The sequence below is a fragment of the Georgenia daeguensis genome (genome assembly GCF_039537705.1).
Classification (GTDB): Bacteria; Actinomycetota; Actinomycetes; order Actinomycetales; family Actinomycetaceae; genus Georgenia; species Georgenia daeguensis.
Map to the genome: position 1 here is coordinate 56,307 of NZ_BAABBA010000006.1, position 174,752 is coordinate 231,058.

155 protein-coding genes, 4 tRNA genes and 3 pseudogenes (1 of these 162 only partly in view) are annotated in these 174,752 nt (G+C 73.3%); 54 read left to right on the forward strand and 108 right to left on the reverse strand.

Annotation, left to right across the window (positions count from 1 at the left end; translation table 11 throughout):
* The 3 genes from ABD774_RS07545 to ABD774_RS07555 form a co-directional block, all read right to left on the reverse strand.
* Positions 1-341: the 5' portion of a hypothetical protein gene (locus ABD774_RS07545; protein WP_345039430.1), read on the reverse strand. 58 nt of this gene lie to the left of the window's left edge; the window shows 341 of its 399 coding nt (coding positions 1-341); its start codon is at positions 339-341; its stop codon lies beyond the left edge, outside the window.
* A 115-nt stretch (positions 342-456) separates the two neighbouring features.
* Entirely contained in the window at positions 457-840 is a 384-nt protein-coding gene (locus tag ABD774_RS07550) for a hypothetical protein (RefSeq protein WP_345039432.1), read from the reverse strand.
* A gap of 109 nt (positions 841-949) precedes the next feature.
* Entirely contained in the window at positions 950-2,224 is a 1,275-nt protein-coding gene (locus tag ABD774_RS07555; RefSeq protein ID WP_345039435.1) for an aminoglycoside phosphotransferase family protein, read from the reverse strand.
* A gap of 173 nt (positions 2,225-2,397) precedes the next feature.
* Here ABD774_RS07555 and ABD774_RS07560 point away from each other — a divergent pair, with 173 nt between their 5' ends.
* From ABD774_RS07560 to ABD774_RS07580, 5 genes are all read left to right on the forward strand, one after another.
* A complete protein-coding gene (locus tag ABD774_RS07560) occupies positions 2,398-3,429 on the forward strand; it encodes an adenosine deaminase (protein WP_345039437.1) in 1,032 nt (343 codons plus the stop codon).
* Positions 3,426-4,268 (forward strand): alpha/beta fold hydrolase, encoded by an 843-nt coding sequence (locus ABD774_RS07565; protein WP_345039439.1) that lies wholly within the window; start codon positions 3,426-3,428, stop codon positions 4,266-4,268. Before ABD774_RS07560 ends, ABD774_RS07565 begins: the two co-directional genes overlap by 4 nt.
* Positions 4,265-4,993, forward strand: coding sequence for an esterase/lipase family protein (locus ABD774_RS07570; protein WP_345039442.1), 729 nt, complete (start codon positions 4,265-4,267; stop codon positions 4,991-4,993). Before ABD774_RS07565 ends, ABD774_RS07570 begins: the two co-directional genes overlap by 4 nt.
* 182 nt (positions 4,994-5,175) lie before the next feature.
* On the forward strand, positions 5,176-6,096 hold the full coding sequence (locus ABD774_RS07575; RefSeq protein ID WP_345039445.1) for a hypothetical protein: 921 nt from the start codon (positions 5,176-5,178) through the stop codon (positions 6,094-6,096).
* Entirely contained in the window at positions 6,093-6,467 is a 375-nt protein-coding gene (locus ABD774_RS07580; protein ID WP_345039447.1) for a GntR family transcriptional regulator, read from the forward strand. Before ABD774_RS07575 ends, ABD774_RS07580 begins: the two co-directional genes overlap by 4 nt.
* 17 nt (positions 6,468-6,484) lie before the next feature.
* On the opposite strand, the gene ABD774_RS07585 is transcribed toward ABD774_RS07580, so the two are convergent.
* From ABD774_RS07585 to ABD774_RS07615, 7 genes are all read right to left on the reverse strand, one after another.
* Complete coding sequence (locus ABD774_RS07585) at positions 6,485-7,675, reverse strand: UDP-N-acetylmuramate dehydrogenase (RefSeq protein WP_345039450.1); 1,191 nt, start codon at positions 7,673-7,675, stop codon at positions 6,485-6,487.
* Positions 7,676-7,752: 77 nt separating this feature from the next.
* Positions 7,753-8,208 (reverse strand): MaoC family dehydratase, encoded by a 456-nt coding sequence (locus ABD774_RS07590; RefSeq protein ID WP_345039452.1) that lies wholly within the window; start codon positions 8,206-8,208, stop codon positions 7,753-7,755.
* Positions 8,205-8,678 carry an FAS1-like dehydratase domain-containing protein gene (locus ABD774_RS07595; RefSeq protein ID WP_345039453.1) on the reverse strand — a complete coding sequence of 158 codons (474 nt, stop codon included), beginning with the start codon at positions 8,676-8,678 and terminating at the stop codon, positions 8,205-8,207. The genes ABD774_RS07590 and ABD774_RS07595 overlap by 4 nt, the downstream gene beginning before the upstream one ends.
* A gap of 32 nt (positions 8,679-8,710) precedes the next feature.
* Positions 8,711-8,881 carry a 50S ribosomal protein L33 gene (gene rpmG, locus ABD774_RS07600; RefSeq protein WP_248256539.1) on the reverse strand — a complete coding sequence of 57 codons (171 nt, stop codon included), beginning with the start codon at positions 8,879-8,881 and terminating at the stop codon, positions 8,711-8,713.
* A gap of 62 nt (positions 8,882-8,943) precedes the next feature.
* Positions 8,944-9,020, reverse strand: a tRNA-Met gene (locus ABD774_RS07605).
* A 50-nt stretch (positions 9,021-9,070) separates the two neighbouring features.
* A tRNA-Thr gene (locus ABD774_RS07610) sits at positions 9,071-9,143 on the reverse strand.
* A 179-nt stretch (positions 9,144-9,322) separates the two neighbouring features.
* Positions 9,323-9,404 (reverse strand) — tRNA-Tyr (locus ABD774_RS07615).
* A gap of 137 nt (positions 9,405-9,541) precedes the next feature.
* Between ABD774_RS07615 and ABD774_RS07620 the strand changes: the two genes are divergently transcribed.
* On the forward strand, positions 9,542-10,039 hold the full coding sequence (locus ABD774_RS07620; RefSeq protein ID WP_345039457.1) for a YajQ family cyclic di-GMP-binding protein: 498 nt from the start codon (positions 9,542-9,544) through the stop codon (positions 10,037-10,039).
* A gap of 343 nt (positions 10,040-10,382) precedes the next feature.
* Here ABD774_RS07620 and ABD774_RS07625 read toward each other — a convergent pair whose 3' ends face one another.
* Both ABD774_RS07625 and htpX read right to left on the reverse strand, forming a co-directional pair.
* Positions 10,383-11,297: an endonuclease domain-containing protein gene (locus ABD774_RS07625; RefSeq protein WP_345039459.1), complete on the reverse strand. Its 915-nt coding sequence runs from the start codon at positions 11,295-11,297 to the stop codon at positions 10,383-10,385.
* Between the two features lie 555 nt (positions 11,298-11,852).
* Positions 11,853-12,716, reverse strand: a complete 864-nt coding sequence (htpX, locus tag ABD774_RS07630) for a zinc metalloprotease HtpX (RefSeq protein ID WP_345039461.1) — start codon at positions 12,714-12,716, stop codon at positions 11,853-11,855.
* Between the two features lie 443 nt (positions 12,717-13,159).
* Between htpX and ABD774_RS07635 the strand changes: the two genes are divergently transcribed.
* Positions 13,160-13,807 carry a hypothetical protein gene (locus ABD774_RS07635; RefSeq protein ID WP_345039464.1) on the forward strand — a complete coding sequence of 216 codons (648 nt, stop codon included), beginning with the start codon at positions 13,160-13,162 and terminating at the stop codon, positions 13,805-13,807.
* A gap of 117 nt (positions 13,808-13,924) precedes the next feature.
* On the opposite strand, the gene ABD774_RS07640 is transcribed toward ABD774_RS07635, so the two are convergent.
* A complete protein-coding gene (locus ABD774_RS07640) occupies positions 13,925-15,331 on the reverse strand; it encodes an FAD-dependent oxidoreductase (protein WP_345039466.1) in 1,407 nt (468 codons plus the stop codon).
* Positions 15,332-15,546: 215 nt separating this feature from the next.
* Here ABD774_RS07640 and rarD point away from each other — a divergent pair, with 215 nt between their 5' ends.
* Positions 15,547-16,491, forward strand: coding sequence for an EamA family transporter RarD (rarD, locus tag ABD774_RS07645; protein WP_345039469.1), 945 nt, complete (start codon positions 15,547-15,549; stop codon positions 16,489-16,491).
* An 87-nt stretch (positions 16,492-16,578) separates the two neighbouring features.
* On the opposite strand, the gene ABD774_RS07650 is transcribed toward rarD, so the two are convergent.
* The 17 genes from ABD774_RS07650 to ABD774_RS07730 form a co-directional block, all read right to left on the reverse strand.
* Positions 16,579-17,586 (reverse strand): polyprenyl synthetase family protein, encoded by a 1,008-nt coding sequence (locus ABD774_RS07650; RefSeq protein WP_345039471.1) that lies wholly within the window; start codon positions 17,584-17,586, stop codon positions 16,579-16,581.
* A 14-nt stretch (positions 17,587-17,600) separates the two neighbouring features.
* Positions 17,601-19,166 (reverse strand): NADH-quinone oxidoreductase subunit NuoN, encoded by a 1,566-nt coding sequence (nuoN, locus tag ABD774_RS07655; RefSeq protein ID WP_345039473.1) that lies wholly within the window; start codon positions 19,164-19,166, stop codon positions 17,601-17,603.
* Entirely contained in the window at positions 19,163-20,749 is a 1,587-nt protein-coding gene (locus tag ABD774_RS07660; RefSeq protein ID WP_345039476.1) for an NADH-quinone oxidoreductase subunit M, read from the reverse strand. Before ABD774_RS07660 ends, nuoN begins: the two co-directional genes overlap by 4 nt.
* A 26-nt stretch (positions 20,750-20,775) precedes the next feature.
* Positions 20,776-22,779, reverse strand: coding sequence for an NADH-quinone oxidoreductase subunit L (nuoL, locus tag ABD774_RS07665; RefSeq protein WP_345039478.1), 2,004 nt, complete (start codon positions 22,777-22,779; stop codon positions 20,776-20,778).
* A 13-nt stretch (positions 22,780-22,792) separates the two neighbouring features.
* A complete protein-coding gene (gene nuoK / locus ABD774_RS07670; protein WP_248256531.1) occupies positions 22,793-23,092 on the reverse strand; it encodes an NADH-quinone oxidoreductase subunit NuoK in 300 nt (99 codons plus the stop codon).
* Positions 23,089-24,066, reverse strand: a complete 978-nt coding sequence (locus tag ABD774_RS07675; protein WP_345039760.1) for an NADH-quinone oxidoreductase subunit J — start codon at positions 24,064-24,066, stop codon at positions 23,089-23,091. The genes nuoK and ABD774_RS07675 overlap by 4 nt, the downstream gene beginning before the upstream one ends.
* A 2-nt stretch (positions 24,067-24,068) precedes the next feature.
* On the reverse strand, positions 24,069-24,839 hold the full coding sequence (gene nuoI / locus ABD774_RS07680; RefSeq protein WP_345039482.1) for an NADH-quinone oxidoreductase subunit NuoI: 771 nt from the start codon (positions 24,837-24,839) through the stop codon (positions 24,069-24,071).
* The gene (gene nuoH / locus ABD774_RS07685; RefSeq protein ID WP_345039484.1) at positions 24,832-26,211 is read right to left on the reverse strand and encodes an NADH-quinone oxidoreductase subunit NuoH; all 1,380 of its coding nucleotides are present in this window, start codon (positions 26,209-26,211) and stop codon (positions 24,832-24,834) included. Before nuoH ends, nuoI begins: the two co-directional genes overlap by 8 nt.
* A 2-nt stretch (positions 26,212-26,213) precedes the next feature.
* Complete coding sequence (locus tag ABD774_RS07690; protein WP_345039487.1) at positions 26,214-28,850, reverse strand: NADH-quinone oxidoreductase subunit G; 2,637 nt, start codon at positions 28,848-28,850, stop codon at positions 26,214-26,216.
* On the reverse strand, positions 28,847-30,172 hold the full coding sequence (gene nuoF / locus ABD774_RS07695; protein ID WP_425554505.1) for an NADH-quinone oxidoreductase subunit NuoF: 1,326 nt from the start codon (positions 30,170-30,172) through the stop codon (positions 28,847-28,849). The genes ABD774_RS07690 and nuoF overlap by 4 nt, the downstream gene beginning before the upstream one ends.
* Positions 30,169-31,032, reverse strand: coding sequence for an NADH-quinone oxidoreductase subunit NuoE (gene nuoE / locus ABD774_RS07700; protein WP_345039489.1), 864 nt, complete (start codon positions 31,030-31,032; stop codon positions 30,169-30,171). The genes nuoF and nuoE overlap by 4 nt, the downstream gene beginning before the upstream one ends.
* Positions 31,032-32,381, reverse strand: coding sequence for an NADH-quinone oxidoreductase subunit D (locus ABD774_RS07705; RefSeq protein WP_345039491.1), 1,350 nt, complete (start codon positions 32,379-32,381; stop codon positions 31,032-31,034). The genes nuoE and ABD774_RS07705 overlap by 1 nt, the downstream gene beginning before the upstream one ends.
* Positions 32,381-33,190: an NADH-quinone oxidoreductase subunit C gene (locus ABD774_RS07710; RefSeq protein ID WP_345039493.1), complete on the reverse strand. Its 810-nt coding sequence runs from the start codon at positions 33,188-33,190 to the stop codon at positions 32,381-32,383. Before ABD774_RS07710 ends, ABD774_RS07705 begins: the two co-directional genes overlap by 1 nt.
* On the reverse strand, positions 33,187-33,741 hold the full coding sequence (locus tag ABD774_RS07715; RefSeq protein ID WP_248256525.1) for an NADH-quinone oxidoreductase subunit B: 555 nt from the start codon (positions 33,739-33,741) through the stop codon (positions 33,187-33,189). Before ABD774_RS07715 ends, ABD774_RS07710 begins: the two co-directional genes overlap by 4 nt.
* 13 nt (positions 33,742-33,754) lie before the next feature.
* Positions 33,755-34,117 (reverse strand): NADH-quinone oxidoreductase subunit A, encoded by a 363-nt coding sequence (locus ABD774_RS07720; RefSeq protein WP_248256524.1) that lies wholly within the window; start codon positions 34,115-34,117, stop codon positions 33,755-33,757.
* A gap of 118 nt (positions 34,118-34,235) precedes the next feature.
* Entirely contained in the window at positions 34,236-35,543 is a 1,308-nt protein-coding gene (locus ABD774_RS07725; RefSeq protein ID WP_345039497.1) for a geranylgeranyl reductase family protein, read from the reverse strand.
* Positions 35,544-35,699: 156 nt separating this feature from the next.
* Positions 35,700-36,395: a demethylmenaquinone methyltransferase gene (locus ABD774_RS07730; protein ID WP_345039498.1), complete on the reverse strand. Its 696-nt coding sequence runs from the start codon at positions 36,393-36,395 to the stop codon at positions 35,700-35,702.
* A gap of 58 nt (positions 36,396-36,453) precedes the next feature.
* Here ABD774_RS07730 and ABD774_RS07735 point away from each other — a divergent pair, with 58 nt between their 5' ends.
* Positions 36,454-37,809 (forward strand): isochorismate synthase, encoded by a 1,356-nt coding sequence (locus tag ABD774_RS07735; RefSeq protein ID WP_345039500.1) that lies wholly within the window; start codon positions 36,454-36,456, stop codon positions 37,807-37,809.
* A gap of 148 nt (positions 37,810-37,957) precedes the next feature.
* On the opposite strand, the gene ABD774_RS07740 is transcribed toward ABD774_RS07735, so the two are convergent.
* From ABD774_RS07740 to ABD774_RS07750, 3 genes are all read right to left on the reverse strand, one after another.
* A complete protein-coding gene (locus ABD774_RS07740) occupies positions 37,958-39,469 on the reverse strand; it encodes a S1C family serine protease (RefSeq protein ID WP_345039502.1) in 1,512 nt (503 codons plus the stop codon).
* A gap of 106 nt (positions 39,470-39,575) precedes the next feature.
* Positions 39,576-41,339, reverse strand: a complete 1,764-nt coding sequence (gene menD / locus ABD774_RS07745; protein WP_345039504.1) for a 2-succinyl-5-enolpyruvyl-6-hydroxy-3-cyclohexene-1-carboxylic-acid synthase — start codon at positions 41,337-41,339, stop codon at positions 39,576-39,578.
* Positions 41,336-42,322, reverse strand: coding sequence for an o-succinylbenzoate synthase (locus tag ABD774_RS07750; RefSeq protein ID WP_345039506.1), 987 nt, complete (start codon positions 42,320-42,322; stop codon positions 41,336-41,338). The genes menD and ABD774_RS07750 overlap by 4 nt, the downstream gene beginning before the upstream one ends.
* A 570-nt stretch (positions 42,323-42,892) precedes the next feature.
* On the opposite strand from ABD774_RS07750, the gene ABD774_RS07755 reads away from it, so the two are divergent.
* Positions 42,893-44,641, forward strand: coding sequence for an HNH endonuclease signature motif containing protein (locus ABD774_RS07755; RefSeq protein WP_345039509.1), 1,749 nt, complete (start codon positions 42,893-42,895; stop codon positions 44,639-44,641).
* Between the two features lie 73 nt (positions 44,642-44,714).
* Positions 44,715-45,689 (forward strand): 1,4-dihydroxy-2-naphthoyl-CoA synthase, encoded by a 975-nt coding sequence (locus tag ABD774_RS07760; protein WP_345039511.1) that lies wholly within the window; start codon positions 44,715-44,717, stop codon positions 45,687-45,689.
* A gap of 22 nt (positions 45,690-45,711) precedes the next feature.
* Here ABD774_RS07760 and ABD774_RS07765 read toward each other — a convergent pair whose 3' ends face one another.
* The gene (locus tag ABD774_RS07765) at positions 45,712-46,695 is read right to left on the reverse strand and encodes a DUF3048 domain-containing protein (RefSeq protein ID WP_345039514.1); all 984 of its coding nucleotides are present in this window, start codon (positions 46,693-46,695) and stop codon (positions 45,712-45,714) included.
* 252 nt (positions 46,696-46,947) lie between these two features.
* On the opposite strand from ABD774_RS07765, the gene ABD774_RS07770 reads away from it, so the two are divergent.
* Both ABD774_RS07770 and ABD774_RS07775 read left to right on the forward strand, forming a co-directional pair.
* Positions 46,948-48,546: an AMP-binding protein gene (locus ABD774_RS07770; RefSeq protein ID WP_345039516.1), complete on the forward strand. Its 1,599-nt coding sequence runs from the start codon at positions 46,948-46,950 to the stop codon at positions 48,544-48,546.
* 43 nt (positions 48,547-48,589) lie between these two features.
* Positions 48,590-49,459, forward strand: a complete 870-nt coding sequence (locus ABD774_RS07775; RefSeq protein ID WP_345039518.1) for a 1,4-dihydroxy-2-naphthoate polyprenyltransferase — start codon at positions 48,590-48,592, stop codon at positions 49,457-49,459.
* On the opposite strand, the gene ABD774_RS07780 is transcribed toward ABD774_RS07775, so the two are convergent.
* Positions 49,456-49,887 (reverse strand): DUF4229 domain-containing protein, encoded by a 432-nt coding sequence (locus tag ABD774_RS07780; protein WP_345039520.1) that lies wholly within the window; start codon positions 49,885-49,887, stop codon positions 49,456-49,458. The two genes, ABD774_RS07775 and ABD774_RS07780, sit on opposite strands and share 4 nt — an antisense overlap.
* Before the next feature lie 101 nt (positions 49,888-49,988).
* Here ABD774_RS07780 and ABD774_RS07785 point away from each other — a divergent pair, with 101 nt between their 5' ends.
* Entirely contained in the window at positions 49,989-50,576 is a 588-nt protein-coding gene (locus ABD774_RS07785; RefSeq protein WP_345039523.1) for a PLD nuclease N-terminal domain-containing protein, read from the forward strand.
* Between the two features lie 99 nt (positions 50,577-50,675).
* On the opposite strand, the gene ccsB is transcribed toward ABD774_RS07785, so the two are convergent.
* The 6 genes from ccsB to ABD774_RS07815 all read right to left on the reverse strand — a co-directional run bounded on the left by ccsB (position 50,676) and on the right by ABD774_RS07815 (position 56,217).
* Positions 50,676-51,656 (reverse strand): c-type cytochrome biogenesis protein CcsB, encoded by a 981-nt coding sequence (ccsB, locus tag ABD774_RS07790; protein WP_345039525.1) that lies wholly within the window; start codon positions 51,654-51,656, stop codon positions 50,676-50,678.
* Positions 51,653-53,338, reverse strand: coding sequence for a cytochrome c biogenesis protein ResB (resB, locus tag ABD774_RS07795; RefSeq protein ID WP_345039528.1), 1,686 nt, complete (start codon positions 53,336-53,338; stop codon positions 51,653-51,655). The genes ccsB and resB overlap by 4 nt, the downstream gene beginning before the upstream one ends.
* Before the next feature lie 2 nt (positions 53,339-53,340).
* Positions 53,341-54,201 carry a cytochrome c biogenesis CcdA family protein gene (locus ABD774_RS07800; protein ID WP_345039530.1) on the reverse strand — a complete coding sequence of 287 codons (861 nt, stop codon included), beginning with the start codon at positions 54,199-54,201 and terminating at the stop codon, positions 53,341-53,343.
* Between the two features lie 5 nt (positions 54,202-54,206).
* Complete coding sequence (locus ABD774_RS07805; RefSeq protein WP_345039533.1) at positions 54,207-54,809, reverse strand: TlpA family protein disulfide reductase; 603 nt, start codon at positions 54,807-54,809, stop codon at positions 54,207-54,209.
* Entirely contained in the window at positions 54,806-55,489 is a 684-nt protein-coding gene (locus ABD774_RS07810) for a histidine phosphatase family protein (protein WP_345039535.1), read from the reverse strand. The genes ABD774_RS07805 and ABD774_RS07810 overlap by 4 nt, the downstream gene beginning before the upstream one ends.
* A gap of 242 nt (positions 55,490-55,731) precedes the next feature.
* Positions 55,732-56,217 carry a MarR family winged helix-turn-helix transcriptional regulator gene (locus ABD774_RS07815; protein WP_345039537.1) on the reverse strand — a complete coding sequence of 162 codons (486 nt, stop codon included), beginning with the start codon at positions 56,215-56,217 and terminating at the stop codon, positions 55,732-55,734.
* Between the two features lie 266 nt (positions 56,218-56,483).
* Between ABD774_RS07815 and ABD774_RS07820 the strand changes: the two genes are divergently transcribed.
* Positions 56,484-57,023: a YceI family protein gene (locus ABD774_RS07820; RefSeq protein ID WP_345039540.1), complete on the forward strand. Its 540-nt coding sequence runs from the start codon at positions 56,484-56,486 to the stop codon at positions 57,021-57,023.
* A gap of 154 nt (positions 57,024-57,177) precedes the next feature.
* Here ABD774_RS07820 and ABD774_RS07825 read toward each other — a convergent pair whose 3' ends face one another.
* Complete coding sequence (locus ABD774_RS07825) at positions 57,178-57,432, reverse strand: glutaredoxin family protein (protein WP_345039542.1); 255 nt, start codon at positions 57,430-57,432, stop codon at positions 57,178-57,180.
* Between the two features lie 133 nt (positions 57,433-57,565).
* Between ABD774_RS07825 and ABD774_RS07830 the strand changes: the two genes are divergently transcribed.
* The gene (locus ABD774_RS07830) at positions 57,566-58,387 is read left to right on the forward strand and encodes an HAD family hydrolase (protein ID WP_345039544.1); all 822 of its coding nucleotides are present in this window, start codon (positions 57,566-57,568) and stop codon (positions 58,385-58,387) included.
* 71 nt (positions 58,388-58,458) lie between these two features.
* On the opposite strand, the gene ABD774_RS07835 is transcribed toward ABD774_RS07830, so the two are convergent.
* The 3 genes from ABD774_RS07835 to ABD774_RS07845 all read right to left on the reverse strand — a co-directional run bounded on the left by ABD774_RS07835 (position 58,459) and on the right by ABD774_RS07845 (position 60,238).
* The gene (locus ABD774_RS07835; protein WP_005504750.1) at positions 58,459-58,557 is read right to left on the reverse strand and encodes a 30S ribosomal protein bS22; all 99 of its coding nucleotides are present in this window, start codon (positions 58,555-58,557) and stop codon (positions 58,459-58,461) included.
* Positions 58,558-58,655: 98 nt separating this feature from the next.
* On the reverse strand, positions 58,656-58,871 hold the full coding sequence (locus ABD774_RS07840) for a helix-turn-helix domain-containing protein (RefSeq protein WP_248256502.1): 216 nt from the start codon (positions 58,869-58,871) through the stop codon (positions 58,656-58,658).
* A 188-nt stretch (positions 58,872-59,059) separates the two neighbouring features.
* Positions 59,060-60,238, reverse strand: a complete 1,179-nt coding sequence (locus ABD774_RS07845; protein WP_345039549.1) for an acetoin utilization protein AcuC — start codon at positions 60,236-60,238, stop codon at positions 59,060-59,062.
* Between ABD774_RS07845 and ABD774_RS07850 the strand changes: the two genes are divergently transcribed.
* Together ABD774_RS07850 and ABD774_RS07855 are read left to right on the forward strand one after the other, a co-directional pair.
* Complete coding sequence (locus tag ABD774_RS07850; protein WP_486327283.1) at positions 60,237-61,763, forward strand: TrkH family potassium uptake protein; 1,527 nt, start codon at positions 60,237-60,239, stop codon at positions 61,761-61,763. The two genes, ABD774_RS07845 and ABD774_RS07850, sit on opposite strands and share 2 nt — an antisense overlap.
* A gap of 22 nt (positions 61,764-61,785) precedes the next feature.
* Positions 61,786-62,454, forward strand: coding sequence for a potassium channel family protein (locus ABD774_RS07855; RefSeq protein ID WP_345039554.1), 669 nt, complete (start codon positions 61,786-61,788; stop codon positions 62,452-62,454).
* Between the two features lie 47 nt (positions 62,455-62,501).
* On the opposite strand, the gene xylB is transcribed toward ABD774_RS07855, so the two are convergent.
* Positions 62,502-63,959 carry a xylulokinase gene (gene xylB / locus ABD774_RS07860; protein ID WP_345039556.1) on the reverse strand — a complete coding sequence of 486 codons (1,458 nt, stop codon included), beginning with the start codon at positions 63,957-63,959 and terminating at the stop codon, positions 62,502-62,504.
* Positions 63,960-63,967: 8 nt separating this feature from the next.
* Positions 63,968-65,149, reverse strand: a complete 1,182-nt coding sequence (gene xylA, locus ABD774_RS07865) for a xylose isomerase (protein WP_345039558.1) — start codon at positions 65,147-65,149, stop codon at positions 63,968-63,970.
* Positions 65,150-65,216: 67 nt separating this feature from the next.
* On the opposite strand from xylA, the gene ABD774_RS07870 reads away from it, so the two are divergent.
* The 4 genes from ABD774_RS07870 (at position 65,217) to mmsB (ending at position 71,058) form a co-directional block, all read left to right on the forward strand.
* Positions 65,217-66,497: an ROK family protein gene (locus ABD774_RS07870; protein WP_345039561.1), complete on the forward strand. Its 1,281-nt coding sequence runs from the start codon at positions 65,217-65,219 to the stop codon at positions 66,495-66,497.
* Between the two features lie 572 nt (positions 66,498-67,069).
* Positions 67,070-68,200 (forward strand): multiple monosaccharide ABC transporter substrate-binding protein, encoded by a 1,131-nt coding sequence (chvE, locus tag ABD774_RS07875; protein WP_345039764.1) that lies wholly within the window; start codon positions 67,070-67,072, stop codon positions 68,198-68,200.
* Between the two features lie 168 nt (positions 68,201-68,368).
* Positions 68,369-69,892, forward strand: coding sequence for a multiple monosaccharide ABC transporter ATP-binding protein (gene mmsA / locus ABD774_RS07880; RefSeq protein WP_345039766.1), 1,524 nt, complete (start codon positions 68,369-68,371; stop codon positions 69,890-69,892).
* Positions 69,889-71,058: a multiple monosaccharide ABC transporter permease gene (mmsB, locus tag ABD774_RS07885; protein WP_345039563.1), complete on the forward strand. Its 1,170-nt coding sequence runs from the start codon at positions 69,889-69,891 to the stop codon at positions 71,056-71,058. Before mmsA ends, mmsB begins: the two co-directional genes overlap by 4 nt.
* Positions 71,059-71,110: 52 nt before the next feature.
* Here the strand turns inward: mmsB and ABD774_RS07890 are convergent, their stop codons facing one another.
* On the reverse strand, positions 71,111-72,298 hold the full coding sequence (locus ABD774_RS07890) for an acyl-CoA dehydrogenase family protein (RefSeq protein WP_345039565.1): 1,188 nt from the start codon (positions 72,296-72,298) through the stop codon (positions 71,111-71,113).
* A 134-nt stretch (positions 72,299-72,432) separates the two neighbouring features.
* On the opposite strand from ABD774_RS07890, the gene radA reads away from it, so the two are divergent.
* Positions 72,433-73,857: a DNA repair protein RadA gene (gene radA / locus ABD774_RS07895; RefSeq protein ID WP_345039568.1), complete on the forward strand. Its 1,425-nt coding sequence runs from the start codon at positions 72,433-72,435 to the stop codon at positions 73,855-73,857.
* Between the two features lie 125 nt (positions 73,858-73,982).
* Entirely contained in the window at positions 73,983-75,062 is a 1,080-nt protein-coding gene (gene disA / locus ABD774_RS07900; RefSeq protein WP_345039570.1) for a DNA integrity scanning diadenylate cyclase DisA, read from the forward strand.
* A gap of 6 nt (positions 75,063-75,068) precedes the next feature.
* On the opposite strand, the gene ABD774_RS07905 is transcribed toward disA, so the two are convergent.
* On the reverse strand, positions 75,069-75,686 hold the full coding sequence (locus ABD774_RS07905) for a hypothetical protein (RefSeq protein ID WP_345039573.1): 618 nt from the start codon (positions 75,684-75,686) through the stop codon (positions 75,069-75,071).
* A gap of 531 nt (positions 75,687-76,217) precedes the next feature.
* Between ABD774_RS07905 and ABD774_RS07910 the strand changes: the two genes are divergently transcribed.
* On the forward strand, positions 76,218-77,123 hold the full coding sequence (locus ABD774_RS07910) for an HhH-GPD family protein (RefSeq protein ID WP_345039768.1): 906 nt from the start codon (positions 76,218-76,220) through the stop codon (positions 77,121-77,123).
* 17 nt (positions 77,124-77,140) lie between these two features.
* Entirely contained in the window at positions 77,141-77,566 is a 426-nt protein-coding gene (locus ABD774_RS07915) for a hypothetical protein (protein WP_345039576.1), read from the forward strand.
* Positions 77,567-77,570: 4 nt separating this feature from the next.
* On the opposite strand, the gene ABD774_RS07920 is transcribed toward ABD774_RS07915, so the two are convergent.
* Together ABD774_RS07920 and ABD774_RS07925 are read right to left on the reverse strand one after the other, a co-directional pair.
* Positions 77,571-78,134, reverse strand: a complete 564-nt coding sequence (locus ABD774_RS07920; RefSeq protein ID WP_345039578.1) for an amino-acid N-acetyltransferase — start codon at positions 78,132-78,134, stop codon at positions 77,571-77,573.
* On the reverse strand, positions 78,131-79,111 hold the full coding sequence (locus ABD774_RS07925) for a sugar-binding transcriptional regulator (protein WP_345039580.1): 981 nt from the start codon (positions 79,109-79,111) through the stop codon (positions 78,131-78,133). The genes ABD774_RS07920 and ABD774_RS07925 overlap by 4 nt, the downstream gene beginning before the upstream one ends.
* 147 nt (positions 79,112-79,258) lie before the next feature.
* Here ABD774_RS07925 and ABD774_RS07930 point away from each other — a divergent pair, with 147 nt between their 5' ends.
* From ABD774_RS07930 to ABD774_RS07970, 9 genes are all read left to right on the forward strand, one after another.
* A complete protein-coding gene (locus tag ABD774_RS07930) occupies positions 79,259-80,959 on the forward strand; it encodes a glycerol-3-phosphate dehydrogenase/oxidase (RefSeq protein ID WP_345039770.1) in 1,701 nt (566 codons plus the stop codon).
* Between the two features lie 204 nt (positions 80,960-81,163).
* Complete coding sequence (locus tag ABD774_RS07935; RefSeq protein ID WP_345039582.1) at positions 81,164-81,907, forward strand: MIP/aquaporin family protein; 744 nt, start codon at positions 81,164-81,166, stop codon at positions 81,905-81,907.
* Positions 81,908-82,016: 109 nt separating this feature from the next.
* Positions 82,017-83,540, forward strand: a complete 1,524-nt coding sequence (gene glpK, locus ABD774_RS07940) for a glycerol kinase GlpK (protein ID WP_345039585.1) — start codon at positions 82,017-82,019, stop codon at positions 83,538-83,540.
* Between the two features lie 171 nt (positions 83,541-83,711).
* Positions 83,712-84,554, forward strand: a complete 843-nt coding sequence (locus tag ABD774_RS07945) for an SMP-30/gluconolactonase/LRE family protein (RefSeq protein ID WP_345039587.1) — start codon at positions 83,712-83,714, stop codon at positions 84,552-84,554.
* Positions 84,555-84,709: 155 nt separating this feature from the next.
* The gene (locus ABD774_RS07950; RefSeq protein ID WP_345039589.1) at positions 84,710-85,519 is read left to right on the forward strand and encodes a (Fe-S)-binding protein; all 810 of its coding nucleotides are present in this window, start codon (positions 84,710-84,712) and stop codon (positions 85,517-85,519) included.
* Positions 85,516-87,138, forward strand: a complete 1,623-nt coding sequence (locus ABD774_RS07955) for a LutB/LldF family L-lactate oxidation iron-sulfur protein (RefSeq protein ID WP_345039591.1) — start codon at positions 85,516-85,518, stop codon at positions 87,136-87,138. Before ABD774_RS07950 ends, ABD774_RS07955 begins: the two co-directional genes overlap by 4 nt.
* A complete protein-coding gene (locus ABD774_RS07960) occupies positions 87,138-87,785 on the forward strand; it encodes a LutC/YkgG family protein (RefSeq protein WP_345039594.1) in 648 nt (215 codons plus the stop codon). Before ABD774_RS07955 ends, ABD774_RS07960 begins: the two co-directional genes overlap by 1 nt.
* 95 nt (positions 87,786-87,880) lie before the next feature.
* Complete coding sequence (locus tag ABD774_RS07965; RefSeq protein WP_345039596.1) at positions 87,881-88,552, forward strand: uridine kinase family protein; 672 nt, start codon at positions 87,881-87,883, stop codon at positions 88,550-88,552.
* 126 nt (positions 88,553-88,678) lie between these two features.
* Positions 88,679-89,539, forward strand: coding sequence for a DUF4349 domain-containing protein (locus ABD774_RS07970; RefSeq protein WP_345039598.1), 861 nt, complete (start codon positions 88,679-88,681; stop codon positions 89,537-89,539).
* An 87-nt stretch (positions 89,540-89,626) separates the two neighbouring features.
* Here ABD774_RS07970 and ABD774_RS07975 read toward each other — a convergent pair whose 3' ends face one another.
* From ABD774_RS07975 to dacB, 16 genes are all read right to left on the reverse strand, one after another.
* Positions 89,627-91,132, reverse strand: a complete 1,506-nt coding sequence (locus ABD774_RS07975) for an MFS transporter (protein WP_345039601.1) — start codon at positions 91,130-91,132, stop codon at positions 89,627-89,629.
* The gene (locus ABD774_RS07980) at positions 91,129-92,352 is read right to left on the reverse strand and encodes an amidohydrolase (RefSeq protein WP_345039603.1); all 1,224 of its coding nucleotides are present in this window, start codon (positions 92,350-92,352) and stop codon (positions 91,129-91,131) included. Before ABD774_RS07980 ends, ABD774_RS07975 begins: the two co-directional genes overlap by 4 nt.
* 147 nt (positions 92,353-92,499) lie before the next feature.
* Positions 92,500-94,026 (reverse strand): lysine--tRNA ligase, encoded by a 1,527-nt coding sequence (gene lysS / locus ABD774_RS07985; RefSeq protein ID WP_425554513.1) that lies wholly within the window; start codon positions 94,024-94,026, stop codon positions 92,500-92,502.
* Between the two features lie 376 nt (positions 94,027-94,402).
* A complete protein-coding gene (gene panD, locus ABD774_RS07990) occupies positions 94,403-94,846 on the reverse strand; it encodes an aspartate 1-decarboxylase (RefSeq protein WP_345039774.1) in 444 nt (147 codons plus the stop codon).
* A gap of 26 nt (positions 94,847-94,872) precedes the next feature.
* Complete coding sequence (gene panC / locus ABD774_RS21675; protein ID WP_425554509.1) at positions 94,873-96,813, reverse strand: pantoate--beta-alanine ligase; 1,941 nt, start codon at positions 96,811-96,813, stop codon at positions 94,873-94,875.
* 7 nt (positions 96,814-96,820) lie between these two features.
* Complete coding sequence (locus ABD774_RS08005; RefSeq protein ID WP_345039606.1) at positions 96,821-98,401, reverse strand: PH domain-containing protein; 1,581 nt, start codon at positions 98,399-98,401, stop codon at positions 96,821-96,823.
* Positions 98,402-98,514: 113 nt separating this feature from the next.
* Positions 98,515-99,060: a PH domain-containing protein gene (locus ABD774_RS08010; protein ID WP_345039608.1), complete on the reverse strand. Its 546-nt coding sequence runs from the start codon at positions 99,058-99,060 to the stop codon at positions 98,515-98,517.
* 61 nt (positions 99,061-99,121) lie between these two features.
* The gene (locus ABD774_RS08015) at positions 99,122-99,607 is read right to left on the reverse strand and encodes a DUF3180 domain-containing protein (RefSeq protein ID WP_345039610.1); all 486 of its coding nucleotides are present in this window, start codon (positions 99,605-99,607) and stop codon (positions 99,122-99,124) included.
* On the reverse strand, positions 99,604-100,749 hold the full coding sequence (gene folK, locus ABD774_RS08020; protein ID WP_345039613.1) for a 2-amino-4-hydroxy-6-hydroxymethyldihydropteridine diphosphokinase: 1,146 nt from the start codon (positions 100,747-100,749) through the stop codon (positions 99,604-99,606). Before folK ends, ABD774_RS08015 begins: the two co-directional genes overlap by 4 nt.
* Positions 100,746-101,621, reverse strand: a complete 876-nt coding sequence (gene folP, locus ABD774_RS08025; protein WP_345039614.1) for a dihydropteroate synthase — start codon at positions 101,619-101,621, stop codon at positions 100,746-100,748. Before folP ends, folK begins: the two co-directional genes overlap by 4 nt.
* Positions 101,622-101,646: 25 nt before the next feature.
* On the reverse strand, positions 101,647-102,258 hold the full coding sequence (gene folE / locus ABD774_RS08030) for a GTP cyclohydrolase I FolE (RefSeq protein ID WP_345039778.1): 612 nt from the start codon (positions 102,256-102,258) through the stop codon (positions 101,647-101,649).
* Positions 102,259-102,356: 98 nt separating this feature from the next.
* Positions 102,357-104,420 (reverse strand): ATP-dependent zinc metalloprotease FtsH, encoded by a 2,064-nt coding sequence (gene ftsH, locus ABD774_RS08035; protein WP_345039616.1) that lies wholly within the window; start codon positions 104,418-104,420, stop codon positions 102,357-102,359.
* 151 nt (positions 104,421-104,571) lie between these two features.
* Positions 104,572-105,126, reverse strand: coding sequence for a hypoxanthine phosphoribosyltransferase (hpt, locus tag ABD774_RS08040; RefSeq protein ID WP_345039618.1), 555 nt, complete (start codon positions 105,124-105,126; stop codon positions 104,572-104,574).
* A gap of 17 nt (positions 105,127-105,143) precedes the next feature.
* Positions 105,144-106,199, reverse strand: a complete 1,056-nt coding sequence (tilS, locus tag ABD774_RS08045) for a tRNA lysidine(34) synthetase TilS (protein WP_345039621.1) — start codon at positions 106,197-106,199, stop codon at positions 105,144-105,146.
* 4 nt (positions 106,200-106,203) lie between these two features.
* Positions 106,204-107,268 (reverse strand): zinc-dependent metalloprotease, encoded by a 1,065-nt coding sequence (locus tag ABD774_RS08050; RefSeq protein WP_345039623.1) that lies wholly within the window; start codon positions 107,266-107,268, stop codon positions 106,204-106,206.
* A gap of 18 nt (positions 107,269-107,286) precedes the next feature.
* A complete protein-coding gene (gene dacB, locus ABD774_RS08055; protein WP_345039625.1) occupies positions 107,287-108,672 on the reverse strand; it encodes a D-alanyl-D-alanine carboxypeptidase/D-alanyl-D-alanine endopeptidase in 1,386 nt (461 codons plus the stop codon).
* A gap of 142 nt (positions 108,673-108,814) precedes the next feature.
* Here dacB and ABD774_RS08060 point away from each other — a divergent pair.
* Positions 108,815-109,309 (forward strand): annotated as a pseudogene (locus tag ABD774_RS08060) (inorganic diphosphatase); the annotation flags it as partial.
* Positions 109,310-109,571: 262 nt separating this feature from the next.
* Here the strand turns inward: ABD774_RS08060 and ABD774_RS08065 are convergent.
* Complete coding sequence (locus ABD774_RS08065) at positions 109,572-111,005, reverse strand: C40 family peptidase (RefSeq protein WP_345039630.1); 1,434 nt, start codon at positions 111,003-111,005, stop codon at positions 109,572-109,574.
* Positions 111,006-111,508: 503 nt separating this feature from the next.
* Between ABD774_RS08065 and ABD774_RS08070 the strand changes: the two genes are divergently transcribed.
* From ABD774_RS08070 to ABD774_RS08080, 3 genes are all read left to right on the forward strand, one after another.
* Complete coding sequence (locus ABD774_RS08070; protein WP_345039632.1) at positions 111,509-112,852, forward strand: bifunctional o-acetylhomoserine/o-acetylserine sulfhydrylase; 1,344 nt, start codon at positions 111,509-111,511, stop codon at positions 112,850-112,852.
* Positions 112,849-114,138: a homoserine O-acetyltransferase MetX gene (gene metX / locus ABD774_RS08075; protein ID WP_425554510.1), complete on the forward strand. Its 1,290-nt coding sequence runs from the start codon at positions 112,849-112,851 to the stop codon at positions 114,136-114,138. The genes ABD774_RS08070 and metX overlap by 4 nt, the downstream gene beginning before the upstream one ends.
* A gap of 119 nt (positions 114,139-114,257) precedes the next feature.
* Entirely contained in the window at positions 114,258-115,385 is a 1,128-nt protein-coding gene (locus ABD774_RS08080; RefSeq protein WP_345039635.1) for an alpha/beta hydrolase, read from the forward strand.
* 72 nt (positions 115,386-115,457) lie between these two features.
* On the opposite strand, the gene ABD774_RS08085 is transcribed toward ABD774_RS08080, so the two are convergent.
* The 14 genes from ABD774_RS08085 to ABD774_RS08150 form a co-directional block, all read right to left on the reverse strand.
* Positions 115,458-116,735, reverse strand: a complete 1,278-nt coding sequence (locus ABD774_RS08085; protein ID WP_345039637.1) for a restriction system modified-DNA reader domain-containing protein — start codon at positions 116,733-116,735, stop codon at positions 115,458-115,460.
* A 146-nt stretch (positions 116,736-116,881) separates the two neighbouring features.
* The gene (locus ABD774_RS08090) at positions 116,882-119,830 is read right to left on the reverse strand and encodes an FAD-binding and (Fe-S)-binding domain-containing protein (RefSeq protein WP_345039639.1); all 2,949 of its coding nucleotides are present in this window, start codon (positions 119,828-119,830) and stop codon (positions 116,882-116,884) included.
* A gap of 124 nt (positions 119,831-119,954) precedes the next feature.
* The gene (locus ABD774_RS08095) at positions 119,955-120,449 is read right to left on the reverse strand and encodes a MarR family winged helix-turn-helix transcriptional regulator (RefSeq protein ID WP_345039641.1); all 495 of its coding nucleotides are present in this window, start codon (positions 120,447-120,449) and stop codon (positions 119,955-119,957) included.
* A gap of 97 nt (positions 120,450-120,546) precedes the next feature.
* On the reverse strand, positions 120,547-121,548 hold the full coding sequence (locus tag ABD774_RS08100) for an FUSC family protein (protein ID WP_345039643.1): 1,002 nt from the start codon (positions 121,546-121,548) through the stop codon (positions 120,547-120,549).
* 9 nt (positions 121,549-121,557) lie between these two features.
* Positions 121,558-122,061: a (2Fe-2S)-binding protein gene (locus ABD774_RS08105; RefSeq protein WP_345039646.1), complete on the reverse strand. Its 504-nt coding sequence runs from the start codon at positions 122,059-122,061 to the stop codon at positions 121,558-121,560.
* The gene (locus tag ABD774_RS08110) at positions 122,058-122,918 is read right to left on the reverse strand and encodes an FAD binding domain-containing protein (protein ID WP_345039648.1); all 861 of its coding nucleotides are present in this window, start codon (positions 122,916-122,918) and stop codon (positions 122,058-122,060) included. Before ABD774_RS08110 ends, ABD774_RS08105 begins: the two co-directional genes overlap by 4 nt.
* Positions 122,915-125,239, reverse strand: coding sequence for a xanthine dehydrogenase family protein molybdopterin-binding subunit (locus ABD774_RS08115; RefSeq protein WP_345039650.1), 2,325 nt, complete (start codon positions 125,237-125,239; stop codon positions 122,915-122,917). The genes ABD774_RS08110 and ABD774_RS08115 overlap by 4 nt, the downstream gene beginning before the upstream one ends.
* Positions 125,236-126,018: an ABC transporter permease gene (locus tag ABD774_RS08120; RefSeq protein WP_486327284.1), complete on the reverse strand. Its 783-nt coding sequence runs from the start codon at positions 126,016-126,018 to the stop codon at positions 125,236-125,238. The genes ABD774_RS08115 and ABD774_RS08120 overlap by 4 nt, the downstream gene beginning before the upstream one ends.
* Positions 126,012-126,806 (reverse strand): ABC transporter permease, encoded by a 795-nt coding sequence (locus ABD774_RS08125; protein WP_345039655.1) that lies wholly within the window; start codon positions 126,804-126,806, stop codon positions 126,012-126,014. The genes ABD774_RS08120 and ABD774_RS08125 overlap by 7 nt, the downstream gene beginning before the upstream one ends.
* Complete coding sequence (locus ABD774_RS08130) at positions 126,803-127,600, reverse strand: ABC transporter ATP-binding protein (protein ID WP_345039657.1); 798 nt, start codon at positions 127,598-127,600, stop codon at positions 126,803-126,805. The genes ABD774_RS08125 and ABD774_RS08130 overlap by 4 nt, the downstream gene beginning before the upstream one ends.
* Positions 127,601-127,634: 34 nt before the next feature.
* Positions 127,635-128,630, reverse strand: coding sequence for an ABC transporter substrate-binding protein (locus ABD774_RS08135; protein ID WP_345039660.1), 996 nt, complete (start codon positions 128,628-128,630; stop codon positions 127,635-127,637).
* A gap of 281 nt (positions 128,631-128,911) precedes the next feature.
* A complete protein-coding gene (locus tag ABD774_RS08140) occupies positions 128,912-129,292 on the reverse strand; it encodes a RidA family protein (protein ID WP_345039662.1) in 381 nt (126 codons plus the stop codon).
* Positions 129,289-129,594, reverse strand: coding sequence for a hypothetical protein (locus ABD774_RS08145; RefSeq protein WP_345039664.1), 306 nt, complete (start codon positions 129,592-129,594; stop codon positions 129,289-129,291). The genes ABD774_RS08140 and ABD774_RS08145 overlap by 4 nt, the downstream gene beginning before the upstream one ends.
* Complete coding sequence (locus ABD774_RS08150; protein WP_345039666.1) at positions 129,591-130,583, reverse strand: LLM class flavin-dependent oxidoreductase; 993 nt, start codon at positions 130,581-130,583, stop codon at positions 129,591-129,593. The genes ABD774_RS08145 and ABD774_RS08150 overlap by 4 nt, the downstream gene beginning before the upstream one ends.
* Before the next feature lie 292 nt (positions 130,584-130,875).
* On the opposite strand from ABD774_RS08150, the gene ABD774_RS08155 reads away from it, so the two are divergent.
* The 4 genes from ABD774_RS08155 to hglS are packed head-to-tail and all read left to right on the forward strand — an operon-like array spanning position 130,876 to position 135,250.
* Positions 130,876-131,508, forward strand: a complete 633-nt coding sequence (locus ABD774_RS08155; RefSeq protein WP_345039669.1) for an SRPBCC family protein — start codon at positions 130,876-130,878, stop codon at positions 131,506-131,508.
* 58 nt (positions 131,509-131,566) lie between these two features.
* On the forward strand, positions 131,567-132,757 hold the full coding sequence (locus tag ABD774_RS08160; RefSeq protein ID WP_345039672.1) for an amidohydrolase family protein: 1,191 nt from the start codon (positions 131,567-131,569) through the stop codon (positions 132,755-132,757).
* Between the two features lie 11 nt (positions 132,758-132,768).
* On the forward strand, positions 132,769-133,836 hold the full coding sequence (gene fgd, locus ABD774_RS08165) for a glucose-6-phosphate dehydrogenase (coenzyme-F420) (RefSeq protein ID WP_345039676.1): 1,068 nt from the start codon (positions 132,769-132,771) through the stop codon (positions 133,834-133,836).
* A gap of 46 nt (positions 133,837-133,882) precedes the next feature.
* On the forward strand, positions 133,883-135,250 hold the full coding sequence (gene hglS, locus ABD774_RS08170) for a 2-oxoadipate dioxygenase/decarboxylase (RefSeq protein WP_345039678.1): 1,368 nt from the start codon (positions 133,883-133,885) through the stop codon (positions 135,248-135,250).
* A 101-nt stretch (positions 135,251-135,351) separates the two neighbouring features.
* On the opposite strand, the gene ppdK is transcribed toward hglS, so the two are convergent.
* From ppdK to ABD774_RS08190, 4 genes are all read right to left on the reverse strand, one after another.
* On the reverse strand, positions 135,352-138,060 hold the full coding sequence (gene ppdK / locus ABD774_RS08175) for a pyruvate, phosphate dikinase (protein ID WP_345039681.1): 2,709 nt from the start codon (positions 138,058-138,060) through the stop codon (positions 135,352-135,354).
* A 156-nt stretch (positions 138,061-138,216) separates the two neighbouring features.
* A complete protein-coding gene (locus ABD774_RS08180) occupies positions 138,217-139,281 on the reverse strand; it encodes a 1-acyl-sn-glycerol-3-phosphate acyltransferase (RefSeq protein WP_345039683.1) in 1,065 nt (354 codons plus the stop codon).
* Positions 139,281-140,117 (reverse strand): patatin-like phospholipase family protein, encoded by an 837-nt coding sequence (locus ABD774_RS08185; protein ID WP_345039685.1) that lies wholly within the window; start codon positions 140,115-140,117, stop codon positions 139,281-139,283. Before ABD774_RS08185 ends, ABD774_RS08180 begins: the two co-directional genes overlap by 1 nt.
* A gap of 71 nt (positions 140,118-140,188) precedes the next feature.
* Positions 140,189-140,359, reverse strand: coding sequence for a CsbD family protein (locus ABD774_RS08190; RefSeq protein WP_345039687.1), 171 nt, complete (start codon positions 140,357-140,359; stop codon positions 140,189-140,191).
* A 362-nt stretch (positions 140,360-140,721) separates the two neighbouring features.
* Here ABD774_RS08190 and ABD774_RS08195 point away from each other — a divergent pair, with 362 nt between their 5' ends.
* Positions 140,722-141,498, forward strand: a complete 777-nt coding sequence (locus ABD774_RS08195) for a glutamine amidotransferase (RefSeq protein WP_345039689.1) — start codon at positions 140,722-140,724, stop codon at positions 141,496-141,498.
* 743 nt (positions 141,499-142,241) lie between these two features.
* Here ABD774_RS08195 and ABD774_RS08200 read toward each other — a convergent pair.
* From ABD774_RS08200 to ABD774_RS08215, 4 genes are all read right to left on the reverse strand, one after another.
* Complete coding sequence (locus ABD774_RS08200) at positions 142,242-144,818, reverse strand: ATP-dependent Clp protease ATP-binding subunit (RefSeq protein WP_345039692.1); 2,577 nt, start codon at positions 144,816-144,818, stop codon at positions 142,242-142,244.
* 213 nt (positions 144,819-145,031) lie between these two features.
* Positions 145,032-145,601: an O-acetyl-ADP-ribose deacetylase gene (locus tag ABD774_RS08205; protein ID WP_345039694.1), complete on the reverse strand. Its 570-nt coding sequence runs from the start codon at positions 145,599-145,601 to the stop codon at positions 145,032-145,034.
* Between the two features lie 75 nt (positions 145,602-145,676).
* Positions 145,677-146,102, reverse strand: a complete 426-nt coding sequence (gene dtd, locus ABD774_RS08210) for a D-aminoacyl-tRNA deacylase (protein ID WP_345039696.1) — start codon at positions 146,100-146,102, stop codon at positions 145,677-145,679.
* Positions 146,099-146,434, reverse strand: coding sequence for a DUF2516 family protein (locus ABD774_RS08215; protein WP_345039699.1), 336 nt, complete (start codon positions 146,432-146,434; stop codon positions 146,099-146,101). The genes dtd and ABD774_RS08215 overlap by 4 nt, the downstream gene beginning before the upstream one ends.
* A gap of 33 nt (positions 146,435-146,467) precedes the next feature.
* Between ABD774_RS08215 and ABD774_RS08220 the strand changes: the two genes are divergently transcribed.
* Complete coding sequence (locus ABD774_RS08220) at positions 146,468-146,896, forward strand: Rieske (2Fe-2S) protein (RefSeq protein ID WP_345039701.1); 429 nt, start codon at positions 146,468-146,470, stop codon at positions 146,894-146,896.
* A 30-nt stretch (positions 146,897-146,926) separates the two neighbouring features.
* Here the strand turns inward: ABD774_RS08220 and ABD774_RS08225 are convergent, their stop codons facing one another.
* The 4 genes from ABD774_RS08225 to ABD774_RS08240 are packed head-to-tail and all read right to left on the reverse strand — an operon-like array spanning position 146,927 to position 150,749.
* A complete protein-coding gene (locus tag ABD774_RS08225; protein WP_345039704.1) occupies positions 146,927-148,225 on the reverse strand; it encodes an FUSC family protein in 1,299 nt (432 codons plus the stop codon).
* On the reverse strand, positions 148,222-149,373 hold the full coding sequence (gene ygfZ / locus ABD774_RS08230; protein WP_345039706.1) for a CAF17-like 4Fe-4S cluster assembly/insertion protein YgfZ: 1,152 nt from the start codon (positions 149,371-149,373) through the stop codon (positions 148,222-148,224). The genes ABD774_RS08225 and ygfZ overlap by 4 nt, the downstream gene beginning before the upstream one ends.
* Before the next feature lies 1 nt (position 149,374).
* Positions 149,375-149,992, reverse strand: a complete 618-nt coding sequence (locus tag ABD774_RS08235) for a heme-binding beta-barrel domain-containing protein (protein WP_345039708.1) — start codon at positions 149,990-149,992, stop codon at positions 149,375-149,377.
* A 34-nt stretch (positions 149,993-150,026) separates the two neighbouring features.
* Positions 150,027-150,749 (reverse strand): hypothetical protein, encoded by a 723-nt coding sequence (locus ABD774_RS08240; RefSeq protein ID WP_345039710.1) that lies wholly within the window; start codon positions 150,747-150,749, stop codon positions 150,027-150,029.
* A gap of 171 nt (positions 150,750-150,920) precedes the next feature.
* Here ABD774_RS08240 and ABD774_RS08245 point away from each other — a divergent pair, with 171 nt between their 5' ends.
* The 4 genes from ABD774_RS08245 to ABD774_RS08260 all read left to right on the forward strand — a co-directional run bounded on the left by ABD774_RS08245 (position 150,921) and on the right by ABD774_RS08260 (position 154,179).
* On the forward strand, positions 150,921-151,685 hold the full coding sequence (locus ABD774_RS08245; RefSeq protein WP_345039713.1) for a winged helix-turn-helix transcriptional regulator: 765 nt from the start codon (positions 150,921-150,923) through the stop codon (positions 151,683-151,685).
* 322 nt (positions 151,686-152,007) lie between these two features.
* On the forward strand, positions 152,008-152,628 hold the full coding sequence (locus ABD774_RS08250) for a DUF47 domain-containing protein (protein WP_345039715.1): 621 nt from the start codon (positions 152,008-152,010) through the stop codon (positions 152,626-152,628).
* 4 nt (positions 152,629-152,632) lie between these two features.
* Positions 152,633-153,634 (forward strand): inorganic phosphate transporter, encoded by a 1,002-nt coding sequence (locus tag ABD774_RS08255; RefSeq protein ID WP_345039718.1) that lies wholly within the window; start codon positions 152,633-152,635, stop codon positions 153,632-153,634.
* Between the two features lie 113 nt (positions 153,635-153,747).
* Complete coding sequence (locus tag ABD774_RS08260) at positions 153,748-154,179, forward strand: septum formation family protein (RefSeq protein ID WP_345039720.1); 432 nt, start codon at positions 153,748-153,750, stop codon at positions 154,177-154,179.
* Positions 154,180-154,301: 122 nt separating this feature from the next.
* Here the strand turns inward: ABD774_RS08260 and pstB are convergent, their stop codons facing one another.
* The 10 genes from pstB to ABD774_RS08310 form a co-directional block, all read right to left on the reverse strand.
* Positions 154,302-155,081 carry a phosphate ABC transporter ATP-binding protein PstB gene (gene pstB, locus ABD774_RS08265; protein ID WP_345039722.1) on the reverse strand — a complete coding sequence of 260 codons (780 nt, stop codon included), beginning with the start codon at positions 155,079-155,081 and terminating at the stop codon, positions 154,302-154,304.
* Positions 155,082-155,171: 90 nt separating this feature from the next.
* Positions 155,172-156,218: a phosphate ABC transporter permease PstA gene (gene pstA / locus ABD774_RS08270; protein ID WP_345039725.1), complete on the reverse strand. Its 1,047-nt coding sequence runs from the start codon at positions 156,216-156,218 to the stop codon at positions 155,172-155,174.
* Positions 156,218-157,201: a phosphate ABC transporter permease subunit PstC gene (pstC, locus tag ABD774_RS08275; RefSeq protein WP_425554511.1), complete on the reverse strand. Its 984-nt coding sequence runs from the start codon at positions 157,199-157,201 to the stop codon at positions 156,218-156,220. The genes pstA and pstC overlap by 1 nt, the downstream gene beginning before the upstream one ends.
* A 227-nt stretch (positions 157,202-157,428) precedes the next feature.
* A complete protein-coding gene (locus ABD774_RS08280) occupies positions 157,429-158,517 on the reverse strand; it encodes a phosphate ABC transporter substrate-binding protein PstS (RefSeq protein ID WP_345039728.1) in 1,089 nt (362 codons plus the stop codon).
* Between the two features lie 153 nt (positions 158,518-158,670).
* On the reverse strand, positions 158,671-159,807 hold the full coding sequence (pstS, locus tag ABD774_RS08285; RefSeq protein ID WP_345039730.1) for a phosphate ABC transporter substrate-binding protein PstS: 1,137 nt from the start codon (positions 159,805-159,807) through the stop codon (positions 158,671-158,673).
* A 186-nt stretch (positions 159,808-159,993) separates the two neighbouring features.
* A complete protein-coding gene (locus ABD774_RS08290; protein WP_345039733.1) occupies positions 159,994-160,962 on the reverse strand; it encodes an NUDIX hydrolase in 969 nt (322 codons plus the stop codon).
* A complete protein-coding gene (locus ABD774_RS08295) occupies positions 160,959-163,436 on the reverse strand; it encodes an RNA degradosome polyphosphate kinase (RefSeq protein ID WP_345039735.1) in 2,478 nt (825 codons plus the stop codon). The genes ABD774_RS08290 and ABD774_RS08295 overlap by 4 nt, the downstream gene beginning before the upstream one ends.
* A gap of 71 nt (positions 163,437-163,507) precedes the next feature.
* A complete protein-coding gene (gene mshD, locus ABD774_RS08300) occupies positions 163,508-164,455 on the reverse strand; it encodes a mycothiol synthase (protein WP_345039738.1) in 948 nt (315 codons plus the stop codon).
* Positions 164,456-164,645: 190 nt separating this feature from the next.
* Positions 164,646-166,637, reverse strand: a complete 1,992-nt coding sequence (locus ABD774_RS08305; RefSeq protein ID WP_345039740.1) for an acyl-CoA dehydrogenase family protein — start codon at positions 166,635-166,637, stop codon at positions 164,646-164,648.
* 78 nt (positions 166,638-166,715) lie between these two features.
* Positions 166,716-167,348, reverse strand: coding sequence for a hypothetical protein (locus ABD774_RS08310; RefSeq protein WP_345039742.1), 633 nt, complete (start codon positions 167,346-167,348; stop codon positions 166,716-166,718).
* A 192-nt stretch (positions 167,349-167,540) separates the two neighbouring features.
* Here ABD774_RS08310 and ABD774_RS08315 point away from each other — a divergent pair.
* Positions 167,541-167,613, forward strand: a tRNA-Lys gene (locus ABD774_RS08315).
* A 199-nt stretch (positions 167,614-167,812) separates the two neighbouring features.
* Here the strand turns inward: ABD774_RS08315 and ABD774_RS21680 are convergent.
* A pseudogene (locus ABD774_RS21680) lies at positions 167,813-168,877 on the reverse strand (tyrosine-type recombinase/integrase); the annotation flags it as partial.
* Positions 168,878-169,462: 585 nt separating this feature from the next.
* On the opposite strand from ABD774_RS21680, the gene ABD774_RS08320 reads away from it, so the two are divergent.
* Complete coding sequence (locus ABD774_RS08320; protein WP_345039744.1) at positions 169,463-170,080, forward strand: hypothetical protein; 618 nt, start codon at positions 169,463-169,465, stop codon at positions 170,078-170,080.
* A 262-nt stretch (positions 170,081-170,342) separates the two neighbouring features.
* On the opposite strand, the gene ABD774_RS08325 is transcribed toward ABD774_RS08320, so the two are convergent.
* Genes ABD774_RS08325 through ABD774_RS08335 form a run of 3 tightly spaced genes read right to left on the reverse strand, consistent with a single transcriptional unit; the run spans position 170,343 to position 173,160 of the window.
* The gene (locus tag ABD774_RS08325) at positions 170,343-171,518 is read right to left on the reverse strand and encodes a hypothetical protein (protein ID WP_345039747.1); all 1,176 of its coding nucleotides are present in this window, start codon (positions 171,516-171,518) and stop codon (positions 170,343-170,345) included.
* Positions 171,515-172,405, reverse strand: coding sequence for a cytochrome c biogenesis CcdA family protein (locus ABD774_RS08330; protein WP_345039748.1), 891 nt, complete (start codon positions 172,403-172,405; stop codon positions 171,515-171,517). The genes ABD774_RS08325 and ABD774_RS08330 overlap by 4 nt, the downstream gene beginning before the upstream one ends.
* Before the next feature lie 5 nt (positions 172,406-172,410).
* Positions 172,411-173,160, reverse strand: a complete 750-nt coding sequence (locus tag ABD774_RS08335; protein ID WP_345039750.1) for a DsbA family protein — start codon at positions 173,158-173,160, stop codon at positions 172,411-172,413.
* Positions 173,161-173,268: 108 nt separating this feature from the next.
* Here ABD774_RS08335 and ABD774_RS08340 point away from each other — a divergent pair, with 108 nt between their 5' ends.
* The 3 genes and pseudogenes from ABD774_RS08340 to ABD774_RS08350 form a co-directional block, all read left to right on the forward strand.
* Positions 173,269-173,817: a hypothetical protein gene (locus tag ABD774_RS08340; RefSeq protein ID WP_345039752.1), complete on the forward strand. Its 549-nt coding sequence runs from the start codon at positions 173,269-173,271 to the stop codon at positions 173,815-173,817.
* A complete protein-coding gene (locus tag ABD774_RS08345; RefSeq protein ID WP_345039754.1) occupies positions 173,810-174,205 on the forward strand; it encodes a BlaI/MecI/CopY family transcriptional regulator in 396 nt (131 codons plus the stop codon). The genes ABD774_RS08340 and ABD774_RS08345 overlap by 8 nt, the downstream gene beginning before the upstream one ends.
* Positions 174,202-174,752: pseudogene (locus ABD774_RS08350) on the forward strand (M56 family metallopeptidase); the annotation flags it as partial. The gene ABD774_RS08345 and the pseudogene ABD774_RS08350, both read left to right, overlap by 4 nt.

Sequence of the window (174,752 nt, forward strand, 5' to 3'; positions counted from 1 at the left end):
GAGTCGTCGTCGGCCGAGTCGTCGCCTGAGCCGCCAGACCCGGAGGAGTCGTCGGAGCCGCCAGACCCGGAGTCGTCGTCGGACCCGGAGTCGTCGTCCGACCCGGAGTCGTCGTCCGTCTCCGGCGACGGCGTCTCGGTCGCCGACGGCGTCGCGGACGGCGCCGGGGTCGCCCCGGCGTCGGTGTGTTCGGACGGCTCCGCCGGCGGCGTCGCGGAGATCTCGACAGCGTCGAGGGTCTCGGGGTCCCGAGCCTCGCCCGCGACCGCACCGAACGCGCCGGCGACACCCACCACCCCGAGCGTGCCGCCGATCACCGCCCACATGCTTCTGGCGACCATCTCAGCTCCTCACTGCTCCTGCCGGTACACCGTCCCACGGTAGCGGGGGCCGCGACCAGCGTCGGAACCGATCGAGCGCCCGCCCGGGAACTCTCCCCCGCGCCGGCGCGGGCGCTCACTCGCCGGACTGCGCCGAGGGGGCGGTGAGCGGCGAGGCCGGCGTGACGGGGCTGGCCGCCGACGCGGGGGTCACCGGGCTGGCCGCCGACGCGGGGGTGACCGGGCTGGCCGGGGTCACCGGGCTGGCCGCCGACGCCGGGGTCACCGGGGTGAGCGCCGTCGTCGCGCTGCCGGCGCTGACCGAGGCCGGGTCGGTGGCTCGGGAGTCAGGGGTGGCCACCTCGGCCGCGGGCGTGGTGGTCTCCGTCGCGGCGGGCGTCGTGACCTCCGCTCCCGAGAGGTCCTGGGTGTCTTCGGTGTCGGCGACGGCGACGCCCACCCCGCTCGCCGCGGCGAGGACGCTCAGGGTGCCGGTGGTGATCCAGTGCTTGTGGTTCATCGCGTGATGCCTCCTGCGGTCGTTGCCCGGAGGTGCCGGGCTGCTGATGACCACAACCCTGGCGTGCGCGGGTGAGACGACGAGGAGGAGGAGATGACAACGTTCTCATTCAGTGCGGCCCGCGCCGGGCGAGCAGCTCACGCCCGTGGGCCAGCCACGCCTCGGCGCAGGCCAGTCGCCCCTCCGCGTCGGCGAGCCAGTGCGCGCCGTCGGTCCGGCGGGCGCCCGCGACAAGTGAGAGCACCACCCCCGCGCACCGGGCGTGCAGCGCCACGGGGTCTACGACGGCAGAGCAGGCGCGCGTCCAGGCGTCGAGCACCTCGGGCACGTGCGGGTAGGTCTCCGGCGCGAGGTGCGGCAGCACGGAGACGTGGCCGAGGAGGCACGCGAGGTCGTCGACGCGGTACCCCGGGCCGACGGCGTCCACGTCCAGCAGCGCGGTGAGCGCGACGAGGTCGGGCCGGGGGGCCATGAGGACGTTCGCCTCGTAGAAGTCACCGTGCGTGGGCACCACCGGGCCGGGGTCCGAGTTCGCCATGAGGTGGTTGACCCCCTCGGCGAGCGCCTCGGTGCGCGCGGCGTGCTCCGGCAGCACGGTCGCCGCCGCGTGCGCGTAGTGGTCCGCCCGCTCCGACCACGCGGGCCGCCGCGGCAGGTCGAGCAGGGCCGGCGGCAGGGCGTCCAGGGTGCCCAGAAGTGCGTCGAGCACCGCGCCGGCCCGGTCGCCCAGGCCGCGCGAGAGCAGGTTCGCCAGCGGCGTGCCGCGGCCCGCGGCGAGCAGCACCAGCCCGTCCTCGTCCGCGCGCAGCACCTCGGGCGCGGGCACGCCCGCGGCGGTGAGGGTGCGGTGCCGCTCGACGAAGGCACCCGCGGCCGAGGGGCGGACCACCTTGAGGTACGCGACCGCCCCGGCCGGCTCCGCCCGGCGGACGCGCAGCACCGCCCGGCGGGTGGGCCGGTAGGCGAGCAGCTCCACCGTCACCCGCGAGCCCAGCCGGTCCGAGAGCCGGGCGGCGTCGCACGCCACCGCGAGCGCGGGCAGCTCGGGGTCGGCCGGGTGACGCCACAGGTGGACCACCGGTCCGCCGTCGGGCTGCTCGAGCCGGACCAGGCCGGGTCCCGCGCCGTGGGAGAGCCGGGCGGTGGTGGCGCAGAGGTACTCCTCGCTGCGCACGGGGGTGCCGGCGCTCCCGGCACGCTCGACCGTCGCGGTGTACCCGACGGTCACCCCCGCCCCGGGCCGGTGATGGATCGTGTGCACCTGCCAGTCCAGCAGCCGGCCACCCTCGGCCTCGAGCGCGCCCGCGAGCATGTCGCCGGCCTCGGTACCGGTCAGCAGCGCGACGTCGGCCGGCTCACGCCGGGCGGCAGCTGGGACGCTCATGGGGCAAGTTGACCATGACGGGACCGATCCCCGCGGCCGGACACGACGATTCCCCCGCGCCGGCGGCGTGCGGGCGCTGCCGACGGCACCGCCCCGGCGCTGCCGACGGCGCCGCCCGGGAGCTGCGGCGGGCCCGGCGGCCGCGTGGGCACCGGGGTGGCAGACTCGTCGAGGTGCGCGATCTGGTCACCCTGCCGAAGGCTCACCTGCACCTGCACTTCACGGGCTCGATGCGGGTCTCGACGCTCCGGGAGCTCGCTGCCGAGCAGGGCGTGCGCCTGCCCGCCTCCCTCACCGACGCCGACCCGCTGCGGGTCCCGGCCTCCCAGCGCGGCTGGTTCCGGTTCCAGCGCTCCTACGACGCCGCGCGCGCCGTCGTGCGCTCGGAGGCCGCGATGCGCCGGATCGTGCGCGAGGCCGCTGAGGACGACGCCGCCGAGGGCTCGCGCCGCCTCGAGATCCAGGTCGACCCGACGTCGTACGCGCCCTTCGTCGGCGGCCTCACGCCGGCCCTGGAGATCGTCCTGGACGAGGCCCGCTCCGCGAGCGCGGCCACGGGCGTCGAGGTCGGCGTGATCGTGGCGGCCTCCCGCACCCGGCACCCGCTGGACGCCCGGACGCTGGCGCGGCTCGCGGCCAAGCACGCCGGCGACGCCCCCGGGCAGGTGGTGGGGTTCGGGCTGAGCAACGACGAGCGGCGGGGCGAGACCTCCGAGTGGGCGCCCGCCTTCCGCATCGCCCGCCACGCCGGGCTGGCGGGCGTGCCGCACGGCGGCGAGCTGCTGGGCCCCGAGCACGTGCGCGACGTCGTCGCCCACCTCAAGCCCGCCCGCCTCGGCCACGGCGTGCGCTCCGCCGAGGACCCCGACCTCCTCGGCCGCATCGTCGACGCGGGGATCGCCCTGGAGGTGTGCCCGTCGTCGAACGTCTCCCTCGGCGTCTACCACGACTCCTCGCAGGTGCCCCTGCGTACCCTCGTCGACGCCGGTGCCCGGGTGGCGCTGGGTGCGGACGACCCGCTGCTGTTCCTCTCCCGGCTGGTCGACCAGTACCGCATCGCCCGGGAGGACCACGGCCTCGACGACGCCGCTCTCGCCGCGCTGGCCCGCAGCTCCATCGAGGTCTCGCTGGCGTCGGAGACCTCGAAGCGCGCGATGCTCGCCGACGTCGACGCCTGGCTGGCCGCGCCGGCCCTGGTCGGATGACGGCGCGCCCGGAGCCCCTCGCGCTCAGGCCGGAGGGGGCGAGGGCGATCGGCCCGGCCCACGCGCTGCGCAGCTCGGTCGTGCGGGTCCGGGGCACCTGGACGCGGGTCCACCGGGTCGCGGACGAGCCGGCACGTCCGGACGGCCCCGTCTTCGTGCTGCTGCACGGCATCGGCGTCTCGGCGCAGGAGTTCGCGACGCTCGTCCACCTGCTGTCGACGACCGGACGGGTGTACGCCCTCGACCTGCCGGGGCACGGCGGACTCCCCCGGCCGCGCCGCTGCGAGCCGGAGATCGCCGACCTCGCGGCCGTGGTGGCCGAGGTGCTGGACGCGGCGGACGTGCGATCCGCCGTCGTCGTCGCGCACTCGATGGGCGCCCAGGTGGCCGTCGAGCTGCTCGCCACCCGCCCGGACCTCGTAGCGGGCGCCGTGCTCATCAGCCCGGTCGTGGACGCCGCGGCGCGCCGGGCGCTCCCCCAGGGGCTCCGCCTTGCGGGCTCGAGCATGCATGAGACGCCGCGCACGATCGCCGTCACCGCGCGGGCCTACGCCGCCTGCGGCGTGCGCTGGTTCTCCGCGGTCGCCCGCGCGATGCTCCGCTACCCCGTCGAGCAGCGGATGGCCCAGGTCCTCGCGCCGGTCGTCCTGATGCGGGGCGAGCACGACGCCGTCGCGCCGGAGCGGTGGCTGGAGGCGCTGGCGGGCCGCCACGGCGACGGCGCCGCCGAGACGCGGACCGTCCCCGGCGCCGCCCACAACGTCGTCGCCGACCACGCCGGCGCGGTGGCCCGCGCGGCGCTCGACGTCCTGGCGCGCACCCGGGCCGGCACGGCGTGAACCCCGTGGCCCGGCTGCGGCTCCGGACGCGCGCCGCCGACTACGCGTACGCCCTGCGCCACGAGGCGCGGGCGTTCCTCGGCCCGCGGACGGACCCGGCGCGCTACCTGCCCGGGGGCGGGTGGCACCGCGTCGACGCGGCCGTCCCCCGAGCGCCTGTGCTGCTGCTCCCGGGCGTCTACGAGACCTGGCGCTTCCTCGAGCCCCTCGCCGCGCACCTCGCGGGTGCCGGGCATCCCGTGCACGTCCTGAGCACCCTCGGCGTGAACCGCCGGCCCGTCCTCGACGCCGCCGCGCGCGCCGGGGCGTACCTGACGGAGAACGATCTCTCCGGCGTGGTGCTCGTCGCCCACTCCAAGGGCGGGCTCATCGGGAAGACCCTCATGCTGGGCGACGGCGGCGCGCGGGTGGCGGGCATGGTCGCCGTCGCCACCCCCTGGGACGGCTCCGTCTACGCACGGCTCTTCCCGCCGGGCTCGGCCGTGCGGCACTTCTCGCCCCGCGACCGGCAGATCCTCGCGCTCGCCCGCGAGCGCGGCGTCAACGCGCGGATCGTCGCCGTGGCTCCCGCCTGGGACCCGCACATCCCGGGCACCGGCGAGCTCGCGGGCGCGCGCCGGAACGTCCGGCTCGGCGGGTCGGGCCACTTCCGCGTGCTGGACGACGCCGAGCTGCGCGAGGCAGTGCTGGCCGCGGTGAACGAGCTCGGGACGCACGCGCCCTGACGGGCACGCCGGCCCGGTCACCCGGCGTGCCGGGCCGGGGCGCGTCAGGGCGTGCACGGCCGCCCTGGGCGCCGGGAGCTGCCCGGGGTATGTCTCCCCGGTTTTCCTACCCCGACCCGTTGACGGCAGTGCCCCGACCCGACACACTCATTGTGTCAGGTCATTGGATCATTGGAGGCGTCGTGCGCGTGCTCATCCTGCTTCTCGTCACCGTGGTGCCGCTCGCGCTCGTCGGCGTGCTCGTCACCGTGCTGGCTCGCTCCGGCCGCGGCAGCCGCCCCGAGAACACGCCGGTCGCGACGCTCGTGGCCGCCCGACGGCACGAGAACGTCGCGACGGCGCTCGGCCTGGCGGGCGGGCTCGCCGCCGCGACGGCGCTGCTCGCTCTCGCCGGCAACGGAGCGCGGCTCGTGCCGGGGCCGCCCGGCCTGGCCGCCGCCCTCGGACCGACGGCCGGTGCGCTCGTCCACCTCCTCCTGCACGCCGTGGGCGAGCGGACGTGGCCCCGCCCGGTGGGCGCCGTCCGGACCGCCGTCCTGCGGCGCCGCACGGTGCGCGAGATCTCGGGCCGTCACCTCACGCTCGTCCTCGTCACCTCGGCCCTGCTCGCCGTGTCGCTCGCCCTCTTCATGCTGACGGCCGACGAGACCGGGCGCGCGGTGCCCCTGCTGATCACCTCCGAGACGGCGGCTGCGGGCGTCGTGGGCGGGGCGTCGGGGCCCTACCCGGGTGCGCCCTACGCGTTGCCGATGCTCCTCGGGCTCGCACTCGTCCTGGCGGCGACAGCATGGGTGCTCCACCTCGTCGCCCGCCGGCCCGCCGTCTCCGGCACCCTTCCCGAGGACGACCTGGAGCTCCGCAGGACCAGCGCGCGACGCATCCTGGGCGGGGTCCAGCTCTTCGTGGGCGGCGGTGCGGGCGCCGTGCTCCTCGTCGCGGGCCTCGCGCTCCACAACGCCGAGTGGTCGCTCGCCGCGTGGTTCGCCGTGCCGCTCGGTCTCGTGGTTGCCGTCGTCTCCCTGGTCGTCGCCGCGCAGGCCTTCGCCCCGGGTGACCCGCGACCGCGCCGGGAGGGCACCGCCGTCGGGACCGCGCGCCCGTGAGTGGGCGCATCACGGTCGACCTGTCCGCGGGCGTGCCGCCGTACGAGCAGATCCGCGCGCAGGTGGCCGCGCTGGTGGCGGCCGGGACCCTCGCCGCGGGCGACCGGTTACCGACCGTGCGGGACCTCGCCGCCGACCTCGGGGTGGCGGTCGGGACGGTGCAGCGCGCCTACCGAGAGCTCGAGGCCCAGGGCACGGTGCTGTCGCGGCGCCGCACCGGGACCGTCGTCGCGCCCGCCGCGCCGGCGTCCGGCCGGGCCGCCGAGATCCGGGCGGCCGCCCACGAGTTCGTCAGTCGGGCACGGGCGTCCGGGCTGGACGACCGGGAGATCCTCGACCTGGTGCGGGGCGCGCTCATGACGGACACCTGACCGCACGCGCTGCAGCCTCAGAGGCTGACGCCCACCAGCACCGGCTCGGGCACCAGCGTCACGCCGAAGGTGTCGCGCACCCCGTCTCGCACGGTCCGCGCGAGCGCGAGGAGGTCCGCGGCCGTGGCGGAGCCGCGGTTCGTCAGCGCGAGGGAGTGCTTGGTGGACAGCGTTGCCGGCCCCGGTGCGCCGAAGCCCTTGTCGAAGCCGGCGCGGGAGATCAGCCACGCGGCCGAGCTCTTCACCAGGCCCTCGACCGCCGGCGCGGCGGCGCCGATCTGCCCGATGCGCGTGTGGTCCGTGACGGGGAAGCGCGGCGCGTCCTCGGGCAGGCGCGCGTCGGCCTCCTCCGTGGTGAGCACCGGGTTGGTGAAGAACGAGCCCGCGGACCAGGTGTCGTGGTCGGCGTCGTCCAGCACCATGCCCTTGCTCCGGCGCAGCTCCAGCACGGCCTCGCGCACCTCGGCGGCCGGCACCCGAGCACCGACGGCGACGCCGAGCCGGCGGGCGAGCTCCGCGTACCGCACGGGCGCGGAGAGCGTCGCCAGGCGCAGCTGGAAGGTCACCTCGAGCACCACGTAGCGGCCCGTCGGGCCCCAGGTGCGGCCGCCCCCGGCGTCGGCGTCGCTCAGGGACCGCTTGAGGACGCTGGTGCGGTAGCCGAGGCCGAGCTCACCGACGGCGAGCATCCGGGTGCGCCGCTCGAGCCGGTCGTACACCCGCACGGAGGAGAGCGTCTCGGCCACCTCCTGGCCGTAGGCGCCGACGTTCTGCACCGGCGTCGCGCCGGTGGAGCCGGGGATGCCGGAGAGCGCCTCGACGCCCATCCAGCCCTCGGCGACGGCGGTGGCGACCACCTCGTCCCAGGGCTGCCCCGCCGGGACGACGAGGTTCGCCCCGGCGCAGGAGGAATCGGCCACGCCGTCGATCCCGCGCCGGGTGTCGCGCACGACGACGCCGTCGAACCCTTCGTCCGAGACGAGGAGGTTCGACCCGCCGCCGAGGACGAGGACCGGGGTGCCGGCGTCGTCGGCGGTGCGCACGACCTCGACCAGCTCGGTCTCGCTCGCGGCGTCGACCAGCTCGCGCACCGGCCCGCCCACCCTCAGGGTGGTGAGCGCGGCCAGCGTGGCGGGTCCGGCGGCGACGGCGGCGGCCGTGCCTGCGGTTCCGGGAGTGGGCGCGGGGTGTCCGGAGGTCTGGGTCACCGTCCCAGGCTACGTCGCCGCGCCGGACCGGTCAGTGTGCCGCCCGTCGCACCGGCCGGGGCGGTCGGACGAGCCCCTCAGCCCAGGCGCACGACCGCCTGCGCCTTGGCGAGCACCGTGGCGCCGCCGGACGTCACCGTCAGGTCGACGCGCACGGAGCCCTCCCCCAGGTCCACGGCGCCGACCTTGCCGACCACCTGGACCTCGACCGAGCCCGGGTCGGGCACCTGGATCGGGCGGGTGAAACGGACGCCGTACTCGGCCACCGCACCGGGGTCGCCGGCCCAGTCCACGACGGCGGAGCCCGCGAGCCCCATCGTCAGCATGCCGTGGGCGATGACCCCGGGCAGGCCGACCTCGGCGGCGAAGCGGTCGTTGTAGTGGATCGGGTTGAAGTCCCCGCTCGCGCCGGCGTAGCGGACCAGGCGGTCCCGGTCGACGGCGTAGGTGCGGCTGAACAGCTCGGTGCCGGTCTCCAGCTCGGTCAGGACGGGCCGCGTCCCGCGGTCCAGGACCTCGTTGTGCTCGCTCACTTCTCGGCCCCCCTCACGGCCAGGGTCGAGGTCACGGTCGCGACCGGGGCCTCGGCGTCGTCGGCGATCTCGGCGCGGGTGGTCACCAGGGTGATGCCGCCGCGCTCGAGGATCTTGTCCACGTGGACGGTGGTGCGCAGCCGGTCCCCGGCCACGATGGGCCGGTGGTGGACGAAGCGCTCCTCGGCGTGCACCACGCGGGAGAAGTCGATGCCCGACTCGGGCGCGGCGACGTACGCCTGCTCCGCCCGCTGGGCCAGGACGACGGCGAAGGTGGGCGGCGCCACGACGTCGGAGTAACCCAGCGCCCAGGCGGCGTCGGGGTCGGTGTGAGCGGGGTGGGTGGCGCCGGTGGCCGCGGCCATCTCGGCGATCTTCACGCGGGAGACCTCGTACGTCTCCGTGGGGGCATAGATGCGCCCCACAAGCGTCTTGTCGACGCCGGTGGGGCGGGTGCTGGACTCGGTCATCGCCCCAGACTAGAGGGGCGGGACCGGATCGGTCAGCGGGTCTCGCGGTGCGTGGTCTTGGCGTTGCAGCGCGGGCAGTACTTCGCCAGCTCGAGACGGTCGGGGTTGTTCCGACGGTTCTTCTTGGTGATGTAGTTGCGCTCCTTGCACACCTCGCAGGCGAGGGTGATCTTGGGGCGGACATCTCCGGACTTGCTGGCCACGGCGTTTCCTCACGTTCGACTGTCGTGCGAGCGGCCATTCGGCTGCTTCATCGTTCACTGCTTGGTAGCGGGGGCGGGGCTCGAACCCGCGACCTCACGATTATGAGTCGTGCGCTCTCACCAACTGAGCTACCCCGCCGCGTCCTGACGCACCGCCGTCGTCAATCATACGACGGTCCTACAGACCAGAGCCCCGAAAGGGAATCGAACCCTTGACCTTCTCCTTACCATGGAGACGCTCTGCCGACTGAGCTATCGGGGCAGCGCGGACGAGCCTACCTGCCCGAGCGGCCCAGAGTGAAATCCAGGCCGGGCGTCACGGGGGTGAGACCTCTCACACCCCCGCCACACCCGCGGCCGAGCGCCGCCGCTGGTGCGGCGCACGTCCGGCTCGGACATGACAGCGGCCCGTCGGTGGTGCTCCACCGATGGGCCGGTCCGTGGCGAGTGCAGGATTCGAACCTGCGAAGCATTCCGCGGCTGATTTACAGTCAGCTCCCTTTGGCCGCTCGGGCAACTCGCCTCGCACCTCGGAAGGTGCAGGTGGAACGATAGCAAGAACCCCGGGGTGCGCCGAACCGTGGAGCGGGCGACGAACGTCACAACCGCTGCCGGCCGGCCAGACCCGTGTCCCGACCGCACTACCCAAGGAGCCCGGACATGGCCGACTCGTCCTTCGACATCGTCAGCAAGGTGGACCGTCAGGAGGTGGACAACGCCGTGAACCAGGCGGCGAAGGAGATCTCGCAGCGTTACGACTTCAAGAACGTCGGCGCCTCGGTGACGCTCTCCGGCGACACCGTGACGATGACCGCCAACTCGGAGGAACGGGTCAAGGCGGTTCTCGACGTGCTCCAGACCAAGCTGATCCGCCGCGGCGTCTCCCTCAAGGCGCTCGACCTCGGCGACGGCGAGCCCAAGCCGTCCGGGAAGGAGTACCGGCTCGTGGGCTCCCTCAAGGAGGGGCTGAGCCAGGAGAACGCGAAGAAGATCACCAAGCTGGTGCGGGACCAGGGCCCCAAGGGGGTCAAGACGCAGATCACCGGGGACGAGGTGCGCGTCAGCTCGAAGAGCCGCGACGAGCTGCAGGAGGTCATCGCTCTGCTCAAGGGCGCCGAGGACATCGACGCCGCGCTGCAGTTCGTCAACTACCGCTGATCACCCGGCCACCGACGGTCCCGGCTACGTCAGCCCGGCCAGGCCAACACGGCCCGGCCAACACGGCCCAGCCACCCCCGGCCCGGCCCGGCCAACACGGCCCAGCCACCCCCGGCCCGGCCCGGCCAACACGGCCCAGCCACCCCCGGCCCGGCCAACACGGCCCCGCCGCCTGCAACGAGGTCGGGGTTCTGGTTCGAGATCAAGCTCCGGCTAACCAGAACCTCGATCTCGTTTGCGTGGCCGGCGCACGTTCGTCACAAATCTTCGGTGCCCAGCCCGTACCGCTGGCCACTGTCCGAGCCGTCGAAGATCCCCTGGTAGTCGTTCGCGCGCTCGCCGGTCAGCGGCCGGCCCGCCGTAGCGCCGTCTCGATCTGCTCCCGCACCAGCCAGGGCCTCTCCACAAGCTGCCGCCACGTGAAGCGGAGCACCGTGTACCCGGCCAGCATCAGGCTGTTGAGCCGTTCACGGTCGGCCTCGAAGTCGTTGTGCGCACGCCTGCCGTCAGCCTCGACGATCAACCGGGCTGCACGGAACAACACGTCAGCACGGGCGAGCAGGCTCCCACCCTCGACGATCCGCTGATCTGCTTCCCAGCCCGTGATTCCGGCGTCGTGAAGAATGCGGTGCAGCCGTCGCTCGGCCTCACTCAAGGCTCCCGACCGCGTAGCAGCCTCCAGCCGGCGAAGCTGCCTGACTCCGGGCGTGCCCCGCCGCTCCCGGACCGCGGTGACGAGGTCGGCGGCCGTGATGACCTCGCGCGTACGAACCCAGGCCATCAGCCTCTCGGCCTCCGGGTACGGCAGGAGAGCGAGACAGTCGAGCGCCGTCCGTCGTCGGCTCGTGAGGCGGAAGGAAAGCATGCGACGCACGTCTCGCCGGTGCAGGTCGAAATAGTGCGGCACCACGCCACGGCTGGCCTGCCGCCGAACCGGCAGAACCACGTGCACAGTCCCGTCGTCATGCAGGGGCATGCCGTGAAGCAGGCCCGCGGTGCGGTAGGCAAGGATTGCGTCAGGCCACGTCAGCGCGGCACCTGCGGCTCGTAACCTCACTTCGTCGGCGGCACCGCGCGAGCCGCCGGCACCAGCCACGTAGGCGCCTCCGACGAGGTGTCTCCAGCTTCCCCTCCTCAGCCGCCCGCGGATGACTCCCCGTGTCAGCCCCGCGTCCGACGCCATTCGAAGCGTGAAGACACCCAGAACCGCCGCGCGACGCAGCCTTTCGTCAGCCGCAGCAAGGGCCGCCCTGTCCATGGCAAGGAGCGTGCGCAGTCCACCGGCAAGGCGTCCTGCACCATCCACAACCCCAGGGGCTACTCGCCCGATCCACAGGTAGATATCGACGGCCCGAGGAACGGGGGGAGATCACCCGGGAACGCTGGATACGCGCCGCGCCACGCCATCGGACCCAGAAGGCCGCCGCCGGCGCACGGCCGCGACACCGCCAACGCAGGTGTCGCACCCGCCGCGACGCCGGCACCGCAGGCGGGACGCAGGCGCGTACCACGTCCTTCCGCCGCGGCGCGAACGAGATCGAGGAAATGGCGAGAGATGCGCACTCCGCGAACCAGAACCTCGATCTCGTGGCGTGAGGTGTCGAAGATCCACCCGGCGACGGGCGTCCGAATCCACTGCCGCGGCGGGCCTCCGAACGCGGACCGTGCCGCGGCGGGCCTCCGAACGCGGACCGTGCCGCGGCGGGCCTCCGAACGCGGACCGTGCCGCGGCGGGCCTCCGAACCCCACTGCCGCGGCGGGCCTCCGAACCCGGACCGCCGCGGCGTGCGGCCGGTGCCGCGGAGCGGCGCAGTCAGTAGCCCGCCATGCGCTCCAGCCGGGCGATGCGCTCGTTCATGGGCGGGTGCGTGGCGAACAGCTTCGTCATGCCGCCGCCGCGGAACGGGTTGGCGATCATCATGTGGCTGACGTTCTCCATCCGCTGCGTCGGCTGGAGCGGCCGCGAGGCCGCGCCCGACTCGATCTTGCGCAGCGCGGAGGCGAGCGCGAGCGGGTCCCCGGTGAGCTGCGCGCCGTCCTCGTCGGCGTCGAACTCCCGGGTGCGCGAGATCGCGAGCTGGATCATCGTCGCGGCCAGGGGCGCGAGCAGGGCGGTCGCGAGCAGTGCCAGCGGGTTGGCCCGCTCCCGGTCCCCGCCGCCGAAGAAGAGCAGGAACTGCGACACCGCGGTGATGAGGCCGGCGACCGCCGCGGCCACCGAGGAGGTCAGGATGTCCCGGTTGTAGACGTGCATGAGCTCGTGACCGAGCACGGCCCGCAGCTCACGCGGCTCGAGCAGCCGAAGGATTCCCTCCGTGCAGCACACCGCCGCGTTCTGCGGGTTACGACCGGTCGCGAAGGCGTTGGGCTGCGCCGTCGGGGAGATGTACAACCGGGGCATCGGCTGGCGTGCGGCCGTCGCCAGCTCGCGGACCATCGCGTAGAGGCCCGGCGCCTCGGCCTCGCTGACCGGGCGCGCCGCCATCGCCCTGATCGCGAGCTTGTCGGAGTTCCAGTAGCTGTAGAACGTCGAGAGCAGGCCGATCCCGGCGAACAGCCAGATGAACATCGAGCTGCCCGTGCCGTTGGCGATCAGGGCACCAACGGCCAGCAGCACGACCCACATGCCCGCGAAGAGCAGGGTTGTCTTCAGACCGTTGCTGAAACGGCGGTTCATCGGGCGGGGTCCTCCTCGTGAGGTGGGTCGGCGGTGCACGGCTCCGCAGCGCTGTCATCTGGTCCAACGCTTCTCCCACCGGCCTCGTTCCCTAGGGTTGCCTCATGCGCGCGTACCGGACGGGTGATTCCCGGCACCCCGATTCCGGCGCGAACCCGTACGCGGACCTCCTGGCCCAGGGACCGCCGAGCACCAGACCCAAGACCGACGGCGCTGCGCCGGGCGGAGCGCCGGCGGACGCAGCTTCGGGTGGAGCGCCGGCGGACGCAGCTTCGGGCGGAGCGCCGGCGGACGCAGCTTCGGGCGGAGCGCCGGCGGACGCAGCTTGGGGCGGAGCGCCGGCCGACGGCACTCCGGGCCGCACCACGGCGGCCGCCGCCGCCGACGTTGATGTGGTCACCGGGCGGCGCGGCTCGGCAGCCCGTTCCGGCGTCACCGTCACCGTGGTCCAGCCCGGAGGGCTCTCGGCGCGTCGACCACGGCGACGGCCGGTCCCGCGGGCGGCGCTGGCCCGAGATCGCCGGCGCCCACCCCGGCCGCGGAGGAACTTCCGCCGGTTCTACAAGCTCGCCGCGTGGCTCGTGCTCGGGCTCGGCATCGGGGGTGCGTTCCTCGTGGGTGTGGCCGTCGACCGCCTGGGGGCGTGGGACCACGAGGTGCATCTTCAGGAGGAGACGGAGCTGACCTTCCCCGCGGTGCAGGAGCGTTGGATCTGGCTGCCCGAGGAGCGCATGGGCGACATCGTCTGCACGGCCACCGACGGAACCGGCGCCGACCTGCCGATGCGGCCCGCCCTGGGCTACGACCACGATGACTACGCCTCGGCCTTCCGCTTCCCCACGGGCGACGGCGACGTCACGCTCCGCTGCGAGGGTGCCCCCTCGCCCGCGACGTCGGGCTGGGCACCGAGCGGCATCGAGACGGTGCGGGTGGCCGAACCGGTGGACCGGGCGGCGGACCTGCCGTTCCTGCAGGCGACCCTCGTGCTCACCATGGGCGGCTCGGCGCTCGGCGTCCTGGTCCTGGTCGGGACGCTCGTGACCCAGGTGGTCACGGCCGTGCGCGACGCCGTGGGGCGGCGGCAGCGCTGACAGAGGGCCGGAGGCGCTGACCTCTCTCGCCGGAGACGCCTGGTCCCCGGGCCCGGACATGACGCGACGCCGGACGGAAGGCTCCGTCCGGCGTCGCGGCGTCAGGGGTCGAGGGCGTCACACGAGGGTGCCGTCGTGCTCCTCGCCGCGGCTGATCGCGGTCATGGTCTCGCGGTGGACCACCTTCACCCGCTCGCGCGGCCCGTCGGCGAACTGCGCGCCGAGGGACTGCTCGTAGGCGTCGAGCAGCTCCCAGCCCTGCCAGGTCGTGTACCGCACGCCCGCCGCCTCGAGCGCGGCCAGCATCGCGTCGTGGCCGACCGCTGCCTCGTCCTCGGCACGCGCGCGCAGCAGCCCGGCCTCCGCGTCCTCGACCACGTGGCCGATCGTCTGGCGGGCGTCGGACTTCGTCGAGCCGATGAGGCCCACCGGGCCGCGCTTGACCCAGCCGGTGGCGTAGACGCCAGGCAGGTACTCCCCGTCCTCGCCCAGGACGCGGCCCTCGATGTTCGGGATGACGCCGCGGATCTCGTCGAAGGGCAGCCCCGGGACCGGGGAGGAGAAGTAGCCGACGGCCCGGTAGACGGCCTGGACGGGCGTGTCGACCATCTCGCCGGTGCCGCGCGCGTTGCCGTCGCCGGTGAGCTCGGTGCGCTCGGTGCGAATGGCCTCGACCTTGCCGTTGCCGAGGATCTCGACGGGCCGGTGCAGGAAGTGCAGGTGGATCCGGCGGGAGGCCGTCAGGTCCTCCTTCTCCTTCAGCGTCCAGTCGATGAGGGTCTTGACCACCTGCTTGGTCTGGTTGGAGGAGCGGATCGCCTCCTCGGAGCCCTCGTCGAACTGGAAGTCCTCGTCGTAGACGATGACGTCGACGTCGGGGACCTGGCCGAGCTCGCGCAGCTCCAGCGGCGTGAACTTCACCTGGGCGGGTCCGCGCCGGCCGAAGACGTGCACGTCCGTCACCGGGCTCTTGCGCAGCCCCTCCGCCACGTTCGCCGGGATCTCGGTGGGCATGAGGTCCTCGACATGCTTGGCGAGCATGCGGGCGACGTCGAGGGCGACGTTCCCGACGCCGACGACGGCGACCTCCTTGGCCTCCAGGGGCCAGGTGCGCGGGACGTCCGGGTGGCCGTCGTACCAGGAGACGAACTCCGAGGCGCCGTAGCTGCCGGGCAGGTCCACGCCGGGGATGTCCAGCGGGGCGTCCCGGTCGGACCCGGTGGAGAAGATGACGGCGTCGTAGTGCTGCTGGAGCTCCTCGAGCGAGACGTCCGTGCCGACCTCGACGTTGCCGATCAGCCGGATGTCCCCGCGCTGGAGGATCTTGTAGAGCGCGACGATGATCTGCTTGATCCGCGGGTGGTCCGGCGCGACGCCGTAGCGCACGAGGCCGAAAGGTGCGGGGAGACGCTCGAAGAGGTCGATGCTGACCTCCAGGCCGGACTTCGACAGGATGTCGGCCGCGTAGATGCCGGCCGGGCCGGCGCCCACGATTGCCACGCTCAACGGGCGGGAGCTGGTCACGGGTACCTCTCGTCGGGGATGTCGGGCCGCCCGAGCGCGCGGGCGCGCGCGTCCAGGGCGGAGTTGTCCGCCGTCCAGTGTATGGGCAGCGCGCCGCCCGGGACGGCGCCGGGACGTAGATCACACCGGCGCCCGACCGGAACGACGACGAGGGCTTGCCAGCGTCGACGACAAGAGTTTCCTGGCGGTGCGGGCGCCGTGCGAGAGTGCGCAGCGTGACCGCCGTCCCGTCCCCCATGCCCGGCGCCGGCGCCGGCGAGCCCCAGCTGGACCGGAAGGGGCTCGCGCTCGGCCTCGGCGCGTACCTGCTGTGGGGAGCGTTCCCGCTGTTCTTCCGCCTGCTCGAGCCAGCCGCGGCGGTCGAGATCGTCGCGCACCGGGCGGCCTGGTCCCTCGGCTTCTGCCTGCTGGCGATGGCACTGACCCGCTCGCTGCGCTCGGTCCTCCCGGCCCTGCGCGACCGGCGGACCCTGGCGACCATCGCCGTCGCCGCCGTCCTCGTCGCCGTCAACTGGCTCATCTACGTCTACGGCGTGAACTCCGGACGGACGGTCGACGCCGCGCTCGGCTACTTCATCAACCCGCTCACCACAGTGGTGCTGGCCGTGGTCGTGCTCGGCGAGCGGCTGCGCGCAGCGCAGTGGGCTGCGTGCGGCATCGGGGCGGCGGCCGTGGTGGTCATCGCCGTCGGGTACGGGCAGCTGCCGTGGATCGCGCTGTCCCTGGCCGCCTCGTTCGGTTTGTACGGCCTCGCGAAGAACAGGGTCGGGCGCACGGTCGGCGCCCTGCCGGGCCTCGCGGTCGAGACCGCCGTGCTGTTCCCCGTCGCCCTCGCGTACCTGGGGTGGCTCGCCGCCACCGGTGAGGGCACGTTCGGCGACGACGCCGCCCACAGCGCCCTCCTGGCCGCCTCCGGGCCGCTCACCGCGGTGCCGCTGCTGCTCTTCGGCGCCGCCGCGCGCCTCCTGCCGCTGAGCGTGGTGGGGATGCTGCAGTACGTCACGCCGGTGCTGCAGCTGGCCGTCGGCGTGCTGATCTTCCACGAGCCGATGCCGCCGGAGCGGTGGGCCGGGTTCGTGCTGGTGTGGGTGGCGATCACCGTCCTCACGGTGGACGGCTTCCGTCACCGGCCCCCGCGCGTCCGCCGGCGCCGGGCCTGACGACGGCCGAGCGCGGACAGCCGCCCGACGGGCCCGGCCGGGCCGGGCGGCGGGCCGTTGCCCGGTCGACGGCCAGCCCGTCAGGGCTCAGGCCAGGCGGTCGACGAGCAGCCCGGCGAAGGCGCCGAGCGCGTCCTTGACCGGGGAGGCCGGCAGCGGCTCGAGCTCCGCGACGGCGTCGTGCGCCCACTGCTCCGCGAGCTCACGGGCCTGGGCCACCACCTCGTGGTGACGCAGGTCGGCGACCACGGCGCGCAGGGCGTCGTCGGAGGCGAGCTGCTCGGCGCCGAGGCGCTCCAGCACCGCGGCGCCACGCTCGTCGAGGGTGCCGGCGGCGAGGCGCTCGCGCAGCAGCAGCACCGGCATCGTGTCGACGCCCTCGCGCAGGTCCGTGCCCGGGGTCTTGCCGGTGGTGGCGGCGTCGGCCGAGAGGTCGATGACGTCGTCGGCGAGCTGGAAGGCCACGCCGACCTTCTCGCCGTACCGGGTGAGCACCTCGGCCACCTCGGGGTCGGCACCGGAGAACACCGCGCCGTAGCGCGCCGCCGTCGCGATGAGGGAGCCCGTCTTGTCGGCGAGCACCTGGATGTAGTGCTCCACCGGGTCCTGGCCCTCGGCCGGCCCGAACGTCTCGTGCAGCTGGCCGAGGCACAGCCGCTCGTAGGTCTCGGCGTGCACTCGCACGGCCTCGGTGCCGAGCGAGGCGACCAGGAGCGACGCTCGTGCGAGGAGCAGGTCCCCGGTGAGGATCGCGACCGAGTTGCCCCAGACCTCGTGGGCCGCCGGCGCCCCGCGCCGCATGGGCGCCGAGTCCATGACGTCGTCGTGGTACAGCGTGGCGAGGTGGGTGAGCTCGACGGTGACGGCGGCGTCGCGCACGGCGTCGTTCGCGCCCTCCCCCAGCTCCGACGCCAGCAGGGTCAGCAGCGGCCGCAGCCGCTTGCCGCCCGCCGCGGCCAGGTGGGAGGCGGGCGGGTCGACGAGCCGGTCGCCGCCGACGACGGCGCGGGCCAGCCGCGCCTCGACGTCGGCCAGCTCGGGCAGGAGGCGTGCCTCGAGCTCGGGGTCGCCGAGCGGCAGCATGGAGGTGCTCACGGGAGGAACCGTACTCATGGGAGGAACGTGCTTGCCTGCTCGGCCAGATTCAGGACAGGACCGGGCAGGACGCCCAGGAGCACGGTGCCCAGCGCGCACACCGCCACGGCCACCGTCGTGAGGCCCTCGGAGGAGACGACGGCGACCGTCTCGCCGTCGGGCTCCGTGAAGAACATCAGCACGACGAGGCGCACGTAGAAGAACGCCGTCGCCGCCGAGGCCAGCACCGCGAGGACCACGAGCACCGTCTGGCCGCCGTCGACACCTGCCGTGAAGACGGCGAACTTGCCCATGAACCCGGCGGTGAGCGGGATGCCGGCGAAGGACAGCAGGAACAGGGTCATCGCGACGGCGGCGACCGGGTTGCGGCGCCCCAGCCCGGCCCACTGGGACAGGTGCGTGGCCTCGCCGGTGACGTTGCCCGCCGTGTCGCGCTCACGCACGAGCGTCACGAGGGCGAAGGCGCCGACCGTGGCCAGGCCGTAGGCCAGCAGGTAGAACAGCACCGCGCCGATGCCCATGCGCTCCAGCGCCACGACGCCGATGAGGACGAAGCCGGCGTGGGCGATCGAGGAGTAGGCGAGCATGCGCTTGACGTCCGTCTGCACGATGCCGACCACCGTGCCGACCAGCATGGTCAGGATGATGACGACCCAGAAGAACGGCGTGAGGTCCCACGACATGTCCGGCAGGACGACGTAGACGAACCGGAGCAGCGCGGCGAACGCGGCCAGCTTGGTGGCGGCCGCCATGAACCCCGTGATCGGCGTCGGCGCGCCGGTGTAGACGTCGGGGGTCCAGGCGTGGAACGGCGCCGCGCCGACCTTGAAGAGGAGGCCGACGACGACCATGATCGAGCCCGCCAGCAGCAGCCCGTCCATGCCGACGGTGACCGGGACGGCCTGCGCCAGCCCCGAGAAGCGCACCGTGCCGGAGTACCCGTACAGCAGCGCGATCCCGAAGATCACGAACGCCGAGGCGAAGGCGCCGAGCAGGAAGTACTTCAGGGACGCCTCCTGGGAGAGGAGGCGACGGCGCCGCGCCAGCCCCGAGAGCACGTACAGCGGGAGCGAGAGCACCTCGAGCGCGATGAACAGCGTCAGCAGGTCACCCGCCTGGGCGAAGACGAACATGCCCGACAGGGCGAAGATCGTCAGGGGGAAGACCTCGGTCTGCGCCAGCCCGGAGCGGGTGGCGTCGGCCTCGTCCACGGAGCCGGGGCGCGCGGCGGCCTGCGCCACGAACGCCCCCTCGCCGGACTCGGTGCGGTCGGCGATGACGAGCAGGCCGATCAGGCCGAGAAGGGCGAGCACCGCCTGCGCGGCGAGCGCGGGGCCGTCCTCGATCACGGAGCCGCCGAGGATCTCGCGCGGTCCGCTCTCGCCGACGACGGTCCAGCGCCAGACGACGGCCACGAGCGCCCCCGCGGTGGCGAGCAGGCCGAGCACCAGCTGGACGGCGCGCCGGCTGGCGCGGGGGGCGAAGGCCTCGACGAGCACGCCCAGGACGGCGGCACCCGCGAGGATCAGGGTCGGGGTGAGCGCGGCCCAGTCGATTTCCGGGGCGACGAACGTGTTCACTTGCTGCTCCCCTCCTCCACGGCGGCACCCGCCGGGAGGTTGCCGCCGTCGGCGGTGTCGATCGAGCTGGGCTGGGTGATGGCGAGGTCGGCCGCCACCGGGGTGACGGCGTCGATCACCGGGGCCGGGTAGAACCCGAGGAAGAGCATCGCGGCGACGAGCGGCGCGACCACCCACTTCTCGCGGGCGCCGAGGTCAGGCATGCGCAGCAGGACGTCGCGCGTCGGCCCGGTGAAGATGCGCTGGTAGGGCAGCAGCACGTACACGGCCGCGATGATCACGCCGAGCACCGCGACGACGCCGGCGACCACGGAGACACGGTAGGTGCCGAGCAGCACGAGGTACTCGGGCACGAACCCGCTCAGGCCGGGCAGCGCGATGGACGCCAGGCCGGAGACCAGCCACGCGCCGGCGATCAGGGGCACGACCCGCTGCATGCCGCCGTAGGCGGGGATCTCCTGCGTGCCGCCGCGCTGGGTGAGGAACCCGGAGACGAGGAAGAGCGCGGCCGTGGAGACGCCGTGGGCGACCATGTAGACCATCGCACCGGTCAGGGCGACCTGGTCGCGCACGAAGATGCCCAGCACGATGAAGCCGAAGTGGCTCACCGAGGTGAACGCGATCAGGCGCATGATGTCGCGCTGGCCCACGGCGAGCAGCCCGCCGTAGATGATCGAGATCAGCGCCAGGGCGATGATCACCGGGGCCGCCCACTGCGACGCCTCCGGGAAGAGGGGCAGGCACAGGGCGATCATCCCGAAGGTGCCGACCTTGTCCAGCACGCCGACCAGCAGCACCGAGGTGCCGGGCGGGGCCTGCTGGGTGGTGTCCGGCAGCCAGGTGTGCACCGGCCACATGGGGGCCTTGATCGCGAAGGCGATGAAGAAGGAGAGGAAGAGGAGCCGCTCGCCCCACGCGGTGGTCTCGACGTTGCCGATGAGGTTGTCGAGCAGGAAGCCCTGCTCCCCGCCGGGGCCGACCAGGTACAGCGCGACGACGCCGACGAGCATGATCAGCCCGCCCGCGAGGGAGTAGAGCAGGAACTTCAGCGCGGCGGTACGCCGGCGCGGGCCGCCGTAGTTGCCGACGAGGAAGTACACCGGGATGAGCATGGCCTCGAACAGGACGTAGAAGAGGAACACGTCCCGGGCGGCGAAGACCGCCACCATGAGCGCCTCGAGCGCGAGCACCAGGGCGACGAAGCCCATCTGCCGGCGCTCGAGGACGGCGCCCTCGGGCACGACCTCCTGCTCGCGCCAGGCGGCGGCGAGCACGAGCGGCACCAGGAAGACCGCCAGCAGCACCATCGCCAGGCCGAGGCCGTTGACGCCGACGGCGTAGGAGACGCCGAGCTGCGGGATCCAGGAGACGAGCTCGGTGAGCTGCACCTCCCCGGCCGAGGCGAAGTCGAACTGGGTGGTCATGGCGACCGCGCCCAGCAGCACCAGCAGGGAGACCGCGAGCCCGAAGGGGCGCGCGACCTTGTGCAGCGGCCGGACGAGCCACAGCAGCGCGGCGGCCACGAGCGGCACCACGATCAGCAGGGTCAGCCAGGGCAGGGCTGCCTCGTTCATCGCATTCATGTCTTTCCTCTACCTCTTCCCAGATCTCAGACGCGCGAGGCGAGGACGACGACCAGGGCGAGCACGACTCCGCCGAGCATCATCCCGGCGTAGGAACGGACGTAGCCGTTCTGGGCCCGGCGCACCACGCCGCCCAGACCGGAGGTGCCGCGGGCGATCCCCATGACCGCGCCGTCGACCGCCGTGGAGTCCGCGTAGACCAGGGACCTGGTCAGGTACTGGGACGGGCGCATGAAGACGCCCTCGTTCACGGAGTCCTGGTACAGGTCCTGCCGGGCGGCGCGGGTCAGCGCCGAGCCGGCGGGGGCGACCACGGGCACGGGCCGGGCGCCGTACATGCGCCAGGCGATGAGCGCCCCGGCCAGCACCAGGACGATGGTGGCGACCATGATCACCGGCACCGGCAGCACCGGCTCGTGGTGCTCGACGTGGCCGGTGACCGGCTCGAGCCAGGTGACGAAGCCGCCGCCGAGGTTCATCAGGAACCCCAGCGCCACAGAGCCGACGGCGAGCACGATCATGGGGACGGTCATCAGGGCCGGCGACTCGTGGGGGTGCTGCTCGGCACCCTCCTCCGCCGTCGTCCACCGCTTCTCCCCGTGGAAGACCATGAAGAACAGCCGCGACATGTAGAACGCGGTGATCCCCGCGCCCAGGAGCGCGACGGTGCCGAACACCCAGGGCTGCCAGCCCTCGCCCACGAACGCGGACTCGATGATCTTGTCCTTGCTCCAGAAGCCGGAGAGGCCGGGGAAGCCGATGATCGCGAGCCAACCCATCATCATCGTGATCCACGTGATCTTCATGTGCTTGCTCAGGCCGCCGAACCGACGCATGTCGACCTGGTCGCCCATGCCGTGCATGACGGAGCCGGCGCCGAGGAAGAGCCCGGCCTTGAAGAAGCCGTGGGTGACGAGGTGGAAGATGGCGAAGGCGTAGCCGACCGGGCCGAGACCCGCACCGAGCATCATGTAGCCGATCTGGGACATGGTGGAGGCGGCGAGCACCTTCTTCATGTCGTCCTTCGCGGAGCCGACGATGGCACCGAAGAGCAGCGTGACGGCGCCGACGATCGCGACGACGAGCAGCGCCGACGGGGCGCCGTTGAGGATCGGCCCGGAGCGCACCATGAGGTAGACGCCCGCGGTGACCATCGTGGCGGCGTGGATGAGCGCGGAGACCGGCGTCGGGCCCGCCATGGCGTCACCCAGCCAGGCCTGCAGCGGGAACTGCGCCGACTTGCCGCACGCGGCCAGCAGCAGCATGAGCCCGATAGCGGTGAGCACGCCCTCGTTGGCGCCCGCGGCGGCGGGGAGCACCGTGGCGAAGTCGACGGCGCCGAAGCCGGCGAACATCGTCATCATCGCCAGCAGCAGCCCGACGTCGCCGACGCGGTTCATGATGAACGCCTTCTTGGCGGCGACGGCGTAGTCGAGGTTGTGGTTCCAGAAGCCGATGAGCAGGTAGGACGCCAGGCCCACGCCCTCCCAGCCGACGAAGAGCAGCGCGTAGCTGTCGGCCAGGACGAGGAGCAGCATCGTCGCGACGAACAGGTTGAGGTAGGCGAAGAAGCGCCGCCGGTCCGTGTCGTGCTCCATGTAGGCCACGGAGTAGACGTGGATGAGCGAGCCGACGAACGTCACGAGCATCACGAAGGTCATCGACAGCGGGTCCAGGCGCAGCCCGGCCTCGACGCTCAGGTCGCCGGCGGGGAGCCAGGTGAACAGGCGCTGGTCGATCACCCGCTGCTCGGCGGGCAGCCCGAGCAGCTGCAGCAGGATCGCCAGGCCGACGGCGAAGGACGCCACCGGGGCGAGCACGCCGAGCCAGTGGCCCCAGCGGTCGGAGCGGCGGCCGAGCACGAGGAGGACGCCGGCGGAGACCAGCGGCAGGACGACCATGAGCCAGGCGAGGCTGGCAGCCCCGGTCGGGGCGGCGCCCGCCGCGCCGGTGGCCGCGGGCAGCGCGCCCGGGAGGGCCGCTGTCACCGCCGAGGGCAGGGAGGTGGACACGGTTGCAGAACCCAGCATGCGCCGGCCCCCGTCAGTGCTTCAGCAGGTTGACGTCGTCGACCGACGCTGACCTGCGAGTTCGGAAGATGGACACGATGATCGCGAGGCCGATGACGACCTCGGCGGCGGCCACGACCATCACGAAGAAGGCCAGGACCTGGCCGGTCAGGTCGCCGTGGATCCGGGCGAACGTCACCAGCGCCAGGTTGGAGGAGTTCAGCATGATCTCCACCCCCAGCAGCGCGATGATGGCGTTGCGTCGCACGAGCACCGCGGTGGCGCCGATCGCGAACAGGATCCCGGCCAGGACCAGGTAGTTGACCAGGCTCACTTGTCCGCCTCCACGTTCTCGATCTGCTTGCGGGCCTCGCCGTCGGCCTCCACGTACCCCGGGCTGCCGGGCAGCCGGGGCTGTGGCGCCGCCTCGCCGCGCATGCCGGGCATCCGGGCCTGCGCGACGGCGGGCGCCCCGCCCAGGGCGGCGGGTCCGCGCGCGCCGTCCTGCTCGCCGGCACGGGCGCGGGCGACGGCCTCGACCGTCTCCGGGCTGACGTCGGCGATCGAGCGGCCCTGCCCGCGGATGCGCAGCACGCGCGGGACGGAGTCCTTGATCGGCTCCCCCGTGGCGGCCAGCGCCGGCAGGTCGGCGGCGTTGGACCGGGCGTAGACGCCGGGCGCGGGCAGCTGGCCCACGCGGGTGCGGCCGCTGGCGAATGCGGCCATCTTGGCCTCGAGGGTCTCCTGCTGGCTGGCCTTGCGGCCGACCCGCTCGCGGTGCGTGAGCGTGACCGCGCCGACGGCGGCGATGATCAGCAGCAGGCCGGTGAGCTCCATGGCGAAGACGTGGTCGGAGAAGATCAGGCGCGCCACGCCGACCGGGTTCGTGTCGGCGTTCGCGGCGGCGAGCCCGGTCGGGGCGGGACCGTTCGCGCGGAGCACCACCGCGCCGAGCAGGATCGCGAGCCCCAGGCCCGCGAGGACGCCCAGCCAGCGCTGGCCCTTGATCGTCTCGTGCAGGGAGTCGGAGGCGTCGACGCCGACGAGCATGAGCACGAAGAGGAACAGCATCATGATCGCGCCGGTGTAGACGACCACCTGCGCGACGCCGAGGAAGGTCGCCTCCTGGGCGATGTACATCGCCGCGAGGCAGAGCATGAGGAGCACCACCGACATCGCGGCGTAGACCGCGCGCCGGGAGAACAGCAGGCTGAGGGCGGCCAGCACCATGATCGGTGCCAGCACCCAGAACAGGACCGTCTCGCCGGTGGAGACCGTGCCGGTCTCGGCGAGCGCGGCGGGCAGCATGATCACAGGTGGCTCCCCTCGGCGCCGGACGGGACGGCCGTGGCGCCAGTGCGGACGGCCCCCGGCCCGGCGGGAGCGACCGCTCGCGCCGTGGACAGGGTCGGGTCCTGCGGACGGTGCTCGCGCACCCACTCGACCTGCTCCGCGCTGGGGCCGGTGACGTCGCCGCGGTAGTAGTCGTCGTCGTCGGTGCCCTCGACCATCGGGTGCGGGGCCGCGAGCATGCCTTCGAGCATCGGGGCCAGGAGGTCCTGCTTCTCGTAGATCAGCCCCTCGCGGGTGGGGCCGGCGAGCTCGTACTCGTTGGTCATCGTCAGGGCGCGCGTGGGGCAGGCCTCGATGCACAGGCCGCAGAAGATGCAGCGCAGGTAGTTGATCTGGTAGACGCGGCCGTACCGCTCGCCCGGTGAGTACTGGGCGTCGGGGGTGTTGTTGCCGGCCTCGACGTAGATCGCGTCGGCCGGGCAGGCCCAGGCGCACAGCTCGCAGCCGATGCACTTCTCGAGCCCGTCGGCGTAGCGGTTGAGCTGGTGGCGCCCGTGGTAGCGCGGCTGCGTGGGCACCTTCTCGAACGGGTACTGCTCCGTGACGATGGGACGGAACATCGAGGAGATGGTCACGCCGTAGCCGGCCACCGGCGCGAAGAAGCGCCCGAGGGGCCCCTTCTGCGCGGGGCCGAGCTCCGGGGGAAGCGGACGGGCGACCTCGCCGCGCCGCGGCTCCGTGCGGCCGAGCGAGGTCCCCTCCTCGGGGCTGCGCTGGTCGTCAGACATCGTGACCCTCCTTCAGGGTGGGCTGAGCGCCCTGCGTGGTGCGCGCGCCGGCCGCGGCCGCCTCGCGGCGGGCGCGCCGGGGCGACGGCGGCAGGGTCTGGCCGGGCAGCGGCGGCACGGGGTAGCCGCCCGCGAAGGCGTCGAACTCGGTGCCGGGCGGGATGAGCTCGGGGTGCGGCGTCGCCGCCTCGGCCTCGGGCTCCTCCTCCTTCTTGGCGGGCCACAGGAGCAGCACCACCATGATCACGGCGAAGATCGCGGCGATCCACAGCAGCATCGACCGCAGGTCGGTGTCGGTGAACTGCCGCACGCCCTGGACGAGCGCGACCATGACCAGCCAGACGAGCGCGACCGGGATGAGGAGCTTCCAGCCCAGCTTCATGAACTGGTCGTAGCGGAAGCGCAGCAGCGTCCCGCGGGTCCAGATCATGAGGAACATGACGCACCACATCTTGGCGATGAACCACAGCATCGGCCACCAGCCGGTGTTGAGGACCCCGTCACCGATGGACGACAGCGGCCAGGGCGCGCGCCAGCCGCCCAGGAAGAGGGTGGTCGCCACGGCCGAGACGTTGAACATGTTGATGTACTCGGCGAGGAAGAACCACGCGAACTTCATCGACGTGTACTCGACCATGTGGCCGGCGACCAGCTCGCCCTCCGCCTCGGGCAGGTCGAAGGGCAGGCGGTTGACCTCGCCGACCATCGACACGAGGTAGACCAGGAACGCCGGCGCCAGGGCGATCGCCCACCAGAGCTGGGTCTGGGCGGCGACGATCTGCGACGTCGACAGCGAGCCGGAGACCAGGAAGACGCTGACGAGCGACAGGCCCATGCTCAGCTCGTAGGAGATGACCTGCGCGGAGGAGCGCACCGACCCGAGCAGCGGGTAGGTGGAGTTCGAGGCCCAGCCGCCCAGGATGATGCCGTACACGCCCAGCGCCGTGATGGCGAGGATGTAGAGCACGGCGACGGGCATGTCCGTCAGCTGCAGCGGCGTCACGACGCCGAAGATCGAGACCTCGGGCCCGAACGGGATGACCGCGAGCACCATGAAGGAGCAGAACGCCGCGATGAAGGGCGCGAGGACGTAGAGGATCTTGTCCGCGCCCTTGATCGAGAAGTCTTCCTTCAGGACCAGCTTGAGGGCGTCGCCCACCGCCTGGAGCAGGCCGAAGGGACCGTGGACGTTGGGGCCGGGGCGCGTCTGCATGCGGCCGAGCCCGCGCCGCTCGACCCACAGCGCCATGAGCACCGAGACGAGCAGGAACACGAGGATGAAGACGGCCTTGATGACCCAGATCCACCAGGTGTCGTTGCTGAAGTCGGCGACGGGCGCGGCGGGCGCACCCGTGGCGGTCGGCAGGATCATTCTCACTGGGCCACCTCCGCGGCGGACAGGGCGACGACGGCGCCGGCCCCCGCGCCGAGCATGTCGTGCACGCTCGAGCCCGGGGAGTTCTCCGGCAGCCAGACCACGTGCGCGGGCATCGTGGTCAACGACAGCGGCAGGGTGACCGCGCCCGCGGGGCCGGTCACGGTGACCCGGTCGCCGTCGACCACGCCGAGCGCGGCCGCGGTCTCGGGGCTGAGACGAACCACCGGGCGGTGGGCGGTGCCGGCGAGGTGCGGCTCGCCGTCCTGGCCGCGGCCGGAGTCCAGCTGCAGCTTCCACGTGGCCAGCACCGCCTGGCCCTCGCCCGGGGCGGGCAGGGGTCCGGCGGCCACGATCGGCGCGGCGGGACGCTCGCCGGTCCAGCCGGCGAGGTCCGCGAGCTCGTCGTGGACGACGGTCAGGTCCGCCAGGCGCAGGTCCACGCCCATCTCGGCGGCGAGCGAGTGCAGCACCTGGCGGTCCGAGAGCGCCCGGGAGACGAGCACCTGCCCGAAGGGGCGCACCCGTCCCTCCCAGTTCAGATAGGTGCCAGCCTTCTCCACCGGCGGGGCCACCGGCAGCACGACGTCGGCGTGCTCGGTGACCTCGGAGCGGCGCACCTCCAGCTGGAGGACGAAGCCGGCGGCGGCCAGCGCCGCCCGGGCCAGAGCGGGGTCGGGCAGGTCGCGCGGCTCGAGGCCGCCGACCACGAGGCCGCCCAGGGCGCCGTCGCGCGCGGCGGTCAGGATGCCGGTCAGGTCGCGCCCGGCGGCGGACGGCAGGGAGTCCACGCCCCACACCGCACCGGCGTCGACCCGCGCCTGGACGTCGGCGACGGAGCGCCCGCCGGGCAGCAGACCGGGCAGGAGCCCGGCGTCGACCGCGCCGACCTCGCCGGCGCGCCGCGGCACCCACGCCAGGCGGGCACCGGTGCGGGCCGCGAGGGCGGAGACGGCGGAGAGGGTGCCGCGCACGGCGGCGGCCCGCTCCCCCACGAGGATGACGGCGCCCGGCGCCGCGAGCCGCTCGGCGAGCGTCGCGAGGTCGGCCACCTGGCCGCCGGCGACGATCGCGTCGAGGACCTCCGGCTCCGTGCCGGGGGCCGCGGTGACGAGCTGGGCGCGCAGCTTGGTGGCGCCGCGCGTGGCCAGCGGGGCGACCGTGGCCACCTGGACCGTGCGGGCGAGGACGCCCTTGCGCAGCCGCAGGAAGATGGTGCCGGCCTCCTCCTCGGGCTCCAGCCCGACGAGCAGCACCTGCCCGGCCTTCTCGATGTCCGAGAACGTCACGCCGAGGCCGCGGGCGGCCACGTGGTGGGCCAGGAACTCAGCCTCCTCGTCCGTGTGGACGCGGGCGCGGTGGTCGACGTCGTTCGTGCCCAGGACGACCCGGGCGAACTTCGACCAGGCGTAGGAGTCCTCGAGGGTCAGGCGCCCGCCCGGCAGCAGGCCGACGCCGCCGGCCTCACGGGCCCGGCGCAGGCCCGTGGCGGCGAGGTCGAGCGCCTCGGACCAGCTGGTGGGCACGAGCTCCCCGGTCTGCTCGTCGCGCACCAGGGGCAGGGTCAGGCGGTCCGGGGCGGACTGCCAGGTGAAGGCGAAGCGGTCCTTGTCGGTGATCCACTCCTCGTTCACCTCCGGGTCGTCGCCCGCGAGACGGCGCAGGACCACGCCGCGGCGGTGGTCGACGCGGATGGCCGAGCCCGACGCGTCGTGCTCCGCGACGGAGGGGGTGGAGACGAGGTCGAACGGACGCGAGCGGAACCGGTACGAGGCCGAGGTCAGCGCGCCCACCGGGCAGATCTGGATGGTGTTGCCGGAGAAGTAGGACGCGAAGGGGCGCCCGGAGGTGTCCATCTCCGCCTCGCCGAGCGGCCCGACGGCCAGACCGTCGGTCAGGCCCGCCACGCCCTTGGGCCCGACCATGTCGGGGGCGAGCACGAGCGGCTCCTCCTCGCCGGAGGAGGTGAAGTGCAGGATGTGCTCGTCGAAGGCGCCGATCTGCGAGCCGTTGATCCCGTGGACCTCGTCGCGCGGCGAGCCGCCGCCGCGGCCCTGGAGGGCGATGAACGGGTCGCCGGCGATCTGGTCGGAGAACCGGGTGCAGCGCTGGCACAGGATGCAGCGGTCACGGTCGAGCAGGATCTGCGTGGAGATCTTGATCGGCTTGGGGAACGTGCGCTTGATGTCCACGAACCGCGTGGTGGCTCGGCCGTTGCTCATCGCCTGGTTCTGCAGCGGGCACTCGCCGCCCTTGTCGCAGACGGGGCAGTCCAGCGGGTGGTTGATCAGGAGGAACTCCATGATCCCGTGCTGGGCCTTCTCGGCGACGTCGGAGGTGTGCTGGGTGGCGACGACCATGCCCGGGGTGGCCTCGAGCGTGCAGGAGGCCTGCGGCTTCGGCATCGGGCGGAGGTTGCCCTCGCGGTCCGGGGTGGACACGTCGACCAGGCACTGGCGGCACGCCCCCGCGGGGGCGAGCAGCGGGTGGTCGCAGAAGCGCGGGATCTGGATCCCGGCCTGCTCGGCGGCGCGGATGACCAGGGTTCCCTTGGGGACCTGGACCTCGACGCCGTCGATGGTCACCGTGTGCAGCTCGACCGGGGCCTCGGACTGACGGTCGGTCGTGGCGGTCATCGAACACCTGCTTCGCTGAAGATGGCCGAGGCCTCGTACGGGAAGAGCTCCCAGGCCGGCGTGTGCGTGCCCGCCTCGAACTCGGAACGGAAGTGCTTGATGCCGCTCTGGATCGGGGTGGCGGAGGCGTCGCCGAGCGCGCAGAAGGAGCGGCCGGCGATGTTGGCGGAGACGTCGAGGAGGAGGTCGACGTCGCTGGGCAGGCCCTGGCCCGCCTCGAGGCGGTGCATGACCTGCTTCATCCAGTAGGTGCCCTCGCGGCAGGGCGTGCACTTGCCGCAGGACTCGTGCTGGTAGAAGTCCGTCCAGCGCGCGATGACCCGGACCACCGAGGTGGTCTCGTCGAAGACCATCAGGGCGCGCGTGGCGAGCATCGAGCCGGCCGCCCCCACGGACTCGTAGTCGAGCGGGACGTCCAGCTCGGCCTCGGTGAGGATCGGCGTCGAGGAACCGCCGGGCGTCCAGAACTTCAGCCGGTGCCCCTCGCGCATGCCGCCCGCGAGCTCGATGAGCTCGCGCATCGTGATGCCGAGCGGGGCCTCGAACTGGCCGGGGTTCTTCACGTGGCCGGACACCGAGAACAGGCCGTGGCCCGCGCTCTTCTCCGTGCCCATGGAGGTGAACCAGTCCTTGCCGTGCTTGATGATCGTGGGCACGGACGCGACGGACTCGACGTTGTTGACCACCGTGGGGCGCGCGTACAGGCCGGCGACGGCGGGGAACGGCGGCTTCAGGCGCGGCTGGCCGCGCAGGCCCTCGAGGGAGTCGAGCAGCGCCGTCTCCTCGCCGCAGATGTAGGCGCCCGCGCCGGCGTGGACCGTGATCTCCAGGTCGTAGTCGCCGTTCGGCCCCAGGCCCGTGCCGATGAGCCCGGCCTCGCGCGCCTCGCGCACCGCGGCGAGCAGCCGGCGGTAGACGTGCACGGTCTCCCCGCGCAGGTAGATGAACGCGTGGTGGCCGCCGATGGCGTAGGAGGTGATCGCGACGCCCTCGACCAGGGCGTGCGGGTTGGCGAGCATGAGCGGGATGTCCTTGCAGGTGCCCGGCTCGGACTCGTCGGCGTTGACCACGAGGTAGCGGGGGCCGCCGTCGGGCTTGGGCAGGAAGGACCACTTCAGCCCGGTCGGGAAGCCGGCGCCGCCGCGGCCGCGCAGGCCGGAGGCCTTGACCTCGGCGACAACGTCCTCGGGCGGCATCGTCAGGGCCTTGGCCAGGCCCTCGTAGCCGCCGCGGTCGCGGTAGGTGGCAAGCGTCCAGGACCGCTCGGCGTCCCAGATGTCGGAGAGGATCGGCGTGAGCCGACCCGGTGCCGTGATGCTCACTGCGCCTCCTTCTTGACGTCCTTGTCGACCGTCTCCGCCGAGACGTCCGCCTCGGTGGTCGGCTTGCGCTCCGCGCTGGACTGCACCTCGCCGACCGGCACGGTCCCCGAGGCCGTGGACCCCGCGAGGTCGACGCCGGGTGTGGTGGTGGCGGGCCCGCCGGCGGCGGCCTGGCCGTGGCCCTGGGAGTCGTCGCGCACCTGCGGCGCGCGCCAGTTGTTCTCGCGGGCGATCCGCAGCCCGAGCAGGGTGGACTCGCCGGCGCCGACGCCCTCGTTCGCGCGCCCGTCCTCGAAGCCGGCGAGGACGTGGGAGATCTCCTTGAAGGTGGCGACCGTGTCGGCGCCGCGGGTGGGCCGGACCGGCTCGCCCGCGGTGATCTGGTCGACCAGCTCGATCGCGGAGGTGGGGGTCTGGTTGTCGAAGAACTCCCAGTTCACCATCACCACGGGTGCGTAGTCGCAGGCCGCGTTGCACTCGACCTGCTCGAGGGTGATCTTCCCGTCCGCCGTCGTCTCGTCGTGGCCGATGCCGAGGTGCTCGGAGACCCGCTCGAAGATGATGTCGCCGCCCATGACGGCGCACAGCGCGTTGGTGCACACGCCGACGGTGTAGTCGCCGTTGGGGTGGCGCTTGTACTGGGTGTAGAACGTCGCCACCGCGGAGACCTCGGCGCGGGTGAGGCCGAGGATGTCGGCGCACAGCGCGATGCCGCGGGGGGAGACGAAGCCGTCCTCGGACTGCACGAGGTGCAGCATCGGCAGCAGGGCCGAGCGGGGCTCGGGGTAGCGCGAGATGATCTCGGCGGCCTCGGCGCGCAGGCGCGCGTCGGCCTCGGGGGCGAAGGTTTCGGACGACATCAGCGGTCCACCCCTCCCAGGACGGGGTCGAGCGAGGCGAGGGTGACGACGACGTCGGCCAGCTGGCCGCCCTCGGTCATCATCGCCGTGGACTGGAGGTTGGAGTACGACGGGTCGCGGAAGTGGGCCCGGTACGGGCGGGTGCCGCCGTCGGAGACGACATGGACGCCCATGACGCCCTTGGCGTGCTCGACGGTGACGAACGCCTGCCCGGCCGGCACGCGGAAGCCCTCGGTCACCAGCTTGAAGTGGTGGATGAGGGACTCCATGGAGGTCGACATGATCTCCTTGATGTGCTCCAGGGAGTTCCCCTGCCCGTCGGAGCCGATCGAGAGCTGCGCGGGCCAGGCGATCTTCTTGTCCGCCACCATGACCGGCCCCGGCGTCGCGTCGAGGCGGTCGAGGGCCTGCAGCACGATCTTGATGGACTCGTAGCACTCCTCGAACCGGACCATGGTGCGGTTGTAGGAGTCGGAGTAGTCCCGGGTGGGAACCTCGAAGTCGTACGTCTCGTAGCCGCAGTAGGGCTGCAGCTTGCGCAGGTCCAGCGGCAGGCCGGCGGCGCGCACGGACGGGCCGGTCAGGCCCAGTGCCATCGACGCGGCGAGGGAGACGTAGCCGACCTTCTGCTGGCGGCGCTTGAAGATCGGGTTCTCGACCGTGAGGTCCTGCAGCTCCTTGACCGACAGGCGGATGTTCGGCAGCAGCTCGCGCACGTAGTCCGTGGTGCCCGGGGGCAGGTCCTGCGCCACGCCACCGGGGCGGATGAACGCGTGGTTCATGCGCAGGCCGGTGATGCGCTCGAAGATCCGCAGGATGTCCTCGCGGCCGCGGAAGGCGACCGTCATCATCGTGGTCGCGCCGAGCTCGTTGCCGCCGGTGCCGATGGCGACGAGGTGGGACGCGATGCGGTTGAGCTCCATCAGGAGCACCCGGATGAGGGAGGCGCGCACGGGCACCTCGTCGGTGACCCCGAGGAGCTTCTCCACGCCGAGGCAGTAGGCGACCTCCTGGAAGAAGGGGGCGACGTAGTCCATGCGGGTGCAGAACGTCACGCCCTGGGTCCAGGTGCGGTACTCCATGTTCTTCTCGATGCCGGTGTGCAGGTAGCCGGTGCCGACCCGCAGCTCCCGCACCGTCTCGCCGTCGATCTCGAGGACGAGCCGGAGCACGCCGTGGGTCGAGGGGTGCACCGGGCCCATGTTGACGACGATGCGCTCCTCGCCGAGGCGCTCGGCCTCGGCGGCGATCTCCGCCCAGTCGCCGCCCTCGGCGACGAACTCCGGCGCCCCGGGCGCCTCACCGGCCGGGCGGGCTGCGGTGGGGCGGGCGTTGGTGGACGCGGACATCAGCGGTACGACCTCCGGTTGTCGGGCGGCGGCACGACGGCCCCCTTGTACTCGACGGGGATGCCGCCGAGCGGGTAGTCCTTGCGCTGGGGGTGGCCCACCCAGTCGTCCGGCATCAGGGTGCGGGCGAGGGACGGGTGGCCGTCGAAGACGATGCCGAACATGTCCCACGTCTCGCGCTCGTGCCAGTCGTTGCCCGGGTAGGTGTCGACGACCGTGGGGATGTGCGGGTCGGACTCCGGGCAGGCGACCTCCAGGCGGAGCTGGCGCACGTGCGTGACGGACATCAGGTGGTAGACGGCGTGCAGCTCGCGGCCGCGGTCCTGCGGGTAGTGGACGCCGGAGACGCCGAGGCACAGCTCGAAGCGCAGGTCCTGGTCGTCGCGCAGGGCGCGGCAGACCGTGTCGATGTGCTCGCGGGTGACGAAGATGGTCAGCTCGCCGCGGTCGACGACGACCTTCTCGAGGACGGCCTCCGGGTCCAGCCCCTGCTCGGTGAGGATCTCGACGAGGACGTCGACGACCTCGTCGAACCAGCCGCCGTAGGGCCGCTCGGACGCCGGCGGCAGGGCGATGGTGGAGACCAGGCCGCCGAAGCCGGACGTGTCGCCGGTGTCCTGGACGCCGAAGAGGCCGCGGTGGGTGGCGATCACCTCGAGCTGGGTGCGCGCGCCGCGGGGGCCGGCGGGGACGTTCTGCGAGCCGGCCTCCAGCGCGCTCGCCGTGGCGGGGTGCCCGACGCCGGGTGCCACCGCGCCCGGCTTGGCGGCGTCGGCGGCCGACTGCTTCTCGTCGTTTCGCTCGCTCACGCCAGCAGGCCCTTCATCTGGTGGGTCGGGGTGGCGGCCAGCGCGGCCTCCTCGGCCTTGCGCGCGGCCTCCTCGCGGTTGACGCCCAGCGGGGAGTTCCGGATCTGCTCGTGCAGCTCGAGGATGGCGTTGAGCAGCATCTCGGGCCGCGGCGGGCAGCCGGGCAGGTAGATGTCGACCGGGAGGATGTGGTCGACGCCCTGCACGATGGCGTAGTTGTTGAACATCCCGCCCGAGGACGCGCACACGCCCATGGAGATGACCCACTTGGGCTCGGGCATCTGGTCGTAGACGTTGCGGATGACCGGAGCCATCTTGTGGCTCACGCGGCCCGAGACGATCATCAGGTCCGCGTGACGCGGGGACGCGCGGAAGACCTCCATGCCGAAGCGCGAGATGTCGAAGCGCGGCGTGCCGGTGGCCATCATCTCGATGGCGCAGCACGCGAGCCCCATGGTGACGGGCCAGACGGACGACTTGCGGGCCAGGCCCACGACCTTCTCGACCGTGCCGAGCATGAACCCGGCCGGGACCTTCTCCTCGATACCCATGTTCTTCTCTACCTCAGTCCCACTCGAGCCCGCCGCGGCGCCACTCGTACACGTACGGCACCGTGATCAGGAAGATGAAGCCGAGCATGGCCACCAGCCCGAAGACGGCGAGCTCGGAGAACGCCACCGCCCAGGGGTAGAGGAAGACCACCTCGATGTCGAAGATGATGAACGTCATGGCGATCAGGTAGTACTTCACCGGGAAGCGCCCGGAACCGGTCGCGCGCGGCGTCGGCTCGATGCCGCACTCGTAGTTCGCCACCTTCACGCGGTTGTAGCGCTTCGGGCCGATGACGGCGCTGGCCGCCAGGCCGCCGATCGCCATCGCCGCGGCGACGCCCGCCATGATGAGCAGCGGGACGTAGGGGTTCGTCATCGTGCCTCCGTCAGTTCACCACGACGACCGTCAGCCCATGTGACAGCCGTCTCCTCGCCAGCGTACGTGTTCTGCACCACGACCCTCGCCACGCCCACCTCTCGGACCCCTCTGCGCGTCATGACGCCGGAGCCAGCTTGGTCAGGGCGGTGATGGTCCGGTCCATCCAGTCCCCGTCGCGACGGTCGAAGCCGTCGGAGAGCAGCTTCATCGTGAAGCGCATGAGGGTGGGGCGGGGCAGCCCGTACTTCACGCACAGGCGCATGATCTCCGGCCGCTCGATGAGCTTCGCGAAGGCCTGGCCGAGCGAGTAGTACCCGCCGAGCTCCTCGGCGAGGATCTTGGGGTAGGTGCGCAGCGTCTTCTCCAGCGCGTACCCGGAGCTGCGCGAGAGCGCCTGGGAGATGACGTCGGCGGCGATGCGGCCGGACTGCATGGCGTAGGCGATGCCCTCGCCGTTGAACGGCGAGACCATGCCGCCGGAGTCGCCGACCAGCAGCAGCCCCTGGCTGTAGTGGGGCTTGCGGTTGAACGCCATCGGCAGGGCGGCGGAGCGCAGCTCGCCGATCTGGTTCTCCTCGGTGAGCTCCCACTCCTCCGGCGCGTTGCGCATCCAGGTGCGGAACATGGCCTTGTAGTCCAGGCCGGTGGGCTTCGCCGTCGAGGAGAGCGAGCCGAGGCCCACGTTCACGGTGCCGTCGCCGAGGGCGAAGATCCACCCGTAGCCGGGCATGAGGTTCGACTCCCCCGGCCTGCCGTCCCACAGCTCCAGGTGCGACTCCATCATCGGGTCGTCGTGGCGGGGCGAGCGGAAGTAGGTACGGACGGCCACGCCCATGGGGCGGTTCATGTCCTTCTCGATGCCCATCGAGGTCGCCAGGCGCGCGGACACGCCGCCGGCGTCCACGACGACGGGGGCGCGGAAGGTGACCTCCTCGCCGGCACGACGCCCGTTCGCGTCGACGGGGCGTGCGGTGACGCCGAGGATGCGGCCGGAGCGCTCATGACGGAGGGGGCCCGTGACGGCCATGCCCTCACGCAGGTCGGCGCCGGAGGCCTGGGCGTGCCGGGCGAGCGTCTCGTCGAGGTTCATCCGCGAGCGCGCCAGGCCGTAGGCCGGCATCTCGGCGAGCTCGGGCCAGGGCAGCTCGATCGTGTGCCCGGCACCGTGGGTGCGCAGCCCCCAGTTGCGGATCCAGCCGTCGGACTCGGGGGTGGGAACGCCCATCCGGATGAGCTCGGCGACGGCGCGCGGGGTCAGGCCGTCGCCGCAGATCTTGTCGCGCGGGAAGGTGCCCTTCTCCAGGAGCAGGACCGACAGTCCGGTGGCGGCGAGGTAGTGGGCCGTGGCGGCACCGCCCGGCCCCGCGCCGACGACGATGACGTCGGCCTCGGCCTCTGCACGCACAGCGGTTCCCAACGTCATCGCTCCAGGAAGGTGAGGGGCGCATCGGCCCTGATGGCCAGGAGTTTATTAATCCCGGCCCCGGTCGTCTTGTTAGGCGAGCCTAAGTCTCGTCGGCGGCGGGGTTCGGGGACCAACGTCCCTGTCGGCGGCGCTCCGGACGTGCTCGACGCGGCGTCACGCGGGCCGGACCGCGCGGTGGAGCGCCACGATGCCGCCGGAGAGGTTCCGGTAGGCGACCTTGCGCCACCCGGCCCGCTGGATCGTGCGTGCCAGCTCGACCTGGCCGGGCCAGGTCACGATGGACTCCGCCAGGTAGGTGTAGGCGTCCGTGTTGGACGAGACCAGGGACGCCATCCGGGGAAGGGCCTGGCCGAGGTAGAACTCGTAGAGCGCGCGGAACGGGGCCCACGTGGGCCGGGAGAACTCGCACACCACGAGCCGCCCGCCGGGCCGGGTGACCCGGAGCATCTCGCGCAGGCCGCGGTCCGTGTCGGCGACGTTGCGCAGTCCGAAGGAGATGGTCACGACGTCGAAGGTCTCGTCGGCGAACGGCAGCGCCATGGCGTCGCCGGCGACGAACGGCAGATCGGGCCGGCGGCGCTTGCCCACGCCCATCATCCCCGTCGAGAAGTCGCAGGGGACGACGTCGATGCCGGCGTCCGCGTACTCCTCCGAGGAGGTCCCGGTGCCGGCGGCGAGGTCGAGCACGCGCTCGCCCGGGCGGGCCCCGACGGCCTTGCGCGTGGCGACCCGCCAGATGCGGTCCTGCCCGAGGGAGAGGACGTCGTTCGTCAGGTCGTAGCGGCGGGCGACGCCGTCGAACATCCCGGCGACCTCCCGCGGGTTCTTCTCGAGGCTGGCACGGCTCATGGGGTGATCATCCCAGGTCCGGGAGCCGCCCCGCGCCCGGGGGAATACAGTGACCGCGATGCCGACCGAAACTCCGCGCCGAACGGGCGCGTCCGCGATCCACGCCGTCGCGCCGTCGCCGCGCGAGACCCCGCTGGTGGCGCGCACCGTCGCGATCCCGGACCCGGGCGACCTCCTCGCGCTCCTCCCGGCGCCCGACGCCGCCGCGACCTTCTCGTGGGTCCGCCGCGGCGAGGGGCTGGTCGGCTGGGGCCGGGCGATCCGCATCGAGACGTCGGGCCCGGGCCGGATCCGCGACGCCGACGTCGCGTGGGCCAGGACGGTGGCCGAGCTGGAGATCGTCGACGAGGTCGGCGTGCCCGGCACCGGCCCCGTGGCCTTCGGTTCCTTCTCCTTCGCCCCCGGCTCCGCCGCCGGCGGTGTGCTGGTGGTGCCCGAGGTGGTGGTGGGCCGCCGCGACGGCGTGGCGTGGATGACGACCGTGTCGCCGTCGGCGGGCCGGCCGGGCCCGCTGCCCGCGCCCGAGCCGGTCACCGCGCCGGGCGTGGCGACCTTCGCCGACGGCGCGCTCGCCTCCGCCGACTGGGTGGCCGCGGTCGCGGACGTCGTGCGCCGGATCCGGGCGGGTGAGGTGTCCAAGGTGGTGATGGCGCGCGACGTCGTCGTCCGCACCGAGCGGCCGGTCGACGTGCGTCATCTCCTCGGCCGGCTCGCCACCAGCTACCCCGGCTGCTGGACCTTCAGCGTGGACCGCCTCGTCGGCGCGACGCCGGAGCTGCTCGTCCGCCGCGAGAAAGGTCTGGCCGCGAGCCGGGTGCTCGCGGGCACGATCCGGCGGACCGGCGACGACGCCGACGACCTCCGGCGCGCCGCCCAGCTCGCACGCTCGTCCAAGGACCTCGAGGAGCACGAGCTCGCGGTCGCCTCGCTCGTCCGGGGCCTGCGCCCCTACTGCGCGTCGATCAACGTGCCGGACGCGCCGTTCGTGCTCCACCTGCCCAACGTCATGCATCTGGCGACCGACGTGACCGGCGTCGTCGACGGCACCTTCGGCCACCCGAGCACGTTCCCCGCGCACTCCCCCGGCGGCCGCGGCCCGTCGAGCCTGGCGCTGGCCGCCGCGCTGCACCCCACCGCCGCGGTGGGCGGCACGCCCACGCCGGTGGCCACCGCGATCCTCGCCGAGGCCGAACGGATGGACCGCGGACGCTACGCCGGGCCCGTGGGCTGGATCGGGTCCGACGGCGACGGCGAGTGGGGCATCGGCCTGCGCTCCGGCGAGATCTCCCCCACCGACGCCCACGCCATGCGGCTCTTCGCCGGGTGCGGCGTCGTCGCGGCGTCCGACCCCGAGGCCGAGCTGGCGGAGTCCGAGGCGAAGCTGCGGCCCATGCGCGAGGCGCTGGGCGGCTGAGCGCGCCAGCCATGCAGGTCGCGCGCGCTCTCGCGTGGCGTTCGCGCCCCTGATCCCGCCCGCCTCCGTGGTCGCCTAGCCCTCCAGCCTGGGGCAGCGGCGCGCCGGCCCGCGCCCGGGGGAAGGGACGCGGACCGGCGCGCGGTCCTCAGAGCTGGTCCTGGCGGGTGGCCAGCGTGGCCTGGACCTCGGTCTCCTTGCCGTCGCGCACGATGGTCAGAGTGACCTTGTCGCCGCTCGCGTACTGGCGGACGTAGCCCGTCAGCGACTCGGCGCCGTTGACGGGATCGCCGTCGATGGCCACGATCACGTCGCCGGGCTGGACGCCGGCCTCGGCGGCCGGGGTGCCCTGGTCGAGACGCTCGACGACGGCGCCGGCGCGCGTCGCGCCGTCGACCTCCGCCGTGCCGTCGCTCATGTACACACCGAGGTAGGCGTGCTCGGCCACGCCGTTGTCGATGAGCTGCTGACCGACCTGCTTGGCGAGGTTGACCGGGATCGCGAAGCCCAGCCCGATGCTGCCCGAGCTTCCGCCCGCGGCGTTCGGCATGCTCGCGATCGAGCTCGTGATGCCGATGACGCGGCCGGTGGCGTCGAACAGCGGGCCGCCGGAGTTGCCCGGGTTGATGGCGGCGTCGACCTGGATGGCGTTGGTGGTCACGGTCGTGCCCTGCTGCCCGGGCGCCTGCGCCTCGGACGTGGTGACCGGCCGGTCCAGCGCGGAGACGATGCCCGTGGTGACCGTCGAGCTCAGGCCGAGCGGGTTGCCGACCGCGACCACCGGGTCGCCGACGACGACCTCCTCGGAGTTCCCGAGCGTCGCGGGCTTGAGGTCGTCGGGCGGGTCCGCCAGCGTGATGACGGCGAGGTCGGTGGCGGGGTCGGTGCCCGCGATCGTCGCCTTGTACATGCGTCCGTCGGAGAGGGTCACGACGAGCCCGCCGTCGACGGCGTCGCCCACCACGTGGTCGTTGGTGAGGATGTGCCCCTCCTTGTCGAGGATCACGCCGGACCCCGCACCGCTGCCGCCCGCCGTCCGGACGTCGATGGCGACGACAGAGGGACGCACCGCCGCGGCGACGTTCGCCCAGTCGGGGTCGTTCGTCGTCGAGGTGACCACGGGGGCCGCGTTCGAGGATGACGCCGACGGGGACTGGCTCGCGGTCGCCGTCGCCGCGGGCTCGTCGCCGTCGAGGGCTCCGGTGAGACCGGCCGTGCCGACGCTGGCGAGCAGGGCGGCCCCGGCCGCCACGCCCACGAGCGCGCCCCAGCCGGGACGACGGCGGCCGTCGCCCTTCCTCGGCCGGTCCGGCTCCGTGGGGCCGGACGGTCCGCCGAACGCGTCGCCGGGCTGTCCGGGGCGGCCCGGCTGGCCTGGCTGGCCGTGGCCGGGGTGTGCCTGGCCGAGCTGAGCGTGGCCGGGCTGGCCGTGGCCGAGCTGCGCGTGGCCGGGCTGAGTCTGGCCGGGCTGCGGCGAGACGTAGGACGATCCGGCCCAGTAGCCGCTCTGCTGCGCGCCGGCCGGGACGGCAGCGGGCGGCCGGGTGCCCTGCGGGGCACCCTCGTAGGGTGACGCCTGCTGGCCGGAGTCCTGCCAGGCACGCGGGCCCTGCGTCCCCGGCCTGGCCCAGGGGGTGGGTCGCTGGTCGTCGTTGCTCATGGGATCCTCCGTCTCGGTGATGAACCCATCAGACACCTCCCACCTGGGACGCCGCTTGCCGGAACCTGGGAGTTGCCTGAGCGCAGGCCGCAGACTCGAGCGCGCCTCAGCCGAGCGCCGACCGGACCGCGTGGCGCACGTCGGACGTCAGCGCCGCGCGTCGATCCCGCAGGCCACGACGGTCCACCGGCACCTCGACGACGGAGCGGCCCCGCACCGGGGCCCGCAGCGCCGCGTCGAGCTCGGCCGGCGTGCGGGCCAGGCCGTGCCGCGCCCCGTAGGCCGCCGCGAGCGCGGCGAGGTCGACGTCCTGCGGTGTGCCGAAGATCCGCTCGAACTCCCCCGCCCGGCCGGGCGCACCGTGCTCGAGCGTCGCGAAGATGCCGCCACCCGAGTCGTTGACCACCACGATCTGCAGGTCGACCTCACGTTCGAGCCGTCCGCGTGCCAGCGCTCCGGCGTCGTGGAGGAAGGTGAGGTCGCCCATGACTGCCCGGACCGGCCCGCCGGTGCCCAGCGCAAGGCCGGTCGCCGTCGCGACCGTGCCGTCGATGCCGGCCAGACCCCGGTTGGCGACCGTGCGCGGCGCCTCGCCCGGCTGCCAAGGCAGCGCAACGAGGTCGAGGTCGCGCACCGTGTTCGACGAGCCGACGACGAGCGTGCCGGCCCCGTCCGCCCCGGCCACCGCACGGGCCACGTGCAGGCCGTCGAACCCGTCGGCGAGCGCCCGGCCGATGACGTCCTCCGCCGCGTCGGCGGCACGGCGCCACCTCTCCAGCCAGGTGGCATCCGTCGCCTCCCCGGCGAACGCGACCGCCCCCGCCACGCGCGAGGCCACGCCCGCGACGTCCGTCCACGGGCCGCGCGGCGCGACCACCACCACCTCGACGTCCCTGCGCGCGAGCAGCGTGCTCACCGGCCGTGAGAGCGTCGGGTGGCCGAGCACCACCACCCGTTCGGCCGCACCCCCCAGCGCGGGGTCGGCGAGGAGCAGCCGGTAGGGACCGATCGCCGTCGGCCCGGAGCGCGAGCCTGACGTCGGCTCGGCCAGCAGCGGCCAGCCGGCCCGCTCGGCGAGCTCACGCGCGGCCGGGCCCGCGCCGTCGCCGGCAACGACGACCGTGCGCGGCCCGGGCAGCAACGTCTCGGCGCGGGGAGGACCGACCGGGGCGACGACGTCGCGCGCCGCGGGCACGGGCCCCGGCACCCACCTGCTCGAGGGTGCCAGCGGGTCGCGCAGGCCGACGTTGAGGTGGACGGGACCGGGGTCGTTGGTCCGGAGACCGCGCGCGGCGGCCAGCGCGCGCGTGACCACCTGGTCAAGCCCCGGCCCGGGAGGGGCACCGGCGGGCAGGTCGACGGCGAACCGCGGCGCAGAGCCGAAGATGCCGACCTGGTCGGTGGTCTGGTTGGCGCCGGTCCCCCGCATCTCGTGCGGCCGGTCCGCGCTGACGATCACCAGGGGCAGGCCTGAGTGGGCGGCCTCGAGCACGGCGGGGTGCAGATTGGCGACGGCGGTGCCTGAGGTGGTCACCACCGCGACGGGGGCAGGGGCGCCCAGCGCCTCACCCGCCCGCGACAGGCCCACGGCCACGAACCCCGCCGCCCGCTCGTCGACGCGGACGTGCAGCCGCAGCCATCCCGCCCGCTCGGCCTCCTGAAGCGCGTAGGCCAGCGGGGCGCTGCGTGACCCCGGGGCGAGCACCACGTGCCGGACGCCCTGCGCCACGAGCGCCGTGACGAGCGCCCGCGCCGTGGCGGTCGCAGGCTCGTCGGCGGTCGACGCGGCGGCCGGGCGGGCGGCCGGGCGGGCGGCCGGGCGGGCGTCCGGGCGGGCGTCCGGGCGGGCGTCCGGGCGACGGTCGCTCATCGCGCCACCTCCAGGTGGGCGGCCATGGCGGCGAGGCGGTCGGACCAGCGGGCGGCGACGTCGTCGTCCGCTCGCGTCGCGGCCAGGCTCTCCGAGGTGGGTTCGGGCCGGCGCACCGGGATCACGCCGCCCTCCGGCAGCAGCGGGTCGGGGACCGTGTCGCGCTCGAAGAGGTGCACCGTGGCGAGCCCGCAGGCGTACGGGAGCTCGGGCAGGGCGGCCGCGAGCGCCACCCCGGCGGCGATGCCCACCGAGCTCTCCAGCGCCGAGCTGACGACGACCGGCAGCCCCACCTCCTCGGCGAGACGCAGGCACGCCCGAACGCCCCCGAGCGGCTGGACCTTGAGGACGACGACGTCGGCCGCCTCGGCGCGCCGCACTGCGAGCGGGTCGGCGGCACGGCGGATCGACTCGTCGGCCGCGATCGGGACGTGGGTGCGGCGCCGGACCCTGGCCAGGTCGTCGACGGTGGCGCAGGGCTGTTCCGCGTACTCGAGGCCGCCGGCGGCCCGGTCCAGGAGCGCGAGCCGGTCGACGGCCGTCGCCACGTCCCATGCGGCGTTGGCGTCGACGCGGATGCGGCCCTCCGGCCCGAGCGCGTCGCGGACCGCCTCCAGGCGTGCCTCCTCCTGGGCCACGGACTGGCCCGGTTCGGCGACCTTGACCTTCGCCGTCGTGCAGCCGCCGGACTCGCGGACGATCCTGTGCGCCTCCTCCGGCCCGACCGCCGGGACCGTGACGTTGACGGGAATCGCGGACCGGACGGGATCCGGCCAGCCCTGCTCGGCCGCCTCGAGGCCAGCACGCAGCCAGGCGACAGACTCCGCGGCGTCGTAGTCCCAGAACGGTGACACCTCCCCCCACCCTGCGTCGCCGCGCAGGAGCAGGCCGTCGCGCACGGTGATCCCGCGGAACCGCGTCCGCAGCGGCACGGAGTAGGTGGCGCGGACAGCGGGAAGCCGGTCGACGGCGGAGGCGGGCATGGTGGTCAGGATAGGGAGTGGGCGGCTCACGGGCGCCCGACGCTGCCGACGTCGCTCACCCGCGTCGCAGTCTCCCCGTCCCCCGGCGCTCGGCCACGCCCGGCATTCCCAACACTCTCTCCCAGGTCAGCGGTGACATAGCTCGATGTCAGTGGCCGCCCTTACTCTGTACATATGTTCGATGAAGCAGGGTCCAGGGGGTTGCGACCACGGCCACGTGGGGCGACAGCGCACGCCGACCTCGTGTGGGCCCCCGCCCCGGAGCTTCCTCGCTGCGGGACTGCGTCCGCCCGTGTTTCGGGAAAGCCAGCGGCGTCGCCACCTCCGGGAGAGAAACCGCCGATGCCGATCGCCCTGGTGTCGCCACCACCCGGTGCGGAGCCGTGGCGGCGTTCGACCTCGGCCAGCAACCGCCGGAGACGTGGCCGCGACGCGCATGGCGCAGCTTCGCCGTCCGCGCCTGCGGACCGAGGGCGGCGCAGGACTCGCTCGCGACCGCGGCCCGCCACACGCCTGTCGCGACCGCGACCTCCCGAGGACCTCCGGCAGGAGGAGGGACTGCTCGAGTGGATGATCGAGGGCGCCGTGGACACCCTCATGGAACACCTCGACGAGGAACGCCGGGAGAATTACTCGGCTGGGTCGGCGGAAGGGCCGAGCCGTCACAGCCCAGACGCAGCGAGCGTCCCTGACTCCTCGCTCACCGCGGCCGAGGTTCGTGGGCTTCTCGACATCTCGGCCTCCCTGGAGGGACTGGAGCTCGCGCAGTCCTTGGCGCGGATCGACCTGGAGACCCTCGACCAGGGGGACGCCGTCGATGCCGTCGCGGCGTGGTCCCGGGTCGCGTCGTGGGCAGCCTCTCGGCGCGGTGCGGCCGCCGCTGTCCTCGAGCAGGGCCTGATCGCGTCGTACGGCGTCATCGGCAGGTCGCCCGCGTCGCGGACGGGATCGTCCCTGCCCCACGCGTCGACCGAGCTTGCGATGCGCCTGGGTACCACCCGGCACGCCGCAGGGACGATCGTGCGCACCGGCGTTCTCCTCTCCGGTCCGCTGGCGGCCACGAACGACGCTCTGGAGCGGGGCGCTATCGACCCGACCAAGGCGAACATCATCGCCAGCGCCCTCGAGAGCAAGCCGCTGCCTGTGACCCTGGCGGTCGAGGACCTCGTCCTGCCCCGCGCGCCCGGCCGTACGCCCAGCCAGCTCACGAAGGACGTCGAGCAGGCGCTGATCGAGGTGGACCCGCAGGGCGCGACGGAGCGCCATCAGTCCGCACGCAGCAAGCGACGCGTCACGCATACCAGGACGCTGCCGGACGGAATGGCCTCGTTCCTCGCCGTGCTTCCCGCCGCGGATGCGATCGCGGTCGATCTCGCCCTCGACGGCGCTGCCCGCACCGCACGAGCGGCCGGCGACGAACGGACCATCGACCAGCTGCGCGCCGACGTTCTCGCCGGCATCGGGATCGACGCACTACGGCTCGGCTGGATCGGCCCGCTGCCGCCGGAGCAGCTTCCCATCGATCGTCTCTCCGGAAACCGTTCCGAGGCCGACGGCGCACCGAAATTGCCGCCGAAACCTGGACCGGCGCCAGCTCCAGCACCGGCACCAGCACCAGCACCGGCACCGGCACCGGCACCGGAATCTGCGCCGGATCCGGCAGCACCTCCGACGGCCTCATCCGATCCGCCGCCGCGCAGCGGCTGGCGCATCGGATCCGTCGGCGGCGCGCCCGTCCAGATCAACGTCAGCGTCCCCCTCACCACGCTGCTCGGCGGCGGGGAACCGGGCACCCTGCAGGGGTACGGCCCGATAGATCCGGCGACGGCACGAGCTCTCGCCCTCGGAGGCACCTGGCGCCGGCTCGTGACCGAGCCCCTCAGCGGCACCGTCCTCGACGTCGGCCGCTCGAAGTACCGGCCACCGGCCGACCTCGCACGGATCATCCGTGAACGGGACCGCACCTGCGTCCGCCCCGGCTGCTCCACGCGATCCTCGGGCTGCGAGCTCGACCACATCATCCCGGCCAGCCAGGGCGGCCCCACCTCCGCGGCCAACAACGCCTCCATGTGCACCTTCGACCACAGGCACAAGACGCTCGGCGACTTCCGCGTCCTGCGGAACCCCGACGGGACGTTCGACTGGACCTCCCGCTCGGGCCACCAGTACCGGCGGGAGCTCGACGGCGGCATCACCTACCTGGGACGCGTCGACGTCGCCGCCGCGCACTTCGTGCCCGAGGCACTGCGGCCGCCGCGCACGCCAGACCCGTGGACCCCACGTGCCCCTCGGGACGACGACGAGCCGCCGCCATTCTGAGTCGCGAGTCCCTCGGTCCGAGTCTGTGAGCTGTGCTCGTCCGACGGGAGGTCCGGGCGCCGCCGTTAGGGTGATGCGGGTGAGCAAGCTGCCTTCCCAGGTCTCCGAGACGTTCGATCCCCAGGTGTGGCGAGAGGTCGAAGGCTTCGACTTCACCGACCTCACCTACCACCGCGGTGTCGACCGGAGCGGTGACGTCGAACGCGACCTTCCCGTCGTGCGCATCGCCTTCGACCGGCCCGAGGTCCGCAACGCCTTCCGCCCTCACACCGTCGACGAGCTGTACCGCGCGCTCGACCACGCCCGCATGACCTCCGACGTCGCGGCCATCATCCTCACCGGCAACGGGCCGAGCCCCAAGGACGGCGGCTGGGCCTTCTGCTCGGGCGGGGACCAGCGGATCCGTGGACGTGACGGCTACCGCTACGAGACCGAGGGCGCGGACGACCAGGCTCCGGTCGAGCAGCGCCGCGAGCAGATCGACCCGGCCCGCGCCGGGCGCCTCCACATCCTCGAGGTCCAGCGCCTCATCCGGACCATGCCGAAGGTGGTCATCGCCGCGATCCCGGGCTGGGCGGCGGGCGGGGGCCACAGCCTCAACGTCGTGTGCGACCTGTCGATCGCCTCGCGCCAGCACGCCCGCTTCATGCAGACCGACGCGAACGTCGGCTCGTTCGACGCCGGGTACGGTTCCGCACTCCTCGCCCGGCAGGTCGGTGACAAGCGGGCCCGGGAGATCTTCTTCCTCGCGCGCGAGTACGACGCGGAGACCGCCGAGCGCTGGGGCGTGGTCAACGAGGTCGCCGACCACGACCAGCTCGAACCGCTCGCGCTCAAGTACGCCCGGATCGTCGCCACCAAGTCGCCGCAGGCGATCCGCATGCTCAAGTTCGGGTTCAACCTCGCCGACGACGGCATGGCCGGGCAGCAGGTGTTCGCGGGCGAGGCGACGCGGCTGGCCTACATGACGGACGAGGCGGTCGAGGGCCGGGACGCGTTCATCGAACGTCGGGACCCCGACTGGTCCGGCTTCCCCTACTACTACTGACGGCCCGTCAGCAGGTGGTCACCTAGCCGACGGTGACCGAACCGCCGCTCGTCGGCACCAGCTCGATCCACGTCGAGCCCGGTGCCAGCTGGACCGGCTTCCCGTCCTTGCCCGTGAGCACGAGCGGCTTGAGGTCACCGGCCTTGGACCATGTCGCCTCGACGACGTGTCCGCCGGTGGCCACCTGGGCCGCCCCGGCGCCGGAGAGGATCGTCTCCGGCACCCGGTTGCCGGCGACGTCGCGAGCCTCCGTGATCACCACCTCCACCCGCAGGACGACGACATTGGTCGCGACGATCGGATCGCCGTCCGCAGCGTGCTGGGTGGCTCCCGCCTCGTCCCGCAGCCACACCCCGGGTCCCCAGCCGCGACCGGCGTCGCCGTCCGCCTGCCAGGTCCAGCCCGGGTTGGTGCTCGGGAACCGGATGTCGATCCCGGCCGCGGGCCGCCCGCCGACGACGGCGGAAGCGGAGGCGGAGTCGGCGGCGTAGGCGAACTGCTGCGCGGGCGGCTTCTTGTGGGAACCGTCGGCCTGGGCGAGGAGCTCCGCGCCGTCGCCGTAGAGGTTGTGCGGGGCACGGCGGGTGGAGACGCGGTAGAAGCCCGCGTGGCCGCCGTCCTCCGTCAGGATCTGAAGCCCCGCGTCACGTGCCTTCTGGATGTACGGCTGCACTCCGCCGGAGAACGCGAGCAGTCCGCCCAGCGGACCGGAGATCGCCGCATCCATCGGTCGGATGGATCGGACGGGCCCGAGCGCCTCGGGCACGGTCGAGTGGTACGCCGCGTTGAAACGCGTGATGCCTCCCTCGACCATCTCCTCCCACACGATGTCGGCGTCCTCCAGCCCGGACTGCGGGCGGGCGGGGGCGGAGTTCTCGATCTTGACGGACAGGGCCGGCCGGTCCGCGCCGTCACTCTCGACGACAACACCCGTGAGCGGCCAGAGCTCGGGCTCGGGAGTCGGGCTGGGGGCGGGGGTGGTGGGCGACGGCGTGGGCTTCGCCACGGGCGCACCGGGCGCGGAACCGACCGTCGGGGTGCTGCACGCCCCGAGCGCGAGGGCGAGGACGGCGAGGGCGGCCGCCGGGAGAGCACGCCGACGCGCGACGGTTGCGCCGCCGCGGACGTCTTCGCGTACGCAGGACACGCGGTCGTCGGCCGGGTCAGCAGGTCCGTTCCCGCGAGCTCTCGAGCGCATCTCGTCCCACCGCTCCGCCTGATGATCCGCACACTGTAATCCCCGATCTACGCTGGATCGGTGACCTACGACCCGGTGGCGCCATCGCCCTTCCCGACGCCGCCGGAAAACGCCCGTCAGTTCCTCCCCATCACCGGCGGAACCCGCCCCGGCCCGGTCCTCGCTCTCCTCGACGCCCTCCGGGCGCGCCTGGACACGGGCACGACGGCGGAGCCCGGCGGCAGCGAGAGGCACCCGCCGGGCAACCCCAGCGAGGAGGCCGACCGCCCCGTAGTCGTCCCGCACGCCGACGGGGACGGCGCCGACCGCCCCGTGCTCGTCCCGCACGCCGAGGGGGACGACGGCGCCGCGGTCGTCGAGGTGCTCCGCTCCAGGCTGCGCCGCGACGTTCCGCCCGGCACCGCTGTCGTCCTCCAGACGTCGGGCTCGACCACCGGGACGGGGCATCTGGTCGCCCTCACCGGCGAGTCGCTGGTCGCGTCGGCGCGTGCGACCGAGGAGCGGCTCGCGGGCCCGGGTCAATGGCTGCTCGCCGTGCCGGCGCACCACGTCGCCGGCCTGCAGGTCCTCGTCCGTTCCGTCGTCGCCGGGACGACGCCGGTGGTGCTCGACACGACGGACGGCTTCGACCCTCGGGAGCTCGCGTCCGCCGTCGCGGGCATGCGGCCGGACGTGCCTGGCTACCTCTCCCTCGTCCCGACGCAGCTGGTCCGGGTCCTCGAGGCGGGCGAGGATGCCGTCGCCCCGCTGCGGCGGCTCGCCGCGATCCTCGTGGGCGGGGCCGCGACGGCGCCGCGTGCGCTCGTCGAGGCGCGCACGGCGGGGCTGTGCGTGGTGACCACCTACGGGATGACCGAGACGGGGGGCGGCTGTGTCTACGACGGCCTGCCGCTGCCGGGCGTGCGGCTCCGCCTCGTCGGTGAGGACGACCGCGTCGAGATCGCCGGGCCGGTGCTGGCCTCGGGCTACCTCGACGACCCCGCCGCCGACGCCGACGCCTTCCACGACGACGACGGCGTGCGGTGGCTGCGCACCTTCGACCGGGGCGCGCTGGTCCCCCGCCCCGGCGGCGCACGAGGCACCGATCCTGGGGACGCCGTCGTTGCTGACCCCGGCCACGGCCCCGCGACCGAGCTCCTCGACGATGTCGCCGGGTCCTCGCGCCTGCGCGTGCTGGGGCGCGTCGACGATCTCATCAACACCGGCGGCATCAAGGTCTCCCCCGGCTCGGTCGAGCGCGTGCTGACCGAGCACCCGGCGGTCGCCGAGGTCGCGGTGGTCGCCGTGCCGGACCCGGAGTGGGGTGAGCTGGTGACCGCCGTCGTCGTCCCCGCACCCGGCCTCGACGTGCCGCAGCTGCACGAGCTCCGTGCGCTGGTGTCGGCCCGGCTCGGCGGCGCCCATGCCCCGCGCGCGCTCGTGCTGCTGACCTCGCTGCCGCTGCGGGGACCGGGAAAGGTCGACCGTCGGGGCACCGCGCTCCGTGCCGCGGAGGCGCTCGGCGTGCCCGGTCCGGCCGGCGAACCACGCCCGGCCGGCGAACCACGCCCGGCCGGCGAACTCGGCCCGGCCCGCCAACCAGGCCGGGTCGGCGAACCTGAGGCGAGCGGCGGCGTCCTCCGCACCGAGCGGTACGACCGCACCGCCCCGATATCCTGAACCGTCCTTCCGCCGCCGCGCGGTCCCTTCTTCACGGAGCACCATGGCCTCGTTGTCCGACTGGCTGGAAGGCGCGCGCGTGCGCACCCTGCCCGCCGCCGTCTCACCAGTCCTCATCGGCACCGGCGCCGCCGCCGGGCTGGGCCAGGCCTCCGTCCCTCGTGCGTTGCTTGCGGCGGGCGTCGCCCTCGCGCTCCAGGTAGGGGTCAACTACGCCAACGACTACTCCGACGGCGTCCGCGGCACCGACGACGTCCGCACCGGACCGCCCCGGCTCACGGGTGGCGGCAAGGCGAGCCCCGGCGCGGTCAAGCGCGCGGCCCTGCTCAGCCTCGCCGTCGGCGCGGCACTCGGGCTCGTGCTGGTCGCCGTGTCCGGCACGTGGTGGCTGCTCGCGCTCGGTGCCGTCGCGATGGTCGCGGCCTGGGGCTACACCGGCGGCAGCCACCCGTACGGCTACCTCGGCCTCGGCGAGGTCGGCGTCTTCCTGTTCTTCGGCCTCATGGCGACGCTCGGGACCACCTGGACGCAGGCGCTGGAGCTGTCCTGGCCGGCCTGGGCGGGTGCTGCGGGCGTCGGGCTGATCGCCTGCGCCCTGCTCATGGTCAACAACATTCGCGACATCCCCACCGACTCCCAGGTCGGCAAGACGACGCTCGCGGTCCGGCTCGGGGAGCGCCGGGCGCGCCTGACCTACGTGGCGATGATCGCCCTGCCGCTGGTCCTCGCGGTCGCGTGCGCGCCGGTCGCTCCGTGGTCGCTGCTCACGCTGGTGCTCCTGCCGTGGGTCGTCCGGCTGGCCCGGCCCGTGCTCAGGGGCGCGAGCGGTCGCGACCTCATCGCGGTGCTGCGGAACACCGGACTGCTGGAGCTTGGCTACGGCATCCTGCTCGGCGTCGGGCTGGCGCTCTAACGGTCCTCGCTCGGGCGCCGCTCGGAGCTGCCGGCGCCGTCGGCGGGGCGGTCTGGCCCGGCGCCCGCCGGCCCGGTCTCCGCGCTCTCCTCGCCGACCGCCTCCCCCGGGACGACGGCGGACCCGCCGGGCCGGACGTCGTCGCCGGCGGAGCCGGGCGCATGCGCGTCGACGACGGCGTCCTCGTAGGCGGCGTCCTCCTGGGCCTTCGGCGAGAACGTGGGGCGCTCCTCGCGCAGCGGGTCGTACTGGGCGAGGACGGAAGCGGCGTCCTCGCGCTGGCGGCCGAACAGGACGAAGGACAGAAGAGCGCCGACGACCACCGCGGCGATCCAGAGGATCCAGGACCGCAGGCCGAGCAGGTAGAGCACGCCCGCGGCGGCGACCACGAGGCCCAGCCGGAGCATGGTGTAGACAAGCAGGCGCATCCCCCCAGCGTAAGCGGCGGCCCCGGGAGCTCCGACCCGTGGTGTCCAGAGAGTGAGCGCTGGGCGCCACGCGCGTGCGCCGCTCCGCCTACCCTGGGAAGATGCCTCGCATCCTGCCCGTCGTGCTGCTCATCGCCCTGGTCGTCTACGCGCTCATCGACTGCGTGCGGACGCCGGACGACGAGATGCCCGTGGGGATCCCGAAGGTCCTGTGGGTCATCCTCATCATCCTCTTCCCCGGCATCGCGGCGCTGGCCTGGATCGTGGTCAGCCGGGTCGCACGTGCGAACGCCGCGAGGTCCGGTTCGGCCCGACCGGGCCTGTGGAGCTCCCCGACCCCGCCGCGTCCCGTCCGCAGGAGCGGCCCCGTGGCCCCCGACGACGACCCCGAGTTCCTGGCGCGCCTCGAGGCGGAGCGGCGCCGGGCCGAGCGGGAGCGGCGCCGGCGCTCAGGTCAGCCGAGCGCCGACGAGGACGCCGACGGCGACGCCTCCCCGCGCGACGACGGCCCCGGCACGACGTTGCCCTCCCCGCCGGGCCCGGGGACGACGGCGCCCGGCACCTCGCCCGAGGGCTCGACGGCCGCGCGGCCCGCCGACGGCGAGCCCGAGGGCGGGACGCCGCGCAGTCCGGACGAGGGCACGTCGGAGGACGGCACGTCGCCGTCACCGGGGGCGTCCCAGGGCTGAGGGGAATCAGCCCGGTCAGTCGATCCCGCTGCAGGCGTACGGCTCAGCCGATGCGGCTGCAGGCGTACGGCTCAGCCGATGCGGCTGCAGGCGTACGGCTCAGCCGATGCCGCTGTAGGCGTGCAGGCTGTTGAAGAGCAGGTTGACCAGGAAGTAGTTCGCGAGCACGCAGAGGAAGCCGAAGATCGACAGGTAGGCGGCCCGGCGCCCCTCCCAGCCGCGGGTGGCGCGGGCGTGCAGGTAGGCGGCGTAGACCACCCAGATCACGAAGGACCACGTCTCCTTGGGGTCCCAGCCCCAGGGGCGGCCCCACGCGTGCTCGGCCCAGATGGCGCCGGCGATGATGGTGAAGGTCCAGAGCATGAACCCGACGGCGTTGAGGCGGAAGGCCAGTCGCTCGAACTCCGCCGAGCTGGGCGCCGACTCCATCAGCCGCGACCAGCGACCGGGGCGCGTCGCCGCACCCGCCGCACCGGCGTCGGCAGCGTCCGCGGCCGGCCCGCCGCTCACGCCGGCCAGCGCCGGCTCGGGCACCTGCGCCGAGGCGTGCGCCGCCCGCCGGAGCTCCGAGCGCTCCTGGACGAGCTGGACCACGGAGAGCACCGCGCCGACGGCGAGGACGCCGGTGGCGATGGTCGCGATGGAGACGTGGATGACGAGCCAGTAGCTGTCGAGCGCGGGCGGGACGCCGTCGGCGCGCACGTACAGCACGGACACGGCGATGCCGAGCATGAGGAGGACGAGACCGATCACGAACGTGCCGAGGAACCGCAGGTCGCGGCCCCGCTGCAGCCCGAGGAAGACCAGCACCGCGACGAGGCTGAAGAGGATCGAGAACTCGTACATGTTCGCCCACGGGACCCGCCCGGCGGCGACGCCGCGGGTCACCACGCCCAGCAGGTGCAGGGCGGCACCCACCACGGTGGTGGACATGGCGATCCCGACGGCCTTGCGGCGCCGCTCGGCGGGCCCGCGGTCGCGCAGGCCGGAGAGGTCGACGGCGAAGGCCACGAGCGCCACCGTGTAGGCGGCCATCGCGCCGTAGATGAGCAGCGTGCTCAGCTGGCCGAGGTCAGTCATCGGGTCGTTCCTTCCTGGGCCGGCGCACCGGCGTCAGCGGGCGTCGGATCATTGTGCACAGTGGTGCCGGCGGCCTCGAGCACCCGCTCGAGGTCCCGGTCGAGGCCCGGGTCGTCCCCGCGGGCCAGCGCCGCCGCGCTGAGGGCCGTTCCGCCGTCGGCCGCCGGAGCCAGCCGGACCCAGAGCCGGCGGCGCGGGACGAACAGCGAGCCGAACAGCCCGAGCATCGCGGTGACGGCGAACGTCAGGAGGTACGGCAGCGACGGGTCGTACCGCAGGTCGAGCGCGGCGAAGCGGGGCAGGTCCTCGAACGTGACCGTGCCCAGCCCCTCGGGCAGCTCCACGGTGGCGCCGGGCTCGAGGAAGAGCGTGACGGGCTTCTGACCGCCCTCGGCGGAGCCGGGCGAACCGTCGGGCGCCTCCTCGTAGACCTGGCGCATGTCGTCGGAGTCCAGGACGTAGACGTTCTGCGGCACCCCCTCGTCCAGCCCGAGGTCGCCCGCCCAGAGCGTCAGCACGAGCAGCGGCGAGGTGGGCTGGGGGTGGACGGAGTAGGCGCCGGACCCGTCCGGCTCGACGACGGCGGTGGGCAGGAACGCGCCGGTGAGCCCGAGCTGCTCCTGGCTCGGGCTGACGTCGGGGACCTTCACCACCCCGCGGGAGGTGTAGACCACGTCCTCGGGCAGGAACGGCACCGGCCCGGAGAACGCGACCTCGCCCGCGCCGTCGCGGACCGTCAGGCGCGGCGCGTACCCGTTGCCCGAGAGGTAGACGTTCGCGCCCCCCGCGTTCATGGGGTGGTTGACCTTGATGGTCTCCTCGCGCACCGACCCGTCGGGCTCGGTGACGCTCACCTCGGCGGCGAAGTCGCGGGCCTGCGCGTCGAGGGTGAACGCGGAGGTGAACTTCTCGAGCGTGAATGTGAACGGCTCGAGCTCGTCCGGGTCGAACAGGGTGCCCGGGTCGAAGGAGTCGTAGTCGACCACCGAGTTGGCGAACGCCTCGCCCTCGACCACCAGCGCCTGGCCGCGGTAGCTGAACAGCTGCCCGGCCGCCATCGCGAGGAGGACCCCGACGAGGGAGAGGTGGAAGACGATGTTGCCGGTCTCGCGCAGGTACCCGCGCTCGGCGGTGATGCCGTCCGGGGTGACGGCGGTGCGGTAGCGACCCTTGAGGGAGCGCAGCACGGCGGCCTCGACCGCCTCCGGCTCCTCGGCGACCACCCGCTCGTCGCGCACCGGGAACCGCGCGAAGGAGCGGGGCACGCGTGGCGGCTGCGAGCGCAGCGCCCTCCAGTGCACGGCGACCCGCGGCACGATGCAGCCGATCAGCGACGTGAACAGGAGCAGGTAGATGGCCGCGAACCACGCCGAGCTGTACACGTCGAAGAACCCGAGGCGCTCCAGCCACGGGGCCAGCGCCGGATGGTCCGTGTGGTAGTCGGAGACGGCGGCGGGGTCCTGCGGCGTCTGGGGGAAGAACGAGCCGGGGAGGGCGGCGACGGCGAGGAGCAGGAGCAGCATGAGCGCCACCCGCATGCTCGTGAGCTGTCGCCACATCCACCGCAGCCACCCCCGCAGGCCGAGCGAGGGCTGCACGGGGGCGCCGTCCTCTTGCCCGAGGCCCGCCTTGGAGCTGAGGTTCGTCGGGTCCGCCGTCGCGGCGGAAGCCTTGCGCGCCATGGTCACACCACCGTCTGGAAGTTGGCGACGAGACCCTGCAGGTACGCCGAGAACGTGGCCCACAGCCCGCTCACCAGCGCGAGGCCGAGCAGCACGAGGAGGCCGCCGCCGAGGAGCTGGATGGCCCGGCGGTGCCGGCGCAGGAAGTCCAGCACGCGGGTGGACCGGGAGAAGGCCATCGCGATCGCCACGAAGGGGACCCCGAGCCCGAGGCAGTAGGCGACGGCGAGCGTGACGCCGCGCGCCGGGTCGGCGCCGTCGAGGGAGAGGGTGAGGACGGCCGCCAGGGTCGGGCCGATGCACGGGGCCCAGCCGAGCCCGAAGACGACGCCGAGGAGCGGCGCCCCCCAGAGGCCGGCCCGGGGCGCCACGTGTGGCCGCCGCTCGTTCTGCAGGAACGGGACGACGCCCATGAACGCCAGTCCCATGAGGATCACGAGCACACCCGCGACGCGCAGGATGACGTCCATCCACTGCTGCAGCGCGATCCCCGCGAACGAGAAGACGAGGCTGAGGAGGACGAAGACGGCGGAGAACCCCGCGACGAAGAGCAGCACCCCGGCGAGCAGACGCCCGCTGCCGCCCCGCCGGACGCCGCGGCCGCCTGACCTTGCCGGTCCGCGGGCACCGGCCCCCCGGCCGGCCGCGGCCCCCCGGCCGGCCGCGGCCGCCCCGACGGCGGCGGGCCGCCCGGCCTCGACGCCCGCCATCCCGCCCAGGTACCCGACGTAGCCGGGAAGCAGCGGCAGCACGCACGGGGACGCGAAGGAGACGGCGCCCGCGATGGCGGCGACCGGCAGCGCCGCCAGCATGGAGCCGTCCATGACGGTGCGCTGGAAGAGCTCGGCGATCTGCTCCCACACGCCGGTCAGGCCTCCTCGGCGAGGACGTCGTCGACCAGGCCACGAAGGATGGTCGGGTCTGCCTGGCCCAGGATCCGGGCGGCGACGCGCCCCTCGCGGTCCAGCACGACCGTGGAGGGCATGGCCTGCAGGGGCACGAGCCCCTCCAGGGCGGCGACGCCGCGCGCCTGCTCGTCGTGGAGCGAGGGGTAGGGCACGGAGAAGGTGCGCTCGAAGGCCTGCGCGGTCCCGGCGTCGTCGCGCGGGTTGATGCCCAGCATGCGCACGCCCTGGTCCGAGTAGTCGGCGTGGATCGCGGCGAGGTCGGGCGCCTCCGCCCGGCAGGGCGGGCAGGCGGCGTACCAGAAGTTGAGGACGACGACGTCGCCGCGCCAGTCGGCGAGGTCGATCTCGGTGCCGTCGTAGCTGGTGCCGGTGTGCTCGACCGGGTCGCCGCGCTCGGCCGCCTTCCATGTGGTGAAGGAGCCGTCACCGGCCTCGTAGCCGGCGTCGACGGCGGCCGCGTTCTCCGTGGTCCCGCCCGGGGCGCAGCCCGCGAGCAGGGCGGCCGCGAGACCGAGGCCGACGGCGGAGCGGAGGACCGCTGTCCGGTGGGTCCCGGGCCTCACTCGCCCTCCTCGCCCTCGTTCTCGGCGGCCGCGGACGTGCCGGGCACCATGTCGGTGGCACCGAGCAGCAGCTCGCCCGCCGGCTCCCAGTAGCTCAGGCCGACGAGCTTGCGGCCCTCGAACGTCAGCGAGGTGAGCGACGCCAGGGAGCACTGCCGGCGGCGGGGGTCGTGGACGAGGGGCCGGCGCTCGAGGTGCAGCCGGGTCACCCAGATCGGCAGCTGGTGGCTGACGAGCAGGGCCTCGCCGCCCGCCGCGTGGTCCAGGACGGCGGCGACGGCGTCGCGCATGCGGCGGATCAGGACCCGGTACGGCTCGCCCCAGCTGGGCCGGAACGGGTTGACGTAGGCGGGCCAGTTGCGCGGGTGCGCCAGGACCATGCGGTTGGCGTTGATGGCGACACCCTCGAAGTGGTTGGTCGCCTCGATCAGCCGTGGGTCGGTCCCGACCTCCAGCCCGTAGGAGGTGGCGGTCGGGAGCGCGGTCTCCTGCGCCCGCTGCAGGGGCGACGCCACGACGAGGCGGACGTCGTGCCCGCCGGCGTGCAGCACGTCGGCCACCCGGGCGGCCATCTCCTGGCCGCGGTCGGACAGCCGGTAGCCGGGCCGGCGCCCGTACAGGATGCCCTCGGGGTTGTGCACCTCGCCGTGCCGCATCAGATGGACGGTCGTTCGCTGCATGTCCCCAGTGTCGCAAACTCCGGCACGGACACAGCACGCCGGGGCGGCGGGGGTGGCCAGGCTCACGGTCCGACGTCGGGTCGGCGGGCCGGCGTCAGGGTCGCCCACGCGGCCGCCGTCGGATCGCCCCGCACACCGGCGTAGGGGTCACTCTCGCGGCCGCCGTCGGATCGCCCCCGCGGACCGGCGTCAGGGTCGCCCACGCGGCCGCCGTCGGATCGATCCCGCGGGCCGGGAGGCGGTCACGCCTCGGCGGGCTCGTCGTCCTCCACGAAGACCGACATGATCTCGCCGAGCACCCGCATCTGCTCGGGCGTGAGTCGGTCGACCATTCGCGCGCGGACCGACTCCACGTGCCCCGGCGCGGCGGCCTCCAGGCGCGCGAAGCCCTCGTCGGTCAGGGTGGCGTTGACGCCGCGGCGGTCCTCCGCGCAGGTCGTGCGCTCGACGAGCCCGGCCGCCTCCATGCGGCGGATCGTGTGGGTGAGCCGGGACCTGGAGTGCACGAGCTCGTCAGCCAGCACGGACATGCGGAGGGTCCGCCCCTCCGCCTCCGACAGCCGCACGAGCACCTCGTACTCGCTCAGCGACATGCCGGCCGACTGCTCGAGGTCGTGGTTGATCGCCTCCTGCAGGCTGGCGCTTCCGCGCAGGTAGTTGCGCCAGGCGCGCTGCTGGTCGGCGTCGAGCCACCGCGGGGCCACCACGGGGAACGTCGGTGCGGGCATGTTCACTTCCTCGTTCGGCATCGCCGGGGGCGACGCGTGGGCTGAGCTCCGGGCCGCAGCGCCGGCCCGTGCCCCGCGGAGGCGGAACACCTGGCCGTGCCAGAGATCGTAGGGCCGGGCGCGTGAGGCGCGTCACCGTTCGTTCACCAGACGTCCTGGCGATACCTCTTGCGCACCCTTGACCCCCCGAGTATATAGTTCAAACGTCAACTACTTCTCGCCCTCGACCGGGGGCCGGGAGCCCCGCACCCAGGAGGAGCGCTTACATGAGCACCATCCCCGCAGGCACCTACGTCATCGACCCGTCCCACACCGAGGTGGGCTTCACCGTCCGCCACGCCGGCATCTCTAAGGTGCGCGGCAAGTTCGAGAAGTTCGAGGGCCAGATCGTCGTGGCCGAGGACATCGCCCAGTCCTCCGCGATCGTCACCATCGACGCCTCCTCGATCAACACCGGCGACGCCAACCGCGACGGCCACCTGCGCTCCGCCGACTTCTGGGACGCCGAGAACAAGCCCACCTGGACCTTCGTCACCGGCGGCCTGGAGGGCGACGGCGAGGAGTTCAGCCTCAAGGGCGACCTCACCATCAACGGCGTGACCAAGCCGGTCGCCCTCGACGTGGAGTACAACGGCGCCGTGACCGACCCGTTCGGCTCGAAGCGCATCGGCTTCTCCGCGAACACCGAGATCTCCCGCAAGGAGTTCGGCCTGACCTGGAACGCGGCCCTCGAGGCCGGCGGCGTCCTGGTCGGCGACAAGGTCAAGATCCTCCTCGAGGTCGAGGCCACGCCGAAGGACGCCTGACCCACCCGCCGCTCCGGCGGCACCCGGGCGGGCACCCCGCCCCCACGACCGCGACGGCGGCACCTCCCCCCAGGTGCCGCCGTCGTTCTGTCAGGCGAGCGCCGCGCGCACCCGCCTCCGTCAGGCGAGCGCCGCGCGCACCCGAACGCCTCCGTCAGGCGAGCGCCGCGCGCACCCGGGCCGCGTCGATGCGCCAGTAGCCCTGCTGCACCCCGTCGACGGTGACCACCGGGACGAGCTCGCCGTACTGCTCGCGCAGGGCGTCGTCGGTGTCGATGTCGACCTCGACGAACCCCTCCCCCGTCTCCTCGCGCACCCGCTCGAGCATGGTGCGGGCCTGGTCGCACAGGTGGCAGCCGGCGCGGCCGTAGAGCACGACGCGCATCTCGGGTTCGACGGGAACGTTCATACCCCGAGGGTACGCAGGCGAGAACGGCCGCCTGGACGGGCCGCCCGGTCTGGCCGCCCGGTCTGGCCAACCGTCTGGCCGGCCGATCTGGCTGGCCGTCGGGGGCCCGGCGGGCCGCCGCTAGGCTGGCACGGTGGAGGGACCCGAGGACCCCGGCGGGACGGCACGCGCAGCCGCGTTCTTCGACGTCGACAACACCATCGTCCGCGGGGCCAGCGCCTACCACCTCGCCCGCGAGCTTCACCGCCGCCAGTTCTTCGGGATGCGCGACATCCTCTTCGCCGTCCGTCACTCGATCGCGTACGCCCTGTACGGGGAGAACCTGCGCCGGATCGCCGCCATCAAGGAGCGCGCCCTGCGCCTGATGATCGGCCGGTCCGTGGCCGAGATCATCTCCATAGGCGAGGACGTCTACGACGAGGTCCTCGACCTGCGGATCTTCCCGGGCACCCGCGCCCTGCTCAACGCGCACCTGCTCGCCGGGCACGAGGTGTGGCTGATCACCGCCACCCCCACGGAGATCTCCGACCTGCTCGCCCGCCGGCTCGGTGCCACCGGAGCGCTCGGCACCCGCGTCGAGGCGGTCGACGGGTACTACACCGGGCGACTGGAGGGCACCATGCTCCACGGCGCCGGCAAGGAGGTCGCGGTCCGGAAGCTCGCCGCCGACCGCGGGCTCGACCTGTCCCTCTCCTACGCCTACGGCGACTCGATCAACGACGTGCCGCTCCTGTCCGCCGTCGGCCACCCGTGCGCCATCAACCCCGAACCCCGCCTGCGGGCCCACGCGGGTACGGCCGGCTGGCCGGTCCGGGACTTCCGCAGCCGCCGCAGGTCGATGCGGGAGGACCTGCGCACCGGGGCGCGGTCGGCGCGCTGGGCGGGCGCGGCGTGGGCGACGACCGTCGTCGTGCGGGCCGTGGTCCGCCAGGTCCGCTCGCGCGCCGGGGTCTGAGAGCGGGAACGACTCAGGCCCGGCACGGGGCCGGGCCTGGGGTCAGCGCGCCCGACTGGCGGGCGCCGACGTCACTTCTTGTTACGACGCTGGTGACGCGTCTTCCGAAGCAGCTTGCGGTGCTTCTTCTTCGACATGCGCTTACGACGCTTCTTGATGACCGAGCCCATAGGGGACCTCACTGATGATCGGGGGCGGAACGTCAGCAGCACGCGGCGCCGGCCGCGTGCAGAACAGGGTGAGTCTACCCGCTCCGGCGCCGAGCGCCCTAACGGGCGTTACCGACGGCGCCCCACTCGTCGCCGAGGCCCTCGGAGATCATCTTCTCGACGGCGGCCTCAGGGACGCGGAAGGAGCGGCCCATCCGCACCGCGGGGATCTCCCCCGAGTGCACCATGCGGTAGACCGTCATCTTGGACACCCGCATGAGCTCGGCGACCTCGGCGACGGTGAGGAACCGCGGCGCTCCCAGCTGCTCGGCCATGTCCACCCGTTCTCGTCGGTACCACCCAGGCGAGGGCGGCCACTCCATGGACGAAATATAGGGGTAAGTGCGCCCCGGCGGAAATGCTTCGGCCGGCGTGCGGGCCGCCGGTTGCCGTCCACATGACACCCGCGCGAAATCGCCCGGCCTCCGCCCGCTCACGCGGCACCCGCCGCGGCTGTGCCACCTCAGTCGAGATAGGGATCCAGGCCGTGCCAGGGGAAGACGGCCTGCCGGGTCGCCATGATCGCCCGGTCCACCTCGTCGTCGGGGTTGTAGCCGTCCGTGAACCGCCGGATCTCGGGGTCGCCGCCGTCGGACATCGTCAGCGGCGCGGTCACATCGGCCAGGTCGCGCACCATCTGGCGCCAGGACTCCGGCACGGGCGTCGCGGGGTCGATCGGGCAGCCCGCGGCCACGGCGACGAGGTGGGACCACGCTCGCGGCACGACCCCGACCACCTCGTACCCGCCTCCCCCGGTGGCCAGCCAGCGGCCACCGGCGTAGGTGTCGGCCAGCTCGGCCATCAGCGTCATGGAACGCCGCTGGGCGTCGACGGACACGTCGAGCTCCGCGAGCGGGTCGTCGCGATGGCAGTCGCAGCCGTGCTGCGTGACCAGCACGTCGGGCGCGTGGGCACGCACGAGAGGCACCGCGAGCGCCTCGACGGCGCGCAGCCATCCGGCGTCGGCCGTGTGCGGCGGCAGCGCGACGTTCACGGCCGTGCCGCGCGCCGCGGCCGACCCCACGTCCTGGGGGTAGCCCGTCCCGGGGAAGAGGCTGCCGGGGTGCTGGTGCACCGAGACGGTCAGGACCCGGTCGTCGTCCCAGAACGCCCGCTCGACGCCGTCGCCGTGGTGGGCGTCGAGGTCGACGTAGGCCACCCGCCGCGCGCCCGCCTGCAGGAGCCAGGCGATCGCGACCGAGACGTCGTTGTAGACGCAGAACCCCGAGGCCCGCTGCGCCATGGCGTGGTGCATGCCGCCGGCCAGGCTCACCGCCCGGGGAGCGTCCCCGTCCCAGACCGCCCGCGCCGCGGCGAGGGTCGACCCGACGATGCGGGCGGACGCGGTGTGGACCCGGCCGAAGACCGGGGTGTCGCCGTCGCCGAGCCCACGCTCGGGCCGCGGCCGGCCGTCCTCCTCGGCCTCGCGGACGGCCGCCACGTAGTCGGCGGTGTGGACCAGCTCGAGCTCGGCGTCGGAGGCGACAGGTGCCGGCACGAGACTCAGGCCGGGGGTGTCGAGCACCCCGAGGTCGGAGAGCAGCTCGTAGGTGAGGACGAGCCGGACGGGCGCCATCGGGTGGCCGGCGCCGAAGTCGTAGCCGACCAGATCCTCCGACCAGACCATCACCGTCCGTGACATGGGTTTCACCGTAGACCCAGAGGGCGCCGATCCGTGCCGTGCCGCGGCGCCCGCCGCGCCGCCGTGTGCCAGAGTGTTCCCGACCTGCGGCGGACGCGGGCGGGAGCGAACGACCAGGAGGGGGCGCGTGCAGCCGACACGAACCTCCGCCGTGCTGGAGACGGGCCGGGACTGGCTCGACCACGTCGCCCGCAACTCCCCCGCCCGGCTCGCCCTGATGGTCTTCGCCTCCATCATCGCCGTCTTCACCGTCCTCCTCTCCCTCCCGGCCGCCACGGCCAGCGGCGAGCGCGCCCCGTTCGTCGACGCGTTGTTCACCGCCACGTCGGCGGTGTGCGTGACGGGCCTGGTGACCGTGGACACGGCGAGCTACTGGTCCACCTTCGGCCAGGCCGTCATCCTCGTCGGCATCAAGATCGGTGGCCTGGGCGTGATGACCCTCGCCTCGATCCTCGGCCTGGCCGTCTCGCGCCGCATCGGGCTCACGCAGCGGATGCTCGCGGCCTCCGAGACCAAGACCACGCGGCTCGGCGAGGTGGGCTCCCTGATCCGCGCGGTCGTCGTGGCCTCCCTCGTCATCGAGGGCGCCCTGACCGTGGTGCTCGTGCCCCGCTTCCTCGCGCTGGGGGAGCCGGTGGGGACGTCGCTGTGGCACGGGCTCTTCATGGCGCTGAGCATCTTCAACAACGCCGGCTTCGTCATCATCGACGGCGGGCTCCTCCCGCACGTCGGCGACTGGTGGCTGGGGCTGCCGATCGTCGTCGGCACCGCCGTCGGCGCGATCGGGTTCCCGGTCATCCTCGACGTCGCGCGCAGCCTGCGCGACCGCCGTCGCCGCCCGCCGTGGACGCGGTGGAACCTCCACACCAAGCTGACGCTGAGCACGTACGGCCTGCTGATGGTCGCCTCCGTCGTCGCCATCGGCGCGTTCGAGTGGACCAACCCGAACACCTTCGGGCCGCTAGACCTCGACGAGAAGGTGCTCGCCAGCCTCGTCCAGGGCACCAACCCGCGGTCCTCGGGCCTGGCCACCGTCGACACGGGCGAGATGCGCGAGGCCACCTGGTTCGTCACCGACGCCCTGATGTTCGTCGGCGGCGGGTCCGCGTCCACGGCGGGCGGCATCAAGGTCACCACGTTCGCGGTGCTGCTGCTGGCGATCGTCGCGGAGGCGAGGGGCGACCGGGACGTCGAGGCGTTCGGCCGGCGGATCGGCTCCTCCACGGTGCGCCTCGCGGTGTCCGTCGCCTTCCTCGGCGCGACCCTCGTGGGGGTCGCGACGCTCGCCCTGCTCACGCTCACGGAGTACAACCTCGACGTGGTGCTCTTCGAGGTGATCTCGGCGTTCGCCACGGTCGGCCTGAGCACCGGCATCACCCCGCACCTTCCCGACGCCGGCAAGTACGTGCTCAGCGCCCTCATGTTCGCCGGCCGCACGGGGACCATGACCCTGGCGGCCGCCCTGGCGATCCGGGAGCGGCGCCGCGTCATCCGCATGCCCAACGAACGCCCGGTCATCGGCTGACCGGGACGGACAAGGAGTTCTCATGAGTGACAGGCAGGTCTCCCGGGACACCGGGGTCCTGGTGATCGGGCTGGGGCGGTTCGGCGCGGCCCTGGCCGCGACGCTGGAGAAGCTCGGGCGCGAGGTGCTCGCCGTCGAGCGAGACCCGGACCTCGTCCAGCAGTGGTCCCACCGGCTGCCGCTGGTGGAGGCCGACGCCTCCAACCCCGACGCCCTCGAGCAGCTGGGTGCGGAGGAGTTCCAGGTCGCCGTCGTCGGCGTGGGCACCTCGCTGGAGGCGTCGGTGCTCATCACCGCGAACCTGGTCGACCTCGAGATCCCGCAGATCTGGGCCAAGGCGGTCAGCGCGGAGCACGGGCGCATCCTGCGGCGCATCGGCGCGCACCACGTGGTCTATCCCGAGTACGACGCCGGGGCGCGCGTCGCCCACATGGTCTCGGGACGCATGCTCGACTACATCGAGATGGAGGACGGCTTCACGATCGTCAAGATGCGGCCCCCGCGCGAGACGCAGGGCTTCACGCTCGCGGAGTCGCGGGTCCGGGAGAAGTACGGCGTCACGGTCATCGGGGTGAAGCCGCCGGGCGAGCCGTTCGAGTACGCCACCCCGACCACCCGCGTCGGCGCCGAGGACCTGCTGATCGTCAGCGGCGACTCGGGGCTGCTGGAGACCTTCGCGCACCGGCCCTGAGCCGCGCCGCCCGCGCCACGGCCCGGGCGGCGCGGCGCGCGGCCGCGTCAGGACTCGCGTTCCGCCACGAGGTGGCGGCGGGCCGCGTAGCGGTCGCGGACCGCCGTCGGCTCCGCCTCGTAGGTCTGCACCCGCGACGTCGACCACTCCGGCGGCCCCGCCGTGCCGGCGAGGACCCAGGCGGCCTGGCGGGCCGCGCCGTCGGCGACGTACTCCCCCGGTTCCGGGACCTGCACGGGACGGCCGAGGACGGCCGGGGCAATCCGGCGGACGGCCTCCGACCGCGCCCCGCCGCCGATGAGGCGGACACGCTCGACCGGCACACCCTGCGCCTCCATGGCGGACATCCCGTCCGCGAGGCCGCACAGCAGCCCCTCGACGGCCGCACGAGCCACGTTCTCAGGCGTCATGGACGCCAGCGACATACCGACCAGCGAGCCGGTCGCCGCCGGCAGGTTCGGCGTGCGCTCGCCCTCGAGGTAGGGCACGAAGGTGAGCCCCGCGGCACCCGGGCCGGCCGCGAGCGCGAGCGCGGAGAGCCCGGCGTGGTCGACGCCCAGCAGCCGGGCGGTGGCGTCGAGCACGCGTGAGCCGTTCAGCGTGACGGCCAGCGGCAGGAACGCGCCGGTGGCGTCGGCGAACCCGGCGACGAGGGCGGAGGGGTCCGCCACCGGCTCCGCCGAGACCGCCGAGACGACGCCGGAGGTGCCGACCGAGATGGCGACGTCGCCCCGGCTCATCCCCAGGCCGAGGGCGGCCGCGGCGTTGTCGCCGGCGCCCGGTCCGAGCACGAGGTGGCCGAGACCCGCCGCGTCGTCACCGGCCCCCGCCGCACGGGCCGGGGCCAGCACGCGGGGCAGCACGATGCCTTCCGCGTCGTCCCGGCGCAGCGCGAGGGAGAGCAGGTCGCGGCGGTAGGTGCCGGCCGCCGTGTCGAAGTACCCGGTGCCCGAGGCGTCCGAGCGGTCGGTGGTCAGCGTGTCCCAGCACCCCGCCCCGCCGAGCCGCCACGTGAGCCAGTCGTGGGGAAGGGCCACGGCCGCCACCCGGGCGGCGTTCTCGGGCTCGTGGTCGGCGAGCCACCGCAGCTTGGTGACGGTCAGGGACGCCACGGGCACCGTGCCCGTCGCCGTGGCCCAGGCGGCCGGGCCGGCGGCGGCGTCACCGCCGCCGGCCCGGCCGAGCTCGGCGATCAGGTCCTCGGCCGCGCGGGCGCTGCGGGTGTCGTTCCACAGCAGGGCGGGGCGGATCACCTCGCCGTTGGCGTCGAGGACCACCATGCCGTGCTGCTGCCCGGCGACCGAGACCGCGGCGACGTCGTCGAGCCCGCCCGCCGCCGCGACCGCGGCCTGGAGCGCGTCCCACCAGGCCTCGGGGTCGACCTCGGTGCCCTCGGGGTGCGGCGCCTGACCGAAGCGGCGCAGCGCCCCGGTCTCGGCGTCGCGCACGACCACCTTGCAGGACTGCGTCGAGGAGTCGACCCCGGCGACCAGCGTCTCGCCCATCGCCGACCTCAGCCGATGAGGTGGTTGATCGCCAGCTGGTTCAGCCGGACGAAACCGTACTCACGCCGGGCGGCCGCGTCCGGGTCGAAGTCCTCGAACGCGGACCGGTCGGCCAGCAGGTCGGCCAGCGTCTCCCCCTCGGCGAGCGTGGGCTGCGAGAGCTCCAGGACGCCGGACTGCTCGAAGGCCTCCTGGACCTCGGGGTCCGCACGGTAGGCGCGGGCCTTCTCCGCCAGTCCGAGGTACATCTCCATGTTGGCGCGTGCGGAGTCCCAGACCCCCTCCATGCCCTCGGTGCGCGAGGGCTTGTAGTCGAAGTGCCGCGGGCCGGTGTAGGTGGGCCCCCCGCCGGGGAAGCCGTTCTCCAGCAGGTCCACGGTGAAGAACGCCGAGAGCAGGTCACCGTGGCCGAAGGCCAGGTCCTGGTCGAACTTGATGGACCGCTGGCCGTTGAGGTCGATGTGGAACAGCTTCCCGGACCACAGCGCCTGGGCGAGGCCGTGGGTGTAGTTCAGGCCCGCCATCTGCTCGTGGCCGGTCTCGGGGTTCAGCCCGACGATGTCGCCGTTCTCCAGCTCGGCGATGAAGCCGAGCGCGTGGCCGACGGTGGGCAGCAGGATGTCCCCGCGGGGCTCGTTGGGCTTGGGCTCCAGCGCGATGCGCAGCCCGTAGCCCTTCTCCTTGATGTAGCCGGCGACGGCGTCGATGCCCTCGCGGTAGCGGTCGAGCGCGGCGTTGACGTCCTTGACGCCGTCGTACTCGCTGCCCTCGCGGCCGCCCCACATCACGAAGGTCTCTGCGCCGAGCTCGGCGGCCAGGTCGACGTTGCGCAGGATCTTGCGCAGCGCGAACCGGCGGACCGAGCGGTCGTTGGAGGTGAACGCCCCGTCCTTGAAGACGGGGTGGGAGAAGGTGTTGGTGGTGACCATCTCGACCACCAGGCCGGCGTCGTCGACCGCCTTCTTGAAGGTGGTGAGGATCTGCTCGCGGGCGGCGTCGTCGGAGCCGAAGGGCACGACGTCGTCGTCGTGGAACGTCACGCCCCACGCCCCGAGCTCGGCCAGCCGTGCGGCGTACTCCCAGGGGTCAAGGGCGGGGCGGGTGGCCTCGCCGAACTGGTCGCGGGCCGTCCAGCCGACGGTCCAGAGGCCGAAGGAGAAGCGGTCTTCGGGGGTGGGCTTGCGCACCATGTGAGTCTCCTCGTCGAGATTTGTTGTACCGCGAAACTTACCGGGAGGGATCCGGTAGGGTCAAGCCGTGAGCACAAGCCCCGAGCGCAGCGTTGCGCCCGAGCCGACGCAGGCCCCACGCACCCGGTCAAGGGGCGATGCCGGCGCGGCCCGGCAATCGTCCCTACGCGAGCACAATCTGGCCCTGGCGAGCGAGACCATCTTCGCGAGCTCCCCCGTCTCACGCGCACGTCTGGCGGCCGCGACGGGGATGACCCGCTCGACCGTCTCCCGCCTGGTCGACGAGCTCATCCGGGCGGGCATCGTCGCCGAGCACGACCCCCGGGGGGCGGGCGGCCCCGGCCGCCCCGCCGTCCCCCTCACCCCCGCCGGCGGCACCATCGTCGGCCTCGGGCTGCAGGTGAACGTCGACTACATGGCCGGCCGGGTGATGGACCTGACGGGCGCGATCGTGGCCGAGGAGCACGTCGCGGGCGACTTCGAGTCGTCCGACCCCGCCGCCGTGCTGAGCGCGGCCGGTGACCTCACCCGGGACCTCGTCGGCCGCGCCACCGCCTCGGGCGCCCGCGTGGCGCGCGCCTGCCTCGGCCTTCCCGGGCTGGTGGACACGGGCAACCGCAGGCTGCTCCTGGCACCGAACCTGGGCTGGCACGAGCTGACCCCGGCCGACCTCATGGGGCCTCGGCTCCTGCCGCCGGGCGTCGAGCTGCTCGTCGACAACGACGCCAACCTCGCCGCCTACGGCGTCGCCCACGAGGCGCCGGGGCGCGTGGCCGACTCCAGCACGTTCCTCTACGTCGCCGGCGACATCGGCGTCGGCGCCGGGATCGTCGTGGACGGCCGGGTGGTGCGGGGCCAGCACGGCTGGGCCGGCGAGATCGGGCACGTGTCGATCGAGCCCACGGGGCCCCAGTGCCACTGCGGGGCACGTGGCTGCCTCGAGCGCTACGCGGGCAAGCACGCCGTGCTCGAGGCCGCGGCGCTGCCGACGTCGGCGACGCCTGCCGACCTGGCGGCCGCGGCCGCCTCGGGCTACGGGGCGCCGAGGGTTGCCGTCGAGCGCGCGGCGTGGGCGCTGGGCATCGCCCTGGCGGGCACGGTGAACGTCATCGACGTCGGCGAGATCGTCCTCGGCGCGGCCTTCATCCCTCTCGTGGACCTGCTCCGACCCGGCATCGAGGAGCAGCTGCGCGTGCGGACCCTCGCCGGCCCGTGGTCCTCGACCACGCTCCGCGTGGCCCCCGCGGACGCCGCCCCCGCGGCGACGGGCGGCGCCATGCGCGCGCTCGAGTGGGTGGCGCGCGAGCCGGCGGCGTGGATCGACGCCGTCGCCCGCACCTCGGCGTAGCCCGGCCCGCAGGCCGTCCGGCCCGCACAGCCAGGTCCGCCGTGCGGCCCGGTCTCCGACGTCGCACGGCCGGCGGGCGGCAGCGCGCCCGGCGCACGCATGGGCCCGGGAGCCACCGCCGCGCAGGACGCCCACCGCCGCGCAGAACACCCACCGCGCCCGCCGGCGAGCCACCACCGTCGCGCAGCACCCCGCCGTCCTCCGTCCGGCGAGCCGCCGCCGTCCCACGTGAGCGACGCCGCGGCCCCCTCCGTTGCCCGACGCCGACGTCCCGGGGCGTCCGAGCAGCCGACGCGCCTCCCCGCTCCGGGACCAAGGTCCTCACGGCACCGCCGGACGCGCCCCTCCGGAACGTCGCCGGAGCGGCGAGACCGTTTCGTGATCCGGACGCCTTGCGATCGACGGATTCGTCGAATATGTTCCTCGGCACAACAAACCTCTGAGCCGGTGATGCGCAGGGCGATGCGGACGGACCCCGAGGGGTACCGCAGCGGCCACGGCGCGCGAAGCCTGGTGGTTCTCCGAGTGAGGCCGGCCGACGACGGCCGACCCGAAGAAGGGTTATGACGACGATGTCTCTTCGTGACAAGAAGCTGATGGCCGTGGTGGCCGGGGCCGCGCTGGCCGCCACCGCCCTCGCCGCCTGCAGCAGCGAGCGCACCGAAACCCCCGCCGCGGGCGGTGAGACGGGCGGCGAGAGCGGCGGACTCGTCGGCATCGCGATGCCCACGCGCTCCCTCGAGCGCTGGAACAACGACGGCGAGAACCTCGAGGCGCTGCTCCAGGACATGGGGTACGAGACCTCGCTGCAGTACGCCGACAACAAGGTCGACCAGCAGATCACCCAGCTGCAGAACATGATCAACCAGGACCCCGAGGTCCTGGTGGTCGCCTCCATCGACGGCACCGCTCTCGGCCCGGTGCTCGACTCCGCCAAGGCGAAGGACATCACCGTCATCGCCTACGACCGCCTGATCAACGGCACCGAGTCCGTGGACTACTACGCGACGTTCGACAACTACCAGGTCGGCCAGCTGCAGGGGAAGTTCATCGAGGAGCAGCTGGGCCTCGCCGACGGCGCCGGCCCGTTCAACCTCGAGCCCTTCGCGGGCTCGCCGGACGACAACAACGCGAAGTTCTTCTTCTCCGGCGCGTGGGACGTGCTGCTGCCCTACGTCGAGAAGGGCCAGCTGGTCGTCCCGTCCGGCAAGGCGCCGGCGTCCAACGACGAGTGGACCTCGATCGGCATCCAGGGCTGGGAGTCCGCCAAGGCGCAGTCCGAGATGGAGAACCGCCTGAACTCCTTCTACGCCGACAAGAAGGTCGACGTCGTCCTCTCCCCCAACGACTCCCTCGCGCTCGGGATCGAGCAGGCTCTCGACGCCGCGGGCTACGCGCCCGGCGACGAGTTCCCCATCGTCACCGGCCAGGACGCCGACCTCGCGAACGTGAAGAACATGCTCGCGGGCATGCAGTCGATGACGGTCTGGAAGGACACCCGCACCCTCGGCGAGCAGGTCGCCACCATGGTGGACCAGATCGTCACGGGCGAGGAGGTCGAGGTCAACGACACCGAGACCTACGACAACGAGGTCAAGGTCGTGCCGTCCTACCTCCTGCCCCCGCAGGTCGTCACGCCCGACACCGTCGAGTCCTCCCTCGTCGAGTCCGGCTTCTACGACGCCGCCGAGCTCGGTCTCTGACCCGCTCCGCCCGCCGGCCCTCACCGGGCCGGCGGGCGTGCCCGTCGAAGCGACCCACAGGAGCACGCCATGTCATCCGACCACCCTTCGCCCGCCGGCGCCGCGGCGCCGTCGCCCTCCGTGGCACCCGCCCGTCCGGCGGTGCCGTCCGACCACGCGATCCTGCAGATGCGGGACATCACGAAGACCTTCCCGGGCGTCAAGGCGCTCCAGGACGTCAACCTGACGGTCCGGCGCGGCGAGGTCCACGCCATCTGCGGCGAGAACGGCGCCGGCAAGTCCACGCTCATGAACGTTCTCTCCGGCGTCTACCCGCACGGGAGCTACGACGGCGAGATCACCTTCGAGGGCGAGCTCTGCGACTTCCGCACCATCCGCGACAGCGAGGCGCGCGGCATCGTCATCATCCACCAGGAGCTCGCCCTGAGCCCCTACCTCTCGGTGGCGGAGAACATCTTCCTCGGCAACGAGCAGGCGAGCGCCGGCGTCATCGACTGGAACCGCACCAACAGCGAGGCGGCGAAGCTGCTCGCCCGCGTCGGCCTGGACATCCACCCGGACACCAAGGTCAAGGACCTCGGCGTCGGCCGCCAGCAGCTGGTCGAGATCGCGAAGGCCCTCTCCAAGCGCGTGAAGCTGCTCATCCTGGACGAGCCGACCGCGGCGCTGAACGACGAGGACAGCGAGCACCTGCTCACGCTGATGCGCCAGCTGCGCGACCAGGGCATCTCGATGATCATGATCTCCCACAAGCTCAACGAGATCGCCGCCATCGCGGACTCCACCACGGTTATCCGTGACGGCCGCACCATCGAGACCCTCGACATGCACGGCCCCGAGCCCGTGAGCGAGGACCACATCATCCGGCTCATGGTCGGGCGCTCGCTCGAGAACCGGTTCCCCGACCACGAGCCCAGCGTCGGCGAAGAGGTGCTGCGGGTCGAGGACTGGACCGTGCACCACCCGATCGACGTTGAGCGCAAGGTGGTCGACGGCGCCAGCCTGACCGTCCGGCGCGGCGAGATCGTCGGCCTCGCGGGGCTGATGGGCGCGGGGCGCACGGAGCTGGCCATGAGCATCTTCGGTCGCAGCTACGGGCACAACATCTCCGGACGGCTCTACAAGAACGGCACGGAGATCCACGCCCGGACCGTGAGCGAGGCGATCGAGCACGGCATCGCGTACGCCACCGAGGACCGCAAGCGCTACGGCCTGAACCTCATCCAGGACATCAAGCGCAACATCGCCTCGGCGGCCCTCGGCAAGATCTCGAGGCTCGGCGTCGTCGACCGCAGCGCGGAGGCCCGCGTGGCGGAGGGGTACCGCAAGGACATGCGCATCAAGACCCCCAGCGTCGACGCCGTGGTGGGTCAGCTCTCCGGCGGCAACCAGCAGAAGGTCGTCCTGAGCAAGTGGATCTACACGGACCCGGACGTCCTCATCCTCGACGAGCCGACCCGAGGCATCGACGTCGGCGCCAAGTTCGAGATCTACCAGATCATCAACGCGCTGGCGGAGGCCGGCAAGGCGGTGCTGGTGATCTCCTCCGAGCTGCCCGAGCTGCTCGGCATCTGCGACCGCATCTACGCCATGAGCCAGGGCCGCCTCACCGGTGAGGTGCCCCGCGCCGAGGCGACCCAGGAACGACTCATGCACTTCATGACGATGGACAAGGAGGGTGCGTCACGATGAGCGCACTGACGCAGGACTTCGGACGGAACCTCCGTCAGTACGGGATCATGGCGGCCCTCGTCGCGATCGTGATTCTCTTCCAGATCCTCACCGGCGGCCTGCTGCTCGTGCCCAACAACGTGGCCAGCCTGGTGCAGCAGAACGCCTACGTGATGATCCTGGCGATCGGCATGGTGATGGTCATCGTCGCCGGCCACATCGACCTCTCCGTGGGGTCGGTCGTCGCGTTCGTCGGCGGCGTCACCGCCATCATGATGAACAGCTGGGACGTCCACTGGCTCCTCGCGCTCGTGGCCGCGCTCGTCCTCGGTGCGGTGATCGGCGCGTGGCAGGGCTTCTGGGTCGCCTACGTGGGCATCCCGGCGTTCATCGTCACCCTCGCGGGCATGCTGATCTTCCGCGGGCTCGCCATCGTGCTCGTCGGCACCACGGTGGCCGGCCTGCCGCGCCCGTTCAACGCGATCTCCAACGGCTCCGTGCCCAACTTCCTGGGATACGTGGCGAACCTCGACGTCGTCACCCTGCTCATCGGCGCCGTCGCCATCGCCGGTCTGGTGCTGACCCAGCTCCAGGCGCGCCGGAACATCCGCAAGCACGACCTGGCGCTCGAGCCGTTCCCGGCGTTCGTCGCCCGCCTCGCGCTGTTCAGCCTGCTCATCGCCTTCGTCAGCTACCTGCTGGCGCGCAGCGCGGGCGGCACGCCGATCGTGCTGATCATCGTCGGCGTGCTGATCGTCGCCTACACGTTCCTGATGAACCGCTCGGTGTTCGGCCGGCACATCTACGCCATCGGCGGCAACCTCCAGGCCGCTGTCCTGTCCGGGGTCAACACCCGCAAGGTCAACTTCTACATCTTCGTGAACATGGGTGTCCTCGCGGCCCTCGCCGGGGTCGTCACCACCTCCCGCGCGGGCGCCGCGGTCGCCGCGGCCGGCAACAGCTTCGAGCTGGACGCGATCGCCGCCGCCTTCATCGGCGGCACGGCCGTCACCGGCGGCATCGGCAAGGTCTCGGGCGCCATCATCGGCGCGCTCATCATGGGCGTGCTCAACATGGGCCTGTCCATCATGAACGTCGACCCGGCCTGGCAGCAGGCCATCAAGGGCCTCGTGCTCCTGTTCGCCGTCGCGTTCGACCTGCTCAACAAGCGTCGCAGCGGGCGCTGACCCCGCAGGCCCGGTGGCCCGGACGGCTCTGCCGTCCGGGCCACCGGCATGATCAGCCGGCGGCGTCCTCGACCGGCGGCCACGGCTGGACCGGCCCCAGGAGCGCGTTCGCCCAGGCACCGTGGACCGACTCGTCGTCGCTGGGGTGGAACAGGCCGGCGACGACGTCGCGGTAGAGCCGGGAGAGCTCCTTGTTGTTGGAGTACGACGAGCCGCCGGAGACGCGCACGGCCTTGGTGACGACGTCGAGCGCCACCTCGGTCGCCCGGGACTTCACGGCGGACAGCTGCGGCATCCACAGCGGCCCCCGGTCCACCTGCTCGTCGACGTCCCGCGCGATCAGCGCGATCTGCGGGTAGATCCCGTCGAGCTGCATCGCCGCGTCGGCGATGCGCCAGCGGATGTCCGGGTCGTTGGAGTAGGGGGCGTTCTGGTTCTTCAGCGACCTGCGGCTCCTCACCGTCTCGACGGCGAGCTCGATCGCCCGCCGGGCCAGGCCGGTGTAGACGGAGGCGAGCAGGATCTCGAAGTTGGCGAAGATGCCGAAGATGAACGGGTCGGCCGTCGGTCCCGGCGGGATGCGCCGGACGATCCGGTCGGCGGGCGCGTGCGCGCCGTCGAGCCGCGTCGCGAAGGACTGCGACGCGCGCATGCCCATCACGTCCCACTCCCCCACCGTCTCGACGCCGCCGCCGTCACGGGTGACGAAGCCCCAGACGTTGTGCGGAAGGTCCTCGCCCGTCGTGTCGCTGGCGAAGGTGCCCAGGCGGGTCCAGACCGGGGCCATGGAGGTGAAGATCTTCGTGCCGTGGAAGGAGTAGCCGCCCTCGCCGTCGGGCCTTGCCTCGCAGACGGACCCGAAGAGAACGAGGTCGTTGCCAGCCTCCGAGACGCCGAAGGCGAAGATCTCGCCCGCCGCCGCCTCGCGCAGGACGAAGTCGCAGGAGTCGTCGCCGCGGGCGTGGACGGAGCGGGCCACCCCGACCCACACCTGGTGCATGTTCACCGCGAGCGCCGTCGCCGGGGCGGCCGCGGCCAGGCGCATCTGCTCGCGGGTCATCTCCTCCAGGGACAGGCCGGCGCCGCCCATCGCCTCGGGGACCATCGCGGTGAGGTAGCCCGCCGCGACCAGGTCGTCCAGGTCCTCCTGGGGGAAGACGTTCTCGGCGTCGTAGCGCGCCGCACGTCCGTGGATCCGCTGGAGGAGGTCGTCGGTGAGAATCTGGCGCGAGGTGTCCATCGGTGCTTCCTTCCGCTCGGCGTTGCTCCCTCGACCCTATTCCCGGGGACCGACGGCGCCGGGGCGGGCGGCGGCGGCGGCGATGTCTGCGGCGCCGTCCCGGCGATGTCGGCGCCCCGCCGTACGGTGATCCCATGAGCCCGACCACCACGAAGCCCGCCCGCGCCCGGACCGCCTACCGGTGCGCCGAGTGCGGGTGGACCACGCCCAAGTGGGTGGGCCGGTGCGGGGAGTGCCAGGCGTGGGGCACCGTCGAGGAGACGACGGCGGGGCAGCCGGCTTCCCGGGCGCCCGCCTCGCTCGCCCCGTCCTCCCCCGCCCGCCCGATCCACGAGGTCGACGTCGACGCCGCCCGGGCGCGCAGCACCGGGGTGAGCGAGCTCGACCGGGTGCTCGGCGGCGGCATCGTGCCCGGCGCCGTCGTCCTCCTGGCCGGGGAGCCCGGCGTGGGCAAGTCCACGCTCCTGCTGGACGTCGCCGCCCGGGCCGCCGAGGTCTCCGCCGGCGCCCCGGCCGGGGGCGCGGGCGCGGGCCGGCCGGTCCTCTACGTCACAGGCGAGGAGTCGGCGAGCCAGGTGCGCCTGCGCGCAGAGCGGATCGGCGCCCTGACGCCCAACCTCCTGCTGGCCGCGGAGACCGACCTGGCCACGCTGCTCGGGCACGTCGACGCGGCGGAGCCCTCGCTGCTGGTCGTCGACTCGGTCCAGACGATCGCGGACGGCTCGATCGACGGCAGCGCCGGCGGCGTGAGCCAGGTCCGCGCGGTCGCCAGCGCCCTGATCAACGTGGCGAAGACCCGCGACATCCCGGTGCTGCTCGTCGGGCACGTCACGAAGGACGGCTCGATCGCCGGTCCCCGGGTGCTCGAGCACCTCGTGGACGTCGTGTGCCAGTTCGAGGGCGACCGTCACTCGCGCCTTCGCATGGTGCGGGCGGTGAAGAACCGCTACGGCCCCACCGACGAGGTGGGGTGCTTCGACCTGGGCGACGCCGGCATCACCGGCCTCGCCGATCCCTCCGGACTCTTCCTCTCCGGGGCCCGCCAGGCGGTGCCCGGTACCTGCGTGACCGTCTCGCTCGAGGGCAGGCGGCCGATGCCCACGGAGATCCAGGCGCTGGTGGCCCCGTCCACGCTGAGCTCCCCCCGGCGCACCACCTCGGGCGTGGACTCCTCCCGCGTGGCCATGACGCTCGCCGTCCTCCAGTCCCGGCTCGGCGCGAACATCGCCGCCTCCGACGTCTACGTCTCGACCGTGGGCGGGGCGCGCGCGGTGGAGCCGGCGGTCGATCTCGCCGTCGCCCTCGCGCTCATCTCCGCCGCCACGCAGCGACCGCTGGACCCCACGATGATCGCCGTCGGAGAGGTGGGCCTGACCGGTGACGTCCGCACCACCGTCGGGGTGCAACGCCGGCTGGCCGAGGCGGCACGGCTCGGCTTCTCCCGCGCGTTGGTCCCCGCGCAGGGCTCCGGCGACCTCCAGCGGGTGCCCGGGATGACGGTCCGCCCCGTCGAGAACCTGCACGAGGCGGTCGAGCTCTCCGGCGTCGCGGGGACCTGAGGGCGCCGTCGGGCGTCTCGACCCGCAGACGGCGTGACGGCACCGGCCCGGCGGCACGGGCGGTCCCCCTAGGATGTGGCCGGGGGCGGACACGCTGCCCCGCCACGCCCACCGTGTGAGGTCAAGTGCCCGAGGTCCCCGCCGACACCAAGCTCCGCGTGATGCTGCAGGCCATCGCGCCGGGCACCGAGCTGCGCGACGGGCTCGAGCGGATCCTGCGCGGGCGCACCGGCGCCATCGTCGTGCTCGGCTACGACGACGAGGTCGAGGCGATGTGCTCCGGCGGCTTCCACCTCGACGTGGAGTTCTCGGCCACGCGCCTGCGCGAGCTGGCGAAAATGGACGGCGCAGTGGTCGTGGACTACACGAACCGGCGGATCCGCCGCGCCAACGTCCAGCTCCTCCCCGACGCGCGCATCGAGACGTCCGAGTCCGGCATGCGCCACCGCACCGCGGAGCGCGCGGCGAAGCAGTCCGGCTACCCGGTGATCTCCGTGAGCCAGTCGATGCGCACCGTCGCGCTCTACGTCGACCACCACCGGCACGTGGTGGAGGACTCGGACGTGATCCTCTCCCGCGCGAACCAGGCGCTGGCGACGCTCGAGCGGTACAAGGCCCGCCTCGACGAGGTCTCCGGGACGCTCTCCGCCCTGGAGATCGAGGACCTCGTCACCGTCCGTGACGTCGTCACGGTCATCCAGCGCCTGGAGATGGTCTCGCGCATCTCCTCGGAGGTGGAGGGCTACGTCACCGAGCTCGGCACGGACGGGCGCCTGCTCTCGCTCCAGCTCGAGGAGCTGGTGATCGGCGTCGACCCGGACCGCGCGCTCGTGGTCCGCGACTATCTGGGCCCCGCCGCGATGCGGGGTCCGGACGAAGTGCTCGACTCGCTCTCGACGCTGACCTCCGCCCAGCTGGTCGACATGGCCACGATCGCGCGCGTGCTCGGCGTCGGCGGCCCGGACGGCGACGCGCTCGACTCCGCCCTCGCGCCGCGCGGGTACCGCGTGCTGTCGAAGATCCCGCGCCTGCCCACCCCGGTGGCGGAGGCGATCGTCGCGCACTGCGGAACCCTGCAGGTGATGCTCTCGGCCTCGGCCGAGGACCTCCAGTCCGTGGAGGGCGTGGGGCCGCACCGCGCCCGGGCCGTGCGTGAGGGGCTCTCCCGCCTCGCGGAGTCCTCGATCCTCGAGCGCTTCGCCTGAGCTGGCTCAGAGGGTGAAGCCCGTGTCCGCCGCGGGCAGGCTGGCCCCGCCCAGGGTGGCCGTGACCCGGTAGGAGCCGGGCTGCGCCGCACCCTGACCGCCCGGGCAGCCCTTCTCCGAGCGGGTGCCGTCCCACCGGATCGCCGTCTCGGTGCTGTCTCCGGAGTCGAGGAGCAGCTCACGCTCGGACGGCTCGGCGACGCAGTCGCCGGAGGACCAGACCCGGTCCTCCCCCGAGTGCACCGTCAGCACGAGAGAGGACGCCCCGGCGTCGAGCAGGCACGCCACCTCGGCACGGTTGGTCAGCGTCACCGCGAAGCTCGTCGGCTGCCCGGGGGTGGCGGACAGGCGCACGTCGAGGTCCCGCGGCGAGCACTTCCCCGGGTCGACGGGACCCGCTGGTTCCTCCTGCGCGGCGTCGCCGGCCGAGGCGGCCGAGGCGGCGGAGTCCTCCCCCGCCGATCCCTCGGCGGACCCCGCGGCCGCGGAGCCCTGGGCGGAGGCGGTCTGGGCCTCCGCGCCCTGCGCCGTGAGCGTGCGCACCAGCGAACTGACGCCCCACACCACCCCGGCGACCAGGGCGAGGAGCACGACCAGGGCGACGATGCGACGTCGCCAGATCACCGCCCGGCTGGGGCGAGGCCTGCGCGCCGGCGGCCGGCCGCCCGCCGGGCGGGAACCGGTCCGCGGCGGGAGGCCCTTCTCCCGTGCGCCGGGTGGGCGTCCCTGCGCCGCGCCGCTGGTCGGTCGCGTGTCGTCGGGGTTCGCGGCACCCGGCACGCGCGCTCCGGCCGGCGCGCGCCCTCCGGCCGGCGTCGCTGCACCGGCTCCAGGACCGCGGCGGGCCGGCCGCGACCGTTCCGTCGTCCGCCCCGTCGTGCCTCGCGTCGTCCCCACAGCGGGACCGTACGACGGCTCCCCCCGCCCCCGTCGTACCCACGCCCGGCGGGTCGGGTTTCGCCGGACGGGTCCGCCCGCGGGCACACTGCTGGGGTGAGAGCGCAGCCGACGACGCACAAGCGGGAGGTCCTGCCGACGGAGCGCCGGCCCGGGGCGGGGTCGAGGTGGCCCGGGCGGGAACAGCGGACGACGCCGGGGCGGACGGAGCCGGCGGCGCCCGGGCGGGCAGAGCCGACGACGGCGGACGCGACCGCCCTGCGGGACCTGCACCGGGCTGTGCTGGAGTGGTACGCCGCCAACGCGCGTGACCTCCCCTGGCGGCGCCCCGGCACCAGCCCCTGGGGCGTGCTGGTCACGGAGATCATGCTCCAGCAGACGCCCGTGGTCCGGGTCCGGCCCGCCTGGGAGGCGTGGATGGAACGCTGGCCCACCCCGGCCGACCTCGCGGCCGCCGCCCCGTCGGACGTGCTGCGCGCCTGGGACCGCCTCGGCTACCCCCGTCGGGCGCTGCGCCTGCAGGAGTGCGCGCGGGTGATCGCCACCGACCACGGCGGGCGGGTGCCGGACACCGAGGACGAGCTGCTCGCCCTGCCGGGCGTGGGCGCCTACACGGCTGCGGCGGTGGCGGCTTTCGCGCACGGGCGACGCGCCGTCGTGCTGGACACGAACGTGCGCCGGGTCCTCGGGCGGGTCATGGACGGACGCGCGCTGCCCGCCCCCTCGCTCGGCCGGCCCGAGCGGGCACGGGCGGCCGGCCACCTGCCGGCCGACGCGGAGAGGTCGGTGCGCTGGAACGTCGGCGTCATGGAGCTGGGCGCGCTGGTGTGCACGGCGCGAGCGCCGCGGTGCGAAGCCTGCCCGCTGGCCGAGCGGTGCGCCTGGGTGGCGGCGGGCCGCCCTGCCGACGAGCACGTGCACCGGCGCCGCGCCCAGGCGTGGCACGGCACCGACCGGCAGGTCCGGGGGCGGATCATGGCGCACCTGCGCGCGCTCCCGGACGAGGCGCCTGCGGGCCGGGACGAGCTGCTCGCCGCCGGTGCCGGCGGCGCCGACCCGGCCGCCCTGGCGGACCCCGGCCAGCCCGCCCGCGCGCTGGCCTCGCTGCTGGAGGACGGTCTGGTCGTCGCCGCCCCGGACGGCGCGGCCTACCGGCTGCCGTGACCCACTACCCTGCTCCGGTGAGCACCGCACCGCCCGAGGACGCCGTCGTGCGTGCCACGCGGGCGCTGCGCATCGCGCTGCTGGTCTGCGCCGGAGCCTGCGTCGTCCTCGGCCTGATGGGCGCCGCCCTCGCCCTCCTCACCGGCGACGACGCCTCGCTCTGGCCCGGGCTCACGCTGCTGGGCGCCGGCCAGCTCGCCGGGCTGGTGGGTGCCGCGGTCGCCGGCCTGGGACTGCGCCGGGTGCTCACCGGATCGGCCCCGCGCGACGTCACACCGCGGGTGCGCGCGACGCTCGGGCGGCTGGGCACCGCCCTGGGCGCGGTGCTGGCGGTCGGCGCCGCGGCGTGGATCCTCGCGCGCCCGTCGGCGTGGGTCGCCGTGCTCGCGTGCGCGCTGGTCAGCGCCCAGCTGGTCGCCGTACTGCGGTTCCTGCGGCGCTGAGCCCTCAGAGCTCGAGCAGCATCCGGGAGTTGCCGAGGGTGTTCGGCTTGACCCGGGCCAGGTCCAGGAACTCGGCGACGCCGTCGTCGTGCGAACGCAGCATCTGGGCGTAGACGTCCGTGCCCACCGGCGTCCCGGCGATCACCTCGAACCCGTGCCGGCGGAAGAAGTCGACCTCGAACGTCAGGCAGAAGACCCGGCGCAGCCCGAGGTCCCGCGCCCGGCCGACGAGGGTGTCCAGGAGCCGATGGCCGATGCCCCGCCCGGCCATCTCGGGCGCGACGGCGAGCGTGCGGACCTCGGCGATGTCGTCCCAGAGGACGTGCAGGGCGCCGCAGCCGACGATCGGCCGGTCCCCGGCCGCGTCGCCGACGTCCCCGGCCGCGTCGCCGGCGTCCCCGTCGGCGTCGTCCGCCAGCTCGGCGACGACGAACTCCTGCACGGCCTCGAAGTAGTCGATGAGCTCCTTGGCGATGAGGATGCGGTTCTCGGCGTAGGGCTGGACGAGATCGTAGATCGCCCGCACGTCCGCGGGCCGCGCCTGCCTCACCGCCACCGTCTCGCTCACCCGGCGATCCTAGGGCCGCGGTGGTTGCGCACCCGCTCGACCGCGGCCCGGGCCGTCGTCTCGTCGACCACGAGGTCGGTGACGACGCCGGCGCGCAGCGCCCCGATCAGGGGCGAGACCTTGGCCGTGCCGGCGACGACGCACATCCGCCGGCCGATCCGGCTGAGCTCCCGCGGCGTCGGCCCGGTGGCCCGCTGGTTGAGGGCGATGTCCGCGTACGAGCCGTCCTCGCGCAGCAGCACCGTGCAGACGTCGCCGACGACGCCCGTGGCGCGCAGCTGCTCGAGATCCTCCCGGTCGAGATAGCCGGCGGCGTAGACGTGGGAGGCCAGCGTGCCGGTCAGCGCGCCGACGCCGAAGAGCGCGATGTCGGCCCGCTCCTGGACGGCGAGCACGCGCCGGATCGAGCGTTCGCGCCACATCGCGGCCTTCGTCTCCGGGTAGTCGAAGAACGCCGGCACCGGGAAGTGGTGCACCCGGGCGTCGAACGCCTCCGCGGCCGCCGTCATGATCGACCCCACGTAGGGGATGCCCGAGGTGACCGGGTTCGCCGCCCCGTTGAGCTGGACCACCGCGCTGCCCGGCGCGCGCCGCGGGGTGAGGTGGCCGACGACGGCGGAGATGGTCGTCCCCCAGGCCACCCCGAGCACGGTGCCCGGCTCCACCCACGCGGAGACCATCCGGCCGGCCACCTGGGCCACCTGGTCGAGCCGCTGGACGTCCGTGGCGCCCTCGCGCACCGGCACCACGTGGGCGTTGACGCCGAACATCTCGCGGAGGGACCTGGAGACGACGTCGGAGCCGGCGGTGCGCGGCTGGATGGAGATGTGCACGAGACCGGAGTCCCGGGCCCTCTTGATCAGCCGGGACACCGTGGACCGGGAGACGCCGAGGCGCCGGGCGATCGCGTCCATCGTCTCGTCCTGGAGGTAGTACATCGCCGCCGCGACGTACACGTCGTCCTCACGCCCGTTCATCGGGACCTCCGATCACTGCACGTTCGTGCACTCGCATTGCGCGGTTGTGCGCCCAGCGCAAGCATAGGTCTCACCTGTCTGACCGAGGAGGAGCACGTGAGGACAACGACGTTGAACGAGCAGACCCGGTCGGCGGCACTGGACGCCATGAGCGACGACGAGGGCGTGGACGTCCTGGTCATCGGCGGCGGCGTGACGGGAGCGGGCATCGCGCTGGACGCGGCCACCCGAGGCCTGCGCACCGCCGTCGTCGAGATGCAGGACTGGGCCAGCGGCACCTCGTCCCGGTCGAGCAAGCTCGTCCACGGCGGTCTTCGCTACCTCTACCAGCTCGACTTCAAGCTGGTGCACGAGGCGCTGACCGAGCGCGGCCGCCTGCTGCGCACCATCGCCCCGCACCTGGTCACCGCCCAGCCGTTCCTCTGGCCGCTCAAGACGCCGGTCATCGAGCGTGCCTACAGCGCCGTGGGCGTGGGGATGTACGACGCGCTCTCGCTGCTGGGCGCGCGGGGCCGGTCGGTCCCGATCCAGAAGCACTACTCCAAGGCCGGGGCGCTCAAGCTCTTCCCGCAGATGAACCCCAAGAGCCTCGTGGGGGCGATCCGGTACTACGACGCCCGCGTCGACGACGCCCGCCTGGTGCTGGCACTGGTCCGCACCGCCGTCGGGTACGGCGCCCTGGCCGCCTCGCGCACCCAGGTGACCGAGATGACCAAGGACCCCACGGGGCGGGTGACCGGTGCGGTGGTGGTCGACCTCGAGACGGGCGAGTCGCGCACCGTCCGGGCCCGGCACATCATCAACGCCACGGGCGTGTGGACCGAGCAGACCGAGGCGCTCGGCGGCTCCGGCGCCGGCCTCGAGGTCCTCGCCTCCAAGGGCGTGCACATCGTGGTCCCCCGCGAGCGGATCAACGGCAGCACGGGCCTGTTCCTGCGCACGGAGAAGTCCGTGCTGTTCGTCATCCCCTGGGACCGCTACTGGATCATCGGGACCACGGACACGCCCTGGCACGAGGCGCGCCAGCACCCGGTGGCCACGCGCGAGGACATCGACTACATCCTCGACCACGCCAACGCCGTCCTCGACCCGCCCATCGGGCACGACGACGTCATCGGTGTCTGGGCGGGGCTGCGCCCGCTCCTCCAGCCGGGGACCAAGGGCGACGCCTCCGCCTCGACGAAGGTCTCCCGCGAGCACACCGTCACCGAGGCCGCCCCGGGGCTGACCGTCATCGCGGGCGGAAAGCTCACCACCTACCGGCAGATGGCGGAGGACGCCGTCGACTTCGCGCTCGGCCCCCGCGCGCAGACCCTGCCCTCCGTGACCGCCCGCACCCCCCTCGTGGGCGCGGACGGGTTCACCGCCACCAAGCGCCGCCGGAGCCAGATCGCCGCGCGTCACGGCTGGACCTCGGAGCGGGTCGAGCACCTGCTGCACCGGTACGGCTCGGAGACGGCCACGCTCCTCGAGATGATCGACGCCGACCCCGCGCTCGGCCGTCCGCTGCGGACCGCGCCGGACTACCTCGCCGCGGAGGTCGCCTTCGCCGCGACGCACGAGGGCGTCCTCCACCTCGAGGACATCCTGCTGCACCGGGTCCGGCTCAGCTACGAGACCCGCGACCGGGGCATCTCGGCGCTGGAGGAGATCGCCGGCATCGCCGGACCGATCCTGGGCTGGGACGCCGCCCGCACGGAGCGGGAGATCGCCGGCTACCGCCGTCAGGCCGAGGCGGAGATGGCCGCGGAGCACGAGCCCACCGACGCCGCCGCCGAGGAGGCCCGACTGAGAGTGGAGGACCTCGTACCGGTCCGTGACCTCGGACCGATCGACCCCGACGACTGACCCCCGGCGCCCGGACCCAAGAGTCCGGGCGCTCCGGTGTGCAGGAGAACCCCGATCCTCCGCGAAAACGCCCCTCCGGGGCGCGACAACGAGGATCATCCTGGACAACCGTCCCCCGGGACGGCCAGGACCGACACCGCGCCGCGCGGCGCCCGACTGGACACGTCGACGTGACCAGAAAGTGAGTTCGCAGTGGAACTTTCGATGATGGACATCTTCCTCTCGGAGGTGATGGGCACCGGGATGCTGACCCTGCTGGGTTGCGGCGTCGTGGCGAACGTCATCCTCCCGAAGACCAAGGGCTTCAACTCCGGCTGGGTCGTCATCACGTTCGGGTGGGGACTTGCAGTCTTCGCCGGCGTGTACGTGGCCTACAAGTCGGGCGCGCACCTCAACCCGGCCGTCACGTTCGGCCTCGCGGCCAGCGGCGGCGACCTCTTCGGAGGCAACGAGGAGCTCGGGATCGCCGCGGTGCCCAGCACGTTCGGCAACATCCTGACCTACCTCGCCGGCGAGATGGTCGGCGCCTTCCTCGGCGCCGTGCTGGCGTTCCTGACCTACAAGCGGCACTTCGACCAGGAGGCGCCGGGAGCCACCAAGCTCGCCGTGTTCTCCACCGGGCCGGAGCTGCGCAGCTACGGCTGGAACTTCGTCACTGAGGTCATCGGCACCTTTGTCCTCGTCTTCGTGATCCTGCTGTTCGGCCCGTCTCCGTCCGGGCTCGGCCCGCTCGCCGTCGCCCTGCTCGTCGTCGGCATCGGCATGAGCCTCGGTGGCCCCACCGGGTACGCCATCAACCCCGCCCGTGACCTCGGCCCCCGCATCGCGCACGCCGTGCTGCCCATCCGCGGCAAGGGCAAGAGCGACTGGGGCTACGCGTGGGTGCCCGTCGTCGGCCCGATCGTCGGCGGCGTGCTGGGCGGCCTGCTCGGCGGCGCCGTCTCCTGACCCCACCCGCGTCCCGGCCGCACCGCGGCCGGGCCACCCCGATTCGTACCCGCTCGACCCCACGGGCTCCGGACCTCGGCGCCCGCCACGATGATGTGAAAGGAACACCATGGCTGACGAGAAGAAGTACGTCCTCGCCATCGACCAGGGCACCACGAGCTCCCGCGCGATCGTCTTCGACCACTCCGGGCAGATCGTCGAGACCGGACAGCTCGAGCACGAGCAGATCTTCCCGCGGGCGGGCTGGGTCGAGCACGACCCCAAGGAGATCTGGACCAACGTCCGCGAGGTCGTCGGCCGGGCCCTGAGCCGGGCGAACCTGACCCACCGCGACATCGCGGCCGTCGGCATCACCAACCAGCGCGAGACCACGGTGGTGTGGGACAAGACCACCGGCGAGCCGGTCTACAACGCGATCGTCTGGCAGGACACCCGCACCGACAAGATCGTGAACGAGCTCGGCGGCTCGGAGGGGCAGGACAAGTACAAGGCGAAGGTCGGCCTTCCCCTGGCGACGTACTTCTCGGGCCCGAAGATCAAGTGGATCCTCGACAACGTCGACGGCGCGCGGGAGAAGGCCGAGGCGGGCGACCTGCTCTTCGGCAACACCGACAGCTGGGTCGTGTGGAACATGACGGGCGGCACCGACGGCGGCGTCCACGTCACCGACGTCACCAACGCCTCCCGCACGATGCTCATGGACCTGGCCACCCTGAGCTGGGACGAGGACATCGCCAAGGACATGGGCATCCCCCTGTCCATGCTCCCGGAGATCCGCTCCTCCTCCGAGGTCTACGGCGAGGGCCGCGAGGGCGGCTTCGTCCCGGGCGTGCCGATCGCCGGCATCCTCGGCGACCAGCAGGCGGCCACCTTCGGCCAGGCCTGCTTCGAGGTCGGCATGGCCAAGAACACCTACGGCACGGGCAACTTCATGCTGCTCAACACCGGCACGGAGCCGGTGGCGTCCAAGAGCGGCCTGCTCACCACCGTCTGCTACAAGATCGGCGACCAGCCCGCGGTGTACGCGCTCGAGGGCTCGATCGCCGTGACGGGCTCGCTGGTGCAGTGGCTGCGGGACAACCTCGGCCTGATCAGCTCCGCGCCGGAGATCGAGGACCTGGCCAAGACGGTCGAGGACAACGGCGGTGCGTACTTCGTGCCGGCGTTCTCCGGCCTGTTCGCCCCGTACTGGAAGTCCGACGCCCGCGGCGCGCTCGTCGGCCTGACGCGGTACGTCAACAAGGGGCACATCGCCCGCGCGGCGCTGGAGGCGACGGCGTTCCAGACCCGTGAGGTCAACGACGCCATGACGATCGACTCGGGCGTCGAGCTGACGGAGCTGAAGGTCGACGGCGGCATGATCGCGAACGAGACGCTCATGCAGTTCCAGGCCGACATCCTCGGCGTGCCCGTGGTCCGCCCCAAGGTCGCCGAGACGACGGCGCTCGGTGCCGCCTACGCGGCGGGTATCGCCGTCGGCTTCTGGCAGGGCGAGCAGGACGTCATCGACAACTGGGCCGAGGACAAGCGCTGGGAGCCGAGCATGGACGAGGGCGACCGCGAGCGCACCTACCGGCTGTGGAAGAAGGCCGTCACGCGGACCTTCAACTGGGTCGACGAGGACGTGAAGTAGCGGCGACGTAAGCCGTGACCGGCGCGCCCTGACCTCGACCGGCAGGGCCACAACGGGGAAGATCACTGTCCGTCACGGGCAGCGATCTTCCCCGTTGCCGGTTCTGCTCCGGGTGAGGGCCGCGCGGCGTTCGCTGGTGCCGCGGCGTGCCCCATCGGCCAGACTGGCCCCATGACCACTCCCGAACAGATCACCGACCCGCTGTGCTACCACGGAGAGGGCCCGGTGTGGTCCGAGAGCTGGGGCGGCCTGCGCTGGGTCGACATGCTCGCGGGGGACCTGATGACCCTGCGCGCCGACGGGACCGTGGACCGCCTGCACGTCGGCGAGGTCGCCGCGTTCGTCCGGCCGCGCGCTCGCGGCGGCTACGTCGTCGGGATCGAGCGGGGCCTCGCCCTGGCGGACGGGCCGGACGAGGTGCCGTCGCCGCAGCCGGAGCTGTGGACCGACCCGGGCATCCGCATGAACGAGGGCGGCTGCGACCCCGCCGGCAACCTCTACGCCGGCGGCATGCCCTACGACCGGACACCGGGCGCCGCGTCGCTGTACCGCGTCACGCCCGCCGGGGAGGTCTCCGTGGTCCTCGACAGCGTCACCACCTCCAACGGCATCGACTTCTCCCCCGACGGCTCCCGCGCCTACTACAACGACACCCACACCGGCGGGACCGACGTGTTCGACGTCGTCGACGGCGAGCTGACCAACCGCCGGCGCTTCCACTCCGCCGACGACGGCCGCGCGGACGGGCTGTGCGTGGACTCGGCGGGCAACGTCTGGGTGGCGCTGAACCGCGTGGGGCGCGTGCGCCTGTACTCCCCCGAGGCCGAGATCCTCACCGAGGTCTCCCTGCCCGTCCGCCTGACCACGGCGTGCACGCTCGGGGGCCCGGACGGGCGGGACCTGTACGTCACCACCTCGCGGGAGAAGCTCGAGGACCCCGAGCCCGAGGCCGGCGCGGTCTTCCGGATCCGTGCGGACGTGCCGGGCCGGCCGGTGCTGCCCTACGGCGGCTGACGGCGGCGCCGGACCGGGGCTCGGCCGCCACGGCGGTCGAGCCCCCGCACCGTCCTTGCGCCGGGGCTGACGCCCCGCGCCGGGACGACCGCCGTCGGCGGCCGTGGGTAGGGTGGGCACGCCGGCGGCGCCGCTGCTGCCGAGAGGGAGGTTCCGTGCGCGTCGCGCTGTTCGCCACCTGTATCAACGAGGCCATGTTCCCGCAGGCTCCGGCCGCGACGGCGCGGCTGCTCGAGCGGCTGGGGCACGAGGTCGTCTTCCCCGAGGCCCAGGCCTGCTGCGGGCAGATGCACGTCAACACCGGGTACTTCCGCGAGGCGGTGCCGGTGATCCGCAACCACGTGCGGGCCTTCGAGCCCGTGCTCGACGGCGAGTGGGACGCGATCGTCGGTCCGTCCGGCTCGTGCGTGGGATCGGTGCGTCACCAGCAGGCGATGGTCGCGCGGCGTGAGGGCGAGGAGCGGCTCGCGCGTGACGCCGAGCTGGTCGCCGCCCGGACGTACGAGCTCTCGGAGCTCCTGGTGGACGTCCTGGGCCTGAGCGACGTCGGGGCCTGGTTCCCGCACTCGGTGACGTACCACCCCACCTGCCACTCGCTGCGGATGATCAAGGTGGGCGACAAGCCGCTGCGGCTGCTGCGCGCCGTGGAGGGGATCGACCTGGTCGAGCTGCCCGAGGCGCAGGCGTGCTGCGGGTTCGGCGGCACGTTCTCGCTGAAGAACTCCGAGACGTCCGCCGCGATGGTCCAGGAGAAGGTGCGCCACGTGGTGAGCACCGGCGCCGAGGTCCTCGTGGCGGGGGACTACTCCTGCCTGATGAACATGGCCGGCAGTGCCTCCCGGCAGGGCACCGGCGTGCACGCCGCGCACCTGGCGGAGGTGCTCGCCAGCACCCGCGAGGAGCCCTGGTCCCCGGCGGTGCTGCCGGTGGACCGCGCCCCGACGACGGCGGAGGCCGGGCGATGACGACCTTCCTCGGCATGCCGCGCGTCGCGCCGCAGCCCGCGACCGCGCCCGAGGACCCGCTGCGGTGGGGGCCGGACTTCCCCACCGCAGCGCACGAGACGCTCGCCAACGGCCAGATGCGGACCAACCTGCGCCACGCCACGCACACCATCCGCGACAAGCGGCTCCGGGTGGTCTCCGAGCTGCCCGACTGGGAGCAGCTGCGCGAGGCCGGGGCGGCGGTCAAGCACTGGACGATGTCGCACCTGCCCGAGCTGCTCGTCCAGCTCGAGGAGCAGGTCACCGCACGGGGCGGGGTCGTGCACTGGGCCCGCGACGCGGCGGAGGCCAACCGGATCGTCACCGATCTCGTCCGGGCCACCGGCGAGACCGAGGTGGTCAAGGTCAAGTCGATGGCCACCCAGGAGATCGGCCTGAACGAGCACCTCGCCGCCGAGGGCATCACGGCCACCGAGACCGACCTGGCCGAGCTGATCGTCCAGCTGGCGGGGGACATGCCCTCGCACATCCTGGTCCCGGCGATCCACCGCAACCGGGACGAGATCCGTGCCATCTTCGCCGAGCGGATGGGCGACGCGCCCGCCGGCCTCACGAGCGAGCCCCGGGTGCTCGCGATGGCGGCCCGCGCGCACCTGCGGGCGAAGTTCCTCACCGCGAAGGTGGCGATCTCCGGGGCGAACCTGGCCGTCGCCGAGACCGGGACCGTGTCGGTCTTCGAGTCCGAGGGCAACGGGCGGATGTGCCTGACGCTGCCGGAGACGCTCATCACCGTCATGGGCATCGAGAAGCTCGTCCCGGCGTTCCGTGACCTGGAGATCTTCACCCAGCTCCTGCCGCGCTCGTCGACCGGCGAACGGATGAACCCCTACACCACGATGTGGACCGGGGTGACGCCCGGCGACGGCCCCCAGGCCTTCCACCTGGTGCTGCTCGACAACGGCCGCACGAAGGCGCTGGCGGACGAGGTCGGGCGGCAGGCGCTGCACTGCATCCGCTGCTCCGCGTGCATGAACGTCTGCCCGGTCTACGAGCACGCCGGCGGGCACGCGTACGGCTCCGTCTACCCCGGCCCGATCGGTGCGATCCTCACCCCGCAGCTGACCGGCATGGGTACCCACGGGGCCACCGACCCCCACGACCCGACGGCGTCCCTGCCCTTCGCCAGCTCGCTGTGCGGCGCGTGCTACGAGGCCTGCCCCGTCAAGATCGACATCCCCACGGCCCTGGTCCACCTGCGCAACCGCGCCGTGGAGTCCCAGCAGCGCAGGCTGCGGCCGACGGGCTGGGAGGCGGGCATGCGCGCCGCCTCGGCGGTGATGTCCTCCGGGTCGCGGTTCGCGGTCGCGGCGCGTGCCGCCGGCCTGGGCCGGATCGTCGCACGCGAGGGCCGCATCGCCTCCCTGCCCTTCCCCGGGTCGCTGTGGACCGGCGTCCGCGACCTGCCCGCACCTCCCGCGCGGTCGTTCCGGTCCTGGTGGCACCAGCACCAGGCCGACGGCGCGGCCCGGCCCGACGGCGCACCCCGGCCCGACGGCGCACCCCGGCCCGACGGCGCGGCCCGACCCGACGGCGCGGCCCGACCCGAGAGTGCCGTGCGGCCCGACGGAGGTGAGCGGTGATGGAGGCACGCGAGGCGATCCTCGCCCGGGTCCGTGACGCGCTCGGCCGGTCCCAGACCGCACCCGCCCCGGAGGTACCGCGCGACTACCGCGCCCACTCCGACGTCGCCCCCGGCTCGCCCGCGGCGATCGAGCTGCTCGTCGACCGCCTGGTCGACTACCGGGCGAACGTGCACCGGTGCGGACCTGGGGACCTGGCCACCACCCTCGGCCGGCTGCTCGGCGAGGCCGGCTCCGTCGTCGTCCCGGCGGGCCTGCCGCCCGAGTGGGCGGGCGCCGTCACCGGAGCCGGCGCCCGGGTGCTGCTGGACACCGCCACCGAGCCGCTGAGCCACGGGGAGCTCGACGCCGCCGGCGCGGTCCTCACCGCGGCGCGCGTGGCGATCGCGGAGTCGGGCACGATCGTGCTGGACGCCGAGCCGGACCAGGGGCGCCGCGCGATCAGTCTCGTGCCGGACCGCCACGTCTGCGTGCTGAGCGCACGCCAGGTCGTCGCCACGGTCCCCGAGGCCGTGGCGATCCTGGGCCAGCACCCGCACCGGCCCCTGACCTGGATCGCCGGGCCGAGCGCCACCAGCGACATCGAGCTGATCCGCGTCGAGGGCGTCCACGGCCCGCGCACCCTCGACGTCGTCATCGTCACGTGAGCGTGGCGGCGGGGCCCGGGCACGGCGACGGGCACGGCACCTAGACTTGCCGGTGCCCCGCTCCGGGGGCGCGGACCAGGTACGGAGGACGTGGCATGCCCCTGGGCGAACTTCGGGCGGACGAGCTCGACGACGGACCCCAGGAGGGCCTCTTCGACCTCCCGCCCGGGTCCCGGCACGCGCGGGCGCGGGTGGTGCTCCTGACCGGCCCCTCGGGGTCGGGCAAGACGTCGCTGACGCGCCGCGTCGGCCTCCCCGTGGTCTCGCTGGACGACTTCTACCTCGACGGCGACCACCCCGGGCTGCCGCGGCGCTACGGCGTCGTCGACTGGGACTCCCCGCGCACCTGGGACAAGGCCGGCGCCATGGCGGCGCTGGTCGAGCTCGCCACCACCGGCGAGACCGAGCTGCCGGTCTACGACATCCCCACCAACGCACGCACCGGCACCACCCGGCTCTCGCTCGACGGCTTCCCCGTCTTCATCGCCGAGGGCATCTTCGCCGCCGAGATCGTCGAGGCCTGCCTCGAGGAGGACATCCTCGCCGACGCGCTGTGCATCTTCCGCCCCCGGGCGCAGACGTTCTGGTTCCGCCTGATGCGGGACCTCGGCGAGGCCCGCAAGCCGCCGGTGACCCTGGTGCGGCGCGGCCTCAACCTGGCCAGGAACGAGCCGGCGATGATCGCCGACCTCGTCGCCAAGGGCTGCCGCAAGGTCCGCGTCGAGGAGGCCGAGCGGGACATCCGCACGCTGCTGACCACTCACTGAGGCCGGTGCCCGCAGGCCGGCGCCCGCAGGGCGGCGGGCGCCGCGCAGGTCACAGTACGACCTCGATCGGGTCACGATCCGGCCACCGCCGCCCGCGGCGGTGGGGGCCGGGCCTACGTTGCGGCCATGAGACGCCTGCGCTGGTTGCTCGCCCTGCTGTGCGGTGTGCTGCTGCTGGCCGGCTGCACCTCCGGGTCGGAGGAGGCCTCCGACGAATCCGGGGGCGGGGGTGTCGCGGCCCCCGGACAGGACGCCGGCGGAGAGGGCGTCGAGGGCGGAGGAGCCAGCGGCGAGGACGCGGAGGGCGGCGACGACCGCCAGGTCGTCACGACGGCGGACGCCGTCGTCGTCGTGGAGGATCCGTCCGCCGCGGCGGACGAGGTGGCGGCGGCGGCGGAGCGTGCGGGCGGCCGCGTCGACCAGCGCAACGAGCAGGCGGCCGGTGCGGACGGCACGGACTCGCGCCCCTCGGCGTGGCTGACCGTGCGCGTCCCGGCGGAGAAGCTCTCCGCGGTGCTCGAGGAGCTGGAGTCGATCGGCGAGGTCCGTCAGCTCTCCCAGGACTCCACGGACGTCACCGCCACCACCCGGGACCTCGACGCCCGGATCACGGCGCTGCGGACCTCGGTGGACCGCCTGCTGGGCATCATGGCCGACGCCGACGACAGCACGGCGCTCATCGCCGCGGAGTCGGCGATCAGCGAGCGGCAGGCGGAGCTGGAGTCTCTCCAGTCCGAGCGGGCGCACCTGGCCGACCAGGTGGCGATGTCGACGCTGAGGGTCGAGCTGGTGGCGCAGGACGACCCGGTCGTGGTGAACGCCGGCGGCTTCCTCGGCGGGCTGCGCACCGGCTGGGACGCCCTGGTCAGCGCGGTCGACGGACTGCTCGTGGGCCTCGGCGTGCTGCTGCCGTGGTTGGTCGTGGTCGGCCTGCCCGTCGCGGCCGTGCTGTGGTTCGCCCGCCGGCGCCGGCGCACCGCCGGCTGACCGGGCGGCCGGCCGGCCGGGCCGCCGGCCGCCCGACCCGACCCGACCCGTGCACCATCCCGCCCGGCGAGCCCGCGGGCGCCTCAATCAGTCGTGGTACTTCTTGCCCTTCGGGACGGTGACCGTGATGGAGATGATCGCGATCAGCGCCAGGACGACGTTGAACATGAAGGTGACCATGCCGGCCTGACGCACGGCCGCGTTCTCCTGGATGCCCTGGGTGTGGAGCAGCTCGCCGACGATCTTCACGCCACCGCCGAGGAAGGAGGTGAAGATGGTCAGCGACAGCGCCGCCCCGATCGCCCCGCCGAGCGAGGAGGCCATCTTGTAGATGCCGGCGCCCGCGCCGGCCTGCGCCGCCGGCAGGTTGGACAGCGCCGCGTCCGTGGACGGGGTGGCGTAGAACGCCAGACCAACGCCGAACAGCGTGTAGGCGATGACGGCGAGGACCGTGAACGGCCCCACGAGGATGTTCGTCGGCACGAGCAGGGCGCAGGAGACCGCGACGATCGTCGCACCCCAGACCATGGGCTTGCGGGGGCCGAACGCCCGCAGGAGACGCTCCCCCACCCGGATGAAGGCGATGATCGCGACGGCGTACCCGAGCGTCAGAAGCCCGGCCCTCCAGGGGTCGAAGAGCTCGGGCCGGGCGATCTGCAGCATCTGCTGGCTCACGATGAGCATGCCGATGGTGGCGTTGAGGACGAAGTTCGAGATCGTCGCACCGGTGAAGGTGATGTTCCGGAACAGTGCGAAGTCGATGAACGGGTTGTCCTGCCTGCGCTCGAAGAGCACGAAGGCGGTGAGCCCCACCACCGCCACGGCGGCGAGGGCCAGGGTAAGCGGCCTCGTCCACCCCAGCTGGCGGCCGAAGATCAGCAGGATCATCAGGGCGAGGATCGAGACCATGAAGATGAGCAGCCCGACGATGTCGAACCGCTTGTGCGTGTGCGCCTCGGCCTTGCTCTCCGGCGTCCCCCAGATGAGGGCGATGGCCAGGACCGAGATGACGATCGAGGCGTAGAAGATGATCCGCCAGTTGAGGTTCGAGGCCAGGAAGCCGCCGAAGATCGCGGCGACCCCGGCGCCGCCCCAGGATCCGATCGACCACATCGACACGGCCCGCTGCCGCGCCTCGCCGTCCCAGTAGGCCTTCACCAGCGCCATCGTGGCCGGCATGATGCACGCCGCCGAGAGGCCCTGGATCGCGCGGCCCGCCAGCAGCAGGGGCAGCGCGAGGCTGCCGTTGGCCAGGATGATCAGCGCCGAGCCGACGATGCCGAGGACGTTGCCGATGAGGGTGATCCGCACCCGCCCGACCCGGTCGGCGAGCCCGCCCATGAAGACGATGAACAGGCCGGAGAACAGCGCCGTGATGGAGACGGCGAGGTTCATCTGGTCGAGGCTGACGTTCGGGTTCGCGATCTCCTCGATCGGCCCGCCGTTGATGTCGGTGAGGACGGTGCGCGCGATGGTGCCCACCGTCCCCGCGAACATCCAGAAGGTGAGGACGCCGAGCACGATGCCCGTGAGCAGCTTGTCGTTCCCCCTGTAGTTCTGCGCCGTCCGGGGGGCGGCCTGGGCGCTGGTCATCTCTGGTCCTTCCCGAGGTACGCCATGGCCGCGACGACGATGGCTTCGGTGCCGGCGCTCAGCGTGGGCTGGATGAGCGGCGCGAAGGTCGGCGAGTGGTTCGGGGGCCCGGGGTGCCCGGGGGCGAACCCGCCGACCCCCCAGTAGGTGTACGGCGTGCCGAAGGCGTCCGGCACCCGGCTGAAGTCCTCGCTCGCGGTCACTCTTCCGAGTTCCATGACCCGGTCCTGCCCGAAGTGGGCGCGGAAGGCCTCGGTGACCGTGGCGGTGACCTCGGGGTGGTTGTCGGTGAGCGGGTACTGGTCGTAGTACTCGAAGGTCGGCGGCTGCGGCGAGCCGGCCGCCTCGCACTCCGCCCGGACGATCCGCTCGACGGCGTCCACGACGGTCTGGCGCACGCCCATGTCGTAGGTGCGCAGGTTGACGAGGAGGACGGCACGGTCGGGGATGATGTTGCTCTTCGAGCCCGCGACGCTGCTTCCGACCGTGACGACGGCGAACTCCCCGGGCCTGACCTCTCGCGAGACGATCGTCTGCAGGCGGAGCACGATCGACGCGGCGAGCACCACCGGGTCGACGCTCAGGTGCGGCATCGACCCGTGCGAGCCCTTCCCGAAGACGGTGATCCGCACGCTGTCGCCCGCGGACAGCACGGGGCCGGTCTGCGTCCCGAGCACTCCCGCCTCGTGGTTGAGGACGTGCTGACCGAAGGCGACGTCGGGCCGCGGGACCTTTGTGGTCAGGCCGTCCTCGACCATGGCCCGCGCCCCGACCGCCGTCTCCTCGGCGGGCTGGAACAGGGCGACGAACGTGCCGCCCCAGGCCTGCGTGCGCCCGGCGACGAGCTCGGCCGCGCCGAGGAGACAGGCGACGTGGACGTCGTGCCCGCACGCGTGCATGACCCCGACGGTGGCCCCGCTCTCGTCCACGGTGGTCACCGCCGACGCGTAGGGCAGGCCGGTCTGCTCCGTGACGGGAAGGGCGTCGATGTCGGCCCGCACCAGCACCGTGGGTCCGCCGCCGTTCGTCAGCACGCCGACGACGCCCCCGCCGATCCGCTCGACGGCGTAGCCGAAGCCCTCCAGCCGCGCCGCGATCTCGGCAGCTGTCTCGACCTCGTGCGAGCTCAGCTCCGGGTGCGCGTGCAGGTGCCTGTACAGCTCCTCCTGCCACACCGTCGTGGCGGCAAGACCCTCGAGCACTTCACGAGCACGACTCATGACCGATCATCTCCCGCGTGGCGGCCGGCCCCCAGGGACGAGGGTAGACCTCGGCGCCGACGGCGCGACCGGGAGACCGGGCTCCGCCGTCACGGGGCCGGCGCCACGCAAGGCGACGGGACCGACGACGGCCACTCCGCCGTCGGGTCAGCGCGGCTTGACCAGCGGGAAGGTGATGGTCTCCCGGATGCCCCGGCCGGTGAGGGCCATGAGGAGCCGGTCGATGCCCATCCCCATGCCGCCCGCGGGCGGCATGCCCTGCTCCATGGCCTCGAGGAAGTCCTCGTCGAGCACCATGGCCTCGGGGTCGCCGGCGGCGGCGGCGAGCGCCTGCGCGGCGAAGCGCTCACGCTGGACCACCGGGTCGACCAGCTCGGAGTAGGCGGTGGCCAGCTCGAAGCCGCGCACGTACAGGTCCCACTTCTCCACGACGCCCGGCTTGCTGCGGTGGGCACGGGTGAGCGGCGAGGTGTCCACGGGGAAGTCGCGCACGAAGGTCGGCGCGTACAGGTCGTCGCCCACGAGGTGCTCGAAGAGCTCCTCGACCACCTTGCCGTGCGTGTAGTGCGGAGCGAGCTCGAGGCCCAGGCGGTCGGCGTGGGCCTCCAGGGTGGAGTCCGGCGTCTCCGGGGTGATCTCCTCGCCGAGCTTCTCGGAGACGGACTCGAAGAGGCTGATCTGCGTCCACTCGCCGCCGAGGTCGTACTCGGTGCCGTCCTCGAGAGTCACCGTGGTCGAGCCGTAGGCGTCGATCGCCGCCTGCTGGACGAGGGTGCGGGTGAGCTCGGCCATCGTGTCGTAGGAGCCGTACGCCTCGTACGCCTCGAGCATCGAGAACTCCGGGGAGTGCGTGGAGTCCGCGCCCTCGTTGCGGAAGTTGCGGTTGATCTCGAAGACCCGGTCCACGCCGCCGACCACGGCGCGCTTGAGGAACAGCTCCGGCGCGATGCGCATGTACAGGTCGATGTCGTAGGCGTTCATGTGGGTCACGAAGGGCCGGGCGGCCGCGCCGCCGGGCTGGACCTGGAGCATCGGCGTCTCGATCTCGACGAAGTCCCGCGCGTCGAGGGTGCGCCGGAGGGACTTCACGACGGCGGCGCGCGTGCGGACCATCTCGCGCGCGGCCGGCCGCATGATGAGGTCGAGGTGACGACGGCGGACCCGCCCCTCCTCGGAGAGGGCGACCAGCTCGCCGGCCTCGTTCTCGTAGGTCTTGGGCAGCGGGCGCAGCGCCTTGGCCGCGAGCCGGAAGGAGTCGGCGAAGACGCTCAGCTCGCCACGACGGGACGCGATGACACGGCCGCGGACGAAGAGGTGGTCGCCGAGGTCGACGTCGGACTTGAAGGCGGCCAGCGCCTCCTCCCCCACCTCCGCCCGGGACAGCATGGCCTGCAGCTGGTTGCCGGAGCCGTCCTGGAGGGTGGCGAAGCACAGCTTGCCGGTGTTGCGCAGGTACATGACCCGGCCGGCGACGCCGACGACGTGGTCGGTCTCCTCACCGGGCTCGAGCCCGGCGAACTTGGCGCGCACGTCGGCGATCGTGGTGGTGATCGGCAGGACGACCGGGTACGGGTCGACGCCGGAGTCCAGGAGCCGCTGACGCTTCTCGGTCCGCACGCGCACCTGCTCGGGCGCGTCGTGGGCCTGCTCGTCGTGCTCGGCGCCGGTGGTCACGGCGCTCTTCTCCTCGGTCTGCTCGGTCACCGCTACAGGGTAGCCGGGGCCGGGCGCAGCACCGCCCGCGGGGCGAGTGAGGTGCGCCGCCCTGGCTCGGTGCGCCGTCGGTCGTCACCCGGGCCCCGTTGGCTCGCCGGGCGTGCCTCTTGCCGTCGAGTGCGACGACTTCCACCTTTCGGAGGCCCGAGAACGTGGATCGTGTCGCACTCAACGAGGCTCGGACGCCGCACCGGCGCCGGACGGGTACGCGGGAGACGGATGTGCGTCGGGCGACTCCTCCGCACCCTCGACGCGCGCTGTCGGGTCACGAACTCGCTCGGGGAGTCTGCTCGTGACATCTCACCGTCAGGGCGGCTGGCCACCCGCGGCCGGGCTAGGACGGGAGCGAGGCCCGGTACGCCGCCGTGGTGATGCCGCTGGCCTCGACGTACGGCGCCTCGCCGGCGTCGGTGTCCGGGACCTGCCCGGGCTCGTCCCCGACGTCGACGATCCGGTTCTGCGCGTCCACGAACACGACGTTCGGGGTGTAGGTGCGGGCGTCGGCGTCGTCGAGCTGGCCGTACGCGATGAGGATGACCAGGTCGCCGGCGTGCACGAGGTGGGCGGCGGCGCCGTTGATGCACAGCACCCCGGAGCCGCGCTCGCCCGGGATGACGTAGGTGGTCAGGCGGGCGCCGTTGGTGACGTCGACGACGTCGACCTGCTGGCCCGGCAGCAGGTCCGCGGCGTCGAGCAGGTCGGCGTCGACCGTGATGGAGCCGACGTAGTGCAGGTCCGCCGCGGTGATGGTGGCCCGGTGGATCTTGGAGATCATCATGGGGCGCAGCAGGGAGCGGGGCGTGGTCACGGTCGGGGTCCTCGCAGGTCGACGGTCATGTTGTCGATGAGCCGGGTGGTCCCCACCCGGGCGGCCACGGCCAGCAGGCCGGCGCCCACGGCGCCCTCGTCCAGCGGGAGGAAGGTGTCCGGATCGACAAGAGCAAGGTAGTCCACCTCCACGCCCTCCGCCGAGCCGAGCACCGCCTCGGCGGCCCGCAGCACGTCGGCCGCACCGCCGCCCGCCGCGCCGGCGTCCCGGCCCGCGGCGAGCGCGCGGGAGAGGGCGAGGGCGCGACGGCGCTCCTGGGCCGAGAGGTAGGCGTTGCGGCTGGACATGGCCAGGCCGTCCTCCTCCCGCCGGATCGGCACGCCGACGATCTCGACCCCGAGGTCCAGGTCGCGCACGAGGGTGCGCACGAGCGCGAGCTGCTGGGCGTCCTTCTCGCCGAAGACCGCGACGTCCGGGCGCACGAGGTTCAGGACCTTGGCGACGATCTGCAGCACGCCGGCGAAGTGCCCGGGACGGGTGCGGCCCTCAAGCACGCCTGCGACGGGTCCGGGGTCGATCCGCACCAGCGGCTCGGCGGGGTAGGCCTCCTCGTCGGAGGGCGCGAGAACGAGGTCGACGCCCTCGCGGGCGAGCAGCGCGACGTCGGCGTCCAGGTCGCGCGGGTACGCCTCGAAGTCCTCACCGGGTCCGAACTGCAGGGGGTTGACGTAGATCGAGACCACCACGTGCGAGGCCCGCGCGCGGGCCTCGCGAACCAGCGCCAGGTGCCCGTCGTGCAGGGCACCCATCGTCATCACCAGGGCCCGGGTGCCGGGCAGCGCCGCGAGCGCCGCGCGCAGCTCGGTCCGGCTGCGCACGACGACGGGCTCGAGGGGCGTTGCCGGTGCGCCGACGGCCGGTGCCCCGGCGGCCGGCGGCCGGGCCTCCGCCGTCGTCCCCGCACTCGCCGTCGTCCCGGGCTCCGCCGTCGTCCGCGGCCCCGCCCCGGCGCCCGCCGCCGACGCTGCCGCGGCAGGCCCGCCCGGGCCGGACTCCGAGTCACCGGCCGCGAGCACGTCGAGCAGCCGGGCGGCCGGGGCCTCGGCGAGGCGTCCGGTGGTCAGGGCCCGGCGCGTGGTGGCGCGGGCGAGGTGCCGGTAGGTGTCGACGACGTCGGTGAGCTCCTCCCCGAGCCCGCCGAGGGCGGCGAGGTGGGCCTCCACCGTGCCGGCGTCCCCCCGGACGACCGGCCCGGTCAGGCTCTGCTCGCCGCTGCGGACCGCCCCGTCGAGCGCGGCGGAGAGCAGCGGCGCCAGGTAGGCGCCGGGCTCGGTCAGGCCCGCCGCGGCGAGGGTGCGCTCGGCCTGCGCGACGAGGGTGACGAGGTGGTTGGCGCCGTGGGCGAGGGCCGCGTGGTAGACGGGGCGGTCCTCCTCGGCGAGGACCACGGGCTCGCCGCCGATCTCGACGACGAGCGCCTGCGCGATCGGCAGCACCGGCGCCGCGGCGGTCACGGCGAACGGGCAACCGGTCAGCCGGGAGATGTCCAGGCTGGTCCCGGTGAACGTCATGGCCGGGTGGATCGCCAGCGTGATGGCCCCGGCCGCCCGTGCAGGCGCGAGCACCTCGGTGCCGTAGCGCCCGGAGGTGTGGACCACGAGCTGGCCGGGCTGCCAGCGGCCCAGGTCGGCCAGGCCGCGGACGAGCTCGGCGAGGACGTCGTCGGGGACGGTGAGGAGGACGAGCTCGGCCCGCTCGACGACCTCCTCGATCCCGAGCACGGGCACGCCGGGCAGCAGGGCGTCCACGCGGTCGCGGCTCTCTGCGGAGACGGCGGTGGCGCCGACGACGGCGTGCCCCACGCCGCGCAGGGCGCTGGCCAGCACGGCGCCGACACGGCCGGCGCCGACGACGCCGACGCCGAGTCGTCCGGGGCGCGCGCCGGGGCCTGCGGGATCGGTGGGTGGGAAGCTCACCGGCCCATCATCCCAGGGGCCCGGGCGTCTCCGTGGCCGGAGCCTGCTCCGTGGGCACCTCCGTGGCCGGGGCCCGCTCCGTGGCCGGGGCCCGCCCCGTGGGCACCTCCACCCGCCGCATCCACTCCTCCGGCCCCTCGGCCGCCCGTGCCGTGCGGGCGCGCTCGGCCTGCTCCGTCAGCACCGCGAGGGCCAGGCCCTCGTCGAGGTGGAACGCGACCGGGATGACCGGCCCGGGCACGGAGTGGGCGTGCAGGTCGGCCAGGCCCAGCCGCCGCTCCAGCGGACCTTGCCGCACGGCGAGGGACTGCGTGCGCTCGTGCGGGACGACGGCGAGCGAGCGGGTGAGACGGCCGCTGCGCATGAGGAGCGCCGTGCGGGTGATGCGCAGACCGTTGCGCCGCCAGGTGATCGGGTCGAGCCAGCGGGCCCGGCGCGGACTCGTGCGGAAGCCCGCGTGCTCGCCGGAACCCTCCAGGGCGGCGTCGAGCAGCTCGCGCGGGTCGTCCACGCCGAGGTCCGGCAGCACCAGCCACAGGGCGGTCAGCGCGTCCCCGCGCGGGCCGACGGGCAGCAGGACGGTCTCCACCGCTCCCTGGCCCGAGGCGTCCGTGCCGTAGCCCGCGACGTTGACCTCGAGCCGCCACCAGTCGAAGCGCCGCCACAGCCAGGCCTGCGACAGCCGCACCGCCTGTACTCGGCCGGGCGGGAGGGTCTGGGTCCGGGTCTCGAGCAGCCCGTGACGCAGGCGGATGCCGTCGGGCGAGAGCGCCGCCCGGAAGCCGAACTCGCCGGCGAACCGGTTCCACAGGTACCCGCCCCAGCCGAGCAGCGCGGGCACCGCACCGAAGATCGGCGCGATGCTGCCGGTGATCACGGCCGCGACCACCAGGCCGGCCATCACCAGGACGAAGAGGGCGAGGCTCCCGGAGAGCGCCAGGGCCGCGACGAGCCGGCCGGGCGGTACCTGGAGCACCTCGCGCTCGGGTGCCGCGGCCACGGCCGGCGGGGCGGCGCCGTCGGCCGTCACGGGGCCGGCCACGGGGACGTCGACGCCGGCCGCCCGCGCCATGACCTCGTTGCGCAGGTCCTGCGCCTCGGACTCGCGCAGGTAGCCGATCACGACGTTGGACTCGCTGCCGCCGGCCGTCTCGACGCGCACCTGGGCGAGCCCGAAGAGGCGGCCCAGCAACGGCTGGACGACGTCGACGGCCTGCACCCGGACGAGACGGGCGTGGCGCTGCTGACGGAAGAGGATCCCGGTGTGCAGGTCGACCGACTCGCTCGAGACGGCGAACCGCATCCGGCGCCACGCGAGCATCGAGTACAGCCCGGCGAGGAGGGCGACGAGCACGAGGAACCCGACCACCGCGAGCACCACGGTGGTGCGGTACCGGTCCACGGACGCCCACACGTCGGGGACGTTGCCGAGCTGGTCCGAGATCTGCCAGACGAAGGCGGCGACGACGGCCGCGACAACCTTCCAGGCGTTCAGGATCGGGGTGACCTTGTGGACGCGACGCCAGACGACCGCGCCCTCCCGGCCCGCTGCACTCTCCGGGCCAGCTGCGCCGTCCGAACCGGTCATGCCGGTCGGGCCGACAGTGCCGGTCGGGCCGACAGTGCCGGTCGGGCCGGCAGCGCCGGCCGGGCCGGTCGAGCTGGTCGTGCCGGCCGGGTCCGAGGCATGAACGTCGTGGGTCACAGCCCCGCCAGCCGGGCCTCACCGCGCGCGGTCAGCCGGTCGCGCAGCCGGGCGGCCTCCTCAGGGGGCAGGCCGGGGATCGTGGCGTCGGTCTGCGCCGCCGCGGTGTGCAGCCTGACCTCGGCGACCCCGCACCGACGGTCGAGCGGGCCGGCGTTGACGTCGACGAACTGCATGCGCCCGTACGGCACCACCGTGAGGGACCGGAACAGGATCCCCTTGCGGACGAGCAGGTCGTCGGCGGCCTCCGCGTAGCCGAGCGCACGGACCTGCCTCGGGATCAGCCACAGCAGCCAGGCGAGCACCGCGAGCATCACGACCGGCGCCGCCCAGGCCCATCCCCCCACCAGGACACCCGCCACGACCGACCCCGCCAGGGGCAGCACCGCGAGAGCGATCAGCGTCACCACACGCGCGGTCACCAGCCCCTGCGACACGGGCGTGAACACGATCCCGGCGGGCTCGAACGGGCTCCGCGCACCGCCGCCACGGACGCCGTCGGCCCTGGTCACGCCGCTGTCCGCGGGCATCTCCTCGGTCACGGACCCAGCGTGGCAGAGATCGCGGAGACGTCCATCATCCTTCGGGGTGAAACCTTCGCCGTCAGGCGGCGGAGGCGCCGTGGTTCGCCCCGGTGGTGGGGTCCTCGTCGTCGTCGGGGGGCACCCGGCACCACCACTCGACCAACAGCGCCACCCCCACCAGGGCGAGGCAGGCGAGGAGTGCCAGACCCGCGGCGACCGCCTGCTCGCGCGGCAGCGGCGCGGAGAGGTTGTCCAGCGCCACGAGGACCTGCGCGCCGAAGTAGCCGACGAGCACCGAGCCGACCAGCGAGCTCGCCTTCGCCAGCAGCACGACGCGCGCGGCCCCCAGCGGCGTCATCGAGGTGCGTTCCTGGTTGACCAGGCGCCGGACGCCCCGCCCGAGGACGAGCAGGACGACGGCGAGCAGCGCCGGTCCGGCGGCGGTGACGGCGGGGACCGGGACGGGCAGGAGACCGCGCGCCTCGACACCCTCGAGCACGAGGAACGAGATGAGGCCGCCGCCGAGCGCGAGCAGCACGAGGCTCTGCCAGGAGGTCCGCCTCACCACGTCGCCCCCGGGGCGGCCGGGCGCGGTTCGTGCACGAGCCAGTCCTCGCCCGCCCAGCTCAGCGTGTCCCGGTCGCGGGCGCGGGCGGCCAGGTCGGCCACCGCACCACCGTGCGGGCCGGGCAGGACGGCGGTCGGGTCGGCGCGGGCCCACGGCGCGAGGACGAACGCGCGCTCGTGGGCGCGCGGGTGGGGCAGGGTCAGGTCCGCGTCGTCGCTGACGACGTCGCCGACAGTGACGACGTCCACGTCGAGGGTGCGCGCGCCCCAGCGCTCCGTCCGCTCGCGCCCGTGGGCGTCCTCGACCCGGTGTGCGAGCGCGAGGAGCTCGACCGGCGCGAGCGTGGTCGTGCCGAGCACGACGGCGTTGAGGTAGTCGGGCTGGGGCGCCTGACCGGGGGCGAGCACGGGGGCGGTGCGTGCGAGGGGCGAGACGGTCGTGACGGCGACCCCGTCCGCGTGGGCGAGATCGGCGACGGCGAGGCGGAGAGTGGCGACGGCGTCGCCGAGGTTGGCCCCGAGCGCGAGGACGACCGGAACCGGCGCCGCGGGCCGGCGACGAAGCACGTCGTCGGCCTGCGTGGCCTCGTCTGTCCCTGCCGAACCCGGCGCCACCTCACCGGACGGCGACGAGATCGAGGACATGGTCGTCCCGGCGACCATGTCCTCGATCTCGTTCGCGCGTGAGGGCTCGCCCGCGCCGTGCGCGCGTGAGGGCTCACCAGCGCGTGAGGGCTCGTTGGCACGGCGGCGGACCGAAACCTGGACGTCGTCGAAGGGCACGCTGAGCGGGGCCTGCGGCTTGTGGACGGTGACGTCGACCGCCCGTACCCCCTCCCGGGCGAGCACGGCGTCGGCGATCCGCCCGGCCAGGGTCTCGACGAGGTCGACCGGCTCGCCCGTCAGGACGGCGACCACGTCCTCGGCGACGTCCGCGTAGCTGACCGTGCGCGCCAGGTCGTCGGCGGACCCGGCGGCGCGGGTGTCGAGGTGCAGCACGACGTCGGCGGCGAAGTCCTGCCCGTCCCGGCGCTCGTGCTCGTAGACCCCGTGGTGCCCGCGCGCCCGCAGGCCGAGCAGGCGGATGCGGTCGAGCTCGCGCCCGGCGTCGTCGAGGACCGGGCCGGCGAGGTCGCTCACGAGTGCTCCCGCCACTCGGCGGCCACCCGGACCGCGTCCAGGCTGCCGGTCACCTCGTGGACCCGCACGGCCCAGGCGCCGGCCGCGGCGGACAGCGCGCTCACCGCCGCGGTGGCCGCGTCGCGGGCCAGCGGCTCCTGCGCCACGCGCGGCGCGACGACGCCGGAGAGGAACCGCTTGCGGGACGCCCCCACCAGGAGCGGGCGTCCCAGGTCGAGGAGGGCGTCGAGGTGGGACAGCAGGGTCCAGTTGTGCCCGGGGTCCTTGGCGAAACCGAGGCCCGGGTCGAGCACCACCTGCTCCTCGCGCACGCCGGCGGCGACCGCCTCCTCGAGGCGCTCCGCCAGCTCGGCCCGCACCTCGGCGACGACGTCGCCGTACACGGCGAGGTCGTTCATCGTCTCCGGGGTGCCGCGCCAGTGCTGGAGGACGTAGACCGCCCCGCTGCGGGCGACGGTCGCGGTCATCTCCGGGTCGAACAGGCCGCCCGAGACGTCGTTGACGATCAGGGCGCCGGCCTGGGTGACCGCCTCCGCGGTCGAGGCGTTGACGGTGTCCACGCTGACCACCGCCCCCTCGCGGGCGAGGGTCTCCACGACGGGCAGGACCCGGGCGAGCTCCTGCTCCGGGGAGACATGGGCGGCACCGGGCCGGGTGGACTCGCCCCCGACGTCGACGATGTCCGCCCCCTGGGCGAGCAGGTGCCGGGCGTGGGCGATGGCGACGTCCGTGTCGAACCACTGGCCGCCGTCGGAGAAGGAGTCGGGCGTGACGTTGACGACGCCCATCACCAGGGTCCGCCCGGGGTCGCGCAGTGCCTGGGGCAGGGGCTCCGGGCCGCGGGCCGCACGCCGGACCGATCGCTCGCTCATCGCACCAGGCTATCCGCCGGGCCGGTCAGTGCCGGTTCACCAGCAGGCTCATGGCCTCGGCGCGGGTGGCGGCGCGCCGCATCTGCCCGCGCACGGCGGAAGTGATCGTCCGGGAGCCGGGCTTGCGGACGCCGCGCATGGACATGCACAGGTGCTCGGCCTCGACCACGACGATCACCCCGCGGGGCGCGAGCCGCTCGACAAGGGCGTCGGCGACCTGGGAGGTGAGCCGCTCCTGGACCTGCGGGCGCCGGGCGTAGCCCTCGACGAGGCGGGCGAGCTTGCTCAGCCCGGTCACGCGCCCGTTCTCGGCGGGGATGTAGCCGACGTGGGCGACGCCGTGGAAGGGCAGCAGGTGGTGCTCGCACATCGAGTACAGCGGGATGTCGCGCACGAGGACCATCTCCTCGTGCCCGATGTCGAAGACCGCGTCGAGATGGTCGGCCGGGTCCTCGGCGAGGCCGGCGAAGATCTCGGCGAACGACCGCGCCAGCCGGTCGGGGGTGCCGACCAGCCCCTCCCGGTCGGGGTCCTCCCCGACGGCGGTGAGCAGGTCCCGCACGGCCCGGCGGACACCCTCGGCGTCGTAGGGCCGCGGGGTGTGCTCGTAGCGCAGCGGCGCGGAGTCGGAGGCCATCCCGTCGGCCTCGGCGGGCGAGCCCGCGATGGCACCCTCGGACGACCCCGCCTCGAACGACGCCGGCTCGGCGGCGACGGGTCCCTCGCCGGCCACGGTCAGAGCCCCTCGGCGGGACCGCCGACCGTTCCGCCGTCGGGAACCTGGCCGATGCCCGGGCCACCCTCGCCGAGGCGGGTCTCCCCCGCCGCCGCGATCTGGTCCTCGGGGAGCATGTGCTCGCCGCGGGCCCGCTCGGCCGCGGTGAGCACGGGAGGCCGGTCGCTGACGTAGCGGTCCTCGGAGGAGAGCCACACGGGCCGCGCGGGGCGCTTGGTCACCGGCGCGAACACCCGGGCGAGCTCGGCCTCGTTGAGGGTCTCGCGCTCGAGGAGCTCCAGGACGAGGTGGTCCAGGACGTCGCGGTAGGTGTTGAGGATCTCCCACGCCTCGTCGTGCGCGGCCTCGATGAGCCGGCGCACCTCCTCGTCGACGATCCGGGCGACGTCCTCGGAGTAGTCGCGCTGGTGGCCGAGGTCGCGGCCCAGGAACGGCTCACCCTGGGTCTGCCCGAGCTTGATGGCGCCGACGCGCGCGCTCATGCCGTACTCGACGACCATCTTGCGGGCGATGGCGGTGGCCTTCTCGATGTCGTTGGAGGCGCCGGTGGTCGGGTCGTGGAAGACGATCTCCTCGGCCACGCGCCCGCCCATCGCGTAGGCGAGCTGGTCGAGCAGCTCGTTGCGCGAGGTCGAGTACTTGTCCTCGGTGGGCATGACCATCGTGTAGCCGAGGGCGCGGCCGCGCGGCAGGATCGTCACCTTCGTCACCGGGTCGGTGTAGCGCAGCGCCGCCGCGGCGAGGGCGTGCCCGCCCTCGTGGTACGCGGTGACCTTGAGCTCCTTCTCGTTCATCACCCGCGTGCGCTTCTGCGGGCCGGCGATGACCCGGTCGATCGCCTCGTCGAGCGCGCGGTCGTCGATGAGCTGGGCGTTGGAGCGGGCGGTGAGCAGCGCCGCCTCGTTGAGGACGTTCGCCAGGTCGGCGCCGGTGAAGCCGGGGGTGCGCTTGGCGACCATGTCGAGGTCGACGCCGGGCGCCATCGGCTTGCCCTGGGCGTGCACCTTGAGGATCGCGGACCGACCGTGCAGGTCCGGGGCCTCGACGGCGACCTGCCGGTCGAAGCGGCCCGGGCGCAGCAGCGCGGGGTCGAGGACGTCGGGCCGGTTGGTCGCGGCGATGAGGATGACGTTGGTGTTGACGTCGAAGCCGTCCATCTCCACGAGGAGCTGGTTGAGCGTCTGCTCGCGCTCGTCGTGCCCGCCGCCCATGCCGGTGCCGCGGTGGCGCCCGACGGCGTCGATCTCGTCGACGAAGATGATGGCCGGCGCGTTGGACTTGGCCTGCTCGAACAGGTCGCGCACGCGGGAGGCGCCGACGCCGACGAACATCTCGACGAACTCGGAGCCCGAGATCGAGAAGAACGGCACGCCCGCCTCGCCGGCGACGGCGCGCGCGATCAGGGTCTTGCCGGTGCCGGGCGGGCCGTAGAGCAGGACGCCCTTGGGGATCTTCGCCCCGACGGCCTGGAACTTCTCCGGCTCGGCGAGGAACTCCTTGATCTCCTGGAGCTCCTCGACGGCCTCGTCCTCGCCGGCGACGTCGGCGAAGGTGACCTGTGGGTTCTCCTTGCTGACCATCCGGGCCTTGGACTTGCCGAACTTCATCATGCCGCCCGCGCCGCCCTGCGCCCGGGAGAGCAGCCACCAGAAGACGATGAAGATGATGACCATCGGCAGCATGAAGGTCAGCAGCGACGTCCAGATGGACGTCGTCGGGACGACCGAGTTGTACCCCTTCTCGGGGTCGGCGTCCTCGACGGCCTTCACGACCTGCTCGCCCTGGGGCTGGACGTAGAAGAACTCCACCGTCGTGCCCTTGTCCACGGTGCCGCCCTCGCCGTCGTCGGCCTCGAAGGGCTCGGACAGGGTCAGGCGCACCCGCTGGGTGCCCTCGGTGATCTCGGCCTGCTCGACCGTGTCCCCCTTGAGCAGCTCGAGACCCTGCGAGGTGTCGATGCGCTGGGTGCCGGACTGCCCCAGGAGTGACCAGCCCAGGGAGATGAGCACGAGCATGATCAGGATCCACACCAGTGGACCCCGCAGCAGATTCTTGGCGTTCATCGAGTGTGGGCTAGGCCCAGGTCCCTCCTGGTCGCGCGCGGTTTCCCCGACGGTATACGACAAACCTGACCGTCGGCTGAGAGCGGCCCCGATGTTCGCGCAGGGCTGTACGGCGGCCGGCGCCGCGGTTCAGCCGCCGTCGTGCGGCGGCTCAGCCGCCGTAGACGTGCGGGGCGAGGGTGCCGACGAACGGCAGGTGGCGGTAGCGCTCGGCGTAGTCCAGGCCGTAGCCGACGACGAACTCCGGCGCGATGTCGAAGCCGACGTAGCGCACGTCGACGGCGACCTTCGCGGCCTCCGGCTTGCGCAGGAGGGTGGCGATCTCCACAGAGGCCGGGCCCCGGGAGCGGAGGTTGGCCAGCAGCCAGGAGAGGGTCAGCCCGGAGTCGATGATGTCCTCGACGATCAGGACGTCGCGCCCGTGCAGGTCGGTGTCGAGGTCCTTGAGGATGCGCACCACGCCCGAGGACTTGGTGCCCGAGCCGTAGGAGGAGACGGCCATCCAGTCCATCTGGATCGGCAGGTGGATCTTGCGGGAGAGGTCGGCCATGACCATCACCGCGCCGCGCAGCACGCCGACGAGGAGGAGCTCGCGGCCCGCGTAGTCGGCGTCGATCTCGGCGGCCATCTCCGTCAGCCGCGTGTCGATCTGCTCCTTGCTCAGCAGCACCTTCTCCAGGTCCTGCCCCATGTCCTGCACGTCCACTCGGCTCTCCTCGCTGCTCACGTCTCTGGCCGGCCGGCCGGGCCCGCCGGCGCCAGCGTTAGCCTGCCACACCGGCGGCGGGCGACGACCGGCCCGGGCAGCGGGACCGGGCCCTGGCCGTGGTAGCGGGTGACGAGCGCGTCGAGCGCCTCGACGTGCACCGCGGCCAGGGCGCCCGGCGTGGCGCCGGCGCGGAGCGCGGCCGCGTGCAGCGCCCGGGTGCGCAGCGCGGCGTGCGCCTCGGCGAGGCCGGCGGCGTCGAGCGTGAGGCCGGGCTCGCCGGCGGCGGCGCTCGCACGGTCGAGCAGCTCCTGCGCGAGCGCCTCGAGGAGGTCGGCGTCCCGGGCGAGCTGGTGCGCCGTGCGGCCGAGCGCCTCGACCACGCCCGGGCCCAGCGCCTCGGCGAGGGCGGGCAGCGCGCGTTCGCGCACCGCGGCGCGGCGCAGCGGCGTGCCGTCGGCCGCCCGCCAGGGCCCGGCCACGGTGTTGGCGGGGTCGCGGACGAACTCCAGCCCGACGGCGCCGCAGACCTGCTCGGTCTGGGTGCGGCGCAGCCCGAGGAACGGCCGCCGCCACAGCCCCCGGGCCGCGGGCATCCCGGCCAGCGATCGCGCGCCGGACCCGCGTGCGAGCGCGAGGAGCACCGTCTCGGCCTGGTCGTCGAGGGTGTGCCCGAGCAGGACCGCGGACGCGCCAGCCTCCCGCGCGGCCTCGTCGAGCGCGGCGTACCGGGCGGCGCGGGCCGCCGCCTCGGGCCCGCCCGCCCCGGCGCCGCGGGCTCCGCCGTCGACGTCGACCTCCCGGACGGTGATCGGGTCCAGGCCGAGCGCGCGGCACTGGTCGGCCGCCCGCGCGGCGACCTCGCCGGACCCCGCCTGGAGGCGGTGGTCGACGACGACGGCGCCGGAGAGCAGGCGCTCGCGGGGCGCGACGAAGGCGGTGGCGGCGGCGAGCGCGAGGGAGTCGGCGCCGCCGGAGCAGGCGACCAGGACGCGGGCGCCGGGCGGCAGGTCGGCCAGCGCGGCGCGGACGGCGCGGCGGGCGGCGGCGACGTCGGGGTGCGGTCCGGCCACCGGGTCAGCCGTGGACGCGGCGCACCCAGGTCACCGGGTCGGCGACCTCGGCGGCCGTGGGCAGCAGCTCCGGCGCGGTCCACACCGCGTTGAGCCCCTCGTGCCCGACCTGCTCGACGACCGCCCGGACGAACCGGGCGCCGTTGCGGTACTGGGCGACCTTGGCGTCCATCCCGAGCAGGCGCCGCAGCAGCACGTCGAGGGTGGAGGTGCCGTCCCGGCGCTTCTCGAAGGCGGCGCGGATGCGGCGCACCGAGGGCAGCCGGGCCGGGCCGACGGCGTCCATGACGACGTCCGCGTGCCCCTCCAGCAGGCTCATGACCGCGACGATCTCGGCCATCGCGGCCCGCTCGTCCTCGTCGAGGAAGGCGTCGACCAGCGGCCCGCCGAGGTCGGAGGTCGGGCCGGGAGGGCCGCCCACGACGCCCGAGGCCAGGGCCTCGACGACGGCGCGGGCCGCCCGGGCGAGCCGCTCGGGCCCGTCCGTGGTGGAGGAGACGCCGCCCACGAGCCCGCGCATGCGGCCCGAGAGGTGGTCGACGAGCCACGGGGCGGCGGCGAACTGCACCGCGTGGGTCTGCTCGTGCAGGCACACCCAGAGGCGGAAGTCCATCGCGTCGAGGTTGAGCTCGCGCTCCACCTTGAGCACGTTCGGGGCGACGAGCAGGAGCCGGCCGGGTCCGCCGTCGGCGGGGGTGAAGGGGTCGAACTGGCCGAGGACCTTCGGGGAGAGCAGGGCCAGCATGACGCCCATCTCCTCCCCCGCCATGCGAGCGGAGCCGGGCAGCTTGGCGGCGGGGAGGAGCCCGTCGGTGAGGTGGGCGAACATCTCGACGTTCGCCTGCGCCCAGCGGGGGCGGTCCACCACGTACACGGGGGTGGTGGTGGCGACCTGGGCGGCGGGCCCGTGCAGCCCGGTGATCTCGGCGACGTGCTCGGGAGCCTCGGCGGCGGCGGCGCGCAGCACCTGGATGAGGGCGCGCAGCTCGGCGCGCGTGCCGCTCGGGCCGGGCCGGGAGAGGTTCCCGGCGCGGCGCACGGCCACCTGCCAGTCGACGGAGCTGCTCATGGGGCCCACGGTAATCGTTCAGCTGCAGCCGCACGCCGCGACCGCGGACGCCCAGGAGTCGACGGCGAGGCGGGCCTGGTGCGCGGTGCCGACCTCGAGGTCGGAGGTGAGCAGCGAGAAGAGCAACGGCCGGCCGTCCTCCGTGACCACGGAGCCGGTCAGTGACACGGCGCGCAGAAGGGTGCCGGTCTTGGCACGCACGCGCCCGGCGGCGTCGCCGGTCAGCCGGTCCGACAGCGTGCCGTCCAGGCCGCCGACCGGCAGGGCCGCCACCAGCCCGTGCAGGGTGGTGGACGACGGCTCGGACGCCAGCCGCAGGACGTCGACCAGGACCGACGGCGGCACGGTGCTGCCCGTGCTCAGGCCGGAGGAGTCGGCCATCGTCACGCGGCTCACGTCCACGCCGAGGTCCGCGAGCTGCTTGCGCACCGCCGAGGTGCCGCCGGGGAAGTCCGGCTCCTGCCCCCGCTCGAGCGCGACCAGGCGGGCGAGCGCCTCCGCGACGGAGTTGTCCGAGGCCTTGAGCATGTGTCGGACGACGGCGCTGACCGGCGCGGACTCCACCTGGGCGAGGGGCTCGGCGTCGGCGTTGGCCGCGGCCCGGCCGACCGACCCGGCGACCTGGACGCCGTGGTCCGCGAGCGCCGCGGCGAACGCCTGACCAGCGTCGAGAGCGGGGTCGGCCGCGTAGGCGCGGCCCTCCCGCCCCGCCTCGACGGCCAGCGGCTGGATCGGCATGACGAAGGTGCGGTCGACGTCGTCCCAGTCGGCGTGGTGCGCGGGCCCGGTGAAGAGCGTGTCGTCGACGGCGAGCTCGACGGTGGTGACGCCCTCCTCCGTCAGCGCCTCCGCCGTCGCCGCCGCGAGGTCGGCGAGGCCGGCGTGCCCGAGAACGGCGGACGGGTCGCCCTCGCCGGCCGCGAGGAGGATGTCCCCGCCGCCGACCAGCACGACGCGGTCCGGCGCCGCGCGCACGACCGAGGTGGTCAGCGTCCGGCCGGGCCCGAGGGCGTCGAGGGCGGCTGCCGCGGTGAGGACCTTCAGCGAGGAGGCGGGCAGCCGCGGGGTGCCGCCGTCGTGGTCGACCAGCACCTCACCGGTGATCCCGTCGGCCACGACGAGACCGAAGGAGCCCGTCCGGCGGTGGTCCTCCTCGAGGGCCGTCGTGAGCCTCTCGAGGGCGGCGGCGGTGGGCGCCGGGGCCGACTCGTCCGGGCCCGGGGGCACCGGGGCGGTGAGCTCGCCGCCGGGCACCTCGACGTCGGGGAAGGGCTGCGCCTCGGCGGGGACGGGGTCGGTGGTCAGGATCCCGGGCACGCGGTCGGCGGCGTCGGCGGTGCCGTAGGCGCCCAGGGCGACGGCGAGCACGGCGACCGTCACGCTCGTGCGGCGCGCTCGTCCCACGTCTCCCCCGTCGTCACCGGTGGCCCCTGTGCGCGACCACACCTTCCGGTACGCCACACTAGTGGCCAGGAGCGCCGGCAGCCCCGTGCCGGGCGCGCGGAGGAAGCCCCGCCGGGCACGCCGGGCGGGCGGAAGGGAAGCCGTGGAGTTCGACGTCACGATCGAGATCCCGAAGGGGAACCGCAACAAGTACGAGGTTGACCACGAGACGGGCCGGATCCGGCTGGACCGGATGCTGTTCACCTCCACGCGCTACCCCGACGACTACGGCTTCATCGAGGAGACCCTCGGCGAGGACGGGGACCCCCTGGACGCGCTCGTGCTGCTCGAGGAGCCGACGTTCCCGGGCTGCCTGATCCGCTGCCGCGCGCTGGGGATGTTCCGCATGCGCGACGAGGCCGGCGGCGACGACAAGGTGCTGTGCGTGCCGGTCGGCGACCAGCGCGCCTCGTGGCGCACCGAGATCGACGACGTCTCGGAGTTCCACCGCCTGGAGATCCAGCACTTCTTCGAGGTCTACAAGGACCTCGAGCCGGGCAAGTCCGTCGAGGGCGCGCACTGGACCGGCCGCGAGGAGGCGGAGGAGGAGATCCGCCGCTCCTACCAGCGAGCCAAGGACGCCGGCTACTACGACAACCACGGCGCCGCCCACCGTCCCGACGCGGCGATCTCGGCCGACGGCAACCGCGGCCAGGCCGACCCGACGGGCCCGGGGGACGCCGGCACCCGCGTCTGACCGGCGCGGGCGGCTCCGCTCGAGCCCCGTCAGCACGCAGAACGCCCCGCCGTCGTCGACGGCGGGGCGTTCTGGCTCTGGTCGTACGTTCGCGGCGGAGGTCTGCGGCTCGACCGTCAGACCTGGGCGGTGACCGTCAGCTCGCCCCCGTGCACCGCCAGGCTCAGATGCGACCGCCGTACGGCATGATGTTGACGTGCCACATCGGCACCTCTTCCACCGTCTTGCCCGGGGCCGGGGCGTGCAGTCGCATCCCGTTGCCGGTGTAGATCGCCACGTGGTAGATCCCGGAGCGCTGGCCGTTGTTGCTCCAGAAGACCAGGTCTCCCGGGCGCAGCTCGCTCAGCGGCACCCGTGCCGTGGCGTCCCACTGGGCGCGGGTCGTGCGCGGGAGGAAGACGCCGGCCTGCTGGAAGGCCCGCATCGTCAGGCCCGAGCAGTCGTACCCGTCCGGGCCCGCCGCTCCCCAGACGTAGGGGGTGCCGAGCTGGCTGCGCGCCCACGAGATCGCGGTCTGCGCGGCCGAGGTGTTCGGGGCCGGCGCGGGGGCGGGAGCCGGGGCGGGAGTCGGCGTCGGCCGGGGGGCGGGAGCCGGAGCGGGCGCCGGGGCCGGAGCGGGCGCCGGGGCCGGGGCGGGGGCCGGGGCCGGAGCGGGCGCAGGAGCGGGAGCCGGCTCGGGCCGCGGGCTCGCGGGCGCCGAGGGGCGCGGCGTCGAGGGGCGCGGCGCCGACGGCGCCGTGGTCGCCGGGGCAGAGGGAGCCGGAGCGGGCGCGGGGTCCGCCGTCGTGGGCCCCGAGGGCCGGGAGTCCGACGGCGCGGCCGCCGGGTCCTCGGACGCCGCGGCCGCGAGCGCCTCGTTCCGGGCGAGGTTCTCCTCGCGCTGCTCACGCTCCGCCTCGAGCGAGGCCTGCCGCTCACGCTCCAGCTCGACGGTGGTGCTGCGCTGCTCGGCGAGCTGGGCGATCAGCTGGTCGCGGCGCTCGTTGGACAGGCTCATCTGGGTCTGCGCGGCCGCGAAGCTGGACTCGGCCTCCTCGGCCGCGGCCGCGAGCGCGTCGGTCGCCTCCTGCTGGGCGGCGGCCGACTCGTCGGCGCGGCGCTGGAGGGTGGAGTGGACCTGCTCGAGCGCCTGGAAGCGCTGGACCTGGCTGTCCGTGCGGGTGCCGAGCCGGTCGAGGGTGGCGGTGCGCGCCATGGCGTCGGTGAAGCTCGTCGCCGAGAGGTACGGCGCGATCCCGGAGAGGCTCGCCGCGCCCTCGCGGTACAGCGCGGCGCCGATCTGGCCGAGCTCCCGGCGCCCGGCCTCGAGCTCCTCGGCGGCGGCGTCCGCCTCCTGCTGAGCCTGCTCGGCCGCCGCGACCGCGGCGTCCAGCTCGACCTGCGACTCCAGGTACTCCTCGTTGGCCAGCGCGGCGCGCACGTGCGCCTCGTCGGCCTGGGCCGCGACGCGGGCCAGCTCGATCTCGAGCGAGGCGATCTCCCCGGAGGTGGACCGCTCGGCGGAGCGTGCCGCCTCGACCTCGTCATCGCTCGGTGCGGCGCTCGCCCCGGACGCGAGCAGGGTGCTGCCGAGCATGAGCGCGGCGAGCGAGGACATCGCTCGTCCTGGGCGCCTGAGGGTGGTCGCCACCGGTTCCTCCGAGATCGCTGCTGCAGATCGACGCACCGCCGGGCCGGCCGCGCGGCGTGTCGAGTTGACGCCCAGGGGGAGGCGCCGCAGGAGACGCTATCGGACGTTCACCGATTTGTGAACACCAGCCTCTCTATTCACACCAGTCACATCAGTACCAGGTGGGTTCCCCCGGTGCCGCGCGGGCCTCCGGGAGTGACCTACGTCCCACCATGCAAGACACCTCTCGTGGGGCGTGGACGCCGCCCCTAGAGTCGGCCGCATGTTCCTTCGCCGAATGTGCCGCTGACGCGCACGTTCGGCATGCCCTTCGGCCCGTAGCTCGATCCGGCCGGACCGCCCCGACCGGGGCGGGCGCAGGGCGCCACCCCGACGTGCACGTCACTGCCAGCCCCCCGCGGGCTGACGGGACAGGCGGCACCGCCGCGGCTCGTTGGCCCGCTCCGAACCCCCGATCTGGAGCACACGCCATGAGCAACGAGACCGCCCCCGAGGCCACCTGGTCCTTCGAGACCCTGCAGGTCCACGCCGGCCAGACGCCGGACGCCGCCACCGGCGCCCGCGCCCTGCCGATCTACCAGACGACGTCCTTCGTCTTCGAGGACGCCGCCCAGGCCGCCGGCCGCTTCTCCCTCGCGGAGGCGGGCCCGATCTACACCCGCATCACCAACCCGACGCAGGAGACCGTCGAGAACCGCATCGCCGCGCTCGAGGGCGGTGTCGGCGGCCTGCTCGTCGCCTCCGGCCAGGCCGCCACGACGCTGGCGATCCTCAACGTCGCGGAGGTCGGCGACAACATCGTCGCCAGCCCGAACCTCTACGGCGGCACCGTGAACCTGCTCGTGCACACGCTGAGCAAGTACGGCGTCACGACGACGTTCGTCGAGGACCCGGACGACCCGGAGTCCTGGCGCGCCGCCGCGGACGAGCGGACCAAGCTCTTCTTCGGCGAGACGATCGCCAACCCCAAGAGCGCGATCCTCGACATCGAGGCCGTCGCCGCCGTCGCCCACGAGATCGGCGTGCCGCTCGCGGTGGACAACACCATCGCCACCCCGTACCTCATCCAGCCCCTCAAGCACGGCGCCGACATCGTGATCCACTCCGCCACCAAGTACCTGGGCGGCCACGGCACCTCCATCGCCGGCGTGATCGTCGACGGCGGGACCTTCGACTGGTCCGCCCAGCCGGAGCGGTTCCCGAACTACAACACCCCGGACCCGAGCTACAACGGCCTCGTCTACAAGGACCTCGGCGCCCCGGCGTTCATCCTCAAGGCCCGCGTGCAGCTGCTGCGGGACATCGGCCCGGCCGTCTCCCCGTTCAACGCCTTCCTGATCGGCCAGGGCGTCGAGACCCTGTCGCTGCGGGTCGAGCGGCACGTCGAGAACGCGAAGAAGGTCGCCGAGTTCCTCGAGGCGAGCGACCAGGTGACGCGGGTGGCCTACGCGGGGCTCCCGTCCTCGCCGTGGCACGAGCGGGCGCGGAAGTACGCCCCGAGGGGCGCCGGCGCGGTCCTCGCCTTCGAGCTCGCCGGCGGCTACGCCGCGGGCCTGGCGTTCGTCGACGCGCTCAAGCTGCACTCGCACGTCGCCAACATCGGCGACGTGCGCTCCCTGGTGATCCACCCGGCCTCGACCACGCACTCCCAGCTCAGCCCCGCCGAGCTGGAGGGCGCCGGCGTCAACCCCGGCCTGGTCCGTCTCGCGGTCGGCATCGAGAACATCGAGGACATCCTCGCCGACCTGCGGCTCGGCCTGGAGGCCGCCGCGTCCTTCACCGCCGCACCGGTCAGCGCCGAGGCGGGCGCGTGACCACCCCCGGCGACTGTCAGCCCGGCGCGGGTGCGCCGTCGGTGGGGAGCTTTCCCGCCGACGGCGCACCCGCCCGGGCGGGCGCCGCACGGACCGCCACCGCCCGTCACGACCGGCGCGACCGCCGGGTCATCGACCCGGCGACCCTGCCGGCCACCGGCGCCTGGCGCGAGGGCGACGACCCGCGCGCCCGCCGGTTCGCCGAGATCGGCGCCCTTCCCCTGGAGGCAGGGGGCCGGCTGCCGCACGTGCGGCTGGCCTACGAGACCTGGGGCACCCTGAACGAGGCCGGCGACAACGCCGTCCTCGTGCTCCACGCGCTCACCGGGGACTCTCACGTCACGGGCCATGGCCCCGACGACCCCGACGCCGGCTGGTGGCACCAGGTGGTCGGCCCCGGCCGCGCGATCGACACCGACCGCTACTTCGTAATCGCCCCGAACGTCCTGGGCGGGTGCCAGGGATCGACCGGGCCTGCCTCCTCCGCGCCCGACGGCACGCCGTGGGGCTCGCGCTTCCCCGTGCTGACCGTGCGCGACCAGGTGGCCGCCGAGCTCGAGCTGGCCGACCAGCTCGGGATCGAGCGGTGGGCGCTCGTCGTCGGCGCCTCGATGGGCGGCCACCGGGTGCTGGAGTGGGCCGTGACGGCCCCCGAGCGGGTGGGCGCCGTCGCCGTCGTCGCCTCCTGCGCGCAGAGCAGCGCCGAGCAGATCGCCTGGGCGCACACCCAGGTGGCGGCGATCGAGCTGGACCCGGGCTGGCGCGGCGGCGACTACTACGACGCCGCCCCCGGCCACGGCCCGCACACCGGCCTGGGCCTCGCCCGGCAGATCGCGCACACCACCTACCGCACCCCCGTGGAGCTGGACCAGCGGTTCGCGCGCCTGCCGCAGGGCGGGGAGGAGCCGCTCTCCGGCGGGCGGTTCGCGGTCCAGTCCTACCTCGACCATCACGCGGGCAAGCTCGCGGAGCGCTTCGACGCGAACAGCTACCTCGCGCTGACGCGAACGATGATGACCCACGACGTCGGCCGCGACCGGGGCGGGGTCGAGGCCGCGCTCGCGCAGGTCACCGCCGAGACCCTGGTGGTCGCGGTCGACTCGGACCGGCTGTTCTTCCCCGCCGAGTCCGAGCGCATCGCCGCCGCTGTTCCCACGGCGGGCCCGGTGGCGTACGTGCGCTCGCCGTTCGGGCACGACGGGTTCCTCATCGAGCACGACCAGGTGGCGGCGCTGCTGGGCCGGTTCCTCCGGGCGGTCGCCCCGGTGGCACGCCAGAGCCGCTGACGCCGCGCGCGCCCGCGCCGGTACCGCGGGCCGCGTGCTTCCGCGAGCGTGCGCCGCCCCCGGGACTGCGGCGATCCACGAGGCTGCGCCGGTCGTCGCCCCGACGGCATGATGGGGTCATGATCCGCAGGACCAGCCGCGTGGAGGAGCCACCTGTCGGCGGCACGGGCGAGGACACCGTCCTGCCCGAGGAGGTCGTCGAGCTGCCTCCCCCGCCGCCCGCCGACCGGTGGGCGCCGGACGTGCTCGGCGCCGGGTTCGAGGCCCGGACGCTCCCCCTCCTGGACGACGACGAGGGCGAGGTCGCGGCGACCCTCGTGCGCCACGTCCCGGCGGACGACCCGGACGCCCTGCCGGGGACGCCGTCGTCGCCCTCGTTCGCCGTGCTGTACCTGCACGGCTGGAACGACTACTTCTACCAGCGCGAGCTGGCCCGACGGTGGGCCGCCGAGGGCGGGGCGTTTTACGCGCTCGACCTGCGCAAGTACGGCCGCTCGCTGCGGGCGCACCAGACGCGCGGCTTCATGGAGTCCCTCACCGTCTACGACGAGGACATCCACGCCGCGCTGAAGGTGCTCAGGTCCGAGCTCGGGGTCGGCACCGACCTGGTGCTCATGGGCCACTCCACCGGCGGTCTGACTGCGGCGCTGTGGGCGCACCGCCACCCCGGCGCGCTGCGCGCGCTGGTGCTGAACTCCCCGTGGCTGGAGCTCCAGGGGTCGGCGATCCTGCGCGGCGTCGCGCAGCCGATCGTCGGCCGGCTGGCGAAGCTGCAGCCCAAGGCGGTCATCCCGACGTCGGACCTCGGGTTCTACCAGCGCACGCTGCTCGGCTGGACGGAGGCCGACGGGCCGCTGCCCGAGGACGCCGACGACGACCCGTTCCTCACCGGCTGGGGGCCCGACCCGAACTGGCGGATCGTCGGCTCGCCCATCCGTGCCGGGTGGCTGTCCGCCGTCCTCGCCGGGCACCAGCAGGTGGCGGGCGGCCTGGAGATCTCGTGCCCTGTCCTCGTGCTCACCTCCGGACGCACCCTGATCAACCCACGCTGGTCGCCGCAGATGCGTGAGACCGACACGGTGCTCGACGTCGAGCAGATCCGCCGCCGGGCGCTGCAGCTCGGGCCGCTGGTGACGGTGGCGCGGTTCGAGGGGGCCATCCACGACGTCACCCTCTCCGCCCGGCAGGTGCGCGAGCGCGTCTACGCCGAGCTCCGGCGGTGGTCCCGGGCGTACGTGCTCCGCTGAGCGCCGCCCGCCGCGTGGGTGAGCCGCGCTTCCGCCGACGGCCTCGCGGTGAGGCGCCGGCGCGCGACGTCGTCAGCGGTGGAGCGCCCGGCCGTGCCGGCGCCGCGCACCGGGGTGCCGGGGGGCGCGGCCGCGGGCCCTGACCAGCTCGGCCCGCGCGTCCGCGAGGGACGGCCCGTGCTCGCCGAAGCGCCACACCCGCCAGCCGTCCACGTCGTCGCGACCCGACACCTTGCGTGCTGCCACGTCGGGATCGGCCACCGTGTCCCCGCCGGGCAGCCGGATCGCGCCGTCGCCCGTGAGGACCGCGTCGTGCCGGATGCCGCGGCGCAGCTGCGACCAGACCAGCGGCGCCTCCCCGTCCAGCATGGCCGCGATGTCCCTCAGGCTCGTGCGGTCGGCGGCAGGCACGTCGCTCCGTGCGTCCTGCGAGGACACGTCGCTCGGTGCGTCCTGCGAGGACACGTCGCTCGGTGCGTCCTGCGAGGACACGTCGCTCGGTGCGTCCTGCGGGGACGCGTCGCTCCGAAGGTCCGCGGCGGCGACGTCGCCCCCCGGGTCGCGCGCGTCCCGGTCGCCGCCCGCCTGGGGGGTGGGAGGGGCGGCGGGTGCGTCGTCGGCATCCGTCGTCCCCGGTCGCTCCAACGCCGGTCGATCCCCAGCTGTGGCGGCGTCCGGCGCGGCCGCCGCGGCGGCCGGGCCCGGAGCGGCAGGTGCGGCGTCGGCGGTGAGCTCGTTGACGCGCGGTCCGCCGCCGATCACGTTCGAGAGCCCGAGCTGGTGGGGCCGCAGCTCGTTGACCTCGAGGAACCGTCGCCCGTTCGACATCTGCCGCAGCGCCATCTCGTGGACCACGACCCCCGAGTCGGCCAGGACGTCCAGGGCCGGCCGGACCTCGTCGCGCACCGTGCCGGCCACGACGACGAGGCGCGGACCCGGCGCGGGCTTGGGCGGCAGCATCTCGCGGAACGCGGTCCAGTCACGCCGGAACGCCGCGGCGCCCCGGGGGTACAGCTCGGCGAGCTGGGACCACCCGAGGTCGGCGGTGCGGGCGGAGCGGGAGAGCGCGGCGACCAGGGCGGCCGAGTCGAGCTCGTCGAGGACCTCCACGGTGACGACCTGGCCGGTGGCGTCGAGCGCGGTGAGCCGCGGCGCGGGAGCGCCCGCGGGCCGGTACGTGCCCGGCCGGCGACCGTCGCCGTGCCAGCTCACCGGGAACAGCGGACGCTGGACGACCTCGAGGACCTGGTCGCGGACGGCCTCGAGGATGTCGGGCTCGATGTCATCGGGAACGGGATGACCGAACTGGGCAGGCACGAGGCGCCCATCGTCGAACTCGAAGAACGGCATAACGACGTCGACCTGACTGACTCGTGGGGTTGTGAGGAGATCCGTCCCTATCTTCGCACGACCGGACGAGCGGGTCACCGGCCCCGCCGGCCGCCGTCGGGGCCAGCGCCTGCCGCCGTCGGGGCCAGCGCCGGCCGCCGTCGGGGCTAGCGCTGGCCGGTGAGGAGCTGGGCGAGGTGGACGCCGTGGCGCCCGGCGAGCTGGTCGGCCTGGGTGCGGCAGGAGAAGCCGTCGGCGAGGTACACGGTGTCCGGGCCGGCCTCGCGCAGGGCCGGCAGGAGGGCGTTCTCGGCCACGGCCACCGACGTCTCGTAGTGACCGGCCTCCATGCCGAAGTTCCCGGCCAGGCCGCAGCACCCGGCCAGGCGGGTGACGGTGGCTCCCGCCCGGGCTAGCAGCGCGGCGTCGGCCTCCCAGCCCATCACCGAGTGGTGGTGGCAGTGCGGCTGGGCCACGACCTCCACGCCCTCGAGCGAGGCGGGCACCCAGTCCGGCCCGGGCCCCACCGGCTCGGGGGCGGTGAGCAGCTCGGCGAGGGTGTAGGTGTCGTCGGCGAGCATCCGCGCGCGGGGGTCGTCGGGCAGCAGGTCGGGCAGGTCCGAGCGCAGGACCGCGGTGCAGGACGGCTCGACGCCGACCACCGGGATGCCGTTCGCCGCGTACGGCGCGAGCACGCCGAGCAGGTGGGTCAGGCGCTTCTTGGCGCCGTCGAGCTGGCCGGTGGAGATCCAGGTCAGGCCGCAGCAGGCGTTCTCGGCCGGGACGATCACGGTGTACCCGGCCTGCTCCAGCAGGGTGACGGCGGCGCGGGCGCCGTCGCCGTCGAGGGTCTCGGAGAACGAGTCCGCCCACAGCACCACGCGGCGCTGAGGATCGCCGGGCGCGCGAGTGCCGTCGCCCGCCGTGGCAGCCGCGCCCGGAGCACGCCCAGCGCGCGCGGTGCCGTGGCGCGCCGGCCGCCCCGCGCCCGCCTGCGCACCGTCCTCGCGCTTGCGCCACCAGGTGGAGAAGCGCTCCTCGGCGAAGGTGACCATCTCCCGGCGCGGGTCCATCCCGCCGGCGCGCAGCACGAGCCGGGCGAGCGGGCGGAACCCCAGGGCGGCGTTGGACAGCCTCGCCAGCGCCGGGACCTTCGTGACCAGACCCGTCCAGCGCGGCAGCTGGCCGAGGAGGTAGTGGTTGACCGGCCGGACCTTGCCGGCGTAGCCGCGGTGGAGCGCCTCGGACTTGTACCGGGCCATGTCCACCCCGGTGGGGCAGTCGGCCGAGCAGGCCTTGCAGGACAGGCACAGGTCCAGGGAGTCGCGCACCGCCGGGGAGTCCCAGGACGTGATGAGCGAACCGTTGGTCAGCTCCTGCAGCACGCGGGCGCGCCCGCGGGTGACGTCCTTCTCGTCCTTGGTGGCCTGGTAGCTGGGGCACATGAAGCCGCCGGCGGCGGAGTTGTCCGCCCGGCACTTGCCCACCCCGGTGCAGCGGTGGACGGCGGTGGCGAAGTCGCCGCCGTCCTCGAGGAAGGCGAACCCCTTGGCCGGCGGCGTGGGCTTCGCGTACGGCCGGCGCAGGTCCGCGTCCAGCGGGGCCGGGTCCACCAGCACCCCGGGGTTGAGGTGCCCGGAGGGGTCGAAGAGCGTCTTGACCTTCCCGAACAGGTCCAGCACCTCGGGGGTGTACATGCGGTCCAGCAGCTCCGAGCGGGCCCGGCCGTCGCCGTGCTCGCCCGAGAGCGACCCGCCGTAGCGGGCAACCAGGTCCGCGGACGCCTCGAGGAACTCCCGCGACGGGCCGATCCCGGCGGGGGTCTCCAGCGGCAGGTCCAGGCGCACGTGCACGCAGCCGTCGCCGAAGTGCCCGTAGAGCAGCCCGTCCACGCCGCGGTCGGCCATCAGCGCGGTGTAGTCGCGCAGGTAGTCGCCGAGCCGCTCGGGCGGGACGGCGGCGTCCTCCCAGCCCGGCCAGGCGGGGTCCCCGGCCGGGGTGCGTCCGCCCAGGCCCGCGCCGTCGGCCCGGATCCGCCACAGCGCGTCGGCCTGCTCCCCCGCCGGGACGACGGCGGCCTCGTCCGTCCCGCCCGCCGCCGCCAGGGCCCGGGCGCGGGCCAGCACGTCCTGAACGCTCTCGCCGGGCTGCGCGCCGACCTCGACGAGCAGCCAGCCGCCGCCCGGCGGCAGCTCCGGCACGGCGGCCGGGCCGCGGTGGCGGCGCACCACGTCGACGAGCCGGGCGTCGATGCCCTCCACCGCCAGCGGGTTGAACTCCAGCAGGGCCGGGACGGCGTCGGCCGCCGTCGCCATGTCCGGGTAGCCCAGCGCCACCACCACCGGCGCCGTCGGCATCGGGACCAGCTCCACCGTCGCGCCGAGCACCGTGACCAGCGTGCCCTCCGACCCCACCAGGAACCTGGCCAGGTCCGTGCCGTGCTCGGGCAGCAGGTGCTCCAGGGAGTAGCCGGAGACCTGCCGCTTGAACCGGCCCAGGGCGGTGCGGATGGTCGCGAGGTTCGCGCTCACCAGCTTCTCCAGGCCCGGCACGGCGTCCAGCGCGCCGGCGCCGTAGCCCGCGGTGAACCGGCGCCCGGAGGCGTCGACCACGTCGAGCGAGCGGACGTTGTCCGCGGTGCGCCCGTAGGCCACGGCGTGCGGGCCGCACGCGTTGTTGCCGATCATCCCGCCGAGCGTGGCGCGGTTCTGCGTCGACGGGTCCGGCCCGAAGCGCAGCCCGTGCGGGCGGGCCACGGCCTGCAGGTCGGACATGACGACGCCCGGCTGGACCACGGCGGTGCGCGCCTCGGGGTCGAGGGAGACGACCTTGTTCATGTGCCGCGAGAAGTCCAGCACCATCCCCGGGCCGACGGCGTTGCCGGCCACCGACGTCCCCGCACCGCGGGCGGTCACCGGGACCTCCAGCCGGCGCGCCACCTCCAGCGCCGCGAGCGCGTCGTCCGCGTCCCGGGGGGCGACCACCACGCGCGGGACCACCCGGTAGTTAGACGCGTCCGTGGAGTACTCCGCCCGCCGGCGCTCGGAGTCGTCGACCTCGCCGGCCACCGCCGTCCTGAGCGCCGCTGCGATGTCGCTGCTGGTCACCGTGCTCACCGGCGTGAGTCTGGCACGGTGCGGAACGTGCGGGAGGCCCGGACCATCGCCTGGACGCCGGCAGGGCCCGCAGCCTGCTCACCGGGCACCCGCGCCGGGGCATGGCGCCCCACGCTCGCCGCTGTCACTGCCCGTGCCCGAGGTGCCGCTCCTCGGTGGCGACGATCCGCTGGAGCATCTCGACGAGGATGGTGCGCTCGCCGGGACTGAACGGAGCGAGGATGACCTCGCTGGACTCGCGTGACGCCCGCACGCCACGGGCGTACACCGCCCTGCCCTCGTCGGTGATCTCGATGGTCTTCATCCGGCGGTCGGTGGGGTCGGCGTGGATGTCGACGAGGCCCCGCTTGTGCAGGCGCTGGACGATGCCCTTCGTCGTGGCAGCGTCCGACCCGACGCTCCGCCCCAGACTGTTCTGGGAGTCGGGACCGGAGCGCACCAGACTCGCGAGAGTGGCGAACTGGATCACCGAGAGCCCGGTGTCGTCGGCGTGCTGGAACGCCGCCGAGCCGCACTGGTGGGCCCGGCGCAGGAGGTAGCCGATGTTCGAGTGCAGGTCGTAGTCGTCCTCCGGCCCCGGCTCGGTCGGACGCTGTTCGCGGATCTGCGTGCTCGTCATGGGGTGCTCTCCTCTTCGGGGGTCAATTGTCGTTCATCGCGCGCCACCCGCGCACGACGACGCAGGGCGGCAGCGCCGGGCCACCGCCCGCCCGGGGCTATGCGGTCGCCGGGCTGCGCGGGGCCGGGACGTAGCAGACGAGCATGACGACGCCCACCCCGACCACGTTCAGCCCGACCCGGACCATGCCCTCGTACCAGCCGTGCGTCTGCGGAAAGTCCCCGGCGATGAGCAGCACGGGCGGCGCCGTCACCGCCCACCAGACGTAGTTCACCGGCCTGAGCGCGAACGCCAGGAACGCCAGGCCCCCCGCGACGAGTCCCATCGTGGCGACGCTCGGTCCGGCCCCCATGAGCACCGCCACCAGCAACGCGGCGACCGTGTTCCCGACGAGCCGCTGGGCCACCCGGGCCCGCGTCGCGGCGGGCGTGGGCCGGACCGAGAGGAGGACCGCCGTGACCAGCCAGTGGCCGCCGTAGAGTCCCAGCGGGGACAGCACCGCGAGCGCGACCGCCACACCGACAGCGGCGGTCCGCCGGACGGTCCAGGACGGCCGTGCCGCCGGGTCCGGAGACCCGGCCGCGACGCCACGCCCCCCGGCGGGCAGGAGCCTCACGGCGAGGGCCGCCAGGGCCACGACGACGGCGCCCGCCAGCTCCCAGACCGCCGGGACGTCGGCCGGGCCGGAGGTCATGTGGGAGCGAACGCCCAGCAGGAGCAGCGCCAGGGCTGCGGTGGTCCCGACGGCCGGCACGCGGAACCCGAGGCCGGCCGCCACCACCACAGAGGCGGCCACGGCGGTCGGGTCCCCACCGAGCGCAGCCACGACCACCGAGGCGAGAGCAACGGTCCCGGTCCTGACCAGGAGCGTGCGTGCGGCGGCGGGGGGCGCAACGGGGATGCTCGGCAGGGCCACGAGGATCATCGCCAGCACGGCTCGGGCCGCCGCATCCGTGCGCCCGGTGAGCGCGCCGGTCAGCAGTGTGCCGCCCACGCCCACGGCCAGCAGGGCGCTCAGGGCCCAGGTCGGCGCTCCGACGGAGCGGGTGAGCGGATGGCGCTCCAGCGTGCGGCGCAGCCTCGCCAGGACCTCGCGCACGGTGCGCCCTCACGAGGTTCGAGGACCGTCGCTGCCGGCGGCGTCGAGCACGGCGTCGACGATCCCGGTGTAACCGGTGCAGCGGCAGATGTTGCCGGAGAGAGCCTCGCGCACCTCGTCCTCGGCCGGCGGGACGGCGCACCGCGCGAGCAGCTCGCACCCGGTCACCATGATGCCGGGCGTGCAGAAGCCGCACTGCAGCCCGTGGTGCCGGCCGAGGGCGTCGCGCAGACGGGTCGCGTACTCGTCGTCCTCGAGGCCCTCCACCGTCGTGACCTCGCTGCCCTCCGCCTGGGCGGCGAGCATCAGGCACGCCCGGACGGACCTTCCGTCGACCAGGACGGTGCAGGCCCCGCACACCCCCTGCTCGCAGCCGAGGTGCGTGCCGGTCAGCCCCAGATGGTCCCGGAGGAAGTCAGCGAGGCTGAGCCGGACGGGCACCGCGCGGCTCACCTCGCGACCGTTCACCCGGGCGGTGAGGGTGATCTGGGTACTGCCTGCGGTCTCGTTCATGTCTGCTCCATCTGCGCGAGCGCGCGGGCACGGGCCTGGGCGGCCGCCTCGGCGAGCGCGGCGGACGCCACCGCTCGCACGTAGTCGACGTCGTCGGCCCCCGGCTCGAGGTCGGCCGTGACCTCACGGGCCCACGGCTCCCAGTCGTCGTCCGTCGGGAGGTCGGCGCCCACCGCCTCGACCAGGACCGGGGTCTCTCCCACGTTGAGCATGCTCGCGCGGAGGGTCAGCGCCCGTCCGTCCGCGTCCGTGCTGAGGTGGACCGCGGCTCCGGCGATGGCGTAGTCCCCGTGACGCGGGGCGTGCTCGACGAAGCCCCACCCGGTCCGGGGGCCGCGGTCGGGGACGGTCACCCAGGTGATCAGCTCGTCGGGCTCGAGAACCGTCTCGTAGTGCGCCTCGAAGAAGTCCTCCGCCGGGACGGTGCGCCGCCCCCGCTCGACGGAGTCGACATGGAGGAGCGCCCCGAGCAGCACCATCGCCGAGGGCAGCTCCCCGGCGGGGTCCGCGTGCGCGAGCGAGCCTCCGAGGGTTCCGCGGTTGCGGATCGCGGGGTGCCCGATGTGGGACACCATCTCGGTCAGCACCGGGTGCCGTTCACCGAGCGTGGTGTGCTCGAGGAGGTCCCGGTGGGTCATGAGCGCTCCCAGGATCACCTGGCCGTCGTCGTCGAAGGACCGGCGCAGCTCGTGCAGGTGACCGAGATCCACCACGAGGCCAGGCCTGGCGAGTCTCATGTTCATCAGGGTCAGCAGGTTCTGGCCGCCCGCGAGCGCCTTGGCGTCGGGATCGCGCAGCGCCTCGAGCGCCTCCTCCACGGTGCTCGGCCGCAGGTAGCGGAACGGGGCCGGCTTCATGCAAGACTCCGCTCTCTCATGGCCTCTCGGACGAGTGCCCGCGAGACGGGGGTCGAGCGGATGTGGAGGTCGTTCCCCACGGCGTCGTCGACGGCGGAGGCGATGACGGCGTAGGCGGCGATGGTGCCGCTCTCCCCCGCGCCCCGCACGCCGATCGGGTTCTCGGGGGTGCCGACGGCGAGGTGCCGCACGCGCACACGGGGGACGTCGTCGGTGGCCGGCACCTGGTAGGTGAGGAACGTGGTCGCGGTCGGCTGCCCGTCCGGGCCGTAGGTGAACTCCTCGGTCAGCGCACCGCCGATGCCCTGGGCCACGCCGCCCGTTACCTGGCCCGCGACGACCGTGGGGTTGATCTCCGCACCGCCCTCGTGAGCCACGGCGTAGTCGAGGACCCGGACCACGCCGCTCGAGGGATGCACGCCGACGACCGCGGCGTGGACGCCCATGGTCCACGTGACGGTCCGGGGCCGGTAGACGTGCGTGACGTCGAGCTGCGCGCCGAGAGCCTCCAGCGCTCCCCCGGGCGCGAGAGCGACCGCCAGCTCTGGCCACGTCACCGTCCGGCCCTCCGCCTGGAAGGTCCCGGACCGGTACCGGACCGCCTCGACCGGCACGTCCGCCAGCCGCGCGACGACCTCGGCGGCCCGGTCGATGAGCTCACGTCCCGCGAGGTGGACCGCCGACCCGGCGAGCACCGCGGACCGGCTCGCGAACGAGCCGACCCCGAACTCGAGCAGGTCGGTGTCCGCGCGGGCGTACCGCACCTCGTCGAACGGCACCTCCAGCGCGTCGGCCGCGACCTGCGCGAACGAGGTCTCGTGGGACATCCCGGCGGAGGCGGCGCCGGTGACGACGACGAATCCGCCGCCCGGGTCGAGCCGGACGCGGGCGGCCTCCCAGGGCCCACGACCGGTGGCCTCGATGTAGGAGGCGACGCCGTAGCCGATCATGAGGTCGGGGCGTGCGGCGGCGAGCTCCGCCGCCCGCGAGCGCGGGAGCATGTCGACGACCGCCTCGAGACAGGCGACGTAGTCACCGCCGTCGTAGGCGATCGGTACGCCGTCGCGGTAGGGCAACGGCCGTTCGTAGGGCATGTCCTCGGCGCGCAGCAGGTTGCGGCGGCGGATCTCCTCGGGGGAGATGCCGAGCGCTGCGGCGGCCGCGTCCAGGCTCCGCTCGAGGGCGAACGAGGCCTCCGGACGGCCGGCGCCCCGGTACTGGGCGACGATGCACTTGTTGGTGATGGCTGCGCGTCCCCGGATCCTGGCCGCCGGGACCCGGTAGGGCCCGAGCAGGTGGATCCCGGTGTTGGCCACGATGCCCCCCACCCACAGGCTGCCTGAGCCGATGTCGACGACGAAGTCGTCCTCCCAGAGCAGGATGCGACCCTGCGGGTCGACGCTGAGGCGGGCGTCGTGGACCTGGTCGCGCCCCTGGGCTGCCGCGGTCAGGTTCTCCTGCCGGTCCTCGACCCAGGCGACCTCGAGCCCGGTGCGCCGGGCGAGCGCGGCGAGCACGATCTCCTCGGCGTAGACGTTCGCCTTGGACCCGAACCCGCCTCCGACGTCGGGAACGGCCATGTGCACCGTCTCCACGCCGACACCGAGGGCGGCGCAGACGGCCTGCCGCACCATGTGCGGGATCTGGGTCGAGGTGCGCACCTCGAGCCGGTCACGCTGGGGGTCGTACCAGGCGTGGACGCCGCGCGTCTCCATCGGGACGGCTCCGTGCCTGCCCATGCGGTAGCGCCCCGCGACGGTGACGGCGTCCTCCGGCAGCTGGTCGGTGCCGAACTGGATGGCGATGCGGCCGGCCTCGTTGTCGCGCATGCCCGGGTGCACCTGGGGACTGCCGCTGCGCAGCGCCTCCTCGGCGTCGACGACGGCGGGCCGGCGCTCGTAGTGCACGTGCACGTGCTCGGCCCCGTCCTCGGCGCTGTACCGGTCCCGCGCGACGACCGCGGCGACCGGCTGGCCGACGTAGGTCACGCGCCCCTCGGCAAGGACCGGGATCTCCTGCGGGTGCATCTCGAAGCCGGCGGCCTCGGCGAACTCGGCCGAGGGGCGGGTGAGCACCTCGATCCGGTTCATGGCCAGGCCGAGGTCCGCCACCGTGTAGACGCCGACGACACCGGGCACGGCGAGCGCTTGCTCCACGTCGATGCCGACGATGTCCGCCGCGGCCTCCCGCGAACGCACGAACGCCACCTGGTAGGCGCGGGCCGTGCCGTCCGCGAGGTAGGCGCCCTCCCCGCGCAGGAAGCGCCCGTCCTCGCGGCGGGGCACGGAGCGGCCGACGAGCCGTCCTGCGGGCTCGCTCACCGGATCTTCTTCTCCAGGTTCCACAGGGCCACGGAGATGACGAAGGAGGTGACGATCAGCAGCAGCAGCGTGGCGACCATCGTCGCGTACTCCGCGTGGCTGAAGGCCTGCAGCACCACCCGGCCCAGCCCGCGGTCCGTGGCGAAGAACTCGGACAGGACGACGCCGGACATCGCCAGGCTGACGGAGAGCCGGACACCGGTGAGCAGAGGCTTGCGGATGCCGGGCAGGACGATGTGGACCAGCCGCTGCCAGCGCGACGCCTGCGTGGACAGGGCGAGCTTCCAGTACACCGGGGGCAGCTCCCGCACGCCCGTGGCGACGTTGACGAAGACGGGGAACAGCGCGAACAGGATGCCCATCGCGACCTTTCCGCCCCCGAGGCTGAACAGCTGCAGAAGGATGGGGTACAGCACGATCTTGGGCAGGCCGTTGAAGGCGACGAGCAACGGTTCGAGCAGGGCCTTGGCCCAGTCCGAGAACCCGACCAGCAGACCCAGGACGAAGCCGATGCCGGCCCCGACCACGAAGGCGCGCACCGTCGCGCCCGCGGTGACCGCGAGGTCCGTGCGGTACTGGGGGTCGGCGAGGTTGGCGAAGAGCTCCTGCACCGTCGCCGCGGGCGAGGGGATGACGAAGACCAGGCCGGAGGAGATCTGCCACAGGAGCACGACCGCACCGGCGAGCACCACCGGCCCGACGGTGTTCCGGGTCAGCGCGATCTTCGGCAGCGGCGCGATCCTCGAACGAGCGATCGTGACGTCAGGGGTGCTCACCATGAGATCCGTCCACGAAGGATCAGTCGCTCGACCAGGCCGAGCAGGACTGTCAGGGCCACCGAGATCAGGAGGACGACGACGATGTACGCGTACATCCCGGTGTCGTCGAAGATCTCGTACAGGTATCGGATGCGGTAGCCCAGGCCGGCCTGGGCGGTCACGAACTCCATGGCGACGCACCCGATGAGCGAGTAGACGAGCGCCATGCGGAGCCCGGCGACGAGGTAGGGGCCCGCGGCGGGCAGCGCGACGGCGAAGAGCATCTGGCGCGGGCTGAGGTTCAGCGACCGGCCGAGCTTGGTGTAGACCGGACGCATCGATGCCAGGCCGACGGCGGTGTTGAGGGCCATCGGGATCGCCGCCATCGCGGTGGCCAGCAGGATCACCGACCACACGTTGATCCCCACCAGGACGATCATGAACGGGTAGAAGAGAGCCAGCGGCACCGCGTAGAGCGCCACCAGGTACGGCTCGAAGGCGCGGCCGACCGCCGGCAGCTTCCAGAACGTGATGCCGGCCAGCAGCCCGAAGACCGAGCCGAACACGAGCGAGACGGCGACCTCGAGGCCGGTCCGGTAGGCGTCGCTCCAGAACTGGGCGTCATCGAGCAGGCCGGCCACCCCCTGGAACATCACGGAGACAGGCGGGATCACGTCCCACCAGTCGGCGCGGCCCCCGACCTCGAGCAGCAGGCCCAGAACCGCGACCACGAGGGTCGTCCCTGCCACACTGACCGCGGGCTGCCGCGGGTCGAGGCGCAGACGTGGCGCCGTGGTGCTGGCGCTCACGCTGACATCTCCTCCTGCTGGAAGCCACGCATCGACTCAGCCTGCAACGAGGTCCAGATCCTGTTGTGGAGCTCGTTGAACTCGTGCGTGGAGACGATGGAGGCGTCGCGCTGCTCCGGGAGGTCGACGTCGATGACGTCGATGATGGTCCCGGGGCGGTAGGACATCACCCAGACCTGCTGCGACAGCAGGATCGCCTCACCGATGTCGTGGGTGACGAAGACGACGGTCTGCTGGGTGCGTGACCAGATCTGGCGCACCTCGGCACCCAGGAAGATGCGGGTCTGCTGGTCGAGCGCGGCGAAGGGCTCGTCCATGAGCACCACGTTCGGCTCGAGCGCCAGCGTCCGGGCGAGAGCCACCCGCTGACGCATGCCGCCGGAGAGCATCGAGGGGTACGAGTGCTCGAAACCGCTCAGGCCGACGAGGTCGATCGCCTCCTGCGCCCGGCGCTGCTGCTCCGCCCGCGGCGTCCCGCCCATCTGCATCGCGAAGCGCACGTTCTCCTCGACGTTGCGCCAGGGGAGGGTGGAGTCCTCCTGGAACACGAACCCGATGTGCCGGTCGGGACCGGTCACCTCGCGGCCGTGGACCTGGACCGCTCCCGAGGTGGGTTTCTGGAGGCCGGCGATCACCGCCAGCAGGGTCGACTTCCCGCAGCCGCTCGGTCCCACGATGGAGACGAAGCTTCCACCGGGGATGTGCTGGGTGACGTTCTCGACGGCTGTGACGGTCCCCTTGGGCGACGGGAACCTCACCCCGACATCGGTGATCCGGATTCCGGTGTCGTTCATGTGTTGTCGGCCTTCCGCAGTGTTTCGGTGGTCGTTACAGGTCCGTCTGGTCGTCCTCGGGCAGGTACTGCTGGTCCAGCGCGGTGGACCAGTCGATCGGCTCGGCGATCTGGCCGGCCGTCACCATGAGCTTCGAGAGGTTCTCGAGCGTCTCCGGGTCGACGGTGAGCGAGTACGCCTTCTCGAGGTCCGGCGTCTGGGCCATGGCCTCGACCATGACCTCCTCCGAGACCTTCAGGAGCGGCGCCAGGTCCTTCGCGGCGGCGGCCGGGTCGCTGACGATCCACTCGTTCAGCCGGTCGACGGCGCGGAAGAACGCGCGGAGGTTCTCCGGGTTCGCCTCGGCGTAGTCGTCGTTCACGGCCACGAGGTCGGCAGGCATGTCGCCGATGACCTCCCGCGAGTTCAGCACGACCTCGGCTCCATCGTTCATGACCTTGTCGGCGATGAACGGCTGCATCGCCCAGCCGGCGGTGATCTGCCCGGCCTTGGCGGCCGTCCAGTTGTCGCCCGCGCCGCCGACCGCCTGCGTGGTGATGCCGTCGAGCTCCGCCTCGAGGTTCTTGGTGATCAGCTCGGTCGAGGACCCCGCGGAGCTGAAGCCGATCACCGACCCCTCGGTCAGCTCCGTGCCGGCGGGCGCGATCCAGGAGAAGTCGTTCACCTGGAACCACGGGGCGATGATCGTGAGGTTGGAGGACTCCTGCTGCGCGGCGAGCACGATGGAGGTGTTGCCGGCGATCGCCATGTCAGCGTCGCCGCTCGTCACCACGCGGAGCGTGTTGCCGCCGCCGCTGGCGGAGTAGAGGGAGACGTCGAGGCCCTCCTCCTCGAACCATCCCTTGTCGATGCCGGCCTGGAGCATGGCCATGAACGGCAGGCTGTCGACACCGGTGGCCGAGATCGTGAGCTCGTCGGTGGTCTCACCGCCGGCGGTGTCCGCCTCTCCGGCCGAGCAGGCCGCGAGTGCGAGCGCGAGGCCTCCGAGGACGGCCAGGGCGGGAACCGTGCGTCGCGTGGTGGTGGTCATGGCGAGTTCCTCCAGGGTGGATCGTCGAACCAGCAGGGTGTGCACGCTAGAGACTGTAGGTACAGAAATGACTCTGAAGGTTTCCTTCAAGTAACAGCCCTGTCAAGAGTTGGTTTCTGTATCTCTGAACGTCATTGTTCAGCACCATCGTTGGTGCAGGAACGGTGAACCAGGCCCTCAGCGTAGCGAGAGAAGTGGATCGGGGAAAGGGTGTCTACGAACGAATCTTCCGGCGGCTGGTCGACACCCCGTGACGCCGCCCGAGGCCGCGCACGGACCGGTCAGGACAGCATCGCCACTCCGTCGATCTCGACCTTGTTCCCGGGATTCAGCCCGCAGTAGATCGTCGTGCGTGCCGGGTACGGTTCCACCATCGCCGCATCGTAGGCGGCGTTCATCGCCGCATAGTCGCCCGTGTCCACCAGGTAGACGCGCACCGAGACCAGGTCGGCCATGGACGCCCCCGCCGCGCGCAGCACGGACCGGAGATTCTCGAGCGCCTGCCGGGTCTGGGCGCCGACATCCTCGCTCACCGGGCGGCCCGTCCCCGGGTCGGTGCCGACCTGGCCGGAGAGGAAGAGCAAGGAGCCGCAGCGCACCGCCTGGGAGTAGGCGGCCCTCGGCGTGGGCGCCTCGTCCGTCGCGATCGGCTCGACCCTCATCGGCCCCACCTCCGCTGCAGGGCGAGGCCCAGGGCGGCCCCGAGCAGCGCCGCGACCGCGGTGGCGGCGTCCGGCACGCGCGCGGAGCCCACGGGGACGACCGGGCGTTCACCACCTCCGGGGGTGCCCTGCGGCGCGCCGGTGGTGGTGCCGGCCGCTCCGGCGACCGCCCCGCCCGCACGCACAGCCGCCCCGTCCTCCGGCCGCGCCGACGACGCGGCGGCCCTGCCCCGCAACGGGGGCGGCGCCCCCAGCTCGCCGCCGCCGGGCGGCGGGTACAGACCGGGCACCGGCGTCGTCACAGGCCGTCCGCAATCTCTGCGAAGGTACGGATCGTCTGCTCCTTGCTCTGCCCGGGCCGCACGAAGGGCACGATCGAGACCTGGTCCACGCCGAGCCCCTTGATGTCCCGCAGCCGCTCGGCGCACTCGTCCGGGGTGCCCGCGAGCGCGAAGAGGTCCACGAGGCCGTCCGGCACGAGGTCCGCGTGCGCGGCCTCCGTGTCCATGTGCTCGTAGTAGTTGTACGTCTCCTTGATCCGGTCGACCGCCGCCTGGAGCGAGGGGTCGATCGGTGCGGGAAGGGGACGGATGGAGACGCGGGAGACGTGGGCCCGGACGAGGTCCCGGGCCTCCGTGCGGTCCTCGTTGATCGCCGTCGGCGTCCAGAGCACGATGTGCACGTCAGAGAGCGACTTCCCCGCCTCCTTCGCCCCCTTCTCGATCGTCCGCAGGGCAGCCTCGATGAACTCGGGGGCGGTGCCGACGAGCACGATGACGCCATCGGCGATCCGGCCCGACATCTGCAGGATCTTCGGGGCCGAGGCGGCGATGTAGATCGGCACCTCCTGCGGCTCGGTCAACCAGCCGAGGCGGAAGGTCGACCCGCTGGTCGCCTCCTCGACCTCGCCGCCGCGGAAGAGGGTGCGCAGGTCATCCACCGACTTCTCGAGCTCGGCAAGCTTCTGCGGCTTGAGCCCCATGGTGCGCAGGGACGAGTCCCCCGTGCCGATCCCCAGCCGGGCGCGCCCGCCGGTGTACTCGTGGAGCGCCGCCCAGAACGAGGCGACCACGGAGGGGTGCCGGGTCGACGCGTTGGTCACGCCCGTCCCGAACGTGATGCGTTCCGTGCCGACGGCCGCGGCGCCCATCGTCAACGAGGACTCCCGCCAGATGTTCTGGGAGTCGCCGAACCACACGCTCTCGTACCCCAGCGACTCGCACAGCTGGACGTACGACCGCATGGCGTCGACGGGCTCGGTCGGGAAGAGTCCTATCCCCTTGGTCAGCACCTGGCTACCCCTTCGTCGTCGTTGCGCCCGACAGGTGCCCGCCGCTCTGCTCGGCACCGTGACATCGAACTGTAGGACTACCTACAACCCAGACCTTCTCACCATCGGGCCCAGAAGCGCAACGACCACCTCAGAAGTCGTGGAGAATCTCCGCGACGTTGTTCCCAAGAGTGTTGTTCTGCTGTAGGTTTACGCCCACGCTCCGGCACGGCGACGACGTCCGGACCGCACAGCAGGGCATCGGAATCCAGTCCCGAGAATCATTTGTTCTCATACGACTTATGAGGTCAGCATGGAGCTCACCAACAGTTTCGACGTCGCGGCGCCACCGGACGTCGTGTGGCGGACGGTCGGTGACATGCCCCAGGTCGCCCTCTGCCTGCCTGGCGCGGTCATAGTCTCGCAGGACGGTGACACCTACCACGGCCGGGTCACGATCAAGGTCGGACCCATCTCGATGGGCCTGGGCGGCACCGCCACCGTCGTGGCGCGGGACGACGACGAGCGTCGGCTCGAGGTCCTCATCAGCGCCGAGGACGTGACAGGGCAGGGAACGGTCGAGGCGACCTTGGTGGTCACCGCCGACCCGTCGCCGGCCGGCACGACGGTCTCGATCGCCACCACCATGCAGCTCGGCGGCAAGGTCGCGCAGTTCGGCTCCGGTCTCCTCACCCAGGTCTCCGGCCGGATCGTCAAGCAGGTGGCGAAGAGGATGGGCGCGCTCGTCGAGTCCGGGGCCGCGTCCGCCGGCCACGGCCCCACTGACGCCGCGGGCGTCGCTGCCGGCGTCGGCCCGGCCGTCCCCCGCACCCGCCGGACCGTCCTCGTCGAACCGGCCCGGCTGGCGCAGCTGGCCGCGGTCGCGGTCGCCGCCGCGGTCTTCGGCTGGTCCCTGGGCCGGTCGTTGGAGCCGGCGGCCCGCTAGCACGCCCCGACGGCGGGCCGGCGCACGCCGGCCCCTGAACACAGCACGGGAGAAGAACATGAAGACGCTCATCGACTCCATCGGGGTCCTGGCGACCGGCGAGGCCGGGGTGCCGCCGCTGCGGGACACCAACCTCGTCATCGAGGACGGGATCGTGACCGGGGTCGGCGTCGACGTCGCCTCCCCCGACCGGGTGCTCGACGCAGGCGGGCTCACCGTCATCCCGGGCCTCGTCGACGGGCACGTGCACCCCACGTTCGGTGAGTGGACCCCGGCGCAGAACGCGATCGGCTGGTTCCACAACTACCTCCACGGCGGCACGACGACGATGGTCTCGGCCGGTGAGCTGCACATCCCGGGTCTGGACTTCACGGCCCTGACCCCCGAGCTCGTGGTGTCCATCGCCACGGTGTCCCGGCACACCACGGCCAGGATGCGTCCCTCGGGCGTCAAGGTCGTCGCCGGCACCGTCCTGCTCGTCCCCGGGATGACCGAGAGCCACTTCGACCGGCTGCAGGCGGAGGGCGTCACCCAGGCGAAGTTCATCTTCTACGACTGGAACCTGCTGGACACCGGGGAGCCCGCGCAGTACCTGAGGTGGTGCCACGACCGGGGCATCACCGTGAAGATGCACTCCGGCGGCGTGTCCCGCTCGGGCTCCAGCCGTGTCGCGGGGTTCGACATCGTCGCTGCCGTCGGCCCGGACATCGTCGGGCACATCTCCGGCGGACCGATCCCGATGCCCGACGATGACATCCGGAACGTCGTGGACCTGCTTCCGGGCACCGCGCTCGAGGTGTGCAGCTCGATGAACTACCGCGCCACCGCCTTCGTGGTGGAGCAGCTGCTCGCCCAGGGCTCGTTCTCGCGGCTCACGCTCGGCACCGACACGCCGGGCGGCACCGGCGTCATCCCCCGGGGGATGCTCCGGAACATCTGCATGCTCTCCTCGATGTGCGGCGTCGACCCGGCCGAGGCCGTGGCCGCGGCGACGGGCACGACGGCCCGCGCCCACGGCCTCGACGTCGGGGTGCTCGCTCCCGGCCGGCCCGCCGACCTGGTCGTCCTCGGCCCGATCACCGGTTCGCTCGGGGAGGACGCCCTCGAGTGCTTCGCGCTGGGTGACCTCCCCGGCATCGCGGCGGTGCTCGTCGACGGCGAGCCCCTCGTCGACGGTCGCAGCGAGCAGACCCCGCCCCCGCGCCAGGCCGTCACCTGGCGCCCGCTGAACCACGCACTCACCGTCTAGAGAGGACAGCCATGCCACTTCGTCTCGGGTACAAGGCCTCCGCCGAGCAGTTCGGGCCCGCGGACCTCGTCCGTTTCGGGGTCGCGGCCGAGGACGCCGGTTTCGACTCCGTGTTCATCTCGGACCATCTGCAGCCCTGGCGTCACGACGGCGGGCACGCACCGGCCGCGCTCCCCTGGCTGGGAGCCCTGGGAGCCAGCACCGACCGGATCGTGATGGGCACCTCGGTGCTGACACCCACGCTGCGCTACCACCCGGCCGTGGTCGCCCAGGCCTTCTCCACGCTCGGTCAGCTCTTCCCGGGGCGTCTCGTGCTCGGCATCGGTTCCGGCGAGTCTCTCAACGAGGTCCCGCTGGGCATCGAGTGGCCCGACGGCAAGGAGCGGTTCGCGCGTCTCAAGGAGGCGCTGCTGCTCATGCGGCAGCTGATGACCGAGGACCGCGTGACCTTCGAGGGCAACTTCTACCGCACGAAGCTGGTCACGATCTACGACCGCCCGGAAAGGCCCGTCCCCATCTACGTCGGTGCCTCGGGCCCCTCCGCCACCCGCCTCGCGGGTCGCCTGGCGGACGGGTTCATCACGACGTCGGGGAAGGCGGAGTCTCTCTACAGCGAGACCCTCCTGCCGGCGCTGTCCGAGGGGGCGGAGAAGGCCGGACGGACCCTCGACGACCTCGACCTGCTGATCGAGATGAAGGTGTCCTTCGACCCCGATGCCGAGCGGGCGCTGCGGGACACGGCGAACTGGGCGGCGCTGGCGCTGAAGCCGGAGGAGAAGACGGGCATCGAGGACCCCATCGAGATGCAGCGTCTCGCCGACGCGCTGCCGCTCGAGCGGGCCGCCTCACGGTGGATCGTCTCCAGCGACCCGGACGAGCACGTCGCCCGGATCCGCCCGTACCTCGATCTCGGCTTCCGCCATCTCGTGTTCCACGCGCCCGGCGTCGACCAGGAGCGTTTCCTGCGTCTCTACGGCGCAGAGGTGCTGCCCCGCCTGCGGGCGCTGGAGCTGGAGCAGGACTCCGCACGACGTACCGGTGCCGACCCGGTCCTCGAAGGATCGCCCGCGGCCCGCTGAGCCGACCCGACGACCACGCCCACCCGAGACAGAAAGAAGTCGAACGATGTCTGAAGTCCTTCCCTGGCAGCTGCGGGCAGCCTTCGCGCGCAGCCTCTCCGACATGTACGGCAAGGAGGTCCCCGCCTACACCAGCCTGCTCGAGGTGTCCCACGCCGTGAACGCCGACGTCGTCGCCCGCCTCGGCGCCGACGCCGAGCGGCTCGGCAGCATCGACCGTGTCACCGCCGAGCGTCACGGGGCGATCCGTCTCGGCACCCCGAGGGAGATGGCGCAGGTCGCCAGGATCTTCGGTGCCATGGGCATGCACCCGGTCGGGTTCTACGACCTGCGTGAGGCCGCGACCAGCGCGGCCGTGCCGGTCATCTCCACGGCCTTCCGCCCGATCGCCGCCGACGAGCTGGCACGGAACCCGTTCCGGGTCTTCACCTCCATGCTCACCCCGTCGGACCGGAGGTTCTTCTCCGCCGACCTCCAGCGACGCCTCGAGTCGTTCCTCGACGCCCGCGAGATCTTCCCGCCCGAGCTCATGGAGCTGGCGGACCGCGCCGAGACCCACGGCAGCCTGAGCAGCACGGACGCCGAGCGGTTCCTCGAGCTTTCCACCGCCTCCTTCGAGCTCTCCCGCGAGCCGGTGGACCGGGCCTGGTACGACGAGCTGGAGGCGGTCTCGGCCGTCGCCGCCGACATCGGCGGGGTGGCCAGCACGCACATCAACCACCTCACCCCGCGGGTGCTCGACATCGACGATCTCTACGCCCGCATGGAGGCTCGCGGCATCACGATGATCGACGACATCCAGGGCCCGCCCCGCTGGGAGGGACCGGACGTGCTGCTGCGCCAGACCTCCTTCCGGGCCCTGGCCGAGCCGCGCGCCTTCCGCCTGCCCGACGGGACGATCGAGACGTCCTCCTTGCGCGTGCGCTTCGGAGAGGTGGAGGCCCGTGGCATCGCCCTGACCCGCGAGGGCCGGGCCATCTACGACCGGGCGGTCGCGGAGGTCGACGAGCGCTCCGCCGGCCTGGGCGCCGAGGAGCGTCAGGAGATCAACCGGGAGGTCTGGCGCCGGGAGTTCCCCACCACCGAGGCCGAGCTCGCCGCCCGGGGACTGGCGTACTTCACGTACGGCGTCGTCGACGGCGCGGCCGTGCCCGAGCCGATCGTGTACGAGGACTTCCTCCCGCGCTCGGCCGCGGGCATCTTCCAGTCCAACCTCACCGACGAGGGGTCCAAGGACGTCTCCCAGGAGGGTGTAGCCCGCGACGCCGACTGGATGGCCGGCGCCCTGGAGCGGGATCTCAACGACCCCTTCGACCTCTACGCGCGGCAGAGCGAGCAGTCGCGCCGTGACGCGGCCGCCGCGCTCGGGGTCCGGCCCGACGAGCTCGACGCACGGATCGTCGCCTCCGTCTAGACGGCCGCCCCCAGGGGCTGGGCGGGTGTGCACCGGAACTCCCGCCCAGCCCTTCGTCGTTCCTCCCCGCAGCCGGCCGGGCCTCCAGCCCAGTCACCGGCTCAGGCGGTGGTGTCCTCCCCCGCCATGACGGCGGCGCGGCCGGCCTCGAGGCGGGCGATCGGCACCCGGAACGGCGAGCAGGAGACGTAGTCGAGCCCGGCGTTGTGGAAGAAGTGGATGGACTCGGGGTCGCCGCCGTGCTCGCCGCACACTCCCATGTGCAGATGCGGCTTGGTCGAGCGGCCGCCCTCCACGCCCGCGCGGACGAGGGCGCCGACGCCGTCGCCGTCGAGGGTCTCGAACGGGGAGATGGTCAGCACCCCGTTCTCGAGGTAGTCGGCGAAGAACGCGCCCTCGACGTCGTCGCGGGAGAAGCCCCAGGTGGTCTGGGTCAGGTCGTTGGTGCCGAAGGAGAAGAAGTCGGCCTCCTCGGCGATGCGGTGCGCGGTCAGCGCCGCACGGGGCAGCTCGATCATGCAGCCGATCGGCACGTCCAGCGTGGTCCCGGCCGCGGCGCCGACCTCGGCGAGGATGCCCTCGGCCTCCTCGCGGACGATCTGCAGCTCCCGCACGGACCCCACGAGCGGGACCATGATCTCCGGGCGCGGGTCCTTGCCCGCCCGGCGCAGCTCGACCGTGGCCTCCGCGATCGCCCGGATCTGCAGGGCGAACAGGCCCGGCACCTTCAGCCCGAGCCGCACCCCGCGCAGACCGAGCATCGGGTTCTGCTCGTGCATGCGCTGCACCGCCGCGAGGAGCTTGACGTCCCGCTCCTCGACCTTGCCCTGCTCCTTGGCCACCGCGACCTTCACGGCCAGCTCGGTCAGGTCGGGCAGGAACTCGTGCAGCGGCGGGTCGATGAGCCGGATCGTGGTCGGCAGTCCGTCCATCGCCTCGAGCAGGTCGACGAAGTCCTTGCGCTGCAGCGGCAGCAGCTCGGCCAGGGCCGCCTCGCGGGCCTCACCGCCCTCGGCGAGGACGAGGTGCTCGATGTACGTGCGCCGCTCGCCGAGGAACTGGTGCTCGGTGCGGCACAGCCCCACCCCCTGCGCGCCGCGCTCGCGCGCCCGGCGCCCGTCCTCGGCGGTGTCGGCGTTGGCCCGCACCTGCATGCGCCGCACCGAGTCGGCGTGGGTGAGGATCCGGTCGACGGCGAGCACGAGCTCACGGGTGGCGTCGTCCTCGCTCGCGGCGAGCCCGGCGTCCAGGCCCTCGGCGATGTAGCGCATCACCGGGGAGTCGACCACCGGCACCTCGCCGAGGAACACCTCGCCGGTGGTCCCGTCGAGCGCGATGACGTCGCCCGGGTGGAGCACCTGCCCGGCGACCCGGACCTCCTGGGCGACGACGTCGACGTCGATCTCCTCGGCCCCGACCACCGCCGTCGTCCCCATGCCGCGCGCGACCACGGCGGCGTGGGAGGTCTTCCCGCCGCGCGAGGTCAGCACGCCGGCCGCGACGATCATGCCCTGCAGGTCGTCGGGGTTGGTCTCCCGGCGCACGAGGATGACGTTCGCCCCCGCCTGGGTGCGTGTCAGCGCCTGGGCGTTGTCCAGGACGATCTCCCCGACCGCCGCGCCCGGCGATGCCGCCATGGCGCGGGTGAGGAGCTTGCGGTCCGCCTCGCCGTCGAACTGGGGGAACAGCAGCTGCGTGAGCTGGGCGCCGGAGACCCGGGAGATCGCCTCGTCCATGGTGATGAGGTTCTCGTCCACCAGCTGGGTGGCCACCCGGAACGCCGCGCCGGCGGTGCGCTTGCCCACCCGGGTCTGCAGCAGCCACAGCTTGCCGCGCTCGATGGTGAACTCGATGTCGCACAGGTCCCGGTAGTGGGTCTCCAGCCGGCGCATCGCCTGCATGAGCTCGGCGTAGGACTTCGGGTCCAGACCCTCCAGCTCCGCCAGGGTCAGGGTGTTGCGGATGCCGGCGACGACGTCCTCGCCCTGGGCGTTGGGCAGGTAGTCCCCGTACACCCCGGAGTGCCCGGTGGAGGGGTCGCGGGTGAAGGCCACCCCGGTGCCGGAGGTCTCCCCCAGGTTCCCGAAGACCATCGTCACCACGTTGACCGCGGTGCCCAGGTCGTTCGGGATGCGCTCACGGCGCCGGTACAGCCGCGCCCGCTCGGTGTTCCACGAGCCGAAGACGGCCTCGATGGCCATGTCCAGCTGCTCGCGGGGGTGCTGGGGGAACTCCCGCCCGGACTCCTCACGCACGATCTGCTTGAACGACTCCACCAGGTCCTTGAGGTCCTCCGCGGTCAGGTCGACGTCGGTGGCCGCGCCGACCTCCTTCTTCTTCGCCTCCAGCGCCGAGGCGAAACGCTCGCCGTCAATCTCCAGCACGGTCTTGCCGAACATCTGGATCAGGCGCCGGTAGGAGTCCCACGCGAAGCGCTCGTCCCCGGAGAACTCGGCCAGCCCCTTCACCGAGGCGTCGTTGAGCCCGACGTTGAGGACCGTCTCCATCATGCCGGGCATCGAGAACTTCGCCCCCGAGCGCACCGAGACCAGCAACGGCTCGTGGAAGTCGCCGTGGCGCCGCCCGATCGTGTCCTCGATCTCGCGCATCGCCATCGTGACCTCGACGCGCAGCTCGGGCGGGACCTGCCCGTCGCGCATGTACGCCCGGCACGCCTCGGTGGTGATCGTGAACCCCGGCGGGACCGGCAGACCGATCTTCGTCATCTCCGCCAGGTTGGCACCCTTGCCACCCAGCAGGTCCTTCTGGTCCTTGTCACCCTCGCTGAACCGGTACACGTACTTCGCCATCGCGACTCTCCTCGCCGTCGGGTGTTCGCGGCCAGGCTACGGGTGACCGCGGTCACCCTCGAAAGGATAGGGGGTGAGGCGGCTCACACCCGACGACCAAGGGCCCTGGTGCGGCACCGTACGGGACTCACGCCGTCCGGGACGCGACGCCCGGCGTCACGCCGCCGGTTCGCGACCGGCCGAGCCGTCCGCCAGGGCGGCCGACCGTGCCGCAACCCACGCGTCGATGCGCTCCCACCACCCGTAGAGCCATTCGATCCGCTCCTCCCTGCCGAGGGGAATCTCGTCGCGGGGCACCTGCCAGCCGTGCATGACGATGCGCTTGTCCATCGGCAGCTCGCGCCAGACGTCACCGACCGTGACCATCCGGTCGAGGCCGGTGTGCGCGACGAAGACGACGCCGGCGTCGGGGGCGGCGTCGAGCGCGGCGAGGATGCCGCCGGGGCGCGGCGCCATCACGTGCCGCATCGCCTCGGCCCGGGCGGCCATCGCCGTACGACCCTCCCGGCGCAGGCCCTCGATCCGCCGTCGGCGGCGCTCGGCGGTGAAGTTGCCGCCCTCGGGGAAGATGACGAAGGCGTCGTTGGCGTCGAGGCCGTGGGCAAGCTGCCCGACCTGGTCCGTAAGGCTCGGCGCCGGGACGCGGCGGGGCGCCCCGAACGGCGTCGGGGCGATGAAGCGGTTCGGCAGGCGGTTGAGCATGACGTCGACCGCCGGGTCCCACTGGAGGGTGTCCTTCAGGACGATCCGTGGTTCCCGCTCGAACCAGTTGAGCAGTGCGTGGACGAGGATGAAGGAGTCCCCCGGGCCGGCGTGCCGGCTGGCCAGGACGATCGGGTGGCCGGCGAGCCCGCCGCCCGCCACGTCGCCCTCGACGTCGATCCGCAGTCGCAGCACCCACCTGGCCTGCCGGAAGAGCTGGCGCAGGAACCAGCCGGCGAGCACGTAGTGCGTGCGCTGGAACGCCGGGCTGCGCACCCGCCACCCGAAGCCCGAGGCCACCCAGAGCCCGAAGAGACTCACCAGCGCCGCGGAGTCCCACAGCAGGTAGAACGTCACCATCCACAGCACCCGGGGCAGCCGAAGGTAGCCGGGGACGAGGGCGGTCAGGCCGGTGGCCACGAGCAGCCACACCGGGAGCGTCGTGACGAGGATGACGGCACCGACGACGACGGCCGGCGCGACGAGCACCCGGCGCACCCAGCGCGGCGGGAGGGGCATCAGGACAGCTCCGTGGCGCTCAGGTACTGCCGGCTGGCGGCGTACGCACGCTCGATCCGACGGGTCGCGGTGTCCATCCGCCGGTAGGAGGACAGCTTCTCGTCGCCCTCGAGCGCCCCGCCGCTGGGCAGGACGTGCACCTCGACGCCCTCGGGGACGAGGGTCACGTCGCGGGAGAAGCGGTGGCGCCGGGCCACCTCGAAGGCGACGCGGGCGGTGTCGAGCGCGCGGGTCGGCACGCGGAGCGCCTCCTCCACCCGGCCCACCTGCAGCACGTACACCGTCCTTGCCCCCAGCCGCACGGCGGCCTCGAGCGGGATCGAGTTCACGAGGCCACCGTCCATGAAGTGCTCCTCGCCGATCCGGGTGGCCGGGAGCACGCCCGGCACGGAGGCGGAGGCGAGCACCGCGTCGATCAACGGGCCGCTGTCGAACCACTGCTCGCTGGCGCGCTCGATGTTCGCTGCCACCACGGTGAGCGGCACCGCGAGGTCCTCGAACGTGGCGTCCGGGCCGAGCTCGGACGCGAGCAGCCGCCGCAGCGGCTCCGGTGAGTTCAGGTGCGTCCGCGTGGTGACGAGGCGGCGGAGCTGGCGGCCGAGGGAGTCGCCGTAGACGGCCCTGGCCGCGGCGGACGTCCAGGCGGCGCGGAGTCGGTCCACGACGGCGAGAGTCGGGTCCGACGCGAGCAGTGCGCCGTTGATGGCCCCGACCGAGGTTCCGACCACGATGTCCGGCCGCACCCCCGCCTCCAGGAGCGCCTGCACCATGCCCACCTGCACGGCGCCGCGCACGCCGCCGCCGCCGAGGACGAAGGCGACCGGCCCGGTGACCATGCCTCCATCCTCACACGCCGGAGCCCCGCGGGATCGCTCCCGCGGGGCTCCGGCCGGCGTCGTCGCGGCGTCTACTTGAAGGCGTCCTTGACGTTCTCGCCCGCCTGCTTGAGGTTGGCCTTGGTCTGGTCGGCCTGGCCCTCGGCCTCCAGCCTCTCGTTGTCGGTCGCCCTGCCGGCGCCCTCCTTGACCTTGCCCGCGCCCTTCTCGGCGGCGTTGCTGATCTTGTCGTCCAGACCCATCGCTGGCTCCTTCCGTGAAGAGTCCCCCTGGTGGGGATCCGCCTCCACGGTAGATCTGGACGGACGGGCCCGCACGCCGGGACGTCTGGGGCGCCGGACCGCTGACCGTCAGGTCGTCTGGACCGTCGGGCCTCTGGACCGTCGGGCCTCTGGACCTTCGGGTCCCCTGGACCGTCAGGACGTCTGGACCGTATGGTCCCCTGGACCGTCGGGTCCCCTGGACCGTCAGGGACGTCTAGACCGGGGACGACGACGGCGCCAGCTCCGTCCAGGCCCGTCCCACCATCCGGACGCGCGGCCGCCAGGACGACACGTGGCGGACGGTCAGCGCCGATGCGGGCGGGCGGTGGTGGACTCTGACCATGCCCGGCAAGCCCTTCGTGCTCCTCGCCTCGCGCAGCGAGGACGTCGCGGCGGACGACGAGTACGCCTCGTTCCTCCGCCACGGCGGCCTCCGTCCCGAGGAGCTCGTGCGCGTGCGGATGGAGTCCGGACCGTTCTCTCTGGACCTGGACGACTACGCCGGCGTCATCCTCGGCGGGAGCCCGTTCACGACGTCGGTGCCCCAGGCGTCCAAGAGCCCGACGCAGCGGCGCGTCGAGGCCGAGCTCGACGTCGTCCTCGCCGAGGTGCAGCGTCGCGACCTGCCGTTCCTCGGGCTGTGCTTCGGGGTGGGGGCGCTCGGCCGGAGGGCGGGCGGCGTCGTCGACGGCACCTACGCCGAGGAGACCTCCGCCGCGCTGATCACGCTGACCGCCGAGGGCCGGCGGGACCCGGTGCTCGGTGGCCTGCCGGGTGCGTTCGAGTCCTACGTCGGGCACAAGGAGGCCCTCAGGGCCGTGCCGCCGGGCGCGACGCTGCTCGCCACCTCGGCGGCCTGCCCGGTGCAGGCGTTCCGCCTGGGCCGCAACCAGTACGTCACGCAGTTCCACCCCGAGATGGACCGGGCCGCGCTGATCACGCGCATCGAGGTCTACCGCCACTCCGGCTACTTCCCCGCCGACCAGGTCGACGGCGTGATCGAGCGGATCTCCCGCGCCGATGTCAGCGCCTCGCACGCTGTGGTGCGGGCGTTCGTGGAGCGGTACCGCCAGCCGGTCACGAGCAGCGACGGCGAGCTCGTCAGCGTCGGCGCCTGAGAATCGCGCCCGTCGGGCTCCACCCCTGCACCCATCTCCGTGGCCGCTTGCCGTGCGAACCGCTCGCCGGCCTGTCTGCCACGATCTCCGGCTCCCCCCGCGTGTCCATCAAGTGCTCCTTCGCCCGGTAAGTCGTTCCAGACCGACTTCATCTGCCCGGAAGCACTTACCTGTGACACGCGGGCGCCTGAGAATCGCGCCCGTCGGGCTCCACCCCTGCACCCATCTCCGCGGCCGCTTGCCGTGCGAACCGCTCGCCGGCCTGTGTGCCACGATCTCCGGCTGCCCCTCGTGTCCATCAAGTGCTCCTTCGCCCGGTAAGTCGTTCCAGACCGACTTCATCTGCCCGGAGGCACTTTCTGGTGACACTCGGGCGCCTGAGAATCGAGCCCGTCGGGCTCCACCCCTGCACCCATCTCCGCGGCCGCTTGCCGTGCGAACCGCTCGCCGGCCTGTCTGCCACGATCTCCGGCTGCCCCTCGTGTCCATCAAGTGCTCCTTCGCCCGGTAAGTCGTTCCAGACCGACTTCATCTGCCCGGAGGCACTTACCTGTGACACGCGGGCGCCCGCGACGCGTCGACCGGCCCCGGAGGCGCGCGGGACTGGGCCGGACACGGCACGGCTCGCCGACCGGGGCGGACGACGGGACGGCCGCACGCTCACCGAACCGGTCCTGACGAAGACACCGGAAGGCCCGGCGACCAGATGGTCGCCGGGCCTTCCCGTGCGGTGGGTCTACCGGTCAGGAACCGGGCTGCAGCTGACCGCCGCCGCCGGCGCCGCCACCCTCGGGCGCCGTCGGCATGTCACGCTGCTCGACCGTCGTGCCGTGCCCGACGGCGACCGGCTCGGGCTTGACGATCTCCCCGGCCGGGACACCCGTGAAGGTGAACTGGCCGAGCAGACCCTCGCCCTCGGCGTCGACCAGGATCTTCTGGCCGGGCTTGACGTCGCCGAAGAGGATCTTCTCGGAGAGCACGTCCTCGATCTCGCGCTGGATCGCGCGGCGCAGCGGACGCGCCCCGAGCACCGGGTCGTATCCGCGCTCGGCGAGCAGCTCCTTGGCCGACGGCGTGAGCTCGATCGTCATGTCCTGGTCGCGCATGCGCTGGTCCAGACGGGCGATCATCAGGTCGACGATCTGGATGATCTCCGCCTCGGACAGCTGCGGGAAGACGATGACGTCGTCCACGCGGTTGAGGAACTCGGGCCGGAAGTGCTGCTTGAGCTCCTCGTTGACCTTCGTCTTCATCCGCTCGTAGCTGTTGGACAGCTCGCCGCCGGCCTGGAAGCCGGTCAGCAGGCCCTTGGCGATGTCCCGGGTGCCGAGGTTCGTCGTCATGATGATCACGGTGTTCTTGAAGTCCACCGTGCGGCCCTGGGAGTCGGTCAGGCGGCCGTCCTCGAGGATCTGGAGCAGCGAGTTGAAGATGTCCGCGTGGGCCTTCTCCACCTCGTCGAACAGCACCACGGAGAACGGACGGCGCCGCACCTTCTCGGTGAGCTGGCCACCCTCCTCGTAGCCGACGTACCCGGGCGGGGAGCCGAAGAGCCGCGAGACGGTGTGCTTCTCGGAGAACTCTGACATGTCGAGCTGGATCAGCGCGTCCTCGTCCCCGAAGAGGAACTCGGCGAGCGCCTTGGCCAGCTCGGTCTTCCCGACGCCGGTGGGGCCGGCGAAGATGAACGACCCGCCCGGGCGCTTGGGGTCCTTCAGACCGGCGCGCGTGCGGCGGATCGCCTGCGAGAGCGCCTTGATGGCCGTGTCCTGGCCGACCACGCGCTTGTGCAGCTCGTCCTCCATGTGGAGGAGCTTGGAGGACTCCTCCTCGGTGAGCTTGAAGACCGGGATGCCGGTCGACATCGCCAGCACCTCCGCGATGAGCTCCTCGTCCACCTCGGAGACCGCGTCGAGGTCGCCGTTCTTCCAGGCCTTCTCCCGCTCGGTGCGGCGCTCGCCCAGGGTCTTCTCCTGGTCGCGCAGGCGCGCGGCCTTCTCGAAGTCCTGGTCGTCGATCGCCGACTCCTTCTCACGGCGAACCTCGGCGATGCGCTCGTCGAGCTCGCGCAGCTCCGGCGGCGCCGTCATGCGGCGGATGCGCAGGCGCGCGCCCGCCTCGTCAATGAGGTCGATCGCCTTGTCCGGCAGGAACCGGTCGGAGACGTAGCGGTCCGCCAGGGTGGCGGCGGCCACGAGCGCCTCGTCGGTGATGGAGACGCGGTGGTGCGCCTCGTACCGGTCGCGCAGGCCCTTGAGGATCTCGATGGTGTGCGCGAGCGTCGGCTCGGCCACCTGGATCGGCTGGAACCGCCGCTCCAGGGCAGCGTCCTTCTCGATGTGCTTGCGGTACTCCTCGAGGGTGGTCGCCCCGATGGTCTGCAGCTCGCCGCGGGCCAGCATGGGCTTGAGGATCGAGGCCGCGTCGATGGCGCCCTCGGCGGCACCCGCCCCGACGAGGGTGTGGATCTCGTCGATGAACAGGATGATGTCGCCGCGGGTGCGGATCTCCTTGAGCACCTTCTTCAGGCGCTCCTCGAAGTCACCGCGGTAGCGCGACCCGGCCACGAGGGAGCCGAGGTCCAGGGTGTAGAGCTGCTTGTCCTTCAGCGTCTCCGGCACGTCGCCGCGGACGATGTCCTGGGCGAGGCCCTCGACGACGGCGGTCTTGCCGACGCCGGGCTCGCCGATCAGGACCGGGTTGTTCTTGGTGCGGCGGGACAGCACCTGCATGACCCGCTCCACCTCGAGCTTGCGGCCGATGACCGGGTCGAGCTTGCCCTCGCGGGCGGCCTGGGTGAGGTTGCGGCCGAACTGGTCGAGGACGGCGGAGCCCGAGGGCTGCCCCTCGGCCGGGCCGCCGGAGGCCACGGGCTCCTTGCCCTGGTAGCCGGAGAGGAGCTGGATGACCTGCTGGCGGACGCGGTTGAGGTCCGCGCCGAGCTTGGTGAGCACCTGGGCGGCGACGCCCTCGCCCTCGCGGATGAGGCCGAGCAGGATGTGCTCGGTCCCGATGTAGTTGTGGCCGAGCTGCAGCGCCTCGCGCAGGGACAGCTCGAGGACCTTCTTGGCTCGCGGCGTGAACGGGATGTGACCGGACGGGGACTGCTGCCCCTCGCCGATGATCTCGGTCACCTGCGCACGCACCGCCTCGAGCGAGATGTCGAGGGCCTCGAGCGCCTTCGCGGCGACGCCCTCTCCCTCGTGGATCAGGCCGAGGAGGATGTGCTCGGTGCCGATGTAGTTGTGGTTGAGCATCCGCGCCTCTTCCTGGGCGAGGACGACCACGCGTCGGGCACGGTCGGTAAATCGTTCAAACATGTGCACTCCTCACGGGCGGCTACCTCGGCCAGTACCCGGCGGCAACCGGTCTGGGCAGCGTTCGTCAAGGCTAACGGCGGGGACCTCGCGGAACTGCCCGTGTTCGCCACCGGCGTGACGCGTGGGTCCGGCTCGCAGAATCGGCTGCGCGGAGCACAATCGGGCCCGGCGGGCGCGCGGGGGACGCCGCCCGCGCCCGGGAGGTGCGGAGCCTCAGCCCAGCTCCCGGCTGAACGCGCGCAGCGCGCGGTCGTCGTGGAGCACGAAGCGCACGAGCTCGATCCTGGTGGCGCCGATCTCCCGGACCTGCGTGCCGCACACCTCGGCGCCGTCCCGGTTCGTCTGGAACGCGGCGAACGCACCGACCGCCTCGACGGCGACGCGGGCCACCTCGGCCACGTCCCACCCGAAGGCGCCCGCGCTGACGGCCGGGAAGGCGACGGTGGGGGCGGCGACGTCGGTGGCGACGACGAGCGCGCTGGTGAAGCAGGCCGCCAGCAGCGCGGGGTCGGTCTCGCCCCGGTGGGCGTTGGGCCCGACCGTGTGGATGACCCACCGTGCCGGCAGCCGGTACCCGGCCGTCGGCACGGCCCTCCCGACGGGCAGGCCGTCGGGAAGCTCGGTGCGCCGCAGCTCCATGCACTCCTCGAGCAGCCCCGGGCCGGCGGCGCGGTGGATCGCGCCGTCCACGCCTCCCCCGCCCAGCAGCGAGGAGTTGGCGGCGTTGACGACGGCGTCGACGTCCTGGCGGGTGATGTCGCCCCTGACGGCCTCGATCTCCATGCCCCGATCCTGCACCGACGGCGTCCGGCCGGCGGACGAGCCTGTGGACGGGCGTGGCGCGGGTCGCGAGACGGCTCAGACCTCCACGAGCAGCGTCACCGGGCCGTCGTTGACCAGCTCGACAGCCATGTCCGCGCCGAAGCGACCGGTGGCGACCTCGATGCCGCGGTCCCGCAGCGCGTCGGCCACCGCGTCGACCAGCGGCTCGGCGACCGCCCCCGGCGCGGCGTGGTTCCAGGTGGGCCGACGCCCCTTGCGCACGTCGGCGTAGAGCCTGAACTGGGAGACGACGAGCACGGGCGCGCCGTCGTCCGCGACGGACCGCTCGTCCCGCAGGATCCGCAGCTCGGCGATCTTGCGGGCGAGCCGCTCCACCTGCTCGGCGCCGTCGTCGTGGGTGACACCGACGAGCGCGAGCAGCCCGGGGCGGTCGATCCGGCCGACGACCTCGCCGCCGACGGTCACCGACGCGCGGGTGACCCGCTGGAGGACGGCCCTCACCAGCCGCCGCCCTGGCTCGGGGGCCGGCGTCGCCCGCCCCCGTAGCCGCTGACGGCGGGCCGGACATCGGCGAGGTACACGCCCGCCGGGACGACCGCGATGAACATCGTGAACGTGCCCAGGATGCCCAGTCCCAGCGGCGGCGGGATCGCGATGAACCCGACGAGGGCGCCGGCCGCCGTGAGCAGGACCCAGAACTTCTTGGTGCGCTTGCCCCCGTAGGCGAAGGCGCCCGCCGGCCGCCGGGCGGCGTCCACGAGGGCCCACAGCTCGATGCCCAGCAGGACGAGGGAGAGCGCAAGGAAGAGCAGCACCTGCACGTTGGCGATCACCCCCGCAGCGTAACGAGCGGGCACGATGGGCGGGTGGACATCACCCCCGGGGCGGGACCGGCCCGTCGCAGCGTGCTCCTGGCCGGCACGGGCCTTCTCACCGTCCCCCTGCTCGCCGGCTGCGGTGGGGACGGTCCTGGCGAAGCCGCCGCTCCCCCGCCCTCGGCCGCCGGCACGCGGCTGCTCGCGGTGAGCGACGTGCCGGTCGGTTCCGGCGTCGTGCTGGAGGTGGAGGGCGCCCCCGTGGTGGTCGTGCAGCCGGAGGCCGGCACGGTCCGGGCGTTCAGAGCGGTCTGCACCCACGCGGGCTGCACCGTGCAGATCGGGCGGGCGGAGATCGACTGCCCGTGCCACGGGTCGGCCTTCGCCCTCGCCGACGGCGGCGTCGTCACCGGGCCGGCCAGCGAGCCGCTGCCCCCGGTGCCGGTGACGGTCGTGGGCGAGGACGTCGTCCTAGGCTGACCGCCCGCCGGACGGAGCCGCGCCGTCGGCTCAGCCCTCGGCGAGCTGCGCCATCGCCTGCCGGCGAGACATGCCGGTCATCTGCAGCGCGTCGACGACCAGCGAGCGCAGCAGCGACACCAGCGTCTGCTTGCGCCAGCCCTCCTCGGCGTGCAGCACCGGGACGAGGGTCGCGGAGACCCGCACGAGCGTGGCACGGGCGTGCTCGGGCGGATCGCCGTGCCCGATCGCCGCGGCGAGGGAGCTCAGCGCGGTGGCGACGGCGTCCACCTCGTCCGCGATGTCGGGGGACGGCCCGTCCTCCTCGATGGCGACCACGGCGCGCCGGCAGACCACCCGGGCGTTGCGCATGGCCCGGTCCGCCAGGGTGCTCACCCGGCCGAGCTCGGCGATGGTGGCGCGCTCGGCGCGCAGCGCCGGGTTGACCCGGACGAGCTCCTTCGCGCTGCGCACCGCGGTGACCCACGCGTCGAGCCCGCCCTGCGTGCCGCGGCCCTGCGCCAGCGCGTCGGCCGCGAGCTGCGGGTCGCCGGTGCGCAGCCCCCGGCCGAGGGTGGCGAGCATCGAGGCCAGCTCCCCGAGCACCTCCTGGCCGAGGCGGCGGGGCCGGCGCACGACGTCGCCGGGCAGCAGCGCGGTGACGAGGAGCGCGAGCGCGGCTCCGACGAGCGCGTCGGACCAGCGGCCGACGGCGCCGTCGGTGAACATGCTGGCCGGCATCGCGACGATGACGATCGACTGCACGCCCGCCTGCGTGGTGAAGAGCTGGCCCCGGTCGAGGAACCGGGCGGTCAGGGCGGAGAAGAGGAGGACCGCGAAGATCTGCACGGGCCCGGCGCCGAACAGGGCCGCGAAAAGCTCCCCCAGGCCCACGCCGAGCGTGACGCCGGCGCCCATCTCGGCGACCCGGCGCAGCTGACGGTCCGGGCTGAACCCCAGGCACACCCACGCGGCGATCGGGGCGAACATCGGCAGCTGGTGCCCGAGGAGACTGCCCGAGACGAGGTAGGCCAGGCCCGCGGCGAGCGCCGCGGTGAGGATCGGGACGAAGGCGTCGGAGGTCCGGCGGCGACCCTGGCGCGCCTGGACCCGCAGCACCACGCGCCAGCGGCGCAGGTCCATCGTCCGCCCGATCCCGGCGGCGACGAGCCGGGCTGCGCCGGAACGGCGCGCGCGGGCGCCGGACGCGTCGGGTGCCGGGCGGCGCCCCTCGGCGCTGGACCGCTCCGCGCCCGACCGGGGTGCCTCGGCGCTCGACCGCTCGGCGCCCGACCGGGGCCCGTCCGCGCCGGACCGCTCCGCGCCCGGGCGTGCCGGGCGGGCCGTCATGACCGCAGGTCGCGACGGCGGAGACCGGCCCCCGGACGCTCGGCGGGCCGCACGTCGGTGACCCCGTCGGTCCCGACGACGATCTCCTGGGCGGCGGCGACCCCGCCGGCGGTGAGGGTGGCGTCGGCGGGGACGCTGCGCTTGACGACGGCGAGCGCCACGGGTCCGAGCTCCTCGTGCCGCACGACGGTGGTCAGGCGCCCGACCACCTTCTCGCCGTGCCGCACCTCCTCGCCCGGGCCGGGCATGAGGTGCTCGGAGCCGTCGAGGTGCAGCATGACCAGCCGGCGCGGCGGTCGGCCGAGGTTGACCACGCGCGCGATCGTCTCCTGGCCGCGGTAGCAGCCCTTGCTGAGGTGGACGCCCGTGCGCAGCCAGTCCAGCTCGTGCGGGATGGTGCGCTCGTCCACCTCGCGCCCCAGGCGCGGGCGCCAGGCCTCCACCCGCAGCGCCTCCCACGCCCACGTCCCGGCGAGGCGGCGCGGGCGGGCGCCCGGCTCCGTCGTCGGCGCGCAGAAGTCCGCGGCGACCGCGGCCAGCGCGTCGCGCCGTACGAGGGTGAGGGCGCGGTGGATCTCGATGCCGGGGTGCTCGGCGTCCGGGGGCCCGTAGTGGGTGGAGCCGGGGGCGGTGCGCGGCCAGGGGTCCTGCCAGGTCAGCAGGCGGGCCGGGTGGTCGGCCAGGACGGACCAGCCGCCGCCGGCGGTGCCGACGGCCGCGACGTCGTCGCGCCGCTCGACCTCCACGCGCAGCATGAAGCGCATCGAGTCGAGGAACGCGGCGAGGGGCGCGGCGTCCGCCGCCTCGGTGATCAGCCAGGTGCGCTCGCCGTCGTCCTGGACCGCGGGGGCGTGCTCGACGTGCCCGTTGACGTCCAGCAGCAGCAGCTCGGTGGAGGCGCCGGCCTCGAGGCCCAGCAGCAGCTGGGAGCTGAGGGTGTTCAGCCAGCTGATCCGGTCCGGGCCGGTGACGGTGACGACGCCGAGGTGGGAGAGGTCGACCATCGCCTCGCCGCGGGCGAGCGCGCGCTGCTCGTGGACGGGGTCGCCGTAGTGCAGCGCGACGCCGGCGTCCGGGCCGGAGTCGGCGACCGCGCCGGGCCGGTCCAGCAGCGGGCTTCGGTAGGTGGTCTCCTCGGTGGCGGTCATCTCACTCCTCCCGGCTCAGCCGGCCGGACGCGTAGGACTGGAGCTCGTGGCCGAAGGCGGCCAGGTCCATCGCCCACATGAGGTCCCGCTGGACGAGCCCGTAGACGCGGGTGGCGCCGGTCATCTCGGCGGCGGTGGCGGTGCGCACGACGGCGTCCGTGGAGAGGTCGATCCGCGGGCCCCGCACGGACCCGACGTAGACGCTGATCTGGCCGGCGGGGTCGGCGACGAGCACCTCGAGCTCGGTCGGGGCGGGCGCGGGCGCGCCGGCGCTCGTCCGCGGGGCGCCGTCCCCCTCCGCGGGGGTGGGGTGCCCGTTCGGCACGGGCCGCCAGTAGGAGGTCTCGGTGGACCAGAGCTGGCCGCGGACCAGGGCCGCGGCCCCCTCGTGCCCGGTCATCTCCCGGGCGATGGGCCCGGACCCCTGGGGGTCGGCGAGGTGGATGGTCGACGTCGAGCGCAGGTAGGGCCCGCCGTCGTGGTCGAAGACGATCTCCTGCACGAAGGGGGTCTCCGGCACGCCGGGGTAGCCGAGCAGGCCGAAGCCGCGCCACGAGCCGAGGAGCCAGGCGAGCGGGTAGCACTCCGGGGCGAGGTCGTCAGGGAGCTGGAACGGCATGGTGCCAGGCTAGTCGTCGCGGGGCGCGAGGGGGTCAGCCGTTCAGGAGCCGGCTCACGAGGAAGACCGGGACGCCCGAGGCGAGCACCAGCAGCAGGGCTGCGGCGAGGGCGGGGCGGACGCGCCGCGAGGCGGGGAACCGGCCGAACAGGATGTGCAGGGCGGCCGTGAGGATCCCCGCGGCGAGGCCGACCAGCAGGCCCGGGACCGCGCCGACGTCACCGAGCAGGGCGCCGGTCAGCAGGCCGACCGCGCCGCCGACCACCGTGGCGAGCGCGGCGACGAGCCGGGTGGCCGCGTTCAGCGCCGTGACGGCCGCGGCGGCGGCGATCGCGGCCGCCGCGGTGACGACGAGCTCCGCGCTGACCACGCCCTCCTCGACGGCGAGCCAGCCGGAGGCGGAGACGACGACGACGGTCCCCGAGACCACGCCCGCCACCGACTCGACGAGCCGCGGGCGGCCGTCGCGCCGGAGCATCTGGTGGACGAACGCCGCGACGACGGCCAGGCCCATGACGACGGCGAGGTCGCCGAAGGTGGCCACCCTCACGACGACGACGGCGGCCAGCGCCACCAGGGCGATGACCAGGCTGCCGCCACGGGCGGTCGGCAGCGAGAGCAGTCGCGGCCACCCGGAGGCGAAGACGAGGCAGAGGGCGAGCACCAGTCCGGTGAGGACGTCGAGGGAGGCGTACCCGGCGAGCGCCACGGTGGCGGCGCCGAGCGCCGTGAACACCGCACGGGTGGATGCGCCCATCATCGGGAGACCCCGCCCCGAGGGGATGCTCCGCCGCCCGGTCGGCACGGGGCGGAGGTGGTCACCCGGCGATTGTTGCAGATGGGAGAGGCCGCCTCCCGGACGCCGGTCACGCGTCAGGGCACGCCTCACGGTCCCGCTAGAGTGTGGCCACCCGTGAGGAGGGTGCCCGTGGCGGAACTCATGATGCTCACCGCCGACCCCGGCGGCGCGGCCGCCGTGCTGCCCGCCCTCACCCTGCTCACGCACCATGTGCGGGTCGCTCCGCCGGCCCTCTCCTCCGTCGTCGAGGACGACGGCGCGGCCGTGGTGCTCCTCGACGCCCGGGCGGACCTGGTGGCGGCCCGGACCCTGTGCCGCGGCCTGAGCGGCCCCATGGCGGCCCCGCCAGTGCTCCTCGTGCTCACGGAGGGCGGCTTCACCGCGGTCTCACGCTCGTGGGGTGCCGCCGACGTCGTCCTGGTCAGCGCGGGTCCCGCGGAGGTCGAGGCCCGCCTGCGGATGATCGCGGAGGTCGCGCGACCGGACCCGGAGCCGTCCGGCTCTGCCGACCGGCTCGAGGCCGGGGATCTCGTCATCGACGCCTCGGCGTACACGGCCCGGGTGAGGGGCCGTCACCTCGACCTGACCTACAAGGAGTTCGAGCTCCTCCGGCACCTGGTCCAGAACCCCGGTCGCGTGCTCTCGCGCGCCCAGCTCCTCCAGGAGGTGTGGGGCTACGACTACTTCGGTGGCACGCGCACCGTGGACGTCCACGTGCGGCGGCTGCGCGCCAAGCTGGGCAGCGAGCACGACCAGCTCATCGGCACCGTGCGCAACGTCGGGTACCGCTTCGACCCCCGCGGGCGGGACGGCGGCGACGGCCGCGACGACCGCACCGGCGGCGAGGAGCGCGCAGGCCGCGAGGAGCGCGGGAGCGGCGCGCCCGGACGGTGAGCTTGCGGCGGGACCGTGACCATCGCCACGCCGACGCCCGCGCGCTGACCTGCGGCACCGTCGTCGTCGTCTCCCCAGGTGCGCCCTGCGCTTGCGCGGGCCCGGAAGCACTGCCGTACAGTGGAGCGTGACGCCGGGTCGCGAAAGCCCCGGGCTCCAACACAAGCCGCCAAGAGCGGCCTTCGCGCCGACTGGCGCTCTCCGGCCCGGCGTCCTCACTCCCCCTGGCGCGACGACGCGCGGTTCCTCGGGAGCGACCTTCCTGGCTTAGCCTGGGCACCGCCGGTTCACCCGCCGGTCACGTCCACGTCAGGGAGTCTCGTTGCGATTCCGGCTCACCCCGCAGGACGGCGCCTTCTTCGAGCTGCTCACCACGAGCGCAGGACACCTTGTCGAGGGCGCCGACCTCCTCACCCGCATGCTCAGCGCCGACCGCACCCAGCGCGTCCGGCTGGCGGAACGCCTGCACGAGGTCGAGCAGGCGGCCGACGAGAGCGCCCGGGCGTTCCTGAGCCGCCTCAACAAGACGTTCGTGACCCCGTTCGACCGCGACGACATGTACTCCCTGGCCAGCGGGATCGACGACTGCATGGACGCGATCGACGAGGCCGGCGACCTCATGGTGCTCTACAAGGTCGGGGTCCTGCCCACCGGCGTGGGAGAGCTGGTCGGCGTGCTGCACCGTTGCGCCGAGCTGACGGCCCAGGCGATGCCGCGGCTCCGCTCCACCACCGACCTGCACGAGTACTGGGTCGAGGTGGACCGGCTCGAGCACCTGGCCGACCGTGCGTACCGGCGGCTGGTCGCCGAGCTGTTCGACGAGGAGGCCGACCCCATCAAGGTCATCAAGCTCAAGGGGGTTCTCGACGCCCTCGAGGAGGCGGCGGACTGCTTCGAGCGGCTCGCGAACAGCGTCGAGACGATCGCGCTCAAGGAGTCCTGAGCCCGTGGATCTCGTCCTCCTCCTCGTGGTGGTGGTCGTGGCGGTCGCGCTCGTCTTCGACTTCACGAACGGCTTCCACGACGCCGCGAACTCCATCGCGACCTCCGTCACCACCCGGGCGCTCACACCGCACACGGCGGTGGTCCTGGCGGCGGTGATGAACCTCTTCGGGGCGCTGCTCGGGACCGGCGTCGCCGAGACCATCGGCTCCGGCATCATCACGACGCCGGGGGGCGCGGACGGCCTCGGCGTCGTCCTCGCCGCGCTCGTGGGCGCCATCGCGTGGAACCTGGTGACCTGGCGGCTCGGCCTGCCGTCGTCGTCCTCGCACGCCCTGATCGGCGGGCTGCTCGGCGCCGGCCTGGCCGCCGCCGCGACGGTGCACTGGGAGGTCATCGGCCTGCTGGTCGCCCTGCCGATGGTGCTCTCGCCGGTCATCGGCTTCGTGCTCGCCTACGCGGCGATGGTTCTCACGCTGTGGGCCGTCCGCTCCTTCCCCTACCGGCGGACCCTGCGCGGCTTCCAGCTGTCCCAGACGATCTCCGCGGCCGCGATGGCCCTGGGCCACGGGCTCCAGGACGCGCAGAAGACGATGGGCGTGATCGTGCTGGCGCTTGCCGCGGGCGGGCTGCACGAGGGCAGCAACATCCCGGTGTGGGTCAAGCTCGCCGCCGCGGCCGCCATCTCGCTCGGCACCTACGCCGGCGGCTGGCGCATCATGCACACCCTCGGCCGGCGCGTCATCCAGCTCGACCCCGCCCGCGGCTTCGTCGCCGAGTCGGTCTCCTCCGCCGTGCTGTACGTCGCGGCGTTCGCCTTCCACGCCCCCGTCTCGACCACGCACACCATCACCTCGGCGATCATGGGCGTGGGGGCCACGAGGCGGCTCTCCGCGGTGCGCTGGGGCGTGGCCGGGAACATCGCCGTCGCCTGGGTGCTGACGATCCCGGCGTCGGCAGCCGTCGCGGCCGCCCTGTACCTGGTGCTCAGCCCGTTCGTGCGCTGACCGGGCGGCGAGCCCCGGTCGCACGCGCGGACGCGGTTCCGCGTGCCCGGCACCGCGGTCCGGCACTAGCGTGGTGGTGCGCACCGCCGCGAACGACCACACCGAGGAGCACCATGCGCGCCCGCATCGTCCCCGCCGTGGCCGCGGCGGCCCTGCTCCTCCCGGCCGGGTGCTCCCGGGGCGCGGAGGTCGTCGCTCTCGAGGTCGGCGACTGCCTCGACCAGTCGGAGCTGAAGGGCGCCGAGGTGACGCAGGTGGAGACCAAGCAGTGCACCGAGCCTCACGACGCCGAGGTCTTCGCCGCCGTCCGTCACGCCGGCGACGACGACTACCCCGGCCGCGCCGCGATCGAGGAGTTCGCCGAGAAGGAGTGCGCGGTCCGGTTCGAGGAGTTCGTCGGAGTGCCGTACGCGGAGTCGGAGATCTACTTCTCCACCCTCTCGCCCACGGAGGAGGGGTGGGTCCAGGCCGACGACCGCACCTCGCTGTGCATCCTGCTCTCCGAGACGCCGGTCAGCGAGTCGCTGCGGGGCGCCGCCCGCTGAGCACGGGACCGTCCGGGCGAGGGACAGTCTGAGCCGGGGAACGGCTCAGCCAGGGACCGGCCGGGCAGCGGCCGCACACGAGAGAGGGGCCCCGAGGGGCCCCTCTCGTCAGTCGTGCCGGCTCACCCGAAGCGGCCGGAGATGTAGTCCTCGGTGTCCTTCACGGACGGCGAGGAGAACATCTTCTCGGTGTCGTCCATCTCGATGAGGTGGCCCGGCTTGCCGGTGCCGGCGATGTTGAAGAAGCCGGTCCGGTCGGAGACGCGGGCGGCCTGCTGCATGTTGTGGGTCACGATGACGATGGTGTACTCGTCCTTCAGCTCGGCCATGAGGTCCTCGATGGCCAGCGTCGAGATCGGGTCCAGGGCCGAGCAGGGCTCGTCCATGAGGAGCACCTGCGGCTTGACCGCGATCGCACGCGCGATGCACAGCCGCTGCTGCTGACCGCCGGAGAGGGACGAGCCGGGCCGGTCGAGGCGGTCCTTCACCTCGTTCCACAGGTTCGCGCCCCGGAGCGACTCCTCGACCAGGGCCTCGGCCTCGGACTTCTTGATGCGGTTGTTGTTGAGCTTGACCCCGGCGAGCACGTTGTCCGCGATGGACATCGTGGGGAACGGGTTCGGCCGCTGGAAGACCATGCCGACCTGACGGCGCACCTGCACCGGGTCGACGTCCGAGGCGTAGAGGTTCTGCCCGTCCATGAGGGCCTCGCCCTCGACGCGGGCGCCCGGGATGACCTCGTGCATGCGGTTGAGCGTGCGCAGGAACGTGGACTTGCCGCAGCCCGAGGGGCCGATCAGCGCGGTGACGGAGCGCGGCTCGATGGTCATGTTGACGCCCTCGACCGCGAGGAAGTCCCCGTAGTAGACGTTGAGGTCCTTGACGTCGATGCGCTTAGACATGGGGGTTCCTTCCGGGGCCGGCGGCGCGGCCCGCGCTGGCGGGGCGGAGGGGGCGGGGGTGGCGCGCGGGGCGGTGCGCGGCAGGCCGGGTCACGAGATGCCCTTCGGGGAGAAGTACCGGCTCACCAGGCGGGCGACGAGGTTGAGCAGCATGACGATCGCCACGAGGGTCAGGGCGGCCGCCCAGGCACGCTCGACGCCGACGCCGCCCTGGGCGTACTGGCGGTAGGCGAACACGGGCAGGGTGGCCATCCGGCCCTCGAACGGGTCGTTGTTGGTGGTGGCGATGATGCCCGTGGTCATCAGCAGCGGGGCCGTCTCGCCGATCACGCGGGCGATGGCGATCATCACGCCGGTCGTGATGCCGGCGATGGCGGTGCGCAGCACGACCTTGACCACGGTGAGCCACTTCGGCACGCCGAGGGCGTAGGACGCCTCGCGCAGCTCGTTGGGGACGAGTCGGAGCATCTCCTCCACCGAGCGCACGACCACCGGGGTCATGAGGACGGCGAGGGCGATGGCGCCCATGAAGGCGGACCGGTACGCCGGCCCGACGATGATGGTGAAGAAGGCGAAGGCGAAGAGGCCGGCGACGATCGAGGGGATGCCGGTCATGACGTCCACGAGGATCGTGATCGCCCGCGCGAGGCGGCCCTTGCCGTACTCGACGAGATAGATCGCGGTGAAGATGCCCAGCGGGATGGAGATCAGCGAGGCGATGCCGGTCACCCAGAGGGTGCCGATGATCGCGTGGAGGGCCCCGCCCTCGCGCATGTCACCGAAGATGCCGGTCATGTCCGTCGTCAGGAAGTCCCAGCTCATCAGGGACGCGCCCTTGGCGAGGACGATCCACACCAGCGAGACGAGGGGGATCATCGCCAGGATGAACGCCCCCGTGACCAGGGACGTGGCGAGGCGGTCCTTCGCGCGGCGCGGACCCTCGACGGCGCGAGACGCGGCCCAGACGGCGACGACGAACAGGATGCCGCCGACGAGCGCCACCGACGCGACGGTCGGCTCCGAGACGACGGTGAGGAGCAGGAACGCGGCGGCGAAGGCGCCGGCGAGGATCGCCCAGGGCGCCCACCTCGGCAGGTGGCCGGCGTGCTGGAGCACGGGTGCGGTGGTGGTGGTCATCAGTTCGCTCCCGAGAACTCGGCGCGTCGGGCGATGATCCAGCGGGCGAGCAGGTTCACGCCGAAGGTGATGGCGAAGAGGGCGAGCCCGGTCGCGATGAGCACGTCAGCACCCAGGCCCGAGGCCTCCGGGAACTGGTTCGCGATGTTCGCGGCGATCGACTGGTGCTGGCCGGGCTTGAGCAGGTAGAAGTTGATGAGGAACCCGGGCGACAGGATCATCAGGACGGCCATCGTCTCGCCGAGCGCACGGCCGAGGCCCAGCATCGACGCGCTGATGATGCCCGAGCGGCCGAACGGGAAGACAGCCATCCGGATCATCTCCCAGCGCGTGGAGCCCAGCGCCAGGGAGGCCTCCTCGTGCAGGCGCGGGGTCTGGAGGAAGACCTCCCGGATGGTGGCGGTGATGATCGGCAGGATCATCACGGCCAGCACGATGCCCGCGGACATGATGTTCTTCGCCGGCGCCTGGAAGTCCGCGAACAGCGGGATGAACCCCAGGGTGCCGGACAGCCACGCGAAGAACGGCTGGAGCTGGGGGACGAGCCAGGACATCCCCCACATGCCGTAGACCACGGACGGGATCGCGGCGAGCAGGTCCACCATGTAGCCCAGTCCCTGTGCGGCGCGCCGTGGTGCGTAGTGCGAGATGAACAGCGCGATGGCGATGCTCAGGGGCACCGCGATGATCAGCGCGATCACCGAGGAGAGCAGGGTCCCGAAGATCAGCGGGGCGATGTAGGCCCACAGGCCCTTGCCCTGCATGAACCCGACGGTGTCGTACTCCTCCTGCGAGGCCGTGATCGCGGGCCACGACCGCAGGATGAGGAACCCCGCGACCGCCGCCAGGATGATGAGGATGGTGATGCCGGCGCCGGTGGAGACTCCGGCGAAGATCTTGTTCCCCAGTCGGCCGGGCGCGTCGCTCAGCCGGGGGGCCGGGGCGCGCCCGGGCGGGGCGTCAGGAGTGGTGACGGTTGCCACGGGTCCTCCGGGGGTAGCGGTTCGGGGGTCAGCGGTACGAAAGGACCGTGTCGGAGCCTGCACTGGGGGCTGCAGGCGACTGCGGGTTCACGACAGCCGACGCCCTGCACCTTAGGCATGGCCGGTGTCCGTGAGGCAGGCGAAAGGTGAACGGACGGTGAACTGGGCCTGTCGTCTCCCTCACAGGCGTCCGCGATCCGGTACGTCGCACGGTCCCCGGGCCCCGCTCAGGCGACCGTGATCTGGTCGATCGCGGCGGTGACCTTCGCGCGCAGGTCCTCGGAGATCGGGGCGGATCCCGCGACGGAGGGGTCGGCGGTCCGTGCCTGTCCCTCCTCGGAGGCGATGTAGCCGAGCAGGGCCTTGACGTTCTCGACGTCCTGCTCGGACTCGTAGCGCGAGCAGGCGATCGTGTAGGAGATCAGCACGATCGGGTAGGTGCCCGATTCGGAGGTGTCGCGGGCCAGGTCGATGGTCAGCTGCAGGTCCGTCGCGCCCTCCGCCGGCGGCGAGACGTCGACGACGGCGGCCGCGGCCTCGGGCGAGAAGGGAACGAACTCCTCCCCCACCCCGACGGCGACGGTCCCGAGGTCGTCGGGGACCTGGGCCGCGTCGACGTAGCCGATGGTCCCCTCGGCCGCCTGCATCGTGGTCACGACGCCGGAGGTCTGGGTGCCGGACTGGGTGCCGGAGATCGGCCAGGTCTCGCCCGGCTCGTGCGGCCACGCGTCGCCGGCCGCCTCGGCGAGGTACTCGGTGAAGTTCTCCGTCGTGCCCGAGTCGTCGGAGCGGTTGACCGGCACGATCTCCGTGGCGGGGAGCTCGACGTCGGGATTCGACTCGGCGATGGCGGGGTCGTCCCACGTGGCGATGTCCCCGTCGAAGATCCTGGCGAGCGTCTCCGGCGTGAGGTTGAGGTGCTCGGCGTCCAGACCGGGGAGGTTGTACGCCACGGCGATCGGGGAGATGTACAGCGGCAGCTCGACGACCTCGCCGCCGAAGCACCGGTCGCGCCCCTTCTCGAGCTCCTCCTCGCTCATGGCGGCGTCGGAACCGGCGAAGAGGATGGCGCTGTTGAGGAACATCTCCCGGCCGGTGCCCGAGCCGACGGGGTCGTAGGAGACCAGTACCCCCGGGTGCGCGTCGTTCATCCCGGCGAGCCAGGCGGTCATGGCGACCTCCTGGGACGAGGCACCCGCACCCGGCAGGGAGCCGGACAGGCCCGATCCGCCGTCGTCGGCGCCGCACGCCGCCAGCGGGAGAGCGAGGATGCACGCGGTCACCGCGATCCCGGCCCTCCGAGATGGTGCCCGCACGTGGTTCCTCCTGAGGTCAGCGCTTCATGCCGCGCCACACTCTAGGCGGACGGATGTGCCTGGACCATTCCGGGCCGGCACGGCGACGGGCGGGGCCGTCCGTACCGGGTTTCCCCGGCGGGACGACCCCGCCCGTGGCGGTGCGGATCAGCGTCAGGCGACGGAGATCTGCTCGATCGCGGCGGTGACCTTGGTGCGCAGGTCCTCGGAGATCGGGGCCGAACCGGCGACCGACGGGTCGGCGGCGCGCTGCTGGCCCTCCTCGGACGCGATGTAGGTCAGCAGGGCCTTGACGTTGTTGGCGTCCTGCTCCGACTCGTACAGCGAGCAGGCCATCGTGTAGGAGACCAGGACGATCGGGTAGGCGCCCGACTCCTCGGTGTCGCGGGCCAGGTCGATGGTCAGGCGAAGGTCGGTGGCGTCCTCGGCGGCCGGGGAGGCGTCGACGACGGCCGCGGCGGCCTCGGGGGAGAACGGCACGAACTCCTCGCCCACGCCGACGGCCACGGTGCCGAAGCCCTCGGGCACCTGGGAGGCGTCGAGGTAGGCGATGGTGCCCTCGGCGGCCTCGAGCGTCGAGACGACGCCGGAGGTCTGGGCGCCGGACTGGGTGCCGGAGATCGGCCAGGTCTCGCTGGCCTCGTGCGGCCAGGCGTCGCCCGCGGCGGCGGCGAGGTACTCGGTGAAGTTCTCCGTGGTGCCGGAGTCGTCGGAGCGGTTGACCGGGACGATGTCCAGGTCGGGCAGCTCGACGTCGGGGTTCGTCTCGGCGATGGCCGGGTCGTTCCACTTGGTGATGTCGCCGTTGAAGATCGCGGCGAGGGTCTCCGGCTGCAGGTCGAGGTTCTCCGCCTCGACGCCGGGCAGGTTGTAGGCCACGGCGATCGGGGAGATGTACAGCGGCAGCTCCACGACCTCGCCGCCGTAGCAGCGCTCGGCGCCGGCGGCCAGCTCCTCCTCGTCGAACTTCGAGTCGGTGCCGCCGAACAGGGTGGCGCCGTTGATGAACTGCTCGCGGCCGGTGCCGGACCCGACCGGGTCGTAGGAGGCCTGCACGTCGGGGTACTGCTCGGTGAAACCGGCCAGCCAGCCGTTCATCGCGTTCTCCTGCGACGACGCACCGGCGCCGGGCAGCGTGCCGGAGAGCTCGGCGGCGGCGGCCGTGTCCTCGCCGCCGGCCTCGGTGTTCTCGTCGGCCTCGCTGCCGCCACAGGCCGCAAGGGTGATCGCCAGAGCGCTGATTGCGGCAACTCCCGCCAGACGGCGGCTACCTGCAAGCTTCACGGTCATTCCATCCTCTGTCTCGGTGGGCCGGAACCAGGGCGCCCGACCAGCTCTGACCGTAGGGAGGCAGGGTGTCCGCGATGCGGTCGGACGGTGAACGGTGGATGAACATGGGTTGTTCATTCCGTCACAGTTCAGCAACGGTCACCGGAGGCAGGACGGCCGGAATACCGCCAGGTTCTGCGCGCACCGTCAGGACGGTGCGCGGTGCTTCTCGAGGGCTGCGACGACGGCGCTGCGCCCCGGCCGCTTCGCCACGTGGACCACGAGGATCTCCGCCGTGCGCAGCCACGGGTCCGACTCCGGGACCTGCTTCATGATGCGGTGGGGGGACCGCTCGGCGATCTGCGCCACGACGGTGGGGAGCACCGGCCGGTGGGTGCAGATGGCGACCGGCACGTCCCGGGTGGTCAGCTCTCGGCGGACGAGCTCCTTGACGGGCTTCGGCTTCTTCTCGTGCGCGGCCTCGGTCAGCTCGGGCCGCAGCTCGGCGCCGATGCCCGTGGCCTCGAGGTAGGGGCGCACCGTCGCGGCGCAGCGCTCCCAGGGGGAGGTCATGACCTCCTCCACGCCGTAGGCCGTCAGCAGCGGCACGAGGTTCGCGGCCTGGACCTGACCGGCAGGGGTGAGCGGGCGCGTCGCCTCGCCGCCCTTCCAGGCGGAGCGCTTCCGGGCGCGCGCGTGCCGGACCACGATCATGGTCCACGTCCGCAGGCGCTCGTCCTTCCACTGGTCCAGGAGGGCCCACAGCGGGTCGCGGTCGTGGGGGTAGGTGAGCACCTTGGCCGCCTGGCCCGCGTCGACCCAGCGGACGCCGTCGATCTCGGAGAGCCGCGCCGGGGCGACGTCCCCGCGGCCGTTGCGGCTCTGCGACTCCTCGTACAGCTCCTGCGCCGCCCAGTAGCGCGTGACCTTGGTCCGGCCGTCCTCGAGGCGATGGCGCACCGTGGGCAGCGGCTGGCCGAGCGCCGCGTGGACGCCGGTCTCCTCCGCGACCTCGCGGGCCGCGCACTCGACCAGGGTCTCCCCCGGCTCGAGCTTGCCCTTGGGCCACGCCCAGTCGTCGTACCGGGGACGGTGGACGAGGAGCACCTCGAGCTTGCGGTTGCGGACCCGCCACACGACCGCGCCGGCGGCCTGGACGTCGGGCCGGCTCGTCACCGGGAGGCCACCACGCGACGCCGTGCCCGCGCCATGAGCATCTCCTGGATGTCCTCGAGCCGCTCACCGTCGGGCCCGTGGCTCACGCGGTGCCACCCGTCCCGCTCCAGGTGCCAGGTGGAGGTGGTCTCGGCCATGGAGGTCTCGAGGAGCTGGACGAGGAAGTCGATCTGCCCCTGGTCCGCGATCCGGATCAGGGCCTCGACGCGGCGGTCGAGGTTGCGGTGCATGAGGTCCGCGGAGCCGATCCAGACCTCGGGGTCCCCGGCGTTGCCGAAGGCGAAGATGCGCGCGTGCTCGAGGAAGCGGCCAAGGATGGACCGGACCCTGATGTTCTCGCTCAGCCCCGGCACCCCGGCGCGCAGCGCGCAGATGCCCCGCACCACGATGTCGACCGGCACCCCGGCCTGGCTGGCCCGGTACAGCGCGTCGATGATCTTCTCGTCGACGATGGAGTTCATCTTGAACTTCACCCACGCGGGCCGGCCCTCGCGGTGGTTGACGATCTCCCGCTCGATCCGCTCGATCAGGCCGCTGCGGACCGAGCGCGGCGCGACGAGCAGCCGGTGGAACCGGGTGCGCGGCGCGTAGCCGGAGAGCTGGTTGAACAGCCGGGTGAGGTCCTGGCCGACGTCCCGGTCGCAGGTCAGCAGGCCGAGGTCCTCGTAGCCGCGGGCCGTCTTGGGGTGGTAGTTGCCCGTGCCGACGTGGCAGTAGCGGCGCAGCCCCTCCTGCTCCTGCCGGACCACCAGGCAGAGCTTGGCGTGGGTCTTCAGGCCGACGATCCCGTACACCACGTGCACGCCCGCCTGCTCGAGCTTGCGCGCCCAGGTGATGTTGGCGGCCTCGTCGAACCGGGCCTTGATCTCGACGATCGCCAGGACCTGCTTGCCCGCCCTCGCGGCGTCGATGAGGGCGTCCACGATCGGGGAGTCGCCGGAGGTGCGGTACAGGGTCTGCTTGATGGCGAGCACCCGCGGGTCCGCCGCCGCCTGGGAGATGAACTGCTGCACCGACGTCGAGAACGAGTCGTACGGGTGGTGCAGGAGGATGTCCCGCTCGCGGATCGCGGCGAAGAAGTCGGTCGGGCTGGCGGACTCGACCTCGGCGAGCCCCTGGGCGGTCACCGGCACGAACTTCGGGTACTTCAGGGCGGGCCGGTCGAGGTCGTGGATGACGTTCAGGCCCGTCAGGTCCAGCGGCGCGGCCAGGTGGAACACTTCCTGGTCGACCACCCCGAGCTCGCGCTTGAGCAGGTCGAGGACGTGCGGGCTGATGCCCTCGGCCACCTCCAGGCGCACGGCCGGCCCGAAGCGGCGCCGCATGAGCTCCTTCTCCAGCGCCTTGAGGAGGTTCTCGGCGTCGTCCTCCTCGACCTCGACGTCCTCGTTGCGGGTGACGCGGAAGGTGTGGTGCTCGACGATCTCCATCCCCGGGAACAGCGTGTCGAGGTGGTGGGCGATGATCTCCTCGAGCGGGACGAACGACGTGCGCCCGCCGGCGTCGGCCGGGACGTCCTCGGGCCGGTACGGCCGTCCCTCGGAGTCGACGGCGATGAAGCGCGGCAGCAGCGGCGGGACCTTCACCCGGGCGAAGTGCTCCTTGCCCGTGTTGGGGTTGCGCACGAGCACGGCGAGGTTGAGGGAGAGCCCGGAGATGTAGGGGAACGGGTGCGCCGGGTCCACCGCCAGCGGGGTGAGCACCGGGAAGATCTGCTTGCGGAAGAACTTGTGCAGGCGCTCCTGCTCGCTCTCGCTGAGCTCGTCCCAGTGGAGCAGGTGGATGCCCTCGTCCGCGAGCTTGGGCTGGACGTCCTCGGCGAAGACCCGCGCGTGGCGGTCGGCGAGCTCCTTGGCCCGGTGCGAGAGGGCGTCGAGCACCTGGCGGGGTGAGAGCCCGGAGGCCGCCGTCACCGCCATGCCGGTGGCGATGCGGCGCTTCAGGCCGGCCACGCGGACCATGTAGAACTCGTCGAGGTTCGAGGCGAAGATCGCCAGGAACCAGGCGCGCTCCAGGATCGGCACGTCCTGGTCCTCCGCCTGCTCCAGCACGCGCTCGTTGAAGGCGAGCCAGCTGAGCTCGCGGTCGGCGAAGCGGCCCTCCGGAAGGTCCGCCTCCCACGGCGGGAGGTCCTCCTCAGCGGCCTCCGCCTCGGCCTCCTCGACCTGGCGGGTCAGCGACGCCGAGGAGGCCGAGACGCCGGAGAGTACCCGGGCCATGGCACGTGCCTGGGCGGCGAGCTCGTCCTCGTCGTCGTCCTCGAGGCGCGCGAGCTCGTCGTCGTCCTCCAGGCCGTCGAGGCCGTCCTCATCGGCCAGCTGGGCGGCGAGGCTGCTGACGGGCGCGCCCGCCGGCACGGGGTCACCGACGTGGCCGGACGCGCCGTCCGAGAAGTGGTCGGTCACGCTCTCGCCCACCAGGGCGTCGTCCCGGCTCTGCTCGTCGTCCACGTCGATCTCCTCGGTGTTGCTCATGGATGAAATGGTGACACCGGAAGGTGTCCGGCGGGTGACGGCGGCCGGGCGGCCCGCGTCCGGCAGCCGCCTCACCGGTACTGGACGTCGGTGGCGACGCACCGGAACCCTTGCTTCTCGTACGTGCGGCGGGCCGCGGTGTTGTCGCCCTCGACGTACAGGGTGGCGCGCCGCAGCCCGCGCCGCGACATCTCGTCCAGCGCCCGGACGGTGAGCGCCGAGCCGAGGCCGCGGCCCTGCGCGGCCGGGTCGACGCCGAGGGCGTAGATCTCCCCCGAGTCCTCCCCCGGGACGGCCTTGACCCACATGGACGCGAGCAGGTCACGGCTGTCCGCCGCGGGCACGAGCCACAGCAGGGTGGGGTCGAACCAGTCCTCGGCCTCACGCGCGCGCAGGTCCGCGACGCTCATGCGGCCCTGCTCGGGGTGGTCGGCGAAGGCGCGGGCGTTGAGCCGCACCCAGGCCTCCTCGTCCGCGCCCACCCGGAACGTGCGGACGTCCGGGGCGGGAGACGTCGCGGCTGCCGGTGAGCCGGCGGGCCCGGCGCTCCCCCCGCCCGACGCGCCCGCCCGGCCGCGCCTCCACTCGGGCAGGTCCACGGCCATCTGGAGCAGCTCACGCACGCGCTCCATGCCGGCCGCGGCGGCCAGCGCGCGGGCGCCCGGCAGGTCGCCGTGCGCCCAGACCGCCACGCCCGGCGCGTGCGCGCGCACGGCGTCGAGGAGCGCCCGTCCGACGCCCCGGCCCCTGTGCTCGGGATGGACCGCCAGCTCGGCGCTCGCGCCCTCGGCGTCGACCTGGGCGTACCCGGCGGGCACGGCGCCGGCCTGCGCGGTCGGGTCGCCGACGAGCAGGTGGCGCACCGGCCGGACGGGGCTGCGGAGGTCGAGCAGCGTCTGCTCCGACAGCGCCGCCACGCCGTCCGCCGCGGCGACGGCGTCGGCGAGGGCGAGCACCTGCGCCACCGTCGCACCCTCCAGTCGGTCCGTGCCGATGACCGTCGCGTCCCCGTGTGCCATGCGCTCTATCTTGGCGCCTCCGGAACGCGGCCGCCGAGCGCGTCCGCCTGGGCATCCCTCTCCGGAGTCCCGTGCCGAGCAAGCGGTTCCGTGCCGAGCAACCGCGTTGAGACGCGCTTGCTCGGCACGGGAGCTCTTGCTCACCGCCGACAGGGACGTATCGGGTGCACGTCCTCCCGACAGAGGGTGGTCAGGGCCTGCCCGGGACGCTCGCCCCTCTCGTGGACGGAAGCATGCGGCGGGAGACGTCGGCCGCGCGGGCGGGCCCGGGCGTCGCGTCGGCGATCCACGGGCCGGTCCCCTCGGAGAGGTCGATGATGCCCGCCTCGGCCCAGAGGTGCTCGCCGTCGAGGACCTCCTTCGCCAGCACCTCGTCGGCGGCGTCGGTGTTCGTCCACAGCGCGTCGAAGAGACGCTCGACCGTCAGCCGCGAGCGCCGGCAGGCGGCGTCGGCGAGCCGCACGGCGGCGCGGCCGGTGGCGGCGTCGTCGTCCTCGAGCTGCATCTGGGCGCGGACGCACATCGCCGCCATGGCGAAGAGCTCCGCCCCGATGTCGACCACGCGCCCGAGGAAGCCCTGGCGCTTCTCGAGCCCGCCCTGCCAGCGGGCCATGCCGTAGAAGGTGGCGCGGGCCAGCTTGCGCGAGCTGCGCTCGACGAACCGCAGGTGGGTGGCCAGCGGGCCGTGCTCGGCGTACGACGTCGGCACCATGCCGGGACCGGTGAGCAGCTGCGGGAGCCACGTCGCGTAGAAGGCCCCGGCCCGGCCGGCCGCCCGCGCCTTGCCGGCGAGGTCGACGTCGGGATCGATGATGTCCCCCGCCACCGCGAGGTGGGCGTCGACCGCCTCGCGCGCGATGAGCAGGTGCATGATCTCTGACGAGCCCTCGAAGATGCGGTTGATGCGCAGGTCGCGGAGCACCTGCTCCACCGGGACCGCCCGCTCGCCCCGGGCGGCGAGGGACTCCGCCGTCTCGTAGCCGCGGCCGCCGCGGATCTGGACGAGCTCGTCGGCCACCTGCCACGCCCGTTCGGACGCGAAGAGCTTGGCGAGAGCCGCCTCGATCCGGATGTCGGTGCGGCCGGCGTCCGCCAGGTGCCCGGCGAGCTCGACGACGGCCTCCTGGGCGTACGTCGCCGTCGCCATGAAGGCGATCTTGTGGGCCACGGCGGCGTGCCGCCCGACCGGCCTGCCCCACTGGACCCGTGCGCCGGCCCACTCGCGGGCGATCTTCAGCGACCACTTCGAGGCTCCGACGCACAGGGCCGGGATGGACAGCCGCCCGGTGTTGAGCGTCGTCAGGGCGATCTTGAGACCCTGCCCCTCCCGACCGAGCACGTTCGCGCCCGGCACCCGCACCTGGTCGAACCTGGTCACCCCGTTCTCCAGGCCGCGCAGGCCCATGAAGGCGTTGCGGCGCTCCACCGTGATGCCGGGCGTGTCCGCCTCGACGACGAACGCGGTGATGCCGCCGCGGTGCCCCTCGGACGCGGGGACGCGTGCCATGACCACGAGGAGCTCGGCGACCACGCCGTTGGTGGACCAGAGCTTGACGCCGTCGAGGACGTAGTCGCCGTCCTCGGTGGGCGTGGCGGTGGTGTGCAGGCGGGCAGGGTCGGAGCCGACGTCGGGCTCGGTGAGCAGGAACGCCGAGATCGCGCCGGCGGCGCAGCGCGGCAGGTAGGCGCGCTTCTGCGCGTCCGTGCCGAACTGCTTCACCGGCTCCGGCACACCGATCGACTGGTGCGCCGAGATCAGCGCGCCGAGGGAGGGGTTGACCGTGCCGATGAGCACGAGGGCGCGGTTGTAGTGCACCTGCCCGAGCCCCAGGCCGCCGTACTCGGCGGGGATCTTGATCCCGAACGTGCCGATGGCGGCGAGCCCGGCGACCACCTCGTCCGGGATGCGGGCGTCACGCTCGATCGCCTGGGCGTCCACCGTGCGCAGGAACTCGGTGAGCCGCGCCAGGTAGGCGTCCCCTCGGGCCGCGAGCTCGGGCTCGGGCCGGGGGTGGGGCGTGATGAGATCGGGCCGGAAGCGCCCGAGGTAGAGCTCCTTCGCGAAGGAGGGCTGGGTCCAGCCGCTCTCGCGGGCGGCCTCGGCCACCTGCCGCGCCTCGCGCTCGGTGACCTTGTGGGTCCCGGACGCGCGTACGTCGTCGGACTGCCTCGTCGCAGTCATGTCTGCCTCCCCGCCCTCGTTGCCGGTACTGGCAGTATCACCTATTCGGGCGGCGAGGCAAGGACTTTCGGCACAGGATCAGTCGAGCCGGCCGGCGCGGTAGAGACCCGCCGCCTCCTCGAACTCCTCGGCGGTGGTGAGCAGCGCGCCCGCCCGCCGCGTCACCCGGAAGGCGAGGTCGTCGTCGTCCTCCTCGATCCAGTCCGCGTGCATGGCCGAGCCGGTGGCAAGGACCCGCAGGAACGCCGCGGCCCGCTCGAGCGCGACGGCGAGGTCGCCGTCGAAGAGACCGGAGAGGACCTTGTCGCAGACGTCGCTGACCTCGTCGGGGCCGGGCGGCTCGGCCACCCCGGCGACGGCCCCGGCGACCTCGGCCCGCTCGAGGCCGAGGCGGTAGCGGTCGGCGATCGCGGCGGGGTCGCGGCGGACCCACTCGCGCAGGAGGTACAGGCGCCACAGCGTGCCAGGCAGGGTGGTGTGCGGGCTGCGCGACCACAGCGCGGCGATGGCGTCGAGGCCCTCGGTGTCGACGAGCTGGACGAGGCGCCGGACGAGCTCGGCGTCCTCGGCGCCCTCCCGTCCTCCGCGGACGAGGGCCTGGGCGGAGGTGTGGGCGACCTCGGACCTGAGTGCCGGGTCCTCGTCACCCTCGATGAGCTCGGCCTGGGCCGGGTCGAGCATCGCCGGCCTGCGGAAACGTCGTTCGCTCATGACCCCTGCTCCCTCCCCCCTCGCGGGGCGTGCTCCGGGCGGTGACCTACCGGCCGGTTCGTGCCCCGACGCTACCCGCGTGGAGCGCGACAGTGCAGTCCAGGACGCGACCCTGTGACCGCGGCGGCCCGTGGTGTGCCGGTAACGTGTCCCACCGTCGCCCCTCGTCGGGCGGCCGGGGCGCGCGCCCCGGGGCCTCTAGCTCAATCGGCAGAGCAGCGGACTTTTAATCCGCGGGTTGTGGGTTCGATCCCCACGGGGCCCACCTCCTGACCTGCGGTTTCACCGTAAGTCGACGCCTTGAGAGACCTCATGTTGGGCCGAGTGGTCACGGAGTGGTCACGTACGGGTCGCCGGACGCGGCTCGCGGCCCGCTCCGCAGCGTCACGTCCGACGCCGGGCAGCAGGTGGGCGTAGGTGTCGACGGTGATCGCGATGCTCGAGTGTCCAAGGACCTTCGAGACCACGGCGATGTCCACTCCGTCGGCCAGCATGAGAGACGCCGCGCCGTGCCTGAGGTCGTGAAGCCGTACAGGGCGAAGGCCGGCCTTCTCCGCCAGGGCGGTGAACGCCTTGGTGACCGCATCCGGGGCCAGCGGTTCGCCGTTGGGCCGGGCGAACACCAGGTCGTGATCGGAGTAGGCGGTTCCCCACTCTGCACGGTCGAGGTCCTGGACGAGCCCGTGCGCCTCCAGCGCCTCGAGCGTTCGCGTCGCGAGCTCGATCACCCCTCCCTCGCGCCCCTCCGTCTTGGGTGAGCCGAACTGCCGGCCCTTGTGCACCGCCCCGCAGAACGGACACGGCTCCGGCGACGGCAGGCCAACGACCTGGCGGCGGACGACCAGCCGCCGACTCTTGACGTCGATGTCCGCCCAGCGCAAGCCGAGTGCCTCGCCACGCCTGAGCCCGGTAAAGGCGATCACCTCGAAGAGAGCACCCAGCGAATCCTGTGCAGCGACCTCCAGGAACGCGCCCAGCTCGTCCGGCTCCCACGGCGACACTCGCGGGCGCCGCGCAGCAGGCAGCTCGAGGTCCTGAGCAGCGTTCGTTGCCACCAGCCGCTTCCGCTTCGCCGAGGCGAGAGCTGACCGCAGCGTCGCCCGGATTCGCTGCACCGTCGACGGCGAGACAGGCCGGCCACGCTTCCCTCCGTCCTGCACGAGCCCACTCAGAGCGACCTCCACCTCCCCCGGCCCAAGGTCCCTGAGCCGCCGATGCCCGAAAAGCGGCACGAGGTAGTCGTCAATGTGCTGCCGGTACGACCGGGCCGTCGTCGGCTTGAGTCCCGCGGCGACCTTCTGCTCGAGCCACGTCTCGAGGTACCGCCCAACCGTCAGGCTCTGGTCGTACGCGAGGGTGCCATCGGCCTTGGACGCGGCAGCCTGAGCCAGCGCAACCTCCGCCTCCTTCTTCGTCCGGAACCCGCCCTTCTTGCTCTGCCGGCGGCGCCGCCAGGTGCCGTCGGCGCCAGGTCCGGGCCCAAGATCGAGGACGTAGTACCACGTGCCGTGGTCCTTCCGGCATGCCACCCGCCGCGCGCCCTGCCCCCCATTCGAAGGGCACGAGCACCTCTTGTAGACGCTCCCGTTCAACTCTTCGCCCTCTTCTCCATCTCGATCAGCAGTGGCCCCGGTTCTGCAGCACCCGCGCGCCCCGGCCTACCGGGGGCGAGCCACCCCGCCGCCCGGCAGGCGCGCACCCACCCCTTGGCAGTGTTCTGGTTCATCCCTCGCTGAGCACAGAGGCTCGCGTAATTTCCCTGCACCGCGAGGAAGTCCTGCGCGAAGGCCATCAATGGTGACCGCCTCGAGCACCACACCCAGGGGTTCTTCGTCGATCGGTCTGGCGCACCGGTGGGCGTCCGAGACGCGATCCGTGAAGCCCGAGATGCATACGGACTGAGCGGTGGTTGGGCACTCGCGTGAGTACCGGTTGGTGCGGTTGGTGCAGTGCCCAACGCGCGCGCACGCGGGGGCCGAGTGGTCGACGTCCCGCGCCGGTGTACTCACTGCGCACCGCGTGCCGGAGCACCGGATAGTCTTTCGCTGCCCATGACAAGCGACCGCGGGACTGACCCGCGTTGCGTCGGGTCGGTCTCGTTCCTGGAGACTTAGATGATCCTTCCTGCCGGCCCCCGCACCGTTGTCGTACTAGCCGCGCTGGTAGCGGCGCTCGGCCTACTCGCATACCCGGCCCACGTCTACATCGCGTACGGCGCCTACGACCGACTCCTCGATGGGCCGCTCGGGTGGCTGCTGCCCACTGCCACGGTCATCGGGATGACGACGCTGCTGGTCGAGGCGACGGTGTCGCGTGACCGGTCCTGGCGTGCTGCGTGGCGACGGAACGTCGCACTGGTCGTCACGTCGGTCCTGCCCGGCGTCGTGTGGGGCTGCACGGTTGACGTGCCAGAGCCCGTGCCGTTCTGGTTTCCGATCGTCTTCTTGTGCGGTTTCTGCCTGATCCTTCCGATGTCAACGCCGGTCGCGGCAGAGCTCTACTTCGACCCCAGGCTGCGGCAGAGGATGCGGCAGGCAATGCATTGGCCCGCTCGGCACCTCGAGGACGAGGCCGGCTGGCGGTGGCTCGCCGAAGCGTGCGCCAGGCACGGCCGACCGCTCACCGCCGAGACGCTGGTCGCTCTCTTCGACATGGAGGAGGGCGCCGCACGGCGGCGTGTCCGGCGCATCCACTCACCGTCGAGCGCAGATGAGGCGGCCAGGCACGGTTAGAGCGTGACCACGACGTGACCACGACCGTCCTGACCTGCAGGTTCACCCGTTGCATCGGATATGGAATCCGCTGCCCGCCCATGCCAGCGACGGTGGACCGGCCGGCGTCACGCCCGCCGGCGCAACTCTCCACGTCGGTGGAGCCGCTCCAACGCGCCGACCGGCGGTAGGGGTGCCGCTCTTGCCGATGTCCCGGTAGGACCGGGCCCAACGAGCTCGGGGCGGCGACAGAATCTGCACCGACGAGCCATGGAGCATTTGTCTACTCGCCCCCGACTGGTTGCGTGGTGACAAGCAGTAGCTCATTGAGTGGCACGACGGCGGCGCCGTCGGCGGAGAAGAGCGTAGGCACGGCGAGTGAGGCGCTGTCGCCGTAGACGGCGGCGTCCTCGCCGGTGGCGGCGTTGAGCACCTGGACGGCGTCGCCGACGCGGAGGTAGACCAGGACGCCGCCGACCCCGGCGAGGCTGACCTCACCGACGAGCTCACGCGTCCAGGAGGTGCCCTCGGCCGTACGTCCGGTGATGACCGAACCGGCACGTGTGACGACCGTGCCGGTGGCCGGGTCCTGGCGCGCGTCCTGCGCGTCGGTGGCCAGGACCGTGCCGTCGGTGAGGTCGACGAGCGCCCCGCTCTCGGCACCGGCCGGCCCGACCAGGGCGGTGCCCTCGGGCGGTCGGGCGCCGGCCACGGAGGTCACGCCGCTCCCGTCGGGGATCCCGGCGTCGGTGAGCGGTCGCGTCCACCTCTCCTCACCGTCCGGGCCGGTGGCGGTGAGAGTCCCGTCGGCGCTAGTCAGGACCACGCCGTCATACTCCCCGACGACCGCGGTACCGCGCTGGTCCGCCTCGTCCACCACGGTGGCACCGGTGGCCGGATCGAGCGCGACCCGTGGCCCGGTCTCGCCGACCGCCGCGCGCGGCGCGGACGCGGAGAAGACGAGGCCCGGACCGTGATGGGGGCCGGGGACGTCGACCGGTCCCCAGAGACGAGCACCGGTGGCGAGGTCGTAGGCGGTCGCGGTGGTCTGGGCGACGGCGTCCTCGGTGCTCTCCAGGTCGGTCAGGACGGCGACGGGACGGTCACCGACGCGGCTGAGGGCGAACCCCGTGCACGACGGCGGACGCTCGGCCTCCCACAGGACGGTGCCCTCGCTGTCGGTCGCGATGAACCGCAGCGGGTCCTCGGGCTCCTCCGGCGAGCGGATCCCCAGGAAGATCCCATCGTGCTCGAGCGGTGGCTCGGTCCACCCGGTGGCGACCACCTCGAAGGGGGCGAGGGGGTGCGGCAGGCTCTGCGGGCTGACCTTGGAGCTTTCTGCGGGCTCGTCCACCGCGACCGGGGTCGGGTCGACCTGGACCGGTTCCGGCTCCGTCGCGCAGCCTGCGATCACGGCGAGGAGCACACCGGCGGCCGCAGCGGTCCGGGCGGGCCTCACGAGGCGACCTCCTCGTCGACGTCTCGCTCGGCGGCCGGCGACCCCGAGGGGGCGGCGGCGCGGCCACCGCCCCGCCGCCGCCATGCCCACACGCCGAGCACGGCGAGGGCCGCGACGACGATGAGAAGGGGCTCCGGCACCGCGGCGGACACGGACAGCACCGTGGTCTGGAGGCTGCCCAGCAGGGTGGCCGGCAGGAGCTCGGGCAGGGCTGCCATGCCGTTGGTGGTGACGAAGACGATGCCGACGGCCACCAGGACGACGCCGGTGATCACGGACGTGGTGTGGAGCCGGAGCCGCCCGACCTGCACCTGGCGTCCGCGCAGGCGCGCCCGGCCGGCGGCGTCGAGGCGGTTCCACAGTGCCGCGAGCCCGAGCAGGGGGATCACCATCCCGGCGCCGTACACGGCCAGCATCGTGCCGGCGACCACGAGGGACTCTTCCGTCGCGGCCATGGTGAGCACGGCGCCGAGGATCGGTCCCGAGCAGAACCCCGCGACGCCGGAGACGCCGCCGAGCAGGAAGGACCGCAGCAGGCCGGACTGCCGGGGGGCGGTGGTCTGCACGGTCCGGACGCCGGGCAGCAGCTTGGCCAGGTCGAAGCCGATGCCGAAGATCTGGAGGACGCCGAAGACGATGATGAGCCAGCCGGCGCCGGTGATGAGGAGGTCGCGGTGCGTGGTGACCAGCGACCCGGCGAGGGAGGCGCCGAGGCCGAGCGGGACGAGCAGGGTGGCCAGGCCGAGGAAGAAGACGGTGCCGTGGCCGAGCAGGCGGGCCCCCGCCCCGGCCGTCGAGGCGAAGAACGCGGGCAGCAGGAGCGCCCCGCACGGGCTCAGGAGTGCGAGCGTGCCGCCGAGGAACGCGGCGAGGAGGGTCAGCTCCACTGCGCTCAGCCCTGCGCCTTGGCCAGCGCGTCGTCGAGGGTCTCGACGAAGACCTCGGTGGGCTGGGCACCCAGGATCGGGGTGCCGCCGAGGAGGAAGGCGGGGGTGGAGTAGACCCCGAGCGACGCAGCCTCGTCCTGGTTCTTCGCCACCGCGGCGGCAGTCTCCTCGGAGCGCATGTCGGTGGCGAAACGCTCGGTGTCGAGGCCGAGCTCGCCGGCCAGCTCGATGAGGGACTCCTCGTCGAGCTCGCTGGCCGGTCGCTTCTCGCCGCCCTCGAACAGCGCGTCGTGGTACTCGACGTACCGGTCCTGCAGGCCAGCGGCGTAAGCGGCTCGGGCGGAGGTGAGGGAGGCCTCGCCGAAGACGTTGATGTCGCGCCACTCGATGCGCAGGTCGCCGGCCTCGGCGCGCTCGAGCATCGTCGGCTGCGTCTGCTCGCTCCACATGGCGCAGTACGGGCACTGGAAGTCCGAGTACATGACGAGGCTCACGGGGGCGTCGACCGGGCCGGCCGCCATGGGATCGGCCGGGTCGCGGCGAGCCATGTCCGGCAGCGCCTGCTGCTCGGGCTCCACGACCTCGGCGACCGGGCCCTCCGCCGAGCCGCCCGGCTCCGCGGCCGTTCCGGCGTCAGAGTCCTCCCCGCCGCGAGCCACCAGCGAGACGGCGACGAGGACAGCGGCCACGAGTGCCACGAGAACGGGGACGAGCCAGGCCGGCCTGCGCGCGGACGAGGTGGAGGAGGAGGGCATGAACGGGCCTCTCGGATCGGTTCGGGGTGGCGGTCACGCGGGACGTCTGTGACGGAGGGACCATGCTACTAACTGACGTAGTAGTGATCTATGCGGCATAGTAGACACATGACCGCTCGATCGACCAGCCTGCGCCGGCTGACGTCCTCCGCCCGCAGCACCGGAACGCTCGCCGTCGCCGCCCTGCAGATGTGGTCCGCACGTCAGGTCCTGGCCGCCGTCGCCGCCACCGTGGTGGTGGCGGTGACGATCGGCGTGCCGACCGTCCTGATCCCGAACCCCGTCTTCGGTCGCGAGATTCCCGTGGAGCCGTGGAGCTACCCGGTGTGGGTGCTCACGTCCGTGCTCGCCGGCCTGCTGGTGGCCACCTACGTCCGCCCCCGCGGGACGACGAAGCCGGCCGAGACCCCTCCGGTCGACGGTGAGCGCGCGAGCCGGGCCGGCATGGCGGGCGGGCTCCTGACCTGGTTCGCCGTGGGATGCCCGGTGTGCAACAAGATCGTGCTGCTGACCCTCGGCTACACCGGTGCCCTGACCTGGTTCGCCCCTGTCCAGCCGGTGCTCGCGGCGGCCGGGCTGGCTCTCACGGCCGCGGCGCTCCTCGTGCGGCTGCGCGGCCAGGTCGCGTGCCCCCTTCCGGCGGTGGCGCGTGGCTGAGGCGCACCTCCCCCGGCTCGGCACGCTCGAGAAGGAGGTCATGGAGATCCTCTGGGACTGCCCGACCGAGCTGTGCACGCGCGACGTGCTGGAGCAGACCTCCCAGACCCTCGCCTACACCACCATCGCCACCGTCCTGAACAACCTCACCAGGAAGGGGCTGGTGGAGCGCGTGCCGGCCGGCCGAACTTGGGCGTACCGCCCGCTGCACGACCGCGGCGAGTACGTCGCCGGCCTCATGACGGAGGCCCTGACCTCCAGCACCGACCGCCAGGCCTCCCTGCTGCACTTCGTCGAGTCGATGTCCGAGGGTGACGTCGCGCTCCTGCGCAGCCTTCTCTCCGACGGCGGAACCGGCCCGGGCACCGTCGGGGCGACGACGTCGTGACGGCGTTGACCGCCGCCGCAGCGCTGACGACGCTCCTTCTGGTCGGGGCCACCGCGGGTCCGGTCCTTCTCGGTCGGCTGGCCCCGGCGCTGAGCGCACACCCCCGGTGGGGCATGGCGTTGTGGGCCTCCTCGGCGGTGCTGTGGGTGCTGGGGCTGCTCAGCGTCGGACCGCTGCTCGCGTGGACGGTCGCCGGCCCCGGCCTTCCGGGTGCCGCCGGCACGGTGTGCCGGCGCTGCCTCACGGCGGCCAACCCCTTCGCGTCGGTACCGGGATGGACGACGCAGGTGCTCCCGACCTACCTGCTTCTCCTCGTCCCCGCCGCCGTCACGGTCGTGCTGCTGGGGTACGCGGCAGCGCGTCTGAGCACGCAACGCCGGGAGCTGCGCCGCCAGCTGCGCACGCTCGCCGCCGTGGCCGAGCTGCGCCAGGTGCAGGGCACCGCGGCGTGGGTCGTCCCCTCGGCCGAGCGGACCGCCTACGCCCTGCCCCGCCGGCGCGACGGCATCGTCGTGACCCAGGGCACGCTCGACGGCCTGGACGAGGA

Bases quoted from the DNA above. Each gene is read 5' to 3' on its own strand.
- ABD774_RS07890 (WP_345039565.1), bottom strand. From the start codon at position 72,298: ATGGACACCTCGCGCCAGATTCTCACCGACGACCTCCTCCAGCGGATC.
- ABD774_RS07565 (WP_345039439.1), top strand. From the start codon at position 3,426: ATGACGGCGCGCCCGGAGCCCCTCGCGCTCAGGCCGGAGGGGGCGAGG.
- hglS (WP_345039678.1), top strand. From the start codon at position 133,883: ATGTCTGAAGTCCTTCCCTGGCAGCTGCGGGCAGCCTTCGCGCGCAGC.
- ygfZ (WP_345039706.1), bottom strand. From the start codon at position 149,373: ATGACCGCCACCGAGGAGACCACCTACCGAAGCCCGCTGCTGGACCGG.
- ABD774_RS07690 (WP_345039487.1), bottom strand. From the start codon at position 28,850: ATGACCGCCACGACCGACCGTCAGTCCGAGGCCCCGGTCGAGCTGCAC.
- ABD774_RS07835 (WP_005504750.1), bottom strand. From the start codon at position 58,557: ATGGGCTCGGTCATCAAGAAGCGTCGTAAGCGCATGTCGAAGAAGAAG.
- panD (WP_345039774.1), bottom strand. From the start codon at position 94,846: ATGATGATCTCCAAGATCCACCGGGCCACCATCACCGCGGCGGACCTG.
- mshD (WP_345039738.1), bottom strand. From the start codon at position 164,455: ATGGCACACGGGGACGCGACGGTCATCGGCACGGACCGACTGGAGGGT.
- chvE (WP_345039764.1), top strand. From the start codon at position 67,070: ATGTCTCTTCGTGACAAGAAGCTGATGGCCGTGGTGGCCGGGGCCGCG.
- ABD774_RS07775 (WP_345039518.1), top strand. From the start codon at position 48,590: ATGGCCTCGTTGTCCGACTGGCTGGAAGGCGCGCGCGTGCGCACCCTG.
- ABD774_RS07845 (WP_345039549.1), bottom strand. From the start codon at position 60,238: ATGTCACGGACGGTGATGGTCTGGTCGGAGGATCTGGTCGGCTACGAC.
- nuoL (WP_345039478.1), bottom strand. From the start codon at position 22,779: ATGCTGGGTTCTGCAACCGTGTCCACCTCCCTGCCCTCGGCGGTGACA.
- folP (WP_345039614.1), bottom strand. From the start codon at position 101,621: ATGAGCGAGCGATCGGTCCGGCGTGCGGCCCGCGGCCCGGAGCCCCTG.
- fgd (WP_345039676.1), top strand. From the start codon at position 132,769: ATGCCACTTCGTCTCGGGTACAAGGCCTCCGCCGAGCAGTTCGGGCCC.
- ABD774_RS08155 (WP_345039669.1), top strand. From the start codon at position 130,876: ATGGAGCTCACCAACAGTTTCGACGTCGCGGCGCCACCGGACGTCGTG.
- ABD774_RS07980 (WP_345039603.1), bottom strand. From the start codon at position 92,352: ATGAGTCGTGCTCGTGAAGTGCTCGAGGGTCTTGCCGCCACGACGGTG.
- ABD774_RS07780 (WP_345039520.1), bottom strand. From the start codon at position 49,887: ATGCGCCTGCTTGTCTACACCATGCTCCGGCTGGGCCTCGTGGTCGCC.
- ftsH (WP_345039616.1), bottom strand. From the start codon at position 104,420: ATGAACGCCAAGAATCTGCTGCGGGGTCCACTGGTGTGGATCCTGATC.
- ABD774_RS07815 (WP_345039537.1), bottom strand. From the start codon at position 56,217: ATGCCCGCACCGACGTTCCCCGTGGTGGCCCCGCGGTGGCTCGACGCC.
- ABD774_RS08225 (WP_345039704.1), bottom strand. From the start codon at position 148,225: ATGACGGCCCGCCCGGCACGCCCGGGCGCGGAGCGGTCCGGCGCGGAC.
- ABD774_RS07735 (WP_345039500.1), top strand. From the start codon at position 36,454: ATGCCGACCGAAACTCCGCGCCGAACGGGCGCGTCCGCGATCCACGCC.
- folE (WP_345039778.1), bottom strand. From the start codon at position 102,258: ATGGCCTCCGACTCCGCGCCGCTGCGCTACGAGCACACCCCGCGGCCC.
- ABD774_RS08085 (WP_345039637.1), bottom strand. From the start codon at position 116,735: ATGCCGTTCTTCGAGTTCGACGATGGGCGCCTCGTGCCTGCCCAGTTC.
- ABD774_RS07965 (WP_345039596.1), top strand. From the start codon at position 87,881: ATGCCCCTGGGCGAACTTCGGGCGGACGAGCTCGACGACGGACCCCAG.
- ABD774_RS07850 (WP_486327283.1), top strand. From the start codon at position 60,237: ATGGGTTTCACCGTAGACCCAGAGGGCGCCGATCCGTGCCGTGCCGCG.
- ABD774_RS08135 (WP_345039660.1), bottom strand. From the start codon at position 128,630: ATGACCACCACCACGCGACGCACGGTTCCCGCCCTGGCCGTCCTCGGA.
- resB (WP_345039528.1), bottom strand. From the start codon at position 53,338: ATGGCGCGCAAGGCTTCCGCCGCGACGGCGGACCCGACGAACCTCAGC.
- ABD774_RS08260 (WP_345039720.1), top strand. From the start codon at position 153,748: ATGCGCGCCCGCATCGTCCCCGCCGTGGCCGCGGCGGCCCTGCTCCTC.
- ABD774_RS07785 (WP_345039523.1), top strand. From the start codon at position 49,989: ATGCCTCGCATCCTGCCCGTCGTGCTGCTCATCGCCCTGGTCGTCTAC.
- ABD774_RS07945 (WP_345039587.1), top strand. From the start codon at position 83,712: ATGACCACTCCCGAACAGATCACCGACCCGCTGTGCTACCACGGAGAG.
- htpX (WP_345039461.1), bottom strand. From the start codon at position 12,716: ATGAACCGCCGTTTCAGCAACGGTCTGAAGACAACCCTGCTCTTCGCG.
- ABD774_RS07930 (WP_345039770.1), top strand. From the start codon at position 79,259: ATGAGCGACGACGAGGGCGTGGACGTCCTGGTCATCGGCGGCGGCGTG.
- mmsB (WP_345039563.1), top strand. From the start codon at position 69,889: ATGAGCGCACTGACGCAGGACTTCGGACGGAACCTCCGTCAGTACGGG.
- ABD774_RS08140 (WP_345039662.1), bottom strand. From the start codon at position 129,292: ATGAGGGTCGAGCCGATCGCGACGGACGAGGCGCCCACGCCGAGGGCC.
- pstS (WP_345039730.1), bottom strand. From the start codon at position 159,807: ATGACCGTGAAGCTTGCAGGTAGCCGCCGTCTGGCGGGAGTTGCCGCA.
- pstA (WP_345039725.1), bottom strand. From the start codon at position 156,218: ATGACCACCACCACCGCACCCGTGCTCCAGCACGCCGGCCACCTGCCG.
- ABD774_RS07740 (WP_345039502.1), bottom strand. From the start codon at position 39,469: ATGAGCAACGACGACCAGCGACCCACCCCCTGGGCCAGGCCGGGGACG.
- ABD774_RS08320 (WP_345039744.1), top strand. From the start codon at position 169,463: ATGATCCTTCCTGCCGGCCCCCGCACCGTTGTCGTACTAGCCGCGCTG.
- radA (WP_345039568.1), top strand. From the start codon at position 72,433: ATGAGCCCGACCACCACGAAGCCCGCCCGCGCCCGGACCGCCTACCGG.
- ppdK (WP_345039681.1), bottom strand. From the start codon at position 138,060: ATGGCGAAGTACGTGTACCGGTTCAGCGAGGGTGACAAGGACCAGAAG.
- ABD774_RS07970 (WP_345039598.1), top strand. From the start codon at position 88,679: ATGAGACGCCTGCGCTGGTTGCTCGCCCTGCTGTGCGGTGTGCTGCTG.
- ABD774_RS08095 (WP_345039641.1), bottom strand. From the start codon at position 120,449: ATGACGAGCACGCAGATCCGCGAACAGCGTCCGACCGAGCCGGGGCCG.
- ABD774_RS08195 (WP_345039689.1), top strand. From the start codon at position 140,722: ATGCCCGGCAAGCCCTTCGTGCTCCTCGCCTCGCGCAGCGAGGACGTC.
- ABD774_RS07960 (WP_345039594.1), top strand. From the start codon at position 87,138: ATGGAGGCACGCGAGGCGATCCTCGCCCGGGTCCGTGACGCGCTCGGC.
- ABD774_RS08110 (WP_345039648.1), bottom strand. From the start codon at position 122,918: ATGAAGCCGGCCCCGTTCCGCTACCTGCGGCCGAGCACCGTGGAGGAG.
- ABD774_RS08120 (WP_486327284.1), bottom strand. From the start codon at position 126,018: ATGGTGAGCACCCCTGACGTCACGATCGCTCGTTCGAGGATCGCGCCG.
- ABD774_RS08080 (WP_345039635.1), top strand. From the start codon at position 114,258: ATGATCCGCAGGACCAGCCGCGTGGAGGAGCCACCTGTCGGCGGCACG.
- ABD774_RS07715 (WP_248256525.1), bottom strand. From the start codon at position 33,741: ATGGGTATCGAGGAGAAGGTCCCGGCCGGGTTCATGCTCGGCACGGTC.
- pstB (WP_345039722.1), bottom strand. From the start codon at position 155,081: ATGTCTAAGCGCATCGACGTCAAGGACCTCAACGTCTACTACGGGGAC.
- xylA (WP_345039558.1), bottom strand. From the start codon at position 65,149: ATGGTGCGCAAGCCCACCCCCGAAGACCGCTTCTCCTTCGGCCTCTGG.
- ABD774_RS08105 (WP_345039646.1), bottom strand. From the start codon at position 122,061: ATGAACGAGACCGCAGGCAGTACCCAGATCACCCTCACCGCCCGGGTG.
- nuoI (WP_345039482.1), bottom strand. From the start codon at position 24,839: ATGTCTGACGACCAGCGCAGCCCCGAGGAGGGGACCTCGCTCGGCCGC.
- ABD774_RS07810 (WP_345039535.1), bottom strand. From the start codon at position 55,489: ATGCAGCGAACGACCGTCCATCTGATGCGGCACGGCGAGGTGCACAAC.
- menD (WP_345039504.1), bottom strand. From the start codon at position 41,339: ATGAGCGACCGTCGCCCGGACGCCCGCCCGGACGCCCGCCCGGACGCC.
- ABD774_RS07660 (WP_345039476.1), bottom strand. From the start codon at position 20,749: ATGAATGCGATGAACGAGGCAGCCCTGCCCTGGCTGACCCTGCTGATC.
- glpK (WP_345039585.1), top strand. From the start codon at position 82,017: ATGGCTGACGAGAAGAAGTACGTCCTCGCCATCGACCAGGGCACCACG.
- ABD774_RS08240 (WP_345039710.1), bottom strand. From the start codon at position 150,749: ATGGGCGCATCCACCCGTGCGGTGTTCACGGCGCTCGGCGCCGCCACC.
- ABD774_RS08190 (WP_345039687.1), bottom strand. From the start codon at position 140,359: ATGGGTCTGGACGACAAGATCAGCAACGCCGCCGAGAAGGGCGCGGGC.
- ABD774_RS07730 (WP_345039498.1), bottom strand. From the start codon at position 36,395: ATGAGCCGTGCCAGCCTCGAGAAGAACCCGCGGGAGGTCGCCGGGATG.
- ABD774_RS07555 (WP_345039435.1), bottom strand. From the start codon at position 2,224: ATGAGCGTCCCAGCTGCCGCCCGGCGTGAGCCGGCCGACGTCGCGCTG.
- ABD774_RS07620 (WP_345039457.1), top strand. From the start codon at position 9,542: ATGGCCGACTCGTCCTTCGACATCGTCAGCAAGGTGGACCGTCAGGAG.
- ABD774_RS07975 (WP_345039601.1), bottom strand. From the start codon at position 91,132: ATGACCAGCGCCCAGGCCGCCCCCCGGACGGCGCAGAACTACAGGGGG.
- ABD774_RS07925 (WP_345039580.1), bottom strand. From the start codon at position 79,111: ATGAACGGGCGTGAGGACGACGTGTACGTCGCGGCGGCGATGTACTAC.
- ABD774_RS08205 (WP_345039694.1), bottom strand. From the start codon at position 145,601: ATGGAGATCGAGGCCGTCAGGGGCGACATCACCCGCCAGGACGTCGAC.
- ABD774_RS07820 (WP_345039540.1), top strand. From the start codon at position 56,484: ATGAGCACCATCCCCGCAGGCACCTACGTCATCGACCCGTCCCACACC.
- ABD774_RS08065 (WP_345039630.1), bottom strand. From the start codon at position 111,005: ATGTCCTCGCTCGCCGCGCTCATGCTCGGCAGCACCCTGCTCGCGTCC.
- ABD774_RS08295 (WP_345039735.1), bottom strand. From the start codon at position 163,436: ATGAGCAACACCGAGGAGATCGACGTGGACGACGAGCAGAGCCGGGAC.
- ABD774_RS07595 (WP_345039453.1), bottom strand. From the start codon at position 8,678: ATGACCGAGTCCAGCACCCGCCCCACCGGCGTCGACAAGACGCTTGTG.
- mmsA (WP_345039766.1), top strand. From the start codon at position 68,369: ATGCGGGACATCACGAAGACCTTCCCGGGCGTCAAGGCGCTCCAGGAC.
- xylB (WP_345039556.1), bottom strand. From the start codon at position 63,959: ATGGGCGAGACGCTGGTCGCCGGGGTCGACTCCTCGACGCAGTCCTGC.
- ABD774_RS08200 (WP_345039692.1), bottom strand. From the start codon at position 144,818: ATGTTTGAACGATTTACCGACCGTGCCCGACGCGTGGTCGTCCTCGCC.
- ABD774_RS07675 (WP_345039760.1), bottom strand. From the start codon at position 24,066: ATGCTGCCCGCCGCGCTCGCCGAGACCGGCACGGTCTCCACCGGCGAG.
- ABD774_RS07750 (WP_345039506.1), bottom strand. From the start codon at position 42,322: ATGCCCGCCTCCGCCGTCGACCGGCTTCCCGCTGTCCGCGCCACCTAC.
- ABD774_RS07760 (WP_345039511.1), top strand. From the start codon at position 44,715: ATGCGGGTGAGCAAGCTGCCTTCCCAGGTCTCCGAGACGTTCGATCCC.
- ABD774_RS07955 (WP_345039591.1), top strand. From the start codon at position 85,516: ATGACGACCTTCCTCGGCATGCCGCGCGTCGCGCCGCAGCCCGCGACC.
- ABD774_RS07755 (WP_345039509.1), top strand. From the start codon at position 42,893: ATGATCGAGGGCGCCGTGGACACCCTCATGGAACACCTCGACGAGGAA.
- ABD774_RS08070 (WP_345039632.1), top strand. From the start codon at position 111,509: ATGAGCAACGAGACCGCCCCCGAGGCCACCTGGTCCTTCGAGACCCTG.
- ABD774_RS07550 (WP_345039432.1), bottom strand. From the start codon at position 840: ATGAACCACAAGCACTGGATCACCACCGGCACCCTGAGCGTCCTCGCC.
- ABD774_RS08185 (WP_345039685.1), bottom strand. From the start codon at position 140,117: ATGGTCACCGGGCCGGTCGCCTTCGTCCTCGGCGGCGGCGGCGTGCGC.
- nuoH (WP_345039484.1), bottom strand. From the start codon at position 26,211: ATGATCCTGCCGACCGCCACGGGTGCGCCCGCCGCGCCCGTCGCCGAC.
- ABD774_RS08160 (WP_345039672.1), top strand. From the start codon at position 131,567: ATGAAGACGCTCATCGACTCCATCGGGGTCCTGGCGACCGGCGAGGCC.
- ABD774_RS07705 (WP_345039491.1), bottom strand. From the start codon at position 32,381: ATGTCCGCGTCCACCAACGCCCGCCCCACCGCAGCCCGCCCGGCCGGT.
- ABD774_RS08050 (WP_345039623.1), bottom strand. From the start codon at position 107,268: ATGAGCAGCTCCGTCGACTGGCAGGTGGCCGTGCGCCGCGCCGGGAAC.
- ABD774_RS08335 (WP_345039750.1), bottom strand. From the start codon at position 173,160: ATGCCCTCCTCCTCCACCTCGTCCGCGCGCAGGCCGGCCTGGCTCGTC.
- ABD774_RS08005 (WP_345039606.1), bottom strand. From the start codon at position 98,401: ATGACCGGTTCGGACGGCGCAGCTGGCCCGGAGAGTGCAGCGGGCCGG.
- ABD774_RS07625 (WP_345039459.1), bottom strand. From the start codon at position 11,297: ATGGACAGGGCGGCCCTTGCTGCGGCTGACGAAAGGCTGCGTCGCGCG.
- ABD774_RS08310 (WP_345039742.1), bottom strand. From the start codon at position 167,348: ATGAGCGAACGACGTTTCCGCAGGCCGGCGATGCTCGACCCGGCCCAG.
- ABD774_RS07935 (WP_345039582.1), top strand. From the start codon at position 81,164: ATGATGGACATCTTCCTCTCGGAGGTGATGGGCACCGGGATGCTGACC.
- ABD774_RS08305 (WP_345039740.1), bottom strand. From the start codon at position 166,637: ATGACTGCGACGAGGCAGTCCGACGACGTACGCGCGTCCGGGACCCAC.
- ABD774_RS07720 (WP_248256524.1), bottom strand. From the start codon at position 34,117: ATGACGAACCCCTACGTCCCGCTGCTCATCATGGCGGGCGTCGCCGCG.
- ABD774_RS08340 (WP_345039752.1), top strand. From the start codon at position 173,269: ATGACCGCTCGATCGACCAGCCTGCGCCGGCTGACGTCCTCCGCCCGC.
- ABD774_RS07855 (WP_345039554.1), top strand. From the start codon at position 61,786: ATGAGTGACAGGCAGGTCTCCCGGGACACCGGGGTCCTGGTGATCGGG.
- ABD774_RS08235 (WP_345039708.1), bottom strand. From the start codon at position 149,992: ATGCCGTTCCAGCTCCCTGACGACCTCGCCCCGGAGTGCTACCCGCTC.
- ccsB (WP_345039525.1), bottom strand. From the start codon at position 51,656: ATGACTGACCTCGGCCAGCTGAGCACGCTGCTCATCTACGGCGCGATG.
- ABD774_RS07725 (WP_345039497.1), bottom strand. From the start codon at position 35,543: ATGACGTTGGGAACCGCTGTGCGTGCAGAGGCCGAGGCCGACGTCATC.
- ABD774_RS07825 (WP_345039542.1), bottom strand. From the start codon at position 57,432: ATGAACGTTCCCGTCGAACCCGAGATGCGCGTCGTGCTCTACGGCCGC.
- nuoE (WP_345039489.1), bottom strand. From the start codon at position 31,032: ATGTCGTCCGAAACCTTCGCCCCCGAGGCCGACGCGCGCCTGCGCGCC.
- ABD774_RS08130 (WP_345039657.1), bottom strand. From the start codon at position 127,600: ATGAACGACACCGGAATCCGGATCACCGATGTCGGGGTGAGGTTCCCG.
- ABD774_RS07840 (WP_248256502.1), bottom strand. From the start codon at position 58,871: ATGGCCGAGCAGCTGGGAGCGCCGCGGTTCCTCACCGTCGCCGAGGTC.
- ABD774_RS08180 (WP_345039683.1), bottom strand. From the start codon at position 139,281: ATGCCCCTCCCGCCGCGCTGGGTGCGCCGGGTGCTCGTCGCGCCGGCC.